We start from the raw sequence: 230686 nt of genomic DNA on the forward strand, positions 1-230686 counted from the left end.
GCACGGTAATGACGCCCCACGTGACCATGATGCGCGCGAGCCACACGCGCGCGCCGAAGCGGTGCAGCGCAAGCGTGCTGGGCACTTCGAACAGCAAATAGCCGATGAAGAACAGCGACGACGCAAGACCGAATGCCGTCTCCGTCATATGCAGGCTGTGCACCATCTGCAGCTTGGCGAAGCCGACATTTTGCCGGTCGATGAACGAGATCAGAAACATCACGACGAGGATCGGCATCAGGCGACGCGCGATCTTCGACATGACCAGCCGCTCTTCGGCGGGCTGTTGTTCGAGGGATGAGGCTGGGTTCACTGCGGACTCCTTGTGGTTTTATTTGGGCTGATACTCGCCCAGCGCGGGGGCGAACATCTCGTTCCAGGTGCGCGGCCTGGACTTGATCGTACCGACCATGTACAGAAAGTCGACGTACTCCATCAGTTGCTCCGGCCACACCAAAAAGCGCGTCTCGGGCGCGGCGAGCATCTGCATCACGCCGTCGTGCGACACATCGAGCCCCGAAGCGGCAACATAGATGGCCGCCGCCGCTTGCCGGTCCTGCGCAATCAGCCGGTTCGCCTCGTCGAGCGCGCCGAGGAACGCCCGCACGAGTGCGGGCTCGGTATCGACGAGACGCTTGGGCGCGTACACGACATCGAGCGTCAGCGACCCCAGCACGTCGATCGAATTGACCACGCGATGGATGCCGGCATGCTTCAGTTCGAGCGCGGAAAACGGCGGCGACGCGAAATGCGCGGTGATGCCGCTTTCATGCCGGACCAGCGCTTGCACTGCCTGCGGATGCGGCAGGCTCACCGTGATCGAATCGAGCTGCGCGAAATGCTTCGGCCCGAGCAGCTTGCTCGCCACCATCTGCAACACCACGGCCGAGAGCGAGGTACGAATGCCCGGCACCGCGATGCGGTCGGCGCTCGTGAAATCGCCGAGCGTGGCGATGCGCGGCTGGTTCGTGTTCAGCGAAAGCGACGTGGTGGACAAGCCGCTCACGCCAATCACCTCGACATTCGGAATGCCCCGCGCCCGCGCCCACAACTCGATGAAACCGGGCGCGCCCACGGCCGCGAAATCGAGCGTGCCGCCCATCATGGCGTCGTCCACCGAATTGCCGCCGTCGAGCAGCGTCCATTGCACGCTCACCGCGCCCAGGCCCTGGCGCACCGCATGCCGCTCGAACAAGCGGCGCTTCTCCATCACCAGCAGCGGCAGATACAGCAAGCCGTAGCCCTTCGAAATGCGCACCGTGCGCGGGCTCGACAGCACCAGCGCGGGCGCGAGCGCCGCGCTCAGGCCCGCGGCCACGAACGCGCGCCGCCGCAATGCCGGCTTGCTGTCTCCACTCGTTCTGGTAATCATGGTGCGAGATTACCGGGCGAGTCTGAGAAAATGCTGACACCACCCCTCCGGGAAAACCCGCAAACTCAACCATGAATCACACCGCAGGAACGGCATCATGCGCATTCTGGTCGTAGAGGACGACGCCCAAATCGGCGCGGCGATGCGCAGCCGGCTGACGAAGCTCGGACACGCCGTGGATCTCGAAGCCGACGGCGCCATGGCAAACAGCCTGCTCGGCGTCGAGCGTTTCGATCTAGTCGTGCTAGACGTCATGCTGCCTTCGATGGACGGCTTCGCGATCTTGCGCAATCTGCGCGCGGCAGGCTCCGCCACGCCGGTGCTGCTCGTGACCGCGCGCTCCGCAATCGACGACCGCGTGAGCGGCCTCGGCCTGGGCGCCGACGACTACCTCGTCAAGCCGTTTGACTATCGCGAGCTGGAAGCACGCGTGCAGGCGCTCCTGCGCCGCAACAGCGGCCACGCGAACGACCTCGTCAAGGTGGGCGGGCTCGCGATCGATCGCAGCAGCCGGCTCGCGGAACTCGACGGCAAGCCGCTAGCACTCTCGCGCCAGGAGTTCGCGCTGCTCGAAATTCTCGCGAGCCGCCCGCAGCGCATCTACTCGAAGGAAGAATTGCTGAACCAGTTGTTCAGCTTCGGCCACGAACCCACCGCCAACGCCGTCGAGCAATATGTCACGCGCGTGCGCAAGAAGCTGCAAGGCAGCACGGTGGAAATCCGCACCGCGCGCGGCATGGGATATCAAATTGCTGCGCTTTGACTGGTTCCGCAAAACGCTGCTCGGGCGCACGCTGCTCTTCATCGCGCTCGTGGTGGCCTCCGGCGCGCTCGCACTCGCCGTCATCGCGCGCTACTACGCGGGCGTCGCCGCCGAGCGCGCCTACGACCAGTTGCTGGCCGGCGCGGCCATTCAGGTCGCCGAAAATCTTTACGTGCAAGGCGGCGTGCTCGCCCTCAATCCGCCCGTGGCGGCGCTGTCCTCGCTCTCGCGCTACGACCTCGTCTATTACAAGGTGGTCGATTCGCGCGGCGTCGTGGTGGCGGGCTATGGCGACCTTCCCGGTGCGGCCGGCAAGGCAGCCGGACGGCAAGGCACCGAGTTCGCGAACGGCGCTTACCAGAACCAGCGCATCCGCACAGCCACCATCGCCCGCTACATGCCGGAGGAACGCACGCCCGGCTGGGCCGTCGTGACCGTTGCGCAAACAACCAATGCGCGCCAGCAACTGACGAACGACATGAGCTTCAAGGTCTGGACGCTCATTCTGATGATGAGCGTGCTCGCCATCGGCGCCAGCGGGCTGGCAATCCGGCGCGGCCTGCGGCCGCTCGCGCGCATCGAGACCATCATCGCCGCGCGCGACCCCGCCGACCTGCGGCCTGTGGAGCACGACACGCCCAGCGAAATCAACGCGATCATCGGGGCCATCAACGGGCTGATTGGCCGCCTGGCCGAACGCATGACGGCCATGCAGCGCTTCATTGCCGATGCCGCGCATCAGATGCGCACGCCCATCGCGCGGCTCGATGCGCAAATCGAACTGCTCAGCGGCGAGACCGATCCCGCCCGCTACGCGCAGGGACTCGACGCCTTGCGCACGACCTGCTCCGATGTTGGCCGGCTCACGGGGCAACTGCTCAATCACGCGATGGTGATTCACCGCACCGAGGCGGTGCCGCTGCAACCCGTGGACCTGGTTGCGCTCGCGCGCGAGGCGATCGGGCGCACCATCCCGCTCGCAGGCGAACGCGACGTGCAGGTGGCATTCGAAAGCGATGCGCCGGGCGCGATGATTGCCGGCGACCCGATCAGCCTTCAGGAAGCGCTTTCGAACGTGCTGCACAACGCATTGCTGCACGGCGACGCCGATGAGATCGTCGTGCGCGTGGCCACTGCCGACGACGCGCTAACGTTGACAGTGACCGATAACGGGCGCGGCATCCCGCGTGAGCATTGGGACGCCGCGCTCAGACCGTTCGAGCGCTTCGAGGCCGATGGCGCGCCGCGACGCAGCGGCTCCGGGCTCGGGCTCGCGATTGTTGCCGAAGTCATGAAGGCGCATCACGGGCGTGTGGGTTTTGCGTTTCCGGCGGGCGGGGGATTTACTGTCGTATTAATGTTTCCTGTCGCCCCCGCTCTCGCTCATGCCGCGCGTGGCGACGCTACAGGCGGCGAGCCTTCGTGAAAGAGCTGACTGATTTGTGCGCGCAGTTCCGGCGAATCGGCGTGATGGTGCACGCTTACCGCGTGCTGCACGGCGGCCTCCAGAAGTTCCGAGTCCGAATCCGCCGAGATCGCAACCGTGCAGTTCATCTCGCTGGGGAACTCCCTGCAATCAATGTACTTTCGAGTCATGGCGAGACTCCTCGTTGTGAGGTTAGCAGCGCAATACGACGTACGCATTCGCGAGCAGTCCGCGAATGCGTAAAAATTATAGAGTCCGCTTAATGCGTTTGCTAAACTATTAAAATAAAGCCGCGCATAATAATAATCTGATTTAACTTTGCGAATTAAGTGCGCAAATTAAACGAGAAAGATACTATTTATCGAGCTTGATCATTCAGGTTAGCTAATTTAGCTTCGAGCCGCGCCGGCTGCCGGGGTACGAGCCGTTTCGCGAAGCGCTCGTCGGCTGGGGCTCCACGTCCCGGTCAGCCACGCTGCGCCCGCAGCCATTCCGAAAGCCCGTCTTTCACGCTTTCCCGGCCGCTTGCACGCATTGAACCGCGCGTGCGAAATCCGCCTTGATTCGAAACATTGGATCGGTCGCCAGAAATTCAGCCAGTCCGTGCTAACGCGCGATATGCGAATCGCGCGCGTATCCCAACCCGATGTCAACGTACGAGGAGCCGTCATGTCGACCTATGTGGTTCTTGCGCAGTTCACCGACCAGGGCATTCGCACCGTCCGGAACAGCGCGCAGCGCGCCGGCCAGGCCGCGGAAATGGCCAAAACCTTCGGCTGCGAAATGAGGGAAATTTATTGGACGCTGGGGAAATACGACATCGTCACGATCGTCGAAGCGCCGGATGAACAAAGCTTCATGGCGTTCGGCCTGGCGCTCGGCTCGCTCGGCAATATCCGCACGCAAACGCTGCGCGCGATGAGCAAGGACGAGTTCGGCGCCGTGCTTGGCAAGCTGCCTTGAGGCGGGCGCTGAATGAGGGGCGCGGGTGCCTACCTGATCCGAACGACGCAACCGCGCTCGATCATCAACCAGTCGCCCCCCTGCGAACCGGTAATGTCGCCCATAGCGGCGAAAGTCTGGACATTGGCTCATCTGGCGGCCCCCTTCCCCAGAAAACCACCTACTCTTAAATATCGGGCCATTTCCATTTGCCCGTCCGGACGTTCCGATGCGCGCTCATCGCCCCACCCGGGCGGCGGAGCACGACGCGCCTCCGCCCCATCGTCGCCCGCCGCGCCACCCTCTGCCGGCGCGGCTCGCGCGCGCCGCGCTTTTTGCGGCGCTGCTGGTGGTTTGCGCGGCGGTGGCGGCGCTCGAGTCAGTCAGCGCCATGGCTCTGGCTCAGCGCGCCCCGGCGGATGCACAGCGCGCGGTCGTCGTAATGACCGTCAACGGCGCCATCGGCCCCGCCAGCGCCGATTTCATCGTCCGCACGCTCGAGCATGCGGCGCAGCAACACGCGCCGCTCGCGATTCTCCAACTCGACACGCCAGGCGGCCTCGACACCTCGATGCGCCAGATCATCAAGGCGATCCTCGGCTCGCCCGTGCCGGTGGCCGCGTTCGTGGCGCCCGGCGGCGCGCGCGCCGCGAGCGCGGGGACCTATATCGTCTACGCGAGCCATGTCGCGGCCATGGCGCCCGGCACCAACCTGGGCGCGGCCTCGCCAGTGCAGTTGGGGATCGGCGGCGGCATTGGCGGCGCGCCGAATCCGCCCGGCGCGCCAGGAGCGGCCTCCGGCGGGCAAACCAACGGCAAGGCCAACGACAAAACCAGCAACGAAGCCACCGACACCGCCTCCACCGAAGCCCGCAAGGTCATGCACGATGCCGCCGCCTACATTCGCGGACTCGCGCAACTGCGCGGGCGCAACGCCGTGTGGGCGGAGCGCGCGGTGCGCGAGGCGGTGAGCCTGTCCGCCAGCGAGGCGCTCGACCAGCACGTGATCGACCTGATCGCGCAGGACCCCGCCGATCTCGCACGCGAGCTCGACGGCCGCACCATCGCCACGGCGGCCGGCACGGTGCGCATCGACACCGCGCACGCGCCGCTCGTGTACGTCGTGCCCGACTGGCGCAATCACTTCCTCTCCATCGTGGCCGATCCGAACGTCGCGTTGATCCTGCTGACGATCGGCATCTACGGTCTCTTCTTCGAGTTCGCAAATCCGGGCTTCGTGCTGCCCGGCGTAGCCGGCGGAATTTGCCTGCTGGTCGGCCTGTTCGCGATGCAGCTTCTGCCCATCAACTACGCGGGGCTCGGTCTCGTGATGCTGGGGCTCGCGTGCCTGATTGCCGAGGCGTTCCTGCCCACGTTCGGCGTGCTCGGCTTCGGCGGCATCGTCGCATTCGCCGTGGGCGCGCTCATGCTGATCAACACCGACGTGCCAGGCTACGGTATTCCGCTGCCGCTGATCGCGGGCCTTGCGCTCGGCGGCGCGGCGTTCGTCGCGGCGGTCTCCAGCGTGGCGCTGCGCGCGCGGCGCCGCCCGGTGGTGAGCGGCGCGGAAGCGATGGTCGGCAGCATCGGCGAAATCATCGACGATGGCCTGACGCCCGATCACGCGGCGGCCTCGGGCTGGGCGCGCGTGCATGGCGAACGCTGGCGCGTGACTTGCGAGGTGCCGCTCGCCACGGGCAGCCAGGTGCGCGTAACGGGTCGCCACGGCCTGCTGTTGAGCGTCGCGCCGCTGCATGAAGCGCCGCTGCGCGAAGCACATCACGGAGGACATTCATGATCGGCTACACCTTCGGCTTCACGAGTCTCCTGGTCGTGCTGGCCATCATGCTCGCCGTTTCGGCCATTCGCATTTTCCGGGAGTACGAGCGCGGCGTGGTGTTCATGCTCGGCCGCTTCTGGAAGGTCAAGGGGCCGGGGCTCGTGCTTATCATTCCCGTCGTGCAGCAGGTCGTGCGCATCGATTTACGCACCGTCGTGTTCGACGTGCCCGCCCAGGACGTGATCACGCGCGACAACGTCTCGGTGAAAGTCAACGCCGTGGTCTACTTTCGCGTGGTCGATCCGGAAAAGGCCGTGATTCAGGTCGCGCGCTTTTTCGAGGCCACCAGCCAGCTCGCGCAAACCACGCTGCGTGCGGTGCTGGGCAAGCACGAACTCGACGCGTTGCTCGCGGAGCGCGAGCAATTGAACGCCGATATCCAGAAGACGCTCGATGCGCAAACCGACGCGTGGGGCATCAAGGTCTCCACTGTCGAGATCAAGCACGTGGACCTCAACGAGACGATGATCCGCGCCATCGCGCGCCAGGCCGAGGCAGAGCGCGAACGGCGCGCGAAAGTGATTCACGCGGAAGGCGAGCTGCAAGCTTCCGAAAAATTGCTGCAAGCCGCGCAGCGGCTCGCGCAGCAGCCGCAGGCCATGCAATTGCGCTATTTGCAGACGCTCACCACTATCGCCGCCGACAAGAACTCGACCATCGTGTTTCCGTTGCCGATCGATTTACTGAGCTCGCTGCTGGAGCGCTTTAACTCGCCGCGCGGGAATTGAAAAGGGTTGGCGTTGTTGTTGCGATTGGCGAGTGCGAAACGGCGGCTGGCCATTGCCGCCGTTTCGGCCATTCGTGAATTCACGCGGACAACACATCGCGCCGCACAACAACCCATCGTTGCGATCCCCTCGCGCCTGTGATCCTGGCTGAGGGCCATGACCACGCGCGGCTTCGGCGTGAAGAAAGCCGAGCAGGTGGGCAACCTGATTGCCGACGTGCTGGACAACCTGGAAGACGCCGCAACCATCGAACGCGTGAAGGCGCAGGTGGCCGAGCTGACGAAGCGCTTCCCCGTCCATGGCTGATTCGCCCCGCCGTGCGGCGGCCCGCCCGGACGCCGATTTGCACTAATACTTCCCGCGCGGGTATGAGACCAAAGTCCAATACCCGCTGACTCCTGCCTCGCGTACGCTTGGACCGGCACTGCCCGCAGACCGGCGGCGGCGCTCCCCGCGCCGCGCAAGCTTATGTCAGGGAGACCGAGGCATGAGAACCCAGCAACACGGATTTTCGCGGCGAGTCCGCATCGGCGTGGCCTGCGCACTGCTATTCGGGCTCGCCGGGACGAACGCACTGGCCCGCCAGCACTTCAGCACGCCGGATGCGGCGATGACGGCCTTCGGCGAGGCCGTGCTGAACAACGACGAGCCGGCAATGCAAAAGATGCTGGGCGCACATTTCCGCGACATCGTCCCACCGGTCGGCGACGCCGTCCGGGAGCAGTTCATCAAGGCATGGGGCGTCGCTCACGCCATCCAGCAAGCGGACGGCCGGGCGTTCATCGCGGTCGGCAACGATGGCTGGACCTTGCCCGTCCCCATCGTCAAGTCGGCCGGCGGCTGGCAGTTCGATACCGTCGCAGGCGCGCGAGCAATGCGCCTGCGACGCATCGGACGAAACGAGCTTGCCGCGATCCAGGTCCTGCAGGCAATCCACGACGCCGAGGACGAATACGCCGAGACCACTCACGACGACGGAACCATGATGGTCTACGCGAGCAAGCTGTCGAGTTCCCCCGGCAAACACGACGGCCTTTACTGGCCGACTGGCCCGGGAGAATCTCCGAGCCCGCTTGGGCCGGCGTTCGAAGGCGCCGGCGCGCAAAACGGGGGCAAGGACGGCTATTACGGCTATCACTACAAGATTCTCACCTCGCAGGGGCCCGACGCCCAGGGCGGCGCGGCCAATTATGTTCTCGACGGCAAGCTGTTTGCCGGCTTTGCGGTCATGGCATGGCCGGCGCGCTACGGCGATACCGGGGTGATGAGTTTCATCGCGAACTATACGGGCCAGGTCTATCAGCGCGACCTCGGGCCGAATACCGCCGCGCAGGCAGCGGCCGCGCAATCCTTTGACCCCGGCCACGGCTGGAGGAAGGTGTCGCCATGACACGCCGGACCTATGCCGTTTCGTGTTGCGCCCTGCTTGCGCTCGCCGGATGCCAGACCGCTGCCCCGCCGCCGGCGGCCGGCCCGGCCGCCGTGACGCCAGCCGCCGCGCCACCCGGCGCGAATGGTGCAACTGGCGTGAATGGCGCGCCAGTCCGGAACGAACCCGCGCCGTACCGTAGCGAGGAAATCGAAGCGATGGTCGCGCCGATCGCGCTTTATCCGGACGAACTTCTGTCCCAGGTGCTGATGGCGTCGACCTATCCGATGGAGGTCGTGGTTGCCGCGCGCTGGGTCAAAGCGCATCCGGATCTCAAGGGTGAGGCCGCCATCAAGGCGGTGCAGGGCGAGACCTGGGACGTCAGTGTGAAATCGCTGGTCGCGTTCCCGCAGATCCTCGAGCCAATGAACGACAAGCTCGACTGGACCCAGAAGCTCGGCGACGCCTTTCTGGCCCAGCCGAAAGACGTGCTCGACGCCGTGCAGCGGCTACGTGCACGCGCGAAGCAATCCGGACACCTCGAGTCGAATGCGCAGCAGACCGTGACCGTGGAGGCCCCGGCCGGCGGCACGGCCGGCGGGGAATCGATCGTGCGCATCGAGCCCGCGGATCCGGCCGTGATCTATGTGCCGGTCTACGATCCCGCCGTCGTCTACGCCGGGTGGGCCTACCCCGCCTTTCCGTACTACTACTGGCCGCCCTATCCCGCGTACTATCCCGGCGCCGCCTTCGGCTTCGGCGTCGGCCTGATCGCGGCAGCGGCGATTTTCGGCAACTGCGACTGGAATGGCGGCAATGTGTATGTCGATCATCGCAAAGCCACCAACATCGACCGCAATTTCGAACGCGGCAAAACCGATGGCAGCGGACGCTGGCAGCACGACGCGAAACACCGCCAGGGCGTAGCGTATCGCGACAATGCCACGCGCGAAAAATACGGCCGCGGCGGCGCCGGCGCGGACGGACGCAGCGCCTTTCGGGGCCGGGACGCGGCCGCTGGACGTGACAGCGGATTCCAGGGTTTGAGCGGCGGCGGCAATGCCGTGCGGCAGGACGTCAATCGCGCCAATACGAGCCTGCAAAAAGGCGGTGCTTCGCGCAGCGGCGGATGGGGCGCACGAGGCTTCAGTGGCGGCGGCCGGCGCCGCTAAGCGCGATCTTCAACCGCGCTTCGCCGCGGCGGGTCGGCGCGGCCCGCTGCTGGCTGCCCCGCGGATGAGGCAACCTGAGCCGTCATCCACGCCTCGCGAACGCGTTGGACGACTGCCATGATCCGCCTGCGCGGCGACTGAATTCATGCCCCTCTCCGTTCAAAGCGCCAGCGAATTCTCCTTGCTGCGAAAGATGAGCGGCCGCTCGTCCGCCTGTCTGGGCTGCCGTGCAAATTGCACCGTCCGCACGACCTCTGCGTGATGCGGTGACTTTTCGCATACCGGATCGGCTGCTGCCGGGTCGCCAGTCAGCATCCAGGCCTGGCAGCGGCAACCGCCATGATCGGCGTGGCGCTCGTCGCAGTCGCGGCAGGGTTCGCGCATCCAGCCGTCGCCGCGAAAAGCATTGAATGCGTCGCTCTCGTACCAGATCTCACTGAGCGGCATGTCGCGCACAGTGGGCAGCACGAGTCCCGGCAGCGAGCGCGCCGCGTGGCACGGCAGTGCGGCGCCGTCGGGCGCCACGCCAAGAAATACCGAACCCCAGCCATTCATGCAGGCTTTCGGACGCCTCTCGAAGTAATCGGGCACCACGAACAGAATCTTGCAGCGCCCGCCAATAGTCTCGCGATAGCGATTGACCGTCTCTTCGGCCTGGAGCAGTTGTTCCGCCGTCGGCATCAACTGGTCGCGGTTCAACATGGCCCAGCCGTAGTACTGCGTGTTCGCGAGTTCCAGGTAGTCAGCGCCGAGCTCTAATGCCATTTCGATGATCTGCCCCACATGCGGCAGGTTGTAACGATGCAGCACGCAGTTGAGCACCATCGGATAGCCGTGCGCCTTGATGAGCCGGGCGACCTCCTGCTTGAGCGCGAATGTGCGCGTACTCGTCACGAAATCATTCAGTTCGCGCGTGGAGTCCTGTAAGGATAACTGAATATGATCGAGTCCAGCCAGTTTGAGCCGCTCGATGCGCGCCTCGTTCAAGCCGATGCCCGAGGTGATCAGGTTCGTGTAAAAGCCGATCGCGCGCGCATGCTCGACGAGCACCTCCAGATCGTCGCGCTGCAGCGGCTCGCCGCCGGAGAAGCCGATTTGCGCCGCGCCGAGCTTGCGCGCGGCGCTGATGACCTCGATCCATGTGTCGGTGTCGAGTTCCGCGCCGTGTCGTGCAAAGTCGAGCGGGTTGTAGCAGAAAGCACAGTGCAGCGGACACCGGTACGTCAACTCGGCGAGCAGCCACAGGGGCGCGGGAGGACGGGAATTGTCGTGTGCCATGTCAGTCCAGCCAGCCGCGCTGTCGCGCGTGATCGAGAAAACGGTAGACGTCGGGCGCAAGCTCCGCGGTGCCGAACAATCGCTCGAGCTCGCCAATGATTTCATCGAGCTCGTGCGCTCCGTCGCAGCGCGCCAGTATTTCGCCGGCGCTCGTATTGAGCTTCACCATCCCTTCCGGATACAGCAGCACGTAGGCGTCTTGCGCCACTTCCCACTGCAGCCGGAAGATGCCCCGCAGGCGGGGGCGCAGCGGCACGCCGCTGTCCGCGTCACTCGTGTTCATAGGGGCCAGGCCTTTTCGACCGCATCGAGGATCGACCAGAGGATATCGAGCTTGAACTGGAGAATATCGAGCGCTCGCTGCTGCGCCTCGGGCGTACGGAAGTGGTTCAGCGTCACTTCGAGACCGTGGTCGACATCGCGCTGGGCGAGCGGCACGCGGCTGCGGAAATAGTGCAGCCCGTCCGGCTCGATCCACGGATAATGCGACGGCCAGCCAGCGAGACGATCGAGATGGATCTGTGGCGCGAACATCTCCGTGAGCGACGAGCATACCGCCTCCTGCCATGGCGCACGGCGCGCGAAATTCACGTAGGCGTCCACTGCGAAGCGTACCGAGGGCAGCACGAGCGACTGCTCCCACATCGTGCCGGAATCAATCCCCACCGCTTCGCCAAGGCGCACCCACGCATCGATGCCGCCCTCGCCGTCTGCCTGGCCGTCGTGATCGACGAGCCGCTGAATCCAGCGCCGGCGTGTGGGCCGGTCCGGGCAGTTGGACAGAATCGCTGCATCCTTGAGCGGGATGTTGATCTGATAGTAAAACCGGTTCGCCACCCAGCCCCGGATCTGTTCGCGCGAACACTTGCCGCTATTGAGCCGCTGGTTGAATGGGTGATGGATGTGATAGTGCGACTCGAGCGCGCGCAGCCGTGCCTCGAATTGCGCTGGCGTCCACGGCGCGTCGTGCAACGCCTGACTGGAGAGCTGTGCGTTCATGTTCATACCTGGAGAACCATGCCGTCGTGCGCGACGTCGATGCCGCGTGCACGCAGTTGCGCGTGCTCGTCGGAATGCGGGTCGAGAATCGGATTGGTGTTGTTGATGTGCGTGAGAACCTTGCGCGTCCCGCGCGGCAACGCTTCGAGCCAGTCGATCATGCCGCGCCGTCCGCCTTCACCGCATTGCGCCAGATGCCCCATATCGTCCGCGTGCTTCGTCGAGATGCCCAGATCGATCATCTCCGTAGCAGTCCAGAACGTACCGTCCACGAGAACGAGATCGGCACCGCACATCGTGGCGTGAATTTCGTCGTGCATCTGCGCCAGGCCCGGCGCATAGAAGGCCCGAGTGCCCTTGATCCGATCTTCAATCAAAAGGGCGATATTCGTGCCGTCGATGCCGCTCTGGCGAAATGGCGAATAAGGCGGCGCCTTGCCCTCGACGGCGATCGGGGTAAAGCGCAAGCCTTCGCAGTCGGGAATCGTAAAGTGCTTGCCGGGCTGAATCGCATGCGTTCGCACTCCGCAGTAGTGGCCGAGCAGCGGCACGAGCGGCAGCCCCGTCGAGAGATCTTCCAGCACGGGGGCGCACGCATAGAGCGGTAGCGGCGTGGTGCGCTCGCGCAGCATCAGCAGCCCGGTCACGTGATCGATCTGCGCGTCGCTCAGCACGACCGCCGCGATTGCGCTATCGCGTAGCGCGCGCGCGGGCTGGAGGTCAGGATGCGCGCGCAACTGCGAGAGCAGGTCTGGCGATGCATTGACGAGAATCCAGTCGACGCCGTTGTCGCTGACCGCGATCGACGATTGCGTGCGTGGCAGCACGTCGCCGCAGCGGTGGCGCGCGCTACGGCAGTTCGCGCAGTTGCAGTTCCATTGCGGCAGGCCGCCGCCCGCGCCCGAACCCAGTATCTTGATCTTCATGGTCGTTGCTTCCGGGCGCCGCCCGCAACGCCGTTCGGGCGCTGCGGGCGGCGGTCCCCAGTCCGCTTAGCGATTGGCGATATACATCGTGATTTCAAAGCCGAAACGCAGGTCGGTGTACGACGGGGTGGTCCATTGCATGGCGTGTCTCCTTGTGTGCAATTGATTTGCGATTGGATGGAAGAACCGCACTTGATGCGCGGCCGCTTCCTTCAAAGCAAGGTGCATGCCGATGCCGATACGCAAAGCGCGCAAGCCGTGCGAATGGGGCTACGCGCGATCGCCGACGAGAATATTTTCGTATCGCAGATGCAAGCGGACCGAACGCGTCGCCACTCGACGCGTTCGGGACATGCGCAGTGTTGATTTTTGGAACACTGGTGCTGCAGGATGCAACACCGGTGTGACAGTTCGCTCGCGACAAAGCGCGGCGAGCGCGATGGAGGGTGCGGCAGCGCTAGAGCCGCGCAAACAAGGCTAGCCGGGTCAGAGGTCGTCCACGGCGCGGCCCGGCTCGATGGCGGGCATCTTGCGGTAAATCGTATTGCGCGACACGCCCAGCTCGCGCGCAGCCGCCGAAACGTTGCCGCCATGCCGCGCGAGCGCAGCGGCAATCACCGATACAGTCACGTCCTGCAGGCGCCCGCTCTCCGGCAGGAATGCGTCGGGCGCCGTTGGCGCATCCAGCGCGCCACCTTGCGAAGCGCCGCAGCGCAGGTCATCGAAGAAGTCGTCGGGCAAATGCTCGCGCCGAATCTCGCCGTCCGCGTCGACCATGGCCGCCGCCGTGCGCAGCAGGTTGCCGAGTTGCCGGAAATTGCCCGGCCAAGGACAGCGCTCGAACATCGCCATGACATCCGGCGCGACACCGAGCGCCTGCGGATTTCCGGCAGCGATCGATTCGCGCTGGAGCATCTTCTGGATCACCACCGCAAGGTCGGTACGGTCGCGCAGCCGTGGCAGCCGTACCACGAGGCCATTGAGCCGGTAATAAAGATCCTCGCGAAAGCGGCTTTGCGCGATCATCTCGCGCAAATCGCGGTGCGTCGCACAGATGATCGCGATGTCCACTGGAATGCTCTTGGTCGAACCCAGCGGGTTGACGACGCGCTCCTGCAGCACGCGCAGCAGTCGCACCTGCAGCGGATACGGCATGTCGCCGATCTCGTCCAGAAACAGCGTGCCGCCGTTTGCCTGCAACAGCTTGCCGATGGCCCCCCTGCGCCGCGCCCCGGTGAATGCGCCCTCCTCGTAGCCAAATAGCTCGGACTCGATCAGCGTTTCGGGAATCGAGGCGCAGTTCACCGCCACGAATGGCCCAGCATGCCGTGGCGAATCGTTGTGGATCGCCTGCGCGAGCAGTTCCTTGCCCGTGCCGGTCTCCCCGTTGATCAGGATGGGAATGTCCTTGCCGATCACCCGCCGGACCTTCGCGATGACTGCGGCAACCTGCGGGTCGCCCGTGTCAAGGTAGCTCAGGCGCGAAAGCCCGACAGCCGACGCGGGCGGCTCCGGGCGCGCCATGGAACGTGCGCCGTCGTGCACCGCCACCGGGCGGCTACCCTCTGCAAGCGACGCGCGCTTGAACTGCACGCGCGCGCACACGACCGCGCCGCTACTCAGATTGAGCATCAGATGCGGTTCGAGGCCCACGCGCATGCGGTCGATCAGTTGCGCGCTCGTGGTCTGGAATAGCGACGAGAGCGTATGCGCGCGCAGCGCCGCGAGCGACATGCCGAGCTGGAATTGGGCGCTGCGGTTGGCCGAAAGAAAGCGGCCATCGGACGTGAACGCCACGATGCCCTCCATCAGCGTGCCGAGAAACTCAGGACGACTATGGAACGATAGCTTCAACGTCTCCTGAAAGGTTGTCGTAAAGAGATGATTCTCGATCATCTGCACCGACATCTTCGCAAGAGCCATCGTGTGCTGGTGATAGCTGCGGTAGTCGCCGGTCACATCGAGCACGCCGATGACGTCGCCATACGGATCGAGAATCGGCACGCTCGAGCAGGTCAGGAAGCGGTTGGCCGCCAGATAGTGCTGGTCGCCGTGCACGACCATCGCGCAACGCTCGGCCAGCGCCGTGCCGATCGCGTTGGTCCCCTGGCGGTCTTCGGCCCAGTTTGCGCCGGGCCGCAGCGCCACCTTCTCCGCGCGCGCGAGGAAGTCGTCGTCGCCAATCGAATGCAGGATCAGGCCTTCGGCATTGGTCAGCACAATCATGCTTTGCGTGTTGACGATCTGCTCGTGCAGCGTTTCCATCACCGGCATCGCGTGCGCGTACAGCACGCGGTTCTGCTCGCGCTTGAGTTCGAGTCCCGCACTCGAAAGTATTTCGTAATCCGGCCGCGCCGACGCACAGAGACCAAACGTCTCGGAACGCTCGTGCGCTTTCTGGATTGCCGGAGCGGGCCAGCCATTGGACAGCACGGCCGTCCGAGCGGCGGCCGGATAATCGTCATCGCGCATTGTCTCCTCCACGACAGCCAGGTACCTCGCCAGGCTTTTCGTCATCCTATAAAGCAAGCTCCGGACCATCTTGTCACGGCACGGCTCAGGCGGTGCACCAAATTCGTGCGCGACGCGCAGCATTGCATATCAGCGTCATGCGGGTGGGCGTCACGCACTCGCAGGCCTGACGGTGTATTACCGCAAATGCGTCAGGATGCGATATGCGGACTCACCCCAATTTGTACCGGCTCGTACACAGCGCGCGATTCTTGCTTGGCTGAGCGCTCTTCTCCACCACGGGCTCGCGATGAGCAACACATTCATGAACAGACGCGTTTGCGCCTGGCCATCCTCGCATGCCCCGTTGCAGCACATGCGCCTGAACCGAAATGGGCATTCAATCGCGTTCACGGTTGCCGGCGCGCGCGCGGCGCAGGCAGTCGTGGTGTTGCACGGCGGGCCGGGCAGCGCCAGCCAACCCGGCATGCTGGCCTTGTTCGATCTGACGAAGACGCGCGTCGTGCTCGTCGATCAGCGCGGCGCGGGTGAATCGCTTCCACGCGGCGGATTGCGCGGCAACCGCACGGACTGCCTCGTCGAAGATCTCGAGGCGATCCGTCGTGCGCTCGGGATCGCACGGTGGGGTGTCGTCGGGGGCTCATGGGGCGCCGCGCTCGCGCTCGCGTATGCGGGACGCCATCCCGCGAGCGTGTTGGGTGTCGTGCTGCGCGGCCTCTTCCTGACCTCGCGACAAGAAGTACGGCGTCTGTTCGTGACGTCGCGGCGCAAAGCGCCGCGCGCCTGGCGGCGCCTGTGCGCTGCTGCCGGATGCACCCGCGCAAGCGCGTTGCTCGCTTGCTGTGCGAAGCAATTGCGCCCTGGCGCGGCACGCGCGCGCCAACGTGAGGTCGCGCTCGCATGGCACGCGTATGAAGAAGCGATACTCGCCTCGTCGCGGCCGGGCCGCGCCACGGTATCTCGGCCCCGCCGCGCAAACGCCCCGAAGGCCGTACGCACGCTCATCGCCAAGTACCGGATCCAGGCCCATTACCTGTTGCACGACTGCTGGCTCGGCGAGCGGCGCCTGCTCGCTTTCGCGCGCATGGCGGAACACGCAGGCGTGTCGATCCATGCCGTGCATGGGATGCGCGATCCCGTATGCCCGGTCCGCAACCTCGAGCGTCTTGCGCAAGCCGCACCCACCGCGCACATCGCTCGCGTGCGCGGCGGGCATCTCGCTAGCGATCCAGCATTGAAGCACGGTGTCGCGCAGGCGGTGCGGGCCATGCTCGGCCATGCGCCCGCTCAGAACAGCGTCACGCTCGGGCCCCACGCCTAGCGCAGACAGACGCCGCGCGGCGCGCCCCAGCCGACGAACTGCTCTTTAAGGGGCAGCACCATCGAACGAATGGCCGGGCCATGCCGCGATAGCGGCGCAGCGCCTCTGCCCGGCAACTGTCCTTTTTCTCAACACCGACTCACCCGCTTTGTACCTGGATGCAACACCTGGAGCACCGCGCGGTCGTCGTCATCCGTCACGCATTGCAGGCCCGCCGCACCCGGAGGCTCGCGCGCACAAATGGCATGCGATTTGCAGTAAGGACACCGCAACCGGACGGCCACCGAAACAAGGGCTGCACCTCTGCCGGCACTGCATCGACAAAGACTCAGGAGACGACTATGAAGAAACGTTCGGCTGCCGCAAGCCGGCTGGCTGTCTATGGGGCGAGCACCGCCATCGCGATGACGCTCAATGTGGCTCCGGTGGCCGCCGCCCCGGACTATCCCGCCGTGACCTACGAGCGCCTCTCCCACGCGCAGAGCGACCCGGGTTGGCTCACCTATTACCGGACCTATAGCGGCCAGTCGCATTCGCCACTCAAGCAGATCGACGCCTCGAACGTCGCCGGGCTCAAACAAGCCTGGAGCTATCAGTTCCCTGCGGATCTCAAGCAAGGCTTTGAAGCAACGCCCATCGTCAACGGCGACTATCTATTCGTTAGCACGCCGAAGGACAATGTCTACGCATTCGATGCAAAGACCGGCACGCAGCTCTGGAAGTACGAGCCGAAGCTCGGCCAGGAATCGTTCAAGACTGCCTGCTGTGACGTAGTGAATCGTGGCGTCGCACTGTACGGAAAGAACGTCTACGTGGCCATGCTAAGCGGTGAAGTGGCCGCGCTCGACGCGCAGACAGGCAATCTGGTCTGGAAGAAGCAGATGTTCGAACCGGGCCTCGGCTACGCGTTCTCGCTTGCGCCGCTCGCGCTCGACGGCTCTATCGTCGTGGGCACGTCTGGCGGCGAATATGGGATCCGAGGCTATATTGCCGCCCTCAATCCCGACGATGGCTCGATTCTGTGGAAGCGCTACACGATCCCGAATGCCGACGAAAAGGGCGGCGATACGTGGCCCGATGGGATGCAGGGCCACGGCGGCGGAGCAGCATGGCTGACCGGCACCTACGATGCCGCTACGCGCACGCTGTACTGGGGCGTGGGCAATCCGGGGCCGTGGCTGGCCGCGCTGCGTCCCGGAGACAATCTGTACTCCGATTCATTGCTCGCGCTCAATCCGAAGAACGGCGACCTGAAGTGGCACTACCAGTACACGCGCAACGACACGTGGGACTATGACGGCGTGAATACCCCGATCCTTGCCGACATTAGCTACAAGGGCAAGGAATACGACGCCATCATTCACGCCGACCGCAACGGCTTCTTTCACGCGATCGACCGCAAGACCGGCAAGCTGATCTATGCCGAGGCGTTCGTCAAGACTGAATCCGTTACGGGCTACACGAAGGATGGTCAGCCGATTGCCGATGCCAGCAAATACCCGAAGGCCGGCACGACGATCAACACGTGCCCGAGTTTCCTGGGAGGCAAGAACTGGTGGTCGGTGTCCTACGATCCTGACCGGCACATCGCGGTGGTTCCTTCTCTGCATGCGTGCATGAGCTTGTCCGGCAAATCGGTCAGCTATATGGAGGGCCTGCCCTACCTCGGCGAAGGCTTCGAGATCCAGCCTGAGCCGGGCAGCAAGGGTTATGGCGAGCTTCAGGCCATCGACGTGAATACCGGCAAGAAGCTCTGGGGCCACTGGAGCAAGATGCCCTGGAACGGCGGCGTTGCCACGACGGCCAGCGGCATTGCCTTCAGCGGCTCGCTCGACGGCCACCTGTACGCGTTCGACGTATCCACGGGCAAGGTGCTGTGGGAGAGCCCGCAACTCGCGAGCGGGATCATCGCGCAACCTTCCGTATTCGAAGTCGACGGCAAGGAATACGTGGCCGTGCTCGCGGGCTACGGCGGGGCGAACCCGATCTGGGGCGGCCCGATGGCCGACGTCGCCAAGGATGTTCCGCGCGGCGGCACGCTCTACGTGTTCGCGCTCGATCACAGCTGAGCCCCGCATTGCCTCTACATCGGTTATCTGCCGCTTTGCGCGCCCGCACGCAGCCAATGCGGGCGCGCGGTTTCCGCCATCACTGGAACGCAACACCATGAACATTCGACTCACTCACATTGCGCTCGCCGCCGCGCTCGCCGCCGGCGCTGCGCAGTCTCCCGCGCAGGCCGCATCCAGCGTGCGCGTGTGCACATTGCCCGGCAGTCCGTCGGCCGAACTGGACACGTCCGTTGCGCGCGCGGTGCTGGACGCCGCTGGCATTACCGCGACATTTAGCAAGCGCGGTATCGACGACGACGGTGGCGACGACGGCATCTCCGCTCATGAGCTCGCACAATCGCTGCAGCGCGATTGCGATGTGATTGCGGGCTTTCCGCGTTCCAGCGTCGCCGACGGCGACGGCTCGCGCCTGCTTTTCTCGCAGGGCTATTTACGGTCTGGCTACGTGAGCGTCACCCTGCACGGCGCACATGCCGCAAACACCAGCGTCGAACCAGGTGGCGGCAAGGTCACCATTGCCGCCACGTGGTCGAGTCCGTCGCAATTGATCGCGGTCCAGCAGAAGAACGCACGCTTCGATCTCGAGAACACCTCCGAGCTGACCGTCGATGCGCTCGCCAAGGGCCGTGCACAGCGCGCGATCGTCTGGTATCCGGCCGTGGTCGCGTACCGGCATGCGCACCCGCAGCAGCAGTTCGACGTTGCTGTCGCCGAGTCGCCCTATGCCGACTGGAATCTCGTGTTCGCATCGGGGCCCGGCACGCAGTCGCTGCAAAAGCGCATCGACAGCGCGCTCACGCGCATGCGCAACGACGGCCGGCTCGCCGCGCTGACGCGCAACTGGACGCTACCCGGCAACAAGGCGACTGGAGCCACCACCGCCGCCGGGTCCACCACGCAGGCGAGCGTCACGCGCATCTCAGCGCGCTATCTCATCGGCGCGACTCGCACGTTGCCCCGCGCAGATGTGTGGCAAGTGCGCGGCGTGCCGGCGGGCGGGGGCTTCATCAAGGTCGCTGCAACAACGGGCGGCGCGGCGCCATCGTTCGATCACGACCAGGTCACGCAGGGCGAACATCTCTATGCGGATTCCTGCGCGAAATGCCACGGCGCCAAGCTCGAAGGGATCACGGCGCCGGCGCTGAGCGGCCCTGCATTTGCGCCCGCAGCCAACTCGCATTTGACGATCGGCGGCATCTATCAGTACATGTCGACCAACATGCCCGCCGATCACCCCGGCAAGATGAGCGACGAGGATTACGCCGACTTGATGGCCTTCCTCCTCTACACGAACGGGTATGAGTCCGGTGGCACGAAGCTGACCGCACAGGCCGCGCAAACCTCGACAACGCCGCTCAATGCCGGGCCGCGCCACTAACACGGCGCTTCGCGACGAAGGGTGCCGGCTTCGCTGGAGCGCGGCATCCTCTCGAATTGGCATCGGAAGGCCAATTCTCGCTGCTTGCCATCGGCTCGCTCGACAACGGCGATCTCCCTGGAAGCGAAATTGCGGCGCGCCCGATCACCGGGCGACGCCGCAAGCAAGTCGATCAACGGAGAACACGTAGCCGCGTACTACGAGCCCACGCGGCAGCATGTTGGCAAGCGTTACGTCATCCTCATCATTCATGCGATTAGCGACGGCTGCCCGCTATCTGATTCAAAGCGCCTCGCCAAGCTGATCGAGAATCGCCGGGTTTTCCAGCGTGGAGACGTCCTGGGTGATCGCCTCGCCCTTCGCGAGCGAGCGCAAGAGGCGCCGCATGATCTTGCCCGAGCGCGTCTTCGGCAGGTTCTCGCCGAAGCGGATGTCCTTCGGTTTCGCGATCGGCCCGATCTCCTTGCCCACCCACGCGCGCAGTTCTGCGGCGAGCTTCACCGCATCGTCGCCGTGCGGGCGCGCGGCCTTGAGCACCACGAACGCCACCACGGCTTCGCCGGTCGTGTCGTCGGGGCGCCCCACCACGGCGGCTTCGGCCACCAGCGGGTTCGCCACCAGCGCCGACTCGATCTCCATCGTGCCCAGGCGGTGGCCCGAGACGTTCAGCACGTCGTCGATGCGGCCCATGATCGTGAAGTAGCCGGTTTCCTTGTCGCGCACGCTGCCGTCGCCCGCGAGGTACAGCTTGCCGCCGAGTTCCTCGGGGAAGTAGCCCGACCTGTAGCGCTCAGGCTGCCCCCACACGTTGCGGATCATCGCGGGCCACGGGCGCTTCACCACGAGAATGCCGCCCTGCCCGTTGGGCACGTCCTGGCCCGTTTCGTCGACGATCGCCGCCATGATGCCCGGCAGCGGCAGCGTGCACGAGCCCGGCACGAGCGGCGTCGCGCCCGGCAGCGGCGTGATCATGTGGCCGCCGGTTTCGGTCTGCCACCACGTGTCGACGATCGGGCAGCGCTTGCCGCCCACGTTCTCGTAGTACCACATCCATGCTTCGGGGTTGATCGGCTCGCCCACCGTGCCGAGGATGCGCAGCGATGTGAGGTCATAGCTCTTCGGGTGCACCTTCGCATCGGCTTCCGCGGACTTGATGAGCGAGCGGATGGCCGTGGGCGCGGTGTAGAACACGGTGACCTTGTGCTTCTGGATCATCTCCCAGAAGCGGCCCGCGTTCGGGTACGTGGGGATGCCCTCGAACATGACCTGCGTCGCGCCGATCGTGAGCGGCCCGTAGGCGATATAGCTGTGGCCCGTGACCCAGCCGATGTCGGCCGTGCACCAGAACACGTCCGCGGGCTTCCAGTCGAAGGTCCACTTCATGGTCTGCGCGGCCCACAGCAGATAGCCGCCCGTGCTGTGCTGCACGCCCTTGGGCTTGCCGGTCGAGCCCGAGGTGTAGAGGATGAAGAGCGGGTGCTCCGCGCTCACCGGCACCGGCGGGCAGGTGTCGCTCCCGGCAGCCGAAAGCTCGTGCATCCAGTGGTCGCGGCCTTCGGTCCAGCCGACCTTGCCGCCCGTGCGCTGGTAGACGATCACGCTCTGCACGGCTTCGCAGCCGCCCATGGCGATGGCTTCGTCGGCGATGTTCTTCAGCGGCAGCGCCTTGCCGCCGCGCATCTGCTCGTCGGCGGTGATGAGCGCGACCGCGCCCACGTCCACCATGCGTTCGTTGAGCGACTTCGACGAGAAGCCGCCGAACACCACCGAGTGCGTCGCGCCGATGCGTGCGCAGGCCTGCATCGCCACCACGCCTTCAACCGACATCGGCATGTAGATGACCACGCGGTCGCCCTGCTTCACGCCGCGTTTTTTCAAGGCGTTGGCGAAGCGCGAGACGCGCGAGAGCAGGTCCTGGTAGGTCACGTTGGTGACGGTGCCGTCGTCGGCTTCGAAGATGATCGCGACGCGCTCGCCGTTGCCCGCTTCCACGTGGCGGTCGAGGCTGTTGTACGAGGCGTTGAGCTCGCCGTCTTCGAACCAGGTGTAGAACGGCGCCTTCGACTCGTCGAGCACCTTCGTGAAGGGCTTTTGCCACGTCAGCGTTTCGCGCGCGAGACGCGCCCAGAAACCCTCGTAATCGCGTTCGGCTTCGGCGCACAAAGCCTTGTATGCGTCCATGCCGGACACCGTAGCGTCCGCCACCGTTTGCGCGGACGGCGCAAACACGCGATGTTCCTGAAGAACCGATTCAATTGCAGACATGTCCATTCCATATTGTGTATCCGGTCACATTGGGTGACGCCTGCTTCGGGCGAACGTACCTGAATTCGGCCGCTGAAAGCCGCCGGATTGCTACATCGCGGCGGTCATTCAGGGCAGGTGCTCATCCAGGCGCCACGCTATGCGCTCAGAAGAAGCCGAGCGCCTCGGGCTGGTAACTCACCAGTATGCACTTGGTCTGTTGATAATTCGACAACGCCATCTTGTGGGTTTCCCGGCCGATGCCCGACTGTTTGTAGCCACCGAACGCCGCGTGCGCGGGATACAGGTGGTAGCAATTGGTCCAAACACGTCCGGCCTCGATCTCGCGGCCCATTCTGTATGCGCGCGTGCCGTCGCGGGTCCATACTCCGGCGCCAAGGCCATAGTAGGTGTCGTTCGCGATCTCGATGGCTTCCTGTTCATCCTTGAAAGTCATGACCGAAGCTACCGGCCCGAAAATCTCTTCCTGAAACACGCGCATCTTGTTGTGGCCGAACAGCATGGTCGGTTTCACATAGAAGCCATTGCCAAGCTCGGCGCCAGGGGCCGCGCGTTCGCCGCCAGTCAGACATTGCGCGCCTTCGCCTCGCCCGATGTCGATATACGACATGATTTTGTCGAGTTGCTGTTGCGACGCCTGTGCGCCGATCATGGTGTCGAGGTCCAGCGGATGCCCGATCTTGATGCGTTCGACCCGGGCAATCGCCTTCTCGATGAAACGCTCGTAAATCGATTCCTGAATCAGCACGCGGGACGGGCACGTGCAAACTTCACCCTGATTCAGGGCAAACATGGCGAGCCCCTCGAGCGCCTTGTCGAGAAACACGTCGTCATGGTCAAGCACGTCGGCAAAGAAGATGTTCGGGCTCTTGCCGCCCAATTCGACCGTCGAAGGGATCAGATTGTCCGCTGCTGCATGAAGGATGCGCTTGCCGACGGGCGTCGAGCCCGTGAACGCGATCTTCGCGATGCGGTTGCTGGTTGCCAGCGCTTCACCCGCTTCCTTGCCAAAGCCGTTGACGATGTTGATCACCCCCGCAGGGAACAGATCGCCGATCAACTCGATCAGTACGAGCACGGAAGCCGGCGTCTGCTCGGCGGGCTTCATCACGACGCAGCAGCCCGCCGCGAGTGCAGGCGCGAGCTTCCATGCCGCCATCAGCAGCGGAAAATTCCAGGGAATGATCTGGCCGACAACACCCAGGGGCTCGTGAAAATGATAGGCGACCGTGTTGTCGTCGATCTCGGAGATGCCGCCCTCCTGCGCCCGGATGCAGCCCGCGAAATAGCGGAAATGATCGATGGCAAGCGGTAGATCCGCGAGCGTCGTTTCGCGCAGTGGCTTGCCGTTGTCGATGGTCTCGGCGACAGCGAGCAGCCTGAGATTCTTTTCCATCCGGTCCGCCGCCGCGAGTAGCAGATTCGCCCGCTCGGTCACGGACGTCTTGCCCCATTTGCGGCGCGCCGCATGTGCGGCGTCGATGGCGAGATCCACATCCGCACCGCGCGAGCGGGGCACGTTACAGAACGGCTGCCCATTGATCGGCGACACGTTCTCGAAATACTCGCCATCGAGCGGCGCCACCCACTTGCCGCCAATATAATTTTCGTACTGCTTGCGATATGGATACTCGATATCAACGCCCAGCTGTTTCAGATCAAACGGGTTCATCTTGCGTCTCCTGCTCAGTATGTGAGGTTCAAAGCGTGCTAATGGCACTCCGCCTTATCTGCAAAGTACGTGCCATGCGGACATGGAGCGCGCGGGCGCCGTCCTGCGGCATGAAATTCGCAGGCATGCGTGCACGCGTGTTGCTATTTGGATCATCGGGTGTCACAAACTGCGGTCCTGTTGCAGAACGGCACAACAGAATCAAGTGCGTTGTGAGTCTCCAGGTATCTGTGCCTGCGCGGGAAAAGCGCAGTGCGCCGGCCCGGCCCCGGAATGGGCAGCACTGGCGCCTGAACGCCGCACGCCAGTGCTGCTGTATCGATCAGAAGTGGTGCGCGATGCCGACGTTGACCAGCACGGTCTTCTCGCCCGGGGCGGTGCCACCGGCGACGATCGACGTCTTGAGGCTTTCGAGTGGATCGGCAGCACCGACCGCACCGGCATCGACGTACGCCACCTGTGCATACACAACGGTGCGCTTCGACAACGCGTAATCGTCGCTCAGCACCAGCGAACGCGTCGTGCTGTTGTGGCTGGCGCGATAGGTGTTGTAGTAAGCGGCCAGTTCAGCCGTATTCGCTGCGCTCCACTGGTAGCTGATGCCCGGACTGATCGAGCTCACGTGCGAGATGTCCGGGCCATAGATGGAGCGGTCGATCACGTCGAAATAGTTGAGCTTGCCGGTTACCGGGCCAAACGATTTGGCCACGCCCACGCTCCACAGACGGCTCACGTTCTCGCCGGTCACGGAATCGGCAACCTGCTGATAAGCAGCGGACGCCGTGAACGGCCCCGTATAGGTCGCACCCAGCGAGATCTCACTGCCCCTGTGCAGGCTGCCCGCCACTCCGCCGAACGACCACGCGGCGCCAAGCCAGACGGGGCCGAGCGTGTTCGCGTACTGCAGCGCATTGCCGATGAAGACGCCAACGTCATTACCGGGGTTGGTGCCCGCGCCCAGCGCGTTGCCGGGTGCCGCGAGCTGGTTATAGGCCCAGGTGTACAGGTTCGACAGGTTCTCCGCGAATGCGCGCGGCTCGGTCGTGATGGCGGCCAGAATCGACGGGCTGTACATCCGGCCCAACGTGAGCGAGCCATATGGCGTGGTCAGCCCGACGTTGGCCTGACGCCGGAAGATTTCCGACTGATAACCGGGTCCCATCATCAAGGCGCCATTATTGCTGGCGAAGTGGGATTCCAGGTCGAAGGTCGCGGCCATGCCGCCGCCCAGATCTTCGTTACCCTTCAAGCCCCAGACGCTCGGATCAATGCCGCCCGTTGCGAGCTGGACCTGCGAACCCTGCCCCGTCGCCGCACGATTCTGATAAAGCAAACCCGCATCGATGGTGCCGTAGAGCGTTACCGAAGATTGCGCCGCTGCGGCGCTCGCCATCGTTGCAAGTGCCACAGCCAGCGTAATGCGTCGATAGTGTCGGATATGCATCATGTCTCCTTGATTTTCTGATTGAATCAAGCCTGATCGGCTTCTCTTCTTTTTAACTGCGAACCGCGCCATCGAATTGGCGCGCGCGAGGGGATTTCAACGATCGAGCCGGTTGTCAATATTTCATTCGCGCTCCATTTATTTCGTATAACTAATCAAGTAAATGCCTGAATCGCCTGATGCCAGAGCCTCGTCATCAGAGGCTCATCGAAGATCCGCTTTCGCCCGCCCGCCGTGCCAATGGGATAGCGCCGCGACGAACCCCAGCCACAACACGCCCGCCCACCTGACCGAAGCAAACCCGACAAACGCGCCGAAAAGCAGCAGCACCCAGCCGGGCAGACTGGCGAGTGCGGCGGCGTATTGGCGTGTACGCCGCGTCTCGTGCCATGCCAGCGTCAGCACGACAGCCGCTGCGCCCAGGGTTGCGGCGAACCAGACCGGGTTGTATCGCGTTGCCGCGAACCAGCTCGCGCCGAATAGCCCCGCGTAGGTGGTCCAGCAGATCGCGCATTTCGGCGCCACGATCTGCAGTGCGAGAACTGTCAACCGCAGAGCGCGCGATACGACCCGGGACGTCGGGAGGCATGCGTCCAACGCCGCTGAACGGCAGGCGCATCGAGCGTCACGGCCAGGCATGGCATGACCTGGCAATATCGTCCATCGCGGCATCTCGCGAGCTGCCCGTGCGCAGCAGGCGTGCCGAGTTGAACGTGACCGACAGCGAGCTCGCGACCATCAACGCCGCTGCCATGGCCGCGGAGACGTGCCCGGTCAGTGCAAGAGGAATCGCCAGCAGGTTGTATGCGGCCGCGGCGACCAGGTTCTGCTTCATGGTGCGCGCGGTATGCCGTGCGAGCAGCAGTGCGTGATCGAGCCGCGCAATTCCGCCCCCCGTCAGCACGATCGCCGCCGAGGCCACCGACGACGCCGTAGCGCCCTCCACCGCCACCCCGAGATCAGCCGCGGCAAGCGCTGGCGCATCGTTGAGACCGTCGCCGACGAACATCACGCAGGCGCCAGCAGCCTGGGCAGCGTGGATGCGGCGCGCCTTCTCTTCGGGCGAGTGGCCGGCAAAGACATCGATTTCCGCAATACGCACCTTGCGGGCGATGTCCCGGGCGACATCGTCGGCGTCGCCGCTCAGCATCGCAACGGTGAGGCCGGACATGCGCAGACGCGTCACGGCATCGCGGACACCGGGTCGTGGCATGTCGGAAAAGGCCAGTGCACCCAGCCACCGATCCCCGCGCGCCACATGCGCCAGCGTGTGCGGCACGGACTTGAACGGCACGGCAACGCTGTTTTCAGCCAGCCATGCGGCCTGCCCCACGCGCAGGCAGACGCCATCCGCGCCCAGCCATTCGACGCCGGAACCCGGCACCGCCCGGCAGGTCCCGATGGCGCGATCGAGCACCTCGAGACGGGCCGCCGACACGAGCGAACGAATCGATTTCGCCAGCGGATGTTCGCTGCCACGCTCGGCCAGCGCTGCCATTTCAATCAGGAAATCGCGATCGATACCTGGCGCAAGGCACAAGTTCACAAGCCTGGGCCGGCCCTCGGTCAGCGTCCCCGTCTTGTCCAGATAGACGTGTGAGATTTGCCCGGCCTTTTCCAGCGCTTCGACGTCGCGAAACAGGATGCCTTCCCGCGCGGCTCGCCCGACACCCGCCGACAACGCCAATGGCACCGCCATGCCCAGCGCGCACGGACAGGTGATCACCAGCACCGCCACCGCACGCTCGAGCGCCGTCGGCCACGCCATCCCGCGGTACAGGCCCAGCATGCAGGCACCCACGGCCAGCATGCTGATCGCCGGCACCAGACGTCGCGTGAACCGTTCGGCGAGTGTCTGCGAGGCGGTCTTGCGCGCCAGCATGCGACGCACTTCGCGCGCGATCCGGTCCACCCGACGCGCCCCCCATGCGCCATGTACCAGCACGATCAGTTCGCCCTCGCCGTTGAGCGTCCCGGCCTCCACCGCGTCGCCGCAGCCGGCTTTCGCGGGCTGCGTTTCGCCGGTCAGCAGCGAGCGATCGAGCAGCGACGTGCCACGCACAACGATGCCGTCGAGTGGAATACGCTCGCCGGGCCGGATCCGGATGGCGTTGCCCGGCGCGACCCGCTTGGCAAGCATCACCGTCTCTGAACCATCCGCGTTGACGACGCAAACGTGCTCTGGCGGCAGATCGAGCAGGACTCGCACGGCATCCGCGGAGCGGGCCCGCACCGATATTTCGATCAGGCGACCCGCGAGCAGGAAGGTCACGATGGTAGCCGCCGAATCAAAATACACGGCCGAGTTACCGCTCGCGAGACGCCACAGCGACAAGGCGAAGGCCCCCAGCGCGCCAAGCGACACCAGCAGGTCCATGCCCGGCGCGCCAGCACGCAGGGTGCGCCAGCCCGCGCGAAAGAACGGCCGCGCGCACCAGCCGATGATCGGCAGACACATCACGCCTGCAAACAACGCGAAGTCATATTGCGCCGCAGGCGACAGTGTGCCGTCGGGAGATAGATAAAGCGTCCATTGCGCGACCATCACCCACATGTCGAAGAACACCGCCACGGCCAGACGCAAGCCCAGATCCCGCCTGATCCTCGCGAAGTGCGCGCGGCGGTCGTGGCCGGCGCCCTCTGCGGCGCAGGCGTAACCGAGCTTATCGGCGGCAGAAAGGATCGAATCGAGTGTGGTCACATGGGGATCCCACTGCAACTGGGCAGACTCCGAGGCGAAACTGACCGTGGCATCGAGCACGCCCGGTTGACGCTTCATTACGCGCTCCAGGGCGTTGGCACAGCTCGTGCACCACATGCCTCGCACGTCGAGTGTGATGCAGTCGAGAGTCGATGCGGCGCTCATGGACATATCGCTATTGCGCCGACTTCAGCTCGGCGTCGCCCTTCCACGGCGTAGCGCGATGGCCCAGGCGATCGCGTTCGGCCTTGACGAGCACAGCGTCGAGCGCAGGCGCATGATTGCCGAAGCGCGAGCGCACGTAGCTGCCGACTGCGGCGATTTCCGCATCCGACAACGTCCCGCCAAACGTCGGCATGGTGCCATTGAAACTCGCCCCCTTGACCGACAGCGCGCCCTCGATGCCGAGCAGCAGGATATCGGCAAGCTTGTGGGCGTCGCCATTTACCCACTCCGATTCGGCCAACGGCGGGAACATGCCCGGCAGACCGCTGCCCGTTGCCTGGTGACACGCGGCGCAGCGGCTCGAGAAGATCTGCGCGCCGTCTGGCCCTGGCGCTGCCGCAGCACCCGGTTGGACCGCCGTGCTGGCCGCGGCACCCTGCTCGGGCCAATACATTTCCAGCCAGAAATAGCTGGCACCCCACACTGTGAGCGACAGGACGGTGATCCACAGCAGCCAGGGCACGGGATGAGTGCGCTCACCGGGCTCCGCATGTTCGCGCAGATCAATCAAGGAGTCGTGTTGGAAACGGCGGTTCATTGCATGGCTCCAGCTTCGGAAGCGGAAATCGGATAGGTGTGGTTCAGCGAAATCAGGTAGGCCGCCAGATCGAGCGCCTCCTGCGTGGCGACGAGCTGGCCGTGCGCCGGCGCATACCGCGGCGGCAGGCTGATCACCTTTTCGCCGGGCGCGGCCTGCGTGACGTGCCGGAACAGAAACGGATACGACGGCATCACGCTGCCCGGCGACACCGCTCGCGGCTGATACAGGTGGACAAGATTCCAGTCGAGGCTGGGCTGGCGCACGCCGATATTGAACAGATCGGGGCCGGTGCGCGCCACGCCAAGCTGATGCGGGTCGTCATAGGCATAGTCGGCCGGCACCGAAGGGCGGCCCCAGCCGCGCAGCGCATCGGGACCGAAACTAGCCGCGCGCGGTTGCTGCGTATGGCAGTAGACGCAGCCCATCGAGATATAAGTGGCGCGGCCCCGCAACTGGGTCATCGTGTAAGGTGCGAGCGCTTGCGGTGCCCCCACGGTCCGCAGTTCCCGGTACGGCAAGGCCACCAGCAGGAGCGTGGCAAGCGCCAGCATGATCAGTGCGCCGATGAAAATGGTCAGCAGGCGGTTCATGCCCGCACCCCCAGCGAGCCCGCTTGCTCGACACCGCTGTGATCTGTCCGGTACACGCTGCGGCCCACTACCATCGCAACGAAATGACCGGCGAAGATCACATGGCCGAGCGTCATCAGCGCGCCGCCAACCGTGCGCGCCAGCAGCCAGGGTTCGAGCAGTGTCACCGATTCGATGAACGGGCGCGAGGCATCGAGCAGCGCGACGCCCTGCAGCACGCCGCCAATCGTCAGCGCTACGAAATAAATCGCGAAGCCGACGCAGACCAGCCAAAAATGCGCCGCGATCAGGCGCGGGTAGGGCCACGCACGTTCGAGCACGCGCGGCATGATGAAATAGATCGAACCGAACATGATCATGGAAAAGAAGCCATAGACCCCAAGGTGCGCATGCGCAACCTTGTATTGCGTGAAATGGACCAGCCGGTTGAAGAACGGTACGGCCTCGAGCGAACCCTGCAGGGAAACCAGCGTGTAGAGCATCGCGCCGAGCACCACGAAACGCAGCGTCGGCGAATGGCGCAGCGCGGCGAAGCGCCCCACCACCGTCATATGCTGGTTCACACCCACGGCCAGCACCGGCACGATCATCATCACGCTCTGCACCACCGACACGCTCACCAGCCAGCCTGGCACCGGCCCGCCAATCAGGTGGTGGATGCCGGCCTGACTGTAGAACATCGCGAGCGCCCAGAAGCCGACCAGCGAGAGGCTATACGAATAGATCGGACGCCCAAGCACCTTGGCGATGAAGTAGTAGGCCGATGCGAGACCGATCGGCGTGAGCCAGAGGCCAAGCACGTTGTGTGCATACCACCAGTTGACGATCGCCTGCTCTACGCCGGAATGAACGTGCGGGACCTTCGCGACCACATAGAGGATCGGGAACCAAAGCAGCGCCGCGCTCGCATACCAGACCGATACGTACAGATGATCGACGGTGCGACGGCGCAGCGTGCACAACAGCGGCACCGCGCAGAGCGCGCCACCTGCCGCAAACAGGATGCCAATCTGCCAGGGGATCTCGAGCCATTGCTGGCCGTCGGTCCAGCCGCACAGGATCGCCGAGACGCCACCTGCCACCGCGCCATTCCAGACCAGCGAGCCGAGCGTGGCGAAGCGCGCGCCGGCCAGTTCGGTGCCGAGCAGGCGCGGCAGCATCCACAGCACGACGCCAAGACCGGCCATCGAGGCCCAGCCATAGGCGACCATGTTCAGATGCGCAGTGCGGATCCGGCCGAACGTGAGCCAGGCGCTCTGCGTGAGGAAGTCGGGTGACGTCAGCTTCTGTGAGGCGATCAGGCCGGCCAGCGAGCCCAGCACGAGCCAGACGATGGAGGACGTCAGGAAGGCGAAGGCGGGCCAGCGGCTCGAACGGTCCTGCTTCAGACGCGCTTCGCAAGCATCGGGCGCGAGGGCGAATTGCGCGGTGCCGGCGTGGGCTGCACCCTCGGCGGCGCGCTCGATGGCCTGCAAGGCCGCGAGCTGCGCCTGCGGTGCGGCGGGGTCTTCGACGAAGCCGACCTCATGCGCAGCGAAGATCACCTCTGCCGCTGCGGGGCCTGCGCGCATGAGCCCCTTGCTCTGGGCCCAGATGAACAGGAACAGGCCGAGCATGGAGATCAGGAATGAAAGCGCCAGAAGTGCGCCGATAGTCAATGTCATGCGGAGAATGCCGGATTCAGGAACGGGAGGTGCCGGGCGAGCCGGCACCGGGCGGACTCAGGTGTGCTGCTCAGGCGCGCTTTGCATAAACGTTGCACCAGCCGTCCGCGGAAACGGCCTTACCCGGGAACATCGGGCACGGCCCTGAGGGCTCGTTCGCCGCGCCAGTGTAGAACCGGCAGTTCGCACACTTCTGGCCCGCCTGATACTTGGGAAAGTGTGCAGCGTCGACTGTGCTGGCCTTGGCGCGATAGCCAAGGCCCTTGGCTGCCGGGTCGTTCTCGTCGACGGGCGGCGCACCCGCCTGTGCGCGTTGCGCCACGGCGAGCGCCGCGCACAGGCCCACGGTGTGGATCATGAAAGTTCTGCGTGCTTGGGAGACCATGATGTAGTGCTCGTTATGAAGATGAATTCGTGAGAGGCCGCACAGGCCTGAATCAGTCCTGCGCCAATGCGAATACGTAGAGCGTGCCGCCGCGCGGAACATCCTTGGCGACGTCGGCCATCGGTCCGCCCCAGATCGGATTGGCACCGCCGTATCCTGCCAGTACTGCTACGTATTCCTTACCGTCAACCTCGAAGACTGATGGCTGCGCGATGATGCCGCTCGCCAACTGCGGGCTGGTCCAAAGGATCTTGCCGGTAGCGGTGTCGAACGCATACAGGTGGCCGTCGAGCGAACCACTGAAAGCCAGACCGCTTGACGTGGTGGCCACGCCGCCATTCCAGGGCATCCTGGTCCAGTGACTCCAGAGCTTCTTGCCGGTATTCACGTCGATTGCCTGCAGTTCACCGTAACCCTCGCTGCCCGGTTCCGGCTTGATCTCGAAGCCTTCGCCGAGATACGGCAGGCCCTCCATGTAGCTTACCGATTTGCCCGACAGGCTCATGCAGGCGTGCAGGGTCGGCACCACGGCGATATGACGGCTCGGGTCATACGACACTGACCACCAGTTCTTGCCGCCCAGAAAACTCGGGCAGGTTTCGATAGTCGTACCGGCCTTCGGATACTTGCTCGCGTCGGCGATCGGTTGACCATCCTTCGTGTAGCCGGTGACGGATTCCGTCTTGACGAAGGCCTTGGCATAGATCAGCTTGCCGGTCGTGCGATCGATCGCGTGGAAGAAGCCATTGCGGTCGGCGTGCACGATCGCGTCGTAGTGTTTGCCCTGATAGGTGATCTTCGCGAGGATCGGCGTGTTGACGCCGTCGTAGTCCCACGTGTCGTTACGCGTGAACTGGTAGTGCCACTTGATCGAACCATTCGACGGGTTGAGCGCGAGCAGCGAATCGGAGTACAGATTGTCGCCGGGACGCAGTGCGGCCAGCCACGGGCCGGGGTTGCCCACGCCCCAGTACAGCGTGTTCGAGGAGACGTCGTAGGTGCCGGTCAGCCAGGCCGCGCCGCCACCATGATCCTGCATGCCTTCGGGCCAGGTTTCGCTGCCCTTCTCTCCCTTGCCCGGAATCGTATTGCGCTTCCATTGGATCGAACCATCCTCGGGGTTCAGCGCCGCGATATAGCCGCGAATGCCGTACTCGCCCCCCGATGTGCCGACCACGATCGAGCCATTCAGCGCGAGCGGCGCGAGCGAAAACGCGTAACCGAGACCAGGCTCGAACATCTGCTTCTTCCAGACCAGATTGCCGGTCTGCGCGTCGATCGCGGCCACTTCGCCGCTGAGCATCGCGACATAGACGTTCTTTCCATACAGCGCGACGCCGCGGTTGACCACATCGCAACAGGCCGTCTTGAACGACTCCGGTCCGAGCTTCGGCTCGAACTTCCAAAACTGCTCGCCAGTTTTCGCGTTGAAAGCGTAGACGTTGTCCTTTGGCGTGCTAACAAATAGATAATCGCCGTTGACGATCGGGGTTGCTTCGAAGCCCTGTTTCAGGTCGTCAGGGAATTTGTAGGCCCACGCCTGCTTCAGATTTGCTACGTTCGACGCAGTTATCTGCTTTAGAGGCGAATGCGATTGACCGTCATAGGTGCGGTAATAAGTCAGCCAGCCCGGATCGCCCTGCGCGCTGGACAGCCTGCCGAAGGTGACGGGCGGATAGTCGGCGGCCGCGCGCGCCATGCCGCCACTGAGCATGGCCACTGCGGCAAGCCCTATCCCCCATGATCTCATTCGGAATGCCGACGCTACACGTTCTCTCATCATTGTCTCCATGTGAATTTGCATGACCGCTCGATAAACGCAGGAACACCTCACGCCCGGAAGGGCTGTGGCCTGGTACCGCAGCTACAAAGCAAACCACATGCCAACATGTCGATATCCTTGCTGGACAAGGGTTTGGGACATTTTTGTCAGCACCTCGCGCATGCAACAGTCAACACGAAATTTGTTGCGTTTCGCCACAACCGGGCAACGGACATGTCACCAGCCAGGACAGCGAACGATACGGACCGAACACGGCCTGCAGGGTTCGTCAGACAGGCATCGACAACGATTTTTATAGAGGAATGCTGAGTGATTGGCGGCGCCGCCGGGAACCTGTTCGCGCAGCGCGGCTTATGGCAGGATGCGTATCGTTCAGTTGCGTGGTGAACATGAGGGCGAAACGCGAAACGGGCTCGTCATTCGGGTACGGCACCCAGCACGGTGTTTCGGAGATCACCTTGTCCTGTACGGCCTGGTAGTAGTCGCCGGCGTTGAAATCCTGCAGGTCGAAGGACTCGATAGCTTCGCTCTTCCACAGGCGCAGCGTGTTGCACGTATCGACGCGAAAGCCGGGTTGTCGGCTCGAACTTCCTGAGGGTTAGAGAGCAGCAGATTTCGACCGTGTATCACGCTTCCATGAGCGGACTGGCAGCCATGCGCGTCCATCTTCTGTGGGCTGAGCAGCACGAGTTTCGCGAGCAACAGCGGGATCGCCACGTTCAGGCTGCTCCACCGCCCCCCGCACACACGGCGGGCGGTGCTCATCCAACTGGTCAGAACCTCGTCTGGATCCCGACCCGCCCCACAAACTGATAATTGCTGCTGGACGGGCCGAACGTGCCGTCGATGGCCGCGGTCGCCCCGGCGTTGGCGATCTGATACGACGTCTCGGCATAGACCGTCGTGCGCTTCGACAAACTGTACTGAGCCACGGCATTGATTTGATGCGCGTGATTGTTGTCGACGCCCGCGTTGCCCCACATGTACATGTAGTTCGCCCCCAGCCCGAATGCCGGTGTTACGCGATACGTGCCGCCCGCCTCGACCATGTTGACGGCCGCACCATTTTGTGTGTTGCGCGTATTGGTATAGAGCAGAGTCAACAGCGCGCCGCCGATCGAGTAGCGCGCGCCCGCCCCCCAGTTGCGGATACTCCCGCCTTCGAGCACCGCGTACTTGACATTCGTATAGGCGGCCCCCACGGCGAGCGCCCCCCTCGCATAGCTCACGCCGTAACTCGACGCGCTGTTCTGACTGAAATTGCCGGCAGTCCCGCCGAACGCGTACATACCGCCGAACTTGAGTCCGCTAAAGTTCGCCGACGTGTATTTCACCGAATTCGACAACGCTTCGGCGCCGTTCATATGATCGAAGTTATAGGCTTCGTTTGGCGGCGAATCCGGCAGATTCAGGCCGGAGAACGGACCGTCACGGAAGTTGTACAGGCCGCCCACGTATAGCGCCGAATCCGCACCGACGTCTGCGAGCAAGGTATCGACCATGAAGTCCTGCTGGCGACCCATTGTCAGGCTGCCGTAACGGTCGCTCGCGAGGCCAGTCCATGCTTCGCGGGCAAAGAGACCGCCGCTCGTCATCGAGCTGTTGCTGGGCGAGGCGATGATCGAGCCGTTGCCGAGCGAGAACTGGTTGACGAGACGGAACTTTGCCTTGAGGCCGCCGCCCAGATCCTCTGTCCCCTCCATTCCGAAGATGTTCGGCACCGCAATGCCATCCGCCATCTGCCCGTTCGATTTACCACCCTGATTGCTGATATACGACACGCCGGCGTCCAGCAAGCCGAAGATCGTGACGCTGCTTTGCGCGTGGGCGACCGGTGCTGCAAGGCCAATCAGCGCAGCGAGCGCGCATTTCCCGTACTTCCTCCCCATCGACAATCTCCAATTTTCATCAATGATTCGTCATGCTTAGTACCAGCCCGGCATCGTCGCACAGTTGATACGAACAAATGTGCCAGGATCTCCCCGAATGAGGGAAGTCAGCCCGCTGCCGCCAGTTGGTCAGCGAGCGCGGTGTAACGCCCCTGCCAGTAGACGAGAGGACAAGGCGTGGACTCGTCGCGATTCACCGCGCGCACGCGGCCGATGATAAGCAGGTGCCCGTGGCGTACGATCAACTCCTCCACCTCGCAATCCATAGCGACCACGCTATTCGCCAGCAGCGGTGCGCCGTCCGGTATCGCGTGCACCCATTGGTCGTCGCCGTAGCGCGCCTCGCCCTGTTCGCCGCAAAATCCGGCGAAGCGCTCAGCGATCGCACGCTGCTCGGTGCGCAGCAGGTTCACGCCGAAGCGTCGCGTACGTTCGAGCAGTGCGGCCGAAGAACTGGTCGCTTTCAGCGAGGCCACCACCATGGGCGGCTGAGCCGAAAACGACGATACGGAAGTGGCGGTAAAGCCGCTGCGCACTTCTGCGTCCGCGACGGTCACCACGCAGACCGCGCCCGCGAAACCGCGCATCGCCTGCACGAAGCAGCGGCTTAGCGCGCCGATGTCATCGATGGCTTCAGGCTGCATGGCTACGCTCCCGCGGGCTGCGCAGCCCATGTGCCTCGAGGATCGGCAACACCGTATCGCGGAAGTACGGGAACTCCTTCACATAATCCACGAACGACAGCGTCGTGCCCTTGAAACCGGCTTCGGCGAGCGAGATCAACCCCGCCGCCACCTGCTGGGGCGTGCCCACGAGCGGGAAGCCACCGTGCCCTGCGGCCATCCGGTCGCGAATCAGCGCGAGCAGATCATGCGGGAACGATTGTGCATTCGCGAACTGCAGTGCAACCAGGTTATCGACCGCCCCCCAGTCCGCGTTGTCCTGCGCAAAATAGTGGAGATACTGGCGCGCTTCCTCCTCGGTCGGGCGGCAGACTACGTGCGAGAACGTCAGCACGTTGACGTCCTTACCCGCAGTGACGGCTTTCTGCGTTAGCTCGGCGATCTCCGTGCGCGAACGATCCAGATCGATCGCCGGCGTAAACAGGAAATTCGCGTTGCCGATCGCGAAATCGCGCCCTTCGCCTGAACCGGCCGCGTTCAGGATCGGCGGGCGTTCGCCGTTCCACGGGCGCGGCAGCCCATAGACGTTCTTCAGCTGGAAATTTTCGCCGTTCCAGTTGAAGGGGCCGTCGTGCGTCCAGATTTTCTGCACGACGTCGAACCACTCCTGCGCATACGCATAGCGCTTGTCGTGGCCTGTCGCGAGCGGCAGGCCGAGCGCTTCGTACTCGGGGCGGTTCCAGCCCGCGACGATGTTCAGGCCGGCGCGTCCGCTGCCAATCTGGTCGAGCGTCGCGATCTGCTTGGCAACCACGACCGGATGGTTCGCCGCCGTGTGAATCGTCGCGAATACGGTGAGATGGCGCGTTTTCGCGAGCAGGCCCGCGGCCCACGTCATGGTCTCCAGCACCGAGCCGTGGAAGTCCGTCTCCCCGCCGTAGCCAATCCAGCGCGCGATGGGCAGCATGAAGTCGATACCGGCCTCGTCCAGCATGAGCGCGAGCTTTTCGTTGTTCTCCCACGAGTTGGCCCAGCGCTCCCCGATCTTCGTCACCGACATCCCGCCCGAGCAGTTCGTCGCAAACGTCCCCAGAATGAAATCCTTCGTGTTCAGAATTCGTCTCATGTCAGTCCTGGCGCAGTAAAATTTGTTTACATGACGGGCTGCCTCGCGGCGCCCCACTCTCTCAACCCAGTCGACGGCATAGGCCGCAACCGCGCGATTCCGCAATGACCGAACATTCACGCAGAACCACAAAAAAGACCGACGCTGCCGAACATCGATGGCACCTCGCGATGGACGACTTCGGCGTCGAGATCACCGACCTCGAATACGCCGTGATGCGTCTGAACCAGTCGTTCTCGCGCTGGCAGTCCGAGTGCATGGCCGCGGTCACCGGCACCACGTTGAGCGGCCTGGAGAACGCACTGGTGCACGTCATCCATATGCACGAACGGCCAAAGACCATTCGCGATCTGCTGCATATGACCAACCGGCAGGACGTAGCTAATATGCAGTACGAACTACGCAAGCTGATCAAGGCCGGACTCGTCGAAAAATCCGGAACGGCGCGCACTGGCGTGTACTACGTGAGCACTGCAGAAGGTGCACGCGTGTGCGAAGAGTACGCACGGTTGCGTGAGGCGGTGCTCCTCAAGATGGCCAAGGCGGCCGCGGGCATCCAGTCCGCTGCCGAGCAGGCTACCGCCTGCCTCGAACAGATGGAACGTGTCTACGAATCCGCCACGCGTGAAGTCGCCACCTTCCATCGGAGACGCTAATGCCATCGCATCCCGGCCGAAATCACGAGGCGCACCGGACCCTCCGGTGTCCAGGCCGCTTTACATAGAATTTCACATCGAATTTCTATTTGATTGAATCGTAGTTCAGCCTTTTTTTGGCTGCAACCGATTTCATCTCAGGGAAAACACCGGCTGCCACCCAGTCGCCTCGACGCTGGCTTCCGGCGCCACCGCTCGGGACATCGCTGAAGCCGAACAAGCGCTTTCGGGATCGCGAAGAACTGGGCCCACTGCTGAATGACTTGGCGAGGCATTGGCCTGGCGACGAACTCGGGCCGATGTAGAAGACGCACTGCTGCGCTCCGGCGGTTGCGCGTCCATAACTCTGCCTATACGGACAGGCTCCCGGGCATGACTTTTTAATATTCCCTGCGTATTCTTCTTTTCCCGGCTGAGGTAGTCGTCAAAAATGGATACCAGAATGGTCATACAAAGGCTTTCGATCCACGCCGCCAAGGGCAAGCTGCAGGTCATTCCGATATGGCAATCGCTGGCGAAAAGCGGCGCCAAAGTTCGGCGCTAGAGTGTGAGCGTCGATCGCAAGACCGGCGTCGAGTCAATGACAATCGATATTTCCGTTGCCGGGCCCCAGTGCACCGAAAATGTCATCGCGATGCTCGCCAGTTCTGCGCTGGAGATGACGGTTACCCCGCTTCCTCTCGCGTGTGCCCACACCACGGAGCTGGACGCGGGCAGCGGCAGGTCCATGCCCGAACACCCGCTCAGGACCGGAGCGAACTCTAGTCGAAGGCAACACTGACCGTATCGCCCTCCCGTGCAGGACTGACCGATAGAAAGCGGCAAAAAAATTATCAGAAGCACAAAGGAGACAGCAATGTTGAGCCCTCACGAATTTGCGACGCTCATGCTGGTCAAAGCGTCGCCCGACCAGATCGGCCTGGACCGCGAAGAACTCGACACGCTGCTTGAGCAGCAGGTTGTCGCACTCGAGAAACTCGCGTCTGGCGTGCACCGCCCGCGTGTGACGCATGATGGTGAAACCCTGCTCCACGCCATGACGTGAAAACGTTAATGGGCGAGTGCCGGCCGGGCCGGTTGAGCGAGCGATCGTGTGCCCGGACTCGGTCAAGGAAATCTCTTATCCCGCGGCTGACCGCGTGCGCCCATTGTTTGACTATTTAATGGCGCGCGCGTACGCATGGCGGCAAACAGTTGAACGCCGCCGCACCTGGACAAGCGACGCCCAACTCCAACCAGTCAGCCAAAAAGCACGTGCTTGCTTGTTGACCGTCTGGCCGGTCGGCAAGCAACCAGCGCTTCGAGCTTGCGCAACTGCTCTTCGCGGCGCGCTTTCAACCGCGCCACGTCCGCAAGCAAAATAGCTTGCGCTTCATCCAGCCATGGGTCCATTCCCTCTTGAGCGCTGCGCTCCATTTCAGCCAGACGGTTCGTGCGGACCCTGATTTCCGCGTCGATGTTCAGGACGGTCGCCAGCATGTCACCAGCCAGTTCGTTCATTCGTCTGCTCCAATCATCACTGGTGAAATTCATTAAGCTTTGCTCTCGCGGTGTCAATCGGAATAGGCGACGCTAGCGAGGTGATCTGATCGTAAATGGTGGACGGCAACGCGGCAATCCGGGCCGTCCCGCATGTCGCTGAAACTGTCGTTGTGCACGATGGGATGGGCGATGCAATCAATAAATGCGGCCCGCCAGATTTGCGAAAAGAGTTTCATCTGAGAAAAGAAAATGTTACTTGTCAGTTCGAGGAAATTTGGCTCTCAAAAATAAGATTTAGATATCCAAATTATTGACTTTGCAGGTCACTGAATTTTGGCGACAACGACCGACATGAGTCCGTTCTCATCGATGGCGACTGTCGAGGTGATGGTGCGGCTTCAGGCGCGGGAATTGCGATTGGGTTCGTGTTCCATCCGGCGGCGCTGCCGGGGTAACGAATGCGGGAGAATGCGGGACGGAAGGTTCGTACCCGCCTGTTAATGAAGGTCACCAGACAATTTTCAGCCATGAGAAGCCGCGCGACGATCGTGTGCCGAAATGATGGCAGGGTACTGCTCGTGACGCGCGGGCGCTCTCGCTGGTCACTCCCCGGCGGGACGGTAAAGCGGCACGAGGGCCCACTGCATGCGGCGAAGCGGGAGCTGCTGGAAGAAACATTGATTGTCGGAGAATTGCTACGGTATGAATTCGAGTTTGTGGGCTTCAGCAAACGGCATCACGTATTCGTTCTCGATGTGCCAGTCGATACGACGCCACAGCCCGCCCACGAAATTGTGCATTGTCGCTGGGTTCGCCCGACCATGGTCGGCGCGCTGGCGGTGAGCGTGCCGACGCGCGAAATCGTGGCTCTTCTCATGGAGCACGCTGCCGCAAACGCTCGCGCACGGCTGCTATGACCGCCCGCGCAGCGGCGGCAGGCCCGCTTCGCGCACTATCTGAAAACTGCGTTCAAGCACCCATGTCGCGTCATTGCACTGTCGCCATCGGGCCGTCGTTCGTAGGGGAGGCACCATGGAGCGCGAGCTGAAGTTGCGGGTATCCAATGAGGACCTTGTGGCGTTGCGTCGTCACCCGCCAGGTAAGCAGCACGAGGGAGCGGCCAGGCGCCCCCGGTTGTTGACGACTACCTATTTCGATACGCCTTCGCTTGAATTTCATAGCTGCAAGGCTTCTTTGCGCGTGCGGACCGACGGCAACGACAGGTTCCAGACATTGAAGCGGGAAGGGTCGGCGCGGGCGGGCCTTTTCGACAGGGACGAGTTCGAAACACCCGTCGAGAGCAACGTCCCCGATCTCAAGTTGCTTCGGGATCGCATCCCTGACGATAGTGACTGCGGCAGGCTGGTTCGCGACGACGCGACTGTCGCACAGCTAAACCCCGTGTTTGTCACCCGGATCAGGCGCTCAGTCTATCCGCTGCGCTTGTCGTCTGGCGACGAACTTGAGGTGGCGCTCGACGAGGGAACCATCGAAGCGCAGTCGGCTTCTGAGCCGATCGCAGCGGTGGAACTTGAGCTGAAGCGGGGTAAGCCAGAGAGCCTGTACCAGGTCGCACTGGAACTGCTCGAATCTGTGCCCTTGCGTATCGACCATTTCAGCAAGGCTGACATCGGCTACGGCCTGCTCCTCACTGAGCACTGCGCGGCCGTGAAGGCGCAGCCGGTGCAGCTGAACAAGCGAGACTCTGTCGAAGACGCCTTCTGCACCATCGCGCGCAATTGTCTGGATCAGGTCGCCGCCAACGAGCGCGGTGTCGTCTCCGGCCATGGGCCGTCGAGCGTTCATCAGATGCGCGTGGGGCTTCGCCGTTTGCGCTCGGCGCTTGGTCTGTTTGGAAAAGTCATTCCCGCGCCTCCCGGACTTGACGATGAATTGCGCTGGATTGCCGCTGAACTCGGCGCTGCGCGGGACTGGGAGGTACTCGCGGGGTCGACGCTCGAACATGCCGGCGCAAACACGACTCCGGACGAGATTCTGCCCGTGCGCGAGGCATGCGCGCAGATCGCCGCCAGCAACCGGCAACGGGCGGCCGCTGCAGTCGAGTCGGTTCGCTACACGCGACTCGCGCTTCAACTCGCATTGTGGTTGCAGCGAGGAAGCTGGAGAGTTGAAATGTCCGACGAACAGCGCGAAGCAATCAGCCGTCCAGCAAGACAATTCGCCGCGAATGTCCTGCGCCGTCGTCACAGTAAACTGATTCGCCGCGGCAAAGGTCTGGCCGGCCTCGACGCTCACCATCGCCACCGCGCCCGCATCGCGGCAAAGAAAGTTCGGTATGCCACCGAGTTCTTCGCGTCACTGTGCGCGAGGCGGTCCGTCCAACATTATGTTGAAGCGCTAACCGCGCTCCAGGATGATCTGGGTTGGCGAAACGACGCCGTCGTTGCCGATCGGCTTCTGAAGGCACTCCCTCAAACGTCACCTGAAACGGCGCCGGGCGCCTCCTTCGCACGGGGCTTTCTCGCCTCGCGCGTCGCAGCCGATCATCGGACAATGAAAAAGCTGTGGAAGCGTTTCAGACACTGTTCTCCTCCGCATTGAGCCGGCGACGCGCCAGATTACGATACTGTCAGGACCTTGCCAAAGCAGCGTGCCTAGCTCATGACAATATATTCGGGCGCGGCACGGGACTTGCGCGTTCCCGGCAACATCGCATCCCGCGCGTTGCAGGAAACTTTCGTGGCCGACAATCAAAAGCTTGAACCAGAAGCCGCCGTAACGGATCGAACGGAACGATCCTGGCTGTCCCGCCTCGGACCCGGACTCGTAACGGGCGGTGCCGACGACGACCCGAGCGGAATCGGGACCTACTCGCAGGCCGGCGCGAAATTTGGTCTCTCATTGCTATGGACGCTGCTGCTGACGTATCCGCTGATGGTCGCCATTCAGATGATCAGCGCGCGAATCGGACGGGTGACCGGCAGAGGGCTTGCTTCCAACATGCGCGCCTTCGGTCCACGCTGGATCGTGATCGTTCTCGTGCTGCTTCTAGCAATTGCCAATACGATCAACATCGCCGCGGACCTGGCAGCCATGGGTGCGGCCATCCATTTGCTGGTGCACGGCCCGGAGCAACTGTACACAGTGGCGCTGGGCGCATTTTCCGCGATAGTCCAGATCTGCCTGCCCTATGAAAGCTACGCCCGCTTTCTGAAATGGCTGACCATCGTGCTCTTTACGTACGTCGCGGTTGCGTTCGTTGTGCCTGTCGACTGGGCGCAAGTCGCGCTTTCCGTGGTTCACCCGCGTGCGCAGCTGTCTGGCAAATATCTCACCACCATTGTCGCCGTACTCGGGACCACGATCAGCCCTTACCTTTTTTTCTGGCAAGCTTCACAGGAAGTCGAGGAGCTCCGATCGAAGCCGGGCGAACATTCGCTGCGCTGGGTCTCTTCGTTCCGTGCATACCGGCAGCTCGACAGGATTACGGCAGACACATGGATCGGTATGGGTGTTTCAAATGGCGTGGGCTTTTTCATCATGTTGACCGCGGCAGCCACGCTGCATGTTCACCACGTCTCTATTCAGACTTCCGCAGACGCGGCGAAAGCCCTTACGCCCATCGCCGGTCGTTTCGCTGCGTTCGTATTTGCCGCGGGCATCGTGGGAACCGGGCTGCTCGCGCTGCCCGTGCTTGCCGGTTCCGCGGCCTACGGCGCGGCGGGCGCGTTCAGGTGGCGCGGCAGCCTGTCCCTGCATCTCACGCTGGCACGCGAGTTCTATTCCGTCATTGTCCTGGCCATCCTGGGCGGCGTAGCGATTACGTTCTTGCACCTCGACCCGGTAAAGGCGCTTTACTGGAGCGCCGTCATCAATGGTCTTGCCGCCGTACCCGTTATGATCGTCGTCATGCTGATGGGGACCAGTCGTCGCATGATGGGCAAATTTGCCATTTCAGGGCTCCTGAAAGTTGGAGGCTGGACAGCGACTGCGTTCATGGCCCTGGCAGCGATCGGTATGTTCGTTCCCGCATAGCGTTAGAGAAACGGCAATATCGTATGCGCGGTCAACGCTGCTCCCGCAGCAACGACCGCCAACCAACTCAATGCGCGCACGAACCAATGAAATTTCAACGTGCCGACGGCTTCTGGGTGACGGCTCAAAAGGACGAGCAGAATGAGCACCGGCGTCACTGTCATGCCATTGGTCAACGCACTCCAGTAACAGGCCTTCACCGCATCCACGCCGAGTGCCCCAAAGAGCAGGGCGGTGGCGGCGCTCATTGCCATGAGGACGAGCAGCACGACGGCGATGCGGCGGTCGCGTCGTTTGCCCCGGGCCAAGCCGAACGAACTCGCCGCTGCGTGCGCCGCCGAACCGGCCAGCGGTGGTAGCGCGAGAAGCGCCGTGCCCAGGAGCGCAAGACCGAGGACCTGCGCGGCAAATCCATGCGCAAGAGGAAGAATCGCTTTCGCTGCGTCGCTAACCGAATTGACCTGCATGTGCTGCGCGTGCAACGTTGCTGCCGAAGCGCACAGAATGAGTGCGCCTGCCCCATTCGACAGCAGTGTGCGAATCAGCGTTTCATGGCGCTTTCCTTGTAACTGGCGCGGCTCTTCACGCGATTGCGCACGATCGACGTTGGCTTGCGAAGCATCGTCTCCCCGTTCCTCGACTTCCTCTTCGGCCTGCGAGAACAGCAGATAGGGACTGACGGTTGTACCGAGTACGGCTACCAGCATTCCCAGAAAGCCTTCCGATAATGTCACGTCCGGCACCAACGCGTGCCATCCCGCCACCCGCCACTGCACGTCGGCCACAAGCAGCGTGCCTGCATAGCAGAACAAGGCGATACAAAGCCACTTTACGACGCCTGCGTAGCGCGCGTACGGCACCCACCATTGGAGCGCAAGTGATGCGCCGGCGAATGCGAGCGTAAGAAGTGCCACCGGGCCGCGAAAAATCTGCTGCGCGCCTTCGCCCATCGCCAGCATGTCTGCGGCCATGTTCAGCGTATTCGCCAAAAGAAAGCGCCCAACCGCGAGCAGAAATAGCCAACGTGAATAGTGCTCACGCATGTTTTCCGTGAGGCCTTTGCCAGTCACCGCTGCAACGCGCGTCGCGATCAATTGAAGCGCAACCATCGACGGGTACGAGAGCACGCATATCCACAGCAGGTCGAATCCATATTGCGCACCGGCGAGGGAGTAAGTCAGAATGCCGCTCGGGTCATTGTCGGTTCCGGTGGTGGCGAGCCCCGGACGCATGTCGACCGCCCATGCATGTGCCGGGCGGTCTCCGTGTTTCAACGAGTGGCCTCTCGGCCAACGGACTCCGCGGGTTTTCATGAGGCAATTGCATCGTTCGCCCCGCTTCAGAGACGCCATTAACGCCGTAAAGCGCCAAACAGCAGACTCACAACGAAGAGGACGACGAAGATAAAGAACAGGATTTTGGCGATGCTCGCTGCTCCGACAGCGATGCCGCCAAACCCGAAGAAGGCGGCGATCACGGCGATGATGAAAAACACGAGGGCGTAATAAAGCATTGTCAACTCCTGAATGGCGCGGGCTGCGGCGCAACTGGCCGAGGAAACCTTCCGCCACGTCGCACGGACCCACGCTCCACATGGTCACGCCTCGTGTTACGCAACGGCCGTGCCTCGAAGCGCGCATTGCGTCAATACGACAAAGTCAGCGCGACAAAGTCAGCGCGACAGAATCATCGCGCAGGTTGCCGACCAGTTAGACGCCATCGTTCGACGAGTTCGACGGCAGTGGAGATTCATCGCGTAGACGAGTGTTTTAGCGAGAAGAACGCGCCTGTCGCGCAAGGCAGACAGGCGCGCTGCCCCTCGCCTCAGGCGTGCTATTAGCGGTCGCGGTCTTCGTGCTCACGATCGCCTCGCGGGTCATACTCATGGGGATGACGGTGCATCCATTCGTCATGCTCCCAATAGCGGTGGCCGTCCCAATAGCGGTCGCCGTGCCACCCAAGCGTGATCGCCACGCCAGGCGCCGGGGCGGGAGCCGGCTCTTCGTACCGCGGCTGTGGTTGCGGCGTGACATAGACTTGCGCGAAGGCCGCGTCTGCCGTGACGAGTGCCATGCCTGCCAGAAGTGCCATCAAAATCGTGTGCGTTGCATTCATCATAGGTTTCATCATGTACCCTCCTCAAACACCCCATGTTGCGCACCGCCCGTACCCACGATGAATGACAAACGCCGTAGCGGGCACGACGAGTAGTGCCCGTGATGCCCCTCTCCGGGACCGTCAAAACACACAGCCGTCGTCTCACGCTGAGCGCCACACCCCAACGAGACGTTATGGCAGTCGCTTCACCGACCGCCGCTGGCGCCGAAAAAAATTCCACAGCATCGCCGTTGCGTCGGGACCTTTGCCAGAATGAAACGCTTCGCGTGGGTCGCCGCCGCTCCACGCATGGCCCAGACCCCGAACGATGCAGACTCTAACGACGAGCCGCCCCGCCCCCAGATAATCGGTGTACTCGACCGCATCGCGGCTGTATGTCCGTCGCTCGCCGACGCGCATGGCGCCTTGTGCATCGATCAGCCGGTTGAGCCGCGCGAATTCGACGGCGAGCTGCGCGGCGTTGCGCTTCGAGACAACCGCATCAAGCTCCCCATGGACAATAATGGCCGGCATGCCCGGATGGTGGGCCAGATCCACAGCCGCCTCCAAGAGACGCAGGGGATCTTCGCGGCTGCCGTCACGCATGACGCGCATGGCGGTCATGGCGGAATTCGCGGCGCCAAACACCGGGCCTGAATGCAGGCCAACGGCGGCAAAGCGCTCTGGATAATGAACTGCGAGCAACGCCGCGAGGCCCGCTCCTGCCGAAATCCCCGCGAGATAGATGCGTTCGCGGTCGAAGCCGTGCGCCTCAACAATCTCTTCGACGAGCGACGCAACGGCAGGCGCCTCGGAATGCGCCAGACTCTCGTGCCAGTGCCAGCAACGGTGTGCGTGCGCGGTCTTTGCCTGCTCGGGAATGAGCACGGCGAATCCGGCGCGCTCTGCGACCCTGCAAATGCGTGTGCCGGCAGCAAACGACTCCGCGGTTTGCTTGCAGCCATGCAACATGACCACGAGGGGTATGTCCGCCCAGGATGTCACTGCGGCTGGCAGATATAACGCGTACGTCAGGTGATTGACGAGCCGACCGGGCAACGCGGGCGCGGAGTGAAACGAGCGCACCCACCGCCCCGGCGTGCGCGCCACAAGTGGGCGGCCAGGATGGCGTTCGTTGGTACGCTTCGGCGCGGGCGTACGGGTGGGTCTGGCCGTCGTCGGCTTGCGCGCGAGCGTTTTCCTCTTCTGTCGTGCGCCCGTTGGGCTGAAAAGCAGCTCGAGGCATCTGAGCCAGACTCCGGTCTTTTTCCTTGGCATGAGCAAGCGCAGTAAGCCATTCAATTCGGCGTTAAGGTTGGTATTCTCGGCCTGCTGGATTTCCGCCACGTGACCAAAGCCGCCCGGCGCAATCCGGCGCATGCGCAGGGCGCATTTGCTGTGCCGGCTCGTCTATCGCGCTCTTACTCCTTTGCCTTCCCCAACTGTCGCCACATCGCCGCCGTAATACGCTGGCGCGCCTTTGCGTAGTCGCGCCATGGGTCCTCACGCAGGCTATCGAGCCGTTCACGCACATTCGCTACGTTCCATTGGTCGCCGCTCGTCACGGCCTGCAGCTCGTCCCAGGCCACGGGCACCGAAACGCCGAGGCCAGGCCGCGCGCGCGGCGCAAACGCGGCGGCAGTCGTCGCGCCGCGCCCATTGCGCAAATAATCGACGAACACGCGCCCTCTGCGGTTTTGCGCGCCCATCTTCGCGCTAAAGCGCTCAGGAAGCGTCGCGGCGATATGGTCCGCCACAGCCCGCGCGAAGTCTTTCGCTTCGTCCCAGCCCGCATGGCGCGCCAGCGGCACGACCACGTGCAGCCCTTTGCCGCCGCTCGTCTTGCACCACGCACGCAGACCGAGCGCGTCCAGCAAATCGCGCGTGAGCCGCGCCGCTTCGAGCATGCGCGTCCACGGCAGCGAGGGATCGGGGTCGAGGTCGAAGACGATGCGATCGGGCTTTTCGATGTTCGTCACGAGCGCGTTCCACGTGTGCAGCTCGATGGTATCCATCTGCGCGGCCCCCACGAGCGCCTCAGTCGAGTCGAGCGTCAAGAGCGGAGCGTGACCGGGATCCAGATCGGCATGCTGGGTGGCCTGCGCAATCTGCAAGGCGTTCGCGTGCTTCTGAAAGAACAGCTCCCCGCCCACGCCCTTGGGTGCGCGTGCGAGCGCGACGGGACGCCGTGCGAGATGTGGCAGCAGCCAGGGCGAAATCGCCTCGAAGTACTGAACCAGATCGAGCTTTGTGAGGCCGCTTTTCGAATCGATCACGCGATCGGGATGGCTCACGCGAACGCCTGCCACTTCGGTATCGCCCACCTTTGCACGGCGCCGGGCATGCGGGGCTGGCCCGCTGGCTTTGGACGTGCTCTCAGCCTTCGCCGTCCGGCCGTTGTTCGGGTTCTGTGTTCTGACCTTGTGTTTGCTTGCGCTCTCGCTCTGGTTGCGTCGCACGGGCGGCGGCTGCGATTCGCGCACGATGCTCTGCGCGGGCTTGTCCTCGCGCAGGCCGACGAACGACGCCTGACGCACGACGCCAGCGCTCGTCCACGTCTTGAAACGCACTTCGGCCACGAGTTCGGGCTCTACCCAGTGCACGCAAGCGCGGCGATCGGCGGCAGGCACGGCGGCGAAAGGCGAGGTCTTGCGCTCGCGCGCGGCCAGCTCGCCCGCCATTGCCTTGAGCCGGCTGGCGTCGAAACCCGTGCCGACCTTGCCCGAGTACTGCAATGTGCCCTTGTCGTCATACACGCCGATCAACAGTGCACCAAAGCCGTCGCGGCTGCCCTGAGGCTCCGTATAACCGCCGATAACGAATTCCTGGCGTCGTGAGCAGCGCAGCTTGAGCCACGCCGCGCTGCGCCTGGAGGTGTATTGGCTATCGCGCCGCTTGGCGACGAGGCCTTCGAGATTCGCTTCGCAAGCGGCTTCGAGCAACGCCTGGGGCGCACCTTCGAATGCTTCGGAAAAACGCAAGGCCTCCTGGGGCTTGCGGGCCAGCAAGGCGGCGAGTTTCGCCCGGCGCGCCTCCAGCGGCACGGCACGCAGATCCATCCCATCGAGCCAAGGCAAGTCGAATAGCCAGAACGCAATGGTGTCGGCCCTGCCCGCATCGAAAGCGTTCTGCAACGCCTGAAAGTCGGGCACGCCCGCATCGTCCAGCACCACGGCCTCGCCGTCAATCCAAGCCGAGTCAATATCGAGCGCGCGCAGCGCTTCGACCTGGCGCGGGAATTTCGCGGTCCAGTCATTGCCGGTGCGCGTCAGGATGCGCACATCGCCCTCGCCGCGCGCCTTACGATCGATTCGCGCGAGCACGCGGTATCCGTCGAACTTTAGTTCGTATAACCAATCATTGCCCTCCGGCGGCGCGTCGGCTGGCGTCGCCAGTTCCGGGGCGAGCGTGGCGGGCAGCTCGGCGCGCACGGCGCCTTGCATCTCCGCTGGAGCTTCGCCGCGTACGCTCTTTCGCGAGCTCGCGCGGCGCGGCCTGGCAGCGCTCGCGACGCGGGCTTCGGCTTGCGTGCCGGCTACCTCGCTATCCGCTGAGCGCTGTTTCGACCCACCGGTTCCCGCGCGCTCGCGCGACGGCTCCGCAGCCGGCTCGTCGTCGACCACATGGAAATCGTCTTCGCTCACGGCCTCATCGTCACGCTGCTTGATGAGCAACCACGTTTCCTGCTTGCCGTCGTGCATCGCGCTGCGCACGAGCGTAAAGCCACCGTGCAGCTTTTCGCCGTCGAGCGTGAACTTGAGCTTGCCCTGCGCATAGCCATCGCGCGCGGCGCGCATGCCGCCCTCGGGCCGCCATACGCCGTGATCCCAGATCGCCACCTCGCCCGCGCCATAGCTACCCTCGGGAATGCGTCCCTCGAACTTGCCGTACTCCATGGGATGATCCTCGACGTGCACGGCAAGCCGCTTCACGCCAGGGTCGAGGCTCGGCCCCTTTGGCACCGCCCATGACTTGAGCGTGCCGTCCAACTCAAGGCGAAAGTCGTAATGCAACCGCCGCGCATCGTGCCGCTGGATCACGAACGATCCTTCGCTCTCGTTCGCGCGTCCACGCCCTCGTGCCGCACGGCCACGCGGCTCCGGCGTCACTTCGAAGCGACGTTTCGATTCATAGGCATCAAGCTTTCGTTTCATACCACTCCCCTTTTTTGATGCGTGTTCGCGCGGCGGCCTCGAGCCGCATGCCACTCGAGTTCCGGTGCGCTTGTGCGGCGCGTTCGCCGCCCGGGCTACTTGTGCGTTGACACTTGTGCGTTGACGCTACGCTCACGCAAGTGCAATGCCCGTCGTGCCCGTCGTGCCCGGGCGTCGCGCGGGCTCCAAGCGGGCGCGCCCGCGCTAGGCCACCCGGGTGTGCCCATACCATACGGACCTCCTCCAACGCTCGATCAGGAACGGTCGTTGCGCCAAGACCGCGCGCATTCAGCGCAAACAAATGGAGAATCATCATGAACAAAGAGCATGTGAAAGGCGAAGCTGAAAAGCTCAAAGGCAAAGCGAATGAAGTCACTGGAAAAGTCACTGGCGACAAGTCCCGGGAACTCAAAGGCGACCTCCAGCAGGGAGCCGGTGAGGTACAGAAGAAGGCAGGCGACATGAAGGACGCCGCAAGAGATGCAGCAAGGGATGCCTCCAGCGACGATCAAGACAAGGACCGCTAGCCAGCAACGGTTGCAACGAGGCGCGCGGGTACCGCAAAGGTGCTCGCACGCACCGACATGGCCTTTCCGCGCTTCGGCGGTGATGCTTCAGTCGAGCGGCGTCCCGTCCGCCTCAGCCACGAATTGCATCAGCAGATTCGCGCCATCGAACTGCAGCGGCTCGCCTTGGTATCGCAACTTCGTTTCGGGATCCTGTTCTTGCAGCGGAGTCTGCCGGGGCAGCGCGGGTTCGGGGCTTGCGCCACTGCGTTTCGGAGGGTGCCAGCGAGGATCAGACGATGACGCGAGCAAAGGCAAGCGCCGATCACCGGGCGACGGCCCACACTGCGTCCGGCGCCATCCCCCGCGCCGTCTACTATGCGCTCGCTTCAAATGTTGTCGTGGCGCTCGGCAAGTTCGCCGCCGCGGCATGGACGAACTCCAGCGCGACGCTTGCCGAGGCAGTCCACTCCAGCGCGGATTGCATGAATCAGATCCTGCTGATCGTCGGCCGCCGCGCGGCCGTTGGCGACGCGGATGAACAGCATCCGCTCGGCTTCGGGCGTGAAACCCATTTCTACGCAATGCTCGTCGCGCTCCAGTTCTTCATCGTCGGCGGACTCGGTTCTGTGGGCATTGGCGTCTGGCGGCTATGGCGGCACGCCGGCCTTCAGCATGTGCCCGTCGCCATCGCCGTGCTCGCCGTGTCGGCCATTGTGGAGGGCAGCGCCTTGCGTGCCGCGATTCGCTCGATCGACACGAAACGGCGCGCCGGTGGGCTGTGGCGGTGGTTTCGCGAGACCGGCGAGCTCGAAGTCATGCTTTCGATTGGGGAGGATGCCGCCGCGCTCGTCAGCGTGCTCGTCTCGCTCGCCGGCACGGGGCTCGCGGCGCTCACCGGCCGCCCCGTGTTCGATGTGCTCGGCAGCATTGGCGTGGGCACCGTAATGATGGTGGTGGCCATCGTCTCCATGCGTGAGATCAAGTCGCAGATTGTCGGCGAGTCCGCTGGGCTCCGCGATCGCAAGGCCATTCGCGCATGGCTCGAAGCGCGTCCCGAGATCGAGCATATCGTGAGCCTGGTTGTACTGCGCTGGTCGGACAGCTTCGTGGTGGCCGTGCAGGCCCGGCTTGTTGCACACCATAGCGCCGATGACCTCGTGCGCACCATCGACCGGATCGAAACTGACTTGCAGGCCGCCTTTGCGCCCGCGCGCTGGATTTTCTTCGAGCCCGAACTGAGCAAGCCGGGCGAGCATCCTCTTTAAGGGCAACGAAATACAGGTGGCGCAACGCAGGCGCGCCGCAACATTCCGGAAGCGGCTTGAATGCGCGACAACTGAAGTCTGGCGCTACGTCACTTTGGATAAAGCGTGAGTCCAGCAGCGAATTCCGCCGCCCGCACGGTGCGCCTGCGCGCGATGGGACGCCAATTCAAGGACGCAATCGACTAGACTCCGCGCGACACACGTTCCCAACCGCGCCTGACGGTCATCTTGAACCGCTCCCATGCGCTCTCAGGATTGCGTGCCTCCCATTTCGCCCGCGCATCCGCTTCGACGCCCTGCCAGTCGGCCCCGCGGTACCGCTCGTCGCGTCCGAGCGTCGCCTCGTGCGGGTAGCCACGTCGATGCTCGTCGTACGACGCGCCCGTGTTCGCATAGCGTGCATCGTAGTCCCTTCTGAATTCGCTTTCGCGCCAGTCTGCGTCGTCCTGCGGGGTGCCGAGACGACCAGGCTCATCCCTGTTGCCCGTAGCCAATGAACGCCGGGCTTTTGGCGCGGGCGGGTTGCCGTCGCTTGCCTGGGCGGTGTGCGATTTGACGCCCGCATCCTGATTCGTGCGCGCGAACCCGGCACGAGACACGTCCGTTGCATACGACGGCTTCCCTATCGGCGGGGTCGGTCCGCGCCCTTCCGTGCGCGTCGATACCTGCCGCAGATTCGGATCGGTTGACGAAAATGCGGTGCCTTGCATATCGTCTATCGCCGCGGCCGGCGTGACCGTGGCAGGCGTCGTGCGTACCGCTGACGCAGCCGGCGTGTTGCCTTGCCGTCCGCGCGTTGCCTCGTTCTGTCTGGCCAGTTCGTCGGCCATCGCGCTGACCGAGGGCGCCGCATGTTCCGGACTTTGGGCATTCGAAGCGGCAGGACGCCACGCCGTGGCGCATTCCTCGATGTCAGCAGCGCCCGCTCGAAGCATCACTTCAAGCGCCTGATCGACTTGTGCTTCAGAAACATCGGCACTGACTATCGTTCCCCCGCGACGCATGAACTCCCTGTAATCCTCCGCATCCGGGGGGTACGATCCTTTCGTGAAGATGCGTGCGAACAACTGCTCAAGCCGATCGAAGACCTTTCTGTGATGGCGCGTATCGACAGCGCCCTGTACATAGACACGTGGCCCTTTTTCGCGAGGTGCATCAACTGATGTCGAATAGATGGCAATATCCGCTTGCGCCATCCCGGCCTCGAGTGCGCGCTGCGCCGAGCGCGCGTTCGCGTAGCTGTCGTACACGCCTAACACGGTTTGCCTCATGACTTTCTCCTTCCGCAATTCGCGGCGGTATCCTCACCCCTATCGACGAGCGTGCAATACGCGTACCCATGCGACGCGGCATCCAATGCCCCCATCTGTCCGTAAATTGTCACTTACGGACGTCTTCCTGTAGATACTCTTTCACTGATTCTTTGTTAAGGTCTTCTCTCGGCCTGCGTGATCGTCTGGCAGCGTGGCATACAGACCATGCAAACAATTATCAGGAATTCGAAGGAGACAGCGATGCCTAGCCCTCACGAATTCGCGGCACTCATGCTGGTCAAGGCCTCGCCTGACCAGATCGATCTGAACCGCGAAGCGCTCGATACACTGTTCGAGCAACAACTTGCTGCCCTCGAAAGCTCGCGTCCGGCGTACACCGTTCGCGCGTGACCCTTGATGGTGTATCACTGCCTCAGGCCATAACGCGCAAGGGTTGAACAACAGACGGCCGGCCGACTTGCTCGGACGAATTCCGCTCGTACTCCACTCGTTCGTGCGACGGTGTGACGGCGGAATCGCTCGCTGGCCTGAAACCTGCTTTCTCGAGGGAAGGCTCGGTGAAGGCGGCCAATGCATCCGGTCTCAACGACGGCGCGGCGGCCGTAGATCGCATGGAGATCTACGAGGCGTTCGCGGCGCAGGCCCGGGTCGTGAACAAACAGGTGGGCTAGGACACGTCGAAGATCAACGTGAACGGTGGCGCGATTGCGATTGGACACCCGATTGGTGCATCGGGCTGCCGCATTTTGGTGACGCTGCAGCACGAGATGTCGCGTCGTGATGCAAAGCGCGGTCTGGCCTCGCTGTGCATTGGCGGTGGCATGCGTGTGGCGCTTGCGGTCGAGCGGGTTTAAGCGAGAGGGACACCATTAGCCGCGCGATCTTACCCGCGTGATCTTCGCCCAGTGTCCGAAGGCGGAGGGCCTGGCCAGAAGGGGTGACCGCTGGCCAGGCACCACCTGATTTTTTTAAATCTCATTTCTCTCAGGTAGACAGGATGACTAATCGTATTGCATTGATAACGGGCGGAATGGGCGGTCTCGGAGAGGCCATCAGCGTACGACTCTACGACGCAGGCTACAAGGTCGTCGTCACCCACTCGCCGGACAACGCCGGCGCAAAGGACTGGCTGGCCAGAATGCAGAAAACGGGCCGCCAATTCCATGCGTATTCCATCGATGTCGCCGACTACGACTCATGTCAGCGTGGCGCGCAGAAGATCAAGGACGAAGTCGGCGCCGTCGACATTCTGGTCAACAATGCCGGCATCACGCGCGACATGACTTTCAAAAAAATGGACAAGGTCAATTGGGATGCAGTCTTGCGCACGAACCTGGACTCCATCTTCAACATCTCGAAGCCGCTGTGCGACGGTATGGTCGAGCACGGCTGGGGCCGCATCGTCAACATCTCGTCGGTGAACGGTTCCAAAGGCGCCGTGGGCCAGACGAACTATTCGGCGGCAAAGGCCGGGATGCACGGCTTCACAAAAGCGCTCGCGCTGGAAGTCGCCCGCAAGGGCGTGACGGTGAACACGATCTCGCCGGGCTACCTCGCGACGAAGATGGTCACCGCCATTCCGCAGGAGATTCTCGACACGAAAATCATCCCGCAGATCCCGATGGGCCGCCTCGGCAATCCGGATGAAGTCGCCGCGCTCGTGCTCTTTCTGTGCTCGGACGATGCAAGCTTCGTCACTGGCGCGAATATCCCCATTAACGGTGGTCAGCATATGCAGTGACCGTCGTGCCTGGGCGACCGGACAGAAAGATTTCGACAGCACGTTGTAATCTCCAGGCGCGCGCCGCCGGCAAAGGCGACGCGCGCACCAGAGATTCGCTCGATGTCCATTCGCTCCCGTCAGCTTGACACGCGCTTGCGGCGTTCACGTCCAATGGATGCCGAGAGCTCGGCTCCCAGCAAGAACGTCACCGCCGAAAAATACAGCCACATCATCAGGACCGCAAGCGAGCCGGCCGCTCCGAATGCGTTTGCCGTTCCGGCACGAGCGAGATATAGGCCGAAAAAATGGCGGCCGATAGAGAACAGCACGGCAGCCACAACTCCGCCCCATATTGCATGTCTGGTCGGCACCCTTGCGTCTGGCATGAATTTCATCAACGCAGCAAAGGCGGCGGCCAGAACGACTAGCGTGAGCGCCGCCTGAGCCAGCTGAGCGATGACGGCGAGGGGAGAATCGCCGAACAGATGATCCCCGATCCACTGGACCGCCGCATCAAGCACGAGGGAGACGACGAGCAGAAAACCCACTCCCATGACCATGCCCAACGACATCAGGCGGGCCCGGATGAGCATCGTGACGCTGCTGCGGTTCTTGAGCGCCAGCTCATCGAAAACGACGTCGAGCGCCGAGTTCAGCGAGGTGAACGTCGCGGACGCACCGATAGCCAGCAGCACCAGTGAAACGAGAGCTGCGAAGCCCCCCTGGCCGGAGCGGTGCGCGTGCTCGACGATTGCTTGAATGGCCGCCGCTGCGTCATTTCCCAGAATATCGTGGATCTGGTCAAAAAGCCTGCCGCGAGCTGCATCCGCGCCGAGTACCCGCCCCGCGATGGCGAGCACGATGATCAACGTTGGGGCGAGCGAGAAAGCCGAAAAGAATCCGATGCTGGCGGAGAGCATCGAACAGCGGTCACTGCCAAAGCGCTCGAGCGCGTCCAACGCAACGCACCAACAAAACCTAAGGCTCGAGTGGCTGCGGGCGGCACGATGTTCAGCCCGTCCTTTCATCGCGTGACTCCGGCCCCGAAAGAATCTCAGTGAATGCGGGAACTATCGCAATCTGTATGCCCCGCGCACGCCAGCGCGACAGCCAGCTATGTCTGGTGTGCGGACTCGCGGTATCGCGTGCACCAGCGTTAGTGCGGTTAGCCCGCCCGCGAATATTGGACATCCTGCGAAAGCGCGACAGGCAGGTGCCTGCCGTTTTGATCAGCGCGCGATGGCAGCCCGGACTTGACGCGCAATCCACGCGGTCAGCCCTGTCCTCACAACGGTCGGCAAGACGCGCCTCGGCCCGATCAGCAGTGATCCAATCATAATGGAGCCAAGCAGCGCAATATCTGGCGTCGCAATCAAGGCACGACTAAGTTGCGAAAATGTCAGCGAGTTTTCGCTCTCTCTTGCGCGCTCCCTGGAACCTAAACCCATGTTTGCAGCAAGCAATTGCGCACGTGTCAGTTCCATTCTGGCTAGCACGAGCGCTTCACGTTCGTGCAGTTTGCGCAGACCACGTTTCACTTGAGCGCCTCCCTGAGCGTTTCGATATCAGCGCGCAGTTCCCGCTCCAGAATAGAGAATGCTTGCGCCGGCTTCTGCGCGCGCACGACCATGAGCGCCACCAGTGAGGCGACCAGCCAGGCAATCGCGATGCCCCATGCCACGAAGAGGAAATAGCGCGTGTGCCAGGCGGACGCTATGGCTGCGAGACAGAAAAACGACAACGTAAAGAGGCCGCTGACGATCAGGGCGATGACGGCGAGCACTTCGCGAACAATCCGCAGGCGGGTTTCCGCCAACTCAATCACAAACAACTGCCCGTAATCCGCGGATCGGGAAACCGCGAATCGCGCCACGTTGCGCCAGCGGCGGAGCTTCGGATTCGTAGACATGATGTTCACATCTGCCGCGCCCGTGAAAAAGCCGCTTTTCGCATCCCGCGTGCCACACGGCTTCAAAACCGGCGCGTCATCAATCGCTCCCGAAGGCGATGCTGGATAGCAGTGCCAATTCAGCCTGGCGAGAATCCAGGCGCGTGTGCTGCACGACCACCGGCACATCCGACTCAAACACGCTCGCGTACTCCGTACCGGTTGGAATAGACTCTGGTTCGCGAAGATCGTTAAAACGCATATGCAGCGCTCTTCTTGCAGGCACCGTAATAAAGTATGGGCCGGCTGGTTCGCGATCCTTGAACAACACGGTCACCTCGATGTGCGCGTCTTGCTCGCCGGCATTCAAGATGCACGCCGTCTCATGGCTCCTCAATTCGGGCCGGTCACCCGTGCCATACCGCGGCAAGTAGCCTTCCGCGATTGCCCACCGGGTCTTTCCGATCGCCTGCATAAAGCCTCCTTTCTTTCCGCCGGGCACGATACCGCTCCCTGTCTCAGGAATAGTCCGCAACCTGCATGCCAGCGGTGCCGCCAGATTAGCCGGCGAACTTGTCGCGAACCAGAACCATTGATGTCGATACCGTTCGCGTGACGCCGTCGAGACACGCGCAAGCTGACTAGTGGGCGACGTCCATGGAGCGATGCAACCCGCGCGAGCCCCGCGATTTTTACAGCGCCGCCTACGTCTTCGTTACAATGCCCTTGGTATATTCCATTCGGTATCACGCCCGCCGAGCCGATGGCGTGCGGAAAGTGCAATCGCCGAAATCTACCAGGCAAGCATGGCTGTGCGGTAAAAATCGGTACGCTTGCTAACGGCATAATCGTATTGGATCATGCCCCGTGTTCACCCCGGTGTAAAACGGTTGTAGGCATCGTTCGTGTAGGTATGCGCTCCGAACACCTGAAGCCAGGCGTCAGCGCATACTTTGCATTCACCTTCATTCTTAACCGTTACGGAACGCGCATGGCCGTCCGGGCTCGTGGCGCCACAAAGATGATTGCCGCCTGCGCCCTTTTGCTGCGACTTGTAACGGTAGCGATTGCAGGCGCAGCTATAGTGCCGCGCCTGCGCGCCACCTATTCTGAAATCGCCGGGTGCAGCAGCACGTCCAGGTTCATTGACATGTGGGCCATGCTGCTCCTGCGCACCAATCAGAACGAGAATGGTTTGCGCATCCTCATCAATCGTCGGCCAGCGGCAACCGGGAGGTTTCGCTGCTCGCCAGCATGGCTACTAGCGCGACGCCAGCAGCGCCCACAAGGTACCACGCTGGCGCGAGCTTGCTGCCGGTCGTAGCGATCAGCCAGGTGGCGACCAGCGGTGCAGTACCGCCAAAGAGCGCGTTTGCGGCGTTGAAGCAGAAGGCGAAGCCGCTGTAGCGCACGCGCGTCGGGAATATCTCGGACAGAAAGCACGGCAAGGTGCCGTCATTGAGCGTGAGCAACGCGCCGAACGCAATCTGGATCAGCACAATGGTCACGAAGCTCGCGCCGGCCAGTCCCTTGAACAGCGGCACCGTGAGCAGTGCGAACAAGACCGATGCGCCAATCAGCATGGTCTTTCGGCCGACACGGTCGGACAGCGCGCCCATCAGGAAAATCAGCCCGATGTATGCCGCGAGCGAAATGGTCGCGGCCACGAACGACGCCGTTTCGCTAATACCCATTTCCGTCGACAGGTAGGTCGGCATGTAGCTCAGCACCAGATAGAACGCTACGGCGTTCAGGCAGGTCACCCCGAACGCGATGAGCATCTTGCCGCGATGGCGGGTCAGCAACTCGGTCACAGGCGCCTTGGCCAGGTCGTGCGATCCTTCGAGTGCCTTGAACTTCGGCGTGTCTTCGAGCTTCAGCCGGATGTAGCGCCCGACCAGCCCGAAAGGTGCCGCGAGCAGGAACGGCAAACGCCAGCCAAAATCATGCAGTTGCTGCGTGGTAAGCACCGCGTGCATCACGGCGACGAATACCGAGCCGAACAGCAGACCGGCAGCCGTGCTCGCCGGCACAATGCTCGTGTACACGCCGCGCTTGCCCGGGGGGGCGAATTCCGCGAGAAACGCAGACGCACCCGCATATTCGCCCGAGGCTGAAAAGCCCTGTATGACGCGCACCAGCAGCAGCAATGCGGGTGCAATCATGCCGACCTGCGCATAGGTGGGCAGGAACGCGATCAGGAAGGTCGAACACGACATGATCAGAATCGACAGCGACAGCGCGGCCCTGCGCCCATGCCTGTCCCCGAAATGCCCCCAGACCACGCCGCCCAGCGGACGCACGATGAACGAGACCGCGAATACGCCGTAGGCCGCGAGCAGTCCCGTCATCGAGTCGCTTTTCGGAAAGAACATCACCGCAATGATGGTTGCAAGATAGCCATACGAAGCGTAGTCGAACCACTCGACAAAATTGCCGATGAAGCTCGCGAGTGCCGCCCGCTTTAATAGCCCCGCATCAGCTCTATTATCACTGCGCCCTGCCACTTCGTCCGCCTTCCACTCACTGGCCGCCGCAAGGCAGCTCGGCACCGCTTTTCTGGTACTCATCCAAGTCTCCAATGGTTCTGCTGGTTCGCTCCAACGAACACGAAATTCCGCCTCGACCGTTACCGCTTCGGGCGCCGTCGAGTGCTGAGAATTCCGCGGGTTCAAGGGAATAGTAGAAGTTGCCGCCAATGGAAAATATCTTTATCGGACAAGCGGCTTTCTGCATTCGACATCGAGGGTAAACACCCCGAGAGAATTCCTCGCGGCACGCGGCGGCATCATGGCATAAAGACACACGCGGCAATGCGCTTCAAAGGCGGCATTGCCGCGCATAGGCACTTGTGGTGTGAAGGAAGTGAGTCGGGGGGCCTGCGTTCAACGCTTAAGCAAGCGGCCGAGCCCATCAGGCGTGGCGATCGAGCGGACGCTGGCAAGCTGCCAGTAGCGCGCCAACGAGTAGAACTGCTGAAGAATAGACGAGCCCGCGCGTGAGACTCGCATTATCGGAGACCCAGCCGATCGCAACCGGCCCGGCGATCTGGCCGAACGCGAACACGATCGTGAACGCGCTGATGCCGCGCGTCCATTCGTCAGACGGAAGATTGTGTCGCACGAATGCGGTCGTCGAGGCCACCGCGGAAAGGAATGTCGAGCCGAAGATCACACCCGAAATAGCCGCCGCCAGAGGGTGTGCGAACATGGCCGGCATCAGCGTCGCGAGGCCCAGTAGCGCATTGAACGTCGCCAGCGCGAGGCCGCCATGCGTGCGGTCCAGAAAGCGCGACCAGATGCGTGCCGAGGCGACCGTTGCGACTCCCAACGCGATATAGAACGCGCAGACGACGCCCTGGCTCATGCCCTCGCTGCGCAACAGCGCAACGATGAACGTCATGTAGCCGATATATCCCACGCCAAAGAGGCCGTATCCGCCCATTGCGGGACCGTAGCGCCACCACGCGGTTCGCTGCGTGGGCGTGCATCCTCGCGCACTCGCGATGGCCGCGCCCGCTGCATCGATGCGGCGGGCGGCGCCTCGTGCAAGCAGCGTGCAGGCCGCACATGCGGCAGCCAGCGCGAACCATGCGGGCTGCCAGCCGTGCAGCCCGGTACGCACCGTGGCCGGCACGAGAATGGACGACAATACGATGCCGTATCCTGTCCCGCCGTAATAGAGGCCCAGGATCAGTCCGCCACGGCGCGGCACGGCTGTCGCGAGCCGCGCCGCCAAGACACCGCCGCTGATAAAGATGAACGCGCTGCCGACGCCAGCCACGAGCCGCTGCGCGAGCAGCAGGGACGTGCCGGAAACGAGACCACACAACACCGTCAGCACGATCACCGCATATGCGCCCGCAACGAACAGCGTGCTGGACGCTCGATGGCGGGCGAGCCAGGGGAACATGACCGCGCCGATCAGATAACCCACCGCGTTGGATGTGTTCATCGCGCCGGCCTGGGCGAAACTCCATCCCAGGTCGGCCTTCATCGCCGGCAGGAGCAAAGCATAGGAAAAGCGCACGAAACCCAGGGCCATCGCGCTGCCCAGCGACAGGCGCATAGCCAGCCAGAGCGGCGCAAACGACTCGCTATCCTCGAGAGGTGCCGGCGCCGCCTCGATACGTCCGGCAGTCCGGTTGTCGGTATTCGACTGCATCCAGGTCGGGATCTCCGTATTCCAGTTGCCCCGTCACGCACGGTCCAGACCGGGCGCCCGAGCACTCGCCGGTCGCCCGCACCGCCCGGAATAGTGCCAGAAAATCCTGCGCACCGGAGCGCTAGCGCAGGACAACCGTTCTCCCTTGGTGAATAAAGATGCGCCGCTCGATAAAGCCCTGAACGGCCCGGGCGAGCGCGGCGCGCTCCATGTCGCGGCCCGCCGCGAGCAGCCGCTCCGGTGTGTAAGTATGATCCACGCGCTCCACCACCTGCTCGATGATGGGCCCTTCGTCGAGATCTCCGGTCACGAAGTGCGCAGTGGCCCCAATCAGCTTGACCCCGCGCGTATAGGCCTGATGATAGGGCCGCGCGCCTTTGAAACCCGGCAGGAACGAATGATGAATGTTGATCGTCCGGCCCGCAAGACGTGCGCATAGCGCGGCGCTCAGGACCTGCATGTAGCGGGCGAGCACCACCAGCTCGGTTCCCGTGCGCTCGATTAGTGAGACGAGCGCCTGCTCCTGTATGGATTTCGTTTCAGTGGTCACGGGAAGGTGATGAAACTCGATCCCATGAGATCGCACCATGGGCTCCAGATCGCGATGATTGGATACCACACCCACAATATCGATCGGCAATTCATTGATGCGCCAACGATGCAGCAGATCCACCAGGCAGTGATCGAGCCGCGAGACGAGCATCAGCACCTTTGGCTTCACGCGTGCGTCGAAGATGGCCCACTCGAAAGCGTGCTGGCGTGCAAGCGGCGCAAAGGCTTCTGATAGCGTCTCGAGGCCAAGGCGTCTCGGCGCAGGAACATGAAACTCGCAGCGCACGAAGAAGCGGGTGGTCTGCGGATCGTCGAAAACCGAGAATTCGTCGATATAGCAGCCAAATCCGTCGAGCAAACCGACGACAGCTGCCACCTGGCCCTGCGCGCTGGCGCAGGTCACGTTCAGGATAAAGCGGCACGTGCTATCGGTCACGTCATCAGAAGACCCGTTCATGATTTTCCCCCCCGTGATTGGCACATCGATTGAGTGCCGTGTTTTTTCCGTATCAGTCACGCTTGCATGTGCTCCACTGCAGATAATCGGCGCGCGTCCATTCGAGCGACACGCCGATGCGCTGCGTGCCGGGCCGGATCTTCGGCTTGTGCACTTCGATCGTGAGCGTATCGAGCGCGGGCCACTCGCGAAACGAGAGCGCCGCAATCTCGGCCACCAGCGTTTCGAGCAGCCGCGTATGCGGCTTCTTCGCGAGAAACTCCGCAATGCGCGCGCAATAGCGCTCGTAATCGATCCAGTCGCTCTCTTCCTTCGGCATCGAGCGATAGCCCAGTTGCGCATCGATCACGAGCGGCTGCGGCTGGCCATGCTCGTGCGCATGAATGCCGATGCGCGCGGGCACGCTCAGGCCCTCGACGAACACACTCCAGCCGCGGCCGCGCGAGGGCGGCACATCGCGCGCCGCCGGCGCATCGAACGGTGCGGGCGCCGGATCGAAGGTTCCGTCGACGATCTTCATGATGCAAGCGACGCCGTGGCGTCTACCATGATGCGGCAGAAGTAATCCGCGAAGCTGCGGCGCACGACGATCTCGAAGCGGTCGCCGCCCATCGGAACCAGCACGATCGAGGCCTTGAAGAACACGCTCTGCGCGCACTGCCCTTCCTTGAACAGCCCCGGATGCAGGTCCAGCGGGCAGCCGCGCGAGAGCAGCTCGCGCGTGCGCGCGCCGTCGATCTCCACCACCGTGTAGCCGCTGCCCACGTCCACGGCGGCCGCGTACGCCTCGCCGAATGCGGGCGCGAGCTTCGCTTCGAGCACGCCGGCCTGCACCGCCGCGTCCGAGCGCACGAGCCATTCGTCGGGGCCGAGCCACAGCACGTCGTAGCCGTTGCCGCGCGTGACCGTGTTGGGCGTCGAAGGCGGCTGGCAGCCGACCACCTGGGCAAACCCGTCCACGAACGCCGGATCGCTCAGTTCGCCGCGCACGTTCACCAGATCGCGGAACGGCAGTTCACGCAGGGTGAAGCCGTTCGGCGCGCGGCCCTCCTGGGCCTTGATGAGCCCGGCCACGCCGGCGAAAGGCGACTCGAGCCGCACCGCTGCTGCTGCGCGCTCCGCAAGGGGCGCCGTATCCATCGTTTCATTCAACATGCTGACGCACCCCTTCAGTGTCGTAAAAAATCGGGCTGGCAATCTTCGCCTTCACGCGCCGGCCATCGGCCATCGAGATCGCGACGTATTCGCCGGTTTTGTTGTGGCCGCCCTTCACGACCGCCAGTGCGATCGAGCGGTCGAGAATCGGGCTGTAGTAGCTCGACGTCACGTGGCCCAGCATCGGCGTGGTGCCGTCGGCCCTCTGCTGCGCATTCACGTCCACGATCTGGCCGCCTTCGGGCAGCACGAACTTCGCATCGTCGGTCAGGAGTCCGACGAACTGCTTGCGCCCGTCCTTCGCGGTGTCCGAGCGCTTGAGCGAGCGGCGCCCCAGGAAGTCCTTGGTCTGCGAAACCAGCCCGCCCATGCCCAGGTCGAACGGCGTGACCGAACCGTCGGTGTCCTGGCCGACGATGATGTAGCCCTTCTCCGCGCGCAGCACGTGCATCGTTTCCGTGCCGTACGGCGTGATGTTGAACTCCGCGCCCGCGGCCATCAGCGCTTCCCACACCGCGCGGCCCGCGTTCGCCGGCACGTTCACTTCATAGGCCAGCTCGCCCGAGAAGCTGATGCGCATGACGCGCGACTTCACGCCTGCCACCGTGCCGTTGCGATACGACATGAACGGGAACGCGGCGTTGTCGAAGTCGATGTCCCTGCACACCTTCTGCAGCACCTTGCGGCTCTTCGGGCCCACCACGGCGAAGGTCGCCCAGTGATCGGTCACCGAAGACAGACGCACCTTCATGTCGGGCCACTCGGTCTGCAGCCAGCGTTCGAGCCACGTGAGCACGCGCGCGGCGCCACCCGTGGTGGTCGTCATCATGTAGTGCTGCGCTCCGAGGCGCACCGTCACGCCGTCGTCGAACACCATGCCGTTCTCGTCGAGCATCAGGCCGTAGCGGCACTTGCCCACTTCGAGCTTGAGCCACGGATTCGTGTAGACCCAGTTGAGCAGCTTCGCGGCGTCCGGGCCCTGGATGTCGATCTTGCCGAGCGTCGACGCATCGAGAATGCCCACGCTGTTGCGCACCGCGAGGCACTCGCGCCTGAGCGCCGCGTGCATGTCCTCGCCCTTCTTCGGGTAGTACCAGGGGCGCTTCCAGTTGCCCACGTCCTCGAACAGCGCGCCGTTCTCTTCGTGCCACTCGTGAATGCAGGTCTTGCGGATCGGGTCGAGGAAGTCGCCCAGTTCGCGGCCCGCCACGGTGCCGAACGTCACGGGCGTGTAGTTCGGGCGGAACGTGGTCGTGCCGGTTTCCGGAATCGACTTGCCGAGCGCATCGGCGAGAATCGCCATGCCGTTGATGTTGCCGAGCTTGCCCTGGTCGGTGCCGAAGCCCATCGCCGTGTAGCGCTTCACGTGCTCGACCGACTCGAAGCCTTCGCGCGCGGCCAGCAGGATGTCCGATGCGGCCACGTCGTTCTGGAAGTCGACGAACTGCTTCGGTCCGCGCGGCGCGGCCTTGCGGCTGCCCACGAGCCACAGCGGCTGCAGCGGCGTTTCCGTGATCTCGGCGGCCTTCGGCACCTGCGGGCGCGTCACGGTGAAGCCGAGCGACTTCGTTGCATCGATGCCGGCATCGACTGCCTGGGTCAGGCCGCGTGCCAGGCTGAATTCGCCCACTGCCGCGCCCACGCTCACTTCCTGCTGCATGCGCTTGCCCGGCGTGAAGCAGGCCTTCGCATCGTTCCAGTGCGCCTTGCCGCCCGACTGCGCGAACAGGTGCAGCACCGGGCTGAAGCCGCCCGACATCGCCACCAGATCGCACGGCAGGTCAGCCAGCTTCGCGCCGGTCTGGCCGTTCTGATACGCGACCACCTCGACCGAGTTCACGCGCAGCTTGCCGTGCGCAGCCATGATGGCCGCGTTGTTCATGATCTTCACGCCCTGGCGGCGCGCGGCGTCCTGCAGGGCGCCCTTGCCCTGCGCACGCGAATCGACCACCGTGACTTCCGCGCCGCAGGCCTTCACGTCGAGCGCGCAGCGGTAGCCCGCGTCGTTGTTCGCGAACACCACGACCTTGCGGCCCGGCAGCACGCCATAGCGATGAATGTAGGTGCACACCGCCGAGGCCATCATGACGCCCGGCAGATCGTTGTTGCCGAACACGATGGGACGCTCGTGCGCGCCGGTGGCGAGAATCACGCGCTTCGCGCGGATCTTCCAGAGCAGTTCGCGCGTGCCCTTGCGCGTCGAGACCGGCAGATGCTCGGTCAGGCGCTGCGTGACGGTCACGAGGTTGTGATCCTGGTAGCCGAAGGCCGTGCTGCGCGAGAGGATCTTCACGTCCGGCATGGCCGCGAGTTCCGCCTCGATCTTTTCGACCCACTGGATGGCGGGGCGGCCGTCGATCTCGGTCTTGCACGACAGCAGGCTGCCGCCCAGTTCGCGCTGGTCGTCGACGAGAATCACGCGCGCGCCGGCACGGCCCGCCGTGTGCGCCGCCAGCAGGCCCGTGGGGCCGCCGCCGACCACCAGCACGTCGCAATGCGCGAAGCACTTGTCGTAGCGGTCGCCGTCGCGCACTTCGGGCGCCTTGCCCAGACCCGCGGCCTCGCGGATCTTCTCTTCGTACTTCGGCCAGAATTTACGCGGCCACATGAAGGTCTTGTAGTAGAAGCCCGCCGGCAGGAAGCGCGAGAACTTCTGGTTGATCGCCATGCGGTCGTGCTCGAGGTCCGGCTCCGCGTTCACGCTGGTCGCCACGAGCCCCTGATAAAGCTCGATTTCGGTCGAGCGCGCGTTCGGCACGGTGTACGCGCCGCGCTCGAGCTGCACCACGGCATTCGGCTCGGCCACATCGGCGGTCACGATGCCGCGCGGGCGGTGGTACTTGAAGCTGCGCGCGACGAAGTGCACGTCGTTGGCCAGCAGCGCCGAGGCGAGCGTGTCGCCCTGATAGCCCTGATAGGTGCGGCCGTTGAACGTGAAGCTCAGCGGAATCGCGCGGTTGATGCGCCCGCCGGCGCCGAGACGGTTCTTCTGGCTCATCGCTGCTTGCTCCCCTGCGTGCCTTGTTGTGCGCCTTGTTGTGCGCCTTGTTGTGCGCCTTGTTGCGCCCTGGCCTGGACGTTCACTGCCGAGCCGGCGTCGCCAAACGTTTCGTAACCCTGAATGTCGTAACTGACGGTGTCGCGCGTCACCTTGAACCAGCGCCGGCAGCCCTGCGTGTGCAGCCACTGCTCCTTGTGCACGCCGCGCGGGTTATCGCGCATGAACAGGTACTCGCCCCATTCGCGGTCGCTCAGCTTGTCGGTGTCCAGCGGCCGGGCGATGTCCGCCTCGCCGCCGCAGGTGAATTCGAGTTCGGCGCGCGGCCCGCACCATGGGCATTCGATCAGCAACATAATGTCTTCTCCTGTTTCCGGTGCGTAATCAGTGCGCCACGGCAGCTGCGCCGTGCTCGTCGATCAGATGGCCGTTATAGAAACGGTCCAGTGCGAACGGCGCGTTGAGCGGATGCGGTTCGTCGTTCGCGATGGTGTGCGCGAACACCCAGCCCGAGCCCGGCGTCGCCTTGAAGCCGCCGGTGCCCCAGCCGCAGTTGAAATAGAGGCCCTTCACGTCGGTCTTGCTGATGATCGGGCAGGCGTCGGGCGAAACGTCGACGATGCCGCCCCACTGGCGGTTCATGCGCACGCGCGAGAACACCGGGAACATTTCGACGATGGCCTGCAGCGTGCCTTCGATGATGTGATAGCTGCCGCGCTGGCCAAAGCCCGTGTACTGGTCGACGCCCGCGCCGATCACGAGGTCGCCCTTGTCGGACTGGCTGATGTACGCGTGCACCGCGTTCGACATGATGACCGAGTTGACCACCGGCTTGATGGGCTCGGAAACCAGCGCCTGCAGCGGATGGCTTTCGATCGGCAGGCGGATGCCGGCCATGTCGGCGAGCGTGGTGGTGTTGCCTGCGGCCACCACCGCCACCTTCTTCGCCTTGATGAAGCCCTTCACGGTATCCACGCCGGTCACGCGCCCGCCATCGCGGCGGATGCCCGTGACCTGGCAGTTCTGGATGATGTCCACGCCGTGACGGTCCGCGCCGCGCGCGAAGCCCCAGGCCACCGCATCGTGGCGCGCCACGCCGGCGCGGCGCTGAATCGACGCGCCCAGCACCGGATAGCGGCTGTTCAGGTTGATCGTGGGCTCGATCTCCTTGATCTGCTCGGGCGTGAGGAACTCGGCGTCCACGCCGTTCAGGCGGTTCGCGTTCACGCGGCGCTCGGTGTCGCGCACGTCCTGCAGGTTGTGCGCGAGATTCATCACGCCGCGCTGGCTGAACATCACGTTGTAGTTCAGGTCCTGCGAGAGCCCTTCCCAGAGCTTCATGGCCTTCTCATACAGCGCCGCCGACTCGTCCCACAGATAGTTCGAGCGCACGATGGTGGTGTTGCGCGCCGTGTTGCCGCCGCCGATCCAGCCCTTCTCCAGAATCGCGACGTTCTTCACGCCGTGCTCTTTCGCGAGGTAGTACGCGGTGGCCAGACCGTGCCCGCCGCCGCCGACGATCACGACGTCGTACTCCTTCTTCGGCTCGGGGCTCCTCCACTGCCGCTCCCAGTTCTCGTGATACGACAACCCGTTGCGGAACAGACTGAATATCGAATAGTGGCTCATCTTGCGGACCCCTTGCTCATTACCTTGATCGTTTCGATTAGCATTCGATGACGTTCACGGCCAAACCGCCGCGCGACGTCTCCTTGTATTTCGTTTTCATGTCCGCACCGGTCTCGCGCATCGTCTTGATGACCTTGTCGAGCGAAACGTAGTGCTTGCCGTTGCCCCTGAGCGCCATGCGGGCCGCGTTGACGGCCTTTACCGCGCCCATCGCATTGCGCTCGATGCACGGAATCTGCACGAGGCCACCTACGGGATCGCAGGTCATGCCGAGGTTGTGCTCCATGCCGATTTCAGCGGCGTTTTCCACCTGCTCGGGCGTGCCGCCCATCACGGCTGCAAGCGCTGCCGCTGCCATCGAACAGGCCACGCCCACCTCGCCCTGACACCCCACCTCTGCGCCGGATATCGACGCGTTCTCCTTGTAAAGCAGGCCGATCGCGGCGGCAGTCAGAAGAAACGTCACTGCGCCGTCATCGTCGGAGCCCGGAACGAACTTGGTGTAGTACTGCAGCACGGCCGGGATGATCCCCGCCGCGCCGTTGGTCGGTGCGGTGACAATTCGCCCGCCCGCCGCGTTCTCCTCGTTCACGGCCATCGCGTAGAGATTGATCCAGTCGATCATCGAAAGCGGGTCGCGCAGGCACTCTTCCGACTGCGCCTTCAACTGCTGAAAGACCGCGGAAGCGCGCCGCCGCACTTTAAGCGGACCGGGCAGCGTGCCTTCGATCGCACAGCCGCGTGCAATCGATGCCGCCATCACGTCGCGGATCGTCAGGAGGCCCGCGCGCACGGCGTCGGGCGAGCGCCACGTGCACTCATTGGCCATCATCACATCGGCGATCGACAGGCCGCTTTCGCCGCACAGCCGCAACAGATCCACGCCGGTCCGGAACGGATACGGCACGTCGTCGGTGCCCGGCAGGCCATTGAGCCGCTCCCCCGCATCGTTGACCACAAAGCCGCCGCCCACCGAGTAGTACGCCTGAGTATCGAGCACCGATCCGTTCGTATCGAGCGCCGTAAAGCGCATGCCATTGGGATGCAGCGGCAATACCTCGCGCCGCAGAAAGGCAATCTGCGTCTTTTCGTCGAAGGCGATGCGGCGCTCGCCCGCCAGGTCGAGTTCCTTCGCCGCGCGGATGGCGGCGAGGCGCTGTTCCGCATAGTCGGGATCGATCGTATCGGGCAGGTTGCCCTCGAGACCGAGTAGCACCGCCTTGTCGGTACCGTGCCCCTTGCCGGTTGCACCAAGCGATCCAAACAGCTCGATACGCATCGAGCCCAGACGAGCCAGCACGGAACGATCGCGCAAACGTCCGGCAAACTTGCACGCGGCGATCATCGGTCCCACGGTGTGCGAACTGGATGGACCGATGCCGATCTTGAACAGGTCGAAGGTGCTCACGTTCATGGCGTCCTCACAGACCCTGATAGACCGGATACCGCGCGCACAGCTTCGCCACCTCGTCACGCACACGGCCTTCCACCTGCGCGTCGCCCAGGTGATCGAGCACGTCGCAGATCAGTCGCGCCGTCATTGCGGCGTCGTCCTCGTTGAATCCGCGAGTGGTGATCGCGGGAGTACCGATACGGATTCCGCTCGTAACGAAAGGCGATTGCGGGTCGTTGGGCACGGCGTTCTTGTTGACGGTGATATGCGAGCGACCGAGCGCGGCATCCGCGTCCTTGCCGGTCACGCCCTTTGCCACGAGACTGACAAGAAAGAGGTGGTCGTCGGTGCCACCGGATACGACCTCGTAGCCGCGCGCGATGAATACTTCCACCATGGCCCGTGCATTGGCGAGCGTCTGCGCCTGGTAAGCCTTGAATTCGGCGCTTTGCGCCTCCCTGAATGCAACAGCCTTGGCGGCAATCACGTGCATCAGCGGACCGCCCTGTGTGCCCGGAAACACTGTCGCATTGAGTTTTTTCTCGATATCCGTGTTGGCGCGCCCGAGAATCAGGCCACCGCGCGGGCCGCGCAGCGTCTTGTGCGTGGTGGTGGTCACCACGTCGGCAAACGGCACCGGGTTCGGATACAGGCCCGCCGCGACGATACCGGCGACGTGCGCCATGTCCACGAAGAGGATGGCCCCCACCTTGTCGGCAATAGCGCGAAAGCGCGCGAAATCGAGGACGCGTGAGTACGCGGAGAACCCCGCCACGATCATGCGCGGACGATGCTCGAGCGCAAGCTGCTCGACCTCGTCGTAATCGATCAGGCCGGTGCTGGCGTCGACGCCATATTGGATGGCGTTGAAGATTTTTCCGGAGAACGAAACCTTGGCACCATGCGTGAGGTGTCCGCCGTGAGCGAGGCTCATGCCGAGAATCGTGTCGCCCGGCGAGAGCAAGGCAAGATACACGGCCGCGTTGGCCTGCGATCCGCTATGCGGCTGCACGTTCGCGAAATCCGCGCCGAATAGGGCCTTGGCACGCGCAATCGCCAGCTGCTCGACCACATCGACGTGCTCACAGCCGCCATAGTAGCGCTTGCCGGGATAGCCCTCCGCGTACTTGTTGGTCAGCACCGAGCCCTGTGCCTCGAGCACGCGCGGGCTCGTGTAGTTCTCCGATGCGATCAGCTCGATATGCGCTTCCTGGCGCGCGCGCTCGAGGCGCATCGCCTCCGCGAGATCCGGATCGAATCCGGCGATGGTTTGTTCCCTGGAAAACACGCTGGCGTCTCCTGTCGATTCGGAGCCGGCGCTTTGGCTGTCGACCCTGGTTCGCGCTCAAGCGCGCTCCCCGGATCCCAGCCAAAGTACTGGCTCCGGTCCAATGCAAGATGGTTGCTGTCAATAAGCGCCCGCGGGCTGCGCCACGGGCGGCGATAGCCTGATCAGGCCTTGATGATGTTGTGTTCGGGGCCGTACGGGAACGCGGTGATGTTGGTGGCGCCTTTCTCGCCAACCACGAGGATGTCGTGCTCGCGATAGCCGCCGGCACCCGGCAGCCCCACAGGGATCATGATCATCGGCTCCATCGAGACAACCATGTTCGGCTCCAGCACGGTGTCGATGTCTTCACGCAGTTCGAGCCCTGCCTCGCGGCCGTAGTAGTGGGACAGCACGCCGAACGAGTGGCCATAGCCGAATGTCCGGTTCTGCAGCAGCCCGTATTCCGCGTAGATCTTGTTGAGTTCCTGGGCGATATCGCTGCAGCGCGCGCCCGGCTTGATCAGCTTCAGGCCGGCTTCGTGTACTTCGACGTTAACTTTCCAGAGACGCAGGTGCTCGTCCGGGCAGTGGTCAAAGAACATCGTGCGCTCCAGCGCGGTGTAATAGCCAGCGATCATCGAGAAACAGTTCAGGCTGAGGATGTCGCCCTTTTGCACCTTGCGCGTGGTAACCGGATTGTGTGCGCCATCGGTATTGATCCCCGACTGAAACCACGTCCATGTGTCCATCAGTTCCGAATCGGGAAAACGACGCGCAATTTCCCGCACCATTGCCTGCGTCGAGGCGAGCGCAACCTCATGCTCGGGCACGCCTTCGTGCACGGCCGCCGCGAGCGCCGCGCCGCCGATATCGCACACGTTCGCGCCATGCTTGATGAGCGCGATCTCTTCGTCGGACTTGATCATCCGCATGCGCATCGTCTGGGCGCCGATGTCAACAAACTCGACCGACGGGAGTGCCGCCTTCAGTTTCGACAATACTTCGACGGGGACATGATCGAACTCGATGCCCACACGGCCCTTGTTGTCGATCTCGCCCTGCACGGCGCGAAAGAAGTTGTCGCGCTGCCAGTCCGTGTAGACCACGTTGTAGTCGCCGACCGTGCGTCGCCACGGTTGACCGCCGTCGATGTTGGCCGAGATCGAAACCACTTTGGACGGCGTAAGCACGAGGCCGTACTTTCTGCCAAACGAGCAGTAGAGAAAGTCCGAGTAGTAGTTGATGTTGTGATACGACGTGAAAAGCACGGCGTCGATATTCTCGCGCGCCATCAACTCGCGCAGCTTGCGTTGACGGGTTGCGTACTCCGCATCGGAAAAGGTGTGCTTCACCTTCTCGCCATTCTCGATTCGAATCAGGTTCTCCATCTTCATGTGCTCGCTCCTGGGTGAAAAAGCGTGGTGGGTGTGAGCAGATGTTAGAAGTTCGGGAATTTTGAGAATTTCCGAAATGGACAACGTCGTTCCCGAATTGGCCAAATCGGGTTAACCATGAAATCGCTCGCTGGCTTGCGGCCGGGGTATCCGGCCACGATGCCAGAATGGCTACAGCGCGTTCTGATAGCGACGCCGGTCAGCGATCGGGGAGATCTGGAATTGCGCCTTGTAGCGTGTGGCAAAGTGTGTCGTGGACGTGAAACCGGTGCGCGCGCACACTTCCTCGAGCGAGGTTGCCGTGCGGTACAGAAGTTGCCGGGCGCGCAAAAGACGAATCTCGAGGTACGCCTCGGCGGGGGACTTGCCCAGGCGCTCCTGAAACCAGCGCTGGAGCTGCCGCTGCGAGACACGCAGATGAGACGCAATCTCCGGCACGGCAAGCGGCTCTTCGACGTTGCTTTCCATGATTTGCAATGCCTCGTCGAGCTTCTCATGCTCCGCGCCGATATATTGACGTAACGAAGTCTGCTGACGATATTCGCGGCTGCGCGGTTCCGCGACCAGCAATTCGAGAACACGTGCCGCGAGTGCCTGGCTGCCCGGCGGATTCGCCAGCAGATGCACCATCAAGTCGAGCGGTGCCACGCCACCGCTGCAGGTATAGCGATCCCGGTCGATTTCGAATAGCCGTGTTGAAACCGTCAGCTTTGGAAACTGCTCCATCAATACGTCCTGGTCTTCCCAGTGAATCGTGCAACGGTATCCATTCAGCAATCCGGCACGCGCCAGAAAGTAGCTGCCGGTGTCGAGCCCGCCAAGAGCCGCCCCCTTTCCCGCCTGCCTGCGCAGCCAGTCCACCACTGCACCAATTCCCCTTTTCGGAATGGGATTCGGCCCGACAACGAACACCACGTCAAAAGGCGCGCTGTCCGCCATCGAGACGTCCGTGACCACGCGGATACCGTCACTCGACGGAACGAACTCGTCGCCTGGTCCGATCAGGCTGTAGTCGTACACACGCCGTCCTACGATCATGTTGGCAATCCGAAGTGGATCAATCGCGGAGCCAAGCGCAATCAGGGAAAAGTTCTCGAGCAACAGGAAGCCGTAACGCATGACACGTAGATCGTGCATGCCGTCACGTACCTTTGACGGTGGCGATTGCCTGGGCAGGGTCGTAGACATTGGAGGATCGGTTTGAAGCTGAAAGGGACCGGTTGATAGAGGCACGAGGATATGGGCGTGAACCCGGCGCTCTCGACCGTTATCCCGCTTGATGGGTTTCGCTTACAAAGACCAGGGTGCGAAATACGCCATGCTTGTCTCCCCACTGGCTGACCACCTGCACCAGAACCTCCGGCCCTGGCCCGCTTGCACGGCGCATATGACCGGTGATATTGAGCATCTTGAGCGTGCCGCGCGCCTCGGCAGACTTCATATGGTCGCGCAGGGACTTGCCGGTCGCTTCGTCGAACAGCGAAGCCAGCGGTTGCCGGGCCAGCGAGGCGGCTGTGAGCGCCGCCAATTCGGCAAGTTTGGCGTTCGCGCACAGGGTGTCACTGCCCGACTCCAGCCAGGCGATGCCCACCATCGGCTGATCGAATATCGCCCGCCAGCGATCTTCACTGCGCGCAAGAGACGCTTCGGCCTGCTTCTGCGAAGTAATGTCCTGATTGACTTCGATGGCGCCAATGATGCGCTCGTCGTCGTCCAGCAGCGGAATGGCCGACATGATAATCGAGCGTTGCTGCCCGTCGAAGGCGTCGATGTTGACGATTTCCCCCCGGCTAGCCTCGCCCGAGAGAATTGCGCGCGCCAGCGTCCAGCCCTCGCCGCCCACCTCCTTGCCCGTACTGTCCCAACGCCCGCTGTACTCGCCATAGCGGGCAAGTTCGACGAGTTTGGCACCGCCCCAGATGCGCTCCGCCTCCGGATTGGCGATGCGGATATGGCCGCTTTCGTCGGCGATCCACAAACCCACCGGAATCATTTCAATGACCTTGCGCATCATGTATTCGCTGCGCGTGAGGGCCTTTTCCATTGCCTTGCGCTGCGTGATATCGATGCATACGCCCACGACCTTGAGGGGCCGCCGCGCCGCGTCGTAGATGAGCTGGCTGCGACAGGAGAGCCAGCGCTCCTCGCCCTGTCCGTGTCCATCTCCCGCATCGGTGCCGGGCACACAGAAGTCCCATTCCTGAGTTTCGGCGCCATCGGCGAACTGCGCCACCAGGCGTTCGAGGGGAAGCGCCTCAAACGGGACGAGATTGGACCGCGTGGCTTCGACCGGTTTGCCGAAGATCTGCTCTGCACCAGGCGAGGTCGTCAGCTCCCGCGTCAGGACATGCCATTCCCAGGTGGCGATGCGCGCGGCGTCATAGGCGAGCTTCATGCGCGCTTCGCTGTCGATGATCTGGCCGAGGTACTTCTGCCGCAGGTCTTGCGCGCCGCTCTCGGGTACCAGGGTCTCCTGGAGATCCTGGATCGCCTCGTCGCCGTAGCGTAGCCAGACCCAGTTGACGTCCAGAAAAGCGGCAAGTGCACGCAGATTCGCGTATTCGATTTCTCCGCCATTGGTCCACCGGTGCACCGACGGCGTGGAGATGCCCAGCGACTTCGCGACTTGTGTGAGGGTGAGTTGCTTTTGCTGCAGCAATTCCTTCAGACGCTGACCAAACCCCGATGACTTCATCGTCTCCCGTCTCGCTTTGCCTGGAACTGAGATTCGTGGCGCTGGAGCACCCCAGTCGAGTGCCAGCGTCCTTTGTGCGCCGATCATAGCACGCAGCTATCGGCTACCTCTTTGTGAGTATTACTTTATACGCAATATATTACTTGACGAGAAATATTGCGACTTCTATAAATTCCACACGCGTTCTGACGGCGTCCAGGAACGTGCTGCAGAACACACAACCGGCAGTTCACCTTGGAGGAGACAACTCCCGTGGAAACCGCAAACGATCCCGTCATCAAAGAGGCGGGGGCATCCGATGATGCGTACGTCTCGACGTCTCACCCCGGCGGCGGGCAGGCCAGCCTGCACCGGGCCATCAGCTGGAAGGGCGCCTTCTGGGCGGCGAGCGGCGTGCCCGCGCTCGTCCTCTTCAACATTGGAGCGCTTGCTTCGACAGTCGGACAGCCAGCATGGCTGATCTGGATCGTGTCGATCCTGATGGGCTTCATCCAGTGCTTCACCTACGCCGAGATTGCCGGGCTGTTTCCACACAAGTCCGGAGGCGCGTCGGTGTATGGGGCAATCGCCTGGGTGCGTTACAGCAAGTTCATTGCCCCGATCTCCGTCTGGTGCAACTGGTACGCATGGTCACCCGTGCTCGCACTCGGTACGGGTCTCGCCGCGGGTTACATCCTCACGGCCCTGTTTCCGGCGAACTCGGCCATCAACACCTGGTCGCTTACGCTCATGCACCTCGACTTCATCGAGCACGGCCTGACGTTGCGGATCAATTCGATGGCCATCCTCGCCGCCCTCATCCTGCTGATTACCTTCGCGATCCAGCATCGCGGCATCTCGCAGGCGACGCGTACCCAAATGATTCTCGGCATCAGTTCGTTGTTGCCGCTCGTGCTGATCGGCATTGTGCCGATCATGAGCGGCGATATGCCGAGTACGCATTTTCTGCCGCTGCTGCCGCTGGCACGGGACGCGTCCGGCCATGTGGGCTTCGGCCACTACAACCTGGCCGGGATCACGCTGATGGCCGGCGGCATGTTCATTGCGGGCTGGGCCACCTATGGCTTCGAAACCGCGGTGTGCTACACCAGTGAATTCAAGGATCCGAAGCGCGACACCGTTCGGGCGATCGTCTACTCGGGCCTGCTATGCGTTGCCATCTTCACCCTGGTGCCGCTGGCGTTCCAGGGCTCGCTCGGGCTCGACAAGCTGCTCGACCCCGGGCTCTATGACGGCACCGCAGTCGGCGTCGTGATGGCGAAGATGATAGGCGGCGGCGCGCTCGTCACTAACGTGGTGGTTGCGATGCTGGTGCTCTCGCTGGTGCTCGCAGTGATGACCTCGATGATGGGTTCGTCGCGCACGTTGTACCAGGGCGCAGTCGACGGCTGGCTGCCCAGATACCTCGCGCGCGTCAACGAGCACGGCGCGCCGACGGCCGCCATGTGGACCGACCTGGCTTTCAACCTGGTGTTGCTGATGCTCTCGGACAACATCATGCTGCTCGCGATCGGCAACGTGGGCTACCTGATCTTCAACTTCCTCAATCTCCAGGCAGGCTGGATTCATCGCCTTGACCGGGGAAACTGGCCACGTCTGTACCGGGCGCGCGGATGGCTGCTGGCGCTCGGCGCGATCTTCGGTTTTCTCAACCTCGCGTTCATGGGCATGGGTGCCGATATCTGGGGGCCCGGCACGCTGCGTAACGGCCTGATATTCACATGCCTGATCGTGCCGGTGTTCCTGTTCCGCCACTATGTTCAAGACCGTGGCAAGTTCCCGGCCGCCTTCAGCCGCGATACCGATCTCGTGAACCGGGTCGGTGCACGCAGGCCCTGGCAGCCCTACGCAGCTCTCATTGTGGCGGCGCTGGTGGTGGCAGTGACCCATCACCTGGCAGTCTTGCCTTAAGTGTCTCCCGCCCGCATCGAGCGCAAGCGCGGCGGCGACGGCTTACCGATCGCACTCAACCGGAAAGGATTTTTCATGTCGAATGCGGAACATCTCGATGCAGCGGACACGCTCTGCGGCTATCGGAAGGTGCAGCATGCCGCGCGTCGGACGCTGGACGAAATCGTGCACTTCATTGCGCCGGGCGTCAGCGAAATCGACCTCGTGCGCAAATGCGACGAACTACAGCGCGCGGCGGGCGTAGACGACTACTGGTATCGCGCCTTGCCAGCGCTCGTGCTGGCCGGCGAGCATACCTGCCTCGCCATTTCGCGCGAGGCCTACGTGCCCGAAAGCGCCCCGCTCAAACACCACGACGTGCTGACCATCGACCTCAATCCGGCCATGAATGGCTACTGCGGCGATCTCGCGCGCACTTACTTCATCGAAGAAGGACAGGTGCGACGCGCACCGCACCGCGACGAGGAGTTTCTCGCCGGCGCCCACGCCCAGGCATCGCTGCACGCCCTGCTTCGGCGTGTGGCGACGCCCGACCTGCGTTTCGACGAGTTATACGGGATGGTGAAGGATGCCGCCGACCGGCTCGAATGCGAGCTGCTGGACTATCTCGGCCACAGTATGCAGGCCGATATGAGCGCGCTCGACTTCATCGCACCGAAGGTCACCCACACGCTCGGAGAGGTGGGCCTGTTCACCCTCGAACCGCAGCTTCGCGTCAAGGGCGGCCGCCATGGGTTCAAACACGAGAACATCTATTTCTTAGCCGGCGGCGTTTTGCATGAACTCTAGGAGCGGGAGCGCCACTTGTTTGAGGCCGGTCGATACCACCGTACAGCGCCCCCTGACGCTGGGGCCGCCGCGCAGTAGCACCCTGGAAGGCCGCGGCCGGCCGACCCGCCCGCGGCCCTGTCCGGTCAATGCGGCACCGATGGGATCATCCAGCTGAGCACGTGCTGCTGCAGGTACACAAGCACGCCGAGCACCAGCGTGAGGGCGATGCTGTGCCAGAAGGTACGCGCGAACACGACACCCTCCTGCCCCTTGAGGTCGGTCGTTGCCACGCCGGTCGCAATGTTCTGCGGCGAAATCATCTTGCCCATCACGCCACCCGAGGAGTTGGTCGCCGCCATCAGCACCGGGTCCAGGCCGAGCTGCTTTGCCGCCACCACCTGCAGGTTGCCGAACAGCGCGTTGCCCGACGTGTCGCTGCCCGAAAGGAATACCGCAACCCAGCCGAGCGTCGCCGAAACGAGCGGGAACAGCGCACCCGTGGACGCGACCCCCATCCCGAGCGTGTAGCTCATGCCCGAATAATTGAGCAGATAGGCAAGCGCCACGATCATCATCACCGTGACAATGGCAATGCGCGTCTGTTTCCAGGTCTGGGCGACACAGGCGACAAAGCCGCTGATCCCCACTCGCGTCCACACTGCGGTGATCGCCGCGGCAACGAGAATCGCCGTGCCGGTGCCAAGCGGCTGGAACGTCCAGATCGCGGCATAGGACTTGTGATAGAGCGTCATATAGACGGCGTTGTGAAGGCCGGGCCACTTGATGTTCGCCTGGCCAATCGACGCAATGCCCGCATGCACCCAGAAAATCACGACCACCGAAACGATGATCCACGGCAGCCAGCCGCCGTAGCCGATGCGATCGGCGTGGTTTGTGGCTCGCGTGGCACCGCGCGCGATCGCGAAGGCTGCGTCGGGTTCAGGCTTCCAGACTTTGAGGAAGCCGATGGTGACGATCAGCGAAGTCAGCGAGGACAGCACGTCTGTCAATTGATAGCCGAGAAAATTCGACGTGACGAATTGCGCGAGCGCGAAGCTGCCGCCCGACACGACGAGTGCCGGCCAGAGCTTGCCGATGGAGCGAATGCCGCCGTACATGGCGACCACATAGAACGGCAGCAGGAACGCGAAAAACGGCAACTGGCGGCCGACCATCGCGCCAAGCGTCTCGGGATGCAGCGACGTCACAGCGCCCAGCACGGTGATGGGCACGCCAAGCGCCCCGAATGCGACTGGCGCCGTATTGAAGATCAGCGTGAAACTGAGCGCCTCGATAGCGGGAAAGCCGAGGCCGATCAACAGCGCGCTCGTGATCGCCACCGGCGTGCCGAAGCCGGAGATGCCTTCGAGCAGGCAGCCAAACGAGAAGGCGACGACGAGCAGCACAAGGCGCCGGTCGTCGGGAAGATGATCGAGCATCCATTGGCGGAACTGGTCGAAGCGGCCCGACTTCACCGCGATGTTGTAGAGCAGCAGCGCGTTGACGACGATCCACATCACCGGTATCAGCGCGAGCGTCATGCCTGCGCCGACGGCATCGAACGCCAGGCCAGCGGGCATGCCCCACACGCCGATCGCGATGGCGAGGCCCGCGACCAGCCCCGCCAACGAGGCCTGCCACGCGGGCCGGCGCAGGATGCCGAGCATCGCAAGCGCAACTGCAATCGGAATGACGGCGACGACAAATGAAAGGGGCAGTGAGTTGCCGACAGGCGTCAGCGGCTGCGCGAACAGGGTTCCTGCGGGTAAAGCCAAACCTGAATTCACTATGTCTCCTATGTCCCGTTGACGGGACTTTTGTCTGTATGCTGCCGCGATGGCAATGGAGCCCCGTGCGGAGGACGCGGCAATCCCCCGCAGCGGACAAGAAAGCGATAACCAGGCAGACGCCAAAGCGTCTGCCTGGTTACTCAATCCGCGCGCTCATGGATATCCAGATTCATGCGGCAACGCACCGTGCGCCCGCACTGGCAATCTGCGCGTCCTGGTCGGACTTCACCCCCGATACGCCGACGGCCCCGACCACCACGGCACCGACGATGACCGGCACGCCGCCCTCCAGGGTCGTGCAAAGCGGCGCACTGAGAAAGGCGGTGCGGCCGCCGTTGACCATGTCTTCGTAGACTTTTGTCTCGCGACGGCCAAGCGCCGCGGTGCGCGCTTTCTCCTCGGCAATGTAGGCACTCAGCGGCGCGGCACCGTCCAGACGTGCGAGCGCGAGCGGGTGGCCGCCGTCGTCGACCACGGCGATCGCCACGGCCCAGCCGTTGCGCTGGGCCTCATCGCGAGCGGCTTCGAGAATCCGGTGCGCCTCGGCGGCACCGAGCACGGGTTTGGTCTGCATGTCAGTCAGGCTCTCTGTTGGGAAATCGGGGCAAGCAGGGATTCGACGAGCTCGATCCAATGCGTGACGGGCGTGCGGCCCGCGCTGTTCAGGTGCGTCTGGCAACCGATGTTGGCCGTCACGATCGCCTCCGGCTGGCCGGCCTCGAGCGCATCGAGCTTGTTATCGCGCAGTTGCTTCGCGATCTCGGGCTGCGTGAGCGAGTACGTTCCGGCCGAGCCGCAGCACAGATGGGCGTTCGCCACAGCGCTCAGATCGAAGCCGAGCCGGGTGAGCACGCCTTCGACGGCGCCGCCGAGCCGCTGCGCGTGCTGCAGCGTGCACGGGCAATGAAAGGCGATGCGCTGGCCGGTAGCGCGCGCGAACGCATCGAGCGGCTCCGCGGCGATCACCTCGACCAGGTCGCGCGCAAGCGCGCTCACGCGCCGGGCTTTGTCCGCATAGGCCAAATCGAAACGCAGCAGGTCGCCATATTCCTTCACGAAGGCTCCGCAGCCGCTCGCCGAGATGACGAGCGCCTCGGCGCCCGCTTCTATCGCGGGCCACCACGCGTCGATATTGCGCCGCGCGCGCGCGAGCCCCGCCTCCTGCGCGTTCAGGTGATATTCGTTGGCGCCGCAACAGCCGCTGCGCGGCGCGGGCGTCACGCTGATGCCAAGATGATCGAGCACGCGCGCGGCGGCCGCGTTCGTATTCGGAGCAAGCGACGGCTGCACGCAGCCTTCGAGCATCAGCACGCGGCGCGCATGGCGCACGGCGGGCCTCGGGCGTGCAGCGGGCGCCTGCGCGGGAATCTTCTCGCGCAACGTTTCAGGCAGGAGCCCGCGCACCGCCCGGCCCGCGCCGATCAATCCGGCGAATACGGCCGGCCGCGACACGCCGTGGCGCAGCCCTGCCCGCAGCCAGCGCTCGCGCGCCGGCCTCGCCGTGCGCCGCTCGACCTCGGCGCGCCCGATGTCGAGCAGCGCGTGATAGCGCACGCCCGACGGACAGGTCGTTTCGCAGTTGCGGCAGCTCAGGCAACGGTCAAGATGCAACTGGGTCTTTTCGGTGACCGGCTGCCCTTCGAGCACCTGTTTGATCAGATAGATGCGGCCGCGCGGCCCGTCGAGTTCGCTGCCCAGTAGCTGATAGGTCGGACAGGTTGCATTGCAGAATCCGCAGTGCACGCATGAGCGCAGAATCGACTCCGCCTCATCGGCGCGTGCAAGAGACTGCGCGGCTTCGCTCAGGTTGGTTTGCATGGTGAGGCATCCCTCAAAGGTCCGCGTAGAGGCGGCCCGGATTGAAAATCCCCTGCGGGTCGAGGCGGGCCTTCAGGCGCCGGTGCAACTGCATCAGCGCGGCGGGCAGCGGCTGGAACGGCGCGTCGGTCACGCGAGGCGTGAAGGCTGTCGCGTGGCCGCCGAGCTCGCGCGCGAGCCCGCGAATCTCATTCGCGCCGACGGCAGTCTTGAGCCAGCGCTGGGCACCGCCCCAGTCGAGGAGCACTTCGCCCGGAAGTGTCACGAGGGGCGCGGCAACGGGCAGCGACAGGCGCCAGAGCGGCCGCTCGTCCGCGAAGAACGGCAGCGAGAAGTCGCGCAGCCGGCTCCAGAACATGGCATCGGCCTCGGCGCCACCGATTGCCTCCAACGCGGCGCGCACGGAACCGGTGCCGCCTTCGAGCCGTAGCTGCAGCATGCCGTCGGCATGGCACGCACCGGTGATCGGCAGCCCCTCGCGGCGCCAGCGGATGAGCCGCTCGCGCGCCTCCTGCGCCGTGAGCTCGAGCGCGATATGGCGCGTCGCGCGCGGCCGGGGCAGCACCTTGAACGACACCTCGGTCACGAGCCCAAGACAGCCAAAGCTTCCCGCCAGCAGGCGCGAAACGTCATAGCCGGCGACGTTCTTCATCACCTCGCCGCCAAAGCGCAGGTGCCGCGCCTGCCCGGTGATCACGCGGCAGCCGAGCACGAAGTCGCGCACCGCACCGGCCCACGGGCGCCGCGCACCCGACAGGCCGGAGGCGAACACGCCACCCACCGTGGCCGCGCCGCCAAAGAGCGGCGCTTCGAACGGCAGCATCTGCCCCGCTTCGTCGAGTACCGACTCCACGTCGGCGAGCCGCGTACCCGCGCGCACCGTCATGACAAGCTCGGTCGGATCATAGTGAACGATGCCCCGGTGCCCGCGCGTATCGAGCACTCGCGCATCGACCGTGCGCCCCAGCCACACCTTGCTGTCGCCGCCGCGTATGCGCAGCGGCGTGCACGCGGCAAGCGCCGCTTCGACTTCGGCGATCAGCGCGGCACTGTTGTCCGTCGAATCCAGTTCGCGTCGCATCAAAACCGCTCCAGTTCGGGAAAAGGAAGTTGGCCACGGTGCACGTGCATCGCACCGAACTCGGCGCAGCGGTGCAGCGTGGGGATGTTCTTGCCTGGGTTGAGCAGCCCGGACGGGTCGAAGGCGGCCTTGACGGCGTGGAAATACTCGATCTCGTCGTGCTTGAATTGCACGCACATCTGGTTGATCTTCTCGCGACCCACGCCGTGCTCGCCCGTGATGCTGCCGCCCACCTCCACGCACAGTTCGAGAATGCGGCCGCCCAGTGCCTCGGCACGGTCCATTTCGCCGGGCTGGTTCGCATCGAACAGGATCAGCGGGTGCATGTTGCCGTCGCCCGCATGGAAAACGTTCGCGACCTTCAGGCCGTACTCTTCCGATAACGCGGCGATGCCTTCGAGAACACGCGGCAGTTCGCGCCGCGGAATCGTGCCGTCCATGCAGTAGTAGTCCGGCGAAATGCGCCCCACCGCGGGGAACGCGTTCTTGCGCCCGGCCCAAAAACGCTGTCTTTCCGACTCGTCGCGCGCCACGCGCAGCTCGCAGGCGCCCGACTCGCGCAGCAGCGCGCCGACGCGTTCGGCGTCTTCCTCGACGTCGTCGTGCGCGCCGTCGAGCTCGCACAGCAGAATCGCCTCCGCGTCCACCGGGTAGTCCGCGTGGATGAAATCCTCAGCCGCGCGGATCGCGAGGTTGTCCATCATTTCGAGGCCGCCAGGGATCACCCCCGCGCCGATGATCTTCGCCACCGCGCCGCCCGCAAGCGCGACGTCATCGAAGCTCGCCATGAGCGCCTTCACGCTCTGCGGCTTCGGCAATAGCTTCACGGTCACCTCGACGACCACCCCGAGCATGCCCTCCGACCCCGTAAAGAGCGCGAGCAGGTCAAAGCCAGGGCTGTCGAGGGCGTCGCCACCGAGCGTGACCAGCTCGCCCTCGATCGTGAGGATGTCGACTTTGAGGATGTTGTGGACAGTCAGGCCGTACTTCAGGCAGTGAACGCCCCCCGCGTTTTCCGCAACGTTGCCGCCGATCGAGCAGGCGATCTGCGAAGAGGGGTCCGGCGCGTAGTACAGGCCGTAGGGTGCGGCCGCCTGGGAGATCGCCAGATTACGCACGCCGGGTTGCACGCGCGCGATGCCCGCTTCGGTGTCGATGTCGAGAATCCGGTTGAATTTGGACATCACCAGCAAAATGCCCTTCTCGAGCGGCATCGCGCCACCCGAGAGCCCGGTGCCCGCTCCGCGCGCCACCACCGGTACACCGCGCGCCGCTGCCACCGTGAGCACCGCGCGCACTTCATCGACCGTGGACGGCAGCGCGACCATCAGCGGCACCGTCCGATAAGCGGCGAGGCCGTCGCATTCGAACGGGCGCAGATCCTCGCGTTCGGTAAGGAGTTCCAGCCCAGGCGCTGCCGTGCGCAGCGCCGCTGCGAGTTCGGCCCGATCGACAGCCGGCAGCGGGCCGTCGATCGCCTCGTCATACATAAAGCTCATTGCGTCGTCTCCAGCGCGGGGCGTCGCATGGCGCACCCGCAATTGCGAATTGGCGCAATTCTTCTGGGCGCGCGCCGGGCTGTCCAGAGCCTTCAGCACTGGTCACACCAGTTCTTTTTATGGGGCCCGCTTCCGGCCTGTATTTTTTAACTTTTCCTCAATAAATACATGGAGTTATGAGATACTCACCTCTCCCCGTGAAAAGTGGTCATACCAGTATGGAAGGCAAAGGCGAAATGGCTGGCGCACGGCGTGTTGCTGACGTCGTGGCCGAGCGCATCGAGAAGTTGATTGTCGACGGCGTGCTCAAAGTCGGGCAGGCGCTGCCCTCCGAGCGCCGCCTCACAGAAAAGCTCGGGGTTTCGCGCACGGCACTGCGCGAAGGCATGAAGGTGTTGCGCGCGCGCGGCATCATCGATACGAAGCACGGCAAGGGTTCGTTTGTCGCAAGCCTCACGCCGCAGGAGCACATCACGCCGATGATGCACCTGCTCGCGTCGCAGCCACGCACGCTCTACGACCTTTTCGAGGTGCGCGGCATGCTCGAGGCCGAAGCCGCCCGACTGGCGGCGCTGCGCGGCACCGAAGCCGATTTCATCCTCATCACGAGACGCTATGAGGAAATGAACGCCCCGGAAGCTCATAATTTACCGCCCGCCGAACGGGCGAGGCTCGATCACGCGTTTCACCGGGCAATCTACGAGGCGTCGCACAATCCCATCCTCGTCAATACGCTGCAGTCGCTCACCGACCTGCTACTGAGTTCGGTATTTGCATCCGTGAACAACCTGTACCACCGCGAGCCACACAAGAAACAGATCGATCGGCAACACGCCCGCTTCTATAACGCCGTGACGGGAAGATTGCCCGAGCAGGCACGCAGAGCGGCGAGCGAGCATATCCGCAGCGTCGTTGATTATCTTCGCGAAATCGAGAACGAAGAACAGCGGCTCGTGCGGGCAACGCTCCGGCTCGAGGGTTGGGCCTGAACCGCGGACAACGCTCATGCAGGCCACCGGCTTGGTGGCCTGGACAATGAGAACCAGGTGAGTATCCCCACGCTAAACGAGCACGGCTATGTGCGGGTGCCAAGCCTGCCGCACGAACATCTACGCGAGCAATCGCAAGGCATCGCCGAGCGACAACACCGTTGTGCGCGAATCGAATGCGGTGGCGAACAGATGTTCATGCACGAGCGGATCCGGGTCGTAACAACACTCCTTGACCGTGTACAGGCGGAAGTCCGCGTCGCTTGCATACGCGACCGAAGACAGCACGACACCGGTCGACGCGATGCCGACCATGATCAGCGAATTGATTCCTTTTGCCGAAAGCCGCACCTCCAGATCGGTGCCGAAGAATACGCTGGCGCGGTGCGCGACGATGAGCGGTTCATGGGCCTGCTGGCCCAATTCCGGCGCGGTCCGGTCATCGACAAAGCGGCGCAGTTGTTTGATGCCCTGTCCATTCTTGTTCAGCGGGCTGACTTCCGGATAGCCCGGACTGAACCGTAAGTTGGCGAAGTAAATTCCAACGCCTTTCGCCCGCGCGGCGTCGCAAAGTTTGCGCGTATTGGCCAGCAAGTCTGGCGCAACCGATGGAAAGAGCCCGAGAATATCGGTCTGGTAATGCATGACGACAAGCGCGGTTTGCGCCGGCGCGATTGCGTCCATTTGCGCATCTCCTTTAGGCCGATAAATAATACTTCATGCTGTCGTATCGATAACGATCATTCGCGTGGCCCGGTGCGCAGAGCTACCCAATTGAACGCGAATGCATCATTTGAGGCGCCGCAGGACCACTTCGGCCGTGCCACCGCTGGAAGCCGACGTCGTCCATTTGAGTGTGTCTCCGCTGATCACAAATGGCCGCTTTTGCTCGGCTCCATTCCAGTTCGGAAACGTGCTGGCGGCGACATGGAAAGTGATCGTCTTGTCAGCTTCGTCCACGGTGTATGTACCGAAGTGAGCGATCGATCCTTGCACGACGGACCTGTTTTCCTCGGGCGTGCCCTTCATCCGGTTGCCGGACTCAAACTTTGCGATGTCGGCGCGAGATGTCATCAGAATATAGTGCCCACGCCCGTCGAAGATCGCGAGTCCTTGCGGATTGGTGCCGAACATGGGTTGCCGGCTGCCGTCCGGGTGCACGGTATCGACCGATACGTAGGCCCACGTTCCGACGACCTGTTCATTCAGCGTTTCCGCTCGGGCGGCGACGCCTGTGTATGAAATCGTCATACCCAGCAACACCGCCAAAGTATGGCGGGTGAAAGCGCTCACTTGACTCATCACGCTTCTCCTCGAGAGTACGTTCGTCGTGTTTCCGCTGTTTCGAACACCGCAAAGATCGCTTATCGAGTGGCTTCAAGGTCACCTTGCAACGGATTAATCTCATCCGCAATGACCAGTATGGGACAACGCGCCTATGCGGACTATATTAGTTTTCATGCTGGTCAGCGCATTCGCTCGCGCGGCAACGATATTTCTCCCGATTCGCCCATTGGGCTGAAAGGAGCGGCAACCATGTCTGACAAGCAAGACAACCCATTGCGCACGAAGATCCTCGGCACCTGGCGCATGCACGCCTGGACGCGCCGGGTAGTCGATACCGGCGAGCTAACAGATGCACTCGGCCCGCATCCGTTCGGTTTCATCAACTACTCCGCGGACGGACGGGTGATGGTCTTCGTGCTCAAGAGCGGGCGCCTCGTACCCGCCTCAAGTCGGCCGACCAATGAAGAGAAAATCGCGCTCTTCGATTCGATGTTTGCCTACGTCGGAACATACGTCGTGGAATCCGATCGGGTTATTCATACCCTCGACGGCAGCTGGAACGAGCTTTGGACAGGCACGCAACAGATCCGCTTCATTACCCTTCAGGGAGCGCAACTCGTCTACCGCACGCCGGAAACCATTGATCCGATGGATGGCCAGCTCTGCACCTACGAGGTCACATTTTCCCGGGAATAAGGAAGCCCTTGCGACCCAGAAAGCGGAGTTTCACCGTTCGAGCGTATGGACAAACCGCGCGCCAACACCGCGGGGCCCACAAGCTCGCCCGCATGGTCTATTTCATGCTGACGCGCGGTGAAGCGTTCGTTGACCAGGGGCGACAGCGTTACGAGGAACAGCAAAGGCAGCGCAGCATCCCGGCCCTCAGGCGACATGCCTCCGCCGTCGGATTCCAGCTCCAGTAGTCCTCCCGCGCGCGTAAGGACTGCCCCAATGATTCCGAAACGCAAGACTGTCAATAATTACAGGCGGATGGTCCAGTCACGCGCCTCGCCGCGTGCTTGCAGCAACTTCCTAACGATCACGATACAGCAATCCCCAGACCACTAGCACGCGCTTTGGCTATCGCGTAAACCGCGTTCAGCAACGGTGCCGACTGTTTCACTTCGCCCGCGATTGACACAACACTTCCAAGAATCGCTTCCAGCTCGATCGGCTTCCTGGCCTCCCAGTCCTGGAGCATCGATGTTTTGACGTGTCCGAGCCGGCGAGTCAGCGCGATCCGTTGTTTCGGCTCTACGGTTAGGTCTATCCCGATCCTACCTCCTAAATCGATTGCTTCTTGCATCATGGATTCGAAAAGCGCATTAATGTTCGGGTCGTCAATGAGCTCATCCGTTGCACGCTCAGCTAGCATGCTAACCGGATTGAAGCAAAGATTTCCGAGTAGTTTCAACCATATCTCGTTGCGGATGTCGCGAACAGCGGTGGCGTCAAATCCTGCGTCGCTCATGGCTTCCGCGATCATCTTTATCCGCTCGCTGGACGCACCGAACGGCTCTCCGAACGCGACGCGGTTTCCAGAAGCATGCCTCACTACGCCCGGCTCTAACGTCGAGCAGGACGGGAATACAACGCAGCCTACAATCTGGTCAATCGGCAGCGCCGCTTCGAGGCGTCCCTCGGGATCCACGGCTTCCAGGCGCAATCCCGAGAGCGGAACAGACTCCGAGAGGAAAAACCACCAGGGAACGCCATTCAGTGCTGGAATGACAATGGTGTTTGGGCCGATTAAGGGCTTGGCCTGTTGAGCCGCTTTCGGTAGTGCGGGAGACTTAACGGTAAAGATCACAACGTCCTGTTCCCCAAGAACCTCCGCGTTATCGCTTGCCTTGGGCCGGGTGTGAATCGTCTGCCCATCACTTTGTAGAGTCAGCCCCCGGTTATCAATCGCAAAAAGCGTTGCGCCGCGTGCGACCACACTTACATCGTGACCGGCTTTCGCCAGGCGTGCGGCAAAGAAGCCGCCGATTGCGCCGGCGCCCACTACACAAATTCGCATGTTCTTCCTTTCCTTAAAGCGCCGCAGTACTCGCTGCTATTAAAAATGTACCGGAGTGCTTCAGGCGATGTTACCAACGATTCCTTACTCGTATGAGCCGGCTTGGCGTTCGTCTTGAAGAGTCGTCAGGATTTCCGGGAGTTTAGAAAGGGCATTTTGAGTAAGCCCCTCATAGACGCTGTTGCCATGCACGTCTATCCCAACAGTCAGCGGACCGAGGTTTTCGACTCTTACTTTAACTAGCCGGTAGTGCGTGATGAGATCTTTCCAATACACGCCTGTGACTTCGCGGATCGCTTCAGACAGCAATGCGCAACCACCTCCCAGGAACGATAGGTATATACACCCAGCCTCCTTCATGGCTTGAACGCTTTCGAGATCAAGCCCGCCCTTACCACCAGTGAGACGCAAGCCAAGCCCACGAATCAATGTTGGCATGTATTGGTTGAAGCGCGTACTGGTCGTGGGGTTGAGATACAGCATCTCGTACCCATCATCATTTTCACGGGTCATGCTTCCTACGTGAAAAAGCGTGCCACCAGAGAAGTCGAGCGGAAGTGGCTTTTTGTCGTTGACGAACTCCGTGAGGCGCTGATAGGTGGGAAGCCCAGCCGATACGACAATCTCTCCGCTCAAATAGACGAGGTCACCTACCGATAGATCCCGTACTGAGCTGTCGTCGAGCGGCAGATGAAGATGGTGTGTCTTGAGCATGATTTATCGTCCTATTCAATTACCGTGACTTCGCCGTCGTTGCTGATACGCACCCGCGTACGACGATCGATCCAGCAATTGAAGCACACGGCTACAGGGGTGAATCCATGTCCTGCGGCGTAATTGATGTGGACCGCCATGGCAGTGGTATCGCCACCGGTACCCATAGGACCAAAACCCGTAGAGTTGATCGCCTTTAGCAGGCGCTCTTCCATAGTGGCCAGAATCGGCTCAGGATTTTCTTCCTCCATCCGGCGAAACGTAGCTTCCTTGGCCATCTTGGCGGCATAGTCAAAACTTCCGCCAATTCCCACGCCTACAACCACAGGCGGACAAGCCTGTGAGCCAGCGCGAATGACCGTGTCCAGAATGAACTTCTCGATGGTCTCCAAGGATGGGAACGTAAAGATCTCGAGAGCCGCCCAACGCCCGGATCCTAACGCTTTAGGAGAGCAGGTGATATCAATGTAGTCGGCGTCGTCAATGACGTCGAACGTGATAATTGGCATATCCTTACCCTCGTAACTGCGCTCGAGAGTGAGGGGATTCGTTATATGCTGCAGTAGCGGAGGGTTAATTGTGTTGGTCAGTTCCTTGAACCCGTCACGAATTGCTTTTTTGACACTTCCCTCGAAAGTCACTTGTGATCCGATTCGCACGAGGTAGGCGGGAAAGCCCGCATCCGAGCATACGAAGTGGTTGCGTGATTCTGCAGCCTCGGCGCTCTTGAGCATGATGGTCAGCGTATTTCTGGCAACTTCGCTGCGTTCTCGTGTGTGGGCAGCGCTGAGAGCGCGCCTGGCATCTTCCGGGACCCGTCTGAGCGAGCGGTCATACATCTGCGCCGTCACTGCTTTCAACTGATCGTATGAGATCGCCACGATCTTCTCCTTTCTTTCGGGTATTTGTTGCTTAAAGTTTCCGCTCGAAAACCGCTTACGCTCGATTTACTATGCCAGGCCGCATGTTGCATACCGGACCATGCTGTATCTGAGCGTCTTCATGCCGTCGTCAGAACTTGTGACGCAGGCCGATACGTACCATGGTAACGCTGTCCGATGAGGATGGCGTCAGAACGTTGATGGCCGCAACCGCCTTATGGTTTGTCGAATCGACACCTGAGGCGTGCTGATAGACGGCCGTTAAATAAACGTCCGTTCTCTTGGACAAGAAGTAGTGCGTGCTGGCCTCGGCTTGGTGGTAAGTCGCCCCTTCATTGACGTTGTTCGAGCTACCCTTGGTGTAGTCGTAAGCAACGCCCGCCATCCACGCAGGCGTGATGTGATAGCTGAAGTTCACCTCGGCGTTGTTGAATGTCGCATTTCCCGCATATCGGCTCGGGTTTGGCCCAGAGGTCGTATCGCCCATGTCACGGAATCTGATATTTGAATACGTTGCGCCGAAAGTGGCGGCGCCGTATGTGTATGACGCGCCTGCACCGATGTCCTGATAGGAATGCGCCGAGAGGAAACCGCGATAAACGGGCGATGTTGCATTGGCCACGGTGGCCGTTGCAGTCGTCGCGGAGTTGCCTCCGAACAAGCTCGTGTTGGGGTTCCGGGCATTGAGATAGGCGACACCGAGGGAGAGCGGGCCGCGCGTGTAACCGGCGCCGAATGACCAAATCTGATTACGCGTCACGTCACCAGCTACACCTCCGAGACTGTACGTGCCGCCGAATGAGAAGCCAGCGTAGTCCGCACTCCTGAACTTCATCGCGTTATTGCTTCGGAAGCTGTAATTGAAGTTGTCAAGGTCACCCGGATGGGCCGAGACGTAGCCGCCCCACTGGTTGCTCACTGAGTACTGACCCAGGAAGTCGGTGAGCGCGTCATACTGTCGGCCGAATGTCACGGTACCGTACGTGCTGGAGAGCCCGACATAGGCTTGCCGGCCGAACATCAGGCCCCCTTGGCCGAGTCGCCCGTTCGTGATGTCGAATCCATTTTCCAGCCGGAAGATCGCTTTAAGCCCCCCGCCGAGATCCTCGCTTCCTGAAAGTCCGAACCGACTTCCCTGATTAACGCCGCTCACCATGGCAAACAGGCGTCCGCCATTGGCGTTCGACTGATAGTTGAAGCCGGCATCAACAATGCCGTAGAGCGTAACGCTGCTTTGACCATACGCGGCAGTGGCGAAGGCGCTGAGCGCCGCGAGCGCGCAAAGCGAGCAGGAATGCTTTTTCATTAACAGTCTCCAAGGTTTGGTTTTATATGGGCGTGGGCAAGCCTCCGCCATCAGAGAGACCGAAAAGCGGTGCCTCACGTTGATAGTTACGTAATGGTGTTGTGAAGCGATGCCGAGGATCGATCCTCGGCTCTGCGGGGCTGCTCAGACGTTTTTCGTCTTGTTCGGCGTGTCGTGACGACCCACCGCGACGACAGTAACGGCGCCAATCAGCATCAGGGCTGCAAGGTAATACTGGCCCGCGGCGAGCGTGTGTGTGGTCTGGTTGAGCCAGCCGATGATGCCAGGGCTGACGAGGCTGCCAAGTCCAGCAAGCGTGCTGATCAACGCAATCCCACCCGCGGCGGCTTCTTTGCTCAGATAGAGGCTGGGCATGGACCAGAACGGTCCCATTGCGGAAAACGTACCGGCTGCGGTCACGATCAATGCGACGACCGACAGCGCAGGATTTGCCGACACTAGCGGCAGAGCGGCCCAGCCCACCGCTGCGACCAGACCAGAAAGCGCGGCGTGCCAGCGGCGCTCCTTGCGCGCGTCGGAGTGTCGAGCCACGAGGTACTGACAGACGAAGCCAGCGATGAAGGGGAGCGACGACAATACGCCGATCGTCCACACATCGGTAATACCAGTTCGGTTGATGATTGTAGGCAACCAGAAGAAAACGTTCGACGCGCCGGCGAGGAGCGCGACACCCATTCCTGTCAACAGATAAAAACGAGGCGAGAGCAGCGCCTTTCCGAAGGACTTGTGGGCGTTGACGCTGCTCGCCTCGCGGTCGGCACGCAAATCGCGCTCAATGACGGCGACCTCGTCCGACGAGAGCCATGGCGCATTAGCTGGCGTATCATGCAGCCGCCGCATCACGACGAAGATCAGCAGCAACGGCGGCATACCTTCAATCAGAAAAAGCCATCGCCAGCTGTGCAGCCCAGCAACACCATCCATCGTGTGCATGATGATGCCCGACAGTGGGCCGCCGATCACACCCGCAATAGGAATGGAGGCCATGAAGAGGGCGGTAAAGCGTGCCCGGCGGGAGACCGGCACCCAGTAGGTGAGGTAAAGCAGAATGCCGGGGAAGAGTCCTGCCTCGGAAGCGCCGAGCAGAAAGCGCCAAAGATAATAGCCGTTCTGACTGTTCATGGCGGCCAGCCCGGCCGAACACACTGCCCAAAGAACCATGATCCTGAGAAATGTCTTTCGGGCGCCGATTTTTGCTAGCAGCATGTTGCTCGGAATCTCGAAGAGCATGTATCCGGCGTAAAAGATGCCGGCCCCAATTCCGAACACTGTCTCAGAAAGCCCCAAGTCGCGCAGGAAGCTCAGCTTCGCGAAGCCGACATTGGAGCGATCGATAAAAGCAACGATGTACAGCAGCATGAGAAGCGGCATTAAGCGCCAGAGCAGCTTCTTATAGACGGCGTTTTCCGTCGTAATACCAGCGGATAGGTTGCCAGTCGGCGAGGTGGATGTCTGGATGGTCACTGCTGTCTCCGTCTTTGAACAGGCTCGATGCGAGCAAGCGCACTCGGTAGCCGAATTAGAGACCTTGGACATATAAAAGTCAATAACATGACCTATAGGGTTTTTACGGGCGGTGTCGGGGCCCAGAAACAGACAAAATACGACGCATGGATCGTGACGTACGTTGAAACGACAACGAGTCGTCACGCGAACTATCGATTGGAATGGGAAAAGATCATGAGTGGACCCCTCTCTCACGTCAGAGTGCTCGACCTCAGCCGCATCATGGCTGGCCCCTGGAGTGGCCAGATCCTTGCGGACCTCGGCGCCGACGTCATCAAGGTGGAACGCCCCGAAGTCGGGGACGACACCCGCAGTTGGGGGCCGCCGTTCCTGAAAGCAAGCGATGGTACGTCGTCGAAGGAGTCAGGCTATTTTCTGTCCGTGAATCGGGGCAAACGCTCGGTCGCAGTTGACCTGGCGACCCCTGAGGGACAGGAAACCGTACGTGCGTTGGCGGCGCAGTGCGACGTTGTGCTTGAGAACTTCAAGGCCGGCGCCCTGAAGCGTTATGGCCTTGCCTACGACGACTTGAAGGCAGTCAGGCCGGACCTGATCTACTGCTCGATCACGGGTTTTGGTCAAGATGGCCCGAAGTCGGAAAACGCCGCCTACGACTTTATGATTCAGGCGATGGGCGGGCTGATGAGCGTGACGGGCGAGCGTGACGACGAACCGGGGGGCGGCCCGCAAAAGGTTGGCGTGCCGATCGTCGACATCATGACGGGCATGTACGCAACGGTCGGCATTCTCGCCGCGCTCGCAAGGCGCAACGAAACGGGCGAAGGCGAGTACATCGATGTGGCGATGCTCGACGTTCAGGTCGCGTTTCTCGCCAATCAGGCGATGAACTATCTTGTCTCGGGCAAGACGCCGGCTCGCAACGGCAACAAGCATCCGAACATCCAGCCGCAGGACGTGTTCAAGTGCCGGGATGGCTATCTGGTCCTCGCGGTTGGTAACGACGGCCAGTTCCGCAAATTCTGCGACGTCATCGCGCGTTCCGAACTGGCTGACGACGAGCGCTTTGCGACCAATGCCCAGCGCGTGCGTAACCTTCCGGCGCTGCTCGCGATCATTCGCGAAGCGCTGCTTAAAGACGACCTCGCGGTCTGGCTCGCCAAACTCGATGCCGCCACGGTGCCGTGTGGGCCGATCAATACGATTCCAATGGTTTTCGAAGACGCTCAGGTCAAGCACCGCGAGATGCTGCGCCATCTTCCTCATCCGGTCTCCGGCACAGTGCCTCAGGTGGTGAGCCCGATTCGGCTGCGCAATGCACCGTTGAGCTTCGACCGCGCACCCCCGACGCTCGGGCAGCATACGGACCAGGTGTTGAGTGAACTTGGCATTACGCGCGCGTGAAGCGGGCGATGCAGACCAAATGACATTAATTTGCAAGGACTGAACGTGGCACGCATTCCCCTTTTTTCTCCCGAATCGATGACTGCCGAACAGGAGCGCGTCTATCGGGCCGTCGTCGACGGACCACGCGGGACGGTCGTCGGCCCCTTGCGCGCTGCGCTTCATCGCCCCGAGCTGGCTGACCGCTGGCAACGCTTTGGAGAAATCCTGCGTTACGGGACAACCTTGCCGGCGCGATTGAATGAACTGGCGATCGTTGTCACGGCGCGTCGCTGGAACAGCCAACTCGAATGGCATATACACGCCGAGGCAGCCCTGCGTGCCGGTCTGAGCCAAGCCGTGCTGGACGCAATCAGGACAGGCGCCCAGCCAGCATTTGATGACGCGGAAGAAGCTGATATTTACGAATTCGCGCGACAGCTGCAACAGACCGGCAATGTCGATGAGGAGGTCTACCAGCGTGTCATGCATCGATGGGGCAACGTCGGTGTAGTTGAGCTTGGAGCGGTGATTGGTTACTACACGCTCGTGTCGATGACGCTCAACGTCCACCAGATCCCGTTGCCCGACGATGTGTCGCCGCCGCTCGCGCCCCTGCCCCATACGAACGGATCAGGCGAGGCGCTGCCAACTCTTGCGCGTTGTTCCTTGTCATGTCCGCCATCCGATGCGGAAGCCGGAAACGGGGACGAATCTGCTTTCCCGTCTGGTCGGACAGCCGAAAAAAGTCAGTAGGCTAGACTACCAGTTCTTTGGATTAAACTATGAGGGCTCGCGGGCGCGGGCTGCTCTCGGCAGTCGCGCTGGAAGAGCCACTTGACATCATCCGGAGTTGGAATGAGCACAGAGGCGGCCCTGAAGGAACCAGCCATTGATTTCAGCCTGAGCGGGGTAGCCCGCTACATCCAGCTTGCGACGCTCTTCAGGAGGCGCATTGAGTCGGGTCAATGGGGTGTCGGCACGCAGATTCCGACAGTCGATGAACTGGCCGAAGAATGCGCCGTCGCTCGCGCCACGGTCCGGCAGGCGCTTGACATCCTCGAGGAGGACAAGCTCATCGAACGCTTTCGGGCCAAGGGTACCTTCGTCACTCAGAAGCCACAGAGCCAGCTCTGGTGCGAGGTGCCTACCGACTTGTCCGGCCTGCTGCTCGCCGCGGAGGGGGCCAGCATCGAATTGCTGAAGTCCGAAAAGGGCGTCATGCCCACCAACATCCTGCACACCGGCGGCAAGCTCGCCCCTTCCTATCACCACTGGCGCCGACGCCATTCACGCGAAGGCCAACCCTATTATCTCGGCGATGCGTATATTGACGAGCGCCTGAGCCGCCGCATCCCGAAGTCCGCGTTCAAGCAGTACACGACCATGCGAATCCTGCGCGATATGCCAGACCTCAAGCTTCAGGAGATTCGCCAGACAATTACGATCGGCACCGCCGACATGGAATTATCGCGGATGCTGCAGATCCCGCTCAATGCGCCTGTTGCTCATGCCTATCGCACTGCAACCGATGCTGATGGAAACATCGTTTTCGTAGGCAACGGCGTGTATCGGGGCGATGTCATCCGCCTGGATATTAAGGTCACTCTCTAAGTCTTATACGGGGCGCCGCCAGGCGCGGCGCTCGCAGTCCTCGTATCAGTGTTTTCACCCATGAGTTTTTCGGTGCCATTAGGTCAAAAGGCCATATAATTGCCCTAACACGAAAGCAGGTCGTATCGCTGCACAATGACCTGGCCGAGTTTCGTGTGTTCCTCAACGCTCCTCAAGGACAAGCACATGAAACTGCATTGGTCGCCGCGCTCGCCGTTCGTCCGCAAGGTGATGGTATGCGCGTACGAGGCGGGTATCGTCGACAAGTTCGAATGCGTGCGTTCTCCAGTGGCAATGGATAAACCCAACCTCGATCTATTGCCCGACAACCCGTTGAGCAAGTTGCCTACGCTCGTTCTCGACGATGGATTCGCTCTGTTCGACTCATCGGTCATCTGCGAATACCTCGACACGTTGCACGCTGGTGCGAAGCTCTTTCCGGTCGAGGGTCGCGAGCGCTTCGTCGCGCTGCAACAACAGGCTTTTGCTGACGGCTTGCTCGACGTGTTGCTGCTCTGGCGCCAGGAGCGCAACAAGCCTCAGCCGCAACAGCGCCCGGAGTGGCTCGCAGCTTTCAAGGTTAAGTCGACTGCGTCGCTCGATGCGTTGGAGAAACTGGCGCCTCAATTACGGCTTGACGCGATCCAGATCGGTGATATCGCCATAGCTTGCGTACTCTCCTACTACGACTTCCGCCTGCCCGATGCGCAATGGCGCAACGGCCATCCGATGCTCGCAGCGTGGCATGCGCGATTCGCCGAGCGCGACTCGATGCGCCGCACCGAACCTGGCGATGGGGAGTGAAGCCATGAGCGTTTTTATGGATCCCCTGCGCCCCGTGGAGGTCGTGCCCGCGCGGATGCCGAGTGCACCGAGTCTGCCGCTTCCCGAGGACGCCTGCGATGCGCATTCGCATGTTTTCGGTCCGTACCGGGATTTTCCGTTTGCGACACCGTCCAGTTACCCGCCGCCGCTCGCGCCTTCAACCACCTATTTCGCCATGCTGGACACAATTGGCGCCAGACGCGGCGTGCTCGTTCAGCCGGCGCCGTACGGCACCAACAATGAGGCGCTCGTGGCGGCGCTCAAGGCGGGTGCCGGAAGGATTCGCGGCGTCGCAGTCGCACAGCGAGATGTGACCGAGGATGAGTTGCAAAACCTCCATAACAGTGGCGTACGCGCACTGCGTTTTAATGAAATGCCGAGTCCGCAGACGGGTAAACCGTTCGCGGGCAGTGTCGGGCTGGAGGTTGCGCTGTCGCTTGCGAGCCGCATGAAGGCACTCGATTGGCACGCTCAGGTTTGGGCGCAATGCTCCGACGTTCCCACCATTACTGAGAACCTCCAGCGGGCGGGATTGTGCGTGGTCTTCGAACACATGACGTGTTTCGATCCATCGCTCGGGACCAGCCATCACGACTTCCGGAACATCCTCGCACTGCTGCGCGAGGGACGCATCGGCGTAAAACTGGCTCTGTGTCGGGTGTCGAGGCGAGCCCCGCACTATGAGGATCTGCGTCCATTCCACGATCTGATGGTCGAAGCGAACGCGCAACAGCTCGTATGGAGTTCAGACTGGCCTTACGTCCGAATGGGCGATGCTGCGCCGGACGTGGCCGACTTGCTGGATACATTCCATGACTGGGTGGATGACGCTTCGTTGCGTAAGACCATCCTTGTCGATAACCCCGCACGCATTTACCGGTTTGACGCTTGATTGCACTAGTCACTTCCCGAAAGGCAACCCATGTCACTGATTCTTGAAAAGCGCGATGGCGTCGCGATCGTTACCATTGACCGGCCGCCGGTCAACGCACTCACCCTCGCGCTCTATGGCGAAATCGCCGATGTGTTCGAAAGCCTCGGTAATGAACTCGATGTCCATTGCGCCATCTTCACCGGTGCGGGCAATCGCGCTTTTTGCGCAGGCCTGGACCTGAACGAATTCTTGAGCGCAACACCCGAGCAGGACCCCGAACGCGCGGCCATCGTGCGCAGGACGTTCTCCGCCGTCTACCGTTGCCCGATTCCCGTCATCGCCGCTGTCAACGGTCCGGCGCTTGGTGCCGGTTCCGTACTGGCCACAGTGTGCGACATTCGCATCGCTGCGAGCAATGCACGTTTTGGCACGCCCGAGATCAACGTGGGCCGCTGCGGTGGTGCGGCTCATCACGGCCGCCTTATTCCGCAGGGCGCGCTGCGTCGAATGTATTTCACGGGCGAACCGATCGGAGCGCAGGAAGCGTTCCGGCTGGGACTGATCGATGAAGTCGTTGAGCCCGAAAACCTGATGCCCGCGGCGCTGAAGCTCGCAGCGAAGATCGCCGCCAAAAGCCCGCTCGGATTACGTTACGCAAAGCAGGCGCTTAACGACATCGAATCGATGCCGCTCGAAGCCGCTTACGAGCACGAGCAGGGTTACAGCACAAAGCTCATGTACACCGAGGATGCGCGCGAAGCGACGCGGGCATCGGTAGAGAAGCGGCCGCCGGTCTTCAAGGGCCGATAATCTACTGACATTGAGGCTCTTATGGACACGTCAGATTCGGGTATCGCAGAAAACGTGCGCTGCGAACGTCCTGAGCCCTCAGTCAATCGTAGCGGGGATCAGAGCCCTGTTGCCGAGATCCTCCTGATCGACGCCAAGTGTCAGATTGCATGCGGTTATGCCTGTTGTATCAGGTGTGGGCCAGGGGCGAGCGGCGTGCCCGGTCGTGGGACGCAGTGCGGCCACAACCGGGCAGCCAGCGAATTCCGCGAGGCGGATCTCGAAACCGCCGCGTTCACGATCTTCCTTCACCCGCGCGGGCTCGGGTGCGCGGCGGCAATCGACGATCATCTGAACCGCGGACGCAATATGGACGCACGCACGCCGGCCTCCCAGTGTACGAGCGCCCTGCTGTCGAGCGGTGCGCATCGAACACAGCACGATGCCCCGCCCATTCAGCCGGTCTATGACGCCAAATCGGCGCATCAAGGCGATGGCTTGAAGTAATGCTGCGCCAACGCAACCCAATACCGGACGCCGGCCGAAATGATGTCGTCGTTGAAATCGTATCTTGGGTGATGCAGTGCCGGCGCGGCCGCGCCGTCCCGCGTATTGCCGATCAGCACGTAAGCGCCCGGCCGCTCCTCCAGCATGAAGCCGAAGTCTTCGGACGTCATATTCGGCGGCACGTCGCGGTACAGGCGCTGGTCTCCGAACGTGTCGCGAATCACCGCTTCGCACAGCGCCGTCTCGGCTGGCGTGTTGACCGTGGCCGGGTAGTACTGAAAAAACTCCACGTCGACCAGCGCGCCATGAGCCGCGGCTAGCCCCTCGCACGCAAGCTGGACGTTGCGCTGCAGCTTCTGCTGCAACTCGGACGACAGCGTGCGAATCGTGCCGCGCAACTCGGCAGTGTCCGGAATGACGTTGTCCGTCGTACCCGCATGGAACATACAGACGGAAATGACGGCCGGATCGACGGGATCCTTGTGTCGCGCGGCGATGGTCTGACACTGCAGCACCATCGCGCACGCGAGCGGTACCGGATCGATGCCCAGATGCGGCTGCGCTGCATGCGCGCCCTTGCCCGTTACCGTAATCCTGAAGCGGGAGCCCGCGGCCATGATCGGGCCGGTGCGCAGCCCGAAATGCCCGGCGGGCAAGCCGGGCCAGTTGTGCATGCCAAACACCGCTTCGGTGGGATATTGCTCGAACAGGCCGTCGTCGATCATCTTGCGGGCGCCCGCGCCGCCCTCTTCTCCGGGCTGAAACACGAAATGAACGGCGCCCGGCAATTGCGGCAGTTCCTTCAGGATGCGCGCGGCGCCCAGCAACATGACGGTATGGCCGTCATGCCCGCACGCGTGCATGATCCCGTGCGTGCACGATGCGTGCGCGAAGTCGTTGGCTTCGCGGATTGGTAACGCATCGAGATCGGCGCGCAGCACGATGCCGCGGCCCGGATCCGCACCGCTCAGGCTCGCGACGACACCCGTGCCGCCCAGCCCGCGCGACACCGAATACCCGAGCGCTTCAAGCTCGCGAGCGACGACGCCGGCCGTTCTGTGCTCCTCGAACCGCAGCTCGGGATGCGCATGCAGATCGCGGCGCAGTCCGGCCCAGTGCGCTTGATGCGCGCTCAGCGACATTTCGGAATCAACGGAGTCTTCCAATTTAGGCACCTTCGGAAAGTCGATGGCTTACATCCTGTACTGTCGGCGCCTTTGCGCGCAGCGGCCGCGTCAGTCGTAGTATCCGAGGATCGACTTGACCTCCATGTACTCCTCCATCCCTTCGATCCCGTACTCGCGGCCGTTGCCCGATTGCTTGTATCCGCCGAATGGCGCCTGCGGATCCCACGCCGGATAGTTCAGATGCACCTGCCCCGACCGGATGCGCGCGGCCACCGCGCGCACGCGTTCCATGTCCGTGCCCTGCACATGCGCGCCGAGCCCGTACACCGTGTCGTTCGCGATCGCGACGGCTTCGTCAACGGTGTCGTAAGGCAGGATCGCGAGGACCGGACCGAAGATCTCCTGCTGCGCGATCGTCATGTCCGTGCGCACGTCGGAGAATATCGTCGGTCGCGCATAAAAGCCCTTGTCGAAGCCCGCAGGCCGCCCCGGTCCACCGGCGATCAACCTGGCGCGTTCGTCGAGGCCTACGTCGATCATCTGCGCGACCCGCCCGAACTGCGCGCGATTGGCGAGCGGCCCATGCGTCGTTGCTTCGGCGAAAGGGTCGCCGACGATGAGCCGCTGCGCTGCCGCGATGGCCTGTTCTTCGACCGCGCCGAGCACGTTGCGCGGCACGATCATGCGGGTCGGCGCGCTGCACGACTGCCCCATGTTCCGGAACGCGGCGGCCACGCCCGGCGCAATAGCCCGCTCCAGGTCCGCGTCCGGCAAGACGATGTTCGGCGACTTGCCGCCGAGCTCCTGCGCGACGCGCTTGACCGTCGGCGCAGCCGCCTGCGCAACCAGCACGCCCGCCCGCGTCGATCCGGTGATCGACACCATGTCGACCTCAGGGTGCGCCGCAAGTGCAGCGCCTACCTCCGCACCGCTGCCGCTCACAAGGTTGAATACGCCGGCGGGCACGCCCGCATCGGCGATCACTTCCGTGAACAGCAGCGCGCTGAGCGGCGCTAGCTCGCTCGGTTTGAGCACCACCGTACAGCCGGCGGCAAGCGCCGGCCCGACCTTAGCGGTGATTTGATAGATCGGCCAGTTCCATGGCGTGATCAGCGCGCACACGCCGATCGGCTCGCGCGCAATCGCGGTAGTCCCCCGCCGCGTGACGAACGAGTAGCTCGCGAGGTTGTCGCGCGCAACCCGGATATGTTCGGCTGCGAGCGGCACATGCGCGGCACGCGCATAGCCGATGGGCGCGCCCATCTCCATGGCGAGCGCGGTGGCAAACAGTTCCGCACGCTCGATGATCAACGCATGAATGCGGTCGAGCAGCGCGGCGCGCTCTTGCGGCGAAGTAGCCGACCAACGCTCGAACGCCCGGCGCGCAGCGCTTGCGGCCCGGTCGGCGTCGCGCGCGCTGCCGAGCGGGATCTCGCACAGTGTGCCCTCGGTGGAAGGGCACACGACCGCGAACCGGTCGCCGCCGTCGGGCACGCTCCAATCGCCATCGATGAAGAACCGGTCCAGCCTTCCGGCTTGCATCAGGTGAATCACGGGAGAAGTCATTGCAGGATGTCCTTGAGTCGATAGCACGCTCCGCCGAACGGCAGAAACCAGGGCTTTCCGAAGTGACCTGGAATCGCCGGCCAGTCAAAGCCCGTCCACGTATTGAGACCGGCGCGCCTGCCCATGATCTCCGCCATCAGCGTCGCCATGTGCGTGCCGTAGCTCACGAATGGCTCGCACGTATCCAAGCCAGCATGAGCCGAAATGCATGACAAACTCCGGGGCTGGCGGACTGGTGCGAGCCCATTCGATCCGCCTCATCCCGAGGCCGCCACCGTCATCCGCGTGACGGCCCCGCCCTAGAAATCGGCGACCTTACCCCACGAGGAATCGTTGAACCGGCCCGGCTGATACGGCACCGGGTCGACCAGCGGTTGCGCGCCGGTCGCGAGATCCGCGATGAGGTGCCCGGCGCCCGGTCCTATCCCGAAACCGTGGCCCGAAAAGCCCGCAGCGAGGATCAGCCCCGGCACGCCCGGCACCTCGCCGATGCCCGGCACGCCATCCGGCGTGCTGTCCACGAACCCGGCCCATGCGTGCGTGATCTTTGCGTCGCGAAGTTCGGGCAGGAGCTCGACGGCGCGGCGGTACGTTTCGTGGATCGTCCGCATGTCGGGCTTCGGATCCAGGATGCGTACTGCCTCCATCGGCGTGGGCGCATCGAGGCGCCAGCGCTTCAGCGATTCATGGCCGCCGCGCATCCCTTCGAGGCCGCCCGGCAGTAGATTGCGCCAGCGCTTCGCGAACATCGGCACGAATTGCGGCGCAAAGCGCAGGAACTGTTGCGTCAAGTCCACGCGCGCGCGGCCGCTGATTGCCAGGGCGTAGCGTCCGTCGCTGCGGCGCGTAACGGAAACGCCGGACGTGTACAACGCATCCGGCAGCGGATGCTCGACGGGCGAAACGCTCAGGATCGACTGACGGATCGAGGCCTGCGGAAAACGGATGCCGAGCTGGCGGCAGAACGACGACGCCCATGCGCCACCGGCGAGCACGACCGTCCTGGTCTTGATGACGCCCGCCTCCGTGACGACGCCGCTGACACGCCCGCCCTCGAGTTCGATGCCGCGCGCCGCGCAGTGCTGATGGACACTGCCGCCGAGCTTCATCAGTGCGGTGGCCACGGCGGGTGCGGCCTTCCCCGGGTCGGCCGTGCCGTCGCTCGGCGAGAATACGCCGCCTTTCCACTGCCGCCCGGTCGCGAGCCCACGCTCGGTGGCCTGCTTGCCGTCGAGCATGTACGTTGTCACGCCCGCGGTCTTCGCGAATTCCCCCCAGCTGGCCCAGCGGGACAGCTCGGCGTCGTCATTGCTCAGATACAACAGCCCGCAGCGATGAAAGCCCGTGTCTTCGCCGGATTCGGCAGCGAATCGCTCCCACAAATCGATGCTCTTGCTCGCCATCGGCAATTCGCGCTCGTCGCGGTTCTGCTGCCGGCACCAGCCCCAGTTGCGGCTCGACTGTTCCGCGCCGATTCGCCCTTTCTCGACGAGCGCGACCGACACTCCGCGCCGGGCGAGGTAATAGGCGGCAAAGACGCCGATGATGCCGCCGCCGATCACGACGACATCGGCCAAAGCGGGCGGCGTGGCCGGAGTTGCGATATGGTGCAGCGGAGGGGACATGTTCAGTCTCGCTCGGTGGATGCATCGACGTTCTGCGCGACGTAGAACTTCACCACGCGTTCGCTGCTTTCCCAACCGATCGATGCACCCCGCGGCACGAACAGCGCGTCACCGGCACCGAGCGACAGTACGCTGCCATCGGGCGCGGCGAACCGTACGCCGCCGTCGAGGAGGAGCATGAACTCGTTCACGCGATGCGCGCGGACGATCCGGTGATAGGGCGTCGAATCCCACGTGCCCGCGCAGTACGCGGCGCCGTCGTCGACGAACACGTTGTCGCTGCGGCATTGCGGCGCCGGGCCGAGCAGCACCTCCGCCGGCAGCGTTGCGGACGGTTTGAAGTCGGCGTCGGCATGTAGCGCAAAGAGGCCGCGCTTCGTCGGTGTCGTGCATGCGGCCGCGCAGAACATCAGCAGCACCCGCGATTGCGCGGCGATGCGAAGCGCGGTGCCGCCGCCGATGACGGCGCCTTCTCGCGGGCCGAGCACCAGCGGCGCGGCCCCGGCCGCCTCGAGCGTCAGCTCGCCTTCGACGACGATGATCGTTTCAATGTGCGGAAAGCTCCGCACATCGAGCTCACCGACGAAGCCGATACGCCCCGCGGCCATCGCGTCGGGTCCCTCCCATGCAATCTCCCGGTATTGCGCGAACGGATCGCTCTCGCCGAACGCATGCTTGCGCAATGCGGTTGAAGAAGGTGCGCCGTCGGCACGGTGCAACACGAAAGCTGCCGTCATTTCTGCTCCTGTGCAGTGCGTGACGGTCTGACTGAAAACGCCACGCAATATCGGAAATCGTTGTTCGCCGGCTCTCCTGCCGGAACTCTTCAGGTGTACATACTATCTGTGATCGTTCTTACGCCGCTTGACACGTCGCTTCACGGCCTTCTGCGCACGTGCGCGTTGGCGACATGCGCGTTGGCGACATGCGCGTTGGCGACGTGCGCGTTTGCGACGTGCACGTTTGCGACAGGCTCGCCGTCGCGCGGCCTTCCCGCGCGGCTACGTAATCGCGCGGCGTGATCCCTAGCACCCGCCGGAAATGTCGGCACAGATGGCTCTGATCGAAGAAGCCGACGTCGGTCGCGACAACCGACGGCGCGAGACCGGCGCGCAACAGGTCCTGCGCACGCCGTACCCGCACGAGGCACAGATACCTGTGCGGCGACAACCCGGTTTCGCCGCGAAAGCGCGCAGTGAAACGCGACACGCTCAAGCCAGCTACCGATGCGAGTGTGTCGAGGTTCAGCGGCTGCGCGAACGATGCGTCGATCGTGCGCAGCACATCGCCGATCGCCGGCGATATGGGCCGCGCGGCACGAGCCAGGCCAACGAATTGCACTGTCATATCGAATCCTCCCGGCGCTCGTTTCAGTGCAGGAAATCCTGCATCCGGTAGTACGCGCCGACGAACGGCAGGAACCACGCGTGGCCGAAATGGCCGGGCATCGCGGGCCAGTCCAGCTCGCGCCACGGATTCGACGCGGCCGCGCCATACAGCACATCAGCCATCACGCGGCCCATATGCACGGACATCTGCACGCCGTGGCCGCTGTAGCCCATCGAGTAGTAGAGCCCGTCGTGCTGGCCCGCGCGCGGAAGGCGGTCGGCGGTGATGTCGACCAGCCCGCCCCAGCAGTATTCGAGCCGCACGTTGGCCAGTTCCGGGAAATAGCCGGCCATACCAGCACGCAGGATCTCGCCGCTTCTCGCGTCGGAGCGCGGGCTCGACATGGCGAAGCGCGCGCGGCCGCCAAACAGCAGCCGGTTGTCGTGCGTCACCCGGAAGTAGTTGCCGATCTGGCGGGACGTCACATACGCACGGCGGTTCGGGAACAGCCGGTTCAGCTGCGCGTCGGGCAGCGGCTCGGTGACGACGATGAAACTGCCGACCGGCGCGATGCGTCGCCGGAACCACGCGAACGGCCCGTGCTGCGATGCGCCGGTCGCGACCAGCACACGATCGGCGACGATCGTGCCACGCGTGCAGGCGACCGTATGGCGCTCGCCGTCGAGCCGCTCGAGCTGCGTGACGGCAGCGTGCTCGAAGATTCGTGCGCCGGAGCGCACCGCCGCCTGCGCCAGGCCGACGCCGAATTTGCCCATGTGCATCTGCGCGCCGTTGCTCTGCAAGAGCCCGCCGTAGAAACCGTTGGAATCGACTTCATCGCGGATCCGCGACGGCTCGATCAGTTCGATGTCCGGATCGACGTCCCGTCGCAACAGCTCGAACGTCTTCGCGAGTCCTGCGAAATGCTGCGGCTTCGCAGCGAGCTTCAGCTTGCCCGCACGCCGGAAGTCGCAGTCGATCGCATGTTCTGCGACGATCGACTCGACGCTCTTCACTGCGCTCTCGTATGCGCGATAGAACTGCTTCGCCGGCTCGGCGCCGAGTCGCGCGACCAGCGACGCGTAGTCCTGCGCAACGCCGGTGTTGCACTGGCCGCCGTTGCGGCCCGATGCTTCGCCCGCGATCTGCGCGGCCTCCAGCAGGACCACCGATGCGCCGCGCTGCGCGAGCGCGAGCGCCGCCGACAATCCGGTGAAGCCACCGCCGATCACGACCACGTCCGCACGCCCTTCGACGGGCCCTTCGCTGCCGGCCCCAAACGCGGGGCGGGTATCCAGCCAGTACGATTCCAGTTTCATCGAATCCTTCTCGATCATTCGTGCGACGACCATCGGCGACCGTCCATTGCAAGCCATTTAATCACTGTCCAAAAGCGCAGTTGCCGCGCATTTGCGCGCGGAACGCGTACAAATCGCCGTTTTGCGCGATCGCCGCAGCAGACTATGCGGAACGCCGGCTGCCGCGGCACGCGCGGTGACAAGCGGCGTATCGCACCCTACGGATGCACCGGCTGCACCGGCGCGATGCCAACCTGAAGCGGCTCGGCCTGGAAGCGCGCGAGATCTTCCTCGCTGCGATGGCACAGCACCTGCGCACCGTTCGCGAGCGTGCGCAGCGCCGGCGCCGTCCGGTTGCAGACGCCGTCCACCCGCATCGCGCAGCGCGGCAAGAACGAGCACAGCTCGGTGTCAACTGTGCTCGCGCCGATCGGCACCAGCGGCCGGTGGCAACGCTCGCCGGCTTCGTCGAGCCAGCCCGCGCGCAGCTCGGGCGCAGACGACACGAGCAAGTGCGAATACGGGTGGTAAGGCGGCGCACACAGCGCGTCGCGGCTGCCGGTTTCGACGCGGCGGCCCGCGTACAGCACGACGATGTCGTCGCTGATCGCGCGCACCTTCGCAATGTCGTGCGTGATGAACACGTACGACACGCCGAGCTTCGCCTGGAGCTCGCGCAGTAGATCCATGATCGCGGCTCCGACCACGGTGTCGAGCGCCGACGTGACCTCGTCGCACAGAATCAGGTCGGGCTCGGCCGCGAGCGCGCGTGCGAGGTTCACGCGCTGCTTCTGGCCGCCGGACAGCTCGCCGGTGCGCCGCGCTGCGACCGCCTGCGGCAGCCGCACCAGTTCGAGCAGCTCCGCAACGCGCTGCCGCGCGCGCGCGCCCCTGATCCCGTGATAGAACGCGAGCGGCCGCGCCAGCGTGCGCTCGACCGTATGCACCGGATTGAGCGCGGTATCGGCGTTCTGGAACACGATCTGCACGCGGCGGTGCTGCTCTTTCGTGCGCTTGCCGATGTCGAGCGCAAGCGGTTCGCCGTCGAGCAGGATCTGCCCGCCCGTCGCCGGCACGAGCCCCGCGATCACCTTCGCGAGCGTCGTCTTGCCGGAGCCCGATTCGCCGATCACGCCGACCGTCTGTCCGCGCCCGATGCGCAGGTCCACTTCGTGCAAGATCACCTTCGCGGGCCAGCCGTTCGCGGCGCGGCTGCCATAGCCGGCGATCACACCGCGCACATCGAGCAGCGGGCCCGGTGCGGCGGGCGTCGGTTTCTCATCTCGTTGCGCATCGCTCGGCGTGACCGCCGCGATCAGGCTCTGCGTGTAGGGGTGCGTCGGCGCATGCAGGATCTGTTCCGTATCGCCGGTCTCGCGGATCACCCCGTCGCTCAGCACCACGATCCGGTCGGCCATTTGCGCGACCACGGCCAAGTCGTGCGACACGTACACCGCGCTCATCCCGCAGCGCCGGATCACGTTCTTGAACGCCTGCAGCACGTCGATCTGCGTGGTCACATCGAGCGCGGTGGTCGGTTCGTCGAGGATCACCAGCTCCGGGTCGGTGATCAGCGCCATCGCGGCCATCAGCCGCTGCAGTTGCCCGCCCGACACCTGGTGCGGATAACGCTTGCCGATCGTCTCCGGCTCGGGCAGCGCGAGCGCGCGAAACAGCTCGACCGCCTTCGCCTGCGCTTCGCGCTTCGTCAGCGTCCGGTGGATCAACGCGCTCTCGATCACCTGGTCGAGGATCGTGCGCGACGGGTTGAACGCGGCAGCCGCGCTCTGCGCGATGTACGCAACCTTGCGGCCGCGCAGCGCGGTCAGCGCCTGCGCCGGCAGCCTGCAGACGTCGATGCCGCCGAGCTTCACCGAGCCGCCGGCGATGCGGCAGCCGGCACGCGCATGGCCCATCAGCGACAGCGCGATCGTTGTCTTGCCGGAGCCCGACTCGCCGATCAGCGCGAGCACCTCGCCGCACCCGATGTCGAAGTCAACGTCGTGGACGATCGTCGTTTCCGCGCCGCCCGGACGGCCGCCGACCACGCGCAGCCCGCGAACCTCGACGAGCGGAGTCGATTGATCTCGCATCAGTGTTCTCCCGCGGCCACGGCTGCGCCCTTGCGGCGGCCGCGATGCGGCAGGCCGTCGATCAGGAGGTTGACCCCCACCGTCAGGATTGCGATCGCGACCGCGGGCATGATCGCGACGGCCGAGCCGTCGCCGAGGCTGGCGATGTTCTCGCGCACGAGCGAGCCGAGGTCCGCATACGGCGGCTGTACGCCGAGCCCGAGAAAGCTCAGGCCGCTCAGCAGCAGCACGACGAACGTGAAGCGTAGCCCGGTATCGGCGAGCATCGGGTGGATCATGTTCGGCAGCATCTCGACGCACGCGATGTACAGCGCGCTCTCGCCGCGAGCCCGCGCAACCTGCACGAATTCGAGCGTGCTGATGTTGACCGCCAGCGCGCGCGCGATCCGGTACGAGCCCGGCATGTAGCTGACCGCGGCGGTCAGGATCAGGAGCGGCAGCGACGAGCCGAACGCGGCGACGAACATCAGCGCGAACATCTTCGACGGAATTGACGTGAGCGCGTCGAGCAGTCGACTCATCGTTTCGTCGACCGCACGGCCCGACACGGTCGCGAGCAACCCGAGCGTCGTGCCGGTCAGCGCGGCGAGCAGCACCGCCGCGAGCGCGAGCAGCACGGTGAGCCGCGTGCCGTACAGGATCCGGCTCAGCATGTCGCGGCCGAGAAAGTCGGAGCCGAACGGCAGCTTCGCGCTGAACGGCGCGAACACGTCCGACGTGACGATCTCGCCGACGTCGTGCGGCGCGAGCAACGGCGAGAACGCCGCGATGAACAGCATCAGGCCGACCATCGACAGCCCGACGCGGCCGCCGGCCGTCAGTTTCATGCGCGGCGCGCGGCGCCTGGGCGGCTGATCGGGGGAAGGCGCGGCCGGCGGCACGCCGCCCCGCGGCGGGGGGGGCTCGCTTGACGGCTGCAGCGTGCTGCTGCGTTGAACGGATTCGCTCGGGTGCATGGTCGGTATCTCTTTAGAAGGACGAAACACTCAGCTGCGCAGTCGCGGGTTTGACACGATCGAGCACAGATCGGCGAACAGCACGAGTGTCAGGTAAGCGACGCAGAAGATCAGCGTGCAGGCCTGAACCAACGGGAAATCACGGTTGCCAACGGCATCGACCATCAGGCTGGCGAGGCCGGGATAATTGAAGATCGTCTCGACGACGATCACCCCGCCGAGCAGATACGACAGGCTCAATGCGATCGCATTCGCGATTGGACCGATCGCGTTCGGCAGCGCATGACGCAGCACGACCCGCGCGGGGCTCGCCCCCTTGAGCACGGCCATTTCGACATACGACGCGCTCAGCTGCTCGATCACCGCGGCGCGCGTCATCCGCGCCATCTGCGCGATCACGACCGCGCACAGCGTCAGCACAGGCATGGCATACGCACGCAGGAAATCGTGCACGCTGTCGATCGGGCCGCCGTACGACAGCGCGGACAACCACCGCAGCTTCACCGCGAACACGAGCACCGCGACCGTCGCGATCAGGAATTCCGGCGTCGCGACGAGAGACAGCGTGCCGAGGCTGATCACTCGATCGATAGCCGACTCGCGCTTGACTGCAGCGACGATGCCGAGCAGCAGCGCGATCGGCACCGACACGGCGGTCGTGATTGCCGCGAGCGCGAGCGACTTCGGCAGGCGTCCGCCGATCATCTCCGACACCGGCATATCGCCGGACAGCGAACGGCCGAAATCGCCGTGCAGCAGCCCCGCGAGCCAGTGCAAGTAGCGCACGTGCGCCGGCAGGTCGAGGCCGAACTGCTGGCGCAGCGCGGCGATCGTCTCCGGCGTCGCCGACTGGCCCAGCGCGGCCTGCGCGGCGTCCCCCGGCAGCAGGTTCGTGATCGTGAAGATGATGGCGGACACGATCAGCAGCGTCAGTGCGGTTACCGCGATGCGCCGGCCGATCAGCGCGACGAGGATTCGGTTCATGAAGCAAGACTCCCGAAAAAGCCGCGCGCGGCGGCGGCAAGCGACGGCGTCAGGCGTTCCACCACACGTACTCGGCGAACATGCCGCCCATCATCGGGCCGGTGGGGATCGAACCGAGGCCCCCGAGCCGCTTGTCGTACCCGTCGAGGAAACTGATGAACGCGGGGATCCCGACCCGGCCCTGCTGCGACACGATCGTCTGCATCTCGCCGTACATCTGCTTGCGTTTCGCATCGTCGGTCTCGGAGCGAGCGGCAAGCAGCAATTGGTCGAAGTTCGCGTTGTTCCAGCCCGACTCGTTCCACGGCGCGTCCGACTTGAAGAACTGCGTGAACAGCACATCGGCACTCGAGCGCGGGTTGATGTTGCCGAAACCGAGCGGATGCTTCATCCAGTGGTTCGACCAATAGCCGTCGGCCGACACGCGGTTCACCTGCAGGTTCAGGCCGATTTTCTGGCCGGCCTGCTGCAGCAGCACGGCCATCTCGATCGAGCCGTTCGCGTCGGACGTCGCATAGATCGGCGGCAGCGTGGTACCAAGCGCGCCGGCCTTCTGGAACAGGAATTTCGCCTTGTCCGGGTCGTGCGGCCGCTGCGGCAGCGACGCGTTGAAGTAGCGATGCCCCGGCGGAATCGGCTGGTCGTTGCCGATCACCGCGTAGCCGCGGAACACGGCCGAGCGGATCTGTTCGCGATCGAACAGGTACTTCATCCCTTCGACGAAATCGGGGTTCGCGGTAATCGGGTTTTCGCTACGCACGATCAGATCGGTATACAGGCCCGACTTGGTTTCCTTCAGCGCATAGCCCGGCGTGGATGCGACCCGCTGCGTCGAGCGCGGATCGATCGCGTTGATCAGGTGCACGTCGCCCGAAAGCAGCGCATTCAGCCGCGCTGCGCTGTCGCTGATGCCGATCAGCTCGATCTCGTCGAGATGCGGCATGCCCGGCTTGAAGTAGCTGTCGTTGCGCACGCCGACCGTCGACACGCCCGGCTTGAACGTCTTCAGCTTGTAGGGGCCGCAGCCGATACCGGTCGAGAAATCGGTCGTGCCGTCCTTGACGATCACGAACTGCGGCGTCGCGAGGATCACCGGCAGGTCCGCGTTCGCGCTGGCGAGCGTGAGCGTGACTTCGTCTGGGCCGCTCGCCTTCGCGTCCGCGAACTGGTCGGCGAGCGTCTTGACCTTCGACGCGGTGGTCGGGTTCTTGTGGCGCATCAGTGAAAACACCACGTCGGCCGGTCCGACCGGTTTCCCGTCGTGGAACGTGACCCCCTTGCGCAGCTTGATGACCCACGTCTTCGCGTCTGTCGTGTGCAGCGACTCGGCGAGATTCATCTGCGGCGTCAGGCTCTGATCGAGTTGCGTGAGACCGCTATAGAACATGAAGAAGCGGATGTAGTCCGCGCCCGTCGAGCCCTTGGCCGGATCCAGCGTATCGGCCGTCGAACTGGCATCGTTCGCGACCCGGATCTTGCCGCCGCGCTGCGGCGCGGGCGCGGCGAAGGCAGTCCGGGGGTTCACCAGCAGTCCGCCGGCGCCGGCGGCCATCATGCCGCTCGCCGCCATGACCCGCATCATGTCGCGGCGCGTGAAGCCACCGTTGCCGCCGCCGTTGTCGATATCGTCGCTCATCCGAACTGCTCCTGACTGTGGTAAGTGGATCGTGGGGTCCAGCGTGGTTCTTCAACCCCGCCGCGCCCGCTTGCTGGTGGCGGGCGTGACGTCGTGCGCATGCGATTCATTTAAGCACCGCCAAAATGCGGCTTGTCGCGATTCGGGCCGCCCTCACGATATGAATCGACCGTTTTGAGCCATCCGCACAGCATTGTTTGCTGCGTGCGCGCATGTATCGCCGTTTGCCGAACGCAGAATGACGGCCGCCGCCTGTTAACCGTTCGGTACAGAATTCGGCGCAAGCGCCGCTTACAGCCCGAGCTGCGTCGCGAGATGGCCGATGTCCGACACTTCGTAATAGTTGTAGAAAGGCGTGCCCGGCTCGTGGCCGCGATTGACGAACGCCTTGTGCTTGATGCCGAGATCCTCGGCCGTCATCAGGTCGTAGCGCAGGCTCGACGACACGTGCAGCACATCCTCCGGCTTGCATCCGAGCTTGTCGAACATGTATTCAAAGCCCCGCATCCGCGGCTTGTACGACTGCGCCTGCTGTGCGGTGAACACCGCATGGAACGGCGCACCGAGCTTGTCGACGTTGCTCATGATCTGGTCGTCCGACGCGTTCGACAGGATCACCAGCCTGTACTTCGTCGCGAGCCGCGACAGACCCGCGGGCACGTCCGCGTGCGGACCCCAGGTCGGCACTGCCAGATAGAAGCGCTCGGCTTCGGCTTCGTCGAACTTCACGCCGACCCGCGCGCAGGTGCGCCGGATCGCATTGACGACGACGTCGCAAAACGGCTTCCACGCGCCGAGCACCTCGTCAAGCCGATAGGCGGCGAACGCGCGCACGAACTGTTCGAGCGCGACCGGCGACAGCCTGTCCGCGTAGACCTCGCGCGCCATCTCGGCCATTCGGAAGTGGATCAGCGTGCCGTAGCAGTCGAACGTGATGTACTTCGGTTCAAATTGAATCATGGTGACGTCCTGTCGGTGTGAAGCCCCGGCAGGGCCGGGGACGGGCTGGGTTCAACGAAATTGAATCAGGGCAATAAGTCGTTCGCGCATCGTTCGGCGCGGCTCCAAACGCAGAATCGTCGCGTATTGCACGCAGCGAGCAGCACGATCTGCCGCGGCCGGACGAAGCGCTGCCGTGGCCTTCGCGGTCCTGCCGCGCGGCCTCCAGCGGTGCGGCATGGCGACGAACGACGACGCCACCATGCTTGCATCGTAGTGGCATGCGCGCAGCAGAAGCTGCCGGATCGATGCGCCGCGGTGGCACGAAACGCGCGTTCGTCGGCACCGGGCGCGCCGGATTGCATTGATTTCGAACGCGCGGCCACTGCCGCGGCGAAACAGGCGAATCGTCCTATCCGGGCCGCACCGGCGCTGGCAGAGTGAGGACGTCATTTCTACCGCTTTGGAGTCCGGCGTGGCCGACCTCAATCCTTCCCGCACGCTTATCTATCGCCCGTTCACCGAAACCGACCTGCCCGCCGCGCATCGACTGTCGGAGGCGGTCAAGTGGCCGCACCGGCTCGACGACTGGCGCTTTGTGTTGCAACTCGGCAGCGGCTTCGTCGCCGAGGACGAATCCGGCGTCGTCGGCACCGCCCTCGGCTGGCCCTTCGGCGACGCGCACGCGGCGCTCGGCATGGTGATCGTGTCGCCCGGGCATCAGGGCCGCGGCATCGGCCGCGAACTGTTCTCGCGCGTTCTCGACAGCCTCGGCACGCGCACGATATTCCTGCATGCGACGCCGTCCGGAGAACCGCTCTACGCGAAGTTCGGCTTCAAAGCGATCGGCACGATCGATCAGCACCAGGGCGCGGCGTTCCAGCCGCCGCTGATCTCCCTGCCGCCGGGCGAGCGCCTGCGCCCGCTCGGAATCAACGACGGCCCGCGCCTGGCCGCGCTCGCATCGCGCGCGGCCGGCTACGAGCGCGGCGCGGTGATCGACGCACTGCTCGACTTCGCAAACGGGATTGCGCTCGATCGCGATGGCGAACTGCTCGGCTTCGCGCTCTTTCGCCGTTTCGGCCGCGGACATGTGATCGGCCCGGTGATCGCGCCTGACGCGCTGCGCGCGCAGGCGCTCATCAGCCACTGGCTCGCGCTGCACGAGGGCATGTTCCTCCGTCTCGACGTGCCGGGCGACAGCGGGCTGTCGGACTGGCTGCAGGGGCTCGGCCTGCCGCGCGTCGATACCGTCGTCGCAATGGCACGCGGCGCTGTGCCCGCCCGCGAACCAGCGCCGCGCGCGTTCGGGATCGTCAGCCAGGCGCTCGGCTGAGCATTACGGGATGAGTTTCCTGTACAAATCCGACCCGGTACGGGGCGCGCAATGGGCTCAGCGCTTCGCACAAAAAGCGCCCGACCTCGCGTTCCGGATCTGGCCCGACATCGGCGATCCCAACGCCGTCCGCTATCTTGCCGCGTGGCAGCCGCCGGACGACCCCGTAGCACTGCTGCCGAACCTCGAGGTCGTGTTTTCGGTGGCGGCCGGCATCGACCAGTTCGATCTGTCGAGCGTGCCCGCGCATATCCCCGTCGTGCGGATGATCGAGCCGGGCATCGTCGAAGGCATGGTCGAGTACGTGACGCAGGCCGTGCTGACGATCCACCGCGACCTGTTCGACTACGCGGCGCAACAGCGCGCGCAGGTGTGGGGCGAGAAGCCGGTGCGCGCGGCCGCGTCGCGCCGCGTCGGCGTGCTCGGCATCGGCACACTGGGGCAGGCCGTGCTCGACATGCTGCGCCGCTTCGGTTTTCCGTGCGCCGGCTGGAGCCGCACCCCGCGCACGCTCGACGGCATCGACTGCTACGCGGGCGACGCGGCGCTTGATGCGTTCCTCGCCCGCACCGACCTCCTGATTTGCCTGCTGCCGCTCACCGAGAGCACGCGCGGGCTGCTCGGCGCGCGCGTGTTCGACGCGCTGCCGGCCGGTGCATCGCTCGTGCAGGTCGGGCGCGGCCCGCAGCTCGACGCGGCCGCGCTGCTCGCGGCGCTCGACGGCGGCCGGCTAGACAGTGCGATCCTTGACGTGACCGATCCGGAGCCGCTTCCGGCAGGCCACCCGTTCTGGACGCATCCGCGCATCCGGATCACACCGCACATTGCCAGCGCAACGCGGCCCGGCACCGCGGTCGACGCCGTGCTCGCGAACATCGCGCGCCATCGCGCAGGACAGCCGATGATCGGCGTGGTCGACCGCGCGCGCGGCTACTGACGCGCGCGCTTCCCAGCGGGGCGTACAGCAGAAAATGCGGAAGCGTCCCGTGCAAACGCCGTGTCCATACGTTTCAGGCCGCAAATTGAAGGCGCATGCGGATTTCTCGCCCGGTAGCATGAACTCACCGCTGACAACCGACGAGAGTCCCGCCCCGCCATGAACCAAGCCGAGCTGATCGAAGCCGATCGTCAACACCTGATCCACCCCGTCGTCAACTATCGCGCCCACGAGGCGCGCGGCGTCACCATGCTCGAGTCTGCGGAAGGCGTGTTTCTGCGCGATGCCGAAGGCCATACGCTACTCGACGCATTCTCGGGCCTGTGGTGCGTCAACGTCGGCTACGGCCGCGACAGCATCGTCAAGGCCGCGGCCGCGCAGATGGCGAAGCTGCCGTACGCGACCGGCTATTTTCATTTCGGCTCGCAGCCCGCGATCGAGCTGGCCGACCGGCTCGCGTCGCTCGCGCCGCCGTCCCTGAACCGCGTGTACTTCACGCTCGGCGGCTCGGACGCGATCGACTCCGCCATGCGTTTCATCACGCACTATTTCAACGCGACCGGCCGCCCGTCGAAGAAGCAGATGATCGCGCTCGAACGCGGGTATCACGGTTCATCGTCGATCGGCGCCGGCCTTACCGCGCTGCCGGCGTTCCACCGCCACTTCGACCTGCCGCGCGCGGACCAGCACCATATTCCGTCGCCCTACCCGTACCGCCACCCGCTCGGCGACGATCCGCAGGCGCTGATCGCCGCGTCGGTCGCCGCGCTCGAGGCCAAAGTCTCGGAACTCGGCGCGGACAACGTCGCGGCGTTCTTCTGCGAGCCCGTGCAGGGCTCCGGCGGCGTGATCGTGCCGCCGGCCGGCTGGCTGCGTGCGATGCGCGACGCGTGCCGGCGCCTCGGCATCCTGTTCGTCGCCGATGAGGTGATCACCGGCTTCGGCCGCACCGGGCCGCTGTTCGCATGCGAAGCCGAACGGGTCGACCCGGACCTGATGACCGTCGCGAAGGGGCTGACCGCCGGCTACGCGCCGATGGGCGCAGTGCTGATGTCCGACGAAATCTACGAAGGCATTGCAGGCAGCCGGTCAGAGTCGGCCGTGGTCGGACACGGCTACACGTATTCCGCTCATCCGGTCAGCGCGGCGATCGGCCTCGAGGTGCTGAAGCTCTATCACGAAGGTGGACTGCTCGCGAACGGCCAGGCGATGGGGCCGCGCTTTGCCGCGGGACTCGACGCGCTGCGCGCGCACCCGCTCGTCGGCGATGCGCGTTCGATCGGCCTTCTCGGCGCGCTCGAACTGGTGGCCGACAAGGCGAGCAAGACGCGCTTTGACCCGGCGCTCGACTTGCCCGACAAGATTGCCGCCGCCGCGTATGCGAACGGCGTGGTGTTCCGCGCCTTCAGCGACGGCGTGCTCGGTTTCGCGCCGGCACTGAGCTTCACCGCGGGCGAGTTCGAGCTGCTGTTCGAACGCGTGCGCAAGACGCTCGACGACGTCCTGGCCGATGCGGCCGTGCAGCGCGCGCTGGACGTCGCGCACTCGCAGCCAGCATGAGCCAGTATGGGAAGCCGGGCTTGTGGCGGCCAACGTTCGACTCTAAAGTAACCAGACATTCCATTTTCGCCTTTTCACGTGAACATTACGGACAGCAAGCTGGATCGCATCGACCTGCGCATCCTCTCCCAGTTGCAAAAGCGCGGCCGCATGACCAACGTCGAGCTGGCCGATGCGGTCGGGCTATCGCCCAGTCCATGCCTGATCCGGGTGAAGCGGCTCGAGAAGGCCGGCTACATCGGCGGCTACGGCGCGCACATCCAGCTCGAGAAACTCGGCGACGTGCAGGTCGTGTTCACCGAGGTCACGCTGGCCGACCACCGGCGCGAGGACTTCGACCGTTTCGTCGCTGCGATCCGCAACGTCGACGAGATTGTCGAGTGCCACCTCGCGAGCGGTGGCTACGACTATCTGCTGAAGTTCGTCACACGCAGCGTGAGCCATTACCAGACGATCGTCGAAGGGCTGCTCGAGCAGAACATCGGCATCGAGAAGTATTTTAGTTACGTGATCATCAAGTCGCCGTTCGTCAAACGGCACTATCCGCTCGAATCGCTGTTCGGCGAACGAAACTGACGGTCGATGTGCGCACCTGCAACGCGGCAGCCCGCTGTCCGCGCGGGAGTCGCGCGCCCGCACCGCCGCCGTCGTCGCTGGATCGCTTCATCCAAGGACCTGCCATGCCGCTTACGCTGACCCGAACCGAACTCCTGCGCTCCGCCAACCTGATCGACGGCACATGGCGCGACGCGCTCGACGGCGCTCGCTTCGACGTCGTCGATCCGGCGACGCTCGAGACCGTCGCCCACGCCCCCGACAGCGGCGCGGCCGACGCGCGCGCCGCGGCCGACGCGGCCGCACGCGCGCTCCCCGCATGGCGCGCGACGCCCGCTCGCGAACGCGCTGCGATCCTGCGCGCCTGGCACGCGGCAATCGTCGCGCACACCGACGATCTCGCGAAGCTGATGTCGCGCGAACAGGGCAAGCCGCTCGCGGAGGCGCGCGGCGAAGTCGCCTACGGCGCATCGTATGTGCTGTGGTTCGCAGAGGAAGCAACGCGTACGTACGGCGACATCATTGCGCAGCAGCAGCGCGGCAAGCGGCTGAGCGCGGTCAAGGAGCCGATCGGCATCGTCGCCGCGATCACGCCGTGGAATTTCCCGCTCGCTATGATCGCGCGCAAGATCGCGCCCGCGCTCGCGGTTGGCTGCACGGTGGTCGCAAAGCCTGCGGAGGACACGCCCCTGACCGCGCTCGCGCTCGCGTTCCTCGCGCAGGAAGCCGGCGTGCCGCCCGGTGTGCTGAACATGATCGCCGCGTCGCGCGAGCGCGGCATCGACGCGGTAGCCGATTGGCTCGCCGACGGCCGCGTGCGCAAGATCACGTTCACCGGATCGACGCCCGTCGGCAAGCTGCTCGCGCGTGAGTCGGCCGCGACGCTGAAGAAGCTCTCGCTCGAGCTCGGCGGCAATGCGCCGTTCATCGTGTTCGACGACGCTGAGCTCGATGCCGCGGTCGACGGATTGATGGCGGCCAAGTTCCGCAACGGCGGCCAGACCTGTGTGTCGCCGAATCGCGTGTACGTGCAGACCGGCATTTACGATGTATTCGCCGCGAAGCTCGCCGCGCGCGTGGCAGAGCTGAAGGTCGCGCCCGCGACCAATCCGGCCGCGCAGATCGGCCCGATGATCAACGCGCGCGCGGTCGACAAGATCGCGCGTCATGTCAGCGACGCCATCGAGCGCGGCGCACGCGTGCTCGCGGGCGGCAAGCGTCTGCCCGAACTCGGGCCGAACTACTACGCGCCGACGGTGCTCGCCGACGCCACCGCCGACATGCAGCTCACCTGTGAGGAAACCTTCGGTCCGGTCGCCGCGCTGTTTCCATTCGACACCGAGGACCAGGCCGTCAACGCGGCGAACGACACGCCGTTCGGGCTCGCTGCGTATTTCTACACGCAGGACTTAAGGCGGATCGCACGCGTGTCGGCGCGGCTCGAGACGGGCATCGTCGGGATCAACGAGGGGGCGCTCGCGAGCGAGGCCGCGCCGTTTGGCGGCGTGAAGGAATCGGGCTACGGGCGCGAAGGCTCGCGCTACGGCCTCGACGACTACTTGTCGATCAAGTACCTGTGCCAGGGCGGGCTCGACTGAGTCGCGCCGAATCCGTGATTCCGCCGCCCTACCAGCGCCGGATATCAGGATTCGCCGCCAAGAGAGGAACGTTCACAACGGATTCCATCTCCATTAATCCGTTCTACAAAATATTTGAGTTCCACCGCGAGCGCAACCACTGGGGGCTATACAACTGCAACCGCCTCGATCTCGATCTTCAGACCGAAGTGCAGTGCCGGAACCGGCACGACGGCGCGAGCGGGTCTCGCATCGCCGGCCCAGCGCGCGTAGATCTCGTTGAAACTCGCCCAATGCCCGACATCGACGATATAGACGCGGACCTGGGCCAGTTTCTTGACGTTGCTGCCTGCACCGACAAGCGCGGAAGACAGATTTGCCAAAACCTGCTTGGCCTGCGCTTCAAAAGAGCTGTCCGTGAGTTTTCGGCCGGTTGCGTCGATCGGAAGTTGACCCGATACAAAAACCAGGCCATTTGCAATTGAAACGTGACTGTAGTGGCCGCCCGGCGTTGCCAGCCCAGCGGGGTTCATCGTTTGAGGGTACTGCGTACCGTGTTCATACTGATCCATAAAGTCCACTTTAAGTACAATAAACCGGCAGGCGCGCTGCGCCGTGCCAGGCGGGAAGGCTGTCAGTTTTAGAGTCGCCTCGCCAGTCCGCCTCCAGTGTGGATCGGCCCACGGCGGTTGCCAGCTGACGCGACGTACTATAGAAATAAATATCTTGGTCGTGTTTAATAACTGATGAATCCGTCGTTAGCGAGTTCTTAATGCTTCAGCTCGAAGACATGCAGTTGCTCCGTGCGCTTGGCGTATCAAAGTCGCTTGCGGCCGCGGCCAGGTTACTGGATCTAACGCCGCCCGCGGTTACGGTACGTCTTCAGCGCATAGAAGAACGTATCGGGGTGAGCCTTGCGACACGCGCAGCCAGAGGCATTTCTCTCACTGAGGAAGGCCACCGCTTCGTTCAGGAAGCGATCGAAATCCTGGAGCGGATCGAGTCCATTGCGTCCCGCGTCTCGGGAAAGGCGAGCGGTGTTAGCGGCCATTTACGCGTCGTAGCACCGTTCGGGTTCGGCAGGGAATACGTCGCGCCGCTCGTTCGGGACTTGCATCGCTCGCATCCCAATTTGGGGATTTCGCTGGTTTTGTTCGAAAGTCCGCTCGCTGCCGCGTCGGGCGCCGACGTAGTCATTTCGATCGGCCACATCAAAGGATCGTCTTGGGTAGGACATTACCTGGCCCCGAACGAGCGCTTCCTCTGCGCGAGCCCCGCTCTTGCATATAGCTTGTCACAGCTTAAGCATCCGTCCGAACTCACCCGCCACGCGTACCTGACGCTACGAGAAAACGACGAAGACGTGACGCGTCTGCGTTTCAGTCAATACGACGCCAAAGGCAAACGCATCAGCAAGGCCGTAACGGTTCGCCTGAACAGCATTTTGTCTTCGAACGACGGCACCGTGGTGAGGGATTGGGCGGTTGACGGCCTCGGCGTTGTCGCGCGATCCGAATGGGATTGCGCACGGCTAATCACCGAGGGAAAGCTAAAGCGCGTGTTGCCGGCATGGCGCCTTGAACCCGCACCGGTAATAGCCCTGACGCCCACGCGTCAGGGCTTGACCATCCGTCAGCGCGTGTTTTTGGAAGCCGCGAAGCAAGCCTTCGACCCAGTGCCCTGGCGGAATTGACTCAGCATTGAACGTTGCTTAAAGGTGGATTTATCGGTCATTAAGCACAAGTTCGCAGCGAACTCCTATAGTGGCTTTTCTTCACGCGCGAGGTTGGCATCGAACATCGATCGCGCGAATACTCGCCAGGAGTTACAGATGAACTTGGAGTCATTGAACACCCCCGCAGCGTTGATCGATGTGGTTCGCATGCACCGCAACATCGAACGGATGCAGCGACACATGAATGCGCTCGGCGTGAATTTCCGGCCGCACGTCAAGACAACCAAATGCGAGCAGGTGGTCACCGCGCAAATGAAGGCCGGCGCACACGGTATCACGGTGTCCACGCTCAAGGAAGCCGAACAGTTCCTGGCACGCGGCATCCGCGACATCGTATACGCAGTGGGCATGGCCCCGACGAAACTCCCGCAGGCACTGGCGCTGCGCCGGCAAGGCTGCGACCTGAAGATCGTTGCCGATAGCGTCGTATGCGCCGAAGCCATCGTTGCATTCGGGCGGGAACACAATGAACGGTTCGATGTGTGGATCGAGATCGACGTGGATGGCCATCGCTCGGGCATTGCACCCGAGGATGACACGCTTCTCGCAGTCGCAGCGACGCTTTCCAACGGCGGGATGCATCTCGGCGGCGTCTTGGCCCACGCGGGTTCCAGCTATGACTACGACACGCACGAGGATCTCGTCCGCATCGCGGAACAAGAACGTTCGCGCTGTGTGCGCGCCGCCGAGCGCATTCGCGCGGCCGGCCTGCAGTGTGACGTCGTCAGCATCGGATCGACGCCGACAGCGCTGGCCGCCGAACATCTGGAAGGCGTGACGGAAGTTCGCGCTGGCGTCTACGTGATGTTCGATCTCGTCATGCATAACGTGGGCGTCAACGACACGTCAGAGATTGCATTGAGCGTATTGACTACTGTCATCGGCCACCAAAGCGAGAAAGGCTGGGCCATCGTCGATGCGGGCTGGATGGCAATGAGCCGCGACCGGGGTACTCACCGCCAGAAGCGCGATTTTGGCTACGGCCTCGTCTGCCTCGAAAACGGGGAGGTGGCAGGCGGATATGTGATGAGCGGCGCGAACCAGGAGCACGGCATAGTGTCCCGGTCAGGAACGCCAGATCACGACATCGAGCAGCGCTTCCCAATCGGGACACGTCTGCGCATCCTGCCCAACCATGCGTGTGCCACCGGCGCGCAGCATCCCGTCTATCAGGCCGTCGGTCCTGACGGAAGAGTCGAAACCTGGCCACGCTTCTATGGCTGGTAAGAGATAACGCCATTCCCCGTTGACAATCCAGTCCGGACACGGGAACTCGCCCTGCGAGTGCTCTTACCTGCGGGCGGCGCTGGATAAGCAGCGGATTGTCGCACTGCATCGCCCCCAGCCGTTCATCTCCAGCCTGTTCGCCACCGAAACGTAGTCCGACGGCATGATCGCGCGGGACCACCGGACTTATTGTGTGAGATGAGGCAACCGGCAACCTCGCAGGTTGCTCAGTCGGAGTCCCCATAGCGCCTTGCGATGCAGAACATCAACAGGCCAAAACACTGCAAAACCGCCATTCCAAGAGCCATGTAGAGGGTGCTGTCGAGCAGCATGGGAACCAGCAGGGCCGAGGACAGGAAGTTGCCAAACTGCTGCACGGTGACGTAGCAGCTTGACGCCAGGCCGCGTCTCTCCGGAAAGCAATCCAGCGCGAGAACCATCAGGAACGGCTGTGTCATCATCATGCCAAGACCAAAAACCGGTAGCGCCACCAGCGCCCACGGCATCGGTGACGCGTGCATCGCGTTGACGCCGATGTTGATCCCACCGGCCACGACCATCACGAGATGGCCAAGCAGCACATTGCGCGCCGCACTGCCATGCCCGGCGGTACGGTGGGCGACTGCGGCGCCGGCGACCAGTCCCACCACGATCGGAATGAAAAGGTAGCCGAACGACTGCTCTCGAAGGCCGAGATGCTTCACGACGAAGGTCGGCGCGGAGAGGACATAAAGGTAGATTCCGAGATTGACCGCTGCGTTGGCGAGCGCTAGCGCAACAAAGCGCGGCTTCGCGAACAACGCGCCATATGCGCGCGCAACCGGGACGGGATGCAGCGGATGCCGGCGCGCCGGCGGCAGCGTCTCCGGGACGAGAAACCAGCTGATCACGACGAGCGATGCCGACAGGAACGCGAGGAAAAGGAAAATGCTGCGCCAACCCGTCCACAGCAGCAGCCACCCGCCACAGACGGGCGCGATAGCGGGTGCGAGCGCGAAGATCATAGCGACCAGTGCCATGATTTTCTGCGCCTCGGTTCCGTGGAAGACGTCGCGCACCATCGCCCGGCCAATGATGACGCCGGCCCCGGCACTCATGCCCTGCAGGGCACGACCGGCGTAGAGCAGCGATATGCCCGGGGCGGCCGCGCACATCAGCGATCCAACGGTGAACAGCACGTTGCCGGCAAGAATCATCCCGCGGCGGCCGACCGCATCAGAGATCGCCCCATGCCACGGCACCATCAGCGCGAAAGGCAGAAGGTAGGCTGACAACGACTGCTGGATGTGAGCGGGTGTAGCGTGCAGCGCCTGCGCCATGATGGAAAATGCCGGCAGGTACGTGGCGATCGCGAACTGTCCAAGCATCGAAAGCCCGGCAACGAGCACGATGATCGTCCGGGTGTGAAAACCTTGCGGTTCAATCTCTGCCGTAAAGGGCACGTTCGACATTCACAGACTCCAGCTTCATGTTGTCCTCAGGTTCGCATTCAGCCCACTTGCGTATGGCCTTCTTGTCGATCTTGCCTACGCTCGTCTTGGGTATTTCCGTCACGACCGAAATCCGGGGCTCTTCGGGAACGGCATACCGGCTGATGCGTTTTGCGTCGACATAACGCAGCAGATGCTGGCGCACATCGCCGGGGCCGAGCACGCTCCCATCCCGGCACACCACTACGACGAATGGACGCTCTCCCCACTTGTCATCCTTGACGCCGACCACTGCACATTCCTGCACGTTCGAAAGTTCGCCAATCAACCCTTCGATCTCGATCGAAGAAACCCATTCTCCGCCAGTCTTGATCACGTCCTTGATGCGATCGACGATCTGCACATGACCGTCCGGCGTCATGACCGCGACGTCCTGCGTGTGCAGGTAGCCGCCGGCCCACAGCGCCTCGGACGCCTCCGGCTGATTGTGGTACCCCTGCGTGAGGAACGGCGCTCGCAGGACGATTTCACCCGGCGTCTTGCCGTCACGGGGCACGTCGTGCATGTCGGCATCGACGATGCGGAGTTCCACCATCGGCGATGCCCGCCCCGTCATGCAACGCCTGCGGATGTTCTCGTCCTGATCGGCCGGAGTGCTGCCGGGAGGAAACTGCGATAGCGCCACCGTCGGACCCGTTTCCGACATTCCGTAGCCCGCAAATACGTCGATGCCGCGCTCGACGGCGGCGCGGCATAGCGCGGGTGACAGCGCCGAACCCCCTATGATGATTTTCCAGCCCTGCAGATCGGCACCCTCACGGGCAGCGGCATCGAGCAGCATCTGCAGGATCGTGGGCACGCAGTGCGAGAAAGTCACCTTCTCAGTCTTTTTGAGGTCCAGCAGCATCTCCGGCACATAGCGTCCGGGCAACACGATACGCAGTCCGAGCAGCACCGCCACATACGGCAGGCCCCATGCCAGCACGTGAAACATCGGCGTGATCGGCATGTACACGTCTTCGCGGTGCAGCCGCTGCCCATCGTGCGGAGAACACAGAGTCATCGCGCTCGTCATCGCGTGCAGCACGATTTGCCGGTGGCTGTAGTAGACGCCTTTCGGATCGCCCGTGGTGCCGGAAGTGTAGAAAAGCGCCGCACGCGTGTTCTCGTCGAACTCGCAAAACGCAAATTCCGGCGAGGCTTGCTCGAGCAGCGCATCGTACTCGCCTGCGACGGGGAGCGTGCTCGACGGCATCGGGTTGCCGTCGGCCAGCACCAGCACTTGGCGCACGTATTTCAATTCCGTCTGGATCTGTTCGAGCACGGCCAGGAAATCCATGTTCGCGAGCACGACTTCGGCCTTCGAGTCGTTCAGCGCATACGCGATCTGCTGGGGCGACGTGCGTACATTGACGGTCAAGAGTGTCGCGCCCATCATCGGAATCGCGAAGTAGCTTTCGAGGTAACGGTGACTGCACCAGTCCATCACGGCAACGGTGCTCCCGTGCCGCACACCGAGCACCTCGAGCGCGGAAGCGAGCTGTCCAACGCGTTTGCGCATGTCGGCAAACGTGTAACGCAGCTTGTTGCGGTAGGTGATCTGCTGTCCTGAACTCAGGCTCAGCGAATTCAGCAATAGCTGCTTGATGAGCAGCGGGTAAGCGTATGCCGAAGGCGTCATAGCAATCAAGCTATCTGGTTTATCGATCGCCTGCACGAGAGGTTCCTCCGTCTGGAATCGGAAAATTGCCGCGTCCTTGCGCGACTTGTCGATTCGTGACACAACCTCCAGGAGGGCTCTGCCTGAAGGTTGCGATGAACTATCTACACTACCTCGCCAGCGCGGCATTCCGCGCAGCGTTGTCCCTTAACGGCCCAACCAACGTTGCGTCGTCGAGTCTTCACATCGCTGTCTTGCCGCCGTTCACGTGAATGATTTGACCGGCGATATACCTCGACCGATCCGACCCAAGAAACACAATCGCATCGGCCACCTCCTCGGGGGTTCCGATACGCCCAGCCGGTATTGTTGCCGCAACCATTTCGAACTTATCGGTACCACCCGCAATGCGCTCAAGCATCCCTGTATCGATCGGCCCCGGAGCCACGGCATTCACCCGGACGTTTGACTTGCTCGCCTCGAGCGCCGCTGACTTCGTCAACCCCTCGACTGCGTGCTTGCTGGCCACGTACATTGGATTGAGTGCATTGCCACGACTTCCCATCGTGGAAGAAAGGTTGACAATGGCACCGCAGTTTTGCGCAAGCATCACCCGCAGTTCGTGCTTCATGCTCAGGAATGTTCCCAAAACGTTCGCATCGAATGTGGCTGCATAGGATTCGACTGTCTGCCCGACGATCGGCCCAGGTGTGCCCTCCGTTCCTGCACTGTTCACCGCCACATCGAGTCGACCGAAACGGGAGACGACAAAGTCGATGAGATTGGCGACCTCGGCCTCCTTGCTCACATCGGCGGCCACGAAATCGGCCTCTGCCCCCATCTCGCGAAGTTCGGCAACGAGCACAGCGCCCGCGGCCGCGTTACGGCCGGAGCAGACCAGCCGGGCCCCATCGCGGGCAAAGGCAATGGCTGTCGCACGGCCGATGCCGGCAGTGGCCCCGGTAACAAGCACAATCAAAGGATTCACATAACCTCCAGCAGTGAGTAAATATTCGCTTGCCGCAGCATTCCAGCGGCATCGGAACAGAATGTGGCCACCAGCTACCGACGGCCGCTTACCAACGTTCCCTTACAACAAGTCGCTCAAGTAGTCGTCAGAATGTATGACGAAGCCCGATCATCGCGCCTGTCGTGTTGCGTCCCGGCGCAGGTGGCGCACCGTACGCGAGTTCCTGATTCATCGCGCCGCGATTGGACACGTAGCCGAAGTCCGCATGAAGCATCGTCGATTTGGAAAGCATGTAGAGGGCGCCCAGAATGTAGGCGGTCGACTGGTTTTTCGAGTGCTTCTCGTCGCGCACGTAATACACGCCCGACGTCACACCAAATGCGGGAGAAAACTGGTAGCCGAGGCCACCCGTCCACATGTCGAAATCCCCAGACGTTGCACCAAACGCAGGATTGCCGTTCTCGTACGCGGGTTGCCGGCCGTTGCTGAAAGAGCCCGAAACGGAGAAGCCACGCCAAACGTACTTTCCACCGAAATAGACAAAGCGGTTGTTGTCCAGACCGGTTGCCGGAACGGCAGGCGTCGCCGGGTAGGTCGGCAGGAACGGGTTGGTGTCGTGTGCGTTGTAGTAGACCGCCGCGAGATTCAGGCCGTAGTTCGAGTATCTGAGCACTGCGGACTCGTGGGACCCGGCCGAGAAATTACCAGGGATGCCACCGAACGCGTACTCCAGCGAAACCGATGCACCATAGAAGGACGGGGAATTGTAGACAATTGCATTGCTGTCATACAGCGAACCTATCGTCCCGTTTGTACTCGTGCCGGGCCAGCCGGTGGAGGTTAGCATCGACAACCAGGCGGTCAACACGCTGCCGAAGAATTGTGCGCCGCGCACGTCCGTATCGGAGAACGCATACGCCATAGGGGCAAACTGGCGACCGGCGTTTAATGTGCCGAATGGGCCGGACACCCCGACGCTTGCCACCTGGTTGAAAATTGCGGCAGCGCCTGGCGTGTCTGAGAGCTGTAACCTTCCCGTCCCGCTGTCGAACGATCCTTGCAGCTTGAAGTTGATCGCATAGCCACCGCCGACATCCTCCCTTCCGACCATCCCGAGGATGCTGGAGAACATACCACCGTCCTTGTAGCGGACGACCGAACCCCTGTTGGGATTGACAGCCGGATGAGGTGCGAAACTGGTTGCCGAAGTGGTTTGCCAGAGCAGGGATGAATCCACCGCCCCGTACAAAGTAACCGAGGACTGCGCGTGTGCGACACCGGCGCTGACGATTAGCGCAGCAGGGATCTTTGTTTTCCACGCAATTTTGGAATCCATATTAATCATATGGTTAAATCAGTAGTGATGCAAACAAATCTCCGCTGCCACAAGCGGATTTTTCTATAATCAGATTACCGTCTGCGGCAGGAAGAACTTTTGGAATCTTAAGTGAACGCGCGTCCTTGAATCGCCGTTGTAACCGGCCGCCAAACAAGTTGACTGCAAGTCCTGCGATGCATCGTTCCTGCAGTGATCCTTCGCGCCATACGCCCTGAAGTAATCCTGCCGCCACTGATGCCGGTGGGTGCCGCTAAATGGCGATGTCCGCTACCAGGGATTTTTTTTCTGCGGCTACGACAATTTTCAAATCAGACTCGTAGCTCCTTGCTGCCAGCAAATAGCACAATGCGGCTGCAATACTGAAGCACGGCATAATTTCGAGCGCTTTCTCCAACCCCCACAGATCCGAGAGGACCCCAGCGACAAACGGCCCCAAGGCAAGTCCAAACAGGTTTTGGAAGAGCGACAGCATGGCTCCGGCCGTCGAGCGCAGGGCTGGATGCATGATATCGAGCACCACACCGACCCCGACGCCACCCGTGCACGCCATGAGAAACCCGCCTGTCGCGATAGGGAAGAAGCCCGCGACTCTTCCAGAAAAAGCTGATACAAGCACAACAAAGGTAAGGATGCACAACGGGGCAGTCACCAGCAGTTTGTTGCGCGCGCGGCGAGTTCCGAAACGATCTGCGACATAGCCCCAAAAGAAGGTACCGATACCGCCAAGCAATACGACAAATGCTGCTTGCTTTGCCGCCTGGCTGCCAGCAATACCGTGGAAGCGCGTGAGATAGCTTGGCAGCCACGCCCACACCGTGGAAACGGTAACGACCTGGAGAGAGGTGCCAATGCACGTCCACCAAACCGTACGCGAACTGGTAAGCCCACGCACAATACGGCGCATACTCGCGAGCATCGATGTACCGGTCTGACCTTTCCCACTTTGCGCGATTGAGACTGTCTTGTAGTCGCGTACCATGAGGTAAAGGCATGAGACGATAATGCCTGGAATACCAACCACACCAAATGCCGCCCGCCATCCCCAGCGCGCCGCAATGATCCCACCGAGGAGCACCCCGAGCACAGCGCCGAGGGAACTTGCAGCGAAGAGTGCCCCCAGAAGAGCTGAACGCATCCGCCTCGGGAATAGCGTGGCAATCAATGCCGCTCCGACCGAGCCATATCCTGCCTCACCGGCACCCACCATGGCACGGGCAATAAACATCTGTGCGTAATTCGCGGTAAACATGCAAGCCATTGTCGAAAGGCTCCACACAGCCCCCATTACAAATACGCTTTTGACACGGCTGAATCGATCAGCGATCAGGGCTACAGGCAAACCAGCGAGGGCAACGACAATGGAAATGATGGAAACGAGGCCTCCGAGTTGTTTATCAGATAGATTCCAGACCGCCTTCAGTTGTGGGAACAGGGAGACGACGACCTGACGATCGACGTAATCGAACAGCATCAAAACGAATGTCATGGCGAACGCAAACCATGCTTGCGCGCGTCCGCAAATATAGCCATCGCGATCACCGACTCTATCGCTTTCGATATGTTGTTGCATGTCTCCTCCGCTAATTTTTATGCCCAGCCTGTAAGCATTTTCGAGTAATTTGTTTCCCCATCGACTTCGGCACTTATCAGAACAGTCAGATTTTCAAAAAGCGTATTATGTGCACTGCCCTGTTCATGAATCTCATGCCACGTTGATGGATATGTCCTCTCGTTGCAATAGCGCTTCCACGTTATGCCGTGAAAGTGATGCAGGCCTGGAGGCGCTTGATTAGCCAATTGCCATCGTCACTGCATGCCAGTTCGCATTCCACGTCAGCCAACATGGCTGGTCCCGCTCCGCCCACGGGGAGCGTTGGCGGTGCACCCTTGTCAGAGCGATAGACGGTCAGACCGAATGAGGCCTTGGCCACTGGTCCGCTATGCTCCATGACAAAAAAATTGGTGACATAGTGTCGGGTAAGCAGCGTCGCGGACCGCTGGTTCAGAGAAACGAAGATCTGTTGTTGCCCGCGAAGTGCAATATCGCCCCGCTCCCAACTGCCATCGAGCGTGAAGCAACGGGCGGCGCGAGAATAATCGTTGCGGTCGAGGGCATGGTACATGCGCATCACGGTTTGCTCGGCGGCATAGACCTGGTAGAAACGCTCTGGGTTGTTCATGGTTCTGTTACCTGAAGTGTGTCGCTAGTAACGCTCGTTCAGCCGGGATACGCTGGCCCGGTACGGACGATGGTTTGCGAAAACGCGCCATTTCCGCGCCGAAACCGGACGGTGTCAGCACAGGCCAGACCCCAAAAACCCTCAAGTGAGTGCCATTTGCGGCCGGTGCTGACGATGGAGCGAGTCGGGCACAGAAACTGTGCGTTTGGGAGGCAAGCCCCCGAGAACAGAAGCCCGATCAGGCGACTTTCTGCAGGAAGCCTTGTTGCCTCCCATTTCGATTGGGCGCGAAGCCGTTGGCCTGCAGCGTTTCCTCCACCGTGTCATAGAACACGCCGATCCTGCAGATTTCGCGCGCTTGCCTGGCGGTAGCGATCGGGCGACTCAGTTCGCGCGATATACGCACCAGCTGCTCGACCTGTGCCGCCGTGCCAATCTTCTTCGTGCGCATCTGGTTCCAGAGGGTATCCTCAGTACCGCAGCGAACATGCAGCCCCATCGCAATACCCATGGTGTTCACCGGCAGCACGTTGAGCACCGAGCTCTCCACTGTCAACACTGCCCCATCTGGCACGGCGCGCGCGAAATTAGCCAGGCTGTAGATACTGGGTGAATCCATCCCCCCGCCTATCGCCACCCAGTTCAGTACCAACGGGCCCTTATAGACTCCGCGGCGGATCAATCGCTCCACCGACTCGAAGCTGTTGATGTTGTAGCACTGGAACTCGCTCTGGATTCCCGCCGCAGTCAGGCGGCGGATGTGTTCCTCGACCCAGCCCGGCTGCGCTGGTACGGTCATCTCTTTGTAGGCGTCAAAAACCGCAGGGTCTTCCATGGAGGTACCCATGACATCGCGATGGTCAAACTGCTCGAGAATGTTCATCTGCGACGTATTCACGGTTACCGTCACCTGGTCAGGCTTGGGGTCGAGTTCGGCTAGCATGTGGCGCGTGTCGTCCGAGAGCCACTTTGCAGCCGCACCTTCTGTCTCGGGAGCAAAGCTGATTGATCCGCCGACCTGGATAATCATCTCCGGTACGCGGGCGCGGACGCCAGCGATAAGCTCATTGAACTTGGACAGACGCTTGGAGCCTTTGCCATCGAGTTCGCGTACGTGCAGGTGCAGTACGGTGGCGCCTGCGTTGTAGCAATCCACCGCTTTCTGGATTTGCTCCTCCATTGTCACTGCGATGTCCTCGGGGAAGTCCGATGGAACCCACGAGGGCGCATATGGCGCAGCGGTGATGATCAGCGGTTGCTGGTTTTCGGGGAACAGGTGTCCGTCTAGAAAGTTCATGGCAAGTAAAGGATAAGAATTTAAAAAAATTTCAGCACGCCCGAATCTCGGGATGACGATAAGGCAGGCTTCGCTGACGCGTAGGCCGGCGCTGCTACTGCGCATTGGTGCAGGCGAATCATTCGAGTTCACGTACATGTTTCTGCCGCTTTTTTAAGCTGATACGCGGCGTTGAATTCTGTGAACCGAAATAACCTTCATTGAAGACAGGTAAAAGCATTCCTGCTCATGGCTCAAAATGGCCTGTCACCAATGATCGTGGCCCGGTCCATCCTGCGATGACACGGTGGATAATCCATGACGGCGTAGTGTTGCGTTGAGCGGTTATCCCAGATCGCCACGCTGTTCCTGGTCCAGCGCCAGCGCACCTGATGCTCGGGAACGTAGGCCTGAGTGATCAGATAGCGCAGCAACTCAGCCCCGCCGGGGTTGTAATCCTGACCAAACCGCACGCGACCTGGCGTGTGGAAATTGGTGAAATGGGTGGTAAAGCCGTTGACGAAGAGGATCTTCTCGCCAGTCTCCGGATGGGTCCGCACAACCGGGTGTTCGGCGTCCGGGAACTGATCCTTCAAAGCCATGCGCTTCTCGATGGGCATGGCCGCGCCAAAGCTGGCCTCGATGCTGTGGCGCGCACGAAGGTCCGTGATCTGCTCTTTAACGTGATGCGGCAGATTCTCGTACGCGAGCACCATGTTGGCCCACATGGTGTCGCCACCGACCGGGGGGCATTCACGGCAGCGCAGGACGCTGGCGAGCGGCGGAGCATCGCGCCAGGTCGCATCGGTGTGCCAGGCGTTCTCATAACGATCCGGTGGGTTCGCTGGCGTCTTGTAGATCTGAACCAATCCCGGGTGCTCCGGGTCGCTTCCCGTGACCGGATGATCCTCCAGACTGCCGAAGCAACGCGCAAAGGCTACGTGCTGCGCTGCCGTGATGTCCTGATCCCGCAGAAACAGCACCTTATGTCGCAGCAGTGCCTTGCGGATGCTGACAAACAAAGCAACGTCATGGATTGCGTCGGCCAGGCTGACGCCGGTCAGCTCGGCGCCAATTGAGCAGGTTAGTTGTTCAATGTGCATGAAGAGTCCACCCTCGGGCTCGATGTGGAAGGGCTTCGGTCGCGATCGCCATGCTGTCCCGCTTCCAGCCCGGAACGTGCTTCAGCGGCGAACTGCTTTTAATGGGCGCGTGTGATCATTAAGGCACCAGCACGGTGGCTCCGCTGGTCTGCCTGGATTCCAGCGCGCGGTGCGCTTGTGCGGCATCGGCCAGCGCGAAGGTCTGTTTCGGCTCGCTCTTGATCTTGCCGGCCAGCACCATGTCGAACACCTCCCTGGCCATGTCGAGCATGTGTGAGCGGGGCGTGGCATAGTGGACCATGGCCGGACGCGTAACCCACAGCGAGCCCTTGGCCGCAAGGGTACGGCTGTCGATTTCCACCGGTCCGGAGGTGGTGCCGTTGCTGACGAGGGTGCCGCGCACCTGCAGGCAGGACAGCGAGGCATCAAGCGTCGCTTTGCCGACCGAGTCGAAGACGACCGGGACTTTCTTGCCGTCGGTGATCTCCATCACGCGCTCAAGAATGTTCTCTCGCGATGTCACGATGGTGTGGGTGCAGCCATTGACCGTGGCGAGTTCGGCCTTTTCATCGGTGCTGACGACGCCGATCATGTTCACGCCCAGCGCGCGCGCCCACTGGCACGCGATCAGCCCCACCCCGCCGGCCGCGGCATGATAGAGGATGGTCTCGCCGCCCTTGAGTGGGTAGACCTGGCGGAACAGGTACTGCGCCGTCATGCCCTTCATGATGAGCGAAGAGGCGGTGCGGTCAGAAACGCCATCCGGCAGCGGGATCAGCACGTCCGCCGGCATGACGCGGACGTCCGAGTATGCCCCCTGCGGTCCGAGCAGGTAGCCCACGCGATCACCAACACGGATGTCCGCCACGCCGGGGCCGACCGCCTCGACAACGCCAACGGCATCCGAGCCAACGCCATTCGGCAACGCCAGCGGATATTGCCCGGTGCGGAAATAGATGTCGATGAAGTTGACTGCGATATACGTGTGCCTGACGCGAGCCTGGCCGGGGCCGGGATCGCCGACCTCCACCGACTCGAGCTTGAGAACGTCTGCGCTGCCTGTTTCGTAGAAGCGGATTGCTTTTGCCATGTCATGTCTCTTGTAAATGCTTGCTCAACTGGATCCGGAGCTTCTTCGGAAGCGTTGCTTCGAATAATCGCTTCGGCGTCAGCCCGGAAGTCCTCATGCACCCAATCGGTGCCATCGGACGCTGATGGCCATCATGCGGCTCCCCTGGTTCTGCGGGAACATCGCTTCACTTTCGAAGCGCTTCATTTCGCCTGCTTGCCAAAAATCTGTCCGGATGGCGGAATCCCCGCCGTCCTCCGGCAGCATCCACGCGATGCGCCCGGGAGCGATCAGAACGCGACAGCATGTTTGCCCTTCAGTTGAAGCATGTTGCGCGTGTCGTCTGGCGTGGCCACCTCCAGATTCAGCGAATGCAGGATGTCTACGATGCGCCGGACCTGGTCCGCGTTGCTCGTCGACAGCCGGCCGGGACCGTCCCAGAGCGAATCCTCCAGGCCCACGCGAACGTTGCCGCCCATGGCGGCAGCCATAGACGCGATGGGCATCTGGCTGCGGCCGGCACCAAGCACGGACCAGTAGTAATCTTTGCCAAACAGCCGTTCAGCGGTGCGGCGCATATGCGTGACGTCATCGGGGTGCGTGCCGATGCCACCGAGAAGGCCGAAAACGGACTGAATGAGGAATGGCGGCTTGAGAATGCCGCGGTCGATGAAATGCGCCGCCGTGTAGAGGTGGCTGGTGTCGTAGCATTCAATCTCGAAGCGCATGCCGTTGTCGGCACAGGACTCGAGGATGTAGCGGATTTCCTTGAAGGTATTGCGAAAGACGCGGTCCTCCGAGCCTTCCAGGTACGGGCGCTCCCAATCGTGCTTGAACTCCTTGTAGCGGTCGAGCATCGGGTACAGTCCGAAGTTCATCGATCCCATGTTCAGCGAGGCGACTTCGGGCTTGAGTTGCAGCGCCGGTTGCAGTCGTTCCTCGACGAGCATGTTGGGGGCGCCACCCGTCGTGAGGTTGATTACGACGTCGGAGCGTGCGGCAATCTCCGGGAGAAATTCCCGGAACAGGAGTGGATCCTGGGACGGCTGGCCGTTCATGGCTTTACGCGCGTGCAAATGGACAATCGAAGCGCCGGCCTCGGCAGCGGCAACCGCCTCGCGCGAGACCTCTTCTGCCGTGATGGGCAGATAGGGGGACATCGTCGGTGTATGAATGGCGCCGGTCACGGCGCAGGGAGCTAAAGTCGGAAGTGGTGTACGGGGGAGTTGAGGCGGGAAGTTGAAGGCGGTGGAGGTTTCAGCTGAGAATCTGATTGTCGAAGTCGGAATCCAGCAAACATCAAACCATCCACCATGAGCAAGGATACGGAAAAAGCAGTCGTCGGTCTATCGGGAGTCGGGCTTGGCCTGGACGAATTGGTTCGCCAGGGAGCGCGGCAGGTGATTCAGCAAGCGATCGAAGCGGAGTTGGCGGAGCTGATGGAGCGGTTCGCGAACGTCAAGACTTTGCACGGGCAACGCGCCGTGGTGCGTAACGGCTACTTGCCAGAGCGCGAGGTGTTGACGGCCGCCGGGCCGATTGCGGTAAAGGTGCCGAAGGTGCGCGATCGATCGGGGTCGGGCGTGAAGTTCAATTCGACGATCGTGCCGCCGTATGTGAGGAAGTCGCCTCGCGTGAGCGCAGCGCTGCCCTGGCTGTATCTGAAGGGCATCTCGACGGGCGATATGGGCGAAGCGTTGCGCGTGCTGCTGGGCGATGACGCCAAGGGCTTGTCGGCCAACGTGGTGAGCCGGCTGAAGGCGCAATGGGCCGACGAGCATGTGGCCTGGAGCCGGCGTGACATGTCCGGGTCGCACTACGTCTATTGGTGGGTCGACGGCATTCACACGGGGCTGCGCAGTGAGAACTCCGACGGGCAATGCTTGCTGGTCATCATTGGTGTGAAACCGGACGGGAGCAAAGAGCGTGTGGCGATCGGCGATGGGTATCGCGAGACGAAAGCGTCGTGGCTGGAGCTTCTGCTCGACCTGAAAAAGCGCGGTCTGACGGCAGGTCCACGGCTGGCTGTCGGCGACGGCGCAATGGGCTTCTGGGCGGCGCTGGAAGAGGTGTTTCCGGCGACGCGTGGCCAGCGCTGTTGGTTTCACAAGATGGGCAACGTACTGAACGCGCTGCCCAAGTCGCAACAGGCACGCGCGAAGGCCGACATGCAATCGATCTGGATGGCCGCGACCCGCGCCGATGCGCACGCCGCGTTCGATCGTTTCGTGTCGATCTATGCAGCCAAATATCCGAAGGCGAGCGAGACGTTGAAGAAGGACCGGGAGAGCTTGCTCGCGTTTTACGAATTCCCTGCCGAGCACTGGCAGCATCTGCGCACGACCAACGCGATTGAATCGACGTTCGCGACGGTGCGCCACCGTACGACGCGCACGCGTAACTGCGTGTCGCGACCAACCTTCCTCGGACTGGCATTCAAGCTGATCGAGGAAGCTGAGAAAACCTGGCGCCGTATCAACGGCCCGGAGAAGATCAAGCTGTTGCTCGAGGGCGTTGCCTTCAAGGACGGCGAACCGGTGCAAGACGATCGGCCGGTTCAGCAGAAACTCGCCGCTTGAAATCGACCGCCATCAAAAAGCTCATACACCACTATTGACGTTAGCTCCGGCGCAGGTGACGATTACCTTGTTTTGAGGTGCGGCCATGGCATCTGTGTTCCGTTCGTGCTTCTGAAGAGTGGGTCGGAGAATCAACGCGGCATGTCAGATGAGCAATATTCTAGGAATCGCGGGTCTTCGTTTTTCTCTCATTTGATGACATAGATATCTCATTTCATGACAGAATCATTGGGGGTCCGGGTTTCTACGCAGAAGGCGGCGGGACCACACGCTACATGGACGAGAAGCGATGGACACATTGATTCGAACAGGGGTGCTGACCAACTATCTCAAGGTAGCGCAGCAATTAGGCTTCAAGCCTCAGCCGCTGCTACGGAAACTGGGGTTGAACAGTGAGATGTTTGCGGACCCGGAATGCCGGATCCCTGCGAGTGCCGCCGTTACCTTGTTGAAGGTGTCAGCGCAAATGGGCGTTGTTGCAGAAATTGGGGCGCTTCCAGGTGGACTGACGTTTACGTGCAACGCTCGGGTTGACCAGGATGTTAACTTCGCATCGAGCTGCGTAGATTCTCGATTTTTTCCCCGAGAAGATGCGCAAGGACGAACGCAAGGCCAGCGAACCCAAAGGGGTGTACCGCGTCAGGAACTGGCGGGATTACAACGCGGGCTTGATCGCAAGAGGCGATGTAACCATGTGGATTGATGAAGGCGTACTGACGCAGGTACCCGAGGCTGGCCCGACCAGGCACGGCCGACCGCGTGTCTACAGCGATGCAGCGATCCAGATGCTGCTCAGTCTCAAGCAAGTCTTTCATCTGCCGCTGCGCGCACTGCAAGGCTTCGCCCAGAGCTTGCGCAAGCTCGCCTTTCCGAGCTTGCCGGTACCCAACTACACGACCTTGAGCCGTCGCGCCCAGACCCTCAAGGTCGCGCTGCCGGCGCAACGTCCCCATGAGCCCATGCACCTCGTGATCGACAGCACCGGGCTGAAGGTTTACGGCGAAGGCGAGTGGAAGGTGCGCAAGCATGGCTGGTCCAAGCGTCGCACCTGGCGCAAGGTGCACCTCGCGATGGATGCGAACACAGGCCAGATCTGCGCCGCGCTGATGACCCATCAGGACGAAGGCGATGGCGAAGTGTTGCCCGATCTGCTCGACCAGATTCCGGCTGATGTAATGATCGATACCATCGCAGGCGATGGCGCTTACGACACCAAGCCTTGTCACGCGCAGATCGCCGCGCGTGGCGCCAGCCCGTCGATTCCGCCGCGCGAGGGAGCGAAGCCGTGGCCAGACCGCACGCCCGGCGCCACCTGGCGCAATGCAGCTATTGCCGCTATCGAAGGAAGCAGCAGGCGCGAATGGAAGCAGGCGAGCGGCTACCACCGGCGATCGCTCGCCGAGACCTTGATGTACCGGCTCAAGGTACTCACGGGCTCCTGTCTGTGGGCGCGCGCGACGGGCTCGCAAGCCACCGAGGTATCAATCCGTGCGGGTGTACTCAATCGCATGGTAGCCCTCGCTCGCCCGCAGTCCGTCCGTATCGCCTGAGATTGAGAGCACACAGATCATGTCGTCTCTACGCCTGATTTACGCAACAACGCCGCGCAAATGACCCAATGCCCGACATTTGGGCTGCGTATGGCCGACCTGTGGCAACTGTCCGACCTCGGTGTCGTCAGCGTGTTGCTTACGCATCAGAGAACCCTGCGCGAAGCCGTTGGAACCTTGATTCGGTTTCGGCACCTGCTCAACGAGTTCCTGGTCATACGTATGGAAGATGTCGGCAAGAAAGTTATCGTACGAGAGGAGTTCGTCGCGGACGAGACCGGGACATCTATACAACATACCGAGCTGGTACTCGGCTCATTATCGCGAATGTGCAGCACGCTGATGGGTGCCGCCTGGCACCCGCTGAGCGTCCATTTCACCCATGATGCTCCCCCGGATCTGCGGCTGCACCGCCGCGTATTCGTTGGAAAACTAGAGTTCGCCAGCTCCTTCAATGGCATGATTTGCCGTGCTGCCGATATGGACTTTCCCAACCCCATCGCTGACCCGGTCATGGCACGCCACGCGCAACGCTTGCTCGAGGGCCTGCCGGGGGCCAGCGAGCCGTCAATTGTGCTCGAGGTGCGCAAAGCAATCTACCTGCTGCTACCGGTTGGGCGCGCAACGATTGAACAGGTGGCACACGGCCTTGGCATGAACGTGCGTACGCTACAGCGCCAGCTCGAAAGCGCCGGAAGCGTCTTCTCGGAGATGGTCAATGGCGTTCGCCGCGATCTCGTCATGCACTATATGGACAACAAGAGCTACACGCTGGGACGGATTGCCGAGTCGCTTGGATACTCCGCTTATGGTTCATTCGTACGCTGGTTCGAGGCGCAGTTCGGAATGACGCCGACGCGTTGGCGAAGCGGTAAGCCAGCAAATAGCCGGTAGGTGGCGCCCGGTGTGTTGATGTTCACGCAGAACTGACCCACTTGAGCCACAGGTTTTCATCGAATTTTGACCCACGTGTTTGAATGCCCTGCTCAATCTTTGAGCAGGGCATACAGAGGTGATCACGGTGCTGGCTGGGAGAAAGGCATCGTCGAGAAGAACGTACAGGACCGGCGACGCCATCTGGCACGAAGCGGCTCTGCGACGTTGGGAAACGTTGGAAATCCTGAACGAATCGGTTGCCGGCCAGTGTCGCGAAACCTGGCACATGCGGCACCCGCAATGGCCAGAGCTGACAGTCGATGATGTGCTGCAGGACGAGCGCACCCGGCTGATGCCCAATCCACGGCCGTTCGACGGCTATGTCGAGCAGACCCTGCGGGTCTCGTCAACACTTACCAGATGACCGCTGCGCGCTTCCCGGCTCACCGCGACCTGAAGGGCTTCGACTTCGCACAGGCGCACGTTTGATTCTCGACGAACTCGGCAACCTGCCGTTCAGCCAGACCGGTGGCCCTGTCTGCCACGTCTGTCCATAAGGACAAGGTTACGGACAGGTCACCACGGTGTACTTTCCGGTGGTGCCTGGATTATGCTCAAGCAAGATATCAACGAGCCTTTCCCGGTCAGGAAGAGTGACACCATGGATACAAAAATGGGCGTTCAAAGGCTCACAATCCGTGCTGCCACGGGCAAGCTCAAGATCATTCCGGTTTGGAGATGCCTGGCACGGAGCGGCGCCAATGTTGTTCGCTGGAACGTCCGCACGGACCACAATGATGGTATGGACTCGATGACGGTCGACATTGTTGAAGCTGATCCGCTACGAACTGAAGAGATCGCCGCTGCGCTCGGCAGGCCTCCTCTGGAGATGACCGTCACGGCTTCCATTATGACGGTCATCTCGACTTCGCGATCCGCCAGTGACGTCTTCGGCGATTTCCCAACAAAATGCTGCGACTTCGCTCCGAACTCATCGCGTCCGGGCCTGAAACTGACAGTAGTGGGGAATGCCGGCAACCATTGCCCGCCTCGCACGTGTGACTGATCACGCACAACGCGAAGGAGGCGCGCACGATCTGATGTCGTTTCAGGAGATAACTATAGAGCGGCAAAGCCGCCTGTTCGATATACCCAGGAGACATAAGTGCTGAGCCCTCACGAATTTGCGACGCTCATGCTGGTCAAGTCGTCGCCCGAACAGATCGACATGGACCGGAAGGAACTCGACACACTGCTCGAGTAACAGCTCGTATCACTCGAGAGCCTCTCCACCGGTATGCACCGTCCGTGTATAACAGACCACGGCGAATTCCTTCTCGAAGCGATCATGAGAAAACGGTGATCCGCGCGCGGTCGGCCGCGTAGGTCGTGCCAGACCCGGCAAGACGTGCTAATACACGATAGAGTAGCTGAAGAAGCGCTTAAAAATGGCGCTGGCTCACTACTATCCAGTTGATTCAGGAGATCATTGATCATGCAACCCAGGAACACGTTGCAGATGTTCAGCTTGCCAATCTGGATGAGGCTTTGGGTCAGTCCAGCACGATGATGGAGAGCATCTGTAGACTCGCCGAACTGAAGGCGCAGTTCACGCGAGCGACGCTGAACGATGCGTTGGACCCGGCGCTGAAAACGGTGGCGACTCCACAGAACTGGCTGGCAGCTGATGCGAGGGGAAGGTGACGAAACAATGACGTGACGAGCAAAAAATGTATCGAAGTTACGAATACCACGGATTCACCGTCGAGGTTTCAGTCGATGTCGACGTGATTCGAATCGGGGCGAGCGTGGAGACACGAGCCGCCCCTGGTTACGTCCCTGTCGTCACGATTTCCAGGGAAGGTAAAGCGATGGCAGCCTTCTCGCCTTTGAGGTTCAGCGGCACCTGCTGCAATCCGTTCGCAACAGAGATCGATGCGCTCATGGGCGGCTTCAGTGCGGGCCGCCAAATCGTCGATGATCTTGTCTCCTCGACCTGAAGTCGAACGTGGTCGAGACTGCCGTGCCTGAATTGCCGTTTCCCGCTTGACACAAGGCGCGGACGTCGTCCTGCAAGCCACGGCACGGGGTCACTGGTCAGCGATAAACAATACATGGCCCGTCGTCCCGACAGGCCATAATCAATGTGGACGCCGTCATCTGTGGCAGGCGGCGTTCCGGACGTTGTCCGAGGAGCGTGGCATGGACCAATCCTGGCTGGGCATGGCTGTGGGCACGATCGTGCTTGTCATTGCTGCAATGTGTGTCGCTGCCCACTACCGTCGCGAACGGCGCCGGGCCGATCTGCTGCGCAATCTGAATCACCATGACTGGTTGCAGTGGCCCCGGTCACGGCGGTAGCGTTCATTGTGCGCGTATCGATTTGCGCGGATGGCGGACGAGGCTCATGCGTGAAGTGCCGCGTTGGCTGCAGAGGCGAGGTCCAGCCAGTCTTGATCACCCTCTTTCGACTCATGGGCGCGGGCTGCGCTACTCAACGCCTTGCCCATCGAAGCTCGCCTCTCCGCTCGCACGCATCCCAGTGAAGCCGCGCATCGGCAACGGCATTGCACGGCGCTAGCAATTATCGAACTCTGCTCATTACAACCCGAAAGTCGTTGGCGAACGGCAAATCGAGCAGCCGCGCCTGCAGTTCTCCAACCTTCAGTGTGTAATCGAATTGCATCGTTGCTCCTTTCGCTCGCCAGCCGCGTCAACACCGTGCACCGATCCGGTCGCGACGATATTTTGCGGCGGCTCCTTTCACTAGATTGTCAGTCCGCCGTCTACGACCAGGCATTCGCCGTTGGTGTAGCTCGCGGCATCGGATACGAGGTAAAGCACGGCGCCGGCAAGCTCCCGCGGCTCTGCGTGGCGACGAAGCGGAATCTTTTTCATCCACTCTTCGTAGATCGATGGGGTCTCGAAGAGCGCGCCGGCGAACTTCGTCCGGGTCAGGCCAGGCAGCAGTGCATTCACGCGAATGCCCAGAGGTCCGCACTCCTTGGCAAACGCTTTGGTCATGTTCACCACGGCCGCCTTGCTGATCGAGTAGATACCCTGCATGTCGCCCGGTTGCAGCGCATTGACCGACGCGGTGTTGACGATCGCCCCGCCGCCGTTTTCGCGCATCAGGCGGCCCGCCTCGACCGACATGAAGAAGTATCCGCGGACATTCACTTCGACCGTCTTGTCGTACGCCGCCAGATCGGTGTCGAGAATGTGGCCGAAATACGGATTGGCCGCAGCGTTGTTGACGAGGATATCCAGCCGGCCATGAGCCTTGCGGATATGCTCGAACGCCCGGGCGATGTCCTCCATGCGGCCGACATGGCACGCGAGCGCTTCGGCTTTGCCGCCGTCGCAGCGAATGCTTTCCGCAACGGCTTGGCAGTCTTCCAGCTTTCGGCTCGATACGATCACGTATGCGCCTTGCTCTGCGAGCAATCGGGCGATTTCCTCGCCAATGCCTCTGCTGGCTCCTGTGACGAGCGCGATTTTTCCGCTCAGATCGAAGAGTTTGGTGCTCATGTTGCTGACAACTCCCGTAGAGGATTCATGTTTGCTGGCACTAAATGCCTGACATATGCCTTCCATTACAGCCGCTTAGCCCTGCTCTTTCAGCACGCTCACTGCCATGCTCAACTATTCCGCCGACTTCGCAAGCGTCGGCGTGCGATGCATTGCCATCCATCGCACGCCTCTTGACGCCAGCGCTGACCGGCCCGCTGAACCCTTCGATCGTCCACTCGAGATACGGGAGAAGCGTTCCCACATCTACCTGCATGGCGTCATTCGTCGCCATTCCACCTTGTTCTCAAATTGACGAAAAGTCCGGAAACGGCGCCAAGCCGTGGCGCACGAGATAAAGTTCCGCCATGAGTTTTTCCCGGTCCGGTCGGTCACGCCGCCTTGACCATCTCCTCGATCACCTTCTTCGCATCGCCAAAGACCATCATGGTCTTGTCCATGTAGAAGAGATCGTTGTCGAGACCGGCATAGCCCGCTGCCATCGACCGCTTGTTGACGATCACCGTACGTGCCTTGTACGCCTCGATGATCGGCATGCCGGCGATCGGCGACTTCGGATCGTTTTTCGCTGCCGGGTTCACCACGTCGTTCGCGCCGAGCACCAGCACCACATCGACCTGGCCGAACTCGCCGTTGATGTCCTCCATTTCATGGACGATTTCATACGGCACTTCCGCTTCCGCCAGCAGCACGTTCATGTGGCCCGGCATGCGGCCCGCAACCGGATGAATCGCGTACTTCACGTCGATGCCCTTCTCGACGAGCTTGTCGGTGAGCTCCTTCAATGCATGCTGTGCACGTGCGACGGCGAGACCATAGCCCGGCACGATAACGACGGTTTCGGCATTGCCGAGCATGAACGAAGCGTCTTCCGCCGAGCCCGCCTTCACCGGCTTCTGCTCGGCCGGTCCGCCCGCCGAAGCCGCGCCGGGCTCGGCACCGAAGCCGCCAAGAATAACGTTGAAGAACGAGCGATTCATCGCTTTGCACATGATGTAAGAGAGAATCGCGCCCGACGAACCCACCAGCGAACCGGCGATGATCAACATCGCGTTGTTCAGCGAGAAGCCGATGCCCGCCGCCGCCCAGCCCGAGTACGAGTTCAGCATCGACACGACCACCGGCATGTCGGCGCCGCCGATCGGGATGATGATGAGCACGCCCAGCGCGAATGCGATCGCCGTCATGATGATGAATGGCAGCCACGACTGCGTGAGGAAGAACAGAATGCCGAAGCCGATCATGCCCAGCGCGAGCAACAGGTTGATCAGATGCTGGCCCGCATAGACGACAGGCGCGCCCTGGAACAGGCGGAACTTGTACTTGCCCGAAAGCTTGCCGAACGCGATCACCGAGCCGCTGAAAGTAATCGCGCCAACGAACGTACCGATGAACAGCTCTATCCGGTTGCCGTACGGCAGGAAGCCCTTAATCCCTTCCTCCGCGCCCAGCCCGAAAGCAGCCGGCTCCGACACGACGGCATACGCAATGCACACGGCAGCAAGACCGATCAGCGAGTGCATCGCAGCGACCAGTTCCGGCATTTTCGTCATCTCGACGCGCGCGGCAACGAACGAGCCAATCGCGCCACCAACGACCAGCGCAGCAAAGAGGAGCGCGAGCCCGAGCGTGAGATTCGAGCCGAGCGCCGCCGCCTGCTTCGCGATCAGCACAATGGTCGTGAGAATCGCTACGGCCATGCCGGTCATGCCGAACGCGTTACCGGTGCGCGCGGTCCGTGGATTCGACAGACCCTTGAGTGCCTGAATGAAGCAGACCGACGCAATCAGATAAAGAAGCGTGACGACGTTCACGCTCGCGAAATTCAGGCTCATCATGCGCCCCCCTTTGCATTGCCGGAACCAGCGACCTTCCTGGGCTCCTTCTTCTTGAACATTTCGAGCATTCGCCGTGTGACCAGGAACCCGCCGAACACGTTCACGGCTGCAAGCGCTACCGCAATCGCGCCGAAAAACTTGCCCGAGTCGCCCACCGTGAGTCCGGCCGCGAGCATCGCACCGACGATGACGATCGCCGAAATCGCGTTAGTCACGGCCATCAGCGGCGTATGCAGCGCCGGGGTGACGTTCCAGACGACGTGATAGCCGACGTAGATCGCCAGCACGAAAATGATCAGGTTGATCACCGTATGGTTGAGGACTTCCATCAACCGCCTCCTTAAGTCTTGCGTGTAACTTCGCCGTCGCGCGCCAGCAGCGTGGCCGCAACGATGTCGTCGGTGAGATCGATGTTGAGCGAACCGTCCTTCGCAACGATCAACTTCAGGAAATCGAGCAGGTTGCGTGCGTAAAGCGATGACGCATCCGTTGGCACCATCGCCGCGAGGTTCGTAAAGCCGACGATCTGCACGCCGTTCTCCGTGACGACGACCTTGTCCGGCTCGGTGAGCGGGCAGTTGCCGCCCCGACGAGCGTCGATGACGGAACCGCGCCCGGAGGCCAGATCGACAATGACAGAACCCGGCTTCATCGCCCGCACGGTTTCGACCGTGATCAAGGTTGGCGCGGGACGGCCCGGAATCAGCGCGGTCGTGATGATGACGTCCGCCTGTTTCGCGCGTTCGTGGACGAGCGCCGCCTGGCGCGCGAGCCAGGAAGGCGGCATTGGCCGCGCATAACCGCCGACGCCTTGCGCCGCTTCGCGCTCCTCGTCGGTTTCATAGGGCACGTCGAGGAACTTCGCGCCCAGCGACTCGATCTGCTCCTTCACTGCCGGACGAACATCCGACGCCTCGATCACAGCCCCGAGGCGCTTCGCGGTAGCGATCGCCTGCAGGCCCGCGACACCCGCGCCCAGGATCAGCACGCGTGCGGCCTTCACAGTGCCCGCCGCTGTCATCAGCATCGGCATGAAGCGCGGATAATGATGCGCGGCAAGCAGCACAGCCTTGTAGCCTGCGATGTTGGCCTGTGAGGACAGGACATCGAGGCTTTGCGCACGCGTCGTGCGGGGCGCTGCTTCAAGTGCAAAAGCCGTCACGCCCGCATTGGCAAGACGTTGGGCATTCTCCGTGTCGAATGGATCGAGCATGCCCGCGAGCACCGCGCCGCGCTTCATCAGCGGCAACTCATCGACTGTGGGCGACCCGACCTTCAACACGATCTGCGCGCCGAACGCGGCTGCAGCATCGCCAATCTGCGCGCCGGCGTTTCGGTACGCATCGTCCGTGTAGTGTGCGCACTCGCCGGCGCCTGCCTGGACAATCACCCCATGCCCCCGGGCAACCAGCGACTTGACCGTCTCGGGCGTCGCCGCAACGAGCGATCTGCGTTCGTTCGACTCTGCGGGTACTCCAATTTCCATTTTCAACCTCACATTGCGCATGTCTGCGCGATACTGTTTTCAGGCCGTCGGTACAGACACATTCCTGATCAGAATAGATGCCGGAGGCCGATCTCCACGCCGAGCTGATTTGACCCGGGATGCGGCGCTGCAGGGACCGCGCTGGAAGCCGAAACTGAGTAGATGCCCTGCTTGCCGCTGTTTTTCATGTAGGCGAACACGCCATAGACGGCCGTGCGCTTGCTGAGGTTGTAGTTCGCCCGCAAGGTACCCATCGTGCCGGTCGCGTCGTAGGCGCTGCTGTGGACATGCGCGATCTGACCATCGAAGACCCATGCGCTATACGGCACCGACGCACCGAGGTATTCGATATCGACCCGCGCCGAGCGGGCATCGCCCTCGACCATACGATGCAGCCATCCGGCGCCCACCCGCACGGACCTGATGTTGAAATACCCATCCAGCTGGTAGCGCCGGTCGGTGTCGCCGGACTTCGTGAAGGCGATACCCGGCACACCCGGAACGATCGTGACCGGCGTCGCGCCCGCACCGCCGCGTTGCTCGTCGTAGGTCGCCGCGGCGCCCCATGCGTTGCCGTCGTACTTGAGCATGGCGGAAATGGCGCGACAGGCGAGGAAGTCATTGGCCGTCTGCCCTGCGCAATTTCCCGCCGCGCTGGAATCGCGGCCGAACGAATAGCTGGCGCCGACCGTCAGGCCAGAAAACGTGCCCATGTACACCACGTCGTTGTCGAAACGCGCGGCAAGCAGATAAGGATCGAACGATGCGAGCCCGCCAAATCCTCCCGCGCCCATGATGTTCGACTCCGCCATGCCCCAGTTCGTCATGCTGTACTGGCGGCCGAACGTAAGCTGCCCCCACGGGCCGCTCACGCCGACATAGGACTGCCGGCCAAACAGCCGGCCACCTTGCTGTAATGCCCCGTTCGACGCGGAAAATCCGCTTTCGAGCGTGAAGACCGTTTTGAGGCCCCCGCCCAGGTCTTCCGCGCCTTTGATGCCCCAGCGCGACGGCACGTCGCCTCCCCCGATCACCGGCATTCGCACAACCGAACCTCCCGTCGGCGTGGCATGCGTGATGAACTCGACACCCGTATCGACGATCCCGTAGAGCGTGACCGAGCTCTGCGCAAATGCCGGCGCGGATGCCATCGCAGTGACGGCGAACGCCGCAAGCCCCTTCTTCTTCATCAGATCTCCTCCAGCGCGGGCGCACGGCCACGCATTCCACGACGGCATATCGGCTGCGACGCCCCTTGAAATTGCATGCAACCTGTCACGATATCCGGCACGGCTCTTATGATTAGCAATCCTGTTTATATTGCAGACGCTGAATGCCCGAAAAATGCACGCTGCGGAAGACTCCGCAGCGTGCCCGGGTCAGACGGGCACTTCGCCTTCGAGCGTGATCCGGTTCAGCACACGTTCCGCCTCGCCGTAGTCATGCACGGCGTAGTGCATCGTGCAGCGGTTATCCCACATCACCACGTCGCCGGCCTGCCACATGTGGCGGTAGACGTTGTCGGGCGTCGTCGAGTGCTCGTACAGGAAGTCGAGCAGCGGACGGCTTTCGGCGACGGTCATGCCCTCGATCTGTTTGGCCGTTTCCGGGTGGCCGACATAGAGCGCCTTGCGCTGCGTTTCGGGGTGGGTTCGCACGATCGGATGAACCGCTTCGGGGACCTTGTCGATGTTTCTCATGCGCGCCAGTCGCAGGCCGGCAAAGCGTGCGCGCAGGCTTTCGAGCATGCGCTGCATGGTCGGCGACAGACGCTCGTACGACACGTACTGGTTGCACCACATCGTGTCGCCGCCGTGCGGCACAACGACGGCCGAGAGGATCGAGATCTTCGGCGGCACCGGCGTATAGATCGAGTCCGAATGCCATGCTTCCGTCGAAGCCGTTTCCTTTGGAATCTTCGTGACCTGGATCAGGCCGGGGAAACCGGGCACCGGCGGATCGAGCGGGTTGTTCTGGGCGGGATTGCCCCAGAGCTTCGCAAATTCGATATGTGCGGCCGGCTGCAGGAACTGCCCACGGAAGACCAGCACACCGTGGTCGAGAAATGCGCGATGCAGCACGTCAAACGTATCGCGGTTAATGGGCTCGTTCAGGCTGACGCCTTCGACCAGCCCGCCGGTCGTGCCCGTCAGCGGGGTAATCCGGATGCTCATCCATGTCTCCTGTGTGTTGACGCTATGCGTCACTTTTCGTCGGATTCGTCACGCCACCGTCAGCACGATCTTGCCGACGTGCTGATCGAGTTGCATGTACGCGTGTGCTTCGCCAATCGCATCGATCGAAAAGGTTCGATCAATCGGCAGCCGGATACGGCCCGCTTCCAGCGCGGGCAGCAGATCGCGCGCGCAGGCCTGAATGCATTCGAGCCGCTCCGCTTCGGTGCGCGTGCGAAACGTCACGCCGATCAGTTTCAGGCGCTTGAGCCACAGCTTTGCCAGGTCGATCTGCGCAGTCGGGGAACCCACGCGCGCGATCTGAACCAGTCTGCCCTTCACCGCGAGGCTATCCATGTTCGCCTCGAATACCGGGCCGCCCAGAGTATCGATGACGACGTCCACACCGCGCCCAGCCGTCGCTGCCATCACGGCTTCCACCTGCGATTCGCGCGACGAGTCGATGCCCACGTCCACGCCGAACTGGCTCAGTTTGTCGAGCTTCGCAGCGGAGCGGGACGTCGCGATCACCGGCTTCGCCCCGAGCACCGAGGCAATCTGGATGGCCGCCATGGCCACGCCACCCGACGCCCCGTTGACCAGAATCGATTCGCCCTCGCGGAGCTGGCCGTTGGTCACGACGGCGTCGTGCGCCGTGATAAACACGTTGGGAAACGCGGCCGCGTCGATCCAGGAGAGGTTGTCAGGCACACGCATCAATGCCCGCGGGTCTGCGATCACGTATTCCGCCTGGCAGTTGCGCCCGTGACCCATCACCCGGTCGCCCTTGCGCCAGAGCGTCACACCCTCTCCGACCTGCTCCACTTCACCGGCGAACTCGACGCCGGCGGTAATCGCGCTGCCCGAGCGCAGTTCGCCCGCCTGCTTGATCTCGCCGCGATTCAGCCCCGTAGCGCGCACCCTGACCAGCACCTGTCCCGCGCCGACCTGCGGCACGGGAATATCCAGAACTTCCACTCTGCCACCATCGGGCGTCGGTGTCACACGAACTGCTTTCACTATTCCTTTCTCCTCTAATTGAATTCGCCCCTACGCGATCAACCGGCGGCCGTCACCTTACTGCGGATAACCGACAACAGCGCGAGCGCACGATCCGCAGCTGCCTCGGCGCCGGGCCAGTTTCCGCGCACGAATGGCGGACGCAGGTCTTCGATCTCCGAGAGCGCGCGAACCGTTTCATCAGCGGCAACACACAGTCGCCGGTATTCGTTCACCGTCAGCAGATAACTGTGAAATACATCGCCCGTTGGCTGCGTGACACCCATGCGGTGCAGTGCGGCGTTCAGCCAGTGTGTACCCGCGAGCATTGCGCCTTCTATCTTCATCTCCCAGTCGTTCGCGCCGCACTTTTGCAGCGACCGCTCGATACGCGTTGCGGCCGCCAGGTGCTGTTCAAAGTCCATGCCCATCCCCTTTCAAGCGATTGTCCAAGAGCAGCAGACACTGCCTGAGTGCCGCATCGCACTCCTCAACAATCGCGGCTGTCGGCGTCCGCCCCTCACGCACGCATGGATCCCGGTGCCGCTCGATCGTTTCCATCAGGTGCATCATCGACGCCACGTCTTCTGGCACTCGTGCCTCGATGACCGGACGCCCGACATGCAATATGTCTCCGACCGACCGGAACGCTGCCCTCAATCCACCGTCGCACTGGGGAACGAGATAAACGCCCGGCTGCGTCGGATACATGTCGTCACTCGCGGTAATGCCGCCATGATGGAGTGCCGCGTTCACCGCGTGCGTGCCGGCCGTCATGCCGGCCCAGAACCAGAGATCGAAATCCTGAAGCGGATCCATGCGGTTGCGTAAAGACTCCAGCCTCGCGATCTTCTCAAGGTGGGATTGCACATTCATCAGAATCTGTCTCCTCGCATTTGCGCCCCTGCAAGTGCAGCGGATGGTTTGAAAGATAGACGCCAGCCACATCCAAGTCAACACTTCTATATAGGAGTTCAGGAAAATACCTATATAGGAGTTGTTCGCACTCTCCTATGCTTCATTCACCGAGAGGTTGATTGAACGCATCGTTTCAAGGCCGATCGATCACCGTCAGGGTTTCCGCAATTTGTCTCAAGATATATATAGGAGTTGGATGATGCCCCGTGCCATCGTGCTTCACCCCTCGGACAACGTCGCGACGCTGCTCGATCCCGGCAAAGAGGGAGAACGCTGCATCCTGCAGGGCGAAGGATCCGGGCAGGTCACGTTGCGGCAGGACGTGCCCTTCGGACACAAGATCTGCATCGTGCAAACGGCTGCGGGCGACAAGGTGCTCAAGTACGGGCAGGTGATCGGCTCTGCGCGCAAGGCCCTCGTCGTCGGCGAGCACGCACATGTCCACAACATCGATTCCACCCGCGCTCGCGGCGATCTGAATACGAGGTAAGCAGATAATGAAGACGTTTTTTGGCTATCGGCGCGCGAATGGCGCTGTGGGTGTGCGCAACTGGGTCGCCGTCGTTTCTGTCATGGACAACTGCAATCCGGTGACGCGGTCGATTGCGGGCGCGGTCGAGGGCACGATCGCCGTCACCACGCTGTTTGTGCGCGGGCAGTTCGGCGCCGACCTGGACTTTGCGTACGAATCGATTGCCGGCCTGGGCCGCAATCCGAACATCGCCAGCGTGCTGCTGGTGGGACTCGAGGAATCCTCCACCGAGGAAGTCGCCGCCCGCATTCGGGCTACCGGCAAGCCCGTCGAGGCCGTGCACCTGCAGCCGCACGGCACCATTGACTGCATTGCGCAAGGCACGCGCAAGGCGCTGAAACTTTCGATCGAGGCCTCGCGCCTGCGTCGCGAAGCGTGCCCGGTGTCGGAACTGGTCGTCGGGGTCGAGTGTGGCGGGTCCGACACGACCTCCGGTCTCAGCTGCAATCCGGTTATCGGACGGATGGCGGACGAAATCATCGCCGAAGGCGGCACCGTGATCATTTCCGAAACCTCGGAGTTCATCGGCGCGGATCACCTGTTCGCCGCACGCGCCGTCGATGAATCGGTCAGGACCGCCTTCGTCGAGGCCGTTCGCAACATGGAGAATCTCGCGCTCGCCCGTGGCGTCGACATGCGCGACTCCCAGCCTTCGCCCGACAACAAGCGCGGCGGGCTGACCACGGTCGAGGAAAAAGCGCTGGGTGCGATGGCGAAGGCCGGCTCGAGCCCGCTCGTCGGGGTGCTCCGCTATGGCGAAGCCCCGCAGCGCAAGGGCCTGCACTTCATGGACGCACCGGCCGCGGCAGTCGAGAACCTGACCGGGCTTGCCGCCGCCGGTTGCCAGCTCACGTTCTTCGGCACCGGGGTCGGCAACCCGATCGGCAGTATGGTGGCGCCGACGATCAAGGTGTGTGGCAATATCCAGACCTTGCAAACGATGGCGGATAACATCGACTTCGACGCAAGCGGGATCCTTGAAAAAGGCATGAAAATTTCACAGATCGGCGACGAGCTGTTCCAGTACGCGATGGATGTCGCATCGGGTACACGTCTCGCAAGCGAGGTGCTGGACGTCAGGGAAACAGCGATCAGCCGTTTCGAACGCAGTCTCTGAGACAAAATGACCAAGCTATCCATGGTGTCGGACGCAATCATCCGGCACATCGAATCCCAGGCGCTTCGCGAGGGTGATCGCCTGCCCTCCGAGGGCGAACTGGCTGCAAGCCACGGCGTGAGCGTCGGCACCGTCCAGAAGGCACTCACGCAGCTCGTGCACTCGGGCGTCATCACGCGCGAGCAGGGCCGCGGCACGTTCGTCTCGGGCTCGCGCGTCGCGCCGGCCGATGTCCGTTACCTGCGCTTTCACGACGCCGACGGCAATGAGTTGCCCGCTTACGTGCATGCGCGCGCGGTCAAGCGTCTGAAGCGCAAGGGGCCATGGTCCGACTTCCTGGATGGCGAAGGTTATGTGCGCATCGATCGCGTAATCAGCGTCGGCGGGCGTTTCGATCTATATAGCGAGTTCTGGCTACGCGAGGAAGATTTCGCCGAGCTGGGTGGCGTGAACCGCGCCGCACTCGAAAAGAACCTGCGTGAGCTGGTCGCGCAACGTCTGTCTCTGCCGACGTTGCGCGTGGACCAGTGGATCCGGTTCGGCGAACTGCCTGCCGCTGCCGCGCGCGAACTGGGCCTCGAGTCCAAAGTGCCCGGATTCATCATGGAACTGCGTGGCTATACGCTGCGCAACCGGCCCCTTTACTACCAGTCGATCTATTCGGGGCCGTTTGCCGAACGACTGGTCATCCTCCGGGAGAATGGACAATGAACCAGCGCCTGCGTCCCGACGCGCTCGCCGAATGGACGGCGGCCGTGCTGGAAACCTGCGATGTACCACCGGAGCAGGCCACCGAGGCGGCATCGATGCTTGTTCGCAGTGAACTGCGCGGCTACAAGACACATGGCATGACGCGTCTCGCCTCGTACGTCGACCGGCTTCAGTCGAACGCCTTCAATCCCAGGCCACAAATGACCAGCCGCGCCTTTGCCGGCGGCATCGTTCTGGACGCGGATGGCGCGATGGGGCACGTTGCCGGCCCCCATGCCGTGCGCCTCGGGCTCGAAGCGCTCAAAACAAGCGCGTCGGTGCTGGTCGTGTTGCAGTCGTGCGCTCACCTGGGTGCGCTCGGCATTCATACGCTGCTCGCTGCCGAAGGCGGCGCCTTCAGCATGATGGGGCAGCACACCCCGCCAGCGCTGGCGATGGAAGGCTTTACCGGCGCGGCGATCGGACACAATCCGATCGCGTTCGGGTGCCCGGTGCCCGATGAGGCACCGATCGTGTTCGACGTCGCGTGCAGCGTCGCGGCGCGTGGCCATATCCTGCTTGCGGCGCGCGAGAACCAGCCCATTCCCGAGGGCTGGGCGCTCGATGCGGAAGGCTGCCCCACCACCGATGCGAAGCGTGCGCTGGACGGGTTCCTCGTGCCGATGGGCGGACACAAGGGCATTGGCATTGCAATGATGGTCGAATGCCTCGCTGGCGCGCTCACGGCCGGGGCACCTACTCCGCCCGTCAGTCGTGGCGACGCGATGCAAGGGGCGTTCCTCTGGCTGGTGAACCCCGCTAGCTGGGGTGGCCAACAGGCCTTCGGCGATTACATGCACAAATGGACGCAGGTTTATCTTGCAGCCGGCGGCGAGGATGCGAGGCTGCCCGGCAACCGCGGCGATGCAATGGAGCGCGCCGGACGCGAACGCGGCATCGCCCTGCCCCCGGCGATCATGCAGGAACTGATGTCGCTCGGCGAACGACTGCGCATCCGGTTTCCTGCGTAGGTTTATCGAATCTGGTGCTGGATTCCTTCCACGCCATTCGATTAGTTATCCATATCAAATATCTTGGCGAGTGTCAGTCACATGAATGCCCCCCTTACCGAATCGACCCGAAAGGCCATGGAGGTCGTCACGCTAGACGACAAATATTCACTGGAAACGGGGCGCGCCTTCATGAGCGGCGTGCAGGCACTGGTGCGCCTTCCACTGATGCAACGCCGGCGCGATGCACTCGCCGGCCATCAGAGCGCCGCCTTCATTTCCGGGTATCGCGGCTCGCCGCTTGGCACTTACGATCAGGCGCTCTGGCAGGCCAAAAGACATCTCGCAGAACAGCACGTGGTGTTCCAGCCGGGCGTCAACGAGGAACTGGGCGTGACGGCCGTCTGGGGCTCGCAGCAGGTCGAGTTCGACCGGGACAACAGGAAATACGACGGCGTGTTCGGCATCTGGTATGGCAAGGGCCCGGGTGTGGACCGCAGCGCGGACGCCCTCAAGCATGCCAACCTGGCCGGTACTGCGCCCCTTGGAGGCGTCATCGCACTGGCCGGGGATGACCACGTCTCCAAGAGCAGCACGCTCGCGCACCAGAGCGACCACACCTTCATCGCCTGCGGTCTGCCCGTGTTCTTTCCGTCGAGCGTGCAGGACATTCTCGACCTCGGCATCCATGCCTTTGCCATGAGCCGTTACAGCGGCCTGTGGGCGGGCATGAAGACCGTGCAGGAGGTGGTCGAATCGGGCGCGCCGGTCGAGACCGATTCGGAGCGCGTGCGCATCATCCTGCCCGACGATTTCGCGATGCCGGAAGGTGGCCTGCATATCCGCTGGCCCGACGCCCCGCTCGTCCAGGAAGCGCGGATGATGGAGTACAAGTGGCCGGCAGCCCTTGCCTATATCCGTGCGAACCGGCTGAATCACAATGTCATCGAGGGACCGCACGACCGGCTCGGCATCATCGCGACCGGCAAGGCGTACAGCGACACGCGTCAGGCACTGCTCGACCTCGGACTGGACGATGCGCGGTGCCGGGAACTCGGTATCCGCCTGCACAAGGTCAGCGTGGTGTGGCCGCTCGAACCACAAAGCGTGCGCGAATTTGCGCGTGGGCTGCGCGAAATCCTCGTGGTCGAGGAAAAGCGTCCGCTCGTGGAGCAACAGCTCAAAGACGAGCTCTACCATTACCCTTCCGACCTGCGTCCCGTCATCGTCGGCAAGTACCGTGACGACGGCACCAGCCATCGCGGGGGCGAATGGAGTCACTCCTCGCCGGGCGACGACTGGTTGCTGCGCGCGAAGGCCGATCTCTCCCCGTCGCTCGTCGCAAAGGCGGTCGCGAGCCGTCTGAAAAAGCTCGGCGTACCCGCGGATGTCGCCGCGCGCATGGATATCCGGCTCGCGGAAATCGACGCGCGCGAACGCGCCGCTTCCGAACCCGCCGGCGGCGCTGAACGGCTGCCCTGGTTCTGCCCGGGTTGCCCGCACAACACCAGCACCCGCGTGCCCGACGGTTCGCTCGCGACAGCGGGAATCGGATGCCACGGCATGGTGGTATGGATGGACCGCTCGACCACTTCCTGGTCGCAGATGGGCGGCGAAGGCGTTTCGTGGATGGGCCAGGCGCCATTCACGACGCGCAAGCACATGTTCGCGAACATCGGCGACGGCACGTACAACCACTCCGGACTGCTCGCCATCCGGCAATCGATTCATGCCCGCGTCAACATCACCTACAAAGTGCTCTTCAACAGCGCAGTGGCCATGACGGGCGGACAGCCCGTAGACGGTCAGCTCGACGTGCCCGGCATGACGCGCGAACTGGCCGCGGAGGGGGTAAAGCGCATCGTCGTGGTGGCCGATGATCCCGCAAAGTACACCGGAGTCGCGAACCTCGCGGAGGGAGTCACGGTGCGTCATCGGGACGAGCTCGATGCCGTGCAGCGCGAACTGCGCGAAGCGGAAGGCACCACCGTCATCATCTACGATCAGGTCTGCGCGACCAAGAAGCGCCGCGAGCGCAAGCGCGGCACGATGGCCGACCCTGCGAAGCGCGTCATCATCAATGAACTGGTCTGCGAAGGCTGCGGGGACTGCTCGGTCGAAAGCAACTGTGTTGCGGTGCAGCCTCTCGAGACCGAATTCGGCCGCAAGCGCGAGATCAACCAGAACACGTGCAACAAGGACTTCTCCTGTGTGAAGGGCTTCTGCCCGAGCTTCGTCACCGTCGAGGGCGGACAGCTCAGGAAGCCCCAGGCCGCGCGCAAGGCCGGACTCGCGGACATGCCTGCGCTGCCTGTGCCGCAGCTGCCCGATGCTGCCGTTGCATCGAGGATCGTGGTGGCCGGCGTGGGCGGGACCGGGGTCGTCACCATCGGCCAGGTGCTCGGCATGGCCGCGCACCTCGAAGGCAAAAGCGTGATCACGCAGGACGCAACCGGGATGGCCCAGATGGGCGGCGCCACCTGGAGTCACATCCAGATTGCCGGTGACGCAAGCGCCCTGCACGCTTCGCGAGTCGACGTGGCGATGGCGGATCTGGTGATCGCCTGCGACACCGTCGTCGGCGCGCAGAAGACGACACTGTCGACAATGCTGCCGGGCCGGACATACGTCGTGCTGAACAGCCACGCCACGCCCACCGCGGCGTTCGTGCGCAACCCCGACTGGAAGTCGCCGAACGACGAGGCCCTGGCGGCGATCTCGGCCGGCGTCGAACCCGACCATCTCGGAGTCTTCGACGCGGAACAGGTCGCGACCCAACTGCTCGGCCAGTCGATCTACTCGAACCTGATGCTGCTCGGTTATGCTTGGCAGAAGGGGCGCGTGCCGCTCTCGCGCGCCACGCTGATGCGCGCCATCGAGCTCAATGGCGTGCAGGTCGACAGCAATAAGGCGGCGTTCGAATGGGGCCGTCATTGTGCGCACCATTTCGCGAAGGTGCCGATGCAGGCCGCCGACGCCCAGGTAATCCAGTTCGCGAAGAAGCCGTCGGTGCATGAAATCATCAGCAAGCGCAGCGAGTTTCTCATCAGCTACCAGAACCGCGCTTACGCCGATCGCTATGCAGCATTTGTGGCGAAGGTGCAGCAAGCTGAGTCGCGCATTGGCGGTCACCGGCTGACCGAGACCGTCGCCCGATACCTGTTCAAGCTGATGGCGTACAAGGACGAATATGAGGTGGCGCGCCTGCACACGGATGCGGCATTCACGAAAAAGGTGGAGGGGATGTTCGAAGGCGACTTCAAACTGGTTCACCATCTCGCCCCGCCGCTCTTCGCGAAGCAGGATGCGAATGGCGAACCCGTCAAGCGGCCGTTCGGCCCGTGGGTCCGCAGCGCATTTCGCGTTCTCGCCGCACTGCGCGGCCTGCGCGGGACGTTCCTCGATCCGTTCGGCCACACCGGCGAACGCCGGACCGAACGTGAGCTCATCCGCGAATACCAGGCCTGCATCGAGGAAATCCTGCCTGTGCTTTCGAAATCCAACCTGACGCTCGCGCTGGATATCGCGAGCCTTCCCGAAGGTATCCGGGGTTACGGCCACGTCAAGGGGCGCAACCTGGACGCGGTGCGCACGAAATGGACCGCTCTCATGCAGCAGTGGCGCCTGGCGAAAACGTCCAGGTCCACACCCGCCGTCGGCAACGGCGTCGCACGCTGACGGATAGCCTCACGTTCAGTTGATGGAAAAACGAGTCCGGCGGACGGCCCTGGACGGTGCCGCCATCCAGACGTGCAATACAGGCACCTATCCGCCAAAGAGCGGGCAACTACTGGCCTCGCCAGACAAATCAGGAGACACTCATGTCGAACCCCCGTGTCGCGCCCGGCGCTCATCCTCCCATGACGTCGTCCACATCGGCATCCCGGCCTCTTTCCAAACCCATGGTCATCGCGGCGATAACCGTAGGTAGCGGCCTCGAACTGTACGACTCGGTCGTCTACAACTTCTTCGCCACGCTGATCGGCCCGCTCTATTTCCCCGTGACCGATCGCGTGGGCCAGCTGCTGCTGTCGTTTGCGGCGTTCGGGGTCGGCTATGTGATGCGGCCGGTCGGCGGGCTGGTCATCGGAGCATATGCCGACCGCGTCGGACGCAAGCCAGCTGTCGTACTCACGCTCTGGCTGATGGCGCTAAGCGCTGCGGTTCTCGTGTTGACGCCCACCTATGCGCAGATCGGTATTGCCGCGCCTATCCTGATGACGGCCGCGCGACTGCTCCAGGGTTTTGCCATCGGCGGCGAAATGGGCCCCGCAAGCGCCATGCTTCTCGAGTATGCGGACGACCGGTCACGGGGCTTCTACACGAGCTGGCAACCCTTCAGCCAGGGGCTTGCCGCAGTCTTCGCGGCGCTCGTCGCGCTCGCGCTGGCGAACCTCCTGACGCCGCCCGCGCTGACTTCCTGGGGATGGCGCGTCGCTTTCGTGATTGGCGTGCTTGTCATCCCGATCAGCGTAATGATCCGCAGCCGTCTCGACGAAACGCTGGTGCCCACGAAGTGGGGGGACAGCACCGCCGAAACGCACTGGCAGCTCGCCACGCGTCACTGGCGCGCGCTGGTCGCGACGGTGCTGCTCATGATCGGGCTCGCCTCCGCCGTGCATATGGTCGTCTTTTATCTGCCGAACTATGCCGCGATTGAACTGCATATTCCGCTCTCACGGTCGATCTGGGCCGGATTCGTCGGCTCCCTGCTGCTGGTGATCCTCTCCCCGTTCTCCGGCTGGCTGAGCGATCGGATCGGCCGCCGCACGGTTGTGTGGTGGTCTCGAATTGCGATGCTGGTGTTGATCTACCCGGCCTTCCTGATGTTGAACAGTCATCCATCGCTCTCCACCGTGCTGGGCGTTGCGGCTATGCTCGGCGTGCCGATGGCGATGACTTCGCCGGCCACGCTTGTGCTCGTCAGCGAGGTGCTGCCGCAGCGTCTTCGGGCCACGGGGCTCTCGGTCAGCTATTACGTTGCTACCGTCATCTTCGGCAGCTTCTCCCAGTTTTTCTCGACGCTGCTGATTCACCTGACCCACAATGCCGATTCACCGGCGTTCTACGTGATCGGCTGCGGTTTGCTCTCGCTGGTCGGCCTGGCGATGGTTCCGGAAACGATGGGTCGCCGCCTGAAGTAGCCAATCTTCGAGAACATCCGGCATGGCAGGATTTCATGCACATGCAAACTGAATCGATCGGTATCGTTCGCGCTGGCACGATGGGCAACGGGATCGCCCAGACCGCCGCCATCGCCGGGTTGAAGGTCGTCATGATCGACGTGACCGAGGCCGCCCTCTCCAGAGGAGTGGCGAGCCTCAGCAGCAGTCTCGAGCGACTGGTTACGAAGGGCAAGCTTGATCCGGTGTCCAACGCCTCTCCTGTTCGATCTTGATGCGCCCCGGGGCGGCGCATCGCGCGAGATCAATGGAACGCGGTAAGGTCGCGCGCCGCTGCCATGCTTCTCGCAGTAGGCAAGGTATCGCTGCAACGCTGTTTTCCAGTTCTCGATGGCCACCACCTTGTCGCTCCCGTCGAGGAAGACGAGATCGCCAGTCACGATCACGAGCGACTGCACGTAGCCGCCCGTGCCTTCCGTGCTGACGATTTCAGGTGTGTGCGTCGAGGCCGCTGTTTCGTACATCACACTGCCCGGCCCCGCGACCCCGCGGCTTTTGCGCTCATGCAATGGTCTCGCGCATCAGTTGTTCGCGAGTCATCCACAGATTGCTCAGAGTAAACAGCGTGTGCAACTGCTGCGGCTTCTTCATCAACCCGCGATAGCGCACCTTTAGATGCGACCGTGCGCGGCGATGAACATGGCGACGGCCGACCGGCAATAGGATTCGATTTCGTTGTCGTCCTCTGCTCTCGCCTCATCGAAGCGTGCGATAAGCAGGAGATCGGATCCTTTGAAAAGCGCGGCAAACAAGCGGGCGGACCGGAGAGCATCGGGCACGTTCAGAATCGCCTTCGCGTGCAACTGACGCAACACGGCCTCGATCTGGGCGATGACATGGGCGGGCCCGGCTTCGTAATGGAGCTTGCTTAACGACTTTTGATTCGTCTTGTCGGCCAAAACCATGGCTTCGACACTGCGGACGTCCGGGCTCAACAGCGTGCGAAGCAGGGATGATCCCACCGCCATGAGCTGATCTTCGGCCGAACCGTCGACGCCTTCAGAAAGGGCCTGTGGTGCAAATTGATGGCAGCGGGCCACCATGGCCGCGCTGAACAACGCCTCCTTGTTCTCGAAGTGCCGATAGATGCTTAGCTTGGAAATCTTCGCCCGCTGGGCGACCTTGTCCATGGTCGTCGCTTGAAAACCCAATTCCACAAAGAGTTCGCAGGCGGCGTCGACTATCGTCTGGCGAAGCGCCTCGTTGGCGGGCCGGCCCCGCCGGCCCTGGCTGTTTTCAGTCATGACAATTACGGTACTTGACAGTATTCAAATTCTTGAATTACGATACCACTCAGTATCTTAAATGTGCAAACCAAGGGCAGGTCTCAACCGGTTGTCCGAATCAGGTTTCCCCGGGCCGCCCGGCGATAGCGAATGCGGCATTGTCCGACCGTTCAACACAGTGATGGGCCACTTTCTCGCCGATGCCGATGCCGAAACCCTGCCCGCCGGACGCCTCGAACGCGTATCGCCGGACGATATTGCACAGCACGCCCAGCCCACCCCTCCATCCACAACACGGAATCCATCACCATGGATGACGTCATCATCATCGGCGGCAGCTTTGCCGGCCTCGCCGCGTCCCTGCAGCTCGGCCGTGCCCGCCGCAAGGTCACGGTTCTCGATACCGGCCGGCCGCGCAACCGCTTTGCAGGCCACTCGCATGGCCTGCTCGGCCACGATCACAAGCCGCCATTGGACATCCTGGCCGAGGCGCGGCAGCAGCTGGCGCGCTATCCAACGATCAGGCTGGTCGATGCCCGGGCCGAGAGCGTGTCTGGCGCCGTCGACGATTTCTGCGTCGTCACTGACGATAACGAAAGCCTAAGGGCGCGCCGCCTGATCCTGAGCTATGGCGTCTCCGACCAGATGCCTGATGTTCCGGGCTTTGCCGAAAGCTGGGGTACGTCCATCGTGCCCTGCCCCTATTGCGACGGCTTTGAAGTCGCCGGCCAGCATTGGGGCCTCGTCTGGTCCGGCCCGCAGTCGCACCAGTCTGTCAGGCTGTTCCGCGATTGGACGGACAAGTTGACTGTGTTCGCCGATGGTCATGACATTGCGCCCGATATCCAGGCCGATCTGGCGCGCCGCAACGTACCTGTCGTCGATGGCCGGATCGTCGAGATCGCCCATCACAACGGCCATATCACCACCGTCAATCTCGATACCCGCCGCAATATCGCGGTCGACGTCCTGTTCGCCCAGCCGCGCAACAGGCCGTCCGCAAGCCTGCATGAATCGCTGGGCCTCGCCACGGTCGAAACGACCACCGGCATCGTCCTCAAGGTCGACGAGCGCCGCCAAACCAGCATGCCCGGCATCTACGCCGCTGGCGACCTTACCACGCCCTTCTTGCCCTCGGTCACCCAGGCATCATCGCAGGGCGCGATGGCGGGTATCGTCGCCCAGCAGTCGATGCTGGTTTGAGAGCACGGATTCCCTTCTCCCGTTGCGTCTTCGCTGTCGAAAAGGTTGGCGTAGATCGGCGCGGTGAAGTACTGATCGTCGAGATTGACGGAATGGCAGGAGCGGTTGTCCTTCGAGGTCTGGCGCCAGGCGGCACCGATCTCGATGCCTGAGACGATCACACGCAGGTCTTGCGCCTTATCGCAGGTGGAGGCGGGTTTGTTCGAGACGGTACGCACGTTGCCATCGGTTCGGCTCCCCGTTGCCTCGAACAAAGGGTAGCGAGTTAAGAACGAATCAGAACAAGGAGATGACATGGCAAAGGAAAATGCCTATCAGGTGGCCGACTGGAATGGTCAAAGCGGGGAGCGCTGGGTCGCCAACCAGGCCCGGCTCGACGCCATGGTGGCGGTGTTCGGCCACGCCGCGATAGAAGCCGCCGCGCCCATGACGGGCGAGCACGTGCTGGACGTCGGCTGCGGCGCGGGCGCGTCGAGTCTGGCTCTGGCCGCCTGCGTCGGCGCGGGGGGCCAGGTGCTCGGCGTGGACATATCCGAACCGCTGATCAGCCGGGCGCGCGCGCTAGTGCCACAGGATACGCCGGTCCTGTTCCAGGTGGCCGACGCCAGCAGCGCCGAGCTGCCCGAGGGCGCGTTCGACATCCTGTTCTCGCGTTTCGGGGTGATGTTCTTCGACGATCCGACAGCGGCGTTCGCCCATATGCGACGCGCGCTGCGGCCGGGCGGGCGGGTCGCTTTCGTCTGCTGGCGCGGCGCGGCCGAAAACGATTGGGTGCGCCTGCCGATGGGCGCGCTCAAGGGCATCGTCCCGCCAAGCGCGCTGCCCGATCCCGAAGCGCCCGGCCCATTTTCGTTCGGCGACCGGGGGCGCGTGGCACGCATCCTGACGGCGGCCGGCTTCACCGATATCGCTATCGCGCCCTTCGATGCTTCCGTCCCGTTCGGCGAGGGCGAGACGCGGGACGCGGCGATCGACGACGCGGTGAAGATGACGCTCGAGGTCGGCCCACTGTCGCGTGCGCTCGCTGATCAGCCCGACGACATCCGCGCCCGCGCCTCGGCCGCGGTTCGTGCCGCCTTCGCGGGCCTCCCCGGCGAGCGGTCGGTGATGATCAACGGCGCGGCGTGGATCGTCATGGCACGCAATCCGGCAAGCTGACAGGGATTAACAGGGGAGATGCCCCGCTCGGTGGAGCTGGGCGTCTTTGGGCGCTCAGACTGATGTCCCTTCTGGGTTTGGAAGCCGCCATTGGCGAGCTAGATGCCTTGACGGCGGGGTACAGCGTTTGCACGACACTCGAAAACGTTGGTGCACGTGTTTAGGGATGCTATTCAAAATTTTTGCCGACCTGGCTGGTCGGAGAAGGTCTTTATACCGAACCTCGCGCTGCATTCGAGCCAGGTGCCGCACCGCTTGCACCGCATCGGCTCTATGTTGATGGCTCAGTGCAGCAAAACGAGTTCTGAACACGATCCCTAACGCGAAGCTGTTGCGACGCGTCGAGATCGTCATGACCATGGACGTCTGCAGCTGATTGCTCGTCGGCGCAGGGCGCGCCCGCGAATGTGATGCACAGACCACGTTGCGGCGAGAAAGAAAACTTCACACGAGCCCGAAAGTTTTCCTCAAGCTGGAGTCGACCGGACCGAAGGGCATGAAGCGCCGCAATTTGCGCAACAGCGATGCTTCGCCGGCCGGTGTGCGACGCATACGCCAGGCGCCAAGCGCCGCGTCGACAATCGTGTTTGCCACTCCGTCTGGCGCGGGAGCACCTTTGGCACTGTTGACGATTGCGCTCGATGCAAGCACCCGCTCGCGGTCATAGTCGGCGATTTTCGAGCTTGCCGCAGCGGTGTTGATGTCCAGGTTCGTCCTGGTAAAGGACGGTTCGACCAATGTTACCCGGATGCCGAACTGGCGCACCTCGTGATCCAGGGTTTCGGTCAGCCCCTCGACGGCATGCTTGGATGCCGAATAGAGTCCCATGTAGGGAGCGGGCAGGAACCCGAGCACCGAACTGACGTTGACGATCCTTCCGCCACGTTGCGCCCGCATATGGGGAAGTACTTCGTGTGTCGTACGCAGAATGCTGAGGAAGTTGGTATCGAACAACGACAAGGCCTCGGCAGTCGACGTTTCCTCCACGGCGCCGATCAGGCTCGTTCCCGCATTATTGACGAGTACGTCGATTCGCCCGGTGCGTTCGATGACGGACTGGATTCCGGCCTTGACCGAAGCATCGTCGCGAACATCCATCTCGACGAGCTCGACGCCGGCGACAGGCACCGCTTTTGCGAAGCTGCGTACTGTGCCAAACACGCGGCAACCTCGCCTCGCAAATTTTTGGGCGGTGGCGCGACCGATACCCGATGACACGCCGGTCACAACGACAACCGTGGAATTCGACATGAACAGCTCCGTTTGGTGAATGGATGGGGTGTTAACTGCGCGCGTCGAGCGCGTCCTGTGTCATCGAATCTGAATGCAATGGCAGGCGATGGTGGTCCCTGTGTGAACCCGCTGGTTTGCCGGGGCGGATCTTGAACCAGATGGAATACATGGCCGGCAGGAACACCAGGGTCAGGATCGTCCCGGCGAACGTGCCGCCGATCAGCGTGTAGGCGAGCGTTCCCCAGAACACCGAATGCGTCAGCGGGATGAATGCGAGGATTGCGGCCATCGCCGTCAGGATCACCGGGCGGGCACGCTGCACAGTAGCTTCGACAACTGCGTGGAACGGATCCAGGCCCGCGTGGGCGTTCTGATGGATCTGCCCGATCAGGATCAGCGTGTTCCGCATCAGGATGCCCGAGAGCGCGATGAGTCCGACCAGCGCATTGATACCGAACGGCTGCCGGAACAGGATCAATGTCGGCACGACGCCAATGAGGCCGAGCGGACTCGTCAGGAACACCATCGCCATCGCCGATATCGAGCGAACCTGGAGAATGATGATGACCAGCGTGATTGCCAGCATGATCGGGAACAGCGGCAACATGGCGGTCGTCGCCTTGGCCGATTCCTCGATGGAGCCCGCCTGCTCGATGCGATAGCCGCTGGGCAGCTTCGCGATGATCGGCTGAAGCTGCCCGGTGATCGCCGTTGAAACGTCCGGTGGCTGCAGCCCATCGGCGATATCGCCGCGCACCGTGATCGTCGGCACGCGGTCGCGCCAACGCATGATCGGCTCTTCCATGCGTACGTCGACCTTGCCCACCTGCGACAGCGGAATACGCTGCCCGTTCGCCCCGGCCAGCGTCAAGTCGCCGAGCCGCGCCGGGTCGAGACGCACATCGCCGGCCGAACGCGCGATGACCTGCACGGTTCGAATATCCTCACGGACGGCGGTGACAGGCACGCCCGTCAGGAAGAATTGCAGCTGTTGCGCCACGGCACTGGATGTCAGCCCGAGCGCCACCAGGCGGTCCTGCTGCAAGGTGAAGTGCAGCGTGGGCGTACGCGTGCCCCAATCGGTGTTGACCGTGCGCATCATCGGACTGGCCTCCATCGTCTGCTGGACTTCAGCCGCGATACCACGCAGCTTGTCCGGGTCCGGACCGGTGACGCGATAGGCGACGGGAAACGGCGAATACGGCCCGAACACGAGCTGCGTGACGCGCACGCGCGCTTGCGGGGCGAGACCGTCGGCGATGGCTCGCCGCAGTCGCGCCTTCAATGCATCGCGTTCCTCCTGACTGTCCGTGCGGATCACGATCTTCGCGAACGACGGATCAGGCAGTTCCGGTCCCATCGCCAGGAAAAAGCGCGGCGCACCTTGCCCGACGTAAGCTGTGACGATTCTGGCGTTCTTCTGTTTAGACAACCATGCCTCCACTTTTTGCGTGGCGGCGCTGGTCTGGGAAATCGATGTGCCATAGGGCATCTGCACCTCGACCAGCACTTCAGGGCGGTCGGAGATCGGAAAGAACTGCTTCTTGACCACGCCCATGCCAAGGATAGCCAGGGCGAAGAGGCCAACGACCGAACCAGCGACCAGCCATTTGCGCGCGATGACGCGCGTGAGCAGTTGACGGAAGCGGTTGTAGCGCGGCGTGTCGTAAATTGCGTCGTGCCCCCCCCCTTCGACCTTATTGAAGTCGGGCAGCATCTTCACGCCGAGGTAGGGCGTGAAGACCACGGCAACGACCCAGGACGCGATCAGTGCAATGCCGACGATCCAGAACATGTTGCTGGTGTATTCGCCTGCGGTGGACCGCGCGAAGCCGTTGGGCATGAAGCCGACCGCCGTCACCAGCGTGCCCGAGAGCATGGGGGCGGCAGTGTGGCTCCAGGCATAGGCAGAGGCGGCCACACGGCCGTAGCCTTCCTCCATTTTCACCACCATCATTTCAATGGCGATGATTGCGTCGTCCACCAGCAGTCCCAGCGCCAGGATCAGTGATCCAAGCGTAATGCGGTCGAAGTTCTTGCCAGTCGCGGCCATGACCACAAACACGACGGCCAGCGTCAACGGCACGGCGGCGGCAACCACCAGGCCTGCGCGCCAGCCCATGCTCACGAAACTCACGAACATGACCACCAGCAGAGCGGCGAAAAACTTGAGCATGAACTCGTCAATCGCCGAATGAATGTTGACGGCCTGATCCGTGACCTTGGTCAGGCTCATTCCCAGCGGGAGCCCGGCGTTGATTACGCCGACCTCGCTGTCGAGTGCCTTTCCGAGATCGAGCCCGTTCCAGCCGTCGCGCATCACGATGCCGAGCAGCAAGGCCGGTTCGCCGTTGTTGCGAATCATGAATGTCGCCGGATCTTCATAACCGCGCTCGACAGTGGCAATGTCCGACAGCTTCAGCGTGCGACCTTGCACGACGACGGGCGTATCGCGGATCTTCTGCAGCTTGTCAAAGGCGCCGTCCAGGCGAATCAGCACTTCCGGACCTTTGGTCTGCACGGAGCCGGCTGGCGTCAGGGCGTTCTGGCCATTGAGCGCGGCGAACACGTCCTGCGGGCTGACACCGAGCGTTGCCAGCCGGTCATGCGAGAACTGGACATAGATGCGCTCGGCCTGCTCGCCGATGATGTCGACTTTCTTCACGCCCGGCACGTGCAGCAACCGCTGGCGCAGCAACTCCGCATCGCGCACGAGCAGGCGCTGCGGTTCGCCCCTGGCCTTCAGTGCGAAAAGCGCAAACGTGACATCCGCGTATTCGTCGTTGACCAGCGGCCCGATCACACCAGCCGGAAGATTGGCTGTCTCGTCGCTGATTTTTTTGCGGGCCTGGTAGAACTGCTCCTGCACTTGCGACGGCGGTGTGCTGTCGAGCAACGTCAGCGTTGTGAAGGCCAGTCCAGGTCGCGTATAGGTCTCGGTCCGGTCGTACCAGCGCAGTTCCTGCATGCGCTTTTCGATTTTCTCCGCGACCTGATCGTGCATCTCCTGTGCGGTGGCGCCAGGCCACGCGGTGACGATGGTCATCACCTTGATCGTGAACGCCGGGTCTTCGGCGCGACCCAGCTTGAAGAACGATAGCAGCCCGGCCAGCGAGATGAGGCAGATCAGGAACAGGGTGATGGAGCGCTCGCGCACGGCGAGCGCCGACAGGTTGAATCGGCCTTCGCTCACGGATGCGCTCCCTCCTTCGCCGCCGCGACGGTCTGGCCGGACATCCGGACCTGTTCGCCATCGCGCAGCAATTGGGCACCGAGCGCAACGACGCGGTCACCTTGTTCCAGCGTGCCTGACACGCGAGCGCTGTCGTCGTCCAGGCGGAGGACCGTGACCGGCCGCCATGCGACCCGGGCCGGCTCGCCGTTGACGATCCACACCCCGGGTCCTTTGCCCGCATCGAGCACCGCGCCGATCGGCACCTGCAAGCCGCCCTCGAGCGCCACGTGTGCATCCGGTATCTCCACCGTTACGGTCGCGCCTAGCGGCGCGTCGGCCAGCGCACCCTGCAGCACATAACGCGCTTCGAAGGTGCGGGTACTGGGATCCGCCGTCTCCGAGAGCTGGCGCAGCGTGGCTGGCACGCTGACGCCGCTGTTGCCGAACAGGGTGGCCTGTGCGTCCGAACCGATGGCGGGACGCAGGGTTTCCGGTAGCTGGATGAGAGCCTCGCGCCGCCCCGCGTGAGCGAGGCGCACCACGGATTGTCCGGCGCTCACGACCTGTCCCGGTTCGGCCAACGTCTCCATCACGACGCCATCCCCGTCCGCCACCAGCTCGGCATAGCCCGTCGCATTGCGCGCCACGTCGGCGTCGGCTTCCGCCGCGCTGAGCTGCGCCCTGGCTGCATCGGCGGCCGCCTTGGCCTGGTCGTAGGCCGAAGCCGAGATCGCACCCGTGCCGCGCAGATCGCGATAGCGCTTCTCATCCTGTGCGGTCTGCCGCGCTCGCGCCCGCGCAGCGGTGACCGCCTCTTGCCGCGCCTGCGCGGCAAGTTTGAGATCGATGGGGTCGAGACGCATCAGCAGCTGACCCCGTTTGACGGTTTGGCCGGTATCCACAAGCCTTTGCAGCACCTTGCCGGAAACGCGGAAACCCAGGTCGCTTTGCACGCGAGCCGCGACCGTCCCCGTAAACGAGCGCGATGCAGGCGTGGCGCGCTGAACGATTGCCGTGCGCACCAGCGGCACCACGGTGCGCGGATCAGACTGGTTTTTTTCGACGCACGCCGCTAGCGCAAGTAGCAGCGCACAGGCGAGTGCGGAGGTGGCGAGGCAACGCGAGAACATGAAAGTCCCATCGAGGGAATGATGATGGCTTTCATTATGGTTCTAGTGACCAAATCAGTCAACCGTCACAAAAAGAACGGGGTCATGGCGACAGGCTTCGAAGTACCAGGCTGGAGAGTTGCGCCGGCGCGACGTCGGTGGTATCGCGGTTGTATTGCAGAAGAAGCGGATTGAGGTAGGGGCGCAGCACCAGATAGATCGCCATCGCGGTTTCATCCAATGGCGTCTTGCGCTCGAAGTCACCGCTTTGCCGGCCTTCCTGGAGCACTTCCTGGAGCAGCTTCTGAACCCGTGCTTCATAAGCTTGCACCGCCTGCCAGTTTTCCGTTGCGGCTGACGCAGCGATGTCGTACAGCTTGCGGTCCCGGAAAAACAGCCTGAGGCTGGCCTCGGTAAAGACCTTGAACACTCGTCGCAACTTTTCCGGCGGCAGATCCGCCTGTGCAACCGCTGTCCGCACCTCGCCTTCGATTTGGCGCAGACAGTTAACACAGATCATTTCGCCAATGGCCTGCTTCGATTCGAAGAACTTGTAGATGTACGCCTTCGAAAACCCGATCGCCCGGGCGAGGTCAGATACCGTCGTTTTCTCGTAGCCATACCGGCTAAAGTGCTCGGTGGCGGCGGCAACGATCTGGTCCCGCACCTCGTGATCAGCCGGGCCGCGCGCGGGAGCGGAAGGAGTGGTGGTCTTTTTCATGGGCATAGCATACAGAAATGGACAACTAGTGACTATTTGGTTTTATGGTCATCGAAAAGGTTCTCGCAAAGACGCTCATGCTACCCAAACACTTCCTTGCTGCGGCCATTGTCGTCAGCCTATCGGCGGGTTGCGCTGGCGGCCCCGACTATGTCGCCCAGTTGTAGCGATGCCAGAGCATTTCCGAGGGCAGGCCGCCAGGTCATCGGCAGGCGGTAGCGAGTGCGGACCTGGCCACATGGTGGTCAGGTTTCGGCGATCCGCAACTGACACGATTCGTTACGCTTGCGCTGGAGCAGAACCTTGACCTCGCGCAGGCCGCGGCGCGCGTCTCGCAGTCGCGCGCAGGACTCGGGGCAGCGAATGCAGCGCTGCTGCCTTCCGGCAACGCAAGCGGCCCGGCGGCCCGGGTCTACCAGTCGGTTGAAACGCCGCTGGGACGTGTCCTGAACTCGACGCGGTTTCGAGCGCTCGAGGCCAATTTCAGCGCGGGCTGGGAACTCGATGTGTTTGGTGGCCTGCGTCGCGGGCGGGAAGCGGCACTTGCCGACTATCAGGCTTCAGAGGCCAGCGAGGCGGCCACGCGCCTGGCTGTGACCTCCCAGACCGCCGACATCTACATCACCATTCGCGGATTGCAGGCTCGTCTGCAGGTGGCGCGCAAGCAGTTGCAGACGCACCAGGAACTGCTGTCGACCATCAACCTTTTGTACGGCAAGGAGCCGGCGGCAGATCTCCAGGTGAGCCAGGCCGAGGGTGCGCTGGCCCGGGTGCAGGCATCCATTCCGGTCCTGGAGGCCGGCCTGGATGCGGCGATGAACGCGCCGGGTGTGATGGGTGCACAGCCCCGGCACGCATCGGGCGGAACTCATCGAGGGCGGCGAGATCCCGGCCGCCCCGGGGTTCGCAGGCAACGGAGTTGGGATGCGCATGGGACGCCCGGCAAGAAAGACGCTCCTGAAGCCGCCTAACTATGGGGGGCTCGCGAGCGTGAACTTTATCGTGTCGCGAGGAGCAGTCCCCACAACGATAGATTTGAGCAGGCCAACGCTGCATGAAGCGTCCGGGTTTGCAAAACGGGGGGAGGCCGTAGGCTGTTTTACTCGCGTGAGCGCCCCGCTTTCTCCGGAAAAATATGAAATACCCGGGCCATTACGACAAGTTTTCTTCTCTTGCTATGGCAAAACCATACGACTCCGTCGTAATGTTCCCGCTATTGTCAGTGGCCGCACACAAACTTCGGATTGCTTTTCAATTTACGCACGCTCCGCCAGCACCGTGCAACAGACATCATACCCAACTTGGCTTTGCGGATTGAAGTCCCGGCGGGGACTTGGAGTATCTCGCTTCACAGCCTGCGACCTACTCAAAACTACCCCCAAGAATCGGTGGCAGTCAACGGAATGAAGTGGCTATCCGTGGACGTCCGGAAAGACCGGCGCCCTATCCAATCCGGACTAAGGGTGAGAAAGACAGGCCGACATCGATCACGTCGGGCGCCTGTGGTCCCTTATTGCCTGTGGTCGCCTTGATCGCTTCGATCTCGCCCCCCCGAGCCTGCACAAGGGTTGTGCTCGTTGACATGGATGCCGTATTTCTTCTGGAATGCGGCGATCAGCGAGCCGCGCACCAGTCATTAGGCAGGGCGATCGAGGTCAACTGCCCTTCCTGCGTGGCCGCGGCCACGAGGGCATCCGGTGGCGCAGCCCATGCAGGGTTAATGCCGCCCGCAGCCAATCCACGATGATTCGAGTTATGAATCAGATTTCTACGCAATATAAATCCGGCGTGCGCACCGCGTTGCACTAGAGATTATCTGAACGAACCGAACACACGCCACTCATAAAAATTGGATTCCTTATTAAAACAATGAATCGACCAGATCGTCTGGCGTTTGGTACTACCCGAGATTTGCATTCAAGGAATGCGGCACACCCAGGTCACGCACGCGCCGAATCGCAGCCCGCAACCCCAATACCGGAAGGCCGTCTCAATCGCGCCTGACCGAAGCTTGTGCACCGAACTGACGAGTGATTTTGATATGATTTCCCAAAAATCGTAGCGAGCTCCGTCCATGAAAGACGTCGGCGCAATTCGGGGATCATTTGCATGAATACAGTGCCGTGGACGGCGACTCGCGCACGCACGCTCCTGCAAGCCATTGCGCTCGGCACGCTCTATTACCTGCTCGCCCGCCCCGTCGCGAACCTCGAGAGCGCCAACTCCCTCGCTGCCATCGCCTGGCCGGCGCCGGCCACCGCAATTGCTTTTCTCTGGCCGCTGCCGCCGCGACAGTGGTTCCCTTTTCTGCTCGCAGTCCTGGCCGCAGTCGCGTCCAACGGCCATTTCAGTGCCGAATCCTGGCGTAGCGACGTCGGCTTTTGCCTCCTCAACGTCTTCGAGGTGGCGTTATGCGCGTGGCTGGGCCGGCGCTATGTCGGCGCGAGCGGCATACTGTCCACCACCTCGGCGCTGATACGCTTTCTCGTGCTGCTGCCGCTCGTGGGCATCGGGCTCACTGCCATGCTGGGCGCCACATTCGCGGCCGATCTGGGCGGCGACAGCTGGTGGCGGGAATGGCAGATCCTCTTCGTCGGCAATGGCGTCGCCGTGCTGGTGCTCGTGCCTGCCCTGCTCGCATGGCGGGACCGATCATCCGCCGCGGCGCCCGGCGAGCGTCTCAGTGCGCTGGCAGGATGCCTCGCCGTCGTCACGATACTCGCCGCAACGGCCGCACTGAACCTTTCCGAAGAAGTGCAGCGCGGGATGCTCGCGCTCGTGCTCGCCGCCGTTGCCATTTACGGCGGCCTGCCCGCGGCTGCGGCGACAGTGGCGACCGCGGCAATACTCGGCGTCAGTCTGACGCTCGTGCATCTCGGCCCCTACCAGTACGAGGGTGCGAACAGCTCCTGGAGCCTTCAGGTCGATATGGCCGGGCTCGCCATTCTGACTTTCTTCGTCGCCGTGGCCACGCGCGAGCGCCGGCAGCTTGCATTGCGCCTCGAGCGGGCGCGGCGCATGGAGTCGCTCGGCCTGCTGGCCGGCGGCGTTGCGCACGACTTCAACAATATCCTCGCGGCCGTCGACGGCTACGCGGAAATCGCCCATGATCGCCTGCCCGAGGGTTCGTCCGCCCGCCCGGCGCTGGACGAGGTGCGGACCGCATCTGCGCGGGGCCGTGACCTGACCGAGCAGATTCTGCTCGCCGCGCGCCGCGGCGATCGTGTGCGCGAAATGCACGAGCTTGCGTCGGTCGTCGGCGAAGCCGTCGCGCTCGCGCGCCCGCTCAGCCGCAACGGCGTCGTCATCGATATCGAGGCAAACGCAGGCCCGTGGCCCGTCACCGCGCACCGTGGCCAGCTCGTGCGCGCCGTGCTCAATCTCGTGCGCAATGCATGCCTCGCCGCGCGCTCGCGTGTGGTCGTGCGCGTGGCCAGCGCCGGGCCGATGGCTGCGCCGCTCGCCGTTGGCGACGCGCCGCCGGGCTCCTCCGTCTGGATCGAGGTGGAGGACGACGGCGGTGGCATTCCCGCGGAACACCTTGCGCATCTGTTCGAGCCGTTCTATTCAACGCGCGCACAAGGAAACGGCACCGGTCTTGGCCTTGCGATCGTTGCTGGCGTCGCCTGCGAGCACCAGGGCGGCGTGAGTGTCGAGACGAGCGGCGCTGGCACGCGCTTTCGACTCGTCCTGCCACTGGCCGAAGCAGCGCCCTTCCCGCCAGCCGGGCAATTGGGCAATGGCGAGGCCGTCGTGCTGATCGGCGGCGATCCGGCTTCGCGCGAGCGCAGCGAAAACTGGCTCGCGGAACTGGGCTTCGAGCCGCTCGGCTATGGCGACGCGAGCGAGGCGTTCGAAGCGCTCGCCGATGCCACCGATCTGCGCGACAGCATTGCGCTATTGCTGGCCGACCTCGACGGCCTGTCGATGGACGGCGCCGACCTCGCTGAGCACCTGCGCGACCAGGTGCCGGCGCTGCGCGTGATCCTGTGCTCGGATAACTCCGATGTCGTCACTGTCGCGCGGGCCGCGCGTGCGACGGTCCTCCCCAAACCTTTCGACCGCGAGGCGCTCGGCCGCGCCGCCGCGTCCGCCCTCAAGAGCCTGCCATGACCCTGCCGCCGCAACCTTCCATTCTGATCGTCGACGACGACCACTCGATGCGCACCATGCTGATCGAGTACCTGTCGGGTCACGGCTATCGCGTGGATGGCGCCGCGAGCGCCGTCGAGGCGATGAGCGTGTTCGACGCGAAGCCCTATGATCTCGTGCTGCTCGACCTCGGCCTGCCCGACGGCGACGGCACGGAGCTCGCGCGCCGCTGGCGCGAGCAGGCGCCGGTGCCCATCGTCTACATCACGGGGCGCAACGAGGAAGCCGACATGGTGATGGGGCTCGAGCTCGGCGCAGACGACTACATCACCAAGCCCTTTTCGCTGCGCGAGGTGCTGGCGCGCCTGCGGGCCGTGATGCGCCGCGCGGGGCAGGCGACGCAGGCGCCGATGACGCGCGGCAAGCATCCGCGCGCCTATCGCTTCGCGGGCTGGACGCTGAACCTGAACACGCGGCGGCTCACCTCGCCCGAAGCAAGCGTCGTGCCGCTCACCAACGCCGAATTCAATCTGCTCGTGGTGTTCCTGAGCTCGCCGCAACGCATCATCTCGCGCGAGAAGCTGCTCGAGAGCACGCGCGCGTTCGACGACATCTACGACCGCGCCATCGACGTGCAGATCCTGCGGCTGCGCCGCAAGATCGAGCGCGATCCGAAGAACCCGACGCTGTTGCGCACCGAGCGCGGCGCGGGCTATCTCTTCGATGCGGTCATCGAGCCGCTGTGGACCTGAGCGCCCTTCCCGACCAACTTTTCCAGACAGCCCATTGCCCAGTGAACGACTACACGAGCCTCGCAACACAACCGGTCAGCGAAGCGCAGCCCTGCGGCGCCGACGTGCGCGACGAACCCGAATTCGAGTCGCTGCAGAACGAAATCGCCAGGATGTCGAACCCGGCGGCTAGCGGCACGCCGGACTGGGAGCAGGTGGTGCAGCTCTCGTCGACGCTGCTCGCGAGCAAGGGCAAGGATGTGCTCGTCGCCTGCTATCTGGCCGGCGGCCTGCTCGTCACGCGCGGCCTGCCGGGCTTGAGCGACGGCGCGCAGATGCTGGCCGCGCTGCTCGACATGTGGTGGGATCAACTGCATCCGCCGCTCGCGCGGCTGCGCGCGCGGCGCAACGCCCTGCAATGGCTGATCGACCGCGTGCGCGCGCATGCCGAGGAACACGACTGGTCGAGCTGGCCGCCGCAGGACCCGCAGCAGGTCGAGAGCCTGCGCACGGCGCTCGATACGATCGATCGCGTGCTCGCCGACAAGGACAGCGAAGCGCCCTCGATGCAGCCTTTGCGCGCACTCGCCGGCACCGTGCCGATCGCCGAAGCTGCGCCGCCCCCGCCGGTCGCCGAAACGCCGGCGGCAACCGATGCACCCGCAACGGCGACCACGCCGGCCAGTGCGCCGCGCAGCGAGGCCCCTGCTGCGGCCCCTGCGCTCACCTCCGCCGCGCCTGCCGCAACGGCGTCCGGCTTGGCGGACACCGCGCTCGCGTCCACGGCAGTCGATGGGCCCGAAAGCGCCGAGCGCGCCGCGACTGAAGCGCTCGAGCGGCTCGCGAATATCGGCGCCTGGTACGCCGAAGCCGATCCGTCCAACGCGATGGGTTTCCGCCTGCGGCGCATCGCCGTGTGGACCGGCATCGAACGCGTGCCGGTGGGCGCCGGCACGGACACCGCGCTGCCCGGCCCGATCCCGCCGCTGCAGGACGCGCTGCGCGCGCTGCAGTCGCGCGCGGCGCACGCCGATCTCGTGAGCTTCGCCGAAACCCAGCTGCGTCAGCATCCGTTCTGGCTCGACCTGAACTGTGTCGCCGCGGCGGCGCTCGCGCAACTCGGCGAGACATGGGCCGCCGCGCGCAAAGAGGTGTGCAACGAAACCGCGAAGTTCGTCGACCGCATGACGTGCATCGCACAGCTGAAGTTTGCCAACGGCGTGCCATTCGCGAACTCGGACACCGTGCAATGGCTGCAGTCGCTCGCGGCAGGCAGCGGCGGCGAAGCCGCGGCGGCACCCGATCCGCTCGCCGGCGCGCTGTCGCGGGCGCGCGCGCTCGCGGCCGAAGGCGAACTGGCCGACGCCGCGCAGTGCCTGCAGGACGCGATCGAGCGCAACGCCGCCGTGGCTGCGCGGCTGCGGCTGCGCACGGCGCTCTGCGATCTGCTGCTCGAGCATCGCCCGGGCGCGCGGCTCGATTCGTTCGCGCGCGCCGTGGTCGCGGAGATCGACCGCTACGGCATCGCCGCATGGGACCCGGCGCTCGCCGCCGACGGCCTGCGCGCGGCCTGGGCAGTGCTTAGCCGCAACGACGAAAACCAGGCTGAAACCGACGCCCTGCTCGCGCGCATCGCGCCACTGAACGCGGCCACGGCCGTGCGCCTGATTATCTGATTGCCTGAGCGGCGCGTCGCCGCTTCGCACGCCCCCACCACGCACAACAAAGCAAGCGAGAGACCATGAAGACGAACCCGGCAGTGACTTCCCATTTCCTGATGCGCCGGCGCATGCTCGGAACGGCGCTGTGCGGCGCACTGAGCGCGTGCGGCGGTGGCGCGGTGGTCTCGCTCGGCCCGGACGGCCCGGTGTCGGACACCCAGGTCGACAACGCGCTTGCGCAGCTCGACGCGCTCGCCCGCAACCTGATGGCGAGCTCGGGCATTCCCGGCATGTCGGTCGCGGTCGTGCGGGGCGCGAAGACCGTCTTCGCCAAAGGCTATGGCGTCACGAGCGTGAAAACGCAGCAAAGCGTCGACGCCGACACCGTCTTCCAGCTTGCTTCGGTATCCAAATCGGTCGGCGCGACGGTGGTCGCCGCGCAAGTCGGCAACGGTGTCGTGAAGTGGGACACCCCCATGTCCAGCGTGCTGCCGTGGTTCACGCTGTCCGATCCGGCCGTCACCGCGGAGGTGACGGTCGGCGATCTCTACGCCCATCGCTCGGGATTGCGGGACCATGCCGGCGACAGCCTCGAAGAGATCGGCTACGACCAGACGCAAATACTGCAACGTCTGCACTACCTCGGGCTCGACCCGTTCCGCACGACCTATCACTACACGAACTTCGGACTCACCGCGGGCGCGGCCGGCGTCGCGGCCGCGGCGGGCACGGACTGGGCCACGCTTTCGCAACAGGCAATCTACGCGCCGCTCGGTATGACGCGCACCAGTTCGCTCTACGCCGATTTCGCCGTGCGCACGAATGCCGCGGCGGGCCACGTCCTGGTCAACGGCCAATACGTGCCCGGCCCGCTGCGCGACCCCGACCCGCAATCGCCGGCGGGCGGTGTCAGCTCGTCCGCGAACGACATGGCCCGATGGCTCGCGATGCTGCTCGGCAACGGCACCGTCAACGGCCAGACGTTGATTCCCGCCAGCGCGCTCCAGCCAGCACTCTCGCAGCAGATCCAGAGCCGCGCCGCCAGTGCGACGCTGCCGGCCTCGTATTACGGTTTCGGTTTCGTCGTGAGCACGCTCGATAGTGGCCGCGTGACGTTCAATCACTCCGGTGCATTCACCACCGGCGCCGCCACCACCTTCATGGTCGTGCCGTCGATGAACCTCGCGATTGTCGTGCTCACCAACACGGCGCCGATCGGCGTGCCCGAAACGCTCGCCTACCAGTTTCTCGATCTCGTGCAGTATGGCAAGGCCCAGCGGGACTGGGCGACGTTTTTCGGCACGGTGTTCGGCCAGTACTCGAAACCCATGGGCGCGCTGGCGGGCGCGACGCCCCCCGCATCGCCGACACCCGCGCAGCCGCTCGCAAATTACGCGGGCGTCTACGCCAATGATTATTTCGGTCCGCTACAGGTTGCCGTCCAGAACAATGCGCTCGTGCTCACGCTCGGTCCCGCCGGCACCCAGTTCACCTGCACGCACTGGAACGGCGACGTGTTCAGCTACGTCCTGCCGCTCACGGAGGCGCCGGCCGGCTCGCGCTTCGAGGTCAGCTTCGCGGGGCAGCAGGTGACGCTCGACTATTTCAACGACGAGGGCCTGGGGACGTTTACGCGCACCGCGTAGCCGGGCGCACAAATGCGGTTCGGCGGCGCGGCGCACGCGCCGCCCGCCTGACTCGCCCGCCGTCGCGGCGCGCCTTACATGCCGTCGCTGCGCGCCGCGCCCGCGAGCACGGGCGCATGCCAGCAGGCGCCGATGATCGCGGGCAGCCCGAGAGTCGCAAGGCTCGGCGCGCTGCCCGCGACGCTCGGCACCGACGCCGGCAGCGGCGGATTCTGCGCGGCCATCTGATCGACGATGCTCAGTTGCTGGCGTTGCGCCTGCGCGTCCTGGATCTGCTGCTTCTGCTCCGCCGTGGTCTTCTGCAGCGTCTCGTAGGTATTGATCGCGCGCGCCGCGTCGAGCACCGTGTCGTTGCCTGTGAACGCGTAGCTCACCGTGAGCGTGCGCACGCCGAGCGCATCGAGCGCGGCCTCATCGGCCGGGAAGTCGGCCGGCACGAACTGGCGCTGGCCGTTGGCGAAGTCCTTGAGGAACGCGGCGACGCCAAGGGGACCCGGATAGCTGCGGGTCAGCACGAGATTGCCGATCTTGATCTGCAGCCGCGTGTCGCCGCACTGGCCGGCCGTCCACGCAAAGCTGCTGCTCACCGGGAAGTTGTAGTTGTTGAGCGTCTGCACGCCGGCCGCGCACTGAACGGTGAGGATCGTCGCGTACGGCTTGGACTTCGCGCCCGCGTTGACGCCCGTGGGCTGCGCCGTGATCGTGAGCGGGACCGAGAGCGCGCGGCCGGCGTCGGCCTGCTGCTTCGCCGTAGCCAGCGTCCGGTCGAGCTGGTCGAGCGTCTGCTGCGCCTGCAACTGGGCTTGTTGCGCCTGCAACTGCTGCGTCTGCTTTGCTGCGGCGCTGCGCTGCTGCGTCTGCTGCTGGGTGACCTGGCGTCCGAGCGCGCCGTTGAGCAGGGTCACGAAGGCCGGCGTGAACGGCACGCTGTAGCCCTGCGTCTGCACGACGTCGTAGCGGCTCGCGTCGCGCAGGAGGAAGGGCTTGGCGGCCCCGTCCGCGAACGCCCATACCGTGCCCTTCGCGCCGAATAGCTGATCGACCGCCGCGCTCTTGTCGAGCGCGCCTTGCAGCGGCCACACCACGCTCGAATCCCAGTTGCGCTGCAGCTCGCACGAGGTCTGCTGCTCGATATAGCTCGAGAGGAAATCGAACGGCCCGCGAATCAGCCGCCAGGTCACGAGATCGGAACCGTCGCCGGCGCCGATCAGCGTGTGCAGGCGCGTGAGCGGCTCCAGCGCGCCCATCATCAGCGATGGCTGTGGCTGCGCGCTCGTTGCGACCTGATGGAAATCCGCCGCGAGCTGATAGTCCTTGCCGCTGCCCGTGCCGCTGTCGATCGCGAGCTTGTTCAAGGCTCCGAGGTAAAGGCTCAGCGCGTCCACGGCGCCCAGGTTGCTGTTGACGGTCTGGCCGCCCGCGATCGGGCCGCCCGCCAGCGTCTCGCGGATGGCCGAGGCGCCCACCGCGTTGAGCGCGCCGGCCAGCTTGATGGCCCGGTTCGTCGCGCCGAGTCGTGTCGCCTGCTCGCGTAGTTGCTCGAACTGCCGTGCGAGCGTGAGCCAGCCCGGCAGCGGCGCTTCGTCGGCGGCGGCACCGCGCGAGGTGTGGAAGTCGTCCTTGAACTCGTCGGCGAGCCGTGCGATCAGGCGGAAGTAAGGGCTCTGCGCGCCGCTCACGGTGCCGAGCGCGGCGCGCCAGTCGGCTTCGTTCGAATACGGCGTCGCGCCGCTCGCGAACGCGTCGGTGAAGCGTTGCCACGCCGTCACGCGCTGCGCGCGATACCAGGTATCGAAGGCGGCGCGCTCGCGGTCGAACTGCGCCGTGTCGCTCACGGCAGCGCGGATCTGCGCCGCGAGCCGGTCGAGCGCCTGCTTGCCCGCCACCGTGTAGACGGCCGGCACGACGACCTCGGGTGCGCCGGCCACCTGCGGCGCTTGCGCGATCTGGGTGGGTTGCCCCATCGGCGCTGCCTGCGGCGCGCGGCTCACGAGGCCGCTACCCCAGTAGTCGCTCGCGCGCACGGATGGCGCGCCCGCGCCATCCGGCACGAGGCCGACAAGCCAGGTCATCTGCGGATCCGCGCTCACGAGCTGATCGAGCAGCGCGCGCTGCGCCTTCACGCGTTCGCGCAGCCACGGCGCGTCCTCGGGCGACCAGACGAGCGACGAGATCGCGAGCTGGTTCAGTTGCTCGTTCAGGCGCGTGGGATAGAGCTGGGTCGGCACCGGCTGCGGCAGCGCCTCCAGCGCTGCGCGATCCGCGCCGCCGAGGCGCGCCTGCTCGATGCCGATGGAGCGCGCGAGGTTCAGGATCTGGCTCGCCGCCTCGACGGGCGCGTTACCCGCGGACGCGAGCGCGGCCTGCTCATTCTGGTCGACGGCGGGCTGGATCGCCTCGCGGTACTGCTTCACGAACACGCCATGCAGGCGCGCTTCCAGATCCGGCAGTCCGGCGCCGTTGCCAAGCAGTCCCGACAGCCAGCGCCGGTCGTTCTGCGCGACCTGCGTGAGCACGTCGTTCGACACGGCCAGCACATCGGCATCGTGAGCCAGGTTGCCGTTCAATGCGGGCTGGTCGGGGCGCGTGCTGCGCACGAACGCAAGAGTCTGCATGTTGCCGGCGAACGAGACCGACAGCAGGATGCCGATCATCACGAGCAGCAGCAGCCACGCCGCGATTCCCACGCTTTGCGTGACGCGCCGCCAGTGATTGACGAGCACGGCCGGCTTCGCCGTATGCCGGTCTTGCGGCAGGATGCGGCCGAAGAAGTCGTGCAGGAACAGCCCGGCGATGCCGCCCGTGTGCACGGGCGTCGGCGGCAGCGGCACGCCCGGCAGCGACGACACCGCCCCGCCCTCCTGCTGCCCGCTGCTGAAGAAGATGCCGCGCAGCAGCGGCCGCTCGAGGTACGGGTTATCGGCGAGACAAGCCGCGAGAAATTGCGCGAGCCCCGTGCGCAGCTGATCAAGCTCGTTCGGAAACATCAGCAGGTCGGGCGACGCGTCCGGGTTGCGCGCGACGAGCGCGAGCCGCAACGCGGCAAGACGTGCGCCAATCGAGTCGAGCGCGCGCGCCGCGAAGGCGGCCTCGCCGTCGCTGGCTTCGTCGGCGAGATAGCCCATCGCCTGGTCGAGCGCGTCCGCGGGCAGTGCCTGCGCCCACGCCTCGAAGCCGTACAGGCGGTCGCATTTCGTAATCAGCACGTACACGGGAAAGCGCTTGCCGAACATCTTGATGAGCTGCTCGATGCGCGCGCGCACCACGCGCCCTTCGTCCGCGAACCCATCGGCGTCGGGCGCCGCGAGCCGGTCCGCGCTGACCGCGAGCACGAGACCGTCGAGACCCTCGCGTGGCCGGTAGCGCCCAAGCAGGTCCAGACCGAGTTCCCACTCGCGGCGATCCTGGTCGATGTCCTCGGCCTGGACGTAGCGGCCCGCGCAGTCGATCACGACGGCGCGATCGAAGTACCACCAGTCGCAGTTGGCGGTCTGGCCGATCTCGGCCTGCTGGCTGACCTTCTGGATCGGCGAGGACAGCCGCGCGCGCGTAAGCGCCGTGGTCTTGCCGGTACCGGAGCGGCCGATCACCATGTACCACGGCAGCACATAGAGCGGATCACCCTGGCTGCGCAGGTTCGACTGGCGCAGCGTCGCCACGGCGGCTTTCCACTTGCGCCGCAGCAGCGTTTCGGGCGCCACGGTCGTGACGGTCTCGCTACGCAGCGCCGCCGACTGCTGCGCGAGACGGCTGCGCGAGCGCATCATGACGATCATGCGGCGCACGAAGCCGGCGAAAAAATACAGCGCGAGCACGCCGATGAAGATCGCCAGCGCGACCCACAGCGGCCAGCCGAAGTACAGGACCACGCCCCAGCTCACGAGCGCGAGCACGATCAGGGCGAGCAGCCAGAGCAGCACGAGGCCGAGCTTTTTCATAAGTGGATCTGTGCAAGAAGCGTATCGACCGATTGCCCGACGACGTAGTGATAGGTGCCAAAGAGAAGCACCAGCAGAAACAGCGGCAGCAGGATCGCGGCCAGCGCCGCGCGCGACCAGCGCGTGGCGAGGCGCGCGCGCAGCGTCGGCCGCGCGGGGTCCTGCGCACCGGAGGCCACGCCGTAGCCGTCCGGAAACAGCAGCGCCTGCGCGCTCGCGCTCAGCTCGGTGTCGGGCAGCAACATCGCCAGGTTGGCGCGCTTGATGTCGGTGAGCGCCTTCTGGTTGCGGTCGTATGCATAGCGCCCGCCGAAGCCGAGCGCGAGGCACAGGTAGAAAACCTCGCGCACCGCCCGCTCTGCGGGCGCGAGCTGCGCGAGGCGCTCGTAGAACGCGACGCCGGCGTTGCTCAGATTAAAGTAGCGGCGCTGCAGCAGGTGGCGCTGCCATTGCGCGGCGCCCTCCCAGCGCGTCGTCAGCAGCACTTCGTCGGCCCATGCGGCGAACGCGAACAGCGCGGCATCGACGTCGGCCTGCGCGTGGCCCGCGTCCTGGGCGCGGTGGCGCGCGGCGGCGATGGCGTTGTCGAGCTGCACGGTGAGCGTTTGCGCATCGCCCGAGGGCGCCTGGGCAAACGCGCGAACCTGCGCGAACAAAGGCATCAGGCAGTCGATGAGCGTCATGCTACCTCCGCAGCACGACGATTTCCGCGCGCAGATCTTGCGGCGCGTCCGGCCATTGCAGTGCGATGCTTTCGTCGCGCTCGACGGCGTCCCATAACTCGCTCGCCTGCTCGATGCGGAAATAGCTCGACGACGAGCGCCGCGGCAAGCCTTGCGGCGCCTGCGGCAGGTGAATCAGGTCGAGGCCCGGCAACGCGTGCGCGACGAGGCGCGGGACGTCGGCGGCATTGGCAAGACGCGCGTCGCGCAGCGCGCCGTCCACCACCTGCGCGGCGTTCTCGTCCGAGCGCAGCACGAGATAGAAGCGATTGCGCCGGTCGAAGAACGCGCGCGGCAGCTCGCCCGCATACAGGCCGTCACGATACTCGAGCACCGCGAGATGCTCGGGGCCCGTGGCGATCTCGCCGAGCAGAAAGCCGATCAGCACCTGCGCGCGCGAAAAGCACGCGTACAGATCCATGTGGTCGTAGGCGGGCAGCCCGGGGGTGCCGTCCTGCGCTTCCCCCAGCATATCGAAGCGCTCCGAAAACGCGCTCAGCTCGCCGATCAGCCGGCGCAGCTCGCCGTACAGCAGCCATGGATGTACCGCGGGTGTCTGCGTCAGATGCACGAGGCCGGGGCTCGCGCGCGAGAGCGTGCGCATGGCGAGCAGCAGCGTCATGTAGCCGGGATCGAACTCCGCCTTCTGCAACTCGCGCGGGCTCTTGAGCTCCTGCAGATGATGCGCGCGCCCCACGACGTCGTCGCGGATCTCGCGCGCGATGCGCAGCAGCGCGTCGGACGCCGTGAGCGCATAGCATGGCGCGATGTAGCGGTCCGAGAGCTTGACCGTCTCGCCCACGCGCACGAGCTGCGCGACCGGAATCAGGTCGTACTGGCCGAGGTTCGCCTGCTCGCCCTCGAAGAACACCTTCACCACGTGCAGGAGCGTGTGCACCGATGCGGGCGGTCCGTCCGAATGGAGGTCCGGCACCTCGGGCGGGTTCGCGATGCTGGCATAGCGCGTCGGCACGGCCATGGCCTCGTCGGGCGTCTCGCACAGCGTGACGTTGTTGCCGTCGGCGGCGAGCTTGCGCACGCCGAGGTAGACGGTGAGCGAGCGTCCTTCGCCGACGGCGGCCGCATCGAACTCGCGTGGCGCAATCACGGCATTGCCGGGAAACTCCACGTAGGTATGGTCGGGGAAGATCAGCTGCGCCGCGCGCACCTCGATCACCTGGCGCGCGATCGCGCTCGGCGCGATGTCGAGCGCGCCAGCGCCCCAGAAGTGCGGCAGCCCGGTTTCGAACACGGGCTTGACGCGAAACTGCTCGTACAGCGCTGCCAGCTGGAAGTGCTGGGGCTGCATGAACATGCCCTGATGCCAGTAGATGCCCTTGTTGTGATCCATGCTAGTTTCCGACCTTGCGCAAAGGGGTCTCCTGAGTATTTGCGGCGCCGACTACGCCCGTTTCGCTGCTGCTCGCGCCGCCGGACGCCGTGCCGCTCGCGTTGCCGTTGCCATCGAGGCGGATCTGCTTGCCGCCGCCCTCCACCTGTTGCGCGCGCTGCAGCGCCGCCTCGTCGGGACCCTTGGGCAGCACCACGGCGTTGAGGATGCCCTGCGCGCCGAGATTGAGCTGCACGACGAGCGGCGCGGGCAGCTTGGTGCGCGTCTTGAAGATGAAGCCGCTGGTCTTCGTGACGACGGGCACGTCGAACTGGCGCGCTGCGTTGGCCACGCCCATCTGCGCATAGCCGGCCGCGATGCCGACCGAGCGCGTGTTTTGCGCGCGATCGAGGATCAGGTATGAATGCTGGCCCGGCGCCACCACGTAGCGCGAGAACTGCGAGAACGTCGTCGGCGCTTTGCCGCCCGCCATCGTGCCCGCCAGTGCGGCTGGGTCGGCCGCGAGATTGCGGAACGCCTGCGCGTCCGCCGTTTCGTAGATGCCGAGCAGCAGCGTGTGCGGCTGCCCGTCGAAATCGTTCAGGCCAGCATCGGCCGTGATTTCGAGTATCACGGCGTCCGTGGCGTAGCTCCACGAGACGTCCGCGAGCGGGTCTTTCGGCGGCCCGCCGCCGCAGCCGCTCAGCACGAGCGCGGCGCTTAATGTACCCAACGTACCCAGCGCGCGCACCGCTCCAGCCAGCCATGCCGGCCGGCCCGCGCTGTTCCGGTCAACCGTTGCTCCGGCGCCCCCCGCTACCGCCCCTCTCATTCGCTCTGCCCCACTCTTGTCTTATCGAGTCTAACCGCCCGTCCAGCCGAGCATTCTCCAACAAAAGCCTTGCCCGTATATAAAAAAACCATTGCAGTTACTGTGACGCCGCGATTCTGTTGCATAGATGTCTCAGAAAAGCCGCGCCGAAGGATCTTCAGGCGGCGCGGCGCTGGCCCGACTTCAGACCAGCGGCAGGATCGTTGCGTCGGCCTCGTTGTCCTCGGTATAGGGCATGAAGAGGATCGACTCGGGCTCGCCCCTCACGCGCGCGTAATAGGCCTCGCCCGGACCGAGCCGGTTGCGCACCGCCCAGGCCGTGAAGGCGCGCTCGCCCACCTGCAGCGTGAGGCCCTCCTGCGCGTACTCGAGCACGGTCTTCTCGGGCAGCGCGCCGCGCGGGCCGACTGCCTGAAAGTCGATCTTCGCGTCACCGCCTTGCACGCCGAATACGACGCCCGTCCATACTCCCTCGCGCGGGCCGATTGCGAACCACTGGCCCAGTTGCTCCTCGCCGACCACCTCGAGCCGGTAGTCCTGCGCCTCGCCCGCCTTCGCGATGTTCGCGCGCGCAACGATCTTCGCCGGCCACGCGGGATGACTCTCCACGAGCGTGATGGCGTTTTCGAGCATGGGGGGAACAGTATCGGCGCCCATGCTGGCCGACTGCGCGGACAGCACGACCGGGAAGCCCAGGCCGCGCGCCTCGCGCAAGCTCGCCGCGAAGAGCGACAGGCCATAGCGCACCGAAGGCTTCGCCAGGGCGTCGGCGTCGGCGAGCACGAGCCACAAGTCGGCGCGCGCGGCCGCGAGCGCTTCCAGCCCGACGCGCCAGGCGAGCTTGGCCGGCTCGTCCACCCAGAAGTGCCCCTGCGTGGCGAGGCCGTAGCGCTTGAGCAACTGCGAGACGGCGCTCACGCGCGCGGCGTCCTTTTGCTTGTCGAAGGCCGTGATCCAGACGGTTTTCATGATGTAGCGCGCCCCCTCAGCTCATGACCATCACGACCGACTGGCTCGGCGCGAGCACGGCGCCGACGATATTGCCGTCGTTGTGCTGGGTCGGGTCCGAGAGCCGCACGGCGGGCGAGCCTTCGAGCTTGACGGTCATGCTGCCGCTCGCGAACTGCACCTTCCCCATCACCTTGGACGACACGACGCCGCCGGCCACGCCCGCCTCGTCGCCCGACGTCATCGGAATCTCCGACGACTTGTTGAGCGCCGGCATGCCCGCGATCAGCACCGTGGTGGTGGCCGGGTTGCCCATCGGCGGCATGCCGATGTTCGGATAGGGCATGGGCACCGGCGGCGCAGGCGGCGCAGGTGTCTTGCATACATCGGGCGCTGCCATGCACTGGCCGCCCGCCTTGGTGACTGCAAACATATCGCACTCCTATCCGAGATCGATCTTGCTGGCGTCGATCTTCACCTGCCCTTCGGCCAGCACCGTAGCATGGCGCGCCGACACGTGCAGCCGCTCGTCCACCTGCATGCGCAGGCGGCCGGCGCGCGTTTCGTCGGCGTTGTCGGTCCAGCGCAGGCTATCGCGGGCGCGCTGGACCAGCCGGCCGACCGTCGTCGTGATCTGCTGTGCGACCGTGCTCACGGCGCCAAGGCCCGCGTGCAGCTGCTGGATCGCCGCATCCACGCGCTGGAATTTCATCTCGCCGCGCACGCCGTCCATCACGATCTCAGGCGCGTGCATCGCTACGCCGCGCGTGGCGCTCAGGTCCACCTGGGCCGCTTCGACGCGCAGTGCGCCTTCGCTCGTATGCAGCGCCACGTCGCCGGGCAGCACGAGCGCCGCGCCGCTGGGCACCGCGCGCGCGAGCACCGCGAGGATATACGGCACCGTGCCGGGACCGCCGGAGCAAACGAGCACGGTGTCGCCGCAATCGGGCTCGATGAGGCAGCTGTCTGCGCGCAGTGCGCGCTGCGGCGCGTTCGGCGAAGCGTCGAAGAGGTACCACGGGTCGGCGCGGCCAGTCACCGTGGCGTACGTGAGGCCGGCCTGCGGATCATTGCCGGGTCGGGACATCGTGACGAGCGTGCGGTTCATGTCCAGGGTTCCTTTACGGATGTTTATTTCGGCGCGCCCGGCTTAGGGGCGTCCGGCCGGGGAGCGGCACGCGGCTGCCAGCTTTCGGCGCGCGCGAGGACGGGATCGGTTTCACGCACGCCGTCGAGCCGCGCGCCGTTCAGGCGCGTGCCGTTCTGCGTGAGCGCGTGAAGATTTGCGCCGCTGAAGTCGGCCTGCGAGCAATCCGCCACGGACAGATCGGCATGCGAAAGATCGCAATAGGTGAAGCGAGCTGATTTCAGCGAGGCGGCGCGCCAGGCGCTGGCGGTCAGCACCGACTTGTTCCAGCGCGACGCCTCCGCACGTGCCTCGCCGAAGTCGGCTTCGCTGGCGTTGACCATTTCACAGACGGCGCCGCTCAGGTCGGCCTGCGTGAAGACCGCGTTCATGAACGCGGCGAAGGTGGCGTTCACGCCCTGCAGGTTGGCGTTCTGCAACTGCGCGCCGATCAGGCTTGTGCGGTCGAGCCGCGCGAGCGCGAGGTTGGCGCCGCGCAGCCGCGCGCCGTCCATGATCGTCATGGTGAGGTCGCAACTGCGCAGGTCCTGGCCGCTCAGGTCGCAGCCGCGCAAAAACGCCTGCACGAGCGACGCGCCGTCGAACCGCGCGCCGCTCAGGTCGGCGTCCATCGCGGTGTGGCGATGCAGGTCGGCGCCCGAGTAGTCTGTGCCTGCGTGGACGCAGCCGTGCGCGTCGCTGCGCACGAGACGCGCGGATGCGAACGAGGTGCCGGTGAAGTTGCAGCGATCGAAGGCGGCATGGGTGAAATCCGCGCCGCGCGCCTCGGCCCCGCTGAAGTCGACGTTTTCGAAGCGCGCCTGCTGCGCGTTCGCGGCGCCCAGCAACGCGCGCGCGAGCGACACGTTCTGTAGATCGGCATCGGCGAGATTCGCGCGCTGCAGGTCGGCACCGGCAAGCACGATGTTGTGCAGGCGGCAGCCGGCCAGATCGGCGCCGGCAAGGTCGGCGCCCGACAGATCGGCGTCGGCCAGCGCGCGGTTCGCCGCGAGCGCTGCGCGGGCTTCGTCCGCGCTCATGCGTGCCGGGGCGGTGGTGTGCGTGGTGCTCATAGGACGGGCGGCCTGAATTGAAGAATGGTGCAGTCGATGTTCGAACCTTCGAGCATCGCGACAGTGGGCCGCGTACCGTCGAAATCGACGCCGTACAGGTTCGCGAAGCGCAGGTGCGCGCCGCTCACGTTCGCTTTACGCAATGAGCCGCCGAACAGGTTGACCGCGTCCAGGTTCGCGCCGCTCAGGTCGGCGTTCGCGAGGCGCGCGCCCTTCGCCGACGACATGCCGAACTGCGCGGCCTGCGCCTGCGCGCCAGTGAAATCGGCGTAATCGAGCACGGCTTCCTCGAACTTCGCACCGCGCAGCTGCACACCTTCCCAACAGGCGCGGTTGAGCTGCGTGCGCGTGAAGCGCGCTTCGTCGAAACGCGTGTCGGCGTCGGCGCGCGAGCCGTTCAGGTTGGTGCCGGCGAACTGCGCCGCCTGCGCATCGGCGCCGTAGAACTCGGCCTGCTGGCACGCCGCGGCGGAAAAGTCGCTGCCGGCAAGACGGCTGCCGCTGAAGCTCGCCTTCGCGAGCGCCGCGCCGCCGAACTTCGCGTTTGCCAGATCACAGCCCGTGAAGCTCGCGTGCTCGGCCCGGCAGGCCGATGCGTCGACGCCCGGCATTTTCGCGGTGTCGAACACCGCACGGCGCAGATCGGCACTCGCAAGCTGCGCGGCGGAAAAATCGGCACCCGTAAAGTCGCCGACGGCCAGTTGCGCCTCCCGCAGGTCGGCGTTTGCGAACGTTCCGTTCGCAGCACTGACTCCCCCCAATTGCGCGTGCTGCAGACCGGCTTCGCTGAAATCGGTCTCGCGCAGCAGGGCGTGGGTGAAATCGGCGCCCTCAAGGCGGCTCTTCGCGAACGAGGCCTTGTCGAGCGCGGCGCCCGAAAAATCGGCACCGGACAGATCGAGGCCGGAGAGATCGAGACCAGAGAGGTCGTAACCCGCAAGGCTTTGCCGCGCCGCGTGGCGAGCGATCACATCTTCGCGCGTGAGCGGCGCGGCCGCCCGCACCGGCAGTGCCGCCGCCGCGGCTTCCGGCAGCTTGCCCGACAGTTCGAGCGCGGGTGGCGACGGTGGCTTCAGCACCGCGCCGAGCGCGGCAAAGGCGGATTGCGCTTCGCCCCCCGCAAACGACAGCGGTCCCAGAGTAGCGGCCGTTTCGGCGGGCAGCATGCGCGCCACATCCGCTTCGGTCAGGTTGTGCTGCTGCATCAGCGCGCGCGCCTCGATCTTGACGTCGTCGGCGAGCTTGCCGATCTCGGCGAGCGTCGGCACGCGCTCAGGCGTATCCGCCTTCAGGAAGCGCGCGATATCGGCATCGGTCAGGTTGTGCTGCTGCATCCTCGCGCGCGACTCGGCATTGAGCCGCTCGGCCATCTGCTCGACCTCGGCGAGCGAATACGTGCGCTCGGGCGCTTCCGGCTTCAGGAAGCGCGCGATATCGGCATCGGTCAGATTGTGCTGCTGCATTCGCGCGCGCGACTCGGCATTGAGCTCCTCGGCCAGCGCGCGGGCGATCGCGAGATGCGGCTCGGCGGCCAGCGCCGGGTCCGCCACTGCGGTGGCAGACGCCGCGGCGGCCAGCGGTACCGCGGCAGCGGGTTGCGCTTCGGCGACGGCCGCCCCAGCCTCGGGCGCAATAGCTGGCGCCGCTGCGGGCGTCGCGGCGGCCGCTTGCGTCAGCAGTTCGTGCAAGCGCGCGCGATAGTGTTCGAACGGCAACGGCGCTTCGTCCATGCGCTCCCATTCGGCCATGACGTGGAGGACGTCACTGCCGTCGGCGTCCGCCACGTCGGCGAGCGCGCGGTACAGCACCGCGCCGCATTCGAACTCGGGGAACAGCCACACCGTTTCCGCACGGGTCTGCAACTCGCGCAACGCTTCGCCCTCGGACGTGCGCACGTTCACGAAGCACCGCGCGCGCAGCGCGGGCAGCGAGCCCGCGAGGCGCCGCGCATGCGGATGCAGGTTGTCGAGCTCGAAGCGCTCGTCTCCTGCGAAGTAGCCGGACAGCCTCTGGTCGAGCGGCGCGCTCAGGAACAGCTCGGGCCGCGTATCGGACGGCAGGTGCGGCCACTCCTCTTTCACCCAGCGCTCGTCGCAGACGCCGAGGTGCTGCTGGCGCAATGGCGCCGCCATGTCGAAGCCCCAGAATCCGGCTGGCACGGCACGCTCGCCGCGGCGCAAGAAACGCTGCCCCTCGGCTTCGACATTGGGCAGCGGCCAGGCGCGCGTACCGTCGTCGTTGACGATTTCGGCAAAGCCCTTGCCGTGCGGATTGTCGACGCATCCGGCGCCGCCAAATGCGGTGGCCGGCGCAATCGGCATGCTTGCATAGGGCTTGGGCGCCGTGATCGCGCCCAGCGCATTGAACTCGCGGTCGCCGAGGACGATCAGCGCCTTCGACAGCGCGCCGATCCGCACGCCCGCGCGCATCTCCGCGACCTGCGTGCCGGCCGGCGCATGCGCCGCGCCATAGACCTTGTATTCGCCGGCCGGCTTGGGATAGCCCTCGTCGAGGATCGCGTCCTTGCCGAGCGCTGCGGCGACGACCGGCCAGAACGCGTCTTCCGTCATCAATCCGTCGAGGCCGGCCGGCTCGAAGCGAAAGCCCGCGATCATGCCGACGGCGAGCGTGTCGCGCCGCGCGAAGCGCAGCGCGCGGTAGACGAGCGCGAGGTTGTCGGGCTTGAGGATCTTCATACCGTCGTCATTCCAGTTGGCTCAGCGGGCCGCTGAACTTCGGCGTCGAGCCGTTGAATTTCACCTGCGCCGCGTTCGCGCTGAACGCATTGCCGACGCTCAGGCCGATATCGGTGGCGACCGGAAACTGGCCGAAGGGCTTGTCGTGAAATCGGATACGCCGAACGGCGGGGTGGTCACGTCCCGTCACCGCCCGCTCACCACGTTCAGCCCGTTCAGGACTTCGGTGCGAGCCACGAGTCTTCCGCCTCGATGCCGTCCGGGTCGAACGTCCATGTGATCTTCTCGTAGGTGAACGAGATATCCTCCATGTGGCCCATCTGCTTGTTCTCCAGCGCCAGGCAGTTCGGCGTCCACGCGCGTACGTTCGTCAGGATCGCGTTCGACAGCTTCACCGTGTAGTACTTCTCTTCCGTGCCCTTCGGCGAGATGCGGTAGTACTCCAGCGTCACGTCCTTCATCTGCTCGCCAGAGGTCAGCGCCTGGAACAGCTTGGGCGAGGACTTGTCGATTTCCTTGGTCAGCGTCATCGGCAGGTGCACCCGCTTGCCCGTGGGCAGCCCCGTCTGCGGGCTCTTCGGAATTTCAATGGTGTGGTCCACGGCCTGCACCAGGATCTTTCCCTCGTGGCCCTTGACCTTCGTCGAGCCTTCGATCTTTCCCTGGTTCTGGCCTTCGAGTACGAGATAGCACGGCATCGGCATGATAGTTTTCCCCGGTTTAACTGGTGGCAAGTCGTCAATGGCGCCAGGACTCGGCGCCCCGGCTGTTCTGCCCAGCTTTCCTGTGTGCGCTGCGCATGATTCACATCATGCAGGCGCTCCGTTAGCGCGACGTTTCAGCTGTGTTACATACGAAACATCGAACCGAAACTTCGCCGCGGCTCTTTTATTTCTTCTCCAGCTTGCCCACCAGCGACAGCGTGAACGACGCACCCATGTACTTGAAGTGCGGACGCACCTTCAGGTCCACCCGGTACCACCCCGGATCCCCTTCCACATCCGCCACCACGATCTCCGCCTGGCGCAGCGGCCGGCGGCTGCGCACCCCTTCGGCCGGATTGTCCATGTCCGCCACGTACTGCCGGATCCACGTGTTCAGCTCGCTCTCCAGATCCACACGCTCCTTCCACGTGCCAATGTGCTCGCGCTGGATCACCTTGATGTAATGCGCCAGACGGCTCACCACGAACATGTACGGCAGTTGCGTGCTCAGCTTGTAGTTCAGCTCCGCTTCCTTGCCTTCCTTCGTGTTGCCGAAGAACTTCGGCTTCTGCGCCGAATTCGCCGAGAAGAACGCCGCGTTGTCGCTGTTCTTGCGCATCGTCAGCGCGATGAAACCCTGCTCCGCAAGCTCGAACTCCCGCCGCTCCGATATCAGCACCTCCGTCGGGATCTTGTTCTGCAGCTCGCCCATCGACTCGTACGTGTACACCGGCAGGTCGCCCACCGTGCCCCCGCCCTGCGGCCCGATCACGTTCGCGCACCACCGGTAGTCCGCAAAGCTCGACGTCAGCCGCGAGGCGAACGCGAACGCCGCGTTGCCCCACAGGAACTGCCCGTTGCCGCCCGACACGTCTTCCCTGTAGTTGAACTTCTTCGCCGGCACCGTATCCGCACCGTACGGCACACGCAGCAAAAAGTGCGGCAGCGTCAGCCCCACGTAGCGCGCGTCCTCCGACTCCCGGAACGCGTTCCACTTGACGAACTGCGGACCCTCGAAGATCGACGACAGGTCCTTCAGGTTCGGCAACTGGTCGTAGGTGTCCACCCCGAAGAACTGCGGACCCGCCGCCGCGATGAACGGCGCATGGCTCATCGCCGATACGCTCGCCGCGTACTGCAGCAGCTTCACGTCCTGGGTGCCCGGCCCGAACTCGTAGTTCGCCACGATCGCGCCGAACGGCTGTCCGCCGAACTGGCCGTACTCCGCCGTGTACAGGTTCTTGTACAGCCCCGAATTGGTGATGTCCGCCGCATCCTGGAAGTCGTCGAGCAGCTTGCCCTTGTTCACGCTGAGCACCTGGATCTTGACGTTCTCGCGGAAGTTGGTGCGCTCGACCAGGAACTTCAGCGAGCGCCACGCCGACTCCATCTTCTGGAAATCGCCGTGATGCAGGATCGCATCGACCTGCGCGCACAGCTTCTGGTCCAGATCGGCGATCATGCTGTCCACCGTCGCCTGCGTGATGCGCTCCACCGCATGCTGCGGCTCGAGCAACTGCGAGATGAACGCCTGGATGCCCTGGCGCGTGATCGAATACGCCTCGTCGCCGGGCTTGATGCGCGCCGACTCGATCAGCTGATCGAGCAGCGAGCCCCCCGCGGCCGCCTGCTCTGCGACGGCCTGCTCCTGCTGCTTTTGCTCTTCACTCATGTGCTGTCCCCGAATGGATACGGACGAAATCGACGATATGGACGATGCCCGCCCGGCGCAATCACTTCTCGCCGATGCCCAGCTCGCTCAGAAGACGCGCGCGCACGCCCTCGTCCTCGATGAGATCCTGAACCCGCTTGCGGAAATCCGGGATGTTGCCCAGCGGCCCCTTGAGCGCCTTGAGCGCATCGCGCAGCGCAATCATCTGGCGCAGCTCCGGCACCTTCTCGACAATCGCGTCCGGCGAGAAGTCGTCGATCGACTCGAACTTCAGGTTCACCGCGAGCGCGGCGTCCGGATCGGCATTCGCTTCCAGACGGTTGGGCACCGCCAGATCCAGCGACAGTTTCTGCCCCTTGAGCACGTCGTTGAAATTGTCCTTGTCGACGTTGACGGGCTTCATTTCCTCGATCGGCGTATCGTCGTCGCGCAGCGTGAAGTCCCCCAGCACCAGCAGCTTCAGCGGCAACTCCACCTCCGCCTTGGCATCCCCTGTCGCCGGACGATATACGATATTGACGCGCTCCTTCGGAGCGACTGACCCGTCAGATGCCATGGCCGATCCCCTTCTTCTTTGTACCGCTTCGTTAGTTAGTAAACCCGAGCGCTTTTCTTACAGCGCGATGAGCATAGCGCTTAGCTATTCTTCACGCTACAAGAATCTGCCGCGCACCTATGGGCACCGCGAATCTTCAAGAAAGCGAACCTTCGTTCGCTGCTTTAAACAAGGGCTATCCGGCATCGACGACATGCCGCGCGGATGATTCCCGTGTTATTTTTTTGAAAACCTCGAAGTTATTGCCCTGCATACCTTAATAAAGCACATATAAAGCAGGAATACACATCCTGCCCCAGCTCATTTTGCAACGATTAAATGGAATGCATATCGGGTGATATGGGTCGTCAATTGCAATTCGATCCTCATACCGTTGTCATCCGAGCTGGATCAGCCTGCCGTTGATCTTGGCGGTCACCGCGGTCACCCTGAACGCATTGCCGGCCTCCAGGGCGACGTCCATGTCTGCCACAACGGAGAGCTTGGCGCCGGTGATCGATACGTTCGACACCGCCTCGACCGAAACGCCCGCACCGGCCTTGACGCCGACACTACCGGCCGTGGCCTCGATGCTGACAGCACCGGTATCGGCCTTGACGCCAACACCGGTACCGCCCGTGACGCTGGCGCTGGTGCCGGCTTTGACGCTGGCGGTGCTCGTGCCTTCGAGGCTTGCCATCGCGCCCTTCGCGGCGACGCCCTGGCCATCCACGACCACCGTGTTCGTGGCCGCCGCCGTCACCGTGACACTCAGGCTCGTGACGTCGATGCTGCCCTTGGCGGCGGCGTTCGTTACCGAGAACTCTCCCGTCAGCGGCGTCAGCTTAAGCTGTCCGCCGGCGGCGGCCACGCCGGCCATGGCCGTGATGCCGGAAATATCGAGGTCGATATTGCTCGAATAGGTCGGCGCGGCCGCAACGGCTGCGGCAATCGAATTACCGGCATTGCGCAGTACCCGGAACAGGTTGAGGCCGGCGCCGACCGCGCCCGCCATCTGCCCGGCCGTCGTGCCGTAACCCCACGGGTTGGCGAGGTCGAGCTTGCCGTTGGTCTTCTCCCCGCCGCCGAGGTACACGCCGGCAGTCACCGTGCCGCCCGCCGCGACGCCCAGCGCAGCATTGACGGCCGTGCTGATCTGCGCGGCGCGCAGAACCGATTTTTTCGCAGCCTGAACCGCCGTATCGATTGCCGGCTGCATCCCGCCGGAAAGCTTCAAGGTGGTACTGCCCTGCAGCTTGGCGTCGGTCTTCAGCATGACGGTTTCGGCGTCGCTCAGCGACACATTCCGTCCTCCGGTCCACCCGACATTCTGGCCCCACGTCACGTTCACGTTCGAGCCCAGCGTGTAATTGCTGTTCACGCCGGCCGAAAGCGCAACCGAGGTGCCGACCGTGATGGCGGTCTTCGGCCCGACCGTCACACCGTTGTTCGCGCCCACCGTCACGCTTTCCGAGGTGCCGGCCGTCGCCATCCACAGGCTGCCTCCGCCCTTCGGGTCGGTCGAGCCGATGCCCACCGAGCTGTTATGGAACGGCGAGTGCAGCCAGATCACTTCCTTGCCCTCGCCATCGCCCATGTAGACCTGATTGCCGCCCGCCGTGCTGATCCGGTTCGCCTGCGCGATCTCCTGCGTCACCACGCTGGGATTCTCCGAATTCGGCAGGCTGCCCACGATCACCGGCTGGTCGGGGTCGCCGTCGATGAACGACAGCAGCACCTCCGCATCCTTGTGCAGCGGAAAATGCATGCCGTGGTCCGTGCCTGCGTAGGGTGTGGCCATGCGCAGCCGCGCCGAGCCCTTATTCGGATTCTTGTCCGTCACGTCGAACGGCAACTGCACCTTGTACTGGCCGAACTCGTCGAGCTCCGCGTACTGGCCGTCGCCTTCGCTGTCGATCGTCGCGTTCATCGTGCCCGCCACGCGCGGCTTGGCCGTCACGCGCTCCGGACGGAACTGGGTCGCCGCGGGAATCGCGCGGAAGCTGTTGCGATAGGCGATTTCGCCGCCGCGCGCGCCGTCGCTGTACGGGCTCGCCACGCCGCTGAGCAGCGCGCCTGCCTGGGATCCCTGATGATGCACCTCAGTCACGAGGTACTCGCCGTTGAAGTCGTCGCGATAGTGATGCGAGAGCGTGCAGAAGTAGCCCGCGCGCAGCCCCATCGCCGTGCCTTCGCCGGAAAACACCTTGCTCGCGCAGACGATTTCCTGCGCGCGCAGCTTCGCGTAGCGCTCCCCTTCGTCCTGGGTGCGGAAGTTCTCGCCGTACAGCACGACTTCGCCGATCCCCGAATCCGAAACCGTTGCGCTCGCCTTCAACTGCAGCGCCGCCTTGCGGTAGTTGTAGTCCTGCAGTACGACTTCGTGCGGCAGCGGGCGCTGCCGGCACACGAAGTCGCGCACCGAATCGGCCGCCACACCCGTATCGAGCGAATCGTCGGGCCGGTACGAGACCGGCAGCGCCTGGGAGTCAAGCATGACCTTGTCGTCGACGACGACGAGCTTTTCCGTGCTGCCGGAATGGTCGAAGTAGTAGTAGATGCCTTCCTTCTCCATCCAGCGCGAGAGGAAGTCCAGATAGGTCTCCTGGTACTGGCACACGAAGCTGCGCGGCCGGTACGTGCCCGTGAGGCGGAACTCGTAGTCGGCCGAGTTGAGCCGGCCGTTTTCGAGCACCGTGCGCAGCGTGTCTACAATCGACTGCTCGCCGAGGTAGACCTCCGAGATGCGGAACAGCGACAGCCGCCACAGGCGCGGCACCAGCACGGCGCGGTAGAACACGTAGCCATCCGCGCGATGCAACTGCTCGAATTCGGCGAGGATGCCGTGCCGGGGCGTGCGGATCTCGCCCTCCGGGCCGTAAATCTCGAACGTCGCCGGGTGGCTCAGCATCGAATCGAAGTCGATCGACGCATCGTCCGATACCAGCGTGAGCACGAAACGGAACGGCTGCGAGATCGACTCGAACCCCTCCATTTCCACGACCGCGAACTTGTCCGCGCCAAACGCTTGCGAGCTGAACGCGAAGCGCTTGTTCGCCAATATCCGATCGGCCATTGAGACCATGCTGATTCTCCGTACAGGTGATTTCTTTCTATTCTCGCGGCGCTGCTTTGCTGCGAGATTGCAATCGCGTTACATCTGAAACGGTGCTTCGCGGCTCACGCGTGAGCGCCGGGGAAGGTCACGACGAACTCACCGTCCTCGTCCACGTCGAGCGCCACCTCTTCGAGCGCCTCGCCCTCGCTCATGCGTGCGAGAATCTCCTGCGACATCAGCGGCAGCACGTTGCCGCGCAGGATGAAGTCGATGTTGCGCGCGCCCGTTTCCACCTCCGTGCAGCGCGCGGCAATCTGTGCCACCACCGCGTCGCTATAGGTGAAGCGCATCTTGTTGTTGTGCGCGACGCGCCGCACCACCTTGTCGAGCTTCAGGCGCACGATGCCCGCGAGCGCCTCGCCTTGCAGCGTGAAGTAAGGAATCACGGTCATGCGCGCGAGCAGCGCGGGCTTGAAGTGATTCGAGAGGATCGGGCGCACCGCGGAAAGCAGCGTCGCCGCGTCGGGCTTGTCGTCACCGACCGTCATTTCGGTGATGACGTCGGTCGCGAGATTTGAGGTGAGGAAGATCACCGTGTTCGAAAAGTCGATTTCCTTGCCCTCGCCGTCCGAGAGCATGCCTTTGTCGAACACCTGGTAGAACAGGTTCATCACGTCGAGGTGCGCCTTCTCCACCTCGTCGAGCAGCACGACCGAATAAGGCCGCTGGCGCACCGCCTCGGTCAGGACGCCGCCCTCGCCGTAGCCCACGTAGCCAGGCGGCGAGCCGATCAGGCGGCTCACGTTGTGCTTCTCCTGGAACTCGCTCATGTTGATGACGGTGGTGGACTTCTCGTCGCCGAACAGGATGTCCGCCACCGAAAGCGCCGTCTCTGTCTTGCCCACGCCCGACGGTCCCGCGAGCAGGAACACGCCCATCGGCTGCTGCGGGTCCTTCAAGCCCGACTTCGCTGTCTTGAGCACTTCGGCGATCAGCTCCATCGCGTGATCCTGGCCGCGGATCCGCTCCTTGAGCGTGGCGGCCATGCCCAGTACGCTCTGCGCCTGGTCGCGCAGCATCTTGCCCACGGGAATGCCGGTCCAGTCGGAAATCACCCGCGCCACGACATCGGGATCAACGTCGATATGCACGAGCGGCTCGTCGCCCTGCGCGGTCCTGAATGCTTCGGCGGCCCCGGCGATCGCCTGCGCCAGCCGCTGCAGTTCCTCGGGCGCGGCGCCATTGGCCTTGGCCTCGTGGCGCGCCGTGCGCGCATCGAGCAGCACCTTCGCCGCTGCTTGCTGCCGCTGCCAGACTTCGCGCAGCGCCGCGGCTTCGGCAGCGAGGCTCTGCAACTCCGCGCCGATCGCTTCGAGACGCGCGCGGTCCACCGGCTGCTGGTTGTCCTCGTCGCGCTCGAGGCCGCGCTGTTCGCGCTCGAGCGCCTGAATGCAGCGCTCCTTGTCTTCGAGCACGTCAGGCTTCGCGCTTTGCAGCACCTTGACACGTGCGCAGGCCGTGTCGAGCAGGTCCACCGCCTTGTCCGGCAATTGCCGCCCCGTGATGTAGCGGCTCGACAGCTCGGCTGCGGCGATGATCGCGTCGTCGCGCAGCACCACTTTGTGAACGTCCTCGTACTTCTCCTTCAGGCCGCGCAGGATCAGCACCGCGGTGGCGAGATCGGGCTCATCGAGCTTGACGAGCTGGAACCGGCGCGCAAGCGCCGCGTCCTTTTCGAAGTACTTCTTGTATTCGGCCCACGTGGTGGCCGCGACCGTGCGCAGTTCGCCGCGCGCGAGCGCCGGCTTGAGCAGGTTGGCCGCGTCCGAAGTGCCGGCCTGGCCGCCCGCGCCGATCAGCGTGTGGGCTTCGTCGATGAACAGGATGATCGGTTTCGCCGATGCCTTGACTTCGGTGATCACGCCCTTCAGGCGGTTCTCGAATTCGCCCTTCACGCTCGCGCCGGCCTGCAGGAGGCCCATGTCGAGGCCGAGGATCGTCACGTCCTTGAGCGAATCGGGCACATCGCCCTCGACGACGCGCAGCGCGAGCCCTTCCACGACGGCCGTCTTGCCGACGCCGGGGTCGCCCACGCAGATCGGGTTGTTCTTGCGGCGCCGCGCGAGGATGTCGACCATCTGGCGGATTTCCGCGTCGCGGCCGAACACGGGATCGAGCTTGCCGGCCCGCGCCTTTTCGGTGAAGTTCTCGCAAAAGCGCGCAATGGCGCTACCGTCGGCGCCAGCGGGCGCCGCGGCCGCGCCCTCGCCGCCGCCGGACTCGCGCTCGCCCGCTTCGATCGAGCCGCCGCAGATCTGATCGAACGAACGCAGCAGGAGTTCGCGATTGAGCTCGCGCAGCGGCGCCGCGTAATCGCCCGTTGCGTAATAGGTCGGACGCGCGAGGAACGCCAGCAGCACGGCGCCCGAGCGTATGCGCGGCTCCTGCAGGTCGACCGAGGCGATGAGCCACGCGTCCTGCAGCAGCTCGAGCAGGAGCGGCGAGAACGCCGGACGGCCCGCGTTGCCCGTCTTCATGTCTTCGATCGAGAGATTGATGCCGCGCTGCACGAGCGCGGCGTCGATACCGTGCTGACGCAGCAGCAGCGCGAGGTCGGCCTGGATATCCTCGAACAGCTTGACGAGCAGGTGCTCGACTGTGATCTCGTAGTGGCCGCGCGACACGCACAGCCCCACGCCATCTTCGAGTGCCTGCTTGCAGTAGGCGTTCAGTCGCCCCACGAGGGGCTTGAGCTCGACCAGCAGCATGTTGGTTCTCCTCTCTTGTTCTATCCGTAGCGTTAAAGGCGGTAGCGGACGCGTGTGGGCAGATCGGCCAGCCCGGGATTGAGCCACGTGTCGTAGCCGAGCCGCGACCAGGTGCTGCAACCACAGCGCGCCGCGTGCGCCTCCTCGCGGCACAGATCGAGCTCGACTTCCACGTCAAGCGGATCGATCAGGTAAAAGCGCGTGAGAAAGCGCAGCCGCGCATGCCCCGCGCCGCCCGGCAGCAGTTGATGAAAGAGCGGCTGCGGCACGTCGGCGAACTGCACCTTGATCGTGCCGCCGTAATCGTCGATCAGCTCGCCCAGCCATGCATCGTAGCCAAGATGGCTGCCCTGGGCACCGAGTTGCCAGCGCTGGTCGGCGGGAATCGGCTGGGCGCGCCGCAGGCCGCATTCGACGCGGATCCGCGCCGGCGCGAACGCGTCGGCCAGCATCGTCTTCAGGCCGAGCGCCGAGCGCGGCCGCTGGTTGAAGAGGCCCGCGTAGCGCAGCAACTCCGCGCTGGCCGGCAGCAGCTCGACGCGCAGGTCCGCATCGTTCAGCCCGACAAACGCGTAGAGATGATTGAGCACCGTCTCGTCGCGGTCCTCGACGATGCGCTGCTCGATGCGGTACTTCGCCCACGCGTCGAACAGCAGCGGATACAGCGCGTAGTGAACGATGTCGAGAAAGTCGCGCGTGACATGACGTCCCTCGCGCTGCTCCTCGAACAGATCTTCGGTGTAGTACGTCGGCAGCGGCGAGGACACGCCATACAGGCCGAAAAAGTTGGCCGTGATGCGATAGCCGCCGCCGGGCAGCGCCTCGATGCGGTCGATGTCGTTTTCGGGGAAGCCAAGCCCGAGGCGCGGGCGCACGCGCAGATTCTCCTGGCGCAGGCCCGTATGCCGGTCGTACAGCCGCAGCAGACGGATCGCCTGAAACCAGGAGTACTTCTCACCGTTCGTGAGCAGCAGGTCCTTTACAGCGTCGGCTGTTGCCCGAGTCTCTGCGGCCATTTGAAGACGGTTCCTGAATGCGCGCCTTCGAGCTCGACGCGGGTGTACGAATTGATGCCGGCGTAATCGCCGAGAAAGCGCTCCAGCACGCAGCCGAACAGATACAGGTCGCCGAGCCCGGCGTAGTGATCTTCGCGGCAGCGCATGCGGATGAGCTGGCCGCGCTGGATACCGCCGCGGCCGACGAGGCGCGTCTCGCGCGTGACGCTCAGCTCGAGAATGCCTTCGATGCGCCGGCGATTGGCCGCCTCCGGTCCCTGGCGCCCCGAGAACACGTACAGGCCGAGCAGTTTGCGCAGGTTCTCCGCGTTGGCAAGGGAAAGCAGGTTCAGCGAGACGTGCGAGATGAGGCACCACAGCAGTTCCTCGCCGGCCGGCGGGTCCTGGGCGGGCGTCACCGCACGGATGTTGCTGAACGTCATCTGGTCCGGCGAGGTGCTGGTGGGCTGGCTGATGTCGCCGAGCTTGAGACTCTCCGGCAGCGCGCGGTTCGTGCAGGTGATGCGGATCGACAGCGTCTCGGGCAGCGGCGTATCCGAGGGTGGATAGTTGAGCGAGAGATAAACTTCGCTGCCGCGCTCCACGTTCGCGCTGCGCACCGAGGTGCGGTAGCTCAGCTGCGCGCCGCGCCCGTCGTGGCGGAACATGCCGAAGGGCTGGTAGACGCGCTCTCGCGCCTGGCCTTGCTGGTAGCCCAGCACCTGGTCGACCGAGTAGACCTGGTGATGGCGGCGGTCCCGCCCTTCGGGCACGACGCGGTATTCGGTAGCGCGATGGTTGTGCGCGATCGGATCAGCCGCGTGAGAGAACACGTTGATGGCCGGGACCACGTTGAGCATGAAGCTTTCGTTGCCGATCTCGGGCAGCCATTCGGGGAGCGAATCGAGCGTCATGACCACGCTGAAGCTGGTCCCCTTCGCGTTCGCCGTCCAGCGTTGCAGGCCCGCGATGTCGACGAACAGGAACTTCTCCGGCTGCGTGAAGAACTCCTGGATCGTGCGGTAGCCGCTGAACGCCTGGCTCGGATAGGGCAGCAGATCGTGGTCGAAGCCGCTCATGCGCAGGCACTTCGCGCCGAGCGAGAGCCGCTCGCCGTTGCCGCTCGAAATGCGCACGCCGACGACGTGGTTCATCAACAGCAGCAGCAGCTTCGAGGCATCCACATAGCCACCGCCGAGAAACAGCCGCAGGCTGTCGCCGCCCCACTGCGCGATGGACAGGCCGCCCTGCATCTCGAAATCGATCATGAGCACGGGCGCGGCGCCCGCGTGGCTCAGCAGATTGACCTCGGCGATGGCGAGCGGCTCCACATCGAGATCGCAGGCAGTGCGAAAGCGGCACGGCGTGCCATCCACCGGCACCGACGCAAGCTCGGTGCCAGCCGCCACGCGCGCCGCCTGCGAGCGCGGCCCTTTCGCGGCGAAACGGATCAGCGTGGACGCCGGCACGGGCCGCAGATAATGCGGGAACAAAAGGTTCGTGAGCTCCTGGACGAACTCAGGGAATTCGTCGTCGAGCTTCTGGCGCGTAAGGCCCGTGAGGAACGCCACGCCTTCGAGCAGGCGTTCGACGTCGGGGTCCGCGGACGCGCCCGAAAGCATGGGCGCAATCGCGGGATTGACCCGCGCGAACTCCGCAGCCAAGCCTTTCAGCTTGTTCAGCTCATCCAGGTAATATTGATTGAACATGGCTGCCCGACTGACTGACACAGGAGCGGAAAGATATGTGGACCCGACGCTCAGGCAATGCTCACCCGGCCGTTGGCGCCCACCGTTGTCGATATGCGTAGCGGAATTTCGCGGTCGTCCACTTCCAGCGCTCCTTCGAGCGCGAAGCGGATCGACAGCACGTCGGTCTCCTCGCGATTGAGCGTGACGCGCGGCGACTTGATTCGCGGCTCGTAGCGCAGCACCATGCGGCGGATCTCTTCCTCGATCTCGCGCGTCGAGCCCATCGCCGTCGTGCCCGCGAGGTTCGTGAAGTCGGGCACGCCGAACAGCGGGTCGATCTGCACACTGCCTTGCCGCGTGTTGAGCAGGCGCGTGAGGTGATTCATCACCGAGCGCACGAGCACGTCCACCTGCGTCTGGTTAGTGCGGGCGTCGCCCTCCTCGCCCGCCTCCCAGCTCGCAATCCGTTCGAGCAACCGACGCTCTTTCACCCCCGCCCCCGCTTTGTCAATGCATTGTCACCGCCCGCTCACCACGTTCAGCCCGTTCAGGACTTCGGTGCGAGCCACGAGTCTTCCGCCTCGATGCCGTCCGGGTCGAACGTCCATGTGATCTTCTCGTAGGTGAACGAGATATCCTCCATGTGGCCCATCTGCTTGTTCTCCAGCGCCAGGCAGTTCGGCGTCCACGCGCGTACGTTCGTCAGGATCGCGTTCGACAGCTTCACCGTGTAGTACTTCTCTTCCGTGCCCTTCGGCGAGATGCGGTAGTACTCCAGCGTCACGTCCTTCATCTGCTCGCCAGAGGTCAGCGCCTGGAACAGCTTGGGCGAGGACTTGTCGATTTCCTTGGTCAGCGTCATCGGCAGGTGCACCCGCTTGCCCGTGGGCAGCCCCGTCTGCGGGCTCTTCGGAATTTCAATGGTGTGGTCCACGGCCTGCACCAGGATCTTTCCCTCGTGGCCCTTGACCTTCGTCGAGCCTTCGATCTTTCCCTGGTTCTGGCCTTCGAGTACGAGATAGCACGGCATCGGCATGATAGTTTTCCCCGGTTTAACTGGTGGCAAGTCGTCAATGGCGCCAGGACTCGGCGCCCCGGCTGTTCTGCCCAGCTTTCCTGTGTGCGCTGCGCATGATTCACATCATGCAGGCGCTCCGTTAGCGCGACGTTTCAGCTGTGTTACATACGAAACATCGAACCGAAACTTCGCCGCGGCTCTTTTATTTCTTCTCCAGCTTGCCCACCAGCGACAGCGTGAACGACGCACCCATGTACTTGAAGTGCGGACGCACCTTCAGGTCCACCCGGTACCACCCCGGATCCCCTTCCACATCCGCCACCACGATCTCCGCCTGGCGCAGCGGCCGGCGGCTGCGCACCCCTTCGGCCGGATTGTCCATGTCCGCCACGTACTGCCGGATCCACGTGTTCAGCTCGCTCTCCAGATCCACACGCTCCTTCCACGTGCCAATGTGCTCGCGCTGGATCACCTTGATGTAATGCGCCAGACGGCTCACCACGAACATGTACGGCAGTTGCGTGCTCAGCTTGTAGTTCAGCTCCGCTTCCTTGCCTTCCTTCGTGTTGCCGAAGAACTTCGGCTTCTGCGCCGAATTCGCCGAGAAGAACGCCGCGTTGTCGCTGTTCTTGCGCATCGTCAGCGCGATGAAACCCTGCTCCGCAAGCTCGAACTCCCGCCGCTCCGATATCAGCACCTCCGTCGGGATCTTGTTCTGCAGCTCGCCCATCGACTCGTACGTGTACACCGGCAGGTCGCCCACCGTGCCCCCGCCCTGCGGCCCGATCACGTTCGCGCACCACCGGTAGTCCGCAAAGCTCGACGTCAGCCGCGAGGCGAACGCGAACGCCGCGTTGCCCCACAGGAACTGCCCGTTGCCGCCCGACACGTCTTCCCTGTAGTTGAACTTCTTCGCCGGCACCGTATCCGCACCGTACGGCACACGCAGCAAAAAGTGCGGCAGCGTCAGCCCCACGTAGCGCGCGTCCTCCGACTCCCGGAACGCGTTCCACTTGACGAACTGCGGACCCTCGAAGATCGACGACAGGTCCTTCAGGTTCGGCAACTGGTCGTAGGTGTCCACCCCGAAGAACTGCGGACCCGCCGCCGCGATGAACGGCGCATGGCTCATCGCCGATACGCTCGCCGCGTACTGCAGCAGCTTCACGTCCTGGGTGCCCGGCCCGAACTCGTAGTTCGCCACGATCGCGCCGAACGGCTGTCCGCCGAACTGGCCGTACTCCGCCGTGTACAGGTTCTTGTACAGCCCCGAATTGGTGATGTCCGCCGCATCCTGGAAGTCGTCGAGCAGCTTGCCCTTGTTCACGCTGAGCACCTGGATCTTGACGTTCTCGCGGAAGTTGGTGCGCTCGACCAGGAACTTCAGCGAGCGCCACGCCGACTCCATCTTCTGGAAATCGCCGTGATGCAGGATCGCATCGACCTGCGCGCACAGCTTCTGGTCCAGATCGGCGATCATGCTGTCCACCGTCGCCTGCGTGATGCGCTCCACCGCATGCTGCGGCTCGAGCAACTGCGAGATGAACGCCTGGATGCCCTGGCGCGTGATCGAATACGCCTCGTCGCCGGGCTTGATGCGCGCCGACTCGATCAGCTGATCGAGCAGCGAGCCCCCCGCGGCCGCCTGCTCTGCGACGGCCTGCTCCTGCTGCTTTTGCTCTTCACTCATGTGCTGTCCCCGAATGGATACGGACGAAATCGACGATATGGACGATGCCCGCCCGGCGCAATCACTTCTCGCCGATGCCCAGCTCGCTCAGAAGACGCGCGCGCACGCCCTCGTCCTCGATGAGATCCTGAACCCGCTTGCGGAAATCCGGGATGTTGCCCAGCGGCCCCTTGAGCGCCTTGAGCGCATCGCGCAGCGCAATCATCTGGCGCAGCTCCGGCACCTTCTCGACAATCGCGTCCGGCGAGAAGTCGTCGATCGACTCGAACTTCAGGTTCACCGCGAGCGCGGCGTCCGGATCGGCATTCGCTTCCAGACGGTTGGGCACCGCCAGATCCAGCGACAGTTTCTGCCCCTTGAGCACGTCGTTGAAATTGTCCTTGTCGACGTTGACGGGCTTCATTTCCTCGATCGGCGTATCGTCGTCGCGCAGCGTGAAGTCCCCCAGCACCAGCAGCTTCAGCGGCAACTCCACCTCCGCCTTGGCATCCCCTGTCGCCGGACGATATACGATATTGACGCGCTCCTTCGGAGCGACTGACCCGTCAGATGCCATGGCCGATCCCCTTTCTTGTACCCGTAGCTGTTGGTGAAAACAGAGAGCTTTCTTGTAGCCCTGGAGAATAGCGTTTACCCAATTCGCACGCCACAAAAATCTGTTTCTCACGCATTGGACAATGCTTTTCCTTGCATGACGCGATTACGATCCATAAGGAAATTTGCTTACCACATCGATGTGGTATGCAAACGAGTCAGACTGAATATTTTTATCGGTTTTTTTCCCACTTCGATCCGCGCACGGTACGTGATACGCTACGCGCGCCATACGCCCGATTCACGTGGGCGCGACATTGCGAGAGCTATGGATGCCATGGAGCATTGACGGTTTCTTTGTCAATCGTTTGAAAGCTTTTTAGTTGCCCCAACCGCCTGTTTCACAAGACGCAATCATAAAATTGGGCGCGTGAATTCCCTGTGTGGCGAGTACATGAACGATAACGTCCACACCACGACTTACCGTTGCAACGGTAAACAGCGGTAAACCATTGCACGAGAGACCATGTTGGCAAACCAGTATGAAATGCACGGAGATGTGCTAGTAGCGAACCTCGAAGGCGCGCTCAACAGCACGAACTCCGCGCAAGTCGAGGCCGAGATTCTGCGGCAGCTCGACCGGGGGATCAATCAATTGCTGATCGACTTGAGCGCGCTCGACTACATTTCCAGCGCCGGGCTGCGCGTCGTGCTCGTGGCGGCCAAGCGGCTCAAGCAGTCCGCCGGCCTGCTCGTGCTGTGCGGCGTGCAGAACCAGATTCGCGAAGCCTTCGAAATCAGCGGCTTTCTATCGATCCTGAGTGTCGCGGACACGCGCGCGCAGGCACTCGAGCGCTTTAATCAGGTCGCCTGAGAGAAACACGCCGGGGCAGCGCGTATTTCATCGGTAACACGGTGCGGCTTTCCTGAAACAAGCTCGTAATGGCCCGCGACCAGAATTCATCCCATGCGCAGAGACGAACTCTGAGCAACGACTGAAGACAACGCCGCAACCGAATACCAACTGGAGAAATCATCATGCCGATGCCGTGCTATCTCGTACTCGAAGGCCAGAACCAGGGAAAGATCGAAGGCTCGACGAAGGTCAAGGGCCACGAGGGAAAGATCCTGGTGCAGGCCGTGGACCACACCATTGAAATTCCGAAGAGCCCGCAGACGGGGCTGCCCACGGGCAAGCGGGTGCACCTGCCGATGACGCTGACCAAGGAAATCGACAAGTCCTCGCCCAAGCTGTTCCAGGCGCTGACCTCTGGCGAGCAGATGAAGGACGTGACGCTGGAGTACTACCGCATCTCGCCGAAGGGCACGGAAGAGAAGTACTACACGGTGAAGCTGTCGAACGCGATCCTGACGAACGTCCGCGCATGGACGCCGAACTGCCTGGCGTTGGAGAACAAGCAGATGGGCCACATGGAGGATATCTCGTTCACCTACGAGAAGATCACGTGGACATTCGACCCGGACGGCATCGAGGCGGAAGACTCGTGGCTCGCACCGAAGTCCTGAACGGCACACACAATCCGGGCCGCGCCTGAACCTGCGGCTGAGCGGCAAGGGGCCCGCCGCAAGGCGGCCCGTCACGCATGGGCAAGCGAGGCGCGACGCTCAGGCGCCGTTGCCCGAAAGCGCGGCAAGCGCCGCCGCGCGGTCTGGCAGAATGCGAAACAGCGAGTCGAAGCCGATCACCTGGAACACCTCGTGAACCGGCGCCGCGAGTCCTGCCAGCACGAGATCGTGCCCGGTGCCCTTCGCAATCTTCGCGGCCTTGAGCATCACGCGCAGCCCCGCCGAACTCACGTACTGCACGTCGGTGAGATCGAGCAGCACGCACGACGCGCTCTGCACGCGCTCGGGCAACACTTCTTCGAGCTGCCCCGCCGTCGTGCTGTCCACGCGCCCCGACACGGCGATTGCCAGCACTTCGCCCTCGTTGACTTCGCTGATATTCATGTTTCCCTCGTAGATCAGTTTCGCGCGGGCGCGATGCGCTTCGCGAAGCTCAAACAGTTGTACGGCTCGCGGCGTTCATAGGCCACCTTGTCCATCATCTTCTTGACGAGAAAGACACCCAGCCCGCCAATCGCGCGATCCTCGACGCTGCTCGTCACGTCGGGGTCGGCGAGCTGCAGCGGATCGAACGCGACGCCGTCGTCGATCACCTGTGCCCACACCTCGTCGGCCGCGACCGTCACGTGAATGCGGATCGGCTGCTGCGCCGAGCCGTAGGCCGCGATGTTCGAAACGACCTCGTCGAACGCCATCGCAAAGGACTGCAGCAGCGCATGCGGCAAGCCGTGCGCGGCAAAAAATATGTCGAGTGAATCGACAAGGCCGCCGATATCCGGTGCGTGCACCGTCAACTGCGTATCGAATCGGTCGCTCACGTTCATGCCTTCGTCGGCCCGGCCGCTCCATAGTGAACTGCCAGGCAGGTAATGTCGTCGGACTGCGGCGCGCCATCGGCGAACTCGTAGACGCTGTCGACGAGCCGCTTGAGCAGCGCCTCCACGCCGAGTCCCGCCGAAGCCGCAAGATGCCCGGAAAGGCGCACTTCGCCGTACTCCTCGTCGGCGGGGTTGAACGCCTCGGTAATGCCGTCGGTGTAGAGCAGCAGCGTCGAGCCCGAAGCGATCTGGGCGCTCGCTTGCACGAACGGCACGCCTTCGATCACGCCGAGCGCCATGCCGCCCGTGCCCGGCAATTGAGAAACCGTGCCGTCCGGCGCGATCAGCCAAGGCGAATTATGCCCGCCGTTCGCGTATTCGAGCATACCCGTGCCCGTATCGAGAATACCGTAGAACAGCGTCACGAACATCGTGGCCTCGTTATCCTGCGCGAGCAGGTCGTTGGCAAGCGCGAGGCAGGCGCCGGGACCGGCTGCGCTTGGCGCGATCGCGCGCAGCAGCGTGCGCGCCACGGCCATGAACAGCGCGGCGGGCACGCCCTTGCCCGAAACGTCGGCGATCACCACGCCGAGCTTCTGGTCGGACAGCCAGAAATAGTCGTAGAAGTCGCCGCCCACCTCGCGCGCCGGAATCATGCGCGCGAACATCTGCAGATCGGGGCGCGAAGGAAAGCGCGTGGGCACGATCGACTGCTGCATGCGCCGCGCGACGTCCAGCTCCTGCTGGATCGACACGAGCTGCGTGTGTGCGTTGAATACGTTCTGGATAGTGAGGAACCAGGGGCGCCACGCCTGCGGAATATCGGGGATCGTTTTTACCGAGCCGCGGTCTTCCTCCTGGATATAGCGCACGAGTTTTTGCGCGGGCACGATCGCGTCGCGATAGGTGAAGCTGCTCGCGATCAGCAGCATCAAGGTCAGGCCCATGACGAGCAGCAGCACGCTCGGCACGCCCGTTTCCAGCGCCACCTTCACGAGATTCCAGCGCGGCACGAGCAGCACGAGATGGAACGGCGCGTTCTGGATGCCAAGCGTCTCCACGTAATAGCCGTCCAGCTCGACGAGGTCGCCGTCCGCCGCCTGCAGCGTGGCTGGCAGATCGCGGCGCAATGCCAGAGGAAACGCTTCAGCGGCCTGCAGAATGGTTTGTGCGCCCGAACGCACGAGGGTGGGATGCGCGAGCAACTGCCCGCGATCGTTGATGATGAAGAGCGTGCCGAGGCTCTCGTCCCAGTTGCGCACGAACTGGTTGAGCCGCACGAGCGTGAGATCGAGCGAGACCGAACCGCGAAACGCCTTGTCGTCGTAGACCCCCGCCGAGGCCGTCACCATCACGCCCTGGCCCGCTTCGTCCAGATACACCGGCGTCCAGAGGATGTGCCGCGACGGATCCGCGGCGGGCTCGACGCCGGCGAAGAACTCCTTCTTCTTGAGCGAATCCGCGTAGAAGAAGTTTTTCGACGACACCCACGGATAGATATTGATGAAGCGGTACGCCGACGTGTAATAGACCCAGGTCGCGCCGGGCAGATTGGCCTTGAGGGTCTTGAATGTGCCGTTCAGGCTCAGCGCCATCTCCAGTTCGCGGTCGATGGCGGGCGTGCGCACGCCGACGAGCCCGGTCAGGTTGCCGGCGTCGGCGACGGTCCACGGCGGCGGCAACTGCTCGAGTTCGATGCTGCCGGGCGCGGCGCCCGGTTGCAGCGCGCGCAGCAGCACGGAAGGCGCGGCGCCCTGTGGATGCAGGCGAAACCAGGTTTGTGCCTGGATGCGCATCGTGTTGACAGCGTCCGAGGCGGTCTTGACGATGGCGTCGAGCGACACGGCCTGCTCCTGCATGCGCTGGCCCAGGCTGGACGTTTCGGCGCCCAGCGTCATCCGGAACTGGATGTAGACGAGCGCGCACGCGACGATCAGGACACCGACGAAGGTGCCGCGCATGACGCGGTTGTAGCGGGCGAACAATGCCGCCGTCAGGTCAGCCATACGCTGCCTCGCTCCGTGGGAATCCGGCGCCATGCCGGGTGAGGTCGCGCAGCATCATCGGGCCAGGTTCGCGGCCATGGCCGGCGCGCTTGCGGTGCGGTCCCGCTGCGCTTCGTCGAAGCCGATATGCGTGAGCCGCTTCTGGAACACGCCGAGGCTCGTCAGACGCAGGATCGCCGAAAACGCCTTGCGCGCCATCGAGCCAGGATCGGCGGCACGCGCGCCCTGCTCGGCGGCCAGCACGGCGATCAGCTCCTGGTAGTCCTCGATGCCGGCCACCATCACGTCGAACCAGCTGAGCCACGCCGCCTCGATCGACGCATCCTGCAGCAGCACCTTGCACATGCGGCCGATGCGCGTGGCCTGATCAAGCAGGATCACGTCGATCTCCTCGTCGTTGACGCTCAGGCGCTGGCGCAGTTCGCGGTCCCAGCGCACGCTGATCTCGGGAAGAAAAATGTAGCGCAGCCCCTGCACGAGACCGATGCGCCGCTCGGCGGAGGGAATGGTCGTGAAGCCGTCGATGGGCCATCCGTCGCCCGGGAAATCGATGATCCGCCGCACGAGGTCGGTTGTGTCGGCAATGCGCCGCGGCTCCTTGAAAAGCACCGTGAGGCCGGGGCGCGCATTGTCGGTCCATTCGCCTGGCGACAGCACCCGGCCGACGAACGCGTCGATCTGCGCGGCGGCCTGCGCGAGCCGGAACACGCCGGCGGCGAGCGCCGCCGCATTGAAGCCCGCCGCCGCCTTAACCTCCAGGCCGACCGAGAGCTCCTGGCTCACGCCATAGCGCCCCAGCACGGGGCGCAGCACGATCTCCCGCACGTGGTCGTCGCCATTGAGCAGGCGCAGCAGCGGCTGCACGAACTCGTCGAAGCGCGCGCCCACCGGATAGACACGCGATGCCGGCAGCGTCACGGCACCATGCCCGCGCAGGCGCGCCAGTCCGCCTGCGCTGGACTGCTGCGTCAAACCCACGAAATAATGGTCTGTATGGTCGACCATCGACATTCCCCGAACGCGGCCCCTTGAATGCAGCAGCATGCATGCGTTGCAACCGCCACCACCTCAGCGCAGAGGACAAACGGGAACGCACGCCTCGCGCCGCCTCGCGGCGATACTTTCACAGGCCTGCCCCCTCATGCCGTCTTTCTCGGTATTGCTGTTGACTGCGCAGGGTCGCTGCTGACGACAACGAGACGAAAACTCGCGAAACCGCGCACAAGTTCGAATACGTCCGTACGTTTTTGTGCGGGACCGTCCATGCAGCAAAACGCGCAGTGAAGGTACCCAAACAAACCGGCAGTGTCAATCGCGACCTCGGCAAAGCGCGCATCGCCACATCGCTTCGAGCTTGCTGGCGACGGCGGTTCATTTCGGCGTGGCTCAAGTCTTGATGTTCATGGTCGTAAACCCGATTGTCGCGTAATGCAAGCCACTACCGTTGCAAAACAGGAAGAACCGTGGCGCCGAAGCGCAAGGGCTGTCCACCGGATGGCTCGACCATGAATTCGCCGCCGTGGTCCGGAGGGAGTATCCCTGATGTTGAAAGCTTCGACGGCATCACGAGCAGCGCCAGAACGATCGCGCAAAGTCTCCGTGACATGTTGTTTTCCCTTCTTACGGTTGAATCGAATGCGGATCGGTTTATTGGTCCGACCGTCGCGTCGTGCCGACGATCAAGATATCAAGCTGTTTCCCAATCTTCAATCGTGGCACGATTGCGAACGAAAGAAGCCACATATTTATCTAGATTACTTATTAATTGACCGGGATCGCAGCGGGATCATGCGGTGCCCTTTCCCCACTGTCCGGGATGCACCGACCAGGCATCGCATCGCAGCGCATCGACTAACCAGGGGGTATGATGAGTCTCGCGTTGCTGCTGGGCGGCGGCAGCTTTCAATGGCAGCGCCAAAAGAAACATTCCGCAGCGTGACCGATGCGCAGATGAAGCAACGGCGAATATGCCGACCTTCGCTCCCCCCGCAATTTTCCCTCAACTCACTTTAACAGCACGATGAAGTAATGGTGAACATGCCATTTTTCGCCCACGAATGCAATTTGAACCACAACACCCTCATGACGGCGACGGCAAACTCATCGCCAGGGCAAGTATTCAGGATGCTGGAGTAAACGTTCGACTGCCGACCGTCATGGTCGGCGTGCCGTTCACCGTTCCAAAAGCGACCTCGTTCAGGTCGCGGAACATGTTAACGGCCATGCGTGCACGTGCGCTGTCGTTCGGGACAGGCAGGAGCAACTGGCCATTTTGGAGGATCGGTCCGCCACCGGTAAGGAGTACATAGCCTGGCAGTTCGTTAAGGCTGCCGATGACGGTGGGCGCCTCCATCACACTCGGAGCGACCTTCCATAGCGTGGAATCCGTGGATTCGTTATTGATCGTCCACTGCGTTCCCACGCGCTGCTGCCACACGGCGTCGAGTGCCGGCGCCCGCGGCAGTTGCTGGGCCAGCACGCTGACGTCACCGGAAGCGGCGCGCGCCATCAGATAGCAAAAAGTGGTGGCATTGCCGTTCGAATCCTCGCCCGGTACGACCTCGAAGCGGTAGCTCGGCACACCGCTGGTGCTGCTCCACCACCAGCCGTCTTCGCGATATTGATAGCTCGTCACGCCTTCATTGATGGGTGGCCATGTGTAGGGTGTGACGGTCGAGTCGAGCGTTGCGAGCGTGAGACTGCCGTCCGCAGGATTGACGGTAACCTGGATGGGACCGGTATTGTTGCCGTAGATGCCGCTCATGGCCGCGACATTCGGGGCCGGGGCCTGCGATGGGATCTGCGCGGCAGTCGCGCTGGCCGGCAGCGCGGCAATCGTTCCTTCCTCCTGCAGCGCACGCAGCGCGATGCCTCGGGCAATGTGGCCCGGATAGAAAGCGTCGTTCAGGAAATTTCTGCCGCCGCAGACGAGAACGGCCAGTTGCGCCTTCGGCACCACGATGAAGTCGGTATAGAAGCAGATGGAACCGCCGGTCTTCTCCCAGGCGGTGACGCTTGCCGCGGACAATGCGGGGAGCTGCACGTTGTCCCAGCCCAGTCCCCAGCGACTTTCCGGCAACAGGTTGATCGGCAGTGTCGTCGTCTGGTCGGTGCCCATCTGTGCGACGCCGGCCGCGGACACGATGCGCTGCCCCTGAAAGACACCGCCCGCAATGAGCATCTGCGCGAGGTTCATCATGTCGCCCGGCGTTGTGTTCAGGCCGCCCGAAGCGTAGGTGTTGTAATACTCGAGCTGGCTGGTCGGGACGCCATTGATGTACGGATGCGCAAACTCAGCCCCCGCCGACGTCTGCGCGCTCGTCAGGAAGCCCGAATTCGTCATGCCGAGCGGCGCGAGAATGTTCTGCGTGACGAAGTCCGGGTAGCTCTGCCCGCTCACCGCCTGCACGACAGGCTCGATCATCGTGAAGCCGTCATTGTTGTAGCTGGCCATCTGCCCCGGCAAATGCTTCAGGTGCATGTTCGCGAATGCCTGCATCGTCAGTTCCGCGTCGCCGGGAACCGGCACGAACGCAGAAGCATCGTGACCACAGACGAACCCGGGCAGGCCCGAGGCATGCGAGAGCAGATGCCGCGTCGTGATCTGCGTATAGGCCGGCGAGAGCATCTTGAATGACGGCAGGTATTGAACGATCGGCGCATCGAGGTTCAGCAGCCCGCGATCCTGCAGGATCATCGCCGCCAGCGCGGCCACCACCTTGCTGACCGAACCGATGTTAAAGCGCGTGAGCGTGGTCGCCGCCGTATTGCTGGTGGCCGAGCCAAACGCTTTCTGCCAGACGATCTGGTTGCCTTTGAGCAGCGCCATCGACACCGCCGAGCCGTCGGTCTGTCCCAGATTTATGGCCTGTTGGACGGCGCTCTCGGCCCAAGCCCGGGTGTTGGCGTACGTGCTGGCGGAGCTATTGGCCGCGCCGCTGCCGCAGCCCGGTAACGCGACGGCCAACATGCCGGCTCCCGTATAGCCGAGGAATCTGCGACGGCCCGCGCTCTCCAGTATCGCCCCGGCGGCCGTTTCCAACGGCTGGAGCGTTTCCCCCGAAGTCCCTGCAATCTTGTTCATGGCGTGTGGTCCGTCTTTTCGTTTACATTTTGCCCACGCGGCACGCAAATCGTACCGGCATTCGTTTTAAAGATGGCCAGCAAATAGAATTGTGCGGATGCAGTTTTGGCGATGTCATCATCCTGCATCTGCGTTTTTGGAGCGCGACAGACCGCTATCGCCTCTACTGGCCTGATTACACTGGAACCCTGACGAATTGCAGTCCGCCAACGGTCATGGTCTCCGAACCGTCAGCGGCAACGGAAAAGCTGATTTCATTCAATTCTCTGCCCGCCTCGTTGGGCGCCCGGACGGACACCCCGCCACGATCGTCCGCTAACGGCGTGAGCAACTGGTACCCCCACGGATCGTTCCCCCCAAACAGGATGTATCCCTCGAATTCGGAAAGGCTGCCGATCGTGGTGTGCCATGTGGCGGCTCCGCGGAGCGCGGTGATTTCGTCGGTGGAAGCCAGGTTGGTCGGCACCCATGTCGAATTCAGGCGCGCTTGCCATGCGGACGAAAGCGGCAGTGATTGCGCCGTCAATTGTTGGGCTATGACGTCGCCGCCCAGGGTACTGCTGCCGCTCGTGCGTTGAACCAGATAGCGGTAACTGAATGGCTGGCCGTTCAGATCGGTTCCGGACTGGATATTGAAGCTGTAGCTGTGTCCGGTGTTGTCGCTCCACCACCAGCCGTCGCTGCGATACTCGTATTTCGTCACCCCGTCGTCCAGTGGCTGCCACATGCTGTTGCCGGTACCGGTCCCCGCATACCGGTTGAGGACGAGACTGCCGTCCGTGCCGACCTGCACGTGGATCGGCGCCGAATGGTTGCCATACATGCCCGCGGCTGTCGTGACGTCCGGTGCCGTCGCAACCGGTGGGACGACCGCCCCGAGCAGAGGCGCCGACGCACGGATAGAACCGTCTTCCTGCATGGCCTGCTCCACGAGCCCGTAGGCCAGCGCAAATGGGTTGTAACCCGTATGCCCCGTCAGCATCACGGCCAGTTGCGCATCCGGCAGCACGATGAACATGCTGGAGAATGCGGGCGTCTCACCGTCCTTTATCCACGTCGTATTGCCTGCATAGGCCAGTGCGGAAGACTTGACCCAGTCCCAACCCAGTCCAAATGAATACACCGGCGTCGGATTGACATGAAGCTTCGTTGTCTGGTCGCGGCCCATCTCGGCGATAGCCGCAGGCGACACGATTTGCCGCCCCTGGAACGCACCGCCGTCCAGCAGCATCTGGGCGAAGTTCATCATGTCCCCCGGTGTCGAGCACAACCCGCCGCTCGCGTACACGTTCGAGAATTCCTGCGGATACCATGCGCCATTGATGCCATAGGGCATGGCAAAGGTGCCGGTGGTCGGCGCGCTTGCCAGGAAGCACGAGTTGGACATGCTCAGCGGGGTCAGGATATTGTGCTGCACAAACTCGACATAGCTCTGTCCGCTCACCGCGGCAACGACAGGGTCGACGAGCGTGAAGCCATCGTTGCAGTAGTTCGCCATTTCCCCCGGCGAATACTTGAGGTGTTCGTTCGCGAGTGCAGTCAGGGTGTTTTCGACGTACCCGGGCATCGCTACGCCGCCCGTGAATATATTCCAATTGTTCTGTCCGCCTAATCCCGAGGAATGTGACAGCAGAAGGCGTGTAGTGATCCGCGTGTAGTGCGGCGAGAGCATGGAGAACGACGGCAGATATTTCGCGATCGGCGTATCGAGGTCCAGCAGCCCCCGGTCCTGCAGGATCATCGCGGCCAGCGCGGCGAAGACTTTGCTGACCGAGCCGATGTTGAAACGTGTCTGGTTCGTGGCCGGCGTGCTGGCCGACGCGTTGCCGAAGGCCTGTTGCCAGACGATTCGGTTGCCCTTCATCAGCGCGACCGAGAGGGCGGCGACTTTACCCGTAAGCGCGGCCTCACACTGCTGCCGGCCCCATGCAATGGTGTGGCTGTATGCGTTGCCGGTGCTGCTGCCGGAGCATGCGGGCAGCAGCGCGGCGAGGATCCCCGCACCCGTATAGCTGAGGAACTGCCGGCGGCCTGCGATGCCGAGCGTTGCGTCGATGTTTCCGATCGGATTCCAGCTGTCACTATTCTTCACGTCTTCCCCGTTTGCGTTTCAGAATGAGTCTGCGCCCATCGCCGGCCGACACGGATGCCGGCCGTCCCCTCGAAATGAGGGAGATTCTGGCACAAGCGTAGTCAATCCGTCTCAACGGCTTCCTCGCTCGCAAAACCAAAGCCTTGCCTACCGTTTTGCACCGCTCAATTTCGTGTCCCCGGCCGGATAAGCATCGGCGGAACTTTCCAACGCAAGGAAAGATGGTCGTATCGAGTAGCTGTTTGCCAAGTAATTTGTGTATCGAACTGCGATTGCCGCCGAAATTGTGGCGTGCGGCGAAATGATCGTTGTTGTTCGAAGGCTTTCCGGCGCTTTTACACGCTGGTACAGCAGCTATCGCGCACCCACTGGATCGATCACATCAAGGCGAACCGGCGCAAACACGCCATCCTCGGTAATGCCAATGACCTGGAGGACTTCCTCTTTTCATGCTCCCGACAATCGCTAACCATTATTGGTACGGAGTTGCGCAAGCTTGATGGAGCCCGGTGCTTCTACTGCAGGAGCGGCATTACCGACGCGGACGTCGACCATTTTGTACCCTTCTCACTCTATCCGAGGGACCAGGCGCACAATTTTGTGCTTGCGCACCCGGCATGCAATCGCAGCAAATCCGACACGCTCGCGGCAAGTCCCCACCTCGAGCGCTGGCTGGAGAGACCGATGACAAAATCTGATGCACTCAACGAAATCGGCGTTTTAGCGGGCCTGGCAAATGACAGGATCACAGCGAATCGCGTCGCGGCGTGGGCTTACGCTGCCGCAAATGCTACTGGTGGGCGCGCCTGGCTGTCCGCGTCGAACTATGAACCCGTAACGCCCCGCTATCTTCGCCTCCTGGAGGCAGAGTATTGAGCGAGCATGTGTTTCGACGAGAGGTAACGTCGATAGCAAAGACGCTTTGACTATCTAGCCGCGTCTTGTTCCGCAGGATAGCTGGGGAGGAGCAAGAAAAACAGCCGAGCGGTTTAACCAAACTATTGCATCTACCGGTTGAATCCGCCAACCTCAAGCTGCCTCAAGAATGGCGACACCTGAGCGTCAGCAACCGCCGACAACTTGTCGGCGGCGACACGGCGCGAATGGCGCAACGTCCACTTTTTATTCTTCTCGCATACACCGCTCTTCAGTTTAGTGCGCTTATGCAATTCGCTTAACAATATTCAGGATCGCCCATTGCTCACTTTGCATAGCGTCGATTCGCTTTCTAGAATCGTCTCTAATGCGTTCAGCTTGGGGGAGAGGAATGTGCAACGAAATAAAACGGGGAAGCGACAACAGACAATTGCCGGACCAAAAGTGGACTGTAAAAAATGTAGCAAACCGAACGATCTTTCTTGAGTTCCCAAAGAATTTTATGCGGCGACACATCGCGCTCGCGTCAAAAAATGGGGTAGTCGGTGAAACGAAGATAGCAAACAAGGCCTCAAAACGACACATCCTTACCTTGAAATCCGATGGTGTAAAGAGCTTCGGTTACTCGTCCCGATCTGCAGCTCATAACGAATTGAGGACCCGCTATAACGGCAGCGCCACTGGAGCACAGCACATCATCGATTGCTCGATCACTGACATCAACATAGTGATGACGACCTTGGCGACAAAGCTTGCAGAACTCGACAGCGGCGATTGGAATCGAGGAGACGAACGTTCAGTCCCGTTCACTTTTGAGCACGCATGCGTTAAAAAAGCAGACCCGTCAGTCCCTGGGGCTAACGCCCGTCGAGTACCGCTCCCGTTTTGCGGCGCGTTGACGATCCGGCCAACGGCCCATCGGCAGCACGCCCGTAAAGCTACGCGACGAAGTTTGATCCGCTTCTCGTAATACCCTTTGAGGTATCGTCACCCTCGAAAGGTGTCCTGGCGAAGCCCGACACGACTGTAGTCCGCACAAGGATTCACGAGGCATCCGCGGTCACTTCGGGGCGACGCATGTAGCACGGCGATACTCACGTCTCGACCCCGCGTATCAGCTTGTCAAGCAGGTGATCGAGCTGCTCGCGCTCTCGCGCGCTCAGCAATTTCAGCGCATCCTGCTCGTTGGCAATGTGGTGCGGCAGGATTTCGGCAATCAGGTCAGCCCCCTTCTGTGTCAGGCATACGTCTACGCTACGTCGATCCTTCGCCGACGCTCGCCGCTCGATGAGCCCCGAACGCTCGAGCCGGTCGAGCCGGCTCGTCATCGCACCGGACGACAGCATCAGCGACTCGTAGAGTTCAGTGGGAGTGAGCTGGTACGGCGCACCTGCGCGGCGCAAAGCCGCGATCACGTCGAATTCCCCTGTCTGCAAGCCGAATTGCGCCGCGAGCGGCACAAGCCGTGTGCGTTCGATCAAATGGGTCGCCTCCAGCAAACGCCCGACCGTCGCCATGACGTTCGCGTCAATTTCAGGCATCTCCCTTCGCCACTGTTCAGCCGCGCGCGTGGCTCGCCCCATTTCTATACCTCCAAAGCAATTTTCTTGACGCCAAGATATCAGCTTGCGTCCCCGTTGTAACCAGGTTATTTTACTCGATGTAAAGATACTTTATGTAGAGATATATGACACATCCAAAAGCAGCGAATGCCTCGTGGGTCCTCGCGAGCGCGATCATCGCGCTCGCGCTGAACCTGCGGCCGACGATGGCCGGTGTCGGTCCTCTGCTGGAAAACATCATGGCCGCCACAGGCCTCGATCATGCGAGCGCCGGGATGCTCACCGCGCTGCCGGTAGCCGTCATGGGTGTAGGCGCATTGCTCAGCGGGCCACTCCAGAGACGCGGGAGCGAGCGCACATATGTCGGCCTCGGTATCGCCCTGATTGCCATGGCGTGCGCGGCGCGTGCTTTCTGGTATGGCGGAACAGCGATGCTGATCACCGCGGTCCTTGCCGGCACAGGAATCGCGCTGGTACAAGCGTTGATTCCGACGTTTATCAAGCGCGTCTACGGCTCACGCGCAGGTGCAACGATGGGGATGTACACCACCGCGATCATGGGCGGAGCTGCTGCCGCGGCCGCGCTGGCCGCCCCGCTTGCGGAGGTGTTCGGTTGGCCCAGCGCGCTAGCATTCTGGGCGCTACCCGCGACCTTAGCATGGGCTCTCTGGCTCAAGTCTACGCGCCGGACGGATTCGGCCCATGCGCCCCTCTTCCAGGCGCCTCGAGTCCGAATGGCACGTTGCGCGGTCTGGCGTAGGTGGCGAGCGTGGGAACTGATGCTGTTCTTCGGCGTAGGCACTGGCGCATACACGCTGGTCCTCGCGTGGCTGCCGCCCTTCTATATCCAACTCGGCTGGAGCCGCGCTCATGCCGGATATCTGCTCGCAGGTGTCACAGTGGCCGAAGTCATTGCCGGGCTCGGCGTATCGGCCGCGATTGAGCGCATGCCTGACCGCCGCAAGCCACTGCTCGCCGCACTCGCCCTGCTGATCGGCGGCCTGGTCTGCCTACTGGCAGCACCGATCGCACTTGCGCCTGTCGCATGCGTGCTGCTCGGTCTGGGTATCGGCGCACTCTTCCCCCTGTCGTTGATCGTTGCGCTTGACCATAGCGAGGATCCGGTGCGTGCAGGAGAACTCGTGGCCTTCGTACAAGGCGGCGGCTATGTCATCGCGAGTCTCATGCCACTGGTCGCGGGCGCGTTGCGAGACCGCTTCGCAGATCTTTCCGGTGCGTGGGCAATCATGGTGGTGGGTGCACTCCTCCTTTGCCTGCTCGGTACACGCTTTTCCCCGCGCTCCTATGCGCGTCTTTCTTCTCCCCACGCCTGACGCAGGAGACTCAAGATGGCTTACTACGTCCACGCACAACGCCGCAACTATTACGTCGAATTCGGCCAAGGCCGCCCCGTCGTGCTATTGCACGGCATCGGAAACTCGGGCCGCGCCTGGAGTCCGCAGATCCCACCGCTTGTTGAAGCGGGGTTCCGTGTCATCGTGCCGGACCATGCGGGTCACGGTGCGTCGGCACGAGTCGACGCTCCTCTCAGGATTGAAGATCTTGCGTGCGACGTCATCGCACTGCTCGATCATCTGGCCATCGAACGTGCCTCCATTGTGGGTCTTTCATTGGGTGGCCTCATCGCCATCGAACTAGCTCTCACCTGGGGCGCACGCGTCGAGCGGCTCGTGCTGGCCAACAGTTTCCCCTCGACGGCGACGGACGCGTTTCGCACCCTTGTCGAACAATGGGCCAGCACGTTTCGCAGCGAAGACGGGCCGGTCCGGCGCTTCGAAGGCGCGTGGCCCTTCAATGTGAGCGCGTCGTTCAGAGCGAGCAACGCGGCCATGTCCACTTGGCAGATTTGGCACGCCATCGCAGCAACGTCCGATGGCGAATCGCTGGCGCGTATCGCACAAGGCATTGTGGGCTACGACGCAAGCAGCCGGCTCGTGAACATCGCCAAGCCCGTCCTCATTATTGCCGGCGGCGACGATTGCATCTCGCCACCATCGATAGGCAAGAAAATGAGCGCACAAATTCCAGGTGCAAGCTTCGTCGAAATTCCTGGGGCGGCACATATCAGCAGCGTCGATTCTGCGTTGGCTTTCAACGAGAAGACGATTGCATTCCTATGCGCCTGAAGCCAGAAAGAGGTGGTTGACTGCGATTCGATTGAGCTGGTACGGAGTTTTTCTCGAAATCTGCTACCCAACGCGATCTCTAAAGAGCGCCTCCTGATGTGCCGCGAAGCCCTCACCGTTGAGCGTGGCCTACCTCGATGAACTCGTGTGCATCCTTAAGTCAGACGGCGGACTTCCGGTATCGGCCATGAAGCGTCATCCGATTGCGCAATCGCCTTGACACTCAGACGACGGCTCCGCATCAGTAAAGAGACGTTCCCTCAGTTTCGTTAACTACAGCGTCATAGCCGTACGTTCAAGCTCCCTCGCGCGGATGCGTTACGCAAATCACGCAGGTTCCTGAACAAACTTCCGCTCGCTCACCTCGAACTCGTCGTCATCGTAGGTTTCGAGTTCGCGACCAGGCAGGCACAGATTTAGCAGAACGGCCACCAATGCCCCAACGGTGATGCCGGATCCGAATACCTCTTTCATGAATGCCGGGAACTGGGACAGCAGTTCTGGCCTGAAGGTCACCGCGAGACCACAACCAATCGATACGGCGATAATCAGACTGTTGCGTTTAGTTTGCTCAGTCTTGCCAAGCATCCGAATGCCAGCGGCGACGATCATCGCGAACATCATCAGCCCTGCGCCACCCAATACCGGTTGCGGAATCGTGACCACCAGAGCGCCGAGCATGGGGAACAAGCCAGCCAGGAGCAGCATCACGCCGGTCAGCATTACCACATGCCGGCTGGCGACCCCAGTCAACGACACTACGCCGACGTTTTGCGCAAAAGTTGACACGGGCGGACTGGACATCAGCGCAGCGAAGGCAGATCCAACACCATCGCACAGGATGCCGCGTGCTAACTTCTTGCCCGGCATGGGTGTCTGCGTTGCTGCCCCCAGTGCCATGAACGTACCTGTGGTTTCCACGATTGTGACGAGAAAGGCCAGCGACATAGCGACGATGCCCGAGATCGGGAAGCTCAAGCCAAAGTGCATGGGCTGCGGCAACGCAATGATGGGCGCAGCGCGGAGTTGCGCAAAGTCGATCATCCCCAGCGGCAGGCACACTAGGTAACCGATAAGCATGCCAAGTACCACCGCGGATGCCGAAACGATGCCCTTGCCCCACTGAACGAACGCAATGACCAGTACCAGCACAAAGCCTGCAATTGCAAGGTTACCTGGTGCTCCATAGTGAGCGCTGCCGAAGCCGCCGGCGGCCCAGTCGACGGACACTGGTATCAGGGAGAGGCCGATCATCGTTACCACGACGCTGGTCACGGTATGCGGAAACAGCTTACGAATTGCCGGCATGAAATAGCTGCCCGCAATCATGACTAGCGAGCCCACCAGGGAAGAACCCAGAATTCCCGGCACGCCGTGTTCGAGACCGACGCTGATGCCGGCGCCGACGAACGTGAAACTGGTACCCATCACGCATGGCAAGCGAATACCAGCCGGCCCAACACCTTTGCATTGGATGATCGTGACAATACCGGAACCCAGCAAGGCGGCATTCACCAGCGCGATCACCTGATCCGTGGGGAGTTTCAGCGCCCCACCGAGTACGAGGGGCACGGCAATAATGCCACCTAACGCCGCAAGCAGGTGCTGGAGCGCCAGCAGTACAGCTGTCACGATCGGGGGGCGATCCTCCACTTGATACAGCAACTTCTCCATTCCTGTGTCTCCATTAGTTTAGTCTTGTCGGCTGCCGCGCCAGCATCTTCCCATTCGGCCAATCCGGATGCGGGGATGTTTCCGGGCTCCCGGGCATACAGCGCAAAACAGCGACGGTTACACTAAGCGATGCGGGCATCATGTGGTTGCTTAAATTTTGGAAATAAGCGCTGACCGTCGGACTCCCGGGAACAAGCGCGCTTAGCCGCATCCGTCGACTGCGAAAGGGGGAGGTATTGTCAATTGAGCCCCTCAGTGTCGTTTCACTTTGCGCGCCAAAATGTGCCAGGGTTGACCATTACGCGGCATGACAGAGAGGCGCCGGGAGCGTCGCCTATGCGTTTGAACGCAGTCTTTGAGCACGAAGCCGGGCAAACGGCCGGAGAGGGTCGCGTGCTGCCGATCACTGCTTGGCTTTCAACCCAACCTCTGCGCGCGCTCGGTCGCGCAGCCTCGCTCCTGCTGAACTGCGGGGCGCGACGAACGATCCGGCTTCAACGGACGCGCACCCCGGGGATCGGAGCCGATAGCGGCCCGCGACCGGGTATCCAGGCGCTTTCCGTTTGACCCGCACGAAAAGGGACGACAGTTGCTACACTTGTGCCGCAGCGAGGTGTAAGCAAAAGGGTCGCCGATGCTCACCACGATCCGCTCGATCGCTGCCTTGTAAATGGAGATGGCGCCAGATCGCCGTTCTCAGTCCTGCCGGATCTCAAAGGAACGAGTTGACTACTGTAATTCTGAAACCCGACGAACCCGTGGACGTTGCGTTGCGCCGCTTCCGTCGCGCCATTGAGCGCACAGGCCTGATTCCGGAACTTCGTGCCCGGACAGCCTATGAAAAGCCTACTGCAGAACGAAAGCGCAAAAAGGCTGCCGCAGTGGCGCGTGTGCGCAAGCAGATAAAACGGTCGTTACCACCGAAAAAGCGCTACTGACCGAAGCGACGGCGGCCGCCGCTGATAAAACGGCCGTCCATCGCATAGCCCAGGCTGCTCACGCGGAACATCGGCAAGGAGGCCGTACAGAGTGGCGAACGCCTGCTGGCGCAGTCCAGCCGTACGCCATGCCTAATGAGGGGTGCAGGCAATCGGGGCCGCATTGTTCAACCACCCGAACGGCTGCATGGAGCAACAGTTACAAGTTAAGTCTTGACGCTGGCACACCCGCGCGGTTAGTGTGTCGCCCGAAGGTCAAGAAGTTCGATTGCTGTTCATCAATTGCTCGCTCCTCAGCGGTATTCGTGGTCCTCTCCCTCCTTGTCGCTTCACGCGCTCTCATTAAGAGAGCGAATCTTCGTATTTTTCCTTCAAGGATTATTCATGGAAACCGGTACCGTTAAGTGGTTCAACGACAGCAAAGGCTTTGGCTTCATCACCCCGGACAAGGGTGGCGACGACCTCTTCGCTCATTTCTCCGAGATCAAGACCGACGGCTTCAAGACGCTCGCTGAAAACCAGAAGGTGAGCTTCGAAACGAAGCAAGGCCCGAAGGGTCTGCAAGCGGCTAACATCAAGCCGATGTAAAGTTTGAAGAACCCGGCCACCGACGACGGACGCCGGGTTGCAGCGACACCCTCGCGGAGCGTTGTCTCCCAAAGTTGGCGCGATTGCCCTTAGCTGCCCGTATATCCGGCAGCTTGCCAGACGCCATACGCCTCGTTGCACCTCACTCTCTCCCTCGACTCCTACGCCTTTTCGCTTTCCGACTGCTCCAGACTCGGCTCGCAATGGCTTTGAATCGGCTCGCCTGTGCACGTTTCTCACGACACACGCGCATTCGGATATCAATAAAATTAAAATGCAAAACAAACACTTTCAACAATACAACGGCTATGCCGTTCAGCCGTCCGCACATCGTTTGCCGGACGGTAGTTTTTCATCCAATCTGCTGCTCGAACGCGCCGATAGCGCGCAATTCGAAGGCTGCTATCAGTTCTATTCGCTCGACTACTTCGCGAGTGAAGAACAGGCACTGGAGCACTCGACACGCTGGGCACGCAACTGGGTCGACACGCGCGGATAGAGCGGCCCCCACCTGACGCGTCATTGGCCCCAGAGCGAGCGCATTAGCCAAAGTGACAGTTAAGGCCCACCATTCTCGTTTGGTGAAAATGTCAATACAGTCGGCTGGGACCCGTCATTCACCACGATATTCGCTGGCCCCGCAGCCGGTCCGCGTGGTGCGTCAGGGCCTCCCTTGCCTTGTGACCGATGGGCGCCGCAAAGCGCATGCGGCTCAAAAAAGACGACCCTTAACGTCCGGTCGGCTATCATGCCATTCCTCTCCGAAGTAGCTCCTTATGATTTCCGTCCGTAATGTCACGCTGCGCCGCGGCGTTAAAGTCGTGCTCGACCGCGCGTCCGTCACCTTCACCCCCGGCGAAAAGATTGGTCTTGTCGGCCGCAATGGCGCCGGCAAGTCGTCCTTCTTCGGCCTTCTCAACGGCACGCTGCACGAAGACAGCGGCGAGTTCTCGATTCCAGCCGCATGGAGGATGGGCCAGGTCGCGCAGGAGATGCCGGAAACCGAGCAGGGCGCGACTGACTTCGTGGTCGAGGGTGACACCGCCCTTCTGGCTGCCCACGCCGAAGTCGCCGCCGCCGAGGCCAGCGACGACGGCATGCGCATGGCGCACGCCTACATGGCCCTGCATGATGCCGGAGCACACGATGCCCCCGCACGTGCCCAGGCGCTGATCCTGGGACTGGGCTTTACGGCCGCGCAGCTTGATCAGCCGGTCAACAGTTTCTCCGGCGGCTGGCGCATGCGACTTCAACTGGCGCGCGCACTGATGTGCCCGTCCGACCTGTTGCTGCTCGACGAGCCAACCAATCACCTTGACCTGGACGCGCTGGTTTGGCTGGAAGCCTGGCTCAAGCGCTATCAAGGAACCCTGGTCGTGATCAGCCATGACCGCGAATTCCTCGACGCGGTGACACAGGTGACGGTGCACGTCGACAACGCCAAGCTGGTGCGCTATGGCGGCAACTACAGCAAGTTCGAAGACATGCGCGCCGAGCAGCTCGAGTTGCAGCAGGCCGCGATGGCCAGGCAGGCGGACAAGATCGCCCATCTGCAGAAGTTCATCGACCGTTTCAAGGCCAAGGCCTCGAAGGCTAAACAGGCGCAGAGCCGGGTCAAAGCGCTCGAACGCATGGAGAAGATCGCACCGGTGCTCGCGGAAGCGGAGTTCAACTTCGAATTCAAGGAACCCCTCAACGTCCCGAACCCGCTGTTGTCGATGCTGGACGCGAGCTTCGGTTACCCCGCGCCGACTGGCGCACTGTCGGGGACGCCGCCTACGGTCATCGTGCGCGGCATCAATCGTTCCGTATTGGCAGGGCAGCGCATCGGCATTCTCGGTGCCAACGGCCAAGGCAAGTCCACGCTCGTGAAGACGGTAGCGCACGCGCTGGAGCCGATTGCCGGCGAAATCAGCGAAGGCAAAGGCCTGAACATCGGCTATTTCGCCCAGCAGGAGCTGGACGTGCTGCGCCCGCTCGACACGCCGATGGAACACATGATCCGCCTCGCCAGGGACACACCGGCGCACTTGCGCGCTCCAGGCCAGAGCGGCACCGAGCAATCGCTTCGCACCTTCCTCGGTACCTTCAACTTCAGTGGCGACACGGTCCACCAGGCGGTGAGCACGATGAGCGGCGGCGAAAAGGCGCGGCTCGTGTTGTGCATGATCGTATGGCAGCGCCCCAACCTGCTGCTGCTCGACGAGCCTACCAACCACCTCGACCTGGCAACACGCGAAGCGCTAGCGATGGCGCTCAACGAATTCGAAGGGACGGTGATGCTGGTCAGTCACGACCGGGCCCTGCTTCGCGCCGTCTGTGACGAATTCTGGCTGGTCACCAAGGGCGGCGTCGAACCCTTCGACGGCGATCTGGACGATTACCAGCAGTTCCTGCGCGACGAAGCCCGTCGCATGCGCGAACAGGCTGACGCAGAGCAGAAGGTTATCGCCTGAAATCCAGCGCAGGATTTCGTCAGGGGTTGTCGAGCAGCGGCGATAGCGCTTCGATCGTCGCGAAGAGTCCGCGAGAGCCGCGATGCGATCGCATGCGAGTTATTCCGCACAGACTTTGCTGTGGGACCGCTCAGTGTCGGACCAGATATTCAAAAAGAAATGGAACGCAGTCAGGAGGGGCAAACGCAACCTGCTAAACTCGGCGATTGCTGGCCTTTATGTCTTTGTGTATGCCTATCATCAAGAGCAGTTCGAAGGGTGACCTCGTTTACTCCACAGATGGCGGGCGGATGTGTCCCGAGTGCCGGCACACGGTCGCGGAATGTATATGCAAGACGATTGCCAGGACACAACCCGCAGGGGACAGCGTCGCGCGGGTAGTTCGCGAGACCAAAGGGCGGGGCGGGAAGAGCGTGACGGTCGTGAGAGGGTTGGCGCTCGACCCCGTTGCCCTGGCCTCGCTGGGCAAGCAATTGCGCGCCGCCTGCGGCTCGGGTGGAACGGTCAAGAATGGTCTGATTGAAGTGCAGGGTGACCATTGTGACCGTATTATCGAAGAGCTCAAAAAGTCCGGTCATCGGGTGAAGCGCGCCGGGGGCTAATTCCTTCGGTTGGCGCAGGCGAAAAGCGCAATCGACCACGCTCGGGCGGTAACACGCCAATATCGTCTATTCGCGAATGTCGTCTCGCAAGTGAGCGCTGCCCGTCACAGTCATCCAATCCAGCATGGATCGACCCCACCACTCTCTGGGCGCACGGATGACGACACAAGCCGCGCCATACGCTCCGACCTCGCGACGAACTAGCGGATCGCGCCAGATCAAGATCACCCGCCCGTTCAAACACGCGTGACTTCGGTTGTCGGGGCCAGGGTATTCGCGAGACATCAATCATGCTGAAGAGGAGCAAATGAAGAAAGGAAAGACGAAACTCACGCGTCTTGATGCTGAACGACTCTTCGAGGGACTTCCCGCCTCGAACGCAAGCGTGTCGAGTCGGCCCGAGAACCCATTCGACGCAGGGACGTTCACCGAGATCAGGCGCGTCGACGACGAAGCCAAACTCTGGAAAGACAACCTCATCACACTCCCGCTAGCGATCGCATTGCCTGCTGGATACGAATCGATATCCGCCTTGCGCGAGGCGATGGTGCGCGCATGGCGCGTGAGGTGGGTACGGGAGGAGGAAAGCCACGTTGTCGCCGAATTTCCTGAGGGATGGACAGCCGTTCGTCCGCAAAGTGGGCCCATAGAGTTGCGCGATTCCACTGGTGTTGTCCGCGCCCTTTTTGGGTGGGCCGAGGACGCTGAACTCCGGATTCTGCCCAGGTATCTGGTTGAGTCGCAGGCGAACAGTTCAAGTGGGCTGGGCAGCCTGGTTGTCCGTGATCGAGGAAACGGCCAGATTCTCGAGAGATCGTCAATCTGGTCCGCGAAAACGGGTACCCATCATCCGGATTGGAGCAGGCTGTCACTATGGCTCAGTTCACGTTACCCACAACATGGGGATCCGCTGCGCTACTGGAACGATTGCGAGGAAAATATCAAAAATTAGGCCACTTCTGCGGGCCCCGTTCTCGTGCGCAAACTACCGAATCCGAAGTTGAGGGCGCGCCAGCAGGGGCCGGCGCTTCATTGAGCTTCCGCGTTCGGCACCAGGATCAGATTCGCTCGTCTCGTTCTCTATGCGCCTTTCAGCCAAGGCATTTCCACAGGTGACACCACCAATTGTCGGAACTCACGCTCCAGTTCGAAGATGAACCCGACCAGGATCATGGAGTCGGCATAGGGAATCGGGAATACGTGAGGATTTTCTGCAGCACGTAGCGGGCGCGTGGGCGTGTCCGCCGTCGTTGCGGCGTTCTCGCGGACGCTTTCCAGTTCGTCAGCCATTGCCTGCCCACTTACTTTCATGACGCGGCTACGCAGGTCGCTGAAGGGTTCAATGCGCGCCCCGTCTTCATTGTATTCGGGCACTTCATAGATAAACCAGGACATTTGTCTCTCCCAGAAAAAGGCCGCTATTCTAACAGCGGGGGTAAACGGCTGTCCCAGGCAACCCAACGCTGCTGCTTCGATCGTTCACCGTCAAGTGACGACAATGCAACGGGTTACGCTGTGATGCAGATGTGCTGCCAAAGAACTCGGCTTGGATTGCTAATCAATTCTGGCATGACCGGTTCAGACGATGGTCAAGGAACATTTGCGTACAGCCGGTAACAGCATCGCGAGACAGCCCCTCCGTAGCGTAGGCGTTCGCAGCAGCGCGGACCGACCATCTGCAATGAGTCGGGTTGCGCACCAGGCATGAGGGTCGCGCTCTAGACGAATATCGCGCGCGGTCATAGGGTGTTGTCCTGCCAATTGCGGACGTTCAAAGTCGATATCGTTGTTGCCAACAATTGAAAGCCCGGATTGACGAACAAGGCTGCGGCCACGTTGTGGTCCGCCTGGCTCGAGCGCGCAATTCTGTTGATGTTCGACGCATGCCGTCGGAGCACCGTGAAGTGGCGAGGCTACGGCCACAAACCGCCGTTCACATGCGTCGTCGGTGGGACGTTCCGGCGTCGGCTCCAAAGGAGTCTATCGGCCTTTCGACCGTAGCAGGCAATTCCCAGACGCCCCAGGCCCCGTGCATCATCGCTGGCCAAAACGCTTGCCTTTCGGTCGCCCCGCCATCGTCCGGAATGCAGTACAGTGACTCAAGCAGCAAGCGCGGAAGCTGTGATCATTCACAGGGAGAGCTGCAATGGACGGCTTCGGACTGACTTCAGAGATCAGCGATCTTCTCGTGCTGGGCGTCGCTCTTCGGAATATGGCCGTGGGCACCGGATCTATCGATCGAAAGGGTCTGCTCGCCGAAATCACGCGATTTGTCGATTTGTTGGAACGCGCTATTTCAGACAAGGCTGCATGTCGAAACCGTACCTACGAGGCTCGCATACTGCTTGCACAGGATCTTCCTCTCAGCGCATTGGACCAGATCGATGCATTGCTCGTCAGTTGCGGCGCACAGCTGACGCTACAGGCTCTTTTTTCTGGCCCCGCTTGTGCGTGCCAGTACAGCCAGTGTCATTAGCGCAGCCGGACGTCCAGCGATGATACGCGCACGTTAGCCATGCAACGTGGAATTGGCCGCATGCGGCGGCGTTGCGGACGATGGATCGTTGGCAACCTCGTCTTGGCCCAAAGGCTGCAGTTGGCCGATCGCACCAGTTCGATGATTCTTCCACGGACCAGATCGTCAAAGGCAACTTTTACGGCGCCTACGTCAACGAGTGCACCCGGCCACCATCAGCCAGTCAGGCACATTGAATAAGTGACGTTTGACAGTCTTTCCTGCATTCGAGAGCCGTCATTCGCCGTATCATTTATCTCTGTGGCAGTAGCCGGGTTGCAATTCAGGCGCGCCGCTCAATTGCGGATCTCCGCATGGACGGCCCGCAGTTGCCGAACGTGTTGTGATTGACGCCATGAAGCATCAGGACGTTTTTCATCGGGTTCTCCTTTACGCGATCAGTCGAGCGGCACAGTGAGACAGTCGATGACCGCGGCCGTCTGTGGACGCACGCCGCGCCACCATGCAAAGGCTTCGGCGGCCTGCTCGACCAGCATGCCCACGCCGTCGGCGACGCCATGCACGCCTGCGTTGCGCGCGAGCCGCAGGAACGGCGTGAGCCGCTTGCCGTACGCCAGCTCATAGGCGGTGCCATCGGGACTGAATACGCTCGGCGGGACGGGTGGCAGTTCGCCCGTCAGGCTCGCGGAGGTCGCATTGACCACGAGATCGAATCGGCCCATCGCCGGTAGATCGCCATAGCCGCGAGCACGCAGCGCAGCACCACGCGCACCGACCTGGGCTGCCAGCGCCTCGCCCTTGGCAACGTCGCGGTTGGCGATGACCAGTTCGGCGGGACCTGCGTCGAGAAACGGCAGCAGCGCACCGCGGGCCGCGCCGCCTGCACCAAGCATCAACACGCGTTTGCCGGCAAGCGGAACGCCGAGATTGACCTCGATATCGCGCAACAAGCCAATGCCATCGAAATTCTCGGCAATGATCCGGCCGCTTTCGAACTTCAGCGCATTGGCGGCACCGGCCAACGCCGCGCGTTCGCTGCGCTCGTCGGCGAGCGCGAAGGCCTTCAGCTTGAAGGGCGCCGTGACGTTCATGCCCTTGCCCCCTTCCGCCGCGAACTGTCGCACGACCTTCGCAAAGCCCTCTTCAGGGTCAAGCAGTCCTTCTATCGCGACGTAGGACATCGCCTGTTGCGTCGCTTCGGCAAACAGACCGTGAATCAACGGCGATTTCGTGTGTCCGATCGGATTCCCGATCACTGCATACCGGTCAGTCATGGTGTCTCACTTCGAGTAGAGAACGCCTTCGCTTTGCATCGCGTCGATCTCGGCGGCAGAAAAGCCGAGCGATTGCGCGACCTCCGTGTTGTGCTGCCCGAGATCAGGCGCGACGTCACGAATGGTCGTGTCGCAATGAGAAAAGCGGAAGGGCAGGTTGGGCAGACGCAGCTTTCCATAACGCGGATGATGCTGCTCGACCACCATGCCGCGCGCCTGGATTTGCGGATCGTCGAGCACCTCGTCGATGCGCTGCACCTTCGCACAAGGCACATCGATGCCATCCAGCAGTTCGAGCACCTGCGCGACGGGGCGCGCGGCAACCCACGGCTCTACGACGGCGAGAATCGCCTGCCGATGTGTATTGCGGCCGACGCCATCGTAAAAGCGCGTATCGCTCCCGAATCCCGCAGGTCCGCCATGCGTTTCGATCAGCGCGGCGAGGCGCTTCCACGCGTCATCCACCTGCGCCGCAATCACGAGGTCGCCGTCGGCGGCGCGAAATACACCATAGAGCGTCGAGGTCGGCGTGTCGTGGCCTGCCTGCTCCGGCAGCACGCCTTGCAGCGTATAGCATTGCACCGCGTACTCGTGCATCGAGACGAGCGTGTCGTAGAGCGCCATGTCGATGTGCTGGCCGTGTCCGCTCTTAACCCTTCCGAGCAGCGCCGCGTTGATCGCCGCCACCGCGTGAATGCCCGTGTACATGTCGCCGAGCGAAATGCGCAGCAGCGGCGGCGGCTCGCCGGGCGTGCCCACCATCTGCATGATGCCGCTCTTCGCTTCCGCGATCAGGCCAAAGCCGGCGCGATGTGCGTCGGGGCCCGTGTGGCCGTATGCCGAAATCGAGCAGTAGACGAGACCTGGATTGCGCGCGGATAACGCCTCATAGCCCAGCCCGAGCTTGTCCAGCGCGCCGGGACGGTAGTTCTCGACGAACACATCTGCCGAGTCGCACAGGCGGCGCATGAACTCCTTGCCGCGTGCGTCTTTCATGTTGACGCTGACGCCGCGCTTGCCCATGTTCAGTTGCAGGAAATAGCCGCTTTGCTGGTCGTCCAGCACGGTCGCGTGCTGGCGTCCGGCGTCGCCGCTACCGGGACGCTCTACCTTGATGACTTCGGCGCCAAGCGCCGCGAGGCAGCGGCCCACGTACGGACCGGCGAGGAAGTGGCTATAGTCGACAACGCGAATGCCTTCGAGAGGACGGGCCTGCATCAGTGCGCTCCCGGCCGGCGCGGCACCATCAGGCGATGCTCGCCGCGCTGAACTACCTGGTCATCCTGATTGATCAATTCAGATGGCAGCACGACGATACCCCAGCCCGGACGGCTGTTGCTGGGCCGCATGGCGCCGACGCGAAACTTCACATGCAGGACGTCGTTGACCCGGATGGGCAACAGGAAATCCCAGGTCCAACCAAGCGACATGCCGGGCAGAAAACGATATTCGCTCTGGGTCTTGAGGCCGTCGGCAATCGAAAGTCCAAACAGTCCATGCGCAACGAGGCAGCCGAAGTGGCTCGCTTTGGCATAAGCTTCGTCCACATGCACGGGCGTATGGTCGCCAGTGAGGTCGGCGTAGGCGAAGATGCGCTCCTTCGTCACGGTGTAGTTCGGGCTCACGCACTCGTCGCCTTTGCGGGCGTCGTCCCAGTACTTCTCGATGATCGTCATGCTCACGCCTCCGCGCGCGGGTTGATGCTCATCGCCTGCGCGACACACGACGCAGGTTTGGACTGAATCAGTTCGACGGCGAGCCCGTCGGGCAGACGCAGCCAGTTGCGCCCTTGCGGCATTTCGCTTACGCCATAGGCTTGGGCCGCAGCCAACGCCGCTTCCAGGTCTTCGCACATGACGCCCAGATGGGCAAGGCGCCCTTCGGGGCCTTCGTGCTGCGGGGCATGAATGAACTGCAGGCCGCCGAGCGTCCAGTACTGGCGCGGTGCGTCGGCGGTGCCGTCGACTTCGCGCATGCTCATGCCGAGCACGTCTTCGAAGAAGCGGATATGCCACTGAATGTCCTTCACCCAGATCGCAACATGCTCCAGATAAGCCTTCGTGCCGCTCATGCCGTTGCCTCCTTGCGCTGCTCGTCGGCCATCGCGCGTTCGATGCCCTTGATGCATGCCACCAGCGTCGCGTTGACGGGCGTCGGCACACCGAGCCGTTGTCCCCAGCGCACCACCGAGCCGTTGATGAAATCGACCTCCGTGACGGAGCCTTTCTCGAGGCTTTGCAGCATCGACGTCTTGAACGCGGGAGAGAGGCCTTCGGCCGCAAGTGTCCAGGCCTGTTCGGGGTTCGTCATCGACAGCGCGATGCCGGCCGCCTGCGCGGCCGCGATGGCCTCGCCGATGGCCGCGAGCGCCGTCGCCTTCAACAGCGGTTCGTCATAAAGCTGACCGTAGGTCAGACGCGTGATGCCCGTGATCGCGCCCGTGGCAACGTTCACGAGCAGCTTGTCCCACATCGTGCCCATGATGTTGTCGCTGACTGTGGTCATCAGCCCGGCAGCATTGAATGCCTCGGCGATCGCCCGCACGCGCGGCGTGATCTGTCCATCGAGTTCGCCGATATAGGTCGCCTTGCCGGCGACACCCGACTGGATATGCCCTGGACCGCACAACACGCCGCCGACATAGGTCTTGCCCGCGAGCACGCGTGCGCGGCCCACGATATCGGCGAGGACGTCTTCGTGCCCGAGTCCGTTTTGAAGCGACAGCACGAGCGTTTCGGGTCCGATCAGTGCGAGTGCGCCGCGCATCGCAGCGTGGGTGTGGAAGGACTTGACCAGTACGATGACCACGTCGGCCACACCGACTTCGCTCGCCTGCGTCGCGGCGCGCACCGCGATGCGTCGCGAGCCGCTATCGTCGTCGACCCGCAGACCGTCGCGACGCATTATTTCGACATGAACGGGCGAACGGTCCAGCAGCCAGGTTTCGTGGCCGCCTTCCGTGAGAGTGGCGCCGATCGCGCAGCCTAGTGCGCCGGCGCCGAGAATCGCAATCTTCACTGAGTTTCTCCTTGACGTGCAGGCACACGATAGGCGTTGCTGCTCATATGGACAATGCAATGGCTACAATGGTGTCATTGCGCCAGACAATAATGTCCGCTACGCCATGATGCCGACCGACCTGCCCGATCTGAAACTGTTACAGCTGTTCGACCTTCTGTACGACGCGCGCAGCGTCACGCGCGTGGCCGAGCAACTGGGCCAGAGCCAGCCCACCATCAGCATCTGGCTCGGGCGACTGCGAGAGTATTTGCAGGACCCGCTTTTCATCCGCACGCCCGGTGGCATGGCGCCGACGCCGCAGGCCGACGCGCTGATCGGGCCTTGCCGCGAAATTCTCGAATCGCTCAGGCGCTTCGTCGCGTGGGAGATCGCGTTCGATCCCGAAACCGCGCAACGGCGCTTTCGCATCTGCATGACGGACGCGAGCCATATCACGCTGCTGCCGAGACTGCTCGCACATGTGCGAGCGCAGGCGCCCGGCATCCGGCTCGAGGCGGCGCGAATCGACGGCAACACGGAACGGGCGCTGGAGTCGGGCGAAGCCGACCTCGCCATCGGCTATGTGCCGTGGCTCAGCGGCGGTATCTACCAGCAGCAGCTCTATCAACAAGACTGGGTGTGCCTGACGAACCGGCACCATCCGCGCGTTCGCGGGCGGCTCGGGTTGAAGCAGTACCGTTCTGAGGGGCATGTCGCCATCGAAGCGGGCACGGGTGCTCAGTTGCTCGAACAGGCGCTGGCTCGCGAGCGCATCGAGCGTGACGTCGTGCTGCAACTGCCGGGTTTCCTGGGGCTCGGAACGATCGTCCAGACCACCGACCTGGTCGCCACGCTGCCACGTCACATTGGCGAAACGCTCGCTCAGGCCAACGATCTCGCCGTTCATTCATGCCCGATTCCCGTGGATGGCTTTGCCGTCCGGCAACACTGGCATGCGCGGTATCACCACGAGGCCGGGAATCGCTGGCTGCGTGGTGTGGTCGTTCAGCTGTTCGGGGTTTCACTGTGAGAATGACCTTAAGGCACCGCGCCCCATTTCACGAAAATTCGACCGTTGGACCTCTGTAACCCGCCGTTGACGGCATGTCCGAACGAGCATCCGAGATGGGTCGCCTCCGGCCGAGGGAACCCATGTTCTGCGACACAGCGCAGGAAGCCCGCTTCGCACACCATGCAAGCGCCACCATCGCACACAAACGGCGGCTGTCACTAAAAATTCATTTAATTCATAATGAATAGTGCCGATATGCCGACAGTCGAATGCTCCGGTCGTTTGTCATGTCCCAACGCTCGCCTTTCCCCGCCATAGCGCCACGCATCGAAGACCTGATCGCACATCGCGACCTGTCTGCCGTCTTCCAGCCCATCGTCGATTTCGACGGCGGCGCCATTCTCGGCTATGAGGGCCTGATTCGCGGACCGGTCGGCACACCGCTCGAAACGCCGTACGCCCTGTTCGCTCAGGCGGAGGCCGAAGGTAGCGCGATAGCGCTGGAATGCGCGGCCGCGCGCACCTGCATCAAGGCGTTCGCGCAACTCGCGTACGAAGGCAAGCTATTCCTGAATTTCAGTGCGGGAGCGATCCGCCAGTTGGCCGCCGATCGCGATGGCACGTTCGTGATGTTACGAAAAATGGGCGTCGAGGCCGAGCGCCTCGTGATCGAGCTGACCGAGCAAAGCACGATCCCCGATGTCGCAAGCTTTCTGCCTGCGATCTCCGTCTTGCGTACGGCGGGCGCGCAATTCGCCATCGACGACTACGGCACGGCGAACGCGAGCTTGAATCTGTGGGTGCGTCTGCAGCCGGACGTGGTGAAGATTGACCGCTTTTTTATCCACGGCATCGCGAGCGACCCGCTCAAGTTCGAAGCCGTCAAGGCAATGCAGCATTTCGCTGCGGCGAGCGGAGCGCGGCTCGTGGCCGAGGGCATCGAACAGGAATCGGATCT

General features: G+C 63.2%; 201 protein-coding genes and 11 pseudogenes (2 of these 212 cut by a window edge). 77 read left to right on the forward strand and 135 right to left on the reverse strand.

From position 1 onward, the window contains the following. On the reverse strand, nucleotides 1-262 hold the 5' end (the start) of the coding sequence (locus P5W98_RS27375) for an MFS transporter (protein WP_421028044.1). Its footprint begins 1007 nt before the window's first position; 262 of the gene's 1269 nt are visible here — the first part of the coding sequence; its start codon is at nucleotides 260-262; its stop codon lies off the left edge, out of view. A 69-nt stretch (nucleotides 263-331) separates the two neighbouring features. Further along, nucleotides 332-1372 (reverse strand): ABC transporter substrate-binding protein, encoded by a 1041-nt coding sequence (locus tag P5W98_RS27380; RefSeq protein WP_421027858.1) that lies wholly within the window; start codon nucleotides 1370-1372, stop codon nucleotides 332-334. A gap of 97 nt (nucleotides 1373-1469) precedes the next feature. Between P5W98_RS27380 and P5W98_RS27385 the strand changes: the two genes are divergently transcribed. Both P5W98_RS27385 and P5W98_RS27390 read left to right on the forward strand, forming a co-directional pair. After that, a complete protein-coding gene (locus P5W98_RS27385) occupies nucleotides 1470-2135 on the forward strand; it encodes a response regulator transcription factor (protein ID WP_421027859.1) in 666 nt (221 codons plus the stop codon). Next, entirely contained in the window at nucleotides 2122-3561 is a 1440-nt protein-coding gene (locus tag P5W98_RS27390; protein ID WP_421027860.1) for a sensor histidine kinase, read from the forward strand. Before P5W98_RS27385 ends, P5W98_RS27390 begins: the two co-directional genes overlap by 14 nt. Here P5W98_RS27390 and P5W98_RS27395 read toward each other — a convergent pair. Further along, complete coding sequence (locus tag P5W98_RS27395) at nucleotides 3519-3731, reverse strand: DUF1059 domain-containing protein (protein ID WP_421027861.1); 213 nt, start codon at nucleotides 3729-3731, stop codon at nucleotides 3519-3521. The two genes, P5W98_RS27390 and P5W98_RS27395, sit on opposite strands and share 43 nt — an antisense overlap. A 499-nt stretch (nucleotides 3732-4230) precedes the next feature. Between P5W98_RS27395 and P5W98_RS27400 the strand changes: the two genes are divergently transcribed. The 6 genes and pseudogenes from P5W98_RS27400 (at nucleotide 4231) to P5W98_RS27425 (ending at nucleotide 9612) form a co-directional block, all read left to right on the forward strand. After that, nucleotides 4231-4524: a GYD domain-containing protein gene (locus P5W98_RS27400; protein ID WP_213306825.1), complete on the forward strand. Its 294-nt coding sequence runs from the start codon at nucleotides 4231-4233 to the stop codon at nucleotides 4522-4524. A gap of 208 nt (nucleotides 4525-4732) precedes the next feature. Then, nucleotides 4733-6301, forward strand: a complete 1569-nt coding sequence (locus P5W98_RS27405; RefSeq protein WP_421027862.1) for an NfeD family protein — start codon at nucleotides 4733-4735, stop codon at nucleotides 6299-6301. Continuing rightward, nucleotides 6298-7071, forward strand: a complete 774-nt coding sequence (locus P5W98_RS27410) for a slipin family protein (protein ID WP_421027863.1) — start codon at nucleotides 6298-6300, stop codon at nucleotides 7069-7071. The genes P5W98_RS27405 and P5W98_RS27410 overlap by 4 nt, the downstream gene beginning before the upstream one ends. Before the next feature lie 153 nt (nucleotides 7072-7224). After that, nucleotides 7225-7377: pseudogene (gene glyA, locus P5W98_RS27415) on the forward strand (serine hydroxymethyltransferase); the annotation flags it as partial. A 181-nt stretch (nucleotides 7378-7558) separates the two neighbouring features. Beyond that, complete coding sequence (locus P5W98_RS27420) at nucleotides 7559-8461, forward strand: DUF2950 domain-containing protein (protein ID WP_421027864.1); 903 nt, start codon at nucleotides 7559-7561, stop codon at nucleotides 8459-8461. Further along, a complete protein-coding gene (locus P5W98_RS27425) occupies nucleotides 8458-9612 on the forward strand; it encodes a DUF3300 domain-containing protein (RefSeq protein ID WP_421027865.1) in 1155 nt (384 codons plus the stop codon). Before P5W98_RS27420 ends, P5W98_RS27425 begins: the two co-directional genes overlap by 4 nt. A gap of 159 nt (nucleotides 9613-9771) precedes the next feature. Here P5W98_RS27425 and pqqE read toward each other — a convergent pair whose 3' ends face one another. From pqqE to P5W98_RS27455, 6 genes are all read right to left on the reverse strand, one after another. Next, nucleotides 9772-10890: a pyrroloquinoline quinone biosynthesis protein PqqE gene (gene pqqE, locus P5W98_RS27430; protein ID WP_421027866.1), complete on the reverse strand. Its 1119-nt coding sequence runs from the start codon at nucleotides 10888-10890 to the stop codon at nucleotides 9772-9774. 1 nt (nucleotide 10891) lies between these two features. After that, complete coding sequence (pqqD, locus tag P5W98_RS27435; RefSeq protein ID WP_421027867.1) at nucleotides 10892-11173, reverse strand: pyrroloquinoline quinone biosynthesis peptide chaperone PqqD; 282 nt, start codon at nucleotides 11171-11173, stop codon at nucleotides 10892-10894. Beyond that, on the reverse strand, nucleotides 11170-11889 hold the full coding sequence (gene pqqC, locus P5W98_RS27440; RefSeq protein ID WP_421027868.1) for a pyrroloquinoline-quinone synthase PqqC: 720 nt from the start codon (nucleotides 11887-11889) through the stop codon (nucleotides 11170-11172). The genes pqqD and pqqC overlap by 4 nt, the downstream gene beginning before the upstream one ends. Nucleotides 11890-11891: 2 nt before the next feature. Beyond that, nucleotides 11892-12815, reverse strand: coding sequence for a pyrroloquinoline quinone biosynthesis protein PqqB (gene pqqB, locus P5W98_RS27445; RefSeq protein ID WP_421027869.1), 924 nt, complete (start codon nucleotides 12813-12815; stop codon nucleotides 11892-11894). A 66-nt stretch (nucleotides 12816-12881) separates the two neighbouring features. Then, the gene (gene pqqA, locus P5W98_RS27450) at nucleotides 12882-12956 is read right to left on the reverse strand and encodes a pyrroloquinoline quinone precursor peptide PqqA (RefSeq protein ID WP_006485436.1); all 75 of its coding nucleotides are present in this window, start codon (nucleotides 12954-12956) and stop codon (nucleotides 12882-12884) included. A gap of 345 nt (nucleotides 12957-13301) precedes the next feature. Next, entirely contained in the window at nucleotides 13302-15287 is a 1986-nt protein-coding gene (locus P5W98_RS27455) for a sigma-54-dependent Fis family transcriptional regulator (protein WP_421027870.1), read from the reverse strand. Between the two features lie 304 nt (nucleotides 15288-15591). Here P5W98_RS27455 and P5W98_RS27460 point away from each other — a divergent pair, with 304 nt between their 5' ends. From P5W98_RS27460 to P5W98_RS27470, 3 genes are all read left to right on the forward strand, one after another. Further along, entirely contained in the window at nucleotides 15592-16608 is a 1017-nt protein-coding gene (locus P5W98_RS27460) for an alpha/beta fold hydrolase (protein WP_421027871.1), read from the forward strand. A 341-nt stretch (nucleotides 16609-16949) separates the two neighbouring features. Continuing rightward, entirely contained in the window at nucleotides 16950-18677 is a 1728-nt protein-coding gene (locus P5W98_RS27465) for a methanol/ethanol family PQQ-dependent dehydrogenase (RefSeq protein WP_421027872.1), read from the forward strand. Between the two features lie 97 nt (nucleotides 18678-18774). Next, nucleotides 18775-20058, forward strand: a complete 1284-nt coding sequence (locus P5W98_RS27470) for a c-type cytochrome (RefSeq protein WP_421027873.1) — start codon at nucleotides 18775-18777, stop codon at nucleotides 20056-20058. A gap of 282 nt (nucleotides 20059-20340) precedes the next feature. Here the strand turns inward: P5W98_RS27470 and acs are convergent, their stop codons facing one another. From acs to P5W98_RS27540, 14 genes and pseudogenes are all read right to left on the reverse strand, one after another. Continuing rightward, entirely contained in the window at nucleotides 20341-22323 is a 1983-nt protein-coding gene (gene acs, locus P5W98_RS27475) for an acetate--CoA ligase (protein WP_421027874.1), read from the reverse strand. A gap of 145 nt (nucleotides 22324-22468) precedes the next feature. Further along, nucleotides 22469-23995 carry an aldehyde dehydrogenase family protein gene (locus P5W98_RS27480; RefSeq protein WP_421027875.1) on the reverse strand — a complete coding sequence of 509 codons (1527 nt, stop codon included), beginning with the start codon at nucleotides 23993-23995 and terminating at the stop codon, nucleotides 22469-22471. A gap of 322 nt (nucleotides 23996-24317) precedes the next feature. Continuing rightward, complete coding sequence (locus P5W98_RS27485) at nucleotides 24318-25442, reverse strand: porin (protein ID WP_421027876.1); 1125 nt, start codon at nucleotides 25440-25442, stop codon at nucleotides 24318-24320. A 201-nt stretch (nucleotides 25443-25643) separates the two neighbouring features. Continuing rightward, complete coding sequence (locus P5W98_RS27490; protein ID WP_421027877.1) at nucleotides 25644-25988, reverse strand: hypothetical protein; 345 nt, start codon at nucleotides 25986-25988, stop codon at nucleotides 25644-25646. A gap of 76 nt (nucleotides 25989-26064) precedes the next feature. Next, a complete protein-coding gene (locus tag P5W98_RS27495; protein ID WP_421027878.1) occupies nucleotides 26065-28311 on the reverse strand; it encodes a heavy metal translocating P-type ATPase in 2247 nt (748 codons plus the stop codon). A 4-nt stretch (nucleotides 28312-28315) separates the two neighbouring features. Beyond that, nucleotides 28316-28903: a c-type cytochrome gene (locus P5W98_RS27500; RefSeq protein WP_421027879.1), complete on the reverse strand. Its 588-nt coding sequence runs from the start codon at nucleotides 28901-28903 to the stop codon at nucleotides 28316-28318. Next, on the reverse strand, nucleotides 28900-29496 hold the full coding sequence (locus P5W98_RS27505) for a cbb3-type cytochrome c oxidase subunit II (RefSeq protein WP_421027880.1): 597 nt from the start codon (nucleotides 29494-29496) through the stop codon (nucleotides 28900-28902). The genes P5W98_RS27500 and P5W98_RS27505 overlap by 4 nt, the downstream gene beginning before the upstream one ends. Further along, the gene (locus tag P5W98_RS27510; RefSeq protein WP_421027881.1) at nucleotides 29493-31160 is read right to left on the reverse strand and encodes a cbb3-type cytochrome c oxidase subunit I; all 1668 of its coding nucleotides are present in this window, start codon (nucleotides 31158-31160) and stop codon (nucleotides 29493-29495) included. The genes P5W98_RS27505 and P5W98_RS27510 overlap by 4 nt, the downstream gene beginning before the upstream one ends. A 70-nt stretch (nucleotides 31161-31230) precedes the next feature. After that, nucleotides 31231-31545: a high-potential iron-sulfur protein gene (locus P5W98_RS27515; protein WP_421027882.1), complete on the reverse strand. Its 315-nt coding sequence runs from the start codon at nucleotides 31543-31545 to the stop codon at nucleotides 31231-31233. 52 nt (nucleotides 31546-31597) lie between these two features. Next, nucleotides 31598-33325: a methanol/ethanol family PQQ-dependent dehydrogenase gene (locus tag P5W98_RS27520; protein ID WP_421027883.1), complete on the reverse strand. Its 1728-nt coding sequence runs from the start codon at nucleotides 33323-33325 to the stop codon at nucleotides 31598-31600. 346 nt (nucleotides 33326-33671) lie between these two features. Beyond that, a pseudogene (locus tag P5W98_RS27525) lies at nucleotides 33672-33899 on the reverse strand (glycogen/starch/alpha-glucan phosphorylase); the annotation flags it as partial. Between the two features lie 202 nt (nucleotides 33900-34101). Beyond that, entirely contained in the window at nucleotides 34102-35217 is a 1116-nt protein-coding gene (locus P5W98_RS27530; protein WP_421027884.1) for a porin, read from the reverse strand. A gap of 107 nt (nucleotides 35218-35324) precedes the next feature. Beyond that, nucleotides 35325-35861: a flavin reductase family protein gene (locus P5W98_RS27535; protein WP_421027885.1), complete on the reverse strand. Its 537-nt coding sequence runs from the start codon at nucleotides 35859-35861 to the stop codon at nucleotides 35325-35327. Continuing rightward, a complete protein-coding gene (locus P5W98_RS27540) occupies nucleotides 35851-36966 on the reverse strand; it encodes an LLM class flavin-dependent oxidoreductase (protein WP_421027886.1) in 1116 nt (371 codons plus the stop codon). The genes P5W98_RS27535 and P5W98_RS27540 overlap by 11 nt, the downstream gene beginning before the upstream one ends. Nucleotides 36967-37136: 170 nt before the next feature. Here P5W98_RS27540 and P5W98_RS27545 point away from each other — a divergent pair, with 170 nt between their 5' ends. Both P5W98_RS27545 and P5W98_RS27550 read left to right on the forward strand, forming a co-directional pair. Next, entirely contained in the window at nucleotides 37137-37622 is a 486-nt protein-coding gene (locus P5W98_RS27545) for a winged helix DNA-binding protein (RefSeq protein WP_421027887.1), read from the forward strand. Nucleotides 37623-38478: 856 nt separating this feature from the next. Then, a complete protein-coding gene (locus P5W98_RS27550; protein WP_421027888.1) occupies nucleotides 38479-38667 on the forward strand; it encodes a hypothetical protein in 189 nt (62 codons plus the stop codon). A 194-nt stretch (nucleotides 38668-38861) separates the two neighbouring features. On the opposite strand, the gene P5W98_RS27555 is transcribed toward P5W98_RS27550, so the two are convergent. After that, nucleotides 38862-39122 carry a hypothetical protein gene (locus P5W98_RS27555; protein ID WP_421027889.1) on the reverse strand — a complete coding sequence of 87 codons (261 nt, stop codon included), beginning with the start codon at nucleotides 39120-39122 and terminating at the stop codon, nucleotides 38862-38864. 482 nt (nucleotides 39123-39604) lie between these two features. Between P5W98_RS27555 and P5W98_RS27560 the strand changes: the two genes are divergently transcribed. From P5W98_RS27560 to P5W98_RS27570, 3 genes are all read left to right on the forward strand, one after another. Further along, on the forward strand, nucleotides 39605-40021 hold the full coding sequence (locus tag P5W98_RS27560) for an NUDIX hydrolase (RefSeq protein ID WP_434718537.1): 417 nt from the start codon (nucleotides 39605-39607) through the stop codon (nucleotides 40019-40021). A gap of 115 nt (nucleotides 40022-40136) precedes the next feature. After that, a complete protein-coding gene (locus tag P5W98_RS27565; protein ID WP_421027891.1) occupies nucleotides 40137-41666 on the forward strand; it encodes a CHAD domain-containing protein in 1530 nt (509 codons plus the stop codon). A gap of 138 nt (nucleotides 41667-41804) precedes the next feature. Beyond that, nucleotides 41805-43100: an NRAMP family divalent metal transporter gene (locus P5W98_RS27570; protein WP_421027892.1), complete on the forward strand. Its 1296-nt coding sequence runs from the start codon at nucleotides 41805-41807 to the stop codon at nucleotides 43098-43100. A 2-nt stretch (nucleotides 43101-43102) separates the two neighbouring features. Here P5W98_RS27570 and P5W98_RS27575 read toward each other — a convergent pair whose 3' ends face one another. From P5W98_RS27575 to ligD, 5 genes are all read right to left on the reverse strand, one after another. Continuing rightward, the gene (locus P5W98_RS27575) at nucleotides 43103-44374 is read right to left on the reverse strand and encodes an NRAMP family divalent metal transporter (protein WP_421027893.1); all 1272 of its coding nucleotides are present in this window, start codon (nucleotides 44372-44374) and stop codon (nucleotides 43103-43105) included. A 77-nt stretch (nucleotides 44375-44451) separates the two neighbouring features. Continuing rightward, nucleotides 44452-44613 carry a DUF1328 domain-containing protein gene (locus tag P5W98_RS27580; RefSeq protein ID WP_421027894.1) on the reverse strand — a complete coding sequence of 54 codons (162 nt, stop codon included), beginning with the start codon at nucleotides 44611-44613 and terminating at the stop codon, nucleotides 44452-44454. A gap of 323 nt (nucleotides 44614-44936) precedes the next feature. Next, nucleotides 44937-45227 carry a hypothetical protein gene (locus tag P5W98_RS27585; RefSeq protein ID WP_421028045.1) on the reverse strand — a complete coding sequence of 97 codons (291 nt, stop codon included), beginning with the start codon at nucleotides 45225-45227 and terminating at the stop codon, nucleotides 44937-44939. Between the two features lie 162 nt (nucleotides 45228-45389). Continuing rightward, nucleotides 45390-46475 carry an extracellular catalytic domain type 1 short-chain-length polyhydroxyalkanoate depolymerase gene (locus P5W98_RS27590; RefSeq protein ID WP_421028046.1) on the reverse strand — a complete coding sequence of 362 codons (1086 nt, stop codon included), beginning with the start codon at nucleotides 46473-46475 and terminating at the stop codon, nucleotides 45390-45392. A gap of 143 nt (nucleotides 46476-46618) precedes the next feature. Then, nucleotides 46619-49351, reverse strand: coding sequence for a DNA ligase D (gene ligD, locus P5W98_RS27595; RefSeq protein WP_421027895.1), 2733 nt, complete (start codon nucleotides 49349-49351; stop codon nucleotides 46619-46621). 314 nt (nucleotides 49352-49665) lie between these two features. Between ligD and P5W98_RS27600 the strand changes: the two genes are divergently transcribed. After that, nucleotides 49666-49878, forward strand: coding sequence for a CsbD family protein (locus P5W98_RS27600; RefSeq protein WP_421027896.1), 213 nt, complete (start codon nucleotides 49666-49668; stop codon nucleotides 49876-49878). Nucleotides 49879-50156: 278 nt separating this feature from the next. After that, entirely contained in the window at nucleotides 50157-51125 is a 969-nt protein-coding gene (locus P5W98_RS27605; protein WP_421027897.1) for a cation diffusion facilitator family transporter, read from the forward strand. Between the two features lie 182 nt (nucleotides 51126-51307). Here the strand turns inward: P5W98_RS27605 and P5W98_RS27610 are convergent, their stop codons facing one another. Then, the gene (locus P5W98_RS27610) at nucleotides 51308-52396 is read right to left on the reverse strand and encodes a hypothetical protein (RefSeq protein WP_421027898.1); all 1089 of its coding nucleotides are present in this window, start codon (nucleotides 52394-52396) and stop codon (nucleotides 51308-51310) included. A gap of 243 nt (nucleotides 52397-52639) precedes the next feature. On the opposite strand from P5W98_RS27610, the gene P5W98_RS27615 reads away from it, so the two are divergent. The 3 genes and pseudogenes from P5W98_RS27615 (at nucleotide 52640) to phbB (ending at nucleotide 54140) form a co-directional block, all read left to right on the forward strand. Next, complete coding sequence (locus P5W98_RS27615; protein ID WP_421027899.1) at nucleotides 52640-52789, forward strand: hypothetical protein; 150 nt, start codon at nucleotides 52640-52642, stop codon at nucleotides 52787-52789. A gap of 110 nt (nucleotides 52790-52899) precedes the next feature. Further along, nucleotides 52900-53253, forward strand: a pseudogene (locus P5W98_RS27620) (acetyl-CoA C-acetyltransferase); the annotation flags it as partial. 143 nt (nucleotides 53254-53396) lie between these two features. Beyond that, a complete protein-coding gene (gene phbB / locus P5W98_RS27625) occupies nucleotides 53397-54140 on the forward strand; it encodes an acetoacetyl-CoA reductase (RefSeq protein ID WP_421028047.1) in 744 nt (247 codons plus the stop codon). 119 nt (nucleotides 54141-54259) lie between these two features. Here the strand turns inward: phbB and P5W98_RS27630 are convergent, their stop codons facing one another. From P5W98_RS27630 to P5W98_RS27710, 17 genes are all read right to left on the reverse strand, one after another. Beyond that, nucleotides 54260-55150, reverse strand: a complete 891-nt coding sequence (locus tag P5W98_RS27630; RefSeq protein ID WP_421027900.1) for a YihY/virulence factor BrkB family protein — start codon at nucleotides 55148-55150, stop codon at nucleotides 54260-54262. A 201-nt stretch (nucleotides 55151-55351) separates the two neighbouring features. Then, nucleotides 55352-55660 (reverse strand): hypothetical protein, encoded by a 309-nt coding sequence (locus P5W98_RS27635; protein WP_421027901.1) that lies wholly within the window; start codon nucleotides 55658-55660, stop codon nucleotides 55352-55354. Then, nucleotides 55657-56031 carry a phage holin family protein gene (locus P5W98_RS27640; RefSeq protein WP_421027902.1) on the reverse strand — a complete coding sequence of 125 codons (375 nt, stop codon included), beginning with the start codon at nucleotides 56029-56031 and terminating at the stop codon, nucleotides 55657-55659. Before P5W98_RS27640 ends, P5W98_RS27635 begins: the two co-directional genes overlap by 4 nt. Before the next feature lie 79 nt (nucleotides 56032-56110). After that, nucleotides 56111-56485: a sensory rhodopsin transducer gene (locus P5W98_RS27645; RefSeq protein ID WP_421027903.1), complete on the reverse strand. Its 375-nt coding sequence runs from the start codon at nucleotides 56483-56485 to the stop codon at nucleotides 56111-56113. Nucleotides 56486-57218: 733 nt separating this feature from the next. Further along, nucleotides 57219-58580 (reverse strand): MFS transporter, encoded by a 1362-nt coding sequence (locus P5W98_RS27650; protein WP_421027904.1) that lies wholly within the window; start codon nucleotides 58578-58580, stop codon nucleotides 57219-57221. 343 nt (nucleotides 58581-58923) lie between these two features. After that, entirely contained in the window at nucleotides 58924-60174 is a 1251-nt protein-coding gene (locus P5W98_RS27655; RefSeq protein WP_421027905.1) for a YbfB/YjiJ family MFS transporter, read from the reverse strand. Nucleotides 60175-60295: 121 nt separating this feature from the next. Continuing rightward, the gene (gene purU, locus P5W98_RS27660; RefSeq protein ID WP_421028048.1) at nucleotides 60296-61183 is read right to left on the reverse strand and encodes a formyltetrahydrofolate deformylase; all 888 of its coding nucleotides are present in this window, start codon (nucleotides 61181-61183) and stop codon (nucleotides 60296-60298) included. Nucleotides 61184-61235: 52 nt separating this feature from the next. Next, a complete protein-coding gene (locus P5W98_RS27665) occupies nucleotides 61236-61703 on the reverse strand; it encodes a dihydroneopterin aldolase (RefSeq protein ID WP_421027906.1) in 468 nt (155 codons plus the stop codon). Then, complete coding sequence (locus tag P5W98_RS27670; RefSeq protein WP_421027174.1) at nucleotides 61700-62338, reverse strand: sarcosine oxidase subunit gamma; 639 nt, start codon at nucleotides 62336-62338, stop codon at nucleotides 61700-61702. The genes P5W98_RS27665 and P5W98_RS27670 overlap by 4 nt, the downstream gene beginning before the upstream one ends. After that, nucleotides 62328-65336, reverse strand: coding sequence for a sarcosine oxidase subunit alpha family protein (locus tag P5W98_RS27675; protein WP_421027175.1), 3009 nt, complete (start codon nucleotides 65334-65336; stop codon nucleotides 62328-62330). Before P5W98_RS27675 ends, P5W98_RS27670 begins: the two co-directional genes overlap by 11 nt. After that, complete coding sequence (locus P5W98_RS27680; RefSeq protein WP_421027176.1) at nucleotides 65333-65692, reverse strand: sarcosine oxidase subunit delta; 360 nt, start codon at nucleotides 65690-65692, stop codon at nucleotides 65333-65335. Before P5W98_RS27680 ends, P5W98_RS27675 begins: the two co-directional genes overlap by 4 nt. Nucleotides 65693-65720: 28 nt before the next feature. Beyond that, nucleotides 65721-66965: a sarcosine oxidase subunit beta family protein gene (locus tag P5W98_RS27685; protein WP_421027177.1), complete on the reverse strand. Its 1245-nt coding sequence runs from the start codon at nucleotides 66963-66965 to the stop codon at nucleotides 65721-65723. Between the two features lie 37 nt (nucleotides 66966-67002). Continuing rightward, nucleotides 67003-68379, reverse strand: coding sequence for an L-serine ammonia-lyase (locus P5W98_RS27690; protein ID WP_421027907.1), 1377 nt, complete (start codon nucleotides 68377-68379; stop codon nucleotides 67003-67005). Nucleotides 68380-68386: 7 nt separating this feature from the next. Continuing rightward, nucleotides 68387-69646 (reverse strand): serine hydroxymethyltransferase, encoded by a 1260-nt coding sequence (gene glyA, locus P5W98_RS27695; protein ID WP_421027908.1) that lies wholly within the window; start codon nucleotides 69644-69646, stop codon nucleotides 68387-68389. Nucleotides 69647-69810: 164 nt separating this feature from the next. Continuing rightward, nucleotides 69811-71022 carry a M24 family metallopeptidase gene (locus tag P5W98_RS27700; protein WP_421027909.1) on the reverse strand — a complete coding sequence of 404 codons (1212 nt, stop codon included), beginning with the start codon at nucleotides 71020-71022 and terminating at the stop codon, nucleotides 69811-69813. A 171-nt stretch (nucleotides 71023-71193) separates the two neighbouring features. Next, entirely contained in the window at nucleotides 71194-72210 is a 1017-nt protein-coding gene (locus P5W98_RS27705; protein ID WP_421027910.1) for a GlxA family transcriptional regulator, read from the reverse strand. A gap of 79 nt (nucleotides 72211-72289) precedes the next feature. After that, nucleotides 72290-73717: a PAS domain S-box protein gene (locus P5W98_RS27710; RefSeq protein WP_421027911.1), complete on the reverse strand. Its 1428-nt coding sequence runs from the start codon at nucleotides 73715-73717 to the stop codon at nucleotides 72290-72292. Nucleotides 73718-73969: 252 nt separating this feature from the next. On the opposite strand from P5W98_RS27710, the gene P5W98_RS27715 reads away from it, so the two are divergent. Both P5W98_RS27715 and P5W98_RS27720 read left to right on the forward strand, forming a co-directional pair. Then, nucleotides 73970-75628, forward strand: a complete 1659-nt coding sequence (locus P5W98_RS27715) for an APC family permease (protein ID WP_421027912.1) — start codon at nucleotides 73970-73972, stop codon at nucleotides 75626-75628. A gap of 75 nt (nucleotides 75629-75703) precedes the next feature. After that, the gene (locus P5W98_RS27720; protein ID WP_421027913.1) at nucleotides 75704-76417 is read left to right on the forward strand and encodes a M24 family metallopeptidase; all 714 of its coding nucleotides are present in this window, start codon (nucleotides 75704-75706) and stop codon (nucleotides 76415-76417) included. 125 nt (nucleotides 76418-76542) lie between these two features. Here the strand turns inward: P5W98_RS27720 and P5W98_RS27725 are convergent, their stop codons facing one another. The 5 genes from P5W98_RS27725 to glcD form a co-directional block, all read right to left on the reverse strand. Continuing rightward, on the reverse strand, nucleotides 76543-78186 hold the full coding sequence (locus P5W98_RS27725; RefSeq protein WP_421027914.1) for an L-lactate permease: 1644 nt from the start codon (nucleotides 78184-78186) through the stop codon (nucleotides 76543-76545). Between the two features lie 172 nt (nucleotides 78187-78358). Then, nucleotides 78359-78763 carry a heme-binding protein gene (locus P5W98_RS27730; protein WP_421027915.1) on the reverse strand — a complete coding sequence of 135 codons (405 nt, stop codon included), beginning with the start codon at nucleotides 78761-78763 and terminating at the stop codon, nucleotides 78359-78361. Nucleotides 78764-78768: 5 nt separating this feature from the next. Beyond that, nucleotides 78769-80007 carry a glycolate oxidase subunit GlcF gene (glcF, locus tag P5W98_RS27735; RefSeq protein ID WP_421027916.1) on the reverse strand — a complete coding sequence of 413 codons (1239 nt, stop codon included), beginning with the start codon at nucleotides 80005-80007 and terminating at the stop codon, nucleotides 78769-78771. Between the two features lie 13 nt (nucleotides 80008-80020). Then, entirely contained in the window at nucleotides 80021-81088 is a 1068-nt protein-coding gene (gene glcE / locus P5W98_RS27740) for a glycolate oxidase subunit GlcE (protein ID WP_421027917.1), read from the reverse strand. Then, nucleotides 81088-82587, reverse strand: a complete 1500-nt coding sequence (glcD, locus tag P5W98_RS27745) for a glycolate oxidase subunit GlcD (protein ID WP_421027918.1) — start codon at nucleotides 82585-82587, stop codon at nucleotides 81088-81090. The genes glcE and glcD overlap by 1 nt, the downstream gene beginning before the upstream one ends. Before the next feature lie 236 nt (nucleotides 82588-82823). Between glcD and glcC the strand changes: the two genes are divergently transcribed. Next, nucleotides 82824-83576 (forward strand): transcriptional regulator GlcC, encoded by a 753-nt coding sequence (gene glcC / locus P5W98_RS27750; RefSeq protein ID WP_421027919.1) that lies wholly within the window; start codon nucleotides 82824-82826, stop codon nucleotides 83574-83576. 120 nt (nucleotides 83577-83696) lie between these two features. Here glcC and P5W98_RS27755 read toward each other — a convergent pair whose 3' ends face one another. Next, nucleotides 83697-84260, reverse strand: coding sequence for an isochorismatase family cysteine hydrolase (locus tag P5W98_RS27755; protein WP_421027920.1), 564 nt, complete (start codon nucleotides 84258-84260; stop codon nucleotides 83697-83699). Nucleotides 84261-84365: 105 nt separating this feature from the next. Next, nucleotides 84366-84878: a lipocalin-like domain-containing protein gene (locus tag P5W98_RS27760; protein ID WP_421027921.1), complete on the reverse strand. Its 513-nt coding sequence runs from the start codon at nucleotides 84876-84878 to the stop codon at nucleotides 84366-84368. Nucleotides 84879-85112: 234 nt separating this feature from the next. On the opposite strand from P5W98_RS27760, the gene P5W98_RS27765 reads away from it, so the two are divergent. Continuing rightward, entirely contained in the window at nucleotides 85113-85559 is a 447-nt protein-coding gene (locus P5W98_RS27765) for a lipocalin-like domain-containing protein (RefSeq protein WP_421027922.1), read from the forward strand. Nucleotides 85560-85601: 42 nt separating this feature from the next. Beyond that, nucleotides 85602-85786, forward strand: a pseudogene (locus P5W98_RS27770) (IS110 family transposase); the annotation flags it as partial. A 116-nt stretch (nucleotides 85787-85902) separates the two neighbouring features. Here P5W98_RS27770 and P5W98_RS27775 read toward each other — a convergent pair. The 5 genes from P5W98_RS27775 to P5W98_RS27795 all read right to left on the reverse strand — a co-directional run bounded on the left by P5W98_RS27775 (nucleotide 85903) and on the right by P5W98_RS27795 (nucleotide 91269). After that, complete coding sequence (locus P5W98_RS27775) at nucleotides 85903-86883, reverse strand: ketopantoate reductase family protein (RefSeq protein WP_421027923.1); 981 nt, start codon at nucleotides 86881-86883, stop codon at nucleotides 85903-85905. An 84-nt stretch (nucleotides 86884-86967) separates the two neighbouring features. After that, nucleotides 86968-87597 (reverse strand): fumarate hydratase C-terminal domain-containing protein, encoded by a 630-nt coding sequence (locus P5W98_RS27780; RefSeq protein ID WP_421027924.1) that lies wholly within the window; start codon nucleotides 87595-87597, stop codon nucleotides 86968-86970. A gap of 11 nt (nucleotides 87598-87608) precedes the next feature. Further along, entirely contained in the window at nucleotides 87609-88478 is an 870-nt protein-coding gene (locus P5W98_RS27785; protein WP_421027925.1) for a fumarate hydratase, read from the reverse strand. Between the two features lie 130 nt (nucleotides 88479-88608). Then, nucleotides 88609-89784 (reverse strand): porin, encoded by a 1176-nt coding sequence (locus P5W98_RS27790; protein WP_421027926.1) that lies wholly within the window; start codon nucleotides 89782-89784, stop codon nucleotides 88609-88611. A gap of 144 nt (nucleotides 89785-89928) precedes the next feature. Continuing rightward, complete coding sequence (locus P5W98_RS27795) at nucleotides 89929-91269, reverse strand: MFS transporter (RefSeq protein ID WP_421027927.1); 1341 nt, start codon at nucleotides 91267-91269, stop codon at nucleotides 89929-89931. A 216-nt stretch (nucleotides 91270-91485) separates the two neighbouring features. On the opposite strand from P5W98_RS27795, the gene P5W98_RS27800 reads away from it, so the two are divergent. From P5W98_RS27800 to P5W98_RS27830, 7 genes are all read left to right on the forward strand, one after another. After that, the gene (locus tag P5W98_RS27800; protein ID WP_421028049.1) at nucleotides 91486-92673 is read left to right on the forward strand and encodes a CaiB/BaiF CoA transferase family protein; all 1188 of its coding nucleotides are present in this window, start codon (nucleotides 91486-91488) and stop codon (nucleotides 92671-92673) included. A 45-nt stretch (nucleotides 92674-92718) separates the two neighbouring features. Continuing rightward, nucleotides 92719-93408: a carboxymuconolactone decarboxylase family protein gene (locus P5W98_RS27805; RefSeq protein WP_421027928.1), complete on the forward strand. Its 690-nt coding sequence runs from the start codon at nucleotides 92719-92721 to the stop codon at nucleotides 93406-93408. Nucleotides 93409-93510: 102 nt separating this feature from the next. Then, a complete protein-coding gene (locus P5W98_RS27810; protein ID WP_421027929.1) occupies nucleotides 93511-94266 on the forward strand; it encodes a GntR family transcriptional regulator in 756 nt (251 codons plus the stop codon). A 186-nt stretch (nucleotides 94267-94452) separates the two neighbouring features. Beyond that, nucleotides 94453-95070, forward strand: coding sequence for a glutathione S-transferase N-terminal domain-containing protein (locus tag P5W98_RS27815; protein ID WP_421027930.1), 618 nt, complete (start codon nucleotides 94453-94455; stop codon nucleotides 95068-95070). A gap of 4 nt (nucleotides 95071-95074) precedes the next feature. Continuing rightward, on the forward strand, nucleotides 95075-95983 hold the full coding sequence (locus P5W98_RS27820) for an amidohydrolase family protein (protein WP_421027931.1): 909 nt from the start codon (nucleotides 95075-95077) through the stop codon (nucleotides 95981-95983). Between the two features lie 30 nt (nucleotides 95984-96013). Further along, nucleotides 96014-96775: an enoyl-CoA hydratase-related protein gene (locus tag P5W98_RS27825; protein WP_421027932.1), complete on the forward strand. Its 762-nt coding sequence runs from the start codon at nucleotides 96014-96016 to the stop codon at nucleotides 96773-96775. Between the two features lie 21 nt (nucleotides 96776-96796). Continuing rightward, complete coding sequence (locus tag P5W98_RS27830; RefSeq protein WP_421028059.1) at nucleotides 96797-97261, forward strand: hypothetical protein; 465 nt, start codon at nucleotides 96797-96799, stop codon at nucleotides 97259-97261. Here P5W98_RS27830 and P5W98_RS27835 read toward each other — a convergent pair. From P5W98_RS27835 to P5W98_RS27890, 12 genes and pseudogenes are all read right to left on the reverse strand, one after another. Next, nucleotides 97240-98403, reverse strand: coding sequence for a M20 aminoacylase family protein (locus P5W98_RS27835; protein ID WP_421028050.1), 1164 nt, complete (start codon nucleotides 98401-98403; stop codon nucleotides 97240-97242). The two genes, P5W98_RS27830 and P5W98_RS27835, sit on opposite strands and share 22 nt — an antisense overlap. Before the next feature lie 93 nt (nucleotides 98404-98496). Further along, nucleotides 98497-99954, reverse strand: coding sequence for an aldehyde dehydrogenase family protein (locus P5W98_RS27840; protein WP_421027933.1), 1458 nt, complete (start codon nucleotides 99952-99954; stop codon nucleotides 98497-98499). Beyond that, nucleotides 99951-100124 (reverse strand): annotated as a pseudogene (locus P5W98_RS27845) (FAD-dependent oxidoreductase); the annotation flags it as partial. The pseudogene P5W98_RS27845 and the gene P5W98_RS27840, both read right to left, overlap by 4 nt. Before the next feature lie 129 nt (nucleotides 100125-100253). Next, nucleotides 100254-101579 carry an NAD(P)/FAD-dependent oxidoreductase gene (locus P5W98_RS27850; RefSeq protein WP_421027934.1) on the reverse strand — a complete coding sequence of 442 codons (1326 nt, stop codon included), beginning with the start codon at nucleotides 101577-101579 and terminating at the stop codon, nucleotides 100254-100256. Nucleotides 101580-101581: 2 nt separating this feature from the next. After that, a complete protein-coding gene (locus P5W98_RS27855) occupies nucleotides 101582-102316 on the reverse strand; it encodes a cupin domain-containing protein (protein WP_421027935.1) in 735 nt (244 codons plus the stop codon). A gap of 118 nt (nucleotides 102317-102434) precedes the next feature. After that, nucleotides 102435-102926, reverse strand: coding sequence for a helix-turn-helix domain-containing protein (locus P5W98_RS27860; RefSeq protein ID WP_421027936.1), 492 nt, complete (start codon nucleotides 102924-102926; stop codon nucleotides 102435-102437). 23 nt (nucleotides 102927-102949) lie between these two features. Beyond that, complete coding sequence (locus P5W98_RS27865; protein WP_421028051.1) at nucleotides 102950-104227, reverse strand: NAD(P)/FAD-dependent oxidoreductase; 1278 nt, start codon at nucleotides 104225-104227, stop codon at nucleotides 102950-102952. Nucleotides 104228-104424: 197 nt separating this feature from the next. Next, complete coding sequence (locus P5W98_RS27870; RefSeq protein WP_421027937.1) at nucleotides 104425-106299, reverse strand: ABC transporter ATP-binding protein; 1875 nt, start codon at nucleotides 106297-106299, stop codon at nucleotides 104425-104427. Then, the gene (locus tag P5W98_RS27875; RefSeq protein ID WP_421027938.1) at nucleotides 106299-107255 is read right to left on the reverse strand and encodes an ABC transporter permease; all 957 of its coding nucleotides are present in this window, start codon (nucleotides 107253-107255) and stop codon (nucleotides 106299-106301) included. The genes P5W98_RS27870 and P5W98_RS27875 overlap by 1 nt, the downstream gene beginning before the upstream one ends. Nucleotides 107256-107285: 30 nt before the next feature. Continuing rightward, nucleotides 107286-108239, reverse strand: coding sequence for an ABC transporter permease (locus P5W98_RS27880; RefSeq protein WP_421027939.1), 954 nt, complete (start codon nucleotides 108237-108239; stop codon nucleotides 107286-107288). 49 nt (nucleotides 108240-108288) lie between these two features. Continuing rightward, nucleotides 108289-109875 (reverse strand): ABC transporter substrate-binding protein, encoded by a 1587-nt coding sequence (locus P5W98_RS27885; protein ID WP_421027940.1) that lies wholly within the window; start codon nucleotides 109873-109875, stop codon nucleotides 108289-108291. Nucleotides 109876-110166: 291 nt separating this feature from the next. After that, nucleotides 110167-110835 carry a haloacid dehalogenase type II gene (locus P5W98_RS27890; protein WP_421027941.1) on the reverse strand — a complete coding sequence of 223 codons (669 nt, stop codon included), beginning with the start codon at nucleotides 110833-110835 and terminating at the stop codon, nucleotides 110167-110169. A gap of 454 nt (nucleotides 110836-111289) precedes the next feature. Here P5W98_RS27890 and P5W98_RS27895 point away from each other — a divergent pair, with 454 nt between their 5' ends. The 5 genes from P5W98_RS27895 to P5W98_RS27915 all read left to right on the forward strand — a co-directional run bounded on the left by P5W98_RS27895 (nucleotide 111290) and on the right by P5W98_RS27915 (nucleotide 116800). After that, on the forward strand, nucleotides 111290-112150 hold the full coding sequence (locus P5W98_RS27895; RefSeq protein ID WP_421027942.1) for a GNAT family N-acetyltransferase: 861 nt from the start codon (nucleotides 111290-111292) through the stop codon (nucleotides 112148-112150). A gap of 10 nt (nucleotides 112151-112160) precedes the next feature. Continuing rightward, complete coding sequence (locus P5W98_RS27900) at nucleotides 112161-113087, forward strand: 2-hydroxyacid dehydrogenase (RefSeq protein ID WP_421027943.1); 927 nt, start codon at nucleotides 112161-112163, stop codon at nucleotides 113085-113087. A 159-nt stretch (nucleotides 113088-113246) separates the two neighbouring features. Next, nucleotides 113247-114647, forward strand: coding sequence for an aspartate aminotransferase family protein (locus P5W98_RS27905; protein ID WP_421027944.1), 1401 nt, complete (start codon nucleotides 113247-113249; stop codon nucleotides 114645-114647). 84 nt (nucleotides 114648-114731) lie between these two features. Further along, complete coding sequence (locus tag P5W98_RS27910; protein WP_421028052.1) at nucleotides 114732-115223, forward strand: Lrp/AsnC family transcriptional regulator; 492 nt, start codon at nucleotides 114732-114734, stop codon at nucleotides 115221-115223. 104 nt (nucleotides 115224-115327) lie between these two features. Beyond that, complete coding sequence (locus P5W98_RS27915) at nucleotides 115328-116800, forward strand: NAD-dependent succinate-semialdehyde dehydrogenase (protein ID WP_421027945.1); 1473 nt, start codon at nucleotides 115328-115330, stop codon at nucleotides 116798-116800. A 146-nt stretch (nucleotides 116801-116946) separates the two neighbouring features. Here the strand turns inward: P5W98_RS27915 and P5W98_RS27920 are convergent, their stop codons facing one another. Beyond that, nucleotides 116947-117351 carry a RidA family protein gene (locus tag P5W98_RS27920; RefSeq protein WP_421027946.1) on the reverse strand — a complete coding sequence of 135 codons (405 nt, stop codon included), beginning with the start codon at nucleotides 117349-117351 and terminating at the stop codon, nucleotides 116947-116949. A gap of 200 nt (nucleotides 117352-117551) precedes the next feature. Here P5W98_RS27920 and P5W98_RS27925 point away from each other — a divergent pair, with 200 nt between their 5' ends. Together P5W98_RS27925 and P5W98_RS27930 are read left to right on the forward strand one after the other, a co-directional pair. Then, the gene (locus P5W98_RS27925; RefSeq protein WP_421027947.1) at nucleotides 117552-118472 is read left to right on the forward strand and encodes a LysR substrate-binding domain-containing protein; all 921 of its coding nucleotides are present in this window, start codon (nucleotides 117552-117554) and stop codon (nucleotides 118470-118472) included. A gap of 138 nt (nucleotides 118473-118610) precedes the next feature. Next, on the forward strand, nucleotides 118611-119741 hold the full coding sequence (locus P5W98_RS27930) for a DSD1 family PLP-dependent enzyme (RefSeq protein WP_421027948.1): 1131 nt from the start codon (nucleotides 118611-118613) through the stop codon (nucleotides 119739-119741). Between the two features lie 227 nt (nucleotides 119742-119968). Here P5W98_RS27930 and P5W98_RS27935 read toward each other — a convergent pair whose 3' ends face one another. The 10 genes from P5W98_RS27935 to P5W98_RS27980 all read right to left on the reverse strand — a co-directional run bounded on the left by P5W98_RS27935 (nucleotide 119969) and on the right by P5W98_RS27980 (nucleotide 131955). Beyond that, nucleotides 119969-121192 (reverse strand): multidrug effflux MFS transporter, encoded by a 1224-nt coding sequence (locus tag P5W98_RS27935; protein WP_421027949.1) that lies wholly within the window; start codon nucleotides 121190-121192, stop codon nucleotides 119969-119971. After that, the gene (locus P5W98_RS27940; RefSeq protein WP_421028053.1) at nucleotides 121161-122852 is read right to left on the reverse strand and encodes a fatty acid--CoA ligase; all 1692 of its coding nucleotides are present in this window, start codon (nucleotides 122850-122852) and stop codon (nucleotides 121161-121163) included. Before P5W98_RS27940 ends, P5W98_RS27935 begins: the two co-directional genes overlap by 32 nt. Before the next feature lie 220 nt (nucleotides 122853-123072). Next, nucleotides 123073-123819 (reverse strand): SDR family NAD(P)-dependent oxidoreductase, encoded by a 747-nt coding sequence (locus P5W98_RS27945; RefSeq protein ID WP_421027950.1) that lies wholly within the window; start codon nucleotides 123817-123819, stop codon nucleotides 123073-123075. A gap of 127 nt (nucleotides 123820-123946) precedes the next feature. Continuing rightward, on the reverse strand, nucleotides 123947-125137 hold the full coding sequence (locus tag P5W98_RS27950; RefSeq protein WP_421027951.1) for a porin: 1191 nt from the start codon (nucleotides 125135-125137) through the stop codon (nucleotides 123947-123949). Between the two features lie 253 nt (nucleotides 125138-125390). Beyond that, nucleotides 125391-126710, reverse strand: a complete 1320-nt coding sequence (locus P5W98_RS27955) for an MFS transporter (RefSeq protein WP_421027952.1) — start codon at nucleotides 126708-126710, stop codon at nucleotides 125391-125393. A gap of 181 nt (nucleotides 126711-126891) precedes the next feature. After that, nucleotides 126892-127320 carry a nuclear transport factor 2 family protein gene (locus P5W98_RS27960; protein WP_421027953.1) on the reverse strand — a complete coding sequence of 143 codons (429 nt, stop codon included), beginning with the start codon at nucleotides 127318-127320 and terminating at the stop codon, nucleotides 126892-126894. Between the two features lie 238 nt (nucleotides 127321-127558). Beyond that, the gene (locus P5W98_RS27965) at nucleotides 127559-128617 is read right to left on the reverse strand and encodes a 3-keto-5-aminohexanoate cleavage protein (protein WP_421028054.1); all 1059 of its coding nucleotides are present in this window, start codon (nucleotides 128615-128617) and stop codon (nucleotides 127559-127561) included. Between the two features lie 233 nt (nucleotides 128618-128850). After that, nucleotides 128851-129699: a TauD/TfdA dioxygenase family protein gene (locus tag P5W98_RS27970; RefSeq protein ID WP_421027954.1), complete on the reverse strand. Its 849-nt coding sequence runs from the start codon at nucleotides 129697-129699 to the stop codon at nucleotides 128851-128853. 118 nt (nucleotides 129700-129817) lie between these two features. After that, nucleotides 129818-130789: a quinone oxidoreductase family protein gene (locus P5W98_RS27975; protein WP_421027955.1), complete on the reverse strand. Its 972-nt coding sequence runs from the start codon at nucleotides 130787-130789 to the stop codon at nucleotides 129818-129820. 269 nt (nucleotides 130790-131058) lie between these two features. After that, a complete protein-coding gene (locus P5W98_RS27980; RefSeq protein WP_421027956.1) occupies nucleotides 131059-131955 on the reverse strand; it encodes a 3-keto-5-aminohexanoate cleavage protein in 897 nt (298 codons plus the stop codon). 126 nt (nucleotides 131956-132081) lie between these two features. On the opposite strand from P5W98_RS27980, the gene P5W98_RS27985 reads away from it, so the two are divergent. The 9 genes and pseudogenes from P5W98_RS27985 (at nucleotide 132082) to P5W98_RS28025 (ending at nucleotide 137773) form a co-directional block, all read left to right on the forward strand. Next, entirely contained in the window at nucleotides 132082-133347 is a 1266-nt protein-coding gene (locus P5W98_RS27985; protein ID WP_421023143.1) for an IS256 family transposase, read from the forward strand. Nucleotides 133348-133636: 289 nt separating this feature from the next. Then, nucleotides 133637-134050: a hypothetical protein gene (locus P5W98_RS27990; protein ID WP_434718543.1), complete on the forward strand. Its 414-nt coding sequence runs from the start codon at nucleotides 133637-133639 to the stop codon at nucleotides 134048-134050. Further along, a complete protein-coding gene (locus P5W98_RS27995; protein ID WP_421026637.1) occupies nucleotides 133938-134897 on the forward strand; it encodes an IS5 family transposase in 960 nt (319 codons plus the stop codon). Before P5W98_RS27990 ends, P5W98_RS27995 begins: the two co-directional genes overlap by 113 nt. Before the next feature lie 57 nt (nucleotides 134898-134954). Continuing rightward, nucleotides 134955-135377 (forward strand): annotated as a pseudogene (locus tag P5W98_RS28000) (AraC family transcriptional regulator); the annotation flags it as partial. 33 nt (nucleotides 135378-135410) lie between these two features. Further along, a complete protein-coding gene (locus P5W98_RS28005) occupies nucleotides 135411-135791 on the forward strand; it encodes a helix-turn-helix domain-containing protein (protein WP_434718542.1) in 381 nt (126 codons plus the stop codon). 120 nt (nucleotides 135792-135911) lie between these two features. After that, nucleotides 135912-136185: pseudogene (locus tag P5W98_RS28010) on the forward strand (IS21 family transposase); the annotation flags it as partial. A gap of 198 nt (nucleotides 136186-136383) precedes the next feature. Next, a complete protein-coding gene (locus P5W98_RS28015) occupies nucleotides 136384-136839 on the forward strand; it encodes a hypothetical protein (RefSeq protein ID WP_421027958.1) in 456 nt (151 codons plus the stop codon). Between the two features lie 407 nt (nucleotides 136840-137246). After that, the gene (locus tag P5W98_RS28020; protein WP_421027959.1) at nucleotides 137247-137477 is read left to right on the forward strand and encodes a hypothetical protein; all 231 of its coding nucleotides are present in this window, start codon (nucleotides 137247-137249) and stop codon (nucleotides 137475-137477) included. A gap of 26 nt (nucleotides 137478-137503) precedes the next feature. Then, nucleotides 137504-137773, forward strand: coding sequence for a hypothetical protein (locus P5W98_RS28025; RefSeq protein WP_421027960.1), 270 nt, complete (start codon nucleotides 137504-137506; stop codon nucleotides 137771-137773). 97 nt (nucleotides 137774-137870) lie between these two features. Here the strand turns inward: P5W98_RS28025 and P5W98_RS28030 are convergent, their stop codons facing one another. The 10 genes from P5W98_RS28030 to P5W98_RS28075 all read right to left on the reverse strand — a co-directional run bounded on the left by P5W98_RS28030 (nucleotide 137871) and on the right by P5W98_RS28075 (nucleotide 146677). Beyond that, nucleotides 137871-138101, reverse strand: coding sequence for a hypothetical protein (locus P5W98_RS28030; protein ID WP_421027961.1), 231 nt, complete (start codon nucleotides 138099-138101; stop codon nucleotides 137871-137873). Between the two features lie 438 nt (nucleotides 138102-138539). Beyond that, nucleotides 138540-139304: an SDR family oxidoreductase gene (locus P5W98_RS28035; protein ID WP_421028055.1), complete on the reverse strand. Its 765-nt coding sequence runs from the start codon at nucleotides 139302-139304 to the stop codon at nucleotides 138540-138542. A 371-nt stretch (nucleotides 139305-139675) separates the two neighbouring features. Continuing rightward, a complete protein-coding gene (locus tag P5W98_RS28040) occupies nucleotides 139676-141139 on the reverse strand; it encodes an NAD(P)(+) transhydrogenase (Re/Si-specific) subunit beta (RefSeq protein ID WP_421028056.1) in 1464 nt (487 codons plus the stop codon). After that, entirely contained in the window at nucleotides 141139-141471 is a 333-nt protein-coding gene (locus P5W98_RS28045; protein ID WP_421027963.1) for an NAD(P) transhydrogenase subunit alpha, read from the reverse strand. The genes P5W98_RS28040 and P5W98_RS28045 overlap by 1 nt, the downstream gene beginning before the upstream one ends. A gap of 11 nt (nucleotides 141472-141482) precedes the next feature. Continuing rightward, nucleotides 141483-142628 carry a Re/Si-specific NAD(P)(+) transhydrogenase subunit alpha gene (locus P5W98_RS28050; protein WP_421027964.1) on the reverse strand — a complete coding sequence of 382 codons (1146 nt, stop codon included), beginning with the start codon at nucleotides 142626-142628 and terminating at the stop codon, nucleotides 141483-141485. 68 nt (nucleotides 142629-142696) lie between these two features. Beyond that, nucleotides 142697-143818, reverse strand: coding sequence for a porin (locus tag P5W98_RS28055; RefSeq protein ID WP_421027965.1), 1122 nt, complete (start codon nucleotides 143816-143818; stop codon nucleotides 142697-142699). A gap of 189 nt (nucleotides 143819-144007) precedes the next feature. Then, nucleotides 144008-144802, reverse strand: coding sequence for a TauD/TfdA dioxygenase family protein (locus P5W98_RS28060; RefSeq protein ID WP_421027966.1), 795 nt, complete (start codon nucleotides 144800-144802; stop codon nucleotides 144008-144010). Between the two features lie 48 nt (nucleotides 144803-144850). Beyond that, complete coding sequence (locus P5W98_RS28065) at nucleotides 144851-145822, reverse strand: quinone oxidoreductase family protein (protein WP_421027967.1); 972 nt, start codon at nucleotides 145820-145822, stop codon at nucleotides 144851-144853. A 38-nt stretch (nucleotides 145823-145860) separates the two neighbouring features. After that, complete coding sequence (locus P5W98_RS28070; RefSeq protein ID WP_421027968.1) at nucleotides 145861-146226, reverse strand: hypothetical protein; 366 nt, start codon at nucleotides 146224-146226, stop codon at nucleotides 145861-145863. Next, entirely contained in the window at nucleotides 146216-146677 is a 462-nt protein-coding gene (locus tag P5W98_RS28075) for a hypothetical protein (RefSeq protein WP_421027969.1), read from the reverse strand. The genes P5W98_RS28070 and P5W98_RS28075 overlap by 11 nt, the downstream gene beginning before the upstream one ends. A 241-nt stretch (nucleotides 146678-146918) precedes the next feature. Between P5W98_RS28075 and P5W98_RS28080 the strand changes: the two genes are divergently transcribed. The 7 genes and pseudogenes from P5W98_RS28080 to P5W98_RS28110 all read left to right on the forward strand — a co-directional run. Further along, nucleotides 146919-147209 carry a UxaA family hydrolase gene (locus P5W98_RS28080; protein ID WP_421027970.1) on the forward strand — a complete coding sequence of 97 codons (291 nt, stop codon included), beginning with the start codon at nucleotides 146919-146921 and terminating at the stop codon, nucleotides 147207-147209. 4 nt (nucleotides 147210-147213) lie between these two features. Then, entirely contained in the window at nucleotides 147214-148368 is a 1155-nt protein-coding gene (locus tag P5W98_RS28085; RefSeq protein ID WP_421028057.1) for a UxaA family hydrolase, read from the forward strand. A 6-nt stretch (nucleotides 148369-148374) separates the two neighbouring features. Further along, on the forward strand, nucleotides 148375-149079 hold the full coding sequence (locus P5W98_RS28090) for a GntR family transcriptional regulator (protein ID WP_421027971.1): 705 nt from the start codon (nucleotides 148375-148377) through the stop codon (nucleotides 149077-149079). Further along, nucleotides 149076-150089: an Ldh family oxidoreductase gene (locus P5W98_RS28095; protein WP_421027972.1), complete on the forward strand. Its 1014-nt coding sequence runs from the start codon at nucleotides 149076-149078 to the stop codon at nucleotides 150087-150089. The genes P5W98_RS28090 and P5W98_RS28095 overlap by 4 nt, the downstream gene beginning before the upstream one ends. 81 nt (nucleotides 150090-150170) lie before the next feature. After that, the gene (locus tag P5W98_RS28100) at nucleotides 150171-153746 is read left to right on the forward strand and encodes an indolepyruvate ferredoxin oxidoreductase family protein (RefSeq protein WP_421027973.1); all 3576 of its coding nucleotides are present in this window, start codon (nucleotides 150171-150173) and stop codon (nucleotides 153744-153746) included. A gap of 143 nt (nucleotides 153747-153889) precedes the next feature. Continuing rightward, on the forward strand, nucleotides 153890-155212 hold the full coding sequence (locus P5W98_RS28105; protein WP_421027974.1) for an MFS transporter: 1323 nt from the start codon (nucleotides 153890-153892) through the stop codon (nucleotides 155210-155212). A gap of 41 nt (nucleotides 155213-155253) precedes the next feature. Further along, nucleotides 155254-155430, forward strand: a pseudogene (locus P5W98_RS28110) (3-hydroxyacyl-CoA dehydrogenase NAD-binding domain-containing protein); the annotation flags it as partial. A gap of 322 nt (nucleotides 155431-155752) precedes the next feature. On the opposite strand, the pseudogene P5W98_RS28115 reads toward P5W98_RS28110, so the two are convergent. Both P5W98_RS28115 and P5W98_RS28120 read right to left on the reverse strand, forming a co-directional pair. Beyond that, nucleotides 155753-155872 (reverse strand): annotated as a pseudogene (locus P5W98_RS28115) (IS5/IS1182 family transposase); the annotation flags it as partial. After that, the gene (locus P5W98_RS28120; RefSeq protein ID WP_421027975.1) at nucleotides 155863-156495 is read right to left on the reverse strand and encodes a TetR/AcrR family transcriptional regulator; all 633 of its coding nucleotides are present in this window, start codon (nucleotides 156493-156495) and stop codon (nucleotides 155863-155865) included. The pseudogene P5W98_RS28115 and the gene P5W98_RS28120, both read right to left, overlap by 10 nt. Nucleotides 156496-156786: 291 nt before the next feature. Here P5W98_RS28120 and P5W98_RS28125 point away from each other — a divergent pair, with 291 nt between their 5' ends. After that, nucleotides 156787-157680, forward strand: coding sequence for an NAD(P)/FAD-dependent oxidoreductase (locus P5W98_RS28125; RefSeq protein WP_421027976.1), 894 nt, complete (start codon nucleotides 156787-156789; stop codon nucleotides 157678-157680). On the opposite strand, the gene P5W98_RS28130 is transcribed toward P5W98_RS28125, so the two are convergent. Then, nucleotides 157575-157976 carry a DUF736 family protein gene (locus P5W98_RS28130; protein ID WP_421027977.1) on the reverse strand — a complete coding sequence of 134 codons (402 nt, stop codon included), beginning with the start codon at nucleotides 157974-157976 and terminating at the stop codon, nucleotides 157575-157577. The two genes, P5W98_RS28125 and P5W98_RS28130, sit on opposite strands and share 106 nt — an antisense overlap. Between P5W98_RS28130 and P5W98_RS28135 the strand changes: the two genes are divergently transcribed. Next, a complete protein-coding gene (locus P5W98_RS28135) occupies nucleotides 157975-158838 on the forward strand; it encodes a class I SAM-dependent methyltransferase (RefSeq protein ID WP_421027978.1) in 864 nt (287 codons plus the stop codon). The genes P5W98_RS28130 and P5W98_RS28135 overlap by 2 nt on opposite strands. A 444-nt stretch (nucleotides 158839-159282) precedes the next feature. Here the strand turns inward: P5W98_RS28135 and P5W98_RS28140 are convergent, their stop codons facing one another. The 4 genes from P5W98_RS28140 to P5W98_RS28155 all read right to left on the reverse strand — a co-directional run bounded on the left by P5W98_RS28140 (nucleotide 159283) and on the right by P5W98_RS28155 (nucleotide 165076). Then, nucleotides 159283-160089, reverse strand: a complete 807-nt coding sequence (locus P5W98_RS28140; protein ID WP_421027979.1) for an oxidoreductase — start codon at nucleotides 160087-160089, stop codon at nucleotides 159283-159285. 31 nt (nucleotides 160090-160120) lie between these two features. Next, entirely contained in the window at nucleotides 160121-163264 is a 3144-nt protein-coding gene (locus P5W98_RS28145; protein WP_421027980.1) for an efflux RND transporter permease subunit, read from the reverse strand. Then, on the reverse strand, nucleotides 163261-164376 hold the full coding sequence (locus P5W98_RS28150; RefSeq protein ID WP_421027981.1) for an efflux RND transporter periplasmic adaptor subunit: 1116 nt from the start codon (nucleotides 164374-164376) through the stop codon (nucleotides 163261-163263). Before P5W98_RS28150 ends, P5W98_RS28145 begins: the two co-directional genes overlap by 4 nt. A gap of 82 nt (nucleotides 164377-164458) precedes the next feature. Beyond that, on the reverse strand, nucleotides 164459-165076 hold the full coding sequence (locus P5W98_RS28155; protein ID WP_421027982.1) for a TetR/AcrR family transcriptional regulator: 618 nt from the start codon (nucleotides 165074-165076) through the stop codon (nucleotides 164459-164461). A 77-nt stretch (nucleotides 165077-165153) separates the two neighbouring features. Here P5W98_RS28155 and P5W98_RS28160 point away from each other — a divergent pair. After that, nucleotides 165154-165994, forward strand: a pseudogene (locus tag P5W98_RS28160) (TolC family protein); the annotation flags it as partial. A gap of 534 nt (nucleotides 165995-166528) precedes the next feature. On the opposite strand, the pseudogene P5W98_RS28165 reads toward P5W98_RS28160, so the two are convergent. After that, a pseudogene (locus tag P5W98_RS28165) lies at nucleotides 166529-166852 on the reverse strand (ABC transporter substrate-binding protein); the annotation flags it as partial. 333 nt (nucleotides 166853-167185) lie between these two features. Between P5W98_RS28165 and P5W98_RS28170 the strand changes: the two are divergent. From P5W98_RS28170 to P5W98_RS28185, 4 genes are all read left to right on the forward strand, one after another. Continuing rightward, nucleotides 167186-169189, forward strand: a complete 2004-nt coding sequence (locus P5W98_RS28170; protein ID WP_421027983.1) for an ATP-binding protein — start codon at nucleotides 167186-167188, stop codon at nucleotides 169187-169189. Next, the gene (locus P5W98_RS28175; RefSeq protein ID WP_421027984.1) at nucleotides 169186-169920 is read left to right on the forward strand and encodes a response regulator; all 735 of its coding nucleotides are present in this window, start codon (nucleotides 169186-169188) and stop codon (nucleotides 169918-169920) included. The genes P5W98_RS28170 and P5W98_RS28175 overlap by 4 nt, the downstream gene beginning before the upstream one ends. Before the next feature lie 41 nt (nucleotides 169921-169961). Further along, nucleotides 169962-171575: a type VI secretion system protein TssA gene (gene tssA, locus P5W98_RS28180; protein ID WP_421027985.1), complete on the forward strand. Its 1614-nt coding sequence runs from the start codon at nucleotides 169962-169964 to the stop codon at nucleotides 171573-171575. 65 nt (nucleotides 171576-171640) lie between these two features. After that, entirely contained in the window at nucleotides 171641-173206 is a 1566-nt protein-coding gene (locus tag P5W98_RS28185; RefSeq protein WP_421027986.1) for a serine hydrolase, read from the forward strand. 74 nt (nucleotides 173207-173280) lie between these two features. Here the strand turns inward: P5W98_RS28185 and P5W98_RS28190 are convergent, their stop codons facing one another. From P5W98_RS28190 to tssB (P5W98_RS28290), 21 genes are all read right to left on the reverse strand, one after another. Further along, nucleotides 173281-177144, reverse strand: a complete 3864-nt coding sequence (locus P5W98_RS28190) for a type VI secretion protein IcmF/TssM N-terminal domain-containing protein (protein WP_421027987.1) — start codon at nucleotides 177142-177144, stop codon at nucleotides 173281-173283. Next, on the reverse strand, nucleotides 177141-177827 hold the full coding sequence (locus P5W98_RS28195) for a DotU family type IV/VI secretion system protein (protein WP_421027988.1): 687 nt from the start codon (nucleotides 177825-177827) through the stop codon (nucleotides 177141-177143). The genes P5W98_RS28190 and P5W98_RS28195 overlap by 4 nt, the downstream gene beginning before the upstream one ends. A 1-nt stretch (nucleotide 177828) precedes the next feature. After that, nucleotides 177829-179217 (reverse strand): type VI secretion system baseplate subunit TssK, encoded by a 1389-nt coding sequence (tssK, locus tag P5W98_RS28200; protein ID WP_421027989.1) that lies wholly within the window; start codon nucleotides 179215-179217, stop codon nucleotides 177829-177831. 1 nt (nucleotide 179218) lies between these two features. Further along, the gene (locus P5W98_RS28205; RefSeq protein WP_421027990.1) at nucleotides 179219-180028 is read right to left on the reverse strand and encodes a type VI secretion lipoprotein TssJ; all 810 of its coding nucleotides are present in this window, start codon (nucleotides 180026-180028) and stop codon (nucleotides 179219-179221) included. A 183-nt stretch (nucleotides 180029-180211) separates the two neighbouring features. Beyond that, on the reverse strand, nucleotides 180212-180997 hold the full coding sequence (locus P5W98_RS28210; protein WP_421027991.1) for a hypothetical protein: 786 nt from the start codon (nucleotides 180995-180997) through the stop codon (nucleotides 180212-180214). Between the two features lie 16 nt (nucleotides 180998-181013). Continuing rightward, nucleotides 181014-181409, reverse strand: a complete 396-nt coding sequence (locus P5W98_RS28215; protein WP_421027992.1) for a DUF4150 domain-containing protein — start codon at nucleotides 181407-181409, stop codon at nucleotides 181014-181016. A gap of 9 nt (nucleotides 181410-181418) precedes the next feature. Next, nucleotides 181419-182084, reverse strand: a complete 666-nt coding sequence (locus P5W98_RS28220) for a DUF3540 domain-containing protein (protein WP_421027993.1) — start codon at nucleotides 182082-182084, stop codon at nucleotides 181419-181421. A 23-nt stretch (nucleotides 182085-182107) separates the two neighbouring features. Further along, nucleotides 182108-183175, reverse strand: a complete 1068-nt coding sequence (locus P5W98_RS28225) for a pentapeptide repeat-containing protein (protein WP_421027994.1) — start codon at nucleotides 183173-183175, stop codon at nucleotides 182108-182110. After that, nucleotides 183172-185871, reverse strand: a complete 2700-nt coding sequence (locus P5W98_RS28230; RefSeq protein ID WP_421027995.1) for a DUF2169 family type VI secretion system accessory protein — start codon at nucleotides 185869-185871, stop codon at nucleotides 183172-183174. The genes P5W98_RS28225 and P5W98_RS28230 overlap by 4 nt, the downstream gene beginning before the upstream one ends. Nucleotides 185872-185878: 7 nt before the next feature. Next, the gene (locus tag P5W98_RS28235; protein ID WP_421027996.1) at nucleotides 185879-186061 is read right to left on the reverse strand and encodes a hypothetical protein; all 183 of its coding nucleotides are present in this window, start codon (nucleotides 186059-186061) and stop codon (nucleotides 185879-185881) included. Nucleotides 186062-186086: 25 nt separating this feature from the next. Next, nucleotides 186087-186575, reverse strand: a complete 489-nt coding sequence (locus tag P5W98_RS28240; protein WP_421029157.1) for an Hcp family type VI secretion system effector — start codon at nucleotides 186573-186575, stop codon at nucleotides 186087-186089. Between the two features lie 184 nt (nucleotides 186576-186759). Continuing rightward, a complete protein-coding gene (gene tssC, locus P5W98_RS28245) occupies nucleotides 186760-188247 on the reverse strand; it encodes a type VI secretion system contractile sheath large subunit (RefSeq protein WP_421029156.1) in 1488 nt (495 codons plus the stop codon). 61 nt (nucleotides 188248-188308) lie between these two features. Further along, nucleotides 188309-188803, reverse strand: coding sequence for a type VI secretion system contractile sheath small subunit (gene tssB / locus P5W98_RS28250; RefSeq protein ID WP_421029155.1), 495 nt, complete (start codon nucleotides 188801-188803; stop codon nucleotides 188309-188311). A 376-nt stretch (nucleotides 188804-189179) separates the two neighbouring features. Beyond that, nucleotides 189180-191867 (reverse strand): type VI secretion system Vgr family protein, encoded by a 2688-nt coding sequence (locus P5W98_RS28255; protein ID WP_421029154.1) that lies wholly within the window; start codon nucleotides 191865-191867, stop codon nucleotides 189180-189182. Nucleotides 191868-191962: 95 nt separating this feature from the next. Continuing rightward, complete coding sequence (tssH, locus tag P5W98_RS28260; protein WP_421029153.1) at nucleotides 191963-194608, reverse strand: type VI secretion system ATPase TssH; 2646 nt, start codon at nucleotides 194606-194608, stop codon at nucleotides 191963-191965. Between the two features lie 32 nt (nucleotides 194609-194640). Continuing rightward, nucleotides 194641-195624, reverse strand: coding sequence for a type VI secretion system baseplate subunit TssG (gene tssG, locus P5W98_RS28265; protein ID WP_434718538.1), 984 nt, complete (start codon nucleotides 195622-195624; stop codon nucleotides 194641-194643). Beyond that, a complete protein-coding gene (tssF, locus tag P5W98_RS28270; protein ID WP_421029151.1) occupies nucleotides 195588-197312 on the reverse strand; it encodes a type VI secretion system baseplate subunit TssF in 1725 nt (574 codons plus the stop codon). Before tssF ends, tssG begins: the two co-directional genes overlap by 37 nt. A 50-nt stretch (nucleotides 197313-197362) precedes the next feature. Next, on the reverse strand, nucleotides 197363-197770 hold the full coding sequence (gene tssE / locus P5W98_RS28275) for a type VI secretion system baseplate subunit TssE (protein ID WP_035535285.1): 408 nt from the start codon (nucleotides 197768-197770) through the stop codon (nucleotides 197363-197365). A 71-nt stretch (nucleotides 197771-197841) separates the two neighbouring features. Then, nucleotides 197842-198330 (reverse strand): Hcp family type VI secretion system effector, encoded by a 489-nt coding sequence (locus tag P5W98_RS28280; protein ID WP_421029157.1) that lies wholly within the window; start codon nucleotides 198328-198330, stop codon nucleotides 197842-197844. 184 nt (nucleotides 198331-198514) lie between these two features. Beyond that, the gene (tssC, locus tag P5W98_RS28285) at nucleotides 198515-200002 is read right to left on the reverse strand and encodes a type VI secretion system contractile sheath large subunit (protein ID WP_421029156.1); all 1488 of its coding nucleotides are present in this window, start codon (nucleotides 200000-200002) and stop codon (nucleotides 198515-198517) included. 61 nt (nucleotides 200003-200063) lie between these two features. Next, a complete protein-coding gene (gene tssB, locus P5W98_RS28290) occupies nucleotides 200064-200558 on the reverse strand; it encodes a type VI secretion system contractile sheath small subunit (protein WP_421029155.1) in 495 nt (164 codons plus the stop codon). Between the two features lie 504 nt (nucleotides 200559-201062). Between tssB (P5W98_RS28290) and P5W98_RS28295 the strand changes: the two genes are divergently transcribed. Both P5W98_RS28295 and P5W98_RS28300 read left to right on the forward strand, forming a co-directional pair. Further along, nucleotides 201063-201410, forward strand: a complete 348-nt coding sequence (locus tag P5W98_RS28295; protein WP_035532714.1) for an STAS domain-containing protein — start codon at nucleotides 201063-201065, stop codon at nucleotides 201408-201410. Between the two features lie 164 nt (nucleotides 201411-201574). Next, nucleotides 201575-202063, forward strand: coding sequence for an Hcp family type VI secretion system effector (locus P5W98_RS28300; RefSeq protein ID WP_421029157.1), 489 nt, complete (start codon nucleotides 201575-201577; stop codon nucleotides 202061-202063). Nucleotides 202064-202162: 99 nt separating this feature from the next. Here P5W98_RS28300 and P5W98_RS28305 read toward each other — a convergent pair whose 3' ends face one another. The 6 genes from P5W98_RS28305 to P5W98_RS28330 all read right to left on the reverse strand — a co-directional run bounded on the left by P5W98_RS28305 (nucleotide 202163) and on the right by P5W98_RS28330 (nucleotide 211123). Beyond that, nucleotides 202163-202507, reverse strand: a complete 345-nt coding sequence (locus P5W98_RS28305; RefSeq protein ID WP_421027110.1) for an STAS domain-containing protein — start codon at nucleotides 202505-202507, stop codon at nucleotides 202163-202165. 14 nt (nucleotides 202508-202521) lie between these two features. After that, entirely contained in the window at nucleotides 202522-202947 is a 426-nt protein-coding gene (locus P5W98_RS28310) for an ATP-binding protein (RefSeq protein WP_421027111.1), read from the reverse strand. Beyond that, nucleotides 202944-204947, reverse strand: coding sequence for a SpoIIE family protein phosphatase (locus P5W98_RS28315; protein WP_421027112.1), 2004 nt, complete (start codon nucleotides 204945-204947; stop codon nucleotides 202944-202946). Before P5W98_RS28315 ends, P5W98_RS28310 begins: the two co-directional genes overlap by 4 nt. A gap of 54 nt (nucleotides 204948-205001) precedes the next feature. Further along, nucleotides 205002-205952, reverse strand: coding sequence for a hypothetical protein (locus P5W98_RS28320; RefSeq protein ID WP_421027113.1), 951 nt, complete (start codon nucleotides 205950-205952; stop codon nucleotides 205002-205004). A 1114-nt stretch (nucleotides 205953-207066) separates the two neighbouring features. Then, complete coding sequence (locus tag P5W98_RS28325; RefSeq protein WP_421027114.1) at nucleotides 207067-209031, reverse strand: serine hydrolase domain-containing protein; 1965 nt, start codon at nucleotides 209029-209031, stop codon at nucleotides 207067-207069. Between the two features lie 175 nt (nucleotides 209032-209206). Next, nucleotides 209207-211123 (reverse strand): serine hydrolase domain-containing protein, encoded by a 1917-nt coding sequence (locus P5W98_RS28330; protein ID WP_421027115.1) that lies wholly within the window; start codon nucleotides 211121-211123, stop codon nucleotides 209207-209209. A gap of 291 nt (nucleotides 211124-211414) precedes the next feature. Here P5W98_RS28330 and P5W98_RS28335 point away from each other — a divergent pair, with 291 nt between their 5' ends. After that, complete coding sequence (locus P5W98_RS28335) at nucleotides 211415-211999, forward strand: HNH endonuclease (protein WP_421027116.1); 585 nt, start codon at nucleotides 211415-211417, stop codon at nucleotides 211997-211999. A gap of 1094 nt (nucleotides 212000-213093) precedes the next feature. On the opposite strand, the gene P5W98_RS28340 is transcribed toward P5W98_RS28335, so the two are convergent. Next, entirely contained in the window at nucleotides 213094-213582 is a 489-nt protein-coding gene (locus P5W98_RS28340; protein ID WP_421027117.1) for a MarR family winged helix-turn-helix transcriptional regulator, read from the reverse strand. A 104-nt stretch (nucleotides 213583-213686) separates the two neighbouring features. Here P5W98_RS28340 and P5W98_RS28345 point away from each other — a divergent pair, with 104 nt between their 5' ends. After that, nucleotides 213687-214895, forward strand: coding sequence for an MFS transporter (locus P5W98_RS28345; protein ID WP_421027118.1), 1209 nt, complete (start codon nucleotides 213687-213689; stop codon nucleotides 214893-214895). A 15-nt stretch (nucleotides 214896-214910) separates the two neighbouring features. After that, complete coding sequence (locus P5W98_RS28350; RefSeq protein WP_421027119.1) at nucleotides 214911-215708, forward strand: alpha/beta fold hydrolase; 798 nt, start codon at nucleotides 214911-214913, stop codon at nucleotides 215706-215708. 327 nt (nucleotides 215709-216035) lie between these two features. Here P5W98_RS28350 and P5W98_RS28355 read toward each other — a convergent pair whose 3' ends face one another. After that, nucleotides 216036-217382: a nucleobase:cation symporter-2 family protein gene (locus P5W98_RS28355; RefSeq protein WP_421027120.1), complete on the reverse strand. Its 1347-nt coding sequence runs from the start codon at nucleotides 217380-217382 to the stop codon at nucleotides 216036-216038. A 725-nt stretch (nucleotides 217383-218107) separates the two neighbouring features. Between P5W98_RS28355 and rpsU the strand changes: the two genes are divergently transcribed. The 6 genes from rpsU (at nucleotide 218108) to P5W98_RS28385 (ending at nucleotide 222918) form a co-directional block, all read left to right on the forward strand. Next, nucleotides 218108-218320, forward strand: coding sequence for a 30S ribosomal protein S21 (gene rpsU, locus P5W98_RS28360; protein ID WP_322061210.1), 213 nt, complete (start codon nucleotides 218108-218110; stop codon nucleotides 218318-218320). A gap of 384 nt (nucleotides 218321-218704) precedes the next feature. After that, nucleotides 218705-218908, forward strand: a complete 204-nt coding sequence (locus P5W98_RS28365; protein WP_421027121.1) for a cold-shock protein — start codon at nucleotides 218705-218707, stop codon at nucleotides 218906-218908. A gap of 274 nt (nucleotides 218909-219182) precedes the next feature. Beyond that, nucleotides 219183-219407 carry a hypothetical protein gene (locus tag P5W98_RS28370; RefSeq protein ID WP_421027122.1) on the forward strand — a complete coding sequence of 75 codons (225 nt, stop codon included), beginning with the start codon at nucleotides 219183-219185 and terminating at the stop codon, nucleotides 219405-219407. A 277-nt stretch (nucleotides 219408-219684) separates the two neighbouring features. Then, entirely contained in the window at nucleotides 219685-221364 is a 1680-nt protein-coding gene (locus P5W98_RS28375; protein ID WP_421027123.1) for an ABC-F family ATP-binding cassette domain-containing protein, read from the forward strand. A gap of 239 nt (nucleotides 221365-221603) precedes the next feature. Further along, entirely contained in the window at nucleotides 221604-221966 is a 363-nt protein-coding gene (locus P5W98_RS28380; protein WP_421027997.1) for a translation initiation factor Sui1, read from the forward strand. 307 nt (nucleotides 221967-222273) lie between these two features. Next, entirely contained in the window at nucleotides 222274-222918 is a 645-nt protein-coding gene (locus P5W98_RS28385) for a hypothetical protein (protein WP_421027124.1), read from the forward strand. A gap of 128 nt (nucleotides 222919-223046) precedes the next feature. Here the strand turns inward: P5W98_RS28385 and P5W98_RS28390 are convergent, their stop codons facing one another. Continuing rightward, nucleotides 223047-223361, reverse strand: coding sequence for a helicase (locus tag P5W98_RS28390; protein ID WP_421027125.1), 315 nt, complete (start codon nucleotides 223359-223361; stop codon nucleotides 223047-223049). A 751-nt stretch (nucleotides 223362-224112) separates the two neighbouring features. On the opposite strand from P5W98_RS28390, the gene P5W98_RS28395 reads away from it, so the two are divergent. Then, nucleotides 224113-224442 (forward strand): hypothetical protein, encoded by a 330-nt coding sequence (locus P5W98_RS28395; RefSeq protein WP_421027126.1) that lies wholly within the window; start codon nucleotides 224113-224115, stop codon nucleotides 224440-224442. A gap of 437 nt (nucleotides 224443-224879) precedes the next feature. Here P5W98_RS28395 and aroE read toward each other — a convergent pair whose 3' ends face one another. Genes aroE through P5W98_RS28420 form a run of 5 tightly spaced genes read right to left on the reverse strand, consistent with a single transcriptional unit; the run spans nucleotide 224880 to nucleotide 228734 of the window. Beyond that, nucleotides 224880-225716: a shikimate dehydrogenase gene (gene aroE / locus P5W98_RS28400; protein ID WP_421027127.1), complete on the reverse strand. Its 837-nt coding sequence runs from the start codon at nucleotides 225714-225716 to the stop codon at nucleotides 224880-224882. 6 nt (nucleotides 225717-225722) lie between these two features. After that, nucleotides 225723-226934, reverse strand: a complete 1212-nt coding sequence (locus tag P5W98_RS28405) for a CaiB/BaiF CoA transferase family protein (protein ID WP_421027128.1) — start codon at nucleotides 226932-226934, stop codon at nucleotides 225723-225725. Then, nucleotides 226934-227392, reverse strand: a complete 459-nt coding sequence (locus P5W98_RS28410; RefSeq protein ID WP_421027129.1) for a MaoC family dehydratase — start codon at nucleotides 227390-227392, stop codon at nucleotides 226934-226936. The genes P5W98_RS28405 and P5W98_RS28410 overlap by 1 nt, the downstream gene beginning before the upstream one ends. A 2-nt stretch (nucleotides 227393-227394) precedes the next feature. Continuing rightward, nucleotides 227395-227787, reverse strand: a complete 393-nt coding sequence (locus P5W98_RS28415; protein WP_421027130.1) for a VOC family protein — start codon at nucleotides 227785-227787, stop codon at nucleotides 227395-227397. Beyond that, nucleotides 227784-228734, reverse strand: coding sequence for a ketopantoate reductase family protein (locus P5W98_RS28420; RefSeq protein ID WP_421027131.1), 951 nt, complete (start codon nucleotides 228732-228734; stop codon nucleotides 227784-227786). The genes P5W98_RS28415 and P5W98_RS28420 overlap by 4 nt, the downstream gene beginning before the upstream one ends. A 106-nt stretch (nucleotides 228735-228840) precedes the next feature. Here P5W98_RS28420 and P5W98_RS28425 point away from each other — a divergent pair, with 106 nt between their 5' ends. Together P5W98_RS28425 and P5W98_RS28430 are read left to right on the forward strand one after the other, a co-directional pair. After that, on the forward strand, nucleotides 228841-229746 hold the full coding sequence (locus tag P5W98_RS28425) for a LysR family transcriptional regulator (protein ID WP_421027132.1): 906 nt from the start codon (nucleotides 228841-228843) through the stop codon (nucleotides 229744-229746). Nucleotides 229747-230015: 269 nt separating this feature from the next. Next, nucleotides 230016-230686: the 5' end (the start) of an EAL domain-containing protein gene (locus tag P5W98_RS28430; RefSeq protein ID WP_421027133.1), read on the forward strand. It continues 1168 nt past the right edge of the window; only the first 671 of its 1839 coding nucleotides appear in the window; it begins with the start codon at nucleotides 230016-230018; its stop codon lies beyond the right edge, outside the window.

This window comes from Paraburkholderia sp. A1BS-2L, assembly GCF_051125205.1.
Taxonomy (GTDB): Bacteria; Pseudomonadota; Gammaproteobacteria; order Burkholderiales; family Burkholderiaceae; genus Paraburkholderia.

Excerpts from the sequence above, each read along its gene's own strand:
- P5W98_RS27540 (WP_421027886.1), bottom strand. The coding sequence starts at position 36,966 with ATGAGACGAATTCTGAACACGAAGGATTTCATTCTGGGGACGTTTGCG.
- P5W98_RS27975 (WP_421027955.1), bottom strand. The coding sequence starts at position 130,789 with ATGGCAAAAGCAATCCGCTTCTACGAAACAGGCAGCGCAGACGTTCTC.
- P5W98_RS27585 (WP_421028045.1), bottom strand. The coding sequence starts at position 45,227 with ATGAAACCTATGATGAATGCAACGCACACGATTTTGATGGCACTTCTG.
- P5W98_RS27990 (WP_434718543.1), top strand. The coding sequence starts at position 133,637 with ATGGACACATTGATTCGAACAGGGGTGCTGACCAACTATCTCAAGGTA.
- P5W98_RS28025 (WP_421027960.1), top strand. The coding sequence starts at position 137,504 with ATGTATCGAAGTTACGAATACCACGGATTCACCGTCGAGGTTTCAGTC.
- P5W98_RS28050 (WP_421027964.1), bottom strand. The coding sequence starts at position 142,628 with ATGGAAATTGGAGTACCCGCAGAGTCGAACGAACGCAGATCGCTCGTT.
- P5W98_RS27800 (WP_421028049.1), top strand. The coding sequence starts at position 91,486 with ATGAGTGGACCCCTCTCTCACGTCAGAGTGCTCGACCTCAGCCGCATC.
- P5W98_RS27730 (WP_421027915.1), bottom strand. The coding sequence starts at position 78,763 with ATGCAGACCAAACCCGTGCTCGGTGCCGCCGAGGCGCACCGGATTCTC.
- P5W98_RS28395 (WP_421027126.1), top strand. The coding sequence starts at position 224,113 with ATGGACGGCTTCGGACTGACTTCAGAGATCAGCGATCTTCTCGTGCTG.
- P5W98_RS27810 (WP_421027929.1), top strand. The coding sequence starts at position 93,511 with ATGAGCACAGAGGCGGCCCTGAAGGAACCAGCCATTGATTTCAGCCTG.
- P5W98_RS27925 (WP_421027947.1), top strand. The coding sequence starts at position 117,552 with ATGCTTCAGCTCGAAGACATGCAGTTGCTCCGTGCGCTTGGCGTATCA.
- P5W98_RS27385 (WP_421027859.1), top strand. The coding sequence starts at position 1,470 with ATGCGCATTCTGGTCGTAGAGGACGACGCCCAAATCGGCGCGGCGATG.
- P5W98_RS27555 (WP_421027889.1), bottom strand. The coding sequence starts at position 39,122 with ATGAACGAACTGGCTGGTGACATGCTGGCGACCGTCCTGAACATCGAC.
- P5W98_RS28100 (WP_421027973.1), top strand. The coding sequence starts at position 150,171 with ATGAATGCCCCCCTTACCGAATCGACCCGAAAGGCCATGGAGGTCGTC.
- P5W98_RS28040 (WP_421028056.1), bottom strand. The coding sequence starts at position 141,139 with ATGAGCCTGAATTTCGCGAGCGTGAACGTCGTCACGCTTCTTTATCTG.
- P5W98_RS28005 (WP_434718542.1), top strand. The coding sequence starts at position 135,411 with ATGGCACGCCACGCGCAACGCTTGCTCGAGGGCCTGCCGGGGGCCAGC.
- P5W98_RS27790 (WP_421027926.1), bottom strand. The coding sequence starts at position 89,784 with ATGAAAAAGCATTCCTGCTCGCTTTGCGCGCTCGCGGCGCTCAGCGCC.
- P5W98_RS27995 (WP_421026637.1), top strand. The coding sequence starts at position 133,938 with ATGCGCAAGGACGAACGCAAGGCCAGCGAACCCAAAGGGGTGTACCGC.
- P5W98_RS27395 (WP_421027861.1), bottom strand. The coding sequence starts at position 3,731 with ATGACTCGAAAGTACATTGATTGCAGGGAGTTCCCCAGCGAGATGAAC.
- P5W98_RS28210 (WP_421027991.1), bottom strand. The coding sequence starts at position 180,997 with ATGAAAACCGTCTGGATCACGGCCTTCGACAAGCAAAAGGACGCCGCG.
- tssB (WP_421029155.1), bottom strand. The coding sequence starts at position 188,803 with ATGGCATCTGACGGGTCAGTCGCTCCGAAGGAGCGCGTCAATATCGTA.
- acs (WP_421027874.1), bottom strand. The coding sequence starts at position 22,323 with ATGTCTGCAATTGAATCGGTTCTTCAGGAACATCGCGTGTTTGCGCCG.
- P5W98_RS27675 (WP_421027175.1), bottom strand. The coding sequence starts at position 65,336 with ATGAGCCAGAAGAACCGTCTCGGCGCCGGCGGGCGCATCAACCGCGCG.
- P5W98_RS27515 (WP_421027882.1), bottom strand. The coding sequence starts at position 31,545 with ATGGTCTCCCAAGCACGCAGAACTTTCATGATCCACACCGTGGGCCTG.
- P5W98_RS28355 (WP_421027120.1), bottom strand. The coding sequence starts at position 217,382 with ATGGAGAAGTTGCTGTATCAAGTGGAGGATCGCCCCCCGATCGTGACA.
- P5W98_RS28375 (WP_421027123.1), top strand. The coding sequence starts at position 219,685 with ATGATTTCCGTCCGTAATGTCACGCTGCGCCGCGGCGTTAAAGTCGTG.
- P5W98_RS27900 (WP_421027943.1), top strand. The coding sequence starts at position 112,161 with ATGAGTTTCCTGTACAAATCCGACCCGGTACGGGGCGCGCAATGGGCT.
- P5W98_RS27460 (WP_421027871.1), top strand. The coding sequence starts at position 15,592 with ATGAACAGACGCGTTTGCGCCTGGCCATCCTCGCATGCCCCGTTGCAG.
- P5W98_RS27600 (WP_421027896.1), top strand. The coding sequence starts at position 49,666 with ATGAACAAAGAGCATGTGAAAGGCGAAGCTGAAAAGCTCAAAGGCAAA.
- P5W98_RS28390 (WP_421027125.1), bottom strand. The coding sequence starts at position 223,361 with ATGTCCTGGTTTATCTATGAAGTGCCCGAATACAATGAAGACGGGGCG.
- P5W98_RS27815 (WP_421027930.1), top strand. The coding sequence starts at position 94,453 with ATGAAACTGCATTGGTCGCCGCGCTCGCCGTTCGTCCGCAAGGTGATG.
- P5W98_RS27535 (WP_421027885.1), bottom strand. The coding sequence starts at position 35,861 with ATGCAGCCTGAAGCCATCGATGACATCGGCGCGCTAAGCCGCTGCTTC.
- P5W98_RS27410 (WP_421027863.1), top strand. The coding sequence starts at position 6,298 with ATGATCGGCTACACCTTCGGCTTCACGAGTCTCCTGGTCGTGCTGGCC.
- P5W98_RS28220 (WP_421027993.1), bottom strand. The coding sequence starts at position 182,084 with ATGAACCGCACGCTCGTCACGATGTCCCGACCCGGCAATGATCCGCAG.
- P5W98_RS28030 (WP_421027961.1), bottom strand. The coding sequence starts at position 138,101 with ATGGTGATTCAGATTGCGCAGCAGATCGGCCCGGCGCCGTTCGCGACG.
- P5W98_RS27755 (WP_421027920.1), bottom strand. The coding sequence starts at position 84,260 with ATGGACGCAATCGCGCCGGCGCAAACCGCGCTTGTCGTCATGCATTAC.
- P5W98_RS28150 (WP_421027981.1), bottom strand. The coding sequence starts at position 164,376 with ATGTTCTCGCGTTGCCTCGCCACCTCCGCACTCGCCTGTGCGCTGCTA.
- P5W98_RS28035 (WP_421028055.1), bottom strand. The coding sequence starts at position 139,304 with ATGAGCACCAAACTCTTCGATCTGAGCGGAAAAATCGCGCTCGTCACA.
- tssG (WP_434718538.1), bottom strand. The coding sequence starts at position 195,624 with ATGGCCGCAGAGACTCGGGCAACAGCCGACGCTGTAAAGGACCTGCTG.
- P5W98_RS28195 (WP_421027988.1), bottom strand. The coding sequence starts at position 177,827 with ATGACGCTCATCGACTGCCTGATGCCTTTGTTCGCGCAGGTTCGCGCG.
- P5W98_RS27940 (WP_421028053.1), bottom strand. The coding sequence starts at position 122,852 with ATGACGCCTTCGGCATACGCTTACCCGCTGCTCATCAAGCAGCTATTG.
- P5W98_RS27545 (WP_421027887.1), top strand. The coding sequence starts at position 37,137 with ATGGACGACTTCGGCGTCGAGATCACCGACCTCGAATACGCCGTGATG.
- P5W98_RS28295 (WP_035532714.1), top strand. The coding sequence starts at position 201,063 with ATGTTGGCAAACCAGTATGAAATGCACGGAGATGTGCTAGTAGCGAAC.
- P5W98_RS27630 (WP_421027900.1), bottom strand. The coding sequence starts at position 55,150 with ATGAAAGGACGGGCTGAACATCGTGCCGCCCGCAGCCACTCGAGCCTT.
- P5W98_RS27705 (WP_421027910.1), bottom strand. The coding sequence starts at position 72,210 with ATGTCTACGACCCTGCCCAGGCAATCGCCACCGTCAAAGGTACGTGAC.
- P5W98_RS28345 (WP_421027118.1), top strand. The coding sequence starts at position 213,687 with ATGACACATCCAAAAGCAGCGAATGCCTCGTGGGTCCTCGCGAGCGCG.
- P5W98_RS28215 (WP_421027992.1), bottom strand. The coding sequence starts at position 181,409 with ATGTTTGCAGTCACCAAGGCGGGCGGCCAGTGCATGGCAGCGCCCGAT.
- P5W98_RS27455 (WP_421027870.1), bottom strand. The coding sequence starts at position 15,287 with ATGCGCGATGACGATTATCCGGCCGCCGCTCGGACGGCCGTGCTGTCC.
- P5W98_RS28325 (WP_421027114.1), bottom strand. The coding sequence starts at position 209,031 with ATGAACAAGATTGCAGGGACTTCGGGGGAAACGCTCCAGCCGTTGGAA.
- tssC (WP_421029156.1), bottom strand. The coding sequence starts at position 188,247 with ATGAGTGAAGAGCAAAAGCAGCAGGAGCAGGCCGTCGCAGAGCAGGCG.
- P5W98_RS28015 (WP_421027958.1), top strand. The coding sequence starts at position 136,384 with ATGCTCAAGCAAGATATCAACGAGCCTTTCCCGGTCAGGAAGAGTGAC.
- P5W98_RS27825 (WP_421027932.1), top strand. The coding sequence starts at position 96,014 with ATGTCACTGATTCTTGAAAAGCGCGATGGCGTCGCGATCGTTACCATT.
- P5W98_RS28055 (WP_421027965.1), bottom strand. The coding sequence starts at position 143,818 with ATGAAGAAGAAGGGGCTTGCGGCGTTCGCCGTCACTGCGATGGCATCC.
- P5W98_RS27465 (WP_421027872.1), top strand. The coding sequence starts at position 16,950 with ATGAAGAAACGTTCGGCTGCCGCAAGCCGGCTGGCTGTCTATGGGGCG.
- P5W98_RS27820 (WP_421027931.1), top strand. The coding sequence starts at position 95,075 with ATGAGCGTTTTTATGGATCCCCTGCGCCCCGTGGAGGTCGTGCCCGCG.
- P5W98_RS27765 (WP_421027922.1), top strand. The coding sequence starts at position 85,113 with ATGTCTGACAAGCAAGACAACCCATTGCGCACGAAGATCCTCGGCACC.
- P5W98_RS28385 (WP_421027124.1), top strand. The coding sequence starts at position 222,274 with ATGAAGAAAGGAAAGACGAAACTCACGCGTCTTGATGCTGAACGACTC.
- P5W98_RS27700 (WP_421027909.1), bottom strand. The coding sequence starts at position 71,022 with ATGAAGATGGAGAACCTGATTCGAATCGAGAATGGCGAGAAGGTGAAG.
- P5W98_RS27885 (WP_421027940.1), bottom strand. The coding sequence starts at position 109,875 with ATGAGCGACGATATCGACAACGGCGGCGGCAACGGTGGCTTCACGCGC.
- P5W98_RS27710 (WP_421027911.1), bottom strand. The coding sequence starts at position 73,717 with ATGAAGTCATCGGGGTTTGGTCAGCGTCTGAAGGAATTGCTGCAGCAA.
- P5W98_RS27565 (WP_421027891.1), top strand. The coding sequence starts at position 40,137 with ATGGAGCGCGAGCTGAAGTTGCGGGTATCCAATGAGGACCTTGTGGCG.
- P5W98_RS27685 (WP_421027177.1), bottom strand. The coding sequence starts at position 66,965 with ATGAGCCACTATTCGATATTCAGTCTGTTCCGCAACGGGTTGTCGTAT.
- pqqD (WP_421027867.1), bottom strand. The coding sequence starts at position 11,173 with ATGAACACGAGTGACGCGGACAGCGGCGTGCCGCTGCGCCCCCGCCTG.
- P5W98_RS27665 (WP_421027906.1), bottom strand. The coding sequence starts at position 61,703 with ATGAAGATCGTCGACGGAACCTTCGATCCGGCGCCCGCACCGTTCGAT.
- tssC (WP_421029156.1), bottom strand. The coding sequence starts at position 200,002 with ATGAGTGAAGAGCAAAAGCAGCAGGAGCAGGCCGTCGCAGAGCAGGCG.
- glcC (WP_421027919.1), top strand. The coding sequence starts at position 82,824 with ATGGCTGGCGCACGGCGTGTTGCTGACGTCGTGGCCGAGCGCATCGAG.
- P5W98_RS27615 (WP_421027899.1), top strand. The coding sequence starts at position 52,640 with ATGCCTAGCCCTCACGAATTCGCGGCACTCATGCTGGTCAAGGCCTCG.
- P5W98_RS27865 (WP_421028051.1), bottom strand. The coding sequence starts at position 104,227 with ATGAAACTGGAATCGTACTGGCTGGATACCCGCCCCGCGTTTGGGGCC.
- pqqB (WP_421027869.1), bottom strand. The coding sequence starts at position 12,815 with ATGAAGATCAAGATACTGGGTTCGGGCGCGGGCGGCGGCCTGCCGCAA.
- P5W98_RS28350 (WP_421027119.1), top strand. The coding sequence starts at position 214,911 with ATGGCTTACTACGTCCACGCACAACGCCGCAACTATTACGTCGAATTC.
- P5W98_RS27965 (WP_421028054.1), bottom strand. The coding sequence starts at position 128,617 with ATGAACTTTCTAGACGGACACCTGTTCCCCGAAAACCAGCAACCGCTG.
- P5W98_RS28170 (WP_421027983.1), top strand. The coding sequence starts at position 167,186 with ATGAATACAGTGCCGTGGACGGCGACTCGCGCACGCACGCTCCTGCAA.
- P5W98_RS27890 (WP_421027941.1), bottom strand. The coding sequence starts at position 110,835 with ATGATTCAATTTGAACCGAAGTACATCACGTTCGACTGCTACGGCACG.
- P5W98_RS27580 (WP_421027894.1), bottom strand. The coding sequence starts at position 44,613 with ATGCTTTATTACGCCCTCGTGTTTTTCATCATCGCCGTGATCGCCGCC.
- P5W98_RS27955 (WP_421027952.1), bottom strand. The coding sequence starts at position 126,710 with ATGCAACAACATATCGAAAGCGATAGAGTCGGTGATCGCGATGGCTAT.
- P5W98_RS27950 (WP_421027951.1), bottom strand. The coding sequence starts at position 125,137 with ATGGATTCCAAAATTGCGTGGAAAACAAAGATCCCTGCTGCGCTAATC.
- P5W98_RS28415 (WP_421027130.1), bottom strand. The coding sequence starts at position 227,787 with ATGAGCGGCACGAAGGCTTATCTGGAGCATGTTGCGATCTGGGTGAAG.
- P5W98_RS27530 (WP_421027884.1), bottom strand. The coding sequence starts at position 35,217 with ATGGGGAGGAAGTACGGGAAATGCGCGCTCGCTGCGCTGATTGGCCTT.
- P5W98_RS27520 (WP_421027883.1), bottom strand. The coding sequence starts at position 33,325 with ATGAGAGAACGTGTAGCGTCGGCATTCCGAATGAGATCATGGGGGATA.
- P5W98_RS28315 (WP_421027112.1), bottom strand. The coding sequence starts at position 204,947 with ATGGCTGACCTGACGGCGGCATTGTTCGCCCGCTACAACCGCGTCATG.
- P5W98_RS27915 (WP_421027945.1), top strand. The coding sequence starts at position 115,328 with ATGCCGCTTACGCTGACCCGAACCGAACTCCTGCGCTCCGCCAACCTG.
- P5W98_RS28075 (WP_421027969.1), bottom strand. The coding sequence starts at position 146,677 with ATGAATGTGCAATCCCACCTTGAGAAGATCGCGAGGCTGGAGTCTTTA.
- P5W98_RS28130 (WP_421027977.1), bottom strand. The coding sequence starts at position 157,976 with ATGTCATCTCCTTGTTCTGATTCGTTCTTAACTCGCTACCCTTTGTTC.
- P5W98_RS27550 (WP_421027888.1), top strand. The coding sequence starts at position 38,479 with ATGTTGAGCCCTCACGAATTTGCGACGCTCATGCTGGTCAAAGCGTCG.
- P5W98_RS28140 (WP_421027979.1), bottom strand. The coding sequence starts at position 160,089 with ATGTCGAATTCCACGGTTGTCGTTGTGACCGGCGTGTCATCGGGTATC.
- P5W98_RS28280 (WP_421029157.1), bottom strand. The coding sequence starts at position 198,330 with ATGCCGATGCCGTGCTATCTCGTACTCGAAGGCCAGAACCAGGGAAAG.
- tssF (WP_421029151.1), bottom strand. The coding sequence starts at position 197,312 with ATGTTCAATCAATATTACCTGGATGAGCTGAACAAGCTGAAAGGCTTG.
- P5W98_RS27875 (WP_421027938.1), bottom strand. The coding sequence starts at position 107,255 with ATGCACCCGAGCGAATCCGTTCAACGCAGCAGCACGCTGCAGCCGTCA.
- P5W98_RS27400 (WP_213306825.1), top strand. The coding sequence starts at position 4,231 with ATGTCGACCTATGTGGTTCTTGCGCAGTTCACCGACCAGGGCATTCGC.
- P5W98_RS28365 (WP_421027121.1), top strand. The coding sequence starts at position 218,705 with ATGGAAACCGGTACCGTTAAGTGGTTCAACGACAGCAAAGGCTTTGGC.
- glcF (WP_421027916.1), bottom strand. The coding sequence starts at position 80,007 with ATGCAAACCAACCTGAGCGAAGCCGCGCAGTCTCTTGCACGCGCCGAT.
- P5W98_RS28255 (WP_421029154.1), bottom strand. The coding sequence starts at position 191,867 with ATGGTCTCAATGGCCGATCGGATATTGGCGAACAAGCGCTTCGCGTTC.
- P5W98_RS27645 (WP_421027903.1), bottom strand. The coding sequence starts at position 56,485 with ATGCAGGCGATCGGAAAGACCCGGTGGGCAATCGCGGAAGGCTACTTG.
- P5W98_RS28070 (WP_421027968.1), bottom strand. The coding sequence starts at position 146,226 with ATGGACTTTGAACAGCACCTGGCGGCCGCAACGCGTATCGAGCGGTCG.
- glcE (WP_421027917.1), bottom strand. The coding sequence starts at position 81,088 with ATGCGACGCGAACTGGATTCGACGGACAACAGTGCCGCGCTGATCGCC.
- P5W98_RS28230 (WP_421027995.1), bottom strand. The coding sequence starts at position 185,871 with ATGAAGATCCTCAAGCCCGACAACCTCGCGCTCGTCTACCGCGCGCTG.
- P5W98_RS28425 (WP_421027132.1), top strand. The coding sequence starts at position 228,841 with ATGATGCCGACCGACCTGCCCGATCTGAAACTGTTACAGCTGTTCGAC.
- P5W98_RS27425 (WP_421027865.1), top strand. The coding sequence starts at position 8,458 with ATGACACGCCGGACCTATGCCGTTTCGTGTTGCGCCCTGCTTGCGCTC.
- P5W98_RS27680 (WP_421027176.1), bottom strand. The coding sequence starts at position 65,692 with ATGTTGCTGATCGAATGCCCATGGTGCGGGCCGCGCGCCGAACTCGAA.
- P5W98_RS27560 (WP_434718537.1), top strand. The coding sequence starts at position 39,605 with ATGAAGGTCACCAGACAATTTTCAGCCATGAGAAGCCGCGCGACGATC.
- aroE (WP_421027127.1), bottom strand. The coding sequence starts at position 225,716 with ATGACTGACCGGTATGCAGTGATCGGGAATCCGATCGGACACACGAAA.
- P5W98_RS27650 (WP_421027904.1), bottom strand. The coding sequence starts at position 58,580 with ATGAGTACCAGAAAAGCGGTGCCGAGCTGCCTTGCGGCGGCCAGTGAG.
- P5W98_RS28310 (WP_421027111.1), bottom strand. The coding sequence starts at position 202,947 with ATGAACGTGAGCGACCGATTCGATACGCAGTTGACGGTGCACGCACCG.
- P5W98_RS28060 (WP_421027966.1), bottom strand. The coding sequence starts at position 144,802 with ATGAGCATCCGGATTACCCCGCTGACGGGCACGACCGGCGGGCTGGTC.
- P5W98_RS27470 (WP_421027873.1), top strand. The coding sequence starts at position 18,775 with ATGAACATTCGACTCACTCACATTGCGCTCGCCGCCGCGCTCGCCGCC.
- P5W98_RS28340 (WP_421027117.1), bottom strand. The coding sequence starts at position 213,582 with ATGGGGCGAGCCACGCGCGCGGCTGAACAGTGGCGAAGGGAGATGCCT.
- P5W98_RS27495 (WP_421027878.1), bottom strand. The coding sequence starts at position 28,311 with ATGTCCATGAGCGCCGCATCGACTCTCGACTGCATCACACTCGACGTG.
- P5W98_RS27855 (WP_421027935.1), bottom strand. The coding sequence starts at position 102,316 with ATGACGGCAGCTTTCGTGTTGCACCGTGCCGACGGCGCACCTTCTTCA.
- P5W98_RS27860 (WP_421027936.1), bottom strand. The coding sequence starts at position 102,926 with ATGACAGTGCAATTCGTTGGCCTGGCTCGTGCCGCGCGGCCCATATCG.
- P5W98_RS27500 (WP_421027879.1), bottom strand. The coding sequence starts at position 28,903 with ATGAACCGCCGTTTCCAACACGACTCCTTGATTGATCTGCGCGAACAT.
- P5W98_RS27510 (WP_421027881.1), bottom strand. The coding sequence starts at position 31,160 with ATGACATTGACTATCGGCGCACTTCTGGCGCTTTCATTCCTGATCTCC.
- P5W98_RS28105 (WP_421027974.1), top strand. The coding sequence starts at position 153,890 with ATGTCGAACCCCCGTGTCGCGCCCGGCGCTCATCCTCCCATGACGTCG.
- P5W98_RS27760 (WP_421027921.1), bottom strand. The coding sequence starts at position 84,878 with ATGAGTCAAGTGAGCGCTTTCACCCGCCATACTTTGGCGGTGTTGCTG.
- P5W98_RS27780 (WP_421027924.1), bottom strand. The coding sequence starts at position 87,597 with ATGCTCAAGACACACCATCTTCATCTGCCGCTCGACGACAGCTCAGTA.
- P5W98_RS27720 (WP_421027913.1), top strand. The coding sequence starts at position 75,704 with ATGTCGAATGCGGAACATCTCGATGCAGCGGACACGCTCTGCGGCTAT.
- P5W98_RS27830 (WP_421028059.1), top strand. The coding sequence starts at position 96,797 with ATGGACACGTCAGATTCGGGTATCGCAGAAAACGTGCGCTGCGAACGT.
- P5W98_RS27505 (WP_421027880.1), bottom strand. The coding sequence starts at position 29,496 with ATGAACCGCCTGCTGACCATTTTCATCGGCGCACTGATCATGCTGGCG.
- tssK (WP_421027989.1), bottom strand. The coding sequence starts at position 179,217 with ATGGATCACAACAAGGGCATCTACTGGCATCAGGGCATGTTCATGCAG.
- ligD (WP_421027895.1), bottom strand. The coding sequence starts at position 49,351 with ATGAAACGAAAGCTTGATGCCTATGAATCGAAACGTCGCTTCGAAGTG.
- P5W98_RS27840 (WP_421027933.1), bottom strand. The coding sequence starts at position 99,954 with ATGACTTCTCCCGTGATTCACCTGATGCAAGCCGGAAGGCTGGACCGG.
- P5W98_RS28175 (WP_421027984.1), top strand. The coding sequence starts at position 169,186 with ATGACCCTGCCGCCGCAACCTTCCATTCTGATCGTCGACGACGACCAC.
- P5W98_RS28240 (WP_421029157.1), bottom strand. The coding sequence starts at position 186,575 with ATGCCGATGCCGTGCTATCTCGTACTCGAAGGCCAGAACCAGGGAAAG.
- P5W98_RS27960 (WP_421027953.1), bottom strand. The coding sequence starts at position 127,320 with ATGAACAACCCAGAGCGTTTCTACCAGGTCTATGCCGCCGAGCAAACC.
- P5W98_RS28305 (WP_421027110.1), bottom strand. The coding sequence starts at position 202,507 with ATGAATATCAGCGAAGTCAACGAGGGCGAAGTGCTGGCAATCGCCGTG.
- P5W98_RS28185 (WP_421027986.1), top strand. The coding sequence starts at position 171,641 with ATGAAGACGAACCCGGCAGTGACTTCCCATTTCCTGATGCGCCGGCGC.
- P5W98_RS28190 (WP_421027987.1), bottom strand. The coding sequence starts at position 177,144 with ATGAAAAAGCTCGGCCTCGTGCTGCTCTGGCTGCTCGCCCTGATCGTG.
- P5W98_RS27905 (WP_421027944.1), top strand. The coding sequence starts at position 113,247 with ATGAACCAAGCCGAGCTGATCGAAGCCGATCGTCAACACCTGATCCAC.
- P5W98_RS28205 (WP_421027990.1), bottom strand. The coding sequence starts at position 180,028 with ATGAGAGGGGCGGTAGCGGGGGGCGCCGGAGCAACGGTTGACCGGAAC.
- P5W98_RS28370 (WP_421027122.1), top strand. The coding sequence starts at position 219,183 with ATGCAAAACAAACACTTTCAACAATACAACGGCTATGCCGTTCAGCCG.
- tssB (WP_421029155.1), bottom strand. The coding sequence starts at position 200,558 with ATGGCATCTGACGGGTCAGTCGCTCCGAAGGAGCGCGTCAATATCGTA.
- P5W98_RS27930 (WP_421027948.1), top strand. The coding sequence starts at position 118,611 with ATGAACTTGGAGTCATTGAACACCCCCGCAGCGTTGATCGATGTGGTT.
- P5W98_RS28120 (WP_421027975.1), bottom strand. The coding sequence starts at position 156,495 with ATGACTGAAAACAGCCAGGGCCGGCGGGGCCGGCCCGCCAACGAGGCG.
- P5W98_RS27605 (WP_421027897.1), top strand. The coding sequence starts at position 50,157 with ATGACGCGAGCAAAGGCAAGCGCCGATCACCGGGCGACGGCCCACACT.
- P5W98_RS27935 (WP_421027949.1), bottom strand. The coding sequence starts at position 121,192 with ATGTCGAACGTGCCCTTTACGGCAGAGATTGAACCGCAAGGTTTTCAC.
- P5W98_RS28410 (WP_421027129.1), bottom strand. The coding sequence starts at position 227,392 with ATGACGATCATCGAGAAGTACTGGGACGACGCCCGCAAAGGCGACGAG.
- P5W98_RS28090 (WP_421027971.1), top strand. The coding sequence starts at position 148,375 with ATGACCAAGCTATCCATGGTGTCGGACGCAATCATCCGGCACATCGAA.
- P5W98_RS28225 (WP_421027994.1), bottom strand. The coding sequence starts at position 183,175 with ATGAGCACCACGCACACCACCGCCCCGGCACGCATGAGCGCGGACGAA.
- P5W98_RS27380 (WP_421027858.1), bottom strand. The coding sequence starts at position 1,372 with ATGATTACCAGAACGAGTGGAGACAGCAAGCCGGCATTGCGGCGGCGC.
- P5W98_RS28320 (WP_421027113.1), bottom strand. The coding sequence starts at position 205,952 with ATGGTCGACCATACAGACCATTATTTCGTGGGTTTGACGCAGCAGTCC.
- tssH (WP_421029153.1), bottom strand. The coding sequence starts at position 194,608 with ATGCTGCTGGTCGAGCTCAAGCCCCTCGTGGGGCGACTGAACGCCTAC.
- P5W98_RS27405 (WP_421027862.1), top strand. The coding sequence starts at position 4,733 with ATGCGCGCTCATCGCCCCACCCGGGCGGCGGAGCACGACGCGCCTCCG.
- pqqE (WP_421027866.1), bottom strand. The coding sequence starts at position 10,890 with ATGGCACACGACAATTCCCGTCCTCCCGCGCCCCTGTGGCTGCTCGCC.
- P5W98_RS27655 (WP_421027905.1), bottom strand. The coding sequence starts at position 60,174 with ATGCAGTCGAATACCGACAACCGGACTGCCGGACGTATCGAGGCGGCG.
- P5W98_RS28095 (WP_421027972.1), top strand. The coding sequence starts at position 149,076 with ATGAACCAGCGCCTGCGTCCCGACGCGCTCGCCGAATGGACGGCGGCC.
- P5W98_RS27640 (WP_421027902.1), bottom strand. The coding sequence starts at position 56,031 with ATGTCTACGAATCCGAAGCTCCGCCGCTGGCGCAACGTGGCGCGATTC.
- P5W98_RS27485 (WP_421027876.1), bottom strand. The coding sequence starts at position 25,442 with ATGATGCATATCCGACACTATCGACGCATTACGCTGGCTGTGGCACTT.
- P5W98_RS28155 (WP_421027982.1), bottom strand. The coding sequence starts at position 165,076 with ATGAAAAAGACCACCACTCCTTCCGCTCCCGCGCGCGGCCCGGCTGAT.
- P5W98_RS28135 (WP_421027978.1), top strand. The coding sequence starts at position 157,975 with ATGGCAAAGGAAAATGCCTATCAGGTGGCCGACTGGAATGGTCAAAGC.
- purU (WP_421028048.1), bottom strand. The coding sequence starts at position 61,183 with ATGAACGGGTCTTCTGATGACGTGACCGATAGCACGTGCCGCTTTATC.
- P5W98_RS27850 (WP_421027934.1), bottom strand. The coding sequence starts at position 101,579 with ATGTCCCCTCCGCTGCACCATATCGCAACTCCGGCCACGCCGCCCGCT.
- P5W98_RS27835 (WP_421028050.1), bottom strand. The coding sequence starts at position 98,403 with ATGTCGCTGAGCGCGCATCAAGCGCACTGGGCCGGACTGCGCCGCGAT.
- P5W98_RS28045 (WP_421027963.1), bottom strand. The coding sequence starts at position 141,471 with ATGGAAGTCCTCAACCATACGGTGATCAACCTGATCATTTTCGTGCTG.
- P5W98_RS27690 (WP_421027907.1), bottom strand. The coding sequence starts at position 68,379 with ATGAACGTGAGCACCTTCGACCTGTTCAAGATCGGCATCGGTCCATCC.
- P5W98_RS27590 (WP_421028046.1), bottom strand. The coding sequence starts at position 46,475 with ATGCCAAGGAAAAAGACCGGAGTCTGGCTCAGATGCCTCGAGCTGCTT.
- P5W98_RS27670 (WP_421027174.1), bottom strand. The coding sequence starts at position 62,338 with ATGTTGAATGAAACGATGGATACGGCGCCCCTTGCGGAGCGCGCAGCA.
- P5W98_RS28080 (WP_421027970.1), top strand. The coding sequence starts at position 146,919 with ATGCCCCGTGCCATCGTGCTTCACCCCTCGGACAACGTCGCGACGCTG.
- P5W98_RS27920 (WP_421027946.1), bottom strand. The coding sequence starts at position 117,351 with ATGGATCAGTATGAACACGGTACGCAGTACCCTCAAACGATGAACCCC.
- P5W98_RS27610 (WP_421027898.1), bottom strand. The coding sequence starts at position 52,396 with ATGAGGCAAACCGTGTTAGGCGTGTACGACAGCTACGCGAACGCGCGC.
- P5W98_RS27880 (WP_421027939.1), bottom strand. The coding sequence starts at position 108,239 with ATGAACCGAATCCTCGTCGCGCTGATCGGCCGGCGCATCGCGGTAACC.
- P5W98_RS27775 (WP_421027923.1), bottom strand. The coding sequence starts at position 86,883 with ATGCGAATTTGTGTAGTGGGCGCCGGCGCAATCGGCGGCTTCTTTGCC.
- P5W98_RS27870 (WP_421027937.1), bottom strand. The coding sequence starts at position 106,299 with ATGCGAGATCAATCGACTCCGCTCGTCGAGGTTCGCGGGCTGCGCGTG.
- P5W98_RS28405 (WP_421027128.1), bottom strand. The coding sequence starts at position 226,934 with ATGCAGGCCCGTCCTCTCGAAGGCATTCGCGTTGTCGACTATAGCCAC.
- P5W98_RS28300 (WP_421029157.1), top strand. The coding sequence starts at position 201,575 with ATGCCGATGCCGTGCTATCTCGTACTCGAAGGCCAGAACCAGGGAAAG.
- P5W98_RS27420 (WP_421027864.1), top strand. The coding sequence starts at position 7,559 with ATGAGAACCCAGCAACACGGATTTTCGCGGCGAGTCCGCATCGGCGTG.
- P5W98_RS28125 (WP_421027976.1), top strand. The coding sequence starts at position 156,787 with ATGGATGACGTCATCATCATCGGCGGCAGCTTTGCCGGCCTCGCCGCG.
- pqqC (WP_421027868.1), bottom strand. The coding sequence starts at position 11,889 with ATGAACGCACAGCTCTCCAGTCAGGCGTTGCACGACGCGCCGTGGACG.
- phbB (WP_421028047.1), top strand. The coding sequence starts at position 53,397 with ATGACTAATCGTATTGCATTGATAACGGGCGGAATGGGCGGTCTCGGA.
- P5W98_RS27480 (WP_421027875.1), bottom strand. The coding sequence starts at position 23,995 with ATGAACCCGTTTGATCTGAAACAGCTGGGCGTTGATATCGAGTATCCA.
- glcD (WP_421027918.1), bottom strand. The coding sequence starts at position 82,587 with ATGAGCTTTATGTATGACGAGGCGATCGACGGCCCGCTGCCGGCTGTC.
- P5W98_RS27985 (WP_421023143.1), top strand. The coding sequence starts at position 132,082 with ATGAGCAAGGATACGGAAAAAGCAGTCGTCGGTCTATCGGGAGTCGGG.
- P5W98_RS27970 (WP_421027954.1), bottom strand. The coding sequence starts at position 129,699 with ATGCACATTGAACAACTAACCTGCTCAATTGGCGCCGAGCTGACCGGC.